The organism is Streptomyces sp. NPDC028928 (genome assembly GCF_055564915.1).
The window spans coordinates 481,736-668,328 of sequence record NZ_JBVHVI010000002.1; the positions used below are offsets into that span (position 1 = coordinate 481,736).

Sequence of the window (186,593 nt, forward strand, 5' to 3'; positions counted from 1 at the left end):
GCAAACAACACCCCCACCGCTACCCACGCCGACTCCAAAAAAAACCCACCCCCCCCCCCCCCCCCCTCCCCTCCCCCCCCCCCCCCCGCCTTTTCCCCCCCCCCCCCCCCCCCCCCCCCCACACCGACGGGGCGGTACCGAGTGACCGGCCGCCCGCCCGTGAGGCCGGTCCGAGTGACCGGCCGCACACCCGAGGGACCCGGTTTGACCCCCTCGGCCCTGCCCCGTAACCTTGACCGTCGGCGTGTCCACTGAACACGCCACATCCCCGTAAACCTCTTCCTCCCGGGCGCAAGGCGGGCCGGGAGAGGTCGCCCGTGGTGTTCCCGGGCGACTGGCCTGCGGGGGTGCCGTTTCTTCGAGCGAAAGTGAGATCCGCGTGTACGCCATCGTGCGCAGCGGTGGTCGCCAGCACAAGGTTGCTGTCGGCGACATCGTTGAGGTTGACAAGATTTCCACCGCCAAGGTTGGCGACACGGTCGAGCTCTCGACCCTGCTCGTTGTCGACGGCGACTCCGTGACCAGCGACCCGTGGGTGCTGGCCGGCATCAAGGTCCAGGCCGAGGTCGTGGACCACCACAAGGGCCAGAAGATCGACATTCTGCGCTACAAGAACAAGACCGGCTACCGCCGTCGGCAGGGCCACCGCCAGCAGTACACGGCGATCAAGGTCACGTCGATCCCCACGGCTGCGAAGTAAGGGACTGAGGAGAAATGGCACACAAGAAGGGCGCATCGTCCACCCGGAACGGTCGCGACTCCAACGCCCAGCGGCTCGGCGTGAAGCGCTTCGGCGGTCAGGTCGTGAACGCTGGTGAGATCCTGGTCCGCCAGCGCGGCACCCACTTCCACCCCGGCGCCGGTGTCGGCCGTGGCGGCGACGACACGCTGTTCGCCCTGCAGGCCGGTGCGGTGGAGTTCGGTACCCACCGTGGCCGCAAGGTCGTGAACATCGTTCCGGTCGCCTGAATCGTCTGATCACCTGATCGCCTGATTCAGCACCGAACGCTTTCGCGAGGCGGACCTCACTTCCCGATCGGGAAGGCGGGTCCGCCTTTCGCGTGTTAACACAGGTAAAACCCGTCATCTTTCTGGAGGCACCCCACCATGACCACCTTCGTGGACCGCGTCGAACTGCACGTCGCCGCGGGTAACGGAGGCCACGGCTGTGCCTCCGTCCACCGTGAGAAGTTCAAGCCGCTCGGCGGCCCCGACGGCGGCAACGGCGGCCGGGGCGGCGATGTCATCCTGACCGTCGACCAGTCGGTCACGACGCTGCTCGAATACCACCACTCCCCGCACCGCAAGGCCACCAACGGCAAGCCCGGCGAGGGCGGCAACCGCTCCGGCAAGGACGGCCAGGACCTGGTCCTGCCGGTGCCGGACGGCACGGTCGTCCTGGACAAGGCGGGCAACGTGCTCGCCGACCTGGTCGGCCACGGCACCTCGTACGTCGCCGCGCAGGGCGGCCGGGGCGGCCTCGGCAACGCGGCGCTGGCCTCCGCCCGCCGCAAGGCCCCCGGCTTCGCGCTGCTCGGCGAGCCCGGTGACGTCCAGGACATCGTCCTGGAGCTGAAGACCGTCGCGGACGTGGCCCTCGTCGGCTACCCGAGCGCCGGCAAGTCCTCGCTGATCTCCGTGCTCAGCGCGGCCAAGCCGAAGATCGCCGACTACCCGTTCACGACGCTGGTCCCGAACCTGGGCGTGGTGACCGCCGGCTCCACCGTCTACACCATCGCCGACGTGCCCGGCCTCATCCCCGGCGCCAGCCAGGGCCGCGGCCTGGGCCTGGAGTTCCTGCGGCACGTGGAGCGGTGCAGCGTGCTGGTGCACGTGCTGGACACCGCCACCCTGGAGTCCGACCGCGACCCGGTCTCCGACCTCGACATCATCGAGGAGGAGCTGCGGCAGTACGGCGGCCTGGACAACCGGCCCCGGATCGTCGTCCTGAACAAGGTGGACGTGCCGGACGGCAAGGACCTCGCCGAGATGGTCCGCCCCGACCTGGAGGCCCGCGGCTACCGGGTCTTCGAGGTGTCGGCCGTGGCCCACATCGGTCTGCGCGAGCTGTCCTTCGCCCTCGGTGACCTGGTCGCCCGGGCGCGCGCCGCCAAGCCGAAGGAGGAGGCGACCCGGATCGTCATCCGGCCCAAGGCCGTGGACGACGCCGGCTTCACCGTCGTACGCGAGGAGGTCGGCGGCGAGCCGCTGTTCCGGGTGCGCGGCGAGAAGCCCGAGCGCTGGGTCCGCCAGACCGACTTCAACAACGACGAGGCTGTCGGCTACCTCGCCGACCGGCTGGGCCGCCTCGGCGTGGAGGAGGAGCTGATGAAGGCGGGCGCCCGCGCGGGCGACGGCGTCGCCATCGGCCCCGAGGAGAACGCGGTCGTCTTCGACTGGGAGCCGACGGTCATGTCCGGCGCGGAGATGCTCGGCCGCCGTGGCGAGGACCACCGCTTCGACGAGCCGCGGCCCGCGGCACAGCGCCGCCGGGACAAGCAGGCGGAGCGGGACGAGGTACTGCGGGAGTACGACGAGTTCGACCCGTTCGAGTAAGGCGTCGGTTCGGCCCCTTCAGAGGGGCCGACCGCATCTGACGGTGCGGCACGCGGCGGATCACGGTCCGCCGCGTGCCGCTTTTCTGTGCCCACGACGTCGCTCGGCGGCTGATCCCCGCTCAGGAGCGGCACGGCGTTGCGCCTCCCTGCGGTAGGACGCATTCCGACCTACCGTCACATCCGTTGCGGCGTCACGGTGTTCTGGTGCCGTGACGCTTCTCCTGTTGTCTCCCCACTTGTCATGCTCGCGATGGGCATGGTTCAGCAGGCGGACCGTCCGGCCATGGGAACTTCCGCATGTCCGACCCACCTGTCCAAGTGGCCACTGTGGCAAAGGGAGTCAGCGCATGACCGCACCATCGCCCGACCGCCGCCGCTTTCTGACCGCCGGGGCCGCCGTCCTCGGCGCCGCGGCCTCCGCCCAGCTGTGGCTGCCCGGCACCGCCCGCGCCGCCGGAACCCCGCTCCCCGACGGAGTGTTCACCCTCGGCATCGCCTCCGGCGATCCGCTGCCCGACGGCATCGTGCTGTGGACCAGACTCGCGCCCGACCCGCTGAACGGCGGCGGCATGCCCGACGCGGTCTTCCCCGTGGAGTGGGAGATCGCCGAGGACGAGCGGTTCCGCCGTATCGCCCGCCGCGGCACCGCCGAGGCCCGCCCCGAACTCGGCCACAGCGTCCACGTGGACGTCCGCGGCCTGCGCCCGGACCGCCCGTACTGGTACCGCTTCCGGGCCGGCACCCAGCTCTCGCCCACCGGCCGCACCCGCACCGCGCCCCACCCGCGCCGGCGGGGCGGCTCGCTGCGCGTCGCCCTCGCCTCCTGCCAGAACTGGCAGCACGGTTACTTCACGCCATACGCCGATATGCTCGCCCAGGACCCCGACGTCGTGCTCTTCGTCGGCGACTACATCTACGAGTCCGCGCCCTCGGCGACGGCCGTACGGCGGCACGAGGGCAAGGGCGAGCCGTACACCCTCGCGCAGTACCGCAACCGGTACGCCCAGTACCGCACCGACCCCGACCTCGCCGCGATGCACGCGAACGCCCCCTGGGTGGTCACCTTCGACGACCACGAGGTGGACAACGACTGGGCCGCGGAGATCCCGCAGGACCCGGACAAGCAGCCGCACGACAAGTTCGTGGCCCGGCTCACCGCGGCCTTCCAGGCGTACTACGAGCACATGCCGGTACGCGCCACCGCGGTCCCCACGGGTCCGCACATCCAGATGTACCGCCGGCTGGAGTTCGGCAGGCTGGCCCGGCTCAACGTGCTCGACACCCGGCAGTACCGCAGCGACCAGGCCACCACGCGGGAGGGCGCCGAATCGCCCTCGATGACCATGCTCGGCGCCGAGCAGAAGCAGTGGCTGCTCGACGGGCTGTACGACTCCCCGGCCCGCTGGAACCTCATCGCCTCGCAGATCATGATGGCCGAGACCGACCTGCTGCCCGGCGACGGCAAGCTCTGGTACTACGACGCCTGGGACGGCTACCAGGTCGAACGCAACGCCCTGCTGGAGGAGTTCGCCGACATCCGCAACCCGGTCGTGCTCAGCGGCGACCGCCACCTGACGATGATCAGCGACCTCAGGACGGACTACGCCGACCCCGACTCCGACGTGGTCGGCGCCGAGTTCGTCGGCACCTCCATCTCCAGCAGCGGCGACCAGGACCAGGACGCCTTCCACAAGCAGTGGGACCCGCTGATGGCGGACAACCCGCACTGGAAGTTCATCGACGCCCACCGCGGATACCACCTGTTCGACATCCGCCGCGACGGCATCGACGCGAGGGTCCGTGCCGTGGACACGGTTCTCAAACCGCAGGCGAGCGCGAGCACGCTGGTGACACTGCGGGTGGAGTCGGACGAACCGGGTGTGCGGATCGTCTGACGTCCGGGTACGCGCCGTGGGACTCACCGCGGTCCCACGGCGCTCTCACGTGAGTCTCAGGTGAGCCTCTTACCTTCCGTTGACCATGGCTGCTGGAGCAGGTACGGGCCACCGGCACACGGACCTCGGTGATCAGCAGCGAGTTCTTCGCCGACGCCCCCGACGACGCCACGATCGCCCGGTCGTGGAGGCGCTGCTCGGACTGCCCGGGAATCTCCTGCCGCCGGTTCCGGACACCGCGAATCGGTCACTCACCCCGGCCGAGACCGAAATGCTGCGAAATCTTAATGTTGAATTCCGCGGCAATGACCTCCCGGACGAGCTGTATTCCCGCCTTGTCCGAGGCGGAGCCGTGCCGCATATGAAGAACACGTGCAGCCCCACGTCCCGCGACGTGAAGATCCCGACGCCCCGCCGGGCGCTCGAGGCGGCCTGCGCCGTCGGTGCGGAGATGTCCGGCGGCGCGGCCCCCGCGCGCGGCGTTCACCAGACGCCGTCGAAGGAGCTGGTACGGGTCCTCGGGCACCGTTGTCCGAGGCGGCTTCGGCGCCGCTGAATCCCGCTCGCGGACACCTGTGGACTTACTCACAGCAAATTCACGGGCGTTCACACCGCCCGCCGCCAATCACCAGGAGTGCAAGGTGAATGACAGGTAGCGCGCACATATGCAGCGGAGGTCACTCACCTTGCACTGCGGTTACCGGAAGTGGGACCATTTCACGGTTCCCTGTCGCCCCAAGGTAGGTCACCTGTGTCCCAGCACATAGCCAAGCCCCGTACCACCGCAGTGATCCTGGCCGGTGGCACCGGTCAGCGGGTGGGTCTGTCGATCCCCAAGCAGTTGCTGAAGATCGCCGGCAAGGCAGTCATCGAGCACACCCTGACCACCTTCGAGAACGCCGACTCGATCGACGACATCATCGTGCTGATGGCCCCGGGCTATGTGCCGGACGTCGAGAAGATCGTCGCCAAGGCGGGCTTCACCAAGGTGAAGAAGATCATCGAGGGCGGCTCGACGCGGAACGAGACCACCGAGCGCGCCATCGCCGCCCTCGGCGAGGGCCTGGCCGAGGGCGAGGACCTCAACGTCCTCTTCCACGACGCCGTACGCCCCCTGCTCTCGCAGCGCGTCATAGACGACTGCGTGGCCGCGCTGGACCGCTACCAGGCCGTCGACGTCGCCATCCCGTCCGCGGACACCATCATCGTCACGCGCACGCACGGCGAGGACGGCGAGTTCATCACCGAGATCCCGGACCGCTCCCGGCTGCGCCGCGGCCAGACCCCGCAGGCCTTCAAGCTGTCCACCATCCGCCGCGCCTACGAGGTCGCCGCCGGCGACCCCAACTTCCAGGCGACGGACGACTGCTCGGTGGTCCTCAAGTACCTGCCGGACGTGCCGATCCACGTCGTCGCGGGCGACGAGTACAACATGAAGGTGACCCAGCCGGTCGACGTCTTCATCGCCGACAAGCTGTTCCAGCTCGCCTCCACCGCCGCCCCCGAGCAGAACGGCGAGGAGGCCTACCGCGAACTCCTCACCGGCAAGACCGTCGTCATCTTCGGCGGCTCCTACGGCATCGGCAAGGACATCGCCGAACTCGCCGAGTCCTACGGCGCGAACGTCTACGCGCTCGGCCGCTCCACCACCGGCACGCACGTGGAGAACCCGGAGGAGGTCGACGACGCGCTGTCCAAGGCGTACGCGGAGACCGGCCGGATCGACTACGTCGTCAACACCGCGGGCGTGCTGCGCATCGGCAAGCTCGCCGAGACCGACAACGCCACCATCGAGGAGGCGCTGAAGGTCAACTACCTGGCCCCGGTGCAGATCGCGCGCTCCTCCTACAAGTACCTGGCGGAGACCAACGGCCAGCTGCTGCTCTACACCTCCAGCAGCTACACCCGCGGCCGCGCCGAGTACTCCCTGTACTCCTCCACCAAGGCCGCCATGGTGAACCTCACCCAGGCGCTGTCCGACGAGTGGGCCGGCGACGGCATCCGCGTCAACTGCATCAACCCCGAGCGCACCGCCACCCCGATGCGCACCAAGGCCTTCGGCCAGGAGCCCGCGGGCAGCCTGCTGTCCTCCGAGGCCGTGGCCCGTACCTCCCTGGACGTGCTGCTGTCGGAGCTGACCGGGCACGTGATCGACGTCCGTCAGCAGGACCCGACCGCGGGCGCCGCGAAGGCCTCCGGCTTCGAACAGGCGCTGGCCGCCGTGCTGGACCGTCAGGACGGCGTGTAATAATCAGAGGTAATTAAGACTTTGGGAATTCAGGCCTCTGCGGGTACCCGTTCACCGGGTATTCGCAGAGGCCTGTATCCGTACCCCACCCAATTACCGGCCTCTCCCGGCATTTCTGAACAAAACCGGCACTCCCCCTCCCAGAGCAGGTTTCTCCGTGATATCCACCGCTATTCGCGTCGCCCGGGTGGGCAGCGCGGCCGAGCTTGCCGCGGCGGCCCTCGTGATGCTGGGCTTCCCCGCGCTCATGCTGGCCGCGCTCGTCCCGAGCGTTCCCGCCTTCGCGGCCCTGGCCGCCGTGACGTACCTGGCGGACCACTATCTGCACCGCAAGGGCAGCTACCTGATCAACCGCCTCAGCAAGGTCCGCGCGGGCCTGTCGATCCGCTTCCTGATCCGCCAGCTGCTGCTGGTCCTGCTGCTGGCCCGGCTGTCCCTCTCGGACGACCTGATCTTCTACGGCGCGGTCGCCTGCTTCATCGCCTTCTACGGGCTCCAGGCCCCGCACGGTGCCCTGGTCACCCTCATCCGCAACCGCCGCCGGATGCCGGTCGCCACCCGCAACATCGACCTGAAGTCCCGCATCCGCATCCCGGACGCCCCGCCGCGCGGGCTGCTGCACCGCTCCGCGGAGAAGATGCTCCACCTCGACCTGTTCGCGGTCGCCGGCATCCTCGTCTCGGCCGAGCTGGGGTCGGCCGGGTTCGGCTTCCTCGGTGTCGGTCTCACCCTCGGCGGGGGCATCGGGTACATCCTGCGCCTGCTGCCGTACGTGCGCGGCCGGCGGATCCCGCCGAGGGCCGACGTCGTCCTCGCCGCCGTCGACGACTGGCTGGCCGCCTACAAGCCCGAGACGGTCCTGTACTTCTCCGGCTCCAAGGACTCCGCGTACCAGGTCAACATGTGGCTGGAGACGATGGAGCAGCTGGACACCCGGCCGCTGATCATCCTCCGCGAGCGCGTCATCCTGAACAACCTCGCGCCCACCACGGTCCCCGTCATCTGCGTGCCCGGAGGGGTGCACCTGATGAACCTGGACCTGTCCACCGTGCGGGTCGCCCTGTACGCGGCCAACGTCGGCAAGAACATCCACCTGCTGCGCGTGCCCACCATGAAGCACGTGTTCATCGGCCACGGCGACAGCGACAAGCTGGCCAGCGTCAACCCGTACAGCAAGGTCTACGACGAGGTGTGGACCGCCGGCCGGGCCGGCCGCGACCGCTACGCCATCGCCGACGTCGGCGTCCGCGACGACGACATCGTGGAGGTCGGCCGCCCGCAGCTGGCGCCCATCCAGAGCTGGCAGGGCGTGCCGGAGGGCCGCATCCCGACCGTGCTGTACGCGCCCACCTGGGAGGGCTGGGACGGCAACCCGGGCAACACCTCGATCGTGCTCGCCGGCGAGAACATCGTGAACAAGCTCGTCGCGGCCGACCCGCCGGTCCGCGTCCTGTACAAGCCGCACCCGTTCACCGGCACCGTCAGCAAGGACGCCAAGGCCGCCCACCAGCGCATCACCGCCCTGGTCGAGAAGGCCGCCGCCGAGCGCGCCACCGACCCCCGGTTCACCGCCGACAGTGCCGCCATGGACCGGGCCAAGGCCGAGCTGGCCCGCATCGAGGCCCGGCTCGCCGAGCTGGCCGGCACCGGCGGCAGCAAGGGCGACGAGGCCGAGGCCACCCGCGACGGCATCGTGGACGTGCACCGGCACGAGGAGATCGCCCGGCTGCGCGCCGAGTGGAACGACGCCTACTGGCGCTCCTTCCCGTCGTACGAGCACCGCGTCATCACCGGCGCCGAGCCGCGGCTGTACGACTGCTTCAACGTCTCCGACGCGATGGTCTCCGACATCTCCTCCGTGGTCTCCGACTTCATCGCGAGCGGCAAGCCGTACGCCGTCACCGACTCCGGCGAGCTGGGTTTCGAGGAGTTCAAGCGGCAGAACACGGCCGTGCGCGCCGCGGTGATCCTGTCCAACAGCGCCGCCGAGCTGGGCGGTCTGCTGGACGCCGTGCGCGACCCGTCCGCCGACCCGCTCGCGGACGCCCGCAAGGAGCTGAAGCAGTACCTGCTCGGCCCGGACGAGCCGAAGTCGATCGACCAGTTCAACGCCGCGGTCGCCGACCTCGCCCTGAAGGCCGAGGCCCGCAACGTCGGCCAGCAGTCCCGGCTGGGCGCGGCGAACGCCGACGCCGCCGAGGCGGCCGAGCTGACCAACGCGGTCCCGGGCCAGCGCACCGCGTCGGCCGGAGAGACGGACGGCGTGAGCGCGGGCTGACCTTCCCAGCGTGATCACCGGGCCCCCGAGGAGCACTCCCCGGGGGCCCTCGCCGTGCTCCGTTCACCCTCAATCCAGGAATCTGTGTGATGTGTACCACTTATCACCCTCGGTGGGGCAACCGCTTGCCCCAGGTATCCGTCTAACAAATTGCGATTGAGGTGATACGGGGGAAATATTCCGTGACTAGGGGGAACAGTGACCGTCGTGACGCAGCCTGATGTCAGTGTGATCATCGGGGCGTACGAAGCGATGCCGTACCTGGTGGAGTGCCTGGCATCCGTCGAGGCACAGACCATCGATCCGGCGCGCATGGAGGTCATTGCCGTGGACGACGGCTCGACCGACGGCACCGGCGAGTACCTGGAGGAGTTCGCGGCCCGCGCCCCCATGTCCGTCACCGTCATCCGCCAGGAGAACTCCGGCGGCCCCAGCGGACCGCGCAACGTCGGCCTGGGCAAGGCGTCCGGCCGCTACGTCTTCTTCCTCGACGCCGACGACCGGCTCGGCCCCGAGGCCCTGGAACGCATGATCGCCATGGCCGACAAGAACGGCACGGACGTCGTCCTCGGCAAGGTGGAGGGCGTCAACCGCAGCGCGCCGAAGTCCATGTGGGGCAAGACGCTCGACCGGGCCGACGTCTTCACCTCCAACATCAAGTTCACGCTCAGCGCGCAGAAGCTCTTCCGCCGCTCCCTGCTGGAGCAGCACGGCATGCGCTTCGACGAGTCGCTGTTCACCGGCGAGGACGCCCTGTTCACGCTGGAGGCCTACCTGCGCGCCAGCGGCGTCTCCGTGGTCGCCGACTACACCTGCTACTACCTGGTCGGCCGCGACGACGGCAAGCAGGTCACCAAGACCGGCAGCTACACCCTCCGCTTCGACTCCGCGCGCGCCCTGATGAAGCTCATCGCCGACATGGTCCCGGCCGGCGAGAAGCGTGACCTCCTCATGGTCCGGCCGTTCCTCATCACGCTGCTGCCGCAGTTCGGGCCCAAGTTCCTCACCGACAGCGAAGAGGTGCGCCGGCACAAGTTCGAGCTGGCCAAGCCGCTGATGGACGCCTACTGGACGCCCGGTGTGGCCCGCCGCCTCAAAGTGAACGAGCGGCTGCGGCTGCACCTGGTCGCCATGCAGCAGCCCGAACTGCTGCTGGACGTCGTCAAGTTCGTCAAGGCGAAGAAGCAGGCCGCGGCCGTCCTGGAGAAGCGCGGCACCCGCCTGTACCTGATCTACCCGCACTTCCGGTCCAGGACGGCCCGCATCCCGGACGAGATCTACCTCGCCGACCCCCGCGAGGCCCGCGCCTTCCTCGGCTACCGCGAGGCCGCCGCCAACTCCGTCACGCGCCGCGCCCTGCGCAAGGCACGGCGGATCCTGCGGCGCGTACTGCCGGGGAAGGGCTTCGGGGCGGCGGCGGCCTGAGCGAGCCCTGTCGGGTGCGACGAGGACCCCGGGCGGATGTGCCCGGGGTCCTCGTGCCGCCGGAGGACTACTGCTTGCCCGCCTGGAGCGCGCGCCGAAGGGGCCGGCCCACCACGCGCCGCGCGCGCCGGTAGACGGACGCGGCCGGGGCCGGCACCGCCGCCGCGGCCTTCTGCTTCACCTTCTGCGCCTTCGCCAGCTCCCGCCGCAACTGGGCGTTGTGCTGGCTCAGTTCCGTCACCTGGCTCTGCAGCCAGCCGAACCGGGTGCTGAGCGAGGCGAGATCGGTGTCGTTCCACGGCCGGACACCCGGCGGGAAGGACAGCGCACGCATCCTCTTCTCGAAGGCCGCCCCGCCGTCACCGTGCGTGAAGGTGTTCCGCAGCCCGTTCTTGTCCAGGAACCGTACGAACCGGTCGAAGCGCTCGGCGTGGCCCCCGACCAGCCCGCTCAGATCGGCCTGCTCGTACAGCCGGGCCGGATCCGCCGCCTCCGGATCCTTCGCGACCTTGTCCAGCCGCAGGTGCGGGATCTCGAAGTACCGGCACAGCTCCAGCGTGCGCGAGTCCCCGCACAGCACCGTCGCCGGCGTTCCCGCGAGCAGCGCCGCGATGTTGCCGTGGATGCGCGAGCCGAAGGAGAAGTCGAAGTCCCGCAGGTCGTCGATCCACGTGACCGGGTCGACGTACACCCGCACCTTGCCCTCCCGGTACATCGGGTGGTCCGGGTGCGTCGGCATCGCCGTCACCAGGGCGTTGGGGTCCGTCAGGTCCCGCCAGTGCAACTGCCGCGCGTCGCTGATGTTCTGGCCGATGAAGCACAGGTTCGGGTAGCGGGCGTGGGTGCGGCTGATGATCCGGTCCAGGCCCTGCTTCTGCACCGCGCTGTGCGAACCGTTCACCGCGATCCGCGCGTCCGAGGTCAGCTCCGGCAGCCGCTTCCGCACGTCGAGGTCACGGCCGTACAGGAACAGCGACGGGCAGCCGATGACCTCCACGTCCCGGAAGCCCATGTCCCGCAGGTACTGCTCGGTGAACTCGCCGCGCACCCCGATCGAGGCGCTGCGGTCCAGCACCGCCGCGCAGAACTCGCGCACGGACTGCTCCATCGGCTTCAGCCGCGCCGGGTCGTAGCTCAGTCCGGTCTGCGCGCCGACGCCCAGCACCACCACGGGGATCCGCAGCTTGCTGATCAGCCGGGTCATGCGCTTGAGCCGGCCCTCGAAGGACGGCCGGAAGGCGTTGGCCAGCGGTACGACGAAGGCGTCGTACTCCTCGTTGATCCGGGCGGCCGCCGACACGTCGGTGCCGATGCCGTTCGAGACGACCTCGGTGCCCGGCGCTTCGAGGATCTTGTGCGCGGCGTCGCTGAAGATCAGGTTGCCGGCGTTGGTGGCGATGACGTCCCGGTGGAGGGCCTCCTCCAGGGAGAGGACGTCGTACGGGCTCTTGCCCGACCGCAGCAGGATGCGGTTCACGGGGGGAACAGTAGGTGACACAAACTTCAACATATGTTGGTGAGACATTTTATTTCTACAGGCAACCAACACAACTTTTTTGCCGTACGCAAATGGTGAGCGAACGACTACGCACCGCCTGTCCGGGAGGTGGACCGGCGCGCACCAACCGATCCACTTCGCGTAGATTGCCGGACAGGCAGCCGGAACGCGCGAGGGGACAGAAGGCACCGTGTCAAGGGCAAGGCAGGCCGTGGGCGAGGCCCGCAGGATCGTCGTCAAGGTGGGCTCCTCGTCGCTGACCACCGCCGCGGGCGGCCTGGACGCCGACCGCGTCGACGCGCTCGTCGACGTCCTCGCCAAGAGCCGCAGCGGCGGGGAGCGGGAGATCGTCCTCGTCTCCTCCGGCGCCATCGCCGCCGGCCTCGCCCCGCTCGGCCTGCGCCGCCGCCCCAAGGACCTGGCCCGCCAGCAGGCCGCCGCCAGCGTCGGCCAGGGCCTGCTCGTCGCCCGCTACACCGCCTCCTTCGCCCGCTACGGCGTCCGCGTCGGCCAAGTCCTGCTCACCAGCGACGACATGAGCCGCCGCGCCCACCACCGCAACGCCTCCCGCACCCTCGACAAGCTGCTCGCGATGGGTGCCTTCCCGATCGTCAACGAGAACGACACCGTCGCCACCGACGAGATCCGCTTCGGCGACAACGACCGCCTCGCCGCCCTCGTCGCCCACCTCGTCCACGCCGACCTGCTGGTCCTCCTCTCCGACGTCGACGGCGTCTACGACGGCGACCCCAGCAAGCCCGGCACCTCGCGGATAGCGGAGATCAAGGGCCCGGAGGACCTCGCCGGCGTCGAGATCGGCAGCGCGGGCAAGGCCGGCGTCGGCACCGGCGGTATGGTCACCAAGGTGGAGGCTGCCCGGATCGCCGCCGCCGCCGGCATCCCGGTGGTGCTGACCAGCGCCGTCCACGCCGCCGAGGCCCTCGCCGGCGGCGACACCGGCACCTACTTCCACCCCACCGGAAAGCGTTCCGCCGACCGCCTCCTGTGGCTCCAGCACGCCTCCACCCCGCAGGGCGCCCTGACCCTGGACGACGGCGCGGTGGACGCGGTCGTGAAGCGGCGCAAGTCGCTGCTGCCCGCCGGAATCGCCGCCGTGGAGGGCGAGTTCAGCGCGGGCGACCCCGTCGAGCTGCGGGACGCGACGGGCCGCGCGGTGGCCCGGGGGCTCGTCAACTTCGACGCCAAGGAGATCCCCCGGCTGATCGGACGTTCGACCCGGGAGCTGGCGCGGGAGCTGGGCGCCGCGTACGAACGCGAGGTCGTACACAGGGACGACCTGGTGCTCCTGCATACCTGACTCTCGCAAAACAGCTCGTAAAACAGGGCGTAAGGAACGCCCCCGGTGGGGGACGTTCCGTAAAACCGCCACGCGGAGCCCGGAGGCCTGCTCAACTTTGTCTCGGGGACATGTTGATAGGAACACGTTCCGTCAAGGGGTCATGCGAGCCGTACGAGCCAGTGCGAGCCAGTGAGCCATGCGCGCCATGCGAGCCATGCGTGAAGGAGGCCGTCGTGAGACGAGTGCGCCCGGGGGCGGCGTCCCGCGGTGCTCTGACGAGCGTCGCGGCCGGGGACACCTATGAGGGGCCCAAGGACCTGCCCAGGCTGTGGCACGTCACCCTCAGCGTCTCCGGGGAGAAGGTCCCCCTGCCCGAACTGCGGCGGGCCCTGGAACAACTCGCCCACGACCACCCCTTCCTGCTGACCAGCAGATACGCGACCGACCACGCCGAGATCCGGTACTGGGAAGAGGCCCGCGACCTGCACGACGCCGCCGCCGTGGCGCTGCGCCTGTGGGGCGAGCACCGGCAGAGCGCCGGCCTGCCGCCCTGGGAGATCGTCGGTCTGGAGGTCATCGACCGCGAGACCTACCACCAGCGCATCGCCGAGGGCTACGGACCGCCACCGGCGACACCGGTAGGGGTGCACCCGTTCTGACCCGGAGCGGGCGAACCGGCCGGGGGAGGGGCTGGCGGCCTCGACGGGGTGGCGTGCGGGCGCCCGGCGGAGGCCGGGAGGCGGGGGCCGGTGCGGGGGGTTGGAGCGCGGGCCGAGGCACGGGCTGCGGCGGGGCCGGGGCGGAGGTCGGAGGTCGGCGGCCGAGGTGGGGGCTGGACGAGGGGCACGGCACAGCCCGGGCGGAGGCTGGAGCGAGGGCCGAGGCACAGGCTGTGGTGGGGGCCGGGCCGAGGTGGGGGCTGGCCGAGGGCCAAGACACAGGCCGGGGCGGGGGCTGGAGGGCGGGCCGAGGCACAGGCCGCGGAGAGGCCGGCCCACCGGCCGGGGCCGGGGCGGGGCTGGAGCGGGCGGAGGCCGGGGGCCACGGGCCGGGGCCGGGGTGGAGCGAAGGCCGCGGGACAGGCCGCGGCGGGGCGGGGCTGGAGCCAGGGGCGAGGCGCGGGCCGGGGTGGCGGGTCGCCCCTTTTGGGGTGGACCGGGGTGTCTCGGGGTGTGGGACGTCCGCTGAACCGCCGCGTCCCGCGCACTACCCTTCCCTCATGACCACGCTCTCTCCGTACGACTCGATGTCCCCGGTCACCCAGGCCGCCTACCGGGCCAAGGCCGCCGCCGCCGACCTCGCACCGCTCCCGCGCGCGGTGAAGGACGACGCGCTGCTCGCCATCGCCGACGCCCTGGAGGTCCGGACCGCCGAGATCGTCGAGGCCAACGCCAAGGACGTGGCCAAGGCCCGGGAGAACGGCACCAGCGAGGCCATCGTCGACCGGCTCACCCTCACCCCCGAGCGGGTCCGCGCCATCGCCTCCGACGTCCGCGACGTCGCGAAGCTGCCCGACCCGGTCGGCGAGGTCGTCCGCGGCTCCACCCTGCCCAACGGCATCGACCTGCGCCAGGTCCGCGTCCCGCTCGGCGTCGTCGGCATCATCTACGAGGCCCGCCCCAACGTCACCGTCGACGCCGCCGCCCTCTGCCTGAAGTCCGGCAACGCCGTCCTGCTGCGCGGCTCCGGCTCCGCCTACGAGTCCAACACCGCCCTCGTCCGGGTGATCCGCGACGCCGTCGGCGGCGCCGGCCTGCCCGCCGACGCCGTCCAGCTGGTGCCGGGGGAGAGCCGCGACTCCGTCCGCGAGCTGATGCGCGCCCGCGGCCTGGTCGACGTCCTCATCCCGCGCGGCGGCGCCTCCCTGATCCAGACCGTGGTCAACGAGTCCACGGTCCCCGTGATCGAGACCGGCACCGGCAACTGCCACGTCTACGTCGACGCCCAGGCCGACATCGACACGGCCGTCGAGATCCTGATCAACTCCAAGGCCCAGCGGGTCAGCGTCTGCAACGCCGCCGAGACCCTCCTCGTCCACCAGGACATCGCCCCCGAGTTCCTGCCGCGCGCCCTGGAGGCCCTCGCCGAGGCCGGTGTCACCGTCCACGCCGACGAGCGGGTCATGGCCTACGGCAAGGACTCCAAGGCCACCGTGGTCGAGGCGACCGCCGAGGACTGGGAGACCGAGTACCTCTCCTACGACATCGCCGCCGCGGTGGTGGACTCGCTGGACAAGGCCGTCGAGCACATCCGGCTGTGGACCTCCGGCCACACCGAGGCCATCGTCACCACCTCCCAGCAGGCCGCCCGCCGCTTCACCCAGCTGGTCGACTCCACCACCGTCGCCGTGAACGCCTCCACCCGCTTCACCGACGGCGGCCAGTTCGGCTTCGGCGCCGAGATCGGCATCTCCACCCAGAAGCTGCACGCCCGCGGCCCGATGGGCCTGCCGGAGCTGACCAGCACGAAGTACATCGTCACCGGCGACGGACACGTACGCCGCTGATCCGCTCACCCGCCCGGGTGACCCGACCGGGGCGCGGCCGGTGTCCTGAACGCCGTCTCACCAGGCAGACGAATTTCCATACCGTCTGCCCAAATTGACCCCCCAGGTCTACTCTGGACCCGTGCCGGAGGACGTGGGGGGCACGCCGTTCCCTGACGGCTGGGAGCCCGACGACGACCACGACCACGGGGTGTCGGACGAAGAGTTCGCCTCCGTGGTCTTCGACGAGGCCTTCGTACAGGCGGCCACGGTCCATGAGCCGACCGCCGTGGAACGCCTCCTGGCCGCCGCCCAGGCCAGAGCCGAGGCCTCCGAGGCGGAGGCCCGCCGCGCCCACTCCCGAGGCGAGCGCTACGACGACGGCTACGGCCCCGACGGCACCGAATTCGGCCAAGATCAGGACGATGACGAGCCGGACGACGCCTACGTCCTCGGCGACCGCCACGGCGCCTTCGGCCCCTACGGCAAACAGGTCCGCTGGCACCGGCCCGTGGCCTGGGTCCTCGCCGTCGTGATGGGCATCGGCATGGTCGCCCTGGCCTTCGCCGCCGTCTACCGGGGAAGCTCCTCGGGCACCCGCGACCGGGTACCCGCGCCCGCCTCGACCGGCCTGGAACAAGGCGGCGCCTCCGCGCCCGGCACCCCCGCCGACCACTCCCGTCCGGCCGTCTCGGCCATCCCGCACTCACCCTGAACGCCCGCCCGCGCCTGGTGAGAACCTGTCAAAAGTTGTCGCACAGGGGGGCGTTTACCCGGGCTCCGCGAGACCTACTCTGAAGGTATGGGCGGGCCTGGAGACCCACCGGAGGGGACACCCGAGGGCGGCCCCGGAGGTGCGGAGGACGAATACCGATCCGTCGTCTTCGACGAGTCGTTCGTCCGTGCTGCCCGACTCCAGGAGTTCTCCGCCAAGGAGCGGATGGCCGACCACACGCCCGCCGTCCGCCGCCGCCCGGCCCTGCACCGCGGACTCGGCCGGCAGGCCCTGATCCTCGTCCTGCTGATCGCCGTCGCCTTCGGCACCGCGATCTACATGGGCGTCCGCCACCCCTACAGTTCCCCGCAGACCCGGCGGCCCGTGGAGTCCCTGCGGATCACGGTCATCCCGCTCGCCCCGCAGGCCAAGGTGCCCGGCGCCACCGACGCCGAGAGCCTGTACGCGCGCAGCCCCGCCGCCCCGTTCGAGGTCGGCGCCGAGGGCATACCGCTGCCGGCCTCGCGCAGCACCGCCCACTTCTCTGACAGCCAGGTGGTGACCGCCCTCACCACCGTCAAGGAGTACATCGTCCGTTCCTCGCTCCACCCCGAGGTGCTCACCGGCCGCGAGGTGCGCCCCGCCCGGTCCCTGATCGACTCCGACCAGCTCGACCAGTTCGACCAGAGCTTCGACCACCCGGCGGCGGACGGCCGGCACGCGCCCACCGGCTGGGTGGTCCGCATCGACCCCGCCCGGGCCCAGCTGGCCGACGACCGGATCCGCGTGTTCGGCTCCCTGGGGGTCACCGAGGCCGACTCGGCGACGCTGGAGGTCACGGCCGACCACACCTTCGTCTACGCCCTGCGCCCCACCGGCGCCGTCTCCGACGCCCCCGCCTCCCTCTTCACGGTCCGCCGCGAGCTGATCTTCCACCTGGACCGCGACGACCTGCGCACCCACCAGGTCCGGCTGATCACGTCCTACGTCCAGGCAGGCCCCCTGGCCTGCGCCGAGGACTCCGCCGCCTACCTCCGCCCCCTCCTGGCCGGCCAAACGGCCCGCTCGGGCGCCCCCGCGGGCACCAACCCCTACGAGACCGACAGCCCGACGGCCCTGTGCGGGACGCTGGCCACGGGGGCTCAGCCGAAGGTGTGAGGGTTGTCGAGGCGGCGGGTGGTGGGCGGTGCCGGCGGTGGGGCTGGGACGCCGGCGGGGTGGGGACGCGGCGTTGAGGGTGGGGACGCGGCGTTGAGGGTGGGGACGCGGCGTTGAGGGTGGGGCGGGGCTGAGCCCGGCCCGGTGCGCGCGGCCGGCTCTCGCCTCGCTCTCGGCTACTCCTCGTCCCCGCCCGGCGTGTCCCCCTTGGCCGGTGGCGGGCTCCGGAAGCCGTCGAAGCCTCGGCGGACCCGGTCGCCGAGGTCGCCCGCGCCGCCCGTGAGGTCCGTGACCAGCTTCATCAGCGGGTCCTTGGAACTCTTCACATCGCTCGCGTAGCTGGCCGCCGACTCGCGGAAGGAGTCGCTGACGGAGGTGTCCTTGTCCTCGTCACGCCGCGGGTAGTGGCCGTCCATGAGCCGCTGGTAGTCCCGGGACTCGGCCCACTTCTTCAGCTCGGCGGCCCGCACGGTGGTGAACGGGTGCGAACGGGGCAGCACGTTCAGAATCTTCAGCACGGAGTCACGCAGATCGCCCCCGGACTCGTACTCCTCGGCCTGCTCCAGGAACGCGTCCACGTTCATCTCGTGCAGATGGTTGCCACCCGCGATCTTCATCAGGCCCCGCATCGAGGCCCGGACGTCCTGGCCCACGAGCAGCCCCGCCCGGTCGGCGGACAGCTCCGACTTGCGGAACCACTCCCGCAGCGCCGTGATGATGGCCATGATCGCGAAGTTGCCCAGCGGGATCCAGGCGACCTTCAGCGCGAGGTTCGTCAGGAACAGCAGGATGGTGCGGTAGACCGAGTGCCCGGACAGCGCGTGCCCCACCTCATGGCCGATGACCGCCCGCATCTCCTCCTCGTCGAGCAGCTCCACCAGCCCCGTGCTGACCACGATGATCGGCTCGTCCAGCCCGATGCACATCGCGCTCGGCTGCGGGTCCTGCGTGACGTACATCGGCGGGACCTTCTCCAGGTCCAGGATGTAGCAGGCGTCCAGCAGCATGTCGTGCAGGTGCGCGAACTGCCGCTCGGAGACCCGCACCGAGTCGGACAGGAACAGCAGCCTCAGGCTCCGCTCCGGCAGCAGCCCGCTGAGCGCCTTGAAGACGGTGTCGAACCCGCTCAGCTTGCGCAGCGCGACCAGGGCCGAGCGGTCGGCCGGGTGCTCGTACGCGCGCGAGGAGATTCCCGGGAAGCGCCTGCGCTGCCTGCTCGGCACCCGCTCGTGCCCCGTGTGCTGGTGGCCGTCGTCGGACATGTCTTCCCCCATGTGCGTGTGAGTGCCCCACTGTGCCCCCGAGGCGGGGCCCAGCCTAGGCGGAGATACCGTGGACGGGCAGTACACCCGAAGGAGCCCCCGCCATGGAGCACCACCCCGCAGCCGCCCGGCTGACCGAGGCCGCCGCCAGCGCCGTCCAGCAGCACGGAACGGGAAACCTGCTCCGCATCGTGCTGATCGTGATGGTCCTCGGCTGTGTACTGACCGCCTGGTTCCTGCTGCGCGGCTACAAGCGGAAGGACGACTGACGAGCGGGGAAAGTTCCCCACCGCCGGGCGGCGGGCGATCCCCGCCGCGCGAGAGCCGCCGGCGCCCTCCGTCCCCAACGGCGGAGTCGGCGTGATCGCCGCCGCGCCGCCCGCTTACGATGAGCCGACATCTTTATTCCGCCCACACGCGATAGGTCCTGCCGAAGATGAGCTTCCACAGCGCCGCAGCCCAGTTGGTCACCCTTGCCGCCGAGGGCGGGGAGCACGGCGGAAACCACAACAGCCTGAACCCGGCCGTCACCGGCGGCGGTGCCCTGATCATCCTGCTCCTGCTGCTGTGGATCACCACGCGCTTCAACCGCGACCGCTGAGCGGGGACCCCGTCCCCGGCCGGAGGTCCGAGACCGGGCCGGTAGGGTCTGCACGCATGGGAGAGCAGGACATGCCTACCGGTCCGGCGCACAAGACCGCCGACGACACGGTGAAGCACCCGCAGTACGGACCGGGCCACGGCCCCGCCCTCACGGGCAAGCGGCGCCTGGGCGTCATGGGCGGAACGTTCGACCCGATCCACCACGGGCACCTCGTGGCGGCCAGCGAGGTCGCCGCGCAGTTCCAGCTGGACGAGGTGGTGTTCGTCCCCACCGGCCAGCCCTGGCAGAAGTCCCACCGCAAGGTCTCCCCGGCCGAGGACCGCTACCTGATGACGGTCATCGCCACCGCCGAGAACCCGCAGTTCTCCGTCAGCCGCATCGACATCGACCGCGGCGGCCCCACCTACACCGTCGACACCCTCCGCGACCTGCGCGCCCTCAACCCCGACACCGACCTCTTCTTCATCACCGGCGCCGACGCGCTCGGCCAGATCCTCACCTGGCGGGACTCCGAGGAACTGTTCTCCCTCGCCCACTTCATCGGCGTCACCCGACCCGGCCACCACCTGGCCGACCCCGGCCTGCCGGAAGGCGGTGTCTCGCTCGTCGAGGTGCCGGCGCTCGCCATCTCCTCCACGGACTGCCGTGCGAGAGTCGCCAAGGGAGACCCCATCTGGTACATGGTGCCGGACGGAGTCGTGCGCTACATCCACAAGCGCGAGCTGTACCGCGGCGAGTGAGCCGAGAGGGGCACCGGTGAACGACCGATACGACGCGGGTGACGCAGGCTATGGCGCCGGCCCGTACGAAGTCGTCGGCTACGACGAGTACGGCCGGCCCGTGTACGGGCAGGTCCCGGCCCAGCAGGCTCCCCAGGCCCCGCAGGCCACCTACGACCCGTATACCCAGCAGCAGGGCTACGGCTACGACCCCTACGCCACCGGCCAGCAGCAGCCGGCCCCCTCCTACGGCTCCGCCCAGCAGCCGCCCGCCTACGACCCCTACGGCTCCCAGGCCCCGTACGACCCGTACGCCACCGGCACCCAGGGCGCCACGGGCTACGACCCCTACGGGCAGGCGGCGAGCAGCGGACAGCAGCCCCGGGTCGCCGAGCAGACCGCCTACATCCCGCAGCAGGCCGGACCGGCGGAGGACGCGCGGGCCCCGCGGGAGACCGAGGCCGCCCCGAGCGAACCGGAGTACCACACCGAGCAGTTCGCCTTCGTGGAGGAGCCGGACGGCGACTCCGAGGACGTCATCGACTGGCTGAAGTTCACCGAGAACCGCACCGAGCGCCGCGAGGAGGCCCGCCGCCGCGCCCGCAGCCGGATCATCGCGCTTTGCGTCGTCCTCGCCCTCGTCGCGGCCGGCGGTGTCGGCTACCTCTGGTACGCCGGAAAGCTGCCCGGCCTGTCCTCCTCCGACGGCATCACCGGCAGCGGCACGCCGGTCGCCGCCCAGAAGCGGGACGTACTCGTCGTCCACCTGCACAACACCGCCAAGGGCGGCACCTCCACGGCGCTGCTGGTCGACAACACCACCACCAAGCAGGGCAGCACGGTCCTGCTGCCCAACTCCCTCGCGCTGACCGGCGACGACGGCTCCACCACGACCCTCGCCAAGTCCGTGGACGACGACGGTTCCTCCGGCACCCGCGACCAGCTCGACACGGTCCTCGGCACCAGCATCCAGGGCACCTGGCGCCTCGACACCCCCTACCTGCAGAACCTCGTCGAACTCGTCGGCAACATCGAGGTCGACACCGACACCGACGTGCCCGACCCGGACGCCAAGAAGAAGGGCGCCGCGCCGCTCGTCCACAAGGGCCAGGACCAGACCCTCAGCGGCAAGATGGCCGTCGCCTACGCCACCTACCGCGCCGCCGGCGAGTCCCAGAACGCCCAGCTGGCGCGGTTCGGCCAGGTCATGCAGGGCGTGCTGCGCAAGATGTCCTCCGACCCGTCGTCCGCCACGACCACCGTGCAGACCCTCGCGCAGATCCTCGACCCGCCGCTCACCGACAAGGACCTCGGCGCCTTCCTCGCCAAGCTCGCCGACCTCGCCAAGAGCGGCGACTACAAGACCGCCCTGCTGCCCGTGCAGGCCGACGGCACGCTCAGCGCGCAGACCAGCGACAGCGTGGTGAAGGACATCCTCGGCGGCACCGCCAAGAGCCCCGACGCCGGCTCCGCGGTCCGGGTCTCCGTGCAGAACGCCACCGGTGTGAAGGACGACACCGAGAAGGCCCGCGTCGTGCTCCTCAACGGTGGCTTCACCTTCCTGGAGGGCGGCAGCGCCTCCGGCACCCAGGCCGCCTCGAAGGTGCTCTACGCGGACGCCGCCGACAAGGCGAACGCCACCGAGGTCGCCAAGACCCTCGGGCTGCCGGCCGGCTCCGTGACCAAGGGCAGCGTCTCCTCCGGAGCCGACGTCTCGGTGATCCTCGGCAGCGACTACAAGCCGTCCTCCTCCTGACCCCGGGCCGCCTCCCCAGCGGGAGCGCGGCCGGGGTGCACCCCACGTGCTGCCGTAATCACGTGGGGTGCGCCGGGCGGTCCGTGAGACCCTTGATGTCAAAAGTCCGCCGACGGAAAGCCATGTAGTGACCGCCACCGACCGTTCCCTTGAGCTCATCAACACCGCCGCCCAGGCGGCGGCCGACAAGCTCGCCCATGACGTCATCGCCTACGACGTGAGCGACGTGCTGTCGATCACGGACGCCTTCCTGCTGGCATCCGCGCCGAACGACCGCCAGGTCAGGGCCATCGTCGACGAGATCGAGGAGCGCCTTCTGAAGGAACTCGGCGCCAAGCCGGTCCGCCGCGAGGGCGACCGCGAGTCCCGCTGGATCCTGCTCGACTACGTCGACATCGTCGTCCACGTCCAGCACAGCGAGGAGCGGGTCTTCTACGCCCTTGAGCGGCTGTGGAAGGACTGCCCCGAGCTGGAGCTGCCGGCCGACGCCAAGGCCACCCGCGGCAAGGCCGAGGAGCACGCCCGGGCGCAGGCCGCCGAGGCCGACCAGGAGCCGGGCGGGGAGTGGTGATGAGCGCCACGGGTGAGGTGACCGACCGCAGGGTCCGGGGCCGCCGCATCATCCTGTGGCGGCACGGCCAGACCTCCTGGAACGTGGAGCGCCGCTTCCAGGGCACCACGGACGTCGAGCTGACCGAGACGGGCCTCGAGCAGGCCCGGCGCGCCGCGCGGCTGCTGGCCTCGCTGCGGCCCGACGCGATCATCTCCTCGGACCTGCAGCGGGCCGTGCACACGGCCGCCGAGCTGGCCGCCCTCACCGGCCTCGACGTCACCCGCGACGAGAGTCTGCGCGAGACCTACGCGGGCGTCTGGCAGGGGCTGACGCACGAGGAGATCATCGCCCGCCACGGCGAGGAGTACGCCGCCTGGAAGCGCGGCGAGGCGGTGCGCCGCGGCGGCGGCGAACTGGAGACCGAGGTCGCCGACCGGGCCGCCCCCGTCGTGCTGCGGCACGTCGAGAAGCTGCCCGAGGACGGCACCTTGGTCGTCGTCAGCCACGGCGGCACCATCCGCACCACCATCGGCCGGCTCCTCGGCCTGGAGGCCCGGCACTGGGAGAGCCTCGGCGGCCTCTCCAACTGCTGCTGGTCCGTGCTCGGCGAGGGCGCCCGCGGCTGGCGCCTGCTGGAGCACAACGCGGGCACCCTCCCGGAGCCCGTCCTCGGCGACGACGACTGACCGTCCCGAGGGCCCCCGACCCCGGATTTCACTTTCTGGCAGGTCACAGGCTAAAGTTCTTCTTGTTCGCCCCGCCGAGCGGGAAGAACGCAAGGGGCTATAGCTCAGTTGGTAGAGCGCCTGCATGGCATGCAGGAGGTCAGGAGTTCAATTCTCCTTAGCTCCACTGATCGACACTCTGTTGAGTTGTCAAAGATCGGTGATGAGGATCCCGTCCCCGCAGGGGGCGGGATTTTCTGTGTTCAGCTGTGGATGATCTCCTCGGCCTCCTCGTCCTCGTGTGCCGGCGGCCACAGCCGCTCTCTCCGCTCCCGCAGCAGCGCGATCTTCGTCCGCGCGTCCTCGTCCTCCGGGCTGTAGACCACGATCCGGCACTCGGGCATCCCGTCGATGGACAGCGACTGGGAGGTCATCCGCATCTCGCCGACCGCCGCGTGCCGGAACGTCTTCACCCGGGGACCCGGAGGCACCACCTCACCGCTCGCCCACAGCTCCGCGAACCAGGGGCTCGCCGCCGACAGCCCGCGTATGAACTCCTCCCAGGCCGGCTCGCCCACGTGTCTGCCGTAGGACGACCGCAGCGTCGCCACCATCAGCGGCAGCTCCTTCTCCCGCCGCACCAGCGGACAGACGCCGTCCGGCAGCGTGAACAGCGTCCACAGCACGTTCGGCAGGCCGGTCCTGACGGTCTCCGGCACCAGGAACAGATCCTGGTAGGCCGCGTTGGTGGCGAGGACGTCGTACCGCGAGTTGTAGACCACCGCCAGCATCGGGTCCAGGGCGTCGACGATGCCCTGCACCGCCGGGCTGATCTGCCGGATCAAGCCCTCCGGGTCGGGCTCGAACGGCACCTCCGCCAGCCGGTACAGATGCTCCCGCTCCGGCGGGTCCAGCCGCAGCGTGCGCGCGACCGCGTCCAGCACCTGCGGCGAGGCGTTGATCGGCCGGCCCTGCTCCAGCCACGTGTACCAGGTCACGCCGACGCCCGAGAGCTGCGCCACCTCCTCCCGGCGCAGCCCGGGCGTGCGCCGGCGCAGGCCCGGCGGCATTCCCACGTCGGCCGGTGTGACCCGTGCCCGCCTGGTGCGCAGGAAGGCTGCCAGCTCCGGCCTGCGCCGCTGTGTCCTCGTCCCCATCGCCATCCCCCGTCATCCCCCGTCATGCCCCGTCGTCCCGTCTCATCGTCGGCACGCGGGGCCGCTCCTGCCAGGTGCTGCCAGTACCAGCATCGGCGGGCACTCGGCACCCGTACCGACCCGTCGTCACGCTCGACGCCATGACGACGACATCCCGGACCGGTCCGGGCACCGAGCCCGTTCCGAACCCTGCGATCAGTGAACCATCCGCCACTGACAGTGACATCCCGGCCGTCGGCCGAGCCGCAAAACCCGTCACGGAAAGTGAGGCACCCGCCACTGACAACCGGCCTCGGCTGCTCCTCGGTCTGCTGCTCGCCGCCCTGTTCATGGCAGCCCTCGACGTCTTCATCGTGAACGTCGCGGCCCCCACGATCGGTTCCGACCTGCACGCCTCGGGCTCCGACCTCCAGCTGGTGATCGCCGGCTACACCATCACCTACTCCGTGCTGCTGATCACCGGTGCCCGGCTCGGTGACCGGCTCGGGCACGGCCGCGTCCACTTCGCCGGACTGGCCCTGTTCACCGCGGCCTCGCTCGCCTGCGGACTGGCGCAGGGCTCGACCGAGCTGATCGTGTTCCGGCTGGTGCAGGGCGCCGGCTCGGCGCTGATGATCCCGCAGGTGCTCAGCCTCATCCAGCGCACCTTCACCGGAGAGGCCCGGGCGCGGGCGCTCGGCGCCTACTCGGCGGTCCTGGCCGTCGGCGCGGCGGCCGGGCAGGTCGCCGGCGGAGTGCTGGTCAGCGCCGACCTGTTCGGCGCCGGCTGGCGGCCGGTGTTCCTCGTCAACGTGCCGGTGGGCGCCGCGCTGCTCGTGCTGGGCCGCCGGGTGCTGCCCCTGGGCGCCGCGGGCGGGCGGGAGCGGGCCCGGTCGCTCGACCTGCCCGGACTGGTCCTGCTCGGCGCCGCCGTGTCGCTGCTGACGGTGCCGCTGGTGCTCGGGCAGGAGGAGGACTGGCCACTGTGGTCCTGGCTGTCGCTGGCCGGAGCCGTGGTGCTGTTCTCCCTGTTCTGCGGCTACGAGTCCCGGCTGGCCCGGCGCGGCGGTGCCCCGCTCATCACGCCCCGGGTGCTGCGTCACCCCGGCATCATGAAGGCCGTCTTCCGGATCCTCGCGGCGATGTCGGTCAATGCCGGCTTCCTCTTCGCGCTGACCCTGCACGTCCAGGGCGGCCTCGGCTACAGCGCCCTCAGGGCGGGACTGAGCTTCGCACCGACCGCGGCCGTCTTCGGCGCCGTCAGCCTGACCTGGCGGAAGTGGCCGGCCGCCTGGCAGCGGGCGCTGGCGCCGGCCGGGTTCGCGCTCACCGCGGTGTCCGTCGCCGTGGTCGGGCTGGCCTTCCACGGCGGCGGTGACGGGGGAGCGGCTCTGTACGCGGGGTACGCGGGCACGGGTGCCGGGCTGGCGCTCGCCTTCAGCCCGACGCTCACCGGCGCGCTGGCCACCGTACGGCCCCAGGACGCGGCGGATGCCAGCGGTCTGCTGGCGACGGTCGCGCAACTCGGACAGCTGATCGGCGTGGCCGCATTCGGCACACTGTTCCTGAACCGGCTTGAGTCGTTCGGGGCGCTGCGCGCGTATACCTCCGCGGAGGCGTTCTCGGTGAGCGCCTGGGTGCTGGCCGGAACGGCTGCCGTGGGAGCCGTGTCCGGACTGGTACTGAGGCGTCGCTGACCGTATTGCTCCGGCCGTGGCAGAATCAAACGGCCGGAAGGGGGCGCGGCCCGACGGGAGGGAGTAGCGATGCCTGCGAGCATCCTTGAGGAGGTCGGCCACCTCCTCGGTGCGGCGTTGATACGGGATACGACCACCCGGCTGAGCTGCCCTTCCTGCGGTTCCGCGCATGTGGCCCAGGTTCTCGGCGACAATGGCGGAATCTCCTACGTGTGCACGGCCTGCGGCCACAGCTGGAGCTGATCGATGGGTGCACACCGGCGAAAGTGCGACTGGTGCGGGAGCGGTACGCCGATCGTCCGTGACATGGAGCCGATCAATCCCGATTACCAGTACTGGTGCGAGGAATGCGCGCGGGCGCTGATCATAAAAGGCGACCCGATCGAGACGTACCGGGAACTGGAGGGCGAGCCGATCTACGGCCGCCTCCTGGAGGAGCACTGCACGCTCAAGCGGTTCTACCAGTTCGTCACGGCCTGACACGGACCTCGCCGCCGGACCTCGGCAACGATGTCCGGGCCAGTGCGAGGAAGAGCGCACCGGTCCCTCCGTAAACGGCGGACAGCGTCAAATACCCGGCCGACAGGTGCAGTTCGGGCCGACCGGTTCCGTGCGGCACCCACCAGGGTGCGTACGAGCAGAAGACCAGCACGGTGCCCAGGGCCGCCGCCCGGTGCCCGCGCGTCCACAGCAGCAGCACCAGCGGCACGCACCACACCCAGTGGTGGGTCCACGACACCGGGCTGATCAGCAGGGCGGTGACCGCGCAGGCGCACACCGCCCAGGCCCGCCGCCCCCGCAACTCCGCCCGCACGGCCACGGCGAGCCCCAGGACGGCCACCACGGCCGCGCAGGCCGCCCAGAGGGCTCCCGGGTCGGGCGTGTGCAGGAAGCGGGCCAGAAGGCCGCGCAGGGCCTGGTTGGCGGTGTCCTCGGCGCGCCCGGCCCGGCTCGCACGGAACACCATGTCCGTCCAGAACCGCCAGGAGTCGTACGGCAGGACGGCCGCCGCCAGCAGTGTCGCCCCGGCGAACGCGACGGCCGCCCCGCGCGCGTGCCGCAGCCACGGCCCTGCGTGCCCGCCCCTGAGGCGGGCCACGATGCCCGTGACGAGCAGGAACACCGGGAACAGCGCGGGCGTCAGCTTGACCGCCGCGGCCAGCCCGAGGCCCACCCCCGTCCAGCGGTCGTACCCGCCGGCCGGGCGGCGGGTCAGGTCCCACAGGGCCAGGACGGCCAGCAGCAGGTTGATCTGGCCGTAGCGCAGCGTTGTCCACACCGGCTCGCACCACACCGCAGCCGCCGAGAGCCACCAGGCGGTCTCCACGCGCGCGTGGCCGACGAGTTTCAGTGACAGCCGTACGAACACCACCAGCAGCGCGAGGTTCCCGGCCGTCGCCAGGGGACGCAGGAGCGCGGTGTCCAGCAGGGGCAGCGGGGTGAACAGCAGGGCCGCGAACGGCGGGTAGGTGGTGGGCAGGCGCGCGGCCGTCGCGCGCAGGGCGTACAGGCCCCCGCCGGCCCTTACGGCGGCTCCCTCGGCCCGGTAGACCATCAGATCGATCATCGACACGTGCGCGGCCCGCTGGGCGGCCCAGAACGCCGTGAAGGACAGCAGGCACACCCCCACGGCCACCGGCAGCCGACGGCGGGCGGCGGGGAACGCGATCATGGTCACGAAACAGACATTAGTGCCCTAATCGGGGTGGGGGAGAAACCGATTTGGTGCTGCACTGCAGGGCCTGTAATGTTTACGTCGTCGCCGGGGGAACCCGGAGGGACGCAACAAGGGGCTATAGCTCAGTTGGTAGAGCGCCTGCATGGCATGCAGGAGGTCAGGAGTTCAATTCTCCTTAGCTCCACAGAAGTCGAAGGCGGATCATCCCACGGATGATCCGCCTTCGGCGTGTTGCGAACACATGACGCGCGCGAACGGAACGGCGGGTCACCGGCCCGGGTGACCCGCCGTTTCCGTGCGTTCAGCGGCCCAGCGCCCGCCGGCCGCGCCCCTGGGAGAGAACCGGCAGATTCCGCGACGGCGCCTGTCCGCGCGTGTCCTCCTCGATGCGTAGGGCGAGCGCCGGACAGCGGCGCACCGCGCGCAGCGCCTTCGCCTCCGCGTACCGCGGCACCTGCGCCTGGGCGACGGTCGGGAATCCGTCGGCGCCCAGCTCGAACACCTCCGGGAGGATGTCCGCGCACAGCCCGTGGCCCCGGCACAGCGTCCAGTCGACGTAGATCTTCTGGCGGCTGGCGCCGGTCTCCTCCGGCTCTCCGCCGCCCGGGACGCCCGTAGGGGCCCTGCCCCCCTCGAAGAGCGGCAGAACGCCCTCCACGGGCCGTCCGCAGCCGTTTCCGAGGACGTGCGCGGCCAGGTCGTCGGTGAACGCCTTGATGGTCGACTCCAGGAACATCGCCGAGCCGTCCGGGTGCGAACACGCCCCGCGCCGCTTCACGTTCTTCGCGACCTGCTTGAGCGCCTCCAGGGCGGCCGGTCCGCCGCCGTTCAGGATGTCCTCCATCCCGCGCGCGGCGGCGGGCAGTCCGAGGTAGCAGGGCCCGCACTGGCCGGCGCTCTCCTCGGCCAGCCACTGCGCGACCCGCAGCGACTCGCCCAGCGGGCACGTCTCCTGGCTGATCGGCAGGATCGCGCCCGCGCCCAGCGAACCGCCCACCGCGTCCAGCGAGTTGCGGGAGACGATCGCCTCGTTCACGGTCGCCGCGTCGATCCACTTGCCGTGATAGCCGCCGGTCAGCACGCCCTGCGGCACCGGCGGGGCGCCCGCCAGCTGCAGCACGTAGCGCAGCGGCACGCCCGTGGGGACCTCGATCACCATCGGGCGGGCGACCGCGCCGGACACGGTGAGCATCACGGTGCCCGGTTCGTCGTACAGGCCGGTGTTGCCGTAGCGCTCCGGGCCGATGCGGGCGGCGATGGCCAGCTGCGCGAACGTCTCCGCGTTCGACAGCAGCGTGGGCGCGCCGCCGACGCCGCTCTGCGAGGCGCTGATCTTGCGGCCGGGCGGGATCGCCGGGCCGCCGTCGATCGAGCGGATCAGCGAGGCGGCCGCGCCGGTCACCATGCGGACCGGATTGCGCTGCACCCACGCGCGCAGTGCCGATCTACGGCTGTTGCTCAGGCCGCGCTCGGCGAGCGCGGCCTCCATGGAGCGCTGCGTCGACTCCCGGGTCACACCGATGACGAGCGTGCGCGCGCCGAGCGCCTCGGCACACAGCAGCGCGCCGTCCAGGATGAGGTGCGGGGCACGGTTGATCAGCACCGTGTCCTTCCGGCAGGCCGGTTCGTCCTCGCTGCCGTTGACCACGACGACCGGCCGCACCCCGCGCTTGATCGCCGACTCGGCGACCGAGCGCAGCTTCTTGTGGAAGGGGAAGCCGGCGCCGCCGCGCCCCCTGAGGTTGATGCGTTCGGCGAGCTGGGCGAGCTGTTCGCCGCCCAGTGGATCGAGCGGCCCGTGCACCTTCAGATGCATGGGCAGATCGAGCCGCTCCACAAGGTCGAAGCCCGACGTGAGCTGGGGAAGCCCGACCACGCGGACTTCGGGGACGTCGGGCAGGGCCTCGTTCACTTAAAGCCTCCGGAAGGCGTGTTCCAAGGTTCGCCCGAACCCGGTGCCTCGTAGGACGAGCCGGGCAGCGTTTCGGTGGCGGGACCGCTGTTGAACGTGTCACTCGGGTTGTACGTGCCGTAGAGGCCGTTTGTCTCACCGGTGTCGTACACGTCACTTCCGCCGTATCCGGCGGCGCCCGGATTGCCATAGACCGGGATGGTGTAGCCGGTGTCCTGGAGCGGGTCGTACGCGGACGGAGGGGCCTCGCCGACCGGCGGCGGGGACGGGATCGGCCAGCTGCCCGAGGTGCTGGACGGGCCGTCCACGCGCGGGAAGGCCTCCGTGGGCTGGAGATCCAGCGGCAGGTCCATCCGGGCCGTCTGGCCGGCGGTGAAGGGCTGCTGCGGGCGGCCCGGCGTGGAGACCGCGCGGTAGGCCGCCGCGAAGCCGGAGGCTGGCTCGGCGGCCGGGGCGGCCGGGGTCTGGTAGAGCGGGGCGGCCGCGGTCTCGGCCGGCGCCCGCCTCGGCTCCCGCCGGCTCTCGAACCCGGGCAGCGCCGACTCGGCCACCCGCGAGCGGCTCGCGTCCAGCTCGTCGAGCCCGGGGCGCTCCGAGCTGCCGAACAGGGCCACCAGCCGGTCGGCGACCTTGCGCTTGACCGGGCGCGGCGCGGCGCGCAGCGCGAGGGCACCCATCACGCCGAGCAGGGACAGGCTGTAGAGGATCACGAAGATCGGCTTGGCCGATCGACCCGCGTAGAGGCCGTGGATCAGCGCCGCGCACCAGGCCGGGTACGCCAGCATGTGCATGGCCCGCCAGCGGGCCGCGACCGGGGCCGGAGTGGCGAAGTTGCTGCGCAGGGCGCCGGTGATGCCCACGAAGATCATCAGCAGTCCCGCCAGCGAGCCCAGTCCGATCAGGCCGCCGATTCCGGTGACACCGAGCGAGAACGGGATGATCGCGGCGATCAGCTGCGTGTGGTCCAGCGCGATCTTCGTGGTGATGTGCAGCAACAGGAACGCGATCGAGGCGACCGCGGTCGTCCGGTGCACCGCCTGGCCGATGATCCGCTGCCGGGTGTTCAGGAAGATCCGGTCCTGCGCGAACAGGCCCCAGATCACCGAGCAGCTCAGCGAGACGAGGGACAGCACGCCCGCGCCGAAGTTCAGGAACTCGCGGAACTGGCTGCCTCCGACCAGCACGATCACGGGTATGAGCAGCAGGACGACAGCGGACGCCACCCCATAGGCCGAGCGGCCGGGTTTGGGGAGCGAGCTGGTACTACGACGAGGGTTCATGGGGGCAACTCCGAGCAGTTTCGGGAAAGCGGTCCCGCTGCCGCACTCTAGGTGGCGCCATACCGATCAGTACGGGGTTTGAGTTATTGCGTTGTTATCAACAGACAATGCGACGGGGGCGGTGTCCCATAGGGGGCGGTACGCGAAGTAATTGCTGACCTTTGTTCAGTTCCGGCGGGCTTCGTGACATGTCCATCAGGGATACGGAAGCGCCTCGCGGCTTGCTCAAGGGCTGCGGTACCCTAACGCCATGCGTGCCGTACGCCTTCTGCTTAGCGGGCCGCGCTGATCAGTACCGACCCCGGTCCAGCCGTGAGGTCGGCATCGGCGCGGCGTCCCCTCCTGTGCGAGGGGCTTTTTCATTTCCGCAGGCAGAGACGATCGATGGAGCTTTGAGGATCATGAGCGAGACGAACCCCGCTGCCACCGCCGCGTCGGCGGAGGCCGCGCCGCACCGCTACACGGCCGCCCTGGCAGCCGAGATCGAGGCACGCTGGCAGGACTTCTGGGACGTCGACGGCACCTACGCGGCGCCGAACCCCACGGGTGACCTGGCGGGTGATCCCCAGCTGGCCGCCAGGCCCAAGAAGTTCATCATGGACATGTTCCCGTACCCCTCCGGTGCGGGCCTGCACGTCGGCCACCCGCTGGGCTACATCGCCACCGACGTCTACGCCCGGTTCCAGCGCATGACCGGCCACAACGTCCTGCACACCCTGGGCTTCGACGCCTTCGGCCTGCCCGCCGAGCAGTACGCCGTGCAGACCGGCACGCACCCGCGCGTGTCCACCGAGGCCAACATGGAGAACATGAAGGCCCAGCTGCGCCGGCTGGGCCTGGGCCACGACAAGCGCCGGTCGTTCGCGACGATCGACCCGGAGTACTACAAGTGGACCCAGTGGATCTTCCTGCAGATCTTCAACTCCTGGTACGACGCGGAGGCGCGCAAGGCCCGCCCGATCTCCGAGCTGATCGCCCAGTTCGAGTCCGGTGAGCGCGCGATTCCGGGCTCCACGCGCGCGTGGAACCAGCTGACCGCCGCCGAGCGCGCCGACATCCTGGGCGAGTACCGCCTGGCCTACGCCTCCGACGCGCCCGTCAACTGGTGCCCCGGGCTGGGCACCGTGCTGGCCAACGAGGAGGTCACCGCCGACGGCCGGTCCGAGCGCGGCAACTTCCCCGTCTTCAAGGCCAAGCTGCGCCAGTGGAACATGCGCATCACCGCCTACGCCGACCGGCTGCTGGAGGACCTGGAGGAGCTGGACTGGCCCGAGGCCATCAAGCTGCAGCAGCGCAACTGGATCGGCCGCAGCGAGGGCGCCCGCGTCGACTTCCCGATCGACGGCGAGAAGATCACTGTCTTCACCACCCGCCCCGACACCCTGTTCGGCGCCACCTACATGGTGCTGGCGCCCGAGCACCCGCTGGTCGACAAGTTCACCCCCGAGGCCTGGCCCGAGGGCACGCACGAGGTGTGGACCGGCGGCCACGCCACCCCCGCCGACGCCGTCGCCGCCTACCGCGCGCAGGCCGCCTCGAAGTCCGACGTCGAGCGGCAGGCCGAGGCCAAGGACAAGACCGGCGTCTTCACCGGTGCGTTCGCGACCAACCCGGTCAACGGCGAGCAGGTCCCGGTCTTCATCGCCGACTACGTCCTGATGGGCTACGGCACCGGCGCGATCATGGCCGTCCCCGGCCACGACAGCCGCGACTTCGCCTTCGCGCGCGCCTTCGAGCTGCCGATCCGCTGCGTGGTCGAGCCGACCGACGGCCGCGGCACCGACCCGTCCACCTGGGACGACGCCTTCGTCTCCTACGACGCGAAGATCGTCAACTCCGACAGCGACGACGTGAAGCTGAACGGCCTGGGCGTGGTCGACGCCAAGGCGCGCATCACCGAATGGCTGGAGGACAAGGGCATCGGCGAGGGCACCGTCAACTTCCGGCTGCGCGACTGGCTGTTCAGCCGCCAGCGCTACTGGGGCGAGCCCTTCCCGATCGTCTACGACGAGGACGGCGTCGCCCACGCGCTGCCCGAGTCGATGCTGCCGCTGGAGCTGCCCGAGGTCGAGGACTACAGCCCGCGCACCTTCGACCCGGACGACGCCGACACCCAGCCCGAGACGCCGCTGTCGCGCAACGAGGAATGGGTCAACGTCACCCTGGACCTGGGCGACGGCCCCAAGAAGTACCGTCGCGAGACCAACACCATGCCCAACTGGGCCGGTTCCTGCTGGTACGAGTTCCGGTACCTGGACCCGCACAACGACCGCAAGCTGGTCGACCCGGAGATCGAGCGGTACTGGATGGGCCCGCGCGAGGGCCAGCCGCACGGCGGTGTCGACCTGTACGTCGGCGGCGCCGAGCACGCCGTGCTGCACCTGCTGTACGCGCGCTTCTGGTCCAAGGTCCTGTACGACCTGGGGCACGTCTCCTCCGCGGAGCCGTTCCACAAGCTGTTCAACCAGGGCATGATCCAGGCCTACGTCTACCGCGACAGCCGTGGCATCGCGGTGCCGGCCGCCGAGGTGGAGGAGCGCGACGGCGCCTACTACTACCAGGGCGAGCAGGTCAGCCGCCTGCTGGGCAAGATGGGCAAGTCCCTGAAGAACGCGGTGACTCCGGACGAGATCGCCGCCGAGTACGGCGCCGACACGCTGCGCCTGTACGAGATGGCCATGGGCCCGCTGGACGTCTCCCGCCCCTGGGACACGCGCGCGGTCGTCGGCCAGTTCCGGCTGCTGCAGCGGCTGTGGCGCAACATCGTGGACGAGGCCACCGGCGAGGTCACCGTGACGGACGCCGAGCCGGACGAGGACACCCTGCGCGCCCTGCACAAGGCGATCGACGGCGTCCGCCAGGACCTGGAGGGCCTGCGCTTCAACACCGCCATCGCCAAGGTCACCGAGCTGAACAACCACCTGACCAAGGCGGGCGGTCCGGTGCCGCGGTCCGTGGCCGAGCCGCTGGTGCTGATGGTCGCCCCGCTGGCCCCGCACATCGCCGAGGAGCTGTGGCGCAAGCTGGGCCACACCGACTCGGTCGTCCACCAGGACTTCCCGGTCGCCGACCCGGACTACGTCGTCGACGAGACGGTGACCTGCGTCGTGCAGATCAAGGGCAAGGTCAAGGCCCGGCTGGAGGTGCCGCCCGCCATCTCGGAGGAGGAACTGGAGAAGGTGGCGCTGGCCGACGAGAAGGTCGTCGCGGCGCTGGGCGGCGCTGGCATCCGGAAGGTGATCGTGCGGGCGCCGAAGCTGGTCAACATCGTTCCCGCGTAACAACCGGGTGATCGTCCCCGTGTAACAACAGGCCTTTCCACCGGCTCGGGGTTGTCCCCTACGGGCAGGTCGGGGTCTTCTACGGGCAGGTTCGGGGTTCTTCCGGAACTCCGGGCCTGCCCGCAGCGTTTACCGTGGAGAGCACAGCGGCTCGTGCCGTACCGGCCGGAGGAGGAGCGTCATGGAAGTAATGCTGACCGTGTTCGCTCTGCTCTTCCTGCTCTTCGTCGGCCTCGGTGCGTACGCCACGGTCAAGGCGGTCCGCGCCGCCAAGCGCGGCGTGGACCGGACCATCGCCCAGGCCCGCCGCACCGTCGAGGACCACACCCTGCGCGCGAAGTCCTTCGCCCAGACCGGGCCGGCCGCCGAGATCGCCCAGCTGCGGCTCGCGCTGCGCACCTCCATGCGGGCCACGCAGGACGCGTTGCACGCGGGCGCGGCCGAGGACGAGTCGCTGAAGGAGTCCCTCGGCCTCTTCGAGCGGCTCAGCGTGCACGGACACGAACTGGACGCCGACCTCAAGCGCCTGGAGTCCGAGCCGGACCGGGCCACGCTCACCGAGCGCCTGCCCGAACTGCGCAGCCGCACCGAGCGCATCACCCAGTCCGCAGACTCCCTGCGCTGGGCCGTGCGCGACCGTGCCCGCCGCTTCGCCGACGACGATCTCGGCACCCTCAGCGCCCAGATCGACATCGAGGCGGGCGCCCTGCGCCACTGGACGCGGACCGAGCCCGGCCAGGCACCCCCGCCGTGGCCCGAAGCGCCCGCCCCCGCCGCGGCCGACAGACAGGCCACGGAGCAGACCTGGCCGAAGACACCCGGGCCCCGCGCAGCCGGGGAGCCCGCGCCCGAGGCGATCGCCCCGCCGTCATGGCGCCCCACTTCCCCGTGGCAGAAGAAGCCCCGCCCCGAGAGCACCACATGAGGGTGCCGCTCCACGACCGCAGCACAGGGGCCGGGCTGCCGCGCGAGCACGACGACAGGTAACCTCCAGCTCATGTCCCGCCATGTCGCGATCGTCACCGATTCAACGGCCTACCTGCCGCCCCGGGCGATGGAGCGTCATGGCATCACCGCGGTCCCGCTGACCGTGGTCCTCGGCGACCAGGCCCTCGAAGAGGGCAGCGAGATCTCGACCCGCTCCCTGGCCCAGGCGCTGCAGAAGCGGCGCTCCGTCACCACCTCCCGGCCCAGCCCGCAGGTGTTCGCGGAGACCTACCGCAAGGTCGCCGAGTCCGGCGCGAGCGGCATCGTCTCCCTGCACCTGTCCGCCGAGCTGTCCGGCACCTACGACGCCGCGGTCCTCGCCGCGCGCGAGGCACCGGTACCCGTGCGGGTCGTGGACACCGGAATGGTCGCGATGGCGCTCGGCTTCTGCGCGCTCGCCGCCGCCGAGACCGCCGAGTCGGGCGGCACGATGGACGAGGCCGTCGCAGCCGCGGAGAAGCGGGCCGCCGGCACGTCCGCCTTCTTCTACGTCGACACCCTCGACTATCTCCGCCGCGGCGGCCGGATCGGTGCCGCGCAGGCACTGCTGGGCTCCGCGCTCGCCGTCAAACCGCTGCTCCAACTGGACGACGGCCGGATCGAGCTGCTCGAAAAGGTCCGTACGGCGTCCAAGGCGATCGCGCGCCTGGAGGAACTGGCCGCCGAGCGTGCGGGCGGCGCCGACGTCGACATCGCCGTCCACCACCTCGCCGCCCCCGACCGCGCCGCCGCCCTCGCCGACCGGCTGCGGGTACGGGTCCCGGGCCTGGCCGATCTGCATGTCAGCGAGGTCGGAGCGGTGATCGGAGCACACACCGGGCCCGGGCTGCTCGGCGCGGTCGTCTCGCCTCGCTGACACGGGTCATTCCGCGGCCGGCCTTCCCAATCGGCTCCGGCGTGACCGACCGGCTTCACTCGTCCGGGTGACGGAGTTATCCACAACTGTCCGGCCGTCCACGGAAATCCACCAAGATCATCGCGATGCCGGTGGATTGCCCCATCCTCGTCGCATGGCACTTCGATCTCGCTCGCGTACGGCAACTCCGACCAGCGGTCCCGGCCGTGGCCCCGCCTCCGACGGCCGCCTCCGCCACCGCCGCACAACCGGCCACCCCCGCCGCGCCCGCCCCCGCCCGCCCGCACCGGCGGAGGAACTGCGCCGCCGGGCGGAACTCCTCTTCGGCGAACGGGCCGTGCAGTGCCGGGAGTCCGTGCAGTGGGAGGAGTCCGGGAACGCACCGCCGGGCCCGCAGGTGTCCGCGAGTGCACCGACGGCAACGGCGACTGGGCTCGCGCCCGGCCTGAGCCGGAGTCCGACGAGGACGGCGGCGACGGCCCTGCCCCCGGTGCCGGACACGACCCTGACCACGCCCGCTCCGGCACCGGGCAGCATCACGGAGCCCGAACCGGCCGCTGCTGTCGGCCTGGTGGCGCCGCCGGAGGAACCCGCGGGACCGGACTGGCGGGAGCGGGCCGGGCTGGCGCTGCGTGAACGGATGCCGGTGTGGCTGCAGGCGCGGTACGGAGTCGAGCGGCGGGGAGTCGTGGCGCTCGCCGTGGTCCTCGTGGCCGTCGCTGTCTTCGCCGTGCAGCACTACTGGGCGGGCAGGCCCCAGTCGGTGAGCGCCCCGGAAGTCGTGCGTGCCGAGGCGCCGTTCGCCAAGAAGGACGAGGGGGCGAAGACGGGAGCAGCCGCGAGCACGTCGGTGACTCCCGGCGCGGAGATCGTCGTGGACGTCAGCGGCAAGGTCCGGAAACCGGGGATCCGGCGGCTGCCGGCCGGTTCCCGGGTGGCCGACGCGCTGCGGGCGGCGGGCGGGGTCCGGCCGGGCGTGAGCACCGAAGGACTCAACCGGGCCCGCTTCCTGGTCGACGGCGAACAGGTCGTCGTCGGCACTTCCGCCGGGGCCGCGGCCCCACCCGCCTCGGCGGCCGGTCCGCTCTCCGGATCCACCGGCACGGGCCCGACAGCACCGGTCTCCCTCAACACGGCCACCGTGGAACAGCTCGACACCCTCCCCGGAGTCGGCCCGGTCCTCGCCCAGCACATCCTCGACTACCGCACCCAGCACGGCGGTTTCCGCTCGGTGGACGAACTTCGCGAGGTCAACGGCATCGGTGACCGCCGGTTCACCGATCTGCGCGAGCTGGTACGGCCATGAGCCGCGCGCTCGACAAGGCCGACGACCCGCGCGCCGCACCCGAGCGGCGTGGGACCGCGCACACCGGCCGGAGCGGCCCCATGGACCTGCGCCTGGTCCCGCCCGCCCTCGCGGCCTGGGCGACGGCGGCCGTGACCCTGGGTGTACCGGCGGCCAGGACCGCGGTGACAGCCGTCGTCTGCCTGGTCGGCGGCGTCCTCCTCCTGTTGTTGTCGGCGCGGTGGCCGGGACGAGGCGGGCGTGGGCCCTGGGTTGCCCGAGGCGGGCGGCGGCTGGAACGGTTCGGGCCAGTCGGACGGTGGGGGCCGGTCGTATCTGTGGGGACAGCCGGACGGCTGGGGCCGGCCGGGTCGGTGGGCCCGCATGCTCCTCCCCATCAAGAGGCCTCCGCCCTCGGTGCCACCGCCCCAGCCGGCACCGCCCGTCCGCGCGGTCGGTTCGGCTGGGCGCGGCCCGCCCTCGCCGCGACGCTGCTCTGCGCCGCCGCGGCAGCCACGTCCGCCGGGCTGCACGGGGCCGACGTGCGGCGCGGACCGGTGCCCGAGCTGGCACGGCGGTTCGCGACCGTGACCGCCGAGGTCGAGGTGAGCGGCGATCCGTGGCTGAGCAGGCCACAGGTGCGCGGTGATCACGCGGCGCCCGTGGCGGTGCTGGCCCGGGCCGAGCTGCGGAGCGTCGAGGAGGCCGACGGAAGGCGTGTGCGGACCCGGACACCCGTGCTGGTGATCGTCGACCCGGACGTCCCGGCACCGGACGGCGATGTGGCGGGGAGCCGGAGTTCCGGGCCCGCGCCGACCCACGCCGAACGGGGGACCCACGCCGAACGGGGTACCCAGGCCGGGCGATCCGCCTGGCTCGGACTGCTGCCGTCCACGCGGCTGCGCGTTGCCGGGCGACTGGCGCCTGCCCTGACCGGGGGTGACCGGACCGCGGCCGTGCTGCGGGTGCGTGGCCGGCCGGAGCCGCGGATCGTGGCGGGACCGAGCGGGCCGCAACGACTGGCGGGCCGGCTCAGAGCAGGCCTGCGGGACGCCACCGAGGACCTGCCGGGAGACGCGCGGGCCCTGCTTCCCGGGCTGGTCGTCGGGGACACCTCGCGGATCACGCCCGAGCTGGACCACGCCTTCGACGAGACGGACCTGGCGCACACGCTCGCCGTCTCCGGGAGCAATCTCACCGTTCTGCTCGCGCTGCTCATCGGGCCGCCCGGCCTGGCCCACCGGGCCGAGCGCCGTGGCCTGGCCCCACGCCTGGGACTCTCCCTGCGGGCGACGGCGTTGCTCTCAGGAGCGCTGACGCTGGGCTTCGTGGTCGTGTGCCGGCCCGACCCCAGTGTGCTGCGGGCCGCCGCATGCGGCGCGGTCGCGCTCCTCGCCCTGGCCACCGGACGCCGCAGATCCCTGGTCCCGGCGCTGGCCACGGCAGTCCTGCTGCTGGTGCTGTACGACCCGTGGCTGGCGCGAAGCTACGGCTTCCTGCTGTCCGTGCTCGCCACCGGCGCCCTGCTGGTGCTGGCGCCGGGCTGGAGCGAGGCGCTGCGGCGGCGCGGGGTGCCGCCGCGGCTCGCCGAGGCACTGGCGGCGGCGGGAGCGGCGCAGGCGGTGTGCGCACCGGTCGTGGCGGTTCTGTCGGCCCGGGTGAGCCTGGTGGCGGTCCCCTGCAACCTGCTGGCCGAGGTGGCGGTGGCACCGGCGACGGTGCTGGGCTTCGCGGCGCTCGCGACGGCACCGGTTGCGCTGCCGGCGGCCAAGGCGCTGGCATGGTGTGCGAGTTGGCCGGCCGGGTGGATCGCCGGGGTGGCCCGGGCCGGGGCGGCGCTGCCCGGCGCGGGAGTGGACTGGCCGGGCAGCTGGCCGGGGGCGCTGGTACTCGCGGCGGTCACCGTGGCCGTCGTCCTGGCCGGCCGCGGACTGCTGCGGCACCCGGCGTGGTGCGGGCTGCTCGGCGTGCTGGTCGTACTGCTGGTGACGCGGCCGGCGCCGCTGGCCCGGGTGATCACGGGCTGGCCACCTCCGGGCTGGCGGTTCGCGATGTGCGACGTCGGGCAGGGCGACGCGACCGTGCTGGCGGCGGGGGAGGGCGCCGGAGTGGTCGTGGACGCCGGACCCGATCCGGCGATGGTCGACCACTGCCTGCGGCGGCTGGGCATCACCCGCGTCCCCCTCCTCGTCCTCACCCACTTCCACGCCGACCATGTGGCGGGCCTGCCCGGTGTCCTGCGAGGCCGCTCGGTGGCCGCGATCGAGACCACGGGGTTCGCGGAACCGGCGGACCAGGCAGCGTTCGTCCGACGGGAGGCGGCCGCACGGCACATCCCCATCACGACGGCCGTCGCCGGAGAGGAACGGCGCACCGGCCCCCTCGCCTGGCGGGTCCTGTGGCCGCCGCCGCGGAGCACACACCTGCCCACCGGGACGACGATGCCTCCGGCCCGGCCAGGCCCCCTGTTCGAACCGGAGGGACCGAACGACGCCAGTGTCGCGCTGCTCGTCCGCACGGGCGGGCTGCGGCTGCTGCTGCTCGGGGACCTCGAACCCCCCGCCCAGCAGGCCCTGTTGCGGTCCCCGGCGGCCGCCGAACTGCCCGGAGTGGACGTCCTGAAGGTGGCCCATCACGGCTCGGCCTATCAGGACCCGGAGCTGATACACCTCGCGGCACCCCGGGTGGCGCTCGTGTCCGCGGGCGCCGGCAATCCCTACGGCCACCCGGCACCGACGACCCTGGCCGCCCTGCGGGCCGGTGGCGCGGCGGTCCTGCGCACCGACCGCGACGGTGCCCTCGCGATCACCGGAACCGGAGGAGTCAAGGGGCGGATACAGGTGACGAGAGAGAACTAGAGACGACGGCACACAACCCGGAAGGGAGAGAGGACGAACGCGGGGACTGGCCCAGACTGACCCCATGACATCAGCACAGATCGATGCCTGTCTCATCGATGCCTATCTCCGCCGACTCGGCCTCACCCGCCCGCAGCGGCCCACCAGTGAGGCGCTGCGCGAGCTGCACCTGAGCCATCTGCGGACCGTCCCCTTCGAGAACCTGTCGGTCCACCTCGGAGAGGAGATCAGGCTGGAGGAGAAGGGCCTGCTGGACAAGGTCACCGAGGCGCGGCGGGGCGGCTTCTGCTACGAACTGAACGGCGCGTTCGGGACGTTGCTCACCGCCCTCGGTTTCGAGGTGGAGCTGCTCGCGGGGCGCGTGTACGACGGCGAGGGGCGGCTCGGGATCCCCTACGACCACCTCGCACTGCGGGTACGGACGGCGGACGGGGACAGCTGGCTCGCCGACGTCGGGTTCGGGGCGCACAGCCACTACCCGCTGGCCTACCGGGAACGCGGGGAGCAGGACGATCCCGGAGGCAGGTTCCGGGTGGTGGAGGCCGGGCCGGACCCGGCCGGGGTGCGCGGCGGTGACGAGCCGGGCGCCGGGGACCTGGACGTCGTACGGGACGGCGAGCCGCAGTACCGGCTGGAGACACGCCCCCGGGCGCTCGGGGACTTCGCGGCCGGCGCCTGGTGGCACAGCACCTCGCCCAAGTCGCACTTCACCCAGTCGCTGGTCTGCTCTCGGATCACCGAGGACGGAGGGCGGATCACCCTCAGCGGACGCAGGCTGAAGAGGACCGCCGTGGACGGCACGCACGAGACGCGCGAGCTGGAGAGGGACGACGAGGTGCTGACGGTCTACCGGGACCGCTTCGGGATCGAGCTGAGCCGTGTTCCGACTGTGCGCGCCCCTGACCTGACCGACTGATCGAATGGAACACCCTCGCCTCGCTCGGCGGTGTGACGGCCGCCGGCTGCGGGTCCCTGCGAGGGGCCGACCTTCGCGTCGTGCCGCGGAAGCGCCGACGTGCTGCTCCTCCTGCCCCACCCCTGACCTGCCGCTTCGCTTTGCTCCCGGTGCCGGAGAATGGGCCCGTGAGTGATGTGAGACATGTGCTGGTGCTGCCCGACCGTGACGCCGCCGAGGAGGCTGCCGAGGCGCTCGGGGAGCGGTTCGGGGTCGATGAGGAGCCCCAGCTCGTGCGGGATGCCCTGGCCGGCGAGGACGACGCCGAGGACGCCCAGTGGCTGGTGGTCGTGCGCGACGAGAAGGAACGCCTCGACCCCGGCGAGCTGGACGCGTTCGCGGGGGAGTGGGACGGCTGGCGCGAGGAGCCCTGATTCCGAACCACAGGCACCCAGCCACAGAACCCCTAGCCCCAGACCCCCAGCCCCGGACCCCCAGCCCTGACCCCGAGCCGGGCTCGGGGTCCGCTCCGGGATCGGTCAGGGTGCCGGGCCCGCTTGGATGTCAGTGCCGCGTGGGATGCTTTAAGCGATGGCCAGGAAGACTGCGAATGACGACCCTCTCGCCCCGGTGACCCTCGCCGTGGGCCAGGAGGACCTCCTGCTCGACCGTGCCGTGCAGGAGGTGGTGGCCGCCGCCAAGGCCGCCGACGCCGACACGGACGTACGTGACCTGACCCCGGACCAGCTGCAGCCCGGCACACTCGCCGAGCTGACCAGCCCGTCGCTCTTCGCCGAGCGCAAGGTCGTGGTCGTACGCAACGCGCAGGACCTGTCCGCCGACACGGTCAAGGACGTGAAGGCGTACCTCGGTTCGCCCGCCGAGGAGATCACGCTCGTGCTGCTGCACGCCGGCGGCGCCAAGGGCAAGGGGCTGCTGGACGCCGCGCGCAAGGCGGGGGCGCGGGAGGTGGCCTGCCCGAAGATGACCAAGCCGGCGGACCGGCTGGCCTTTGTGCGGGGGGAGTTCCGTTCGTTCGGGCGGTCGGCCACACCCGAGGCGTGCCAGGCGCTCTGCGACGCCATCGGGAGCGATCTGCGGGAGCTGGCCTCGGCGGTCTCCCAGCTGGTCGCCGACGTGGAGGGCACGATCGACGAGGCGGTCGTCGGGCGGTACTACACGGGCCGCGCCGAGGCGTCCAGCTTCACCGTCGCCGACCGGGCCGTGGAGGGCCGTACGGCGGAGGCGCTGGAGGCGCTCAGATGGTCGCTGGCGACGGGCGTGGCGCCGGTGATGATCACCAGCGCGCTGGCGCAGGGCGTGCGGGCGATCGGGAAGCTGTCCTCGGCCCGGGGCGGCCGGCCGGCCGATCTGGCGCGCGAGCTGGGCATGCCGCCGTGGAAGATCGACCGGGTGCGGCAGCAGATGCGGGGCTGGACGCCCGACGGGGTCGCGGTGGCGATGCGAGCGGTGGCCGAGGCCGACGCGGGTGTGAAGGGAGGCGGGGACGACCCCGAGTACGCGTTGGAGAAGGCGGTGGTGGTGATCGCGCGGGCGGCGCGGTCGAGGGGCCGGGGCTGATCCGGTTACCCCGGCGGTCGTCGGCGAGGAGAATCGTACGTATCAGCCGTACATCGCCGACGCACACTGGGAAGGTGGCGATTCGCCATGGCTGAGCACCCGCACGCGACCCTCGTCCGCAGGGGCTACGAGGCGTTCCTCCGCTCCGACATGGACGCCCTGCGCGGACTGATGACGGCGGACGTCACCCATCACGTGCCGGGCAGCCACCCGCTGTCCGGTGACTTCAAGGGCCAGGACGCGGTCATCGGGATGTACGGCCGGCTCTTCCAGGAGACCGGTGGCAGCTTCCGGGCGGATCTGCGCAGTGTGTATGTCGACGGCCGGGGGCACGCCGTGGCCCTGCACCACATCACCGCGGAGCGCGAGGGCAGGCGGTTGCACGGGGACGGCTGCCTCGTCTTCCGGATCGTCGGAGACAAGATCACCGACATTGACGAGTGCGTCGAGGACATCGACAAGCAGGACGGGTTCTGGGGCTGAGCCCCGGGCATGCCGAAGGCCCCGGCACCTGCCTTGGGGAAAGGAGAGTACCGAGGCCTTCGGATCAAGCTGGTGAGCCCGTTCCCGCGTGGCGAACGCAGGCCGCGAACAGGCTCGGGGGTGCCGGACGGGAGCGGATGAGAGAGGGCCCGCTCTGGGTCCTTCCGGCGGTCAGATCAGAAAGGAGTTCAGCCCTTGAGGGACGTGACCTTGGAAGCAAGCGCCGACTTCTTGTTGGCGGCCTGGTTCTTGTGGATGACGCCCTTCGAGACGGCCTTGTCGAGCGCACGCGCGGCAGCGCGCTGCAGCTCGGTGGCCTTCTCGACGTCACCCGCGGCAGCGGCCTCGCGGGCCTTGCGGATCGCGGTCTTCAGGGAGGACTTGACGGCCTTGTTGCGCAGCCGAGCCTTCTCGTTGGTCTTGATCCGCTTGATCTGGGACTTGATGTTCGCCACGAAGGAGCCTTTTCAGGTTCAGGCGCGGGGCCGCGGGGGTCCCACACCGGTGATCCAAAATTTTCTGTCGCGCCTCGCGCTGAGAGGGCATGAGGCACAGCCATCTACAGTACCAGTGGCCCTCCGGACGGCCCAAAACGGCCCCCGGTCCCTCCCCGTGGGACCATGGAGACTACGTAACGATCCGACCCGAGGCATAAGGCGCCTCAAGAGACAGGACCCTGCGTGCCCGCGACCCCTAACCATGTGCCCGAGCCGAGCCGTACCGCCCCGGCTCTGATCCGCAATTTCTGCATCATCGCGCACATCGACCACGGCAAGTCCACGCTCGCCGACCGGATGCTCCAGCTGACCGGTGTGGTCGAGCAGCGGCAGATGCGTGCTCAGTACCTCGACCGGATGGACATCGAGCGCGAGCGCGGCATCACGATCAAGTCCCAGGCGGTGCGTCTGCCCTGGGCCCCGACCGAGGGCCCCGACCAGGGCACGACCCACATCCTCAACATGATCGACACCCCGGGGCACGTCGACTTCACCTACGAGGTCTCGCGGTCGCTCGCCGCCTGCGAGGGGACCATCCTCCTCGTCGACGCCGCCCAGGGCATCGAGGCGCAGACCCTCGCCAACCTCTACCTGGCGATGGAGAACGACCTCACGATCATCCCGGTGCTGAACAAGATCGACCTGCCGGCCGCGCAGCCGGAGAAGTTCGCCGAGGAGCTGGCGAACCTGGTCGGCTGTGACCCGGAGGACGTGCTCAAGGTCTCCGCGAAGACCGGGCTCGGCGTGGACGCGCTGCTGAACAAGGTCGTCAAGGAGATCCCGGCGCCGGTCGGGGTCGCCGACGCGCCCGCCCGCGCGATGATCTTCGACTCGGTCTACGACTCCTACCGCGGTGTGGTGACGTACGTCCGTGTCATCGACGGCCAGCTCAACAAGCGCGAGCGCATCAAGATGATGTCGACCGGCGCCACCCACGAGCTGCTGGAGATCGGCGTCAACTCGCCCGAGATGCTGCCGGCGGACGGCCTCGGCGTCGGTGAGGTGGGGTACCTCATCACCGGTGTGAAGGACGTCCGGCAGTCGAAGGTCGGTGACACCGTCACCAGCCAGCAGAAGGGGGCCACGGAGGCGCTCGGGGGCTACAAGGACCCCAAGCCGATGGTCTTCTCGGGCCTGTATCCGCTGGACGGCTCCGACTACCCGGAGCTGCGTGAGGCCCTGGACAAGCTGCAGCTCAACGACGCCGCGCTGGTCTACGAGCCGGAGACCTCCGCGGCCCTCGGCTTCGGCTTCCGCGTCGGCTTCCTCGGCCTGCTGCACCTGGACGTGATCCGGGAGCGGCTGGAGCGCGAGTTCGGGCTCGACCTGATCGCCACCGCCCCCAACGTGGTCTACCGCGTGGTCATGGAGGACGGCAGCGAGCACACGGTCACCAACCCGAGCGAGTTCCCCGAGGGCAAGATCAACGAGGTCTTCGAGCCGGTCGTGCGGGCCACGATCCTCGCGCCGACCGAGTTCATCGGCTCGATCATGGAGCTGTGCCAGACCCGGCGCGGCACGCTGCTCGGGATGGACTACCTCTCCGAGGACCGCGTCGAGATCCGCTACACGCTGCCGCTCGCGGAGATCGTCTTCGACTTCTTCGACCAGCTGAAGTCCAAGACCCGCGGCTACGCCTCGCTGGACTACGAGCCCACCGGCGAGCAGACCAGCTCCCTGGTCAAGGTCGACATCCTGCTGCACGGCGACAAGGTGGACGCCTTCTCCGCGATCACCCACAAGGACCAGGCGTACGCGTACGGCGTGCGGCTCGTCGCCAAGCTCAAGGAGCTGATCCCGCGGCAGGCCTTCGAGGTGCCGGTGCAGGCCGCCATCGGCTCCCGGGTGATCGCCCGCGAGACCATCCGCGCCATCCGCAAGGACGTCCTCGCCAAGTGTTACGGCGGTGACATCTCCCGTAAGCGGAAGCTGCTGGAGAAGCAGAAGGAAGGCAAGAAGCGGATGAAGATGGTGGGTTCCGTGGAGGTTCCGCAGGAGGCCTTCATCGCGGTGCTCTCCAGCGATGACAGCGCGGGGTCGGCCAAGGGCAAGAAGTAACCGGAGGTAACAGCCGGTCACGCCCGCAAAGCGGGCATGTGGGGGCCCGTCGTACGAAAGTGCGGCGGGCCCCTGTGCGTGCGTGGCGCCGCTCTGAGTGGAAAGTGACAGGCCGAGGCCCCTTACGCAGCGGGCGGTCGCCCCTTACCCTGATCCCTGCTCGATAGTTACTCGCGAGTTAAACAACAGCCCGAAACCCCACTGTGAGTTAACCCAGCCGCAGCGAGTCAGCCGCACCGTCGCGGGCCCCCGGAGGATGTCGTGAGCGACACACAGACCTTGATCGAGAACCGTCCGCCGTCCGTGGCGGCCCTCTTCCTGGAGCGCGTGGCGGCCACACCGGACGCCGAGGCCTACCGCTACCCGGTCCCCTCTGCCTCCGGCCAGGGCCCCGACGACTGGAAGTCGCTCAGCTGGGCCCAGGCGGCCGAGCGGGTGTACGCCATCGCGGCCGGGCTCATCGACCTGGGCGTCCAGCCCGAGCAGCGGGTGGCGCTCGCCTCCTCCACCCGGGTCGAGTGGATCCTCGCCGACCTCGGCATCATGTGCGCGGGCGGCGCCACCACGACCGTCTACCCGCAGACCAACGCCGACGAATCGGCGTTCATCCTCTCCGACTCCGAGAGCCGGGTGCTGATCGCCGAGGACGCGGCGCAGCTCGCCAAGGCCGTGGAGAAGCGCCCCGAGCTGCCGGAGCTGACCAAGGTCGTGGTCATCGACCCGGCCGGGGTCGAGACCGGCGACTGGGTGATCAGCCTCGCCGAGCTGGAGGAGCGCGGCGCCGCCTACCTGGAGCAGCACCCGCAGCTCATCAAGGAACGCGTCGGCGCGATCACCAAGGAGCAGCTCGCCACCCTCATCTACACCTCCGGCACCACCGGCCGCCCCAAGGGCGTGCGCCTGCCGCACGACAACTGGGCCTACATGGCGAAGGCGATCGCCGCGACCGGCCTGATCAGCGGCGAGGACGTGCAGTACCTGTGGCTGCCGCTCGCGCACGTCTTCGGCAAGGTGCTCACCTCCGGCCAGATCGAGGTCGGGCACGTCACCGCCGTCGACGGCCGGGTCGACAAGATCATCGAGAATCTTCCGGTGGTCCAGCCGACGTACATGGCGGCCGTGCCGCGCATCTTCGAGAAGGTCTACAACGGCGTCGCCGCCAAGGCCCGCGAGGGCGGCGGGGCCAAGTACAAGATCTTCCAGTGGGCCGCCGAGGTCGCCCGCGAGTACGCCAAGGCCAGCCAGGACAACTTCCGCCGCACCGGCACCGCCTCCGTGCCGTTCGGGCTCGGCGCCAAGCACAAGGTCGCCGACACCCTCGTCTACGGCAAGCTCCGCGAGGCCTTCGGCGGCCGGCTGCGCGCCTGCGTCTCCGGCGCCTCCGCGCTCTCCCCGGAGATCGGCTACTTCTTCGCCGGCGCCGGCATCCACATCCTGGAGGGCTACGGCCTCACCGAGACCTCCGCCGCCTCCTTCGTCAACCCGGGCGAGGCCTACCGCACCGGCACGGTCGGCAAGCCGCTGCCCGGCACCGAGGTGCGCATCGCCGACGACGGCGAGATCCTGCTGCGCGGCCCCGGCATCATGGAGGGCTACCACAAGCTGCCCGAGAAGACCGCCGAGGTGCTGGAGTCCGACGGCTGGTTCCACACCGGGGACATCGGCGAGCTGTCCCCCGACGGCTATCTGCGCATCACCGACCGCAAGAAGGACCTCATCAAGACGTCCGGCGGCAAGTACGTCGCTCCGGCCGAGGTCGAGGGGCAGTTCAAGGCGGTGTGCCCGTACGTGTCCAACATCCTCGTGCACGGCGCCGACCGGAACTACTGCACCGCCCTCATCGCCCTGGACGAACTCGCGATCCAGGAGTGGGCGAAGGAGAACGGGCTGGAGGGCAAGTCGTACGCCGAGATCGTCGCCGCGCCGCAGACGGTGGAGATGGTCGACGGGTACGTGCGGCAGCTCAACGCCGGGCTCCAGCGCTGGCAGACCATCAAGAAGTTCCGGCTGCTGCCGCGGGACCTCGACGTGGAGCACGGCGAGATCACGCCGAGCCTGAAGCTGAAGCGGCCGGTGGTGGAGCGGGAGTACAAGCACCTCATCGAGGAGATGTACGCGGGCACCAGGGAGGGCTGACGCGGTCAGTCCCGCGCTCCTTTTCGTGCTCGCCGGTGCGCGAAAGGTTCTCTCTTCTGGTCACTTCAGTGACTCCCCGCTTATAGGTGCCCCCTGTCTGTCACCCTGACCGCATGGATATGGCGGCCATACCGACGCAGCGGGAGAGCGGCGCCCAGCCCGGGGAGCGGCGGGGCCGGGCCACGCTGCCCGGGAGCGCCCTCGCCCCGGGCTCGGCCCGCGCGCTGGTGCGGGCCGAGCTGGCCGCGGCGCCCGGGGTCTCCGCGCGGCTCGCCGACGACGCCATGGCCGTCGTCAGCGAGCTGGTCACCAACGCCGTCGTGCACGCCGGCACCGAGGTGCAGGTCGAGTGGCGGCTGGAGGAGACCGGCGCGTTCGTGGTCGAGGTCTGCGACCAGCACCCGTCCCGCGCCCCCCGGGACGCCACCGGCGGCGAGGGGGCGTACGACACCCCGGAGTACGGGCGCGGCCTGCGCCTCGTCGCCACGCTCGCCGAGTCCTGGGGCGTCACCTACCGCACCGGCGCCAAGACCGTGTGGGCGCGGCTGCCCCCGGGCGGCGGCGAGGTCCCGGACGGACCCGCCCCCGAGCCCGCCCTGGAGATCGCCGAGGACCTCGCCCCGAAGCCGCACCGCGCCGACGGCGACCGGGACTGGCTCGGCCGGGGCGCCCTGTCCTTCCTCGCCGAGGCCTCCGACCTGCTCGCCGGACAGCTGGACGAGAACCTGGTCGCCGCGCTCACCGGCCAGCTGATCGTGCCCCGGCTCGCCGACTGGTGCGCGGTCTGGCTGGAGGACGAGGCGACCGTCCGCGGCGGCTCCGGCAACGGGCCCGCCCGGGTCTGGCACGCCAGCGAGGCCCGCATCGAGGAACTGCGGTGCGCCCTGGAGAAGGAACCGCCGGGCCCGCCGGACGGGCTGCGCTCCGGCCCCGAGCACTACCCCTGGCCCGGCCACGCGCTCGGCCCGCGGGGCGCCCAGGGGACGGCGCTGTCGTACCGGCTGATCGCGGGCGGCCGACCGCTCGGCACGCTGGTCATCGGCCGGTGCGGGCCGGCGGGCTTCCCCGACGAGATCACCGGGCTGGTGGAGGACCTCGGCCGCAGGGTCGCGCTGGCCATCGGCGCGGCCCGCCAGTACGCCCGCCAGGCCACCATCAGCGCCGTCCTGCAGCGCGGCCTGCTGCCCGGCGCGGTCGCCGAGATCCCCGGCGTGCGCAGCGCGCTCGTCTACGAGCCCTGCGACAAGGGCGGCCCGAGCGGCGACTTCTACGACCTGTTCCCGGCGGGCGACGGCCGCTGGTGCTTCGCCGTCGGCGACGTCCAGGGCAAGGGCCCCGAGGCCGCCGTGGTGATCGGCCTCGCCCGCCCCTGGCTGCGGCTGCTCGCCCGCGAGGGCTACCGCGTCGCCGACGTCCTGGACCGCCTCAACCAGCTCCTCCTGGACGACGCCACGGAGGCCGCCGACGCCGCCGCCCGCGCGCTGGTCGCCGCCGGCGCCCGGCCCCTGGCCGGGGACGGCCCGCAGACCCGCTTCCTCTCGCTCCTCTACGGCGAGCTGCGGCCGTACGACGGCGGGGTCCGCTGCACCCTCGCCTCCGCCGGCCATCCGCTGCCGCTCGTCCTCAGCCCCGACGGCACCGTGCGCACCGCCGCCCGCCCGCAGACCCTGCTCGGCGTGGTCGAGGACGAGACGTACACCAGCGAGACCCTCGACCTGCGGCCCGGCGACAGCCTGTTGTGCGTCACCGACGGGGTGACCGAGCGGCGCTCCGGAACCCGCCAGTTCGACGACGGCGACGGGCTCGCCCGTGCGCTGTCCGGCTGCGCCGGGCTCAGCGCCGAGCTGATCGCTGAAAGGATCCGCCGCCTGGTCCACGACTTCGGCGGCGGCCTGCCCGAGGACGACCTGGCCCTGCTGGTGCTCCAGGCCGAGTAACGCCCCCGGTGCTGGACAATGGAAGGCATGCCTTCCGCACTCCCCGACGGCGAGCCCGTCCCCACCGACGGCGCGCTGCCCGCGCACGCGCTCGCCGGGGCCGCCGACCGCCCGCTCGGTTTCTACCTGCACGTCCCGTACTGCGCGACCCGCTGCGGCTACTGCGACTTCAACACCTACACCGCGACCGAGCTGCGCGGCACCGGCGGAGTGCTCGCCTCCCGGGACAACTACGCGGACACGCTGACCGACGAGATCCGCCTCGCCCGGAAGGTGCTGGGCGACGACCCGCGCGAGGTCCGTACGGTGTTCGTCGGGGGCGGTACGCCGACGCTGCTGGCCGCCGACGATCTCGTACGGATGCTGGGGGCGATCCGGGACGAGTTCGGGCTGGCGCCGGACGCCGAGATCACCACGGAGGCGAACCCGGAGTCCGTCGACCCCGCCTACCTCGCCACCCTCCGCGAGGGAGGCTTCAACCGGATCTCCTTCGGCATGCAGAGCGCCAAGCAGCACGTGCTGAAGATCCTGGACCGGACCCACACCCCCGGCCGCCCCGAGGCGTGCGTGGCGGAGGCGAGGGCGGCGGGCTTCGAGCACGTCAACCTCGACCTGATCTACGGCACCCCGGGCGAGAGCGACGACGACTGGCGGGCCTCCCTTGAGGCCGCCCTCGGCGCCGGCCCCGACCACATCAGCGCCTACGCGCTCATCGTGGAGGAGGGCACCCAGCTCGCCCGCCGGATCCGCCGGGGCGAGGTCCCGATGACGGACGACGACGTGCACGCCGACCGCTATCTGATCGCCGAGGAGATGCTGAGCGCGGCGGGCTTCGACTGGTACGAGGTCTCCAACTGGGCCACCTCCGAGGCGGGCCGCTGCCTGCACAACGAGCTGTACTGGCGGGGCGCCGACTGGTGGGGCGCCGGGCCGGGAGCCCACTCGCACGTGGGCGGGGTGCGCTGGTGGAACGTGAAGCACCCGGGCGCGTACGCGGCGGCGCTGGCGTCGGGGAAGTCGCCGGGTGCCGGGCGTGAGCTGCTGTCCGACGAGGACCGGCGGGTGGAGCGCATCCTGCTGGAGCTGCGGCTGCGGGAGGGCGTGCCGCTGTCCCTGCTGAAGGAGGAGGGGCTGGCGGCTTCCCGGCGCGCACTGGCGGACGGGCTCCTTCAGGAGGGCCCGTACGAGGAGGGGCGGGCCGTGCTGACGCTGCGGGGGCGGCTGCTGGCGGACGCGGTGGTGCGGGATCTGGTGGACTGATCACCCGGGTGAGTGAACCGGCGCGGGAGGCGGTTCAAGGGCCGTTCCGGGTTCGTGGGGTGCGGCTGTGAAAGACGAGCACCTGGTCAAGTTCTTCCTTGATCTGCAACCGCCTGAGGGAGCCAGGGCAGAGCTGCTACGGCGGACCATCGTCATGACGCCGAGTCCGGATGTGGTGCACAACGAGAACGTCTCGGCAGTGGTGGACCAGCTTCCCCGCACTCGTTGGTCCCGGCTTCAGACGCAGACCGTCGACATGCTCGATGACGTCAGCGCTCCGGTGCCGGATGTGGTGGTGGTCGAGCGTGGTGGCCCGAGGCGAGGGTCGATGATGCCCTCGGCGTCCGTCACGGGGGTGGTGGAGGTCGTTTCCAGGCAAAGCGTCGATCGGGACTACGGGATCAAGCGCTCGATCTACGCTGCGGCAGAGATGCCGGCCTACCTGATCATCGATCCCGTGCTGGCCCGGTGCCTACTCCTCACTGAGCCCGAGGGCGAAGGCGAGTATGCCGGTTACCGACGTCAGCGCAGGGCCGAGTTCGGCGCTTACGAGGACGTCAGGCCCCACCGCTACCCGTGACGAAGTCGATCAGCTCCTCCACCCTCCCCAGCAGCTCCGGCTCCAGGTCCTTGTAGGAGCCCACCCGCTTCAGGATCGCCTGCCACACCGCGCCGGTGTTCTCCGGCGGCCAGCCCAGGGCCCGGCACACGCCCGTCTTCCAGTCCTGGCCCTTCGGTACCGTCGGCCAGGCCGGGATGCCCAGCGAGGCCGGTTTCACCGCCTGCCAGATGTCGATGAACGGGTGGCCGACCACCAGCGCGTGTTCGCTGGTCACCGACTCCGCGATGCGCCATTCCTTCGTGCCCGGCAGCAGGTGGTCCACCAGGACGCCCAGGCGGGCGTCGGGGCCCGGGGCGAAGTCGGAGACGATCGCCGGCAGGTCGTCCACGCCCTCCAGGTACTCCACGACCACGCCCTCGACGCGCAGGTCGTCGCCCCACACCTTCTCCACCAGCTCGGCGTCGTGCCGGCCCTCCACGTAGATGCGGCCGGCGCGGGCCACGCGCGCGCGTGCCTGGGGGACGGCGATGGAGCCGGACGCCGTACGGGTGGGCCGTACCGGGGCCGAGGAGGCGGGCCGTACGAGCGTCACCACGCGGCCCTCCAGCAGGAAGCCGCGCGGCTCCAGCGGGAACACCCGGTGCTTGCCGAAGCGGTCCTCCAGGGTCACCGTGCCGGCCTCGCAGCGGATCACGGCCCCGCAGAACCCGGTACCGGGCTCCTCCACCACCAGGCCCGGCTCGGCCGGAACCTCCGGCACCGGCTTGGGCTTCTTCCACGGCGGGGTGAGATCGGCGGAGTACTGGCGCATTCGGATGACGATAGGAGAACCCGTACGGCGGTGCTCACGACACGCCGGAAACCTGTGCCGGAACGCCGCTCATCTCACGCCGAACCGCGCCGCCAGCTCGTCCCGCTGCCGTCGTACGAACCCCGCGTCCACCACCGCTCCGTGACCGGGCACGTACAGCGCGTCCTCGCCGCCCAGGGCCAGCAGACGGTCGAGGGCGTCCGGCCAGCGGGAGGGGACCGCGTCCGGGCCGGCCTGGGGCTCGCCGGACTCCTCCACCAGGTCGCCGCAGAAGACGATCTCCGGATCCCCCGGCACCAGGACCGCGAAGTCGTACGCGGTGTGGCCGGGGCCCACGTTGGCCAGCAGCGCCTGGCGGCCGCCGCCGAGGTCGAGGGTCCACTCGCCGGAGACCAGGTGCCGGGGCGGGACCAGGGCGTCCACCGCCTCGTCCGCGTCGGCCACCGGCAGCCCGTTGCGGATCGCGTCCAGGCGCAGCTCGTCGCGCTCGTACGCCAGCGCGGCGTCCAGGCCCACCGCCCCGTACAGCTCCGCCCCCGCGAACGCCGCCGCGCCGAAAACGTGGTCGAAGTGGGGGTGGGTGAGCGCGAGATGGGTCACACGGCCGCCCGCCAGTTCCTCGGCCCGCGCGCGCAGCCGGGCCCCCTCCGCCAGGCTGGAACCGGCGTCCACGAGGAGTGCCGTACCCTCCCCGAGGACCAGCCCCACCGTGCAGTCCCAGCCGGGCAGTCGGCACCGCCCCACCCCGGTGGTCAGCCGTTCCCACCCCAGCTCTTCCCAAGTCACGGTCATACCCGCGACGCTAGCGGTACGACCCGGTACGGCGGCCCGACCTTGCCCAGTGTGTACCCGACAGCCGTACACTGGGCCGGGGAACGCTGGCACTCGCATGGGAAGAGTGCCAGGCGGACGACCCGAAGGGACGAGGGGACGACGTGCTGGAGGTGCGCGCGAATGCTGAGTGAACGCAGGCTTCAGGTACTGCGCGCCATCGTCCAGGACTATGTGGGCACCGAGGAGCCGGTCGGGTCGAAGGCCCTGACCGAGCGGCACAACCTCGGCGTCTCCCCGGCGACCGTCCGCAACGACATGGCGGCCCTGGAGGACGAGGGGTACATCGCCCAGCCGCACACCAGCGCGGGGCGCATCCCCACCGACAAGGGCTACCGGCTGTTCGTGGACAAGCTCGCGGGCGTGAAGCCGATGACCGCGCCCGAGCGCCGTGCCATCCAGAACTTCCTGGAGGGCGCCGTCGACCTCGACGACGTGGTGGCGCGGACCGTGCGGCTGCTCGCGCAGCTCACTCGGCAGGTCGCCGTCGTGCAGTACCCGTCGCTGACCCGGTCCACGGTCCGGCACGTCGAGCTGCTCTCGCTCGCTCCGGCGCGCGTGATGCTCGTGCTGATCACGGACACCGGCCGGGTCGAGCAGCGCATGGTCGACTGCCCGGCGCCGTTCGGGGAGACCTCGCTGGCGGATCTGCGGGCACGGCTCAACAGCCGGGTCGCCGGCCGCCGGTTCACGGATGTGCCGAAGCTGGTCGAGGACCTGCCGGAGGCCTTTGAGCCGGAGGACCGCGGTACGGTCTCCACGGTGCTCTCCACGCTGCTGGAGACCCTCGTGGAGGAGAACGAGGAACGGTTGATGATCGGCGGCACCGCCAATCTCACCCGCTTCGTGCACGACTTCCCCCTCACGATCCGGCCCGTCCTGGAGGCACTGGAGGAGCAGGTCGTGCTCCTCAAGCTCCTCGGCGAGGCGAAGGACCCTGGCGTGACCGTGCGCATCGGCCACGAGAACGCCCATGAAGGACTCAACTCCACCTCCGTCGTGTCGGTCGGCTACGGTTCGGGCGGCGAGGCAGTCGCCAAGCTCGGCGTGGTCGGACCGACCCGCATGGACTACCCGGGAACGATGGGAGCGGTACGCGCAGTGGCACGGTACGTCGGACAGATCCTGGCGGAGTCGTAGGTGGCCACGGACTACTACGCCGTTCTCGGCGTGCGCCGCGACGCGTCGCAGGATGAGATCAAGAAGGCGTTCCGCCGGCTCGCGCGCGAGCTGCACCCGGACGTCAACCCCGACCCGAAGACCCAGGAGCGGTTCAAGGAGATCAACGCCGCTTACGAGGTGCTGTCGGACCCGCAGAAGAAGCAGGTCTACGACCTCGGCGGCGACCCGCTCTCCCAGTCGGGCGGGGCCGGCGCGGGCGGCTTCGGCGCCGGCGGCTTCGGCAACTTCTCCGACATCATGGACGCGTTCTTCGGCACGGCGTCGCAGCGCGGGCCGCGCTCGCGCACCCGGCGCGGCCAGGACGCGATGATCCGGATCGAGGTCGAGCTGGACGAGGCGGCCTTCGGGACCACCAAGGACATCCAGGTCGACACCGCGATCGTCTGCAACACCTGCAACGGGGAGGGTGCGGCGCCCGGCACGTCCGCGCAGACGTGTGACATGTGCCGCGGCCGGGGCGAGGTCTCCCAGGTCACCCGGTCCTTCCTGGGCCAGGTCATGACCTCCCGCCCGTGCCCCCAGTGCCAGGGCTTCGGCACGGTCGTGCCGACCCCCTGCCCGGAGTGCGCCGGCGACGGCCGGGTCCGCTCCCGCCGGACCCTGACCGTGAAGATCCCGGCCGGTGTCGACAACGGCACCCGGATCCAGCTCGCCGGCGAGGGCGAGGTCGGCCCCGGCGGCGGTCCGGCCGGTGACCTGTACGTCGAGATCCACGAGCTGCCGCACCCCACCTTCCAGCGGCGCGGCGACGACCTGCACTGCACGGTCACCATCCCGATGACGGCGGCGGCCCTCGGCACCAAGGTGCCGCTGGAGACGCTGGACGGCATGGAGGAGGTCGACATCCGGCCCGGCACCCAGTCCGGCCAGTCGATCCCGCTGCACGGCCGGGGCGTCACGCATCTGCGCGGCGGCGGCCGGGGCGACCTGATCGTGCACGTCGAGGTGACCACCCCGACCAAGCTGGACCCCGAGCAGGAGCGGCTGCTGCGCGAGCTGGCCAAGCTGCGCGGCGAGGAGCGTCCGCAGGGCCAGTTCCAGCCAGGTCAGCAGGGGCTGTTCTCCCGGCTGAAGGACGCGTTCAACGGGCGCTGAACCGTGCGTACGGGTGCTGCGGCACCCCGTGTGCCAGGGGCCTATGCCGGGGGAAGCCCGGATTCGGACTTGTACGGAGGACGTGACAACATGCGGTCATGTCCTCCGCGCTGACCGATCTCTTCCCCCAGCCGATCGTGCAGGCCCCCATGGCGGGCGGTGTCTCCGTCCCGCAGCTCGCCGCCGCCGTCTCCGAGGCCGGTGGCCTCGGGTTCCTCGCCGCCGGGTACAAGACCGCCGACGGCATGTACCAGGAGATCAAGCAGCTGCGGGGGCTCACGGGCCGCCCGTTCGGCGTGAACGTGTTCGTGCCCCAGCCGGAGCATGCCGAGTCCGGCGCGGTGGAGGTGTACGCGCACCAGCTGGCCGGCGAGGCCGCCTGGTACGAGACCGAGCTGGGCGACCCGGACAGCGGCCGCGACGACGGCTACGACGCCAAACTCGCCGTCCTCCTCGACAACCCGGTGCCGGTGGTCTCCTTCCACTTCGGCGTGCCGAGCCGTGAGGTGCTCGACCGGTTCCGCCGGGCGGGCACCCTCACCCTGGTCACCGCCACCACCGCGGAGGAGGCCCGCGCGGTCGAGCGGGCCGGGGCGGACGCGGTGATCGCGCAGGGTGTGGAGGCCGGCGGCCACCAGGGCACCCACCGGGACCTCCCGGAGAACGACGGCTCCGGCATCGGACTGCTGTCGCTGGTCGCGCAGGTCCGGGAGGCCGTACGCATCCCGGTCGTCGCCGCCGGCGGCATCATGCGCGGCAGTCAGATCGCCGCCGTCCTCGCGGCGGGCGCGAGCGCGGCCCAGCTGGGCACCGCCTTCCTCGCCACCCACGAGTCCGGGGCGCACGCCCTGCACAAACAGGCGCTGACCAACCCCCTGTTCGCGCGCACCGAGCTGACCCGCGCCTTCACCGGCCGTCCGGCCCGCGGGCTCGTCAACCGCTTCCTGCGCGAGCACGGCCCCTACGCCCCCGCCGCCTACCCCGAGGTCAACCACCTCACCGCGCCGCTGCGCAAGGCCGCCGCGAAGGCCGGGGACGCGCAGGGCATGGCGCTGTGGGCGGGACAGGGCCACCGGATGGCGCGGGAGCTGCCGGCCGGACAGCTGGTGGAGGTGCTGGCGGCCGAACTCGCCGAGGCCGGGACAGCGTTGTCGGCCGGGGGTGGTACCCGATGACCGCGCCGGTGTTCGTCGTCGACTCGCTGGAGGGCGTGGGCCCCGGCTCGGTCGTCGACGTCCAGGGCCCCGAGGGGCGGCACGCCGTCTCGGTACGGCGGTTGCAGCCGGGCGAGCACGTGGTGCTCACCGACGGCAGGGGCCGGGGTGCGGCAGGGGTCGTCGTCAGCGTGTCCGGGAAGGACCACCTGGTGGTCGAGCCCTTCGAGTTCCCGGTGGAGCCCGAGCCCAGCCCCCGCATCACCGTCGTCCAGGCCCTGCCCAAGGGCGACCGCGGCGAACTGGCCGTGGAGACGATGACGGAGACCGGTGTCGACGCCATCGTGCCCTGGCAGGCCGCCCGCTGCATCACCCAGTGGAGGGGCGAGCGGGGACTGAAGGCGCTCGCCAAGTGGCGTGCCACCGCGCGGGAGGCCGGCAAGCAGTCCCGCCGGCTGCGCTTCCCGGAGGTCGCGGACCTGGCGACCACCAAGCAGGTCGCCGCGCTCCTGGCCGCCGCCGACTTCGCCGCCGTACTCCACTCCGACTTCGAGCACGTCAGCCGGCCCCTGGCCACCGCCGAACTCCCCACCGAGGGCGAGATCGTCCTGGTCGTGGGGCCGGAAGGCGGCGTCTCCCGGGACGAGCTGGCGCTCTTCGAGGAGGCGGGCGCCGAGGCCTGCGTCCTCGGCCCCACCGTCCTGCGCACATCCACCGCCGGCACCGCCGCCACGGCCCTGCTGCTGGGCCGCACCGGCCGCTGGTCCTGACCCGTCGGGGAGACACCGTGGAACTCGCCCAAGTCCGGCTCATGGTCACCGACTTCGCCGCCTGCTACCGCTTCTACGCCGACGTCCTCGGCCTCAAGCCGCAGTCCGGCGCGACGCGCGGCCCGTACGAGAAGTTCAGCCCGCACACCGGCTCCGCCGGGATCGCCCTGCAGGACCGCGCGATGATGGCCGAGATCCTGGCCGAACTGGGTGACACCGCCACCGGCCACCGCTCCCTGGTCGTCCTGCGCGTCGACGACCTCGACGCCTACTGCGCCGAGATCACCTCCCGCGGCGCGACCCTGCTGCACGGCCCGGCCCCCATGACCGACCGCATGCGCGTCGCCCACCTCAAGGACCCGGAGGGCAACCTGGTGGAGCTCCAGGAGTGGCTGCTGCTGCGCGGCTGACGGCGGGCGGCAACGCCCACCCGTCCACGTCACTGGCCACCGGCGGTTACGCAGTTCGTCGACGAAGGCCCGTACGACGCGGGGTTCCACTGCGCACCGGGCCAGAGTTAGGGGGCCGGCCCCCGAACGGGTGAGTGGCCGTATGCGGGCTTCCGCGGGGTGCGGGCCGGTGGCACCCTGCGCTGTATGGGCGTATCGAGGCGGATACGGCGCGGGACGCGGACGGCGGCCGTGGTGGGGCTTGTTGTCGTGGGCACGGGGGCCGTCGTGGCGTGTCAGCCCGGTGGGCTCGGGTCCGCGACCGTCGCCTACACCACCGACCGGACCGCGACCACCGCGCTGGAGCACCGGCATGTGAACGTCGCCTGGCTGACCTGCACCGGACGCCAGGGCGACGACGGCACCCGGGGCGCCTCGCCCTCGCCGGCGGAGAGCACCCTCGTCTCCGTCGACTGCCAGGGCGAGACGGACGACGGGCGGAAGATCGTCGTCGCCGGGGTGGTGACCAAGGCCGTCGACGGGGCCTGCGTGCGGGGTGACCTGACGGCCAAGGTCGACGGCAGACAGGTCTTCCATGTCGACGGGCTGGGCAACTGCTCGGCGGCGCCCGGACCGACGTACCGCCCGCCCACCGGGGGCGGGCCGAACCCGACGGTGACCGTGACCGTCACCCGGACCATCTGGCCCGTGCCGGGCAAGTGATCGCCAAACCGGGAGCGGGGCACGCCGGTCGCTGCGTAGAGTGACGGGGTGACTCAGGGCGCCTATCTCCGATTCCCTCACCTGTATGGCGACTTGGTGACCTTCGTCGCCGAGGACGACGTGTGGCTCGCGCCACTGGACGGCGGCCGGGCCTGGCGGGTCAGCGCCGACAACATGCCGGTGACCCGGCCCCGGATATCGCCGGACGGACGGCACCTCGCCTGGACCTCCACCCGGGACGGCGCCCCCGAGGTGCATGTCGCCCCGGTCGAGGGGGGTCCCGCCGAGCGGCTGACGTACTGGGGCAACCGCCGTACCGAGGTGCGCGGCTGGACCCCCGACGGGCGGGTGCTCGCGCTCGGCGCGCAGGGCCGGCCCAGCTCCCGGCACACGTGGGCGCACGCCGTCCCGCTGGACGGCGGACCGGCCGAGACCCTGCCGTACGGCCCGGTCGGCGATGTGGCCACCGGCCCGGCCACCGTGCTGCTGTCCGTGCCCATGGGCCGCGAGGCCGCCCACTGGAAACGCTACCGGGGCGGTACCGCGGGCAAGTTGTGGATCGACCGGGACGGCGGCGGGCAGTTCGTCCGGCTGCACGAGGACATCGACGGCAACATCGAGTGCCCGGTGTGGGCGGGGACGGGGGTCCCCCCTGTTCGAGCGGAGCCGAGAACTTGGGGGAGGATCGCGTTCCTCTCCGACCACGAGGGCACCGGCGCGCTCTACTCCTCCCTCGCCGACGGCTCCGACCTGCGCCGGCACACCCCCCTCGACGGTTTCTACGCCCGGCACGCGGCCGGCGACGGCACCCGCGTCGTCTACAGCTCGGCCGGTGAACTCTGGCTGCTGGACGACCTGGAGGGCGCCGAACCGCGCCGGCTGGACGTACGGCTCGGCGGACCCCGCGTGGACCTGCGGCCGTACCCGGTCAACGCCTCCCACTGGTTCGGCGAGGCCTCACCCGACCACACCGCGCGCGGCAGCGCCGTCTGTGTGCGCGGCGGCATCCACTGGGTCACCCACCGCTCCGGCCCCGCCCGCGCCCTGGCCGCCACCCCCGGCGTCCGCGCCCGCACACCGCGCACCTTCCGCGCCGAGGGCGAGGAGTGGGTGGTGTGGGTGACGGACGCCGAGGGCGAGGACGCCCTGGAGTTCGCGCCCGCCACCGGCACTGTGCCCGGCGCCCCGCCGCGCCGGCTCGCCGCCGGAGAGCTGGGCCGCGTCCTGGAGCTGGCCATGGCACCCGACGGCAGCCGGGCCGCCGTGGCCGCGCACGACGGCCGGCTGCTCCTGGTCGAACGCGAGACCGGCGAGGTCCGCGAGGTCGACCGCAGCGACGACGGCGAGGTCTCCGGCCTCGCCTTCTCACCCGACTCCGCCTGGCTCGCCTGGGCCCACCCCGGCCCCCGCCCGCTCTCCCAGCTCCGCATCGCCCACACCACCGACCTCTCGGTCACCGAGGCGACCCCGCTGCGCTTCCAGGACTACGCGCCCGCCTTCACCCTCGACGGCAAACACCTCGCGTTCCTCTCCAACCGCGCCTTCGACCCGGTCTACGACGAACACGCCTTCGATCTCGCCTTCGTGGTCGGCGCCCGCCCGCACCTGATCACCCTGGCCGCCACCACCCCCTCGCCGTTCGGCCCGCAGCGCCACGGCCGCCCCTTCGAGACCCCCGACAAGGACGAGACCCCCGACAGCGAGGGCACGCCGGCCACCCGGATCGACCTGGAAGGGCTCGCCGACCGCATCGTCCCCTTCCCGGTGGAGGCCGGCCGCTACTCCACGCTCCGCGCCGCCAAGGACGGCGTCCTCTGGCTGCACCACCCCGTCGAGGGCGTCCTCGGCGCCGCCCGCGCCCACCCCGAGGACCCCGACCCGCACACCGAGCTGGAGCGCTACGACCTCGCCCAGCGCCGCCTGGAACACCTCGCCTCCGCCGCCGACCACTTCGAGGTCAGCGGCGACGGCAAACGCGTCCTGCTGTGGAGCGACGGCCGGCTCCGGGTCGTCCCCAGCGACCGCCGCACCGGCAGCGACGACGACGGCGACATCAGCGTCACCGTCGACCTCGCCCGCGTCCGGCAGACCGTCGACCCGGCCGCCGAGTGGCGGCAGATGTACGACGAGACGGGCCGGCTCATGCGCGACCACTTCTGGCGCCCCGACCTCGGCGGCGTCGACTGGGACGGCGTCCTCGCCCGCTACCGCCCGGTCCTCGCCCGCCTCGCCACCCACAGCGACCTGGTCGACCTGCTGTGGGAGGTGCACGGCGAACTCGGCACCTCGCACGCCTACGTCACCCCGCGCGGCGGCTCCGGCGGAGCCCGGCACGGCCTGCTCGGCGCCGACATCTCCCGCCACGAGGACGGCGGTTGGCGCATCGACCGCATCCTCCCGTCGGAGACCTCCGACCCGGACGCCCGCTCCCCGCTCGCCGCCCCGGGGGTCGCGGTCCGCCCCGGCGACGCGATCATCGCGGTCGCCGGCCACCCGGTCGACCCGGTGACGGGTCCGGGCCCGCTGCTCGCCGGCACGGCGGGCCACCCGGTGGAGCTGACCGTCTCCCCGGCCGGCGGCGGCGAACCCCGCCACACCGTCGTCATCCCCGTCGCCGACGAGGAACCCCTGCGCTACCACGCCTGGGTGGCCGACCGCCGGGCCCACGTCCACGCCGCCTCCGCCGGCCGCCTCGGCTACCTCCACGTCCCCGACATGCAGGCCCCCGGCTGGGCCCAGATCCACCGGGACCTGCGCGTCGAGGTCGCCCGCGAGGGCCTCGTGGTCGACGTCCGGGAGAACCGCGGCGGCCACACCTCCCAGCTCGTGGTCGAGAAGCTGGCCCGCCGGATCATCGGCTGGGACCTCCCGCGCGGTATGCGCCCCACCAGCTACCCGCTCGACGCACCGCGCGGCCCGGTCGTCGCCGTGGCCAACGAGTTCTCCGGCTCCGACGGCGACATCGTCAACGCGGCCATCAAGGCCCTCGGTATCGGCCCGGTCGTCGGCACCCGCACCTGGGGCGGCGTCATCGGCATCGACAGCCGCTACCACCTGGTCGACGGCACCCTGGTCACCCAGCCGAAGTACGCGATGTGGCTGGAGGGGGTCGGCTGGGACGTGGAGAACCACGGGGTGGACCCGGACGTGGAGGTCGTACAGCGGCCTCAGGACTGGGCGGAGGGCCGCGACGTCCAACTGGACGAGGCGATCCGACTCGCGCTGGAGGCACTGGAGGAACGTCCCGCGAAAGCTCCGCCGGGCATGCCCGCCTGACCGACTACGATGCCCACGGAATTGATCACAGGAGGCACATCCATGGCCGGAGAACCGCAGAACGACTGCCTGTTCTGCAAGATCGTCGCGGGCGAGGTCCCGGCGACGATCGTCCGCGAAACCGAGACGACCGTAGCCTTCCGCGACATAAACCCCCAGGCCCCCACCCACGTCCTGGTCATCCCGAAGGCCCACTACGAGAACGCGGCCGAGCTGGCCACCGGCGCCCCGCAGCTCGCCGCCGACGTACTCGCCGAGACCAAGGCCGTGGCCGACGAGGAGAAGCTCGACAGCTACCGCCTCGTCTTCAACACGGGCTCCGGCGCCGGCCAGACCGTCTGGCACGCCCACGCCCACGTCCTCGGTGGCCGCGGCCTCCAGTGGCCCCCCGGATAGCAGATGTCCGTACGCGAGTTGGTGGTCCTCGGCACCGCCAGCCAGGTCCCGACCCGGCACCGCAACCACAACGGCTACCTGCTGAGGTGGGACGGCGAGGGCATCCTGTTCGACCCCGGCGAGGGCACGCAGCGCCAGATGGTGCGCGCCGGGGTCGCCGCCCACGACCTGAACCGGATCTGCGTCACGCACTTCCACGGTGACCACTGCCTGGGTCTCGCGGGAGTCATCCAGCGGATCAACCTGGACCAGGTGCCGCACGAGGTCACCGCGCACTACCCCCGCTCGGGGCAGCGCTTCTTCGACCGGCTGCGCTACGCCACCGCCTACCGGGAGACCGTCGGCCTGACCGAGGCCCCGGTCGCCGCCGACGGCATCCTCGCGGTGACCCGGTCGTACACCCTGGAGGCCCGCAGGCTCTCGCACCCCGTCGAGTCCTACGGCTACCGGCTCATCGAGCCCGACGGCCGCCGTATGCTGCCCGACCGGCTCGCGGCGCACGGCATCAAGGGCCCGGACGTGGGCCGGCTCCAGCGCGAGGGCCGGCTCGGGGACGTGACCCTGGAGGACGTCAGCGAGGTGCGGCGCGGGCAGCGGTTCGCGTTCGTCATGGACACCCGGCTCTGTGACGGCGTGCACGCGCTCGCGGAGGGCTGCGATCTGCTCGTCATCGAGTCCACGTTCCTCGACGAGGACGTGGAACTCGCTGTGGAGCATGGGCATCTGACGGCCGGGCAGGCCGCCGCCGTGGCCCGGGACGCCGGCGTACGGCACCTCGTCCTCACCCACTTCAGCCAGCGCTACACCGACCCGGAGGAGTTCGAGCGGCAGGCGCGGGCGGCGGGCTTCGAGGGAGAGCTGACCGTGGCGTACGACCTGCTGCGGGTGCCGGTTCCGAAACGGCGGTAAAACACCCGTACGATGCTTTGATGCCCCTCCCGAAAGCAGAACTGCACCTCCACATCGAAGGCACCCTGGAGCCTGAGCTGGCGTTCGAGCTGGCCGCCCGCAACGGTGTGACCCTTCCGTACGCGGACACCGACGCCCTCCGCAAGGCCTACCAGTTCGAGGACCTCCAGTCCTTCCTGGACCTGTACTACGAGCTGATGGCCGTCCTGCGCACCGAGCAGGACTTCGCCGACCTGGCCGACGCCTACCTCGCCCGGGCCGCCGCGCAGGGCGTGCGGCACGCGGAGATCTTCTTCGACCCGCAGGCCCACCTGGCCCGGGGCGTGTCCATGGGCACGGTCGTGGAGGGGCTGTGGCGGGCGCTGGGCACCAGTGAGGCCGAGCACGGCGTCTCGACCAAGCTGATCATGTGCTTCCTGCGGGACGAGTCCGCCGAGTCGGCCCTCGCCACCCTGGAGGCCGCGAAGCCGTACCTGGACCGGATCACCGGGGTGGGCCTGGACTCCGCCGAGGTCGGGCATCCGCCGGTGAAGTTCCGGGAGGTGTACGAGGCCGCAGCCGCGCTCGGGCTGCGCCGGGTCGCGCACGCCGGTGAGGAGGGGCCGCCGGAGTACATCACCGAGGCGCTGGACGTGCTCGGCGTGGAGCGCGTCGACCACGGGCTGCGCTGCATGGAGGACCCGGCGCTGGTCGAGCGGCTGGTCCGGGAGCGGGTTCCGCTGACCCTGTGCCCGCTGTCCAACGTCCGGCTGCGCGCCGTGGACACCCTGGCCGACCACCCGTTGCCGGCCATGCTCGACGCCGGCCTGCTGTGCACGGTGAACTCCGACGACCCGGCGTACTTCGGCGGGTACGCGGGCGACAACCTCGCGGCCGTGCACCAGACCCTGGGCCTGTCGCGGGACCGGCTGCGCGAGCTGGCCCGCAACTCCTTCCTCGCCTCCTTCCTGGACGACGACGAGGAGCGGCGGGCCCGTTACCTCGCCGAGGTGGAGGCGTACGAGTTCGGCGACGCCGTCTCGTAGGCACTCCGCGCGGGGACGGCGGGCGTCTCCACGGGGACTTCCACGACCGGGAGGTTCACGACCGGGTCCATGACCGGCTGGGGGCGCCTGCCCGCCCGCAGTGCCACCGCCGTCATCGGTACGGCGATCAGCAGCAGCCCGGCGCCGAGCACCCGCCCCATCGCCGGGAAGCCCGCCCCGGCCGCCAGCACACTGCCCGCGAGCGGCCCCGCCGCCGTACCCAGCGAGGACGCCGAGCCGACCAGGACCGTCCAGCGGCCCCGCGGGTCCAGGGAGGCGGCCAGGGCGATGACGTACGACAGCACGACCGGGTAGAGCAGGTTCCAGGCGATCTCGCCCGCCGCGAACGCGGGCAGGTCCGTCGCCGCCGCGCTGAGCGTGACGCACCCCGCGATGAGGGCCGTACCGGCGCCGATGGGCAGCGCCCGGCCCAGCCGCGGGCCGAGCGCGCCCGCGCCCACGACACCGAGGAGCCCGGCGCCGAGCGCGACCGCGAAGACCGCGCCGACGGTGACCTCGGTGAGGTGGGCCTGGTCGAGGCCGATCCGGCCGCTCACCCCCCACAGCGCGTTCTGGGCCAGCGACCAGCAGGGCATCGCGGCGGCCAGCAGGAGCCCGGCCCGGGGGTGGGGCAGGCGGTTGTACCCGGCGGTGGTGCGGGCCGGGGCGGTACGGGCGGACAGGCGGCCGGTGAGCGGCCAGACGGCGAGCGCGGTCAGCGCGAGCGCGGCCAGGGGGAGGCCTGGCCGGGCCGAGGTGGGGGATCGTCAGGTACAGCGCGCCGGCCAGGGCCGAGACACCGAGCAGGCCCAGCGTGGTGACCCGGTGCGGGTCCTGCTGTGCCGCGATGCCGCTCGCGGCGACCGCCGTGACCGTCCCCGACCCGAACCCGCCGAGCACCGCGCCCGCCACCGCGGCCGGTACGGATCCGCTGAGGGCGGCGCCGCCGTACCCGAGGACGGCGAGCGCGAGGCCGGCGCGGGCGAGGGTGCGCGGGCCGGTCCGGTCGACGCGGGAGGCCAGCAGGAAGCCCGCCGTCGCCGCACTCAGCAGCAGCGCGCTGCCGACGGCGCCGGCCTGAGTGGTCGTCAGCGGCAGGTCCGAGTCCAGGCGGCCGACCGTCGTGGGCAGGAGGTAGGGGGCGAGGTACCCGGCCGTGAAGAGGGCGACGAGGGGCCAGGGCAGGGTGCGGGGGGCGGACACGGGCGTTCCCAGGGCAGGCGAGAAGTGCGGCTCGGAAGAAGGGGGGAGGGGCTGCGACCGTCGACGGACAGGAACGCGCGAGCAAGTTGTATCAAGCACACGGTTTCCGGAAGAAGGCCGGTGGGTGTGATCCGGGCCACGGTTGCGTTTGGGGGTGGTGTGCGGGGGTAGGAGGCTCTAGCCTCTGTTCTCATATGTGGACGGCATTCATAAGAGGAGATGGCCAGTGAGCGGCGACCCGGCTCCGCGGAACGTGGTGCGACGACTGGGGGAGGGGATGGCGCGCGGTGTGCTCTCCTTCCCGCTCACCGCCTTCCACGACGACGGCACCCTCGATCCCGACGGCTTCCGCGCCCATGTCGCCGGCCGGCTCGCCACCGGACCCGGCGCCCTCTTCCCGGCCTGCGGCACCGGCGAGTTCTTCTCGCTGGACGAGGACGAGTACCGGACCGTCGTCACCCTCGCCGTCGAGGAGGCGCACGGGCGCGTGCCCGTGGTGGCCGGCACCGGCTACGGCTGGGCGCAGGCCGCCCGGTTCGCGCGGATCGCCGAGGAGGCCGGCGCCGACGCCCTGCTCGTGCTGCCGCACTATCTGACCGAGGCCCCGCAGGACGGCCTCGCCGCCCAGCTGGAACACCTCGCCGCCCGCACCCCGTTGCCGCTCATCGCCTACCAGCGCGGACAGGTCGCCTACACCCCCGGCTCGCTGCGCCGCCTCGCCCGCGTCCCGAACGTCATCGGCCTCAAGGACGGCCACAGCGACCTGGACCGCCTCCAGCGCCTCACCCTGGCCGCCCCCGACGGCTTCCTCTTCTTCAACGGCGCCGCCACCGCCGAGATCCAGGCCCGCGCCTACGCCACCGTCGGCGTCCCCGCCTACTCCTCCGCCGTGCACGCCTTCGCCCCCGAGATCGCCGGCGCCTTCTTCGCCGCGCTCCGCGACGGCGACCACGGCACCGTCGACACGCTGCTGCGCGGCTTCTACGTCCCGTTCGTCGAACTCCGCGACCGGGTGCCCGGATACGCCGTGTCCCTGGTGAAGGCGGCGGCCCGGCTGCGCGGACAGCCGGTCGGGCCCGTACGCGCCCCGCTCACCGGCCCCTCGCCCGCCGACCTCGCCGACCTGAAGGCCCTCCTCACCGCCGGACTCGACCTCGTAGGAGCCTCCCTGTGACCCGTGACCTGACCATCGCCGAGGTGCGGCTGACGCCGATCCTGGTCGCCGACCCGCCGCTGCTCAACACCCAGGGCGTGCACCAGCCGTACACCCCGCGGCTGATCGTGGAGATCGTCACCGCCGACGGGATCACCGGGCTCGGCGAGACCTACGGCGACACCAAGTACCTGGAGCTGGCCCGGCCGCTGGCCGAGCGGCTCACCGGACGCTCGGTCATGGATGTGAACGGGCTGTTCGGGATCGACCTCGCCGTGGACGCCTCCCGAGTCGAGGGGGAGGCGGACGCGGGCGGGCTGCGCGGGGTGCAGACCGCCGACAAGCTCCGGCTGTCGGTGCTGTCCGCCTTCGAGGTCGCCTGCCTCGACGCCCAGGGCAGGGCGCTCGGTCTGCCCGTGCACGCGCTGCTCGGCGGCAGGGTGCGGGACGCCGTCGAGTACAGCGCCTACCTCTTCTACAAGTGGGACGGGCACCCGGCGGGCGTCCCCGCCGAACCCGACGCGTGGGGCGCCGCGCTCGACCCGGCCGGCGTGGTGGAACAGGCGCGCCGGATGCGGGAACTGCACGGGTTCGGCTCGTTCAAACTCAAGGGCGGCGTCTTCCCGCCCGCCGAGGAGATCGCCGCCGTCCGCGCCCTCGCCGAGGCCTTCCCCGGCCACCCGCTGCGGCTCGACCCCAACGGCGCCTGGTCGGTCGCGACCTCCCTGAAGGTCGCGAAGGAACTCGGCGACGTCCTGGAGTACCTGGAGGACCCGACGCTGGGCACACCCGCCATGGCCGAGGTCGCCGCCGGCACCGACGTCCCGCTCGCCACCAACATGTGCGTGACCACCTTCGGCGAGATCAAGGAGGCGTTCACGAAGGACGCCGTCCAGGTCGTCCTCTCCGACCACCACTACTGGGGCGGGCTGCGCAACACCCAGCGGCTCGCCGCGATCTGCGCCGCCTTCGGGGTCGGGGTGTCCATGCACTCCAACACCCACCTCGGCATCAGCCTCGCCGCGATGACCCAGGTCGCGGCCACGGTCCCCGACCTGCACCACGCCTGCGACTCCCACTACCCCTGGCAGTCCGAGGACGTCCTCACCGAACGGCTCGCCTTCGACGGCGGCCGGGTCACGGTGTCCGACGCGCCCGGCCTCGGCGTCGAACTCGACCGGGACGAACTCGCCCGCCTGCACCGGCGGTGGGCCGAGGACGACGGCGCGCTGCGCGACCGCGACGACGCGGCGGCGATGCGCACCGCGGAACCGCACTGGCGGACACCGGTCATGCCCCGCTGGTGACCGACGCCGTACGGCATCCCGGTGGGTGCCCTGGTGCACACTGGCCAGAACCGCACCACGCCAGGGAGCGCACCGTGACGCCGTCGCACACCCTCACCGGAGAGGAACCGGAACACCTCACCCAGGCAGCGCGCTGCCAGACCCAGGTCGACCCGCTCGCCGCGCTGCGATCCCCCGGCGACCCGCCCTGGGACGTCTACCTCACCGGCACGGTCTTCCTCGACATCATCTTCACCGGCCTGGACTCGGCGCCGGTCCGCGGCACCGAGTCCTGGGCCCGGGGCATGGGCTCCAGCCCCGGCGGGGTCGCCAACATGGCCACCGCCCTGGCCCGGCTCGGCCTGCGCACCGCCCTCGCCGCGGCCTTCGGCGACGACCACTACGGCGAGTACTGCTGGGACGCGCTGGAGCAGGGCGAGGGCATCGACCTGTCGGCCTCGCGGACCGTACCCGGCTGGCACTCCCCGGTGACCGTCTCCATGGCCTACGAGGGCGAGCGGACCATGGTCTCCCACGGGCACGAGCCGCCGCCCGAGGCCGTGTTCCCCGGCGCGGGCGCCCCGGCGCACCCGCCCCGCGCGCGTGCGGCCGTCGCCTCCCTCACCCCCGGCGCGCGCGCCTCGTGGATCGCCCAGGCGGCCCGCGAGGGCACCCGGATCTTCGCCGACGTCGGCTGGGACGACACGGGCGCGTGGGATCTGTCCGGGCTGGCCGACCTGGAGCACTGCGAGGCGTTCCTGCCCAACGCGGAGGAGGCCAAGCGGTACACCGGCACCGACTGCCCGCGGCTCGCCGCGCACGCCCTGACCGAGTACGTGCCGGTGGCCGTGGTCACCCTCGGGGAGGAGGGGGCCTACGCCGTGGACCGGCGCACGGGGGAGGCCGCCGAGGTGCCCGCGATCGCCGTGGAGGCGCTGGACCCGACCGGGGCGGGGGACGTGTTCGTCGCCGGGTTCGTGACGGGCTCCCTCGCGGGGTGGCCGCTCGCCGACCGGCTGGCCTTCGCCGGGCTCACGGCCGCGCTGTCCGTGCAGGAGTTCGGGGGCTCGCTGTCGGCGCCGGGGTGGTCGGAGATCGGGGCGTGGTGGCGGCGCGTGCAGTCCCTCCCCGGGCAGTCGCCCGCGGCCCTTCGGCGGTACGAGTTCCTGGAGGGCCTGGTCCCGGAGGAGCTGGACCGGCCGTGGCCGTTGCGGCGGGCCGTGCCGACCATCGGTTTCCGCCGGTCCGGCTGAAGTACGGCGCCGGCGTCCGGCCCGCCGCGAAGCGGTCGTATGAAAAGCCCTACGGCCTTGTCAGTCCCCCGTCGTACCCTGGAATCGCGAGGCCGCCCTCAGCTGTGCGGCCGTGACAAGGAGGAAGCGCAGGCCTTAAGCGCCGGCCCATGACACAGACACCCACAGCTCACACCCCCGCGCAGGAGCAGGCGAGAGCGCAGTTCACCGTCCCCGCCCAGCACCCCATGGTGACCGTGCTGGGTTCCGGCGACTCGCTCCTGCGCGTGATCGAGAGGGCCTTCCCGGCGGCCGACATCCACGTCCGGGGCAATGAGATCAGCGCGGTCGGCGACCCGGTGGACGTCGCCCTGATCTCGCGCGTGTTCGACGAGATGATGCTGGTGCTCCGCACCGGGCAACCGATGACGGAGGACGCAGTGGAACGCTCGATCGCGATGCTCAAGGCGAGCGAGAACGGGACGAGCGACGGGCCGGAGACCCCGGCGCAGGTGCTGACGCAGAACATCCTGTCCTCGCGCGGACGCACGATCCGCCCCAAGACCCTCAACCAGAAGCGCTACGTCGACGCGATCGACAAGCACACGATCGTCTTCGGCATCGGCCCCGCCGGCACCGGCAAGACCTACCTGGCCATGGCCAAGGCCGTGCAGGCCCTCCAGTCCAAGCAGGTCAACCGGATCATCCTGACCCGCCCGGCGGTGGAGGCCGGCGAGCGGCTCGGCTTCCTGCCCGGCACGCTCTACGAGAAGATCGACCCGTACCTGCGCCCGCTGTACGACGCGCTGCACGACATGCTCGACCCGGACTCCATCCCGCGGCTGATGGCCGCCGGGACGATCGAGGTCGCGCCGCTCGCCTACATGCGCGGACGCACGCTCAACGACGCCTTCATCATCCTGGACGAGGCCCAGAACACGAGCCCCGAACAGATGAAGATGTTCCTCACCCGCCTCGGCTTCGACTCGAAGATCGTGATCACCGGTGACGTGACCCAGGTCGACCTGCCCAACGGGCAGAAGTCCGGTCTGCGGCAGGTGCAGGAGATCCTGGAAGGGGTCGAGGACGTCCACTTCTCCCGGCTGTCGTCCCACGATGTCGTCCGGCACAAGCTGGTGGGCCGTATCGTCGACGCGTACGAGAAGTACGACAGCAAGTACGGCACCGAGAACGGCGCGCCCAAGGGCGGCCGTGGCAAGTCCGGCGCCAAGGGCTCCAAGGGGAAGTAGACCAGCACGGCCATGTCGATCGACGTCAACAACGAGTCCGGCACCGAGGTAGACGAGCAGGCGATCCTGGACATCGCCCGCTACGCGCTCGCGCGGATGCGCATCCACCCGCTCTCCGAGCTCTCGGTGATCGTCGTGGACGCCGACGCCATGGAGCAGCTCCACATCCAGTGGATGGACCTTCCGGGTCCCACCGATGTCATGTCGTTCCCGATGGACGAGCTGCGCCCGCCGTCCAAGGACGACGACGAGCCGCCGCAGGGGCTGCTCGGTGACATCGTGCTGTGCCCGGAGGTGGCCGCCAAGCAGGGGGCCGAGGCGCCCACGCAGCACTCCATGGACGAGGAGCTGCAGCTGCTCACCGTCCACGGCGTGCTGCACCTGCTCGGGTACGACCACGAGGAGCCGGACGAGAAGGCCGAGATGTTCGGGCTCCAGGCCGCCATCGTGGACGGGTGGCGGGCCGAGCGCGGCCTCACCGGGCCGTCGCCGGCCCCGACCGTCTCGTAAGCGGGCCGTATGTCTCCGCAGCTCGTGGTCGGCGCGATCGCGCTGGTCGTCGTCGCCTGGCTCGCCGCCTGCGCGGAGGCGGGCGTCGCGCGCATCTCCAGCTTCCGCGCCGAGGAGGCCGTGAAGTCCGGCCGGCGGGGCAGCGCCAGGCTCGCGCTGATCGCCGCCGACCCCACCCGCTATCTGAACGTCGCCCTGCTGGTCCGCGTGGCCTGCGAGATGGCCGCCGCGGCCCTGGTGACGTACGCCTGCCTGCAGGAGTTCGCCGCCACCTGGCAGGCCCTGCTGATCGCCATCGGCGTGATGGTGCTCGTGTCGTACGTCGCCGTCGGCGTCTCCCCGCGCACCATCGGCCGCCAGCACCCGCTCAACACGGCGACCGTGGCGGCGTACGTGCTGCTGCCGCTGGCCCGGATCATGGGGCCGATCCCCTCCCTGCTGATCCTCATCGGCAACGCGCTCACGCCCGGCAAGGGCTTCCGGCACGGGCCGTTCGCCTCCGAGGCGGAGCTGCGCGCGCTGGTCGACCTCGCGGAGAAGGAGTCGCTGATCGAGGACGACGAGCGCCGGATGGTGCACTCGGTCTTCGAGCTGGGCGACACCCTGGTGCGCGAGGTGATGGTGCCCCGCACCGACCTGGTCACCATCGAGCGCTTCAAGACCATCCGCCAGGCCCTCACCCTGGCGCTGCGCTCCGGCTTCTCCCGCATCCCGGTCACCGGCGAGAGCGAGGACGACATCGTCGGGATCGTGTATCTGAAGGACCTGGTCCGCAAGACGCACATCAACCGGGAGGCGGAGGGCGACCTGGTCTCCACGGCGATGCGCCCGGCCGTCTTCGTGCCCGACACCAAGAACGCGGGCGACCTGCTGCGCGAGATGCAGAAGGAACGCAACCACGTCGCCGTCGTCATCGACGAGTACGGCGGCACCGCGGGCATCGTCACCATCGAGGACATCCTGGAGGAGATCGTCGGCGAGATCACCGACGAGTACGATCGGGAACTCCCGCCCGTGGAGGATCTCGGCGACGACCGCTTCCGGGTCACGGCCCGCCTGGACATCACCGACCTCGGCGAGCTGTACGGCCTGGAAGAGTACGACGACGAGGACGTGGAGACCGTGGGCGGGCTCCTCGCCAAGGCGCTCGGCCGGGTGCCCATCGCCGGTGCCTCCGCCGAGGTCGAACTGCCCGACGGGCGCAGCCTGCGGCTGACCGCGGAGGCCGCGGCCGGCCGCCGGAACAAGATCGTGACGGTCCTGGTCGAACCCCTCCCCGCCCCCGTCCCCGAGGAGGCCAGGCCCGAGTGACCCCGCAGCAACTGCGCGCCTTCTGCCTCTCCTTCAACGCGGTGGTGGAGGACTTCCCGTTCAACCCCGAGACCTCGGTCTTCAAGGTGCTGGGCAAGATGTTCGCGCTGACCAACCTGGACGCGCGGCCTCTGACGGTCAACCTCAAGTGCGACCCGGAGGACGCCCTTCGGCTGCGCGGGGAGCACGAGGGCCTGATCGTCCCGGGCTGGCACATGAACAAGCGGCACTGGAACACCGTGACGGTGGACGGCGGGCTTCCCGACCGGCTGGTGAAGGAGCTGATCGAGGACTCGTACGACCTGGTCGTCGCGGGGCTGCCGAGGGCGGAGCGGCTGCGGCTGGACCGGCCGTAAACCCGTTGCCGGGGCCGGTCGGGTACATGCCAGAATCCGGCATGACTGTGCGATATCCGCGCCCGCTGCGCCCCGGTGACCGTATCGGTGTGACCTCCCCGTCCAGCGGGGTGGCCGAGGAACTCCGGGGACGCCTCGATCTCGCCGTGCGCGACCTGGAAGCGCTCGGGTACGAGGTGGTCGTCGGCCGGTGCATGGACGGGACGACCCACATCAGCGCGCCGGCCGCGGAGCGCGCGGCCGAACTGACCGAGATGCTGACCGACCCCGCCGTCCGGGCCGTGATCCCGCCGTGGGGCGGGGAGACCGCGATCGACCTGCTGCCGCTGCTCGACTTCGAGCGGATCGCGCGGGCCGAGCCGACGTGGATGGTCGGCTGGTCCGACATCTCCACGGTCATCGCCCCGTTGACCCTGCTCACCGGTGTCGCGACCGTGCACGGCAACAACCTCATGGACACCCCGTACCGCACGCCCGAGGGCCTCGCGTCCTGGCTGGACATCGTCACCGCCGCGCAGGGCGAGCCGTTCACCCAGACCCCGCCCGGCCGGCACCGGTCCGGCGGCTGGGACGACTGGGCCGCCGACCCCGGGATCCGTGACCTCACCCTGGACGCCGAGGGCGGCTGGACCCGCCTTGACGGCACCGGAGACGTCGACGCCGAGGGCCGGCTGATCGGCGGCTGCATCGAGATCCTCGCCAACCTCACCGGGACGCCGTACCTCGACACCTCCTCCTTCGCGGCCGGCGAGCCGCTGCTCGTCTACGTCGAGGCCTGCCAGGACGACGCGTTCGAGATCTGCCGCAACCTGCACGGCCTGCGTCTCGCCGGCTTCTTCGACCGGGCGGCCGCCGTCCTCGTGGGCCGCACCCACGCCCCCGACGGCCGCACCCTCACCCAGTACGAGGCCGTCGTCGACGCCCTCGGCCCGCTGGGCGTGCCGATCGTCGCCGACGTCGAGTGCGGACACGTGCCGCCCTACCTGCCCCTGGTGAACGGCGCGCGGGGGCGTGTGGTGCACACGGGCGCGCGCAGCGAGATCGTGCAGACCCTCGACTGACCCCCGCCGGGGACTTCGTATGCTCGGGGCATGACCGAGAGCAACGCGCTTGACCCCGAGGACCGCAAGATCGTCACCCTGGCCCGTTCCGCGCGGGCCCGCAACGCGAGTCCCGAGGGGGCGGCCGTACGGGACGACACCGGGCGGACCTACGTCGCCGGGTCGGTGGACCTCGCCTCGCTGAAGCTGAGCGCGCTGCGGACGGCCGTCGCCATGGCCGTGGCCTCCGGGGCCACGTCCCTGGAGGCGGCGGCGGTGGTGAGCGAGGCGGAGTCCGTGCCGGGGGAGGACCTGGCCGCCGTCGCCGACCTGGGTGGCCCGCAGACACCTGTGCTGCTGGCCGCGCCCGACGGCACCGTGCGCGTGACCGTCACCGCGGGCTGACGGCTCCGGCCGACCGAACAACAGGTCGGCCGGAATTCAACCTTGTCGCGGTCCTGCCTCCGCGCGTCAATGGGATCCGTACCATCCGACGGGCCGTCAGATCCGCACCCCCGCGCAGTGTGCCGCACCCGCCTGCGCAGGCCTCCCCGTCCGTCGGCCGTCCCCCCACGGCACTCCCCACCACGAAAGGGAAGCGGATCCCCATGAGAGGCAAGCGCACGGCAACGGGTGCGGCACTGGCCGCCGGGGCCCTCGCGGTCACCGGACTCGCCTTCGCCCCCACCGCGGCCGCCGTCACTCCCCAGTCGGCGGCCATCACCGCGAACTGCGGCATCTTCGGTGGTGGCGCGGCCACGCTCACCGCCACCCAGAGCGGCACCTCGGCCACCCTCACCCTCACCTCCACCGCGATCAAGACGCCGGTCGCGGTGGCCCAGGACTCGATCGCCTCCACGCTCACCATGGTCAAGGCGAGCGGCGGCACCACCGTCTTCAGCGGGACGAAGAACCCGGCCATGGCCGGCGGCGCCGCGGTCGCCGTCGGCCCGCTCAGCGGCACCGTCGCCTCCGGTGACAGCCTGGAGGCGTACGGCGGCTCGCTGAAGATGGTGATCTTCGGGATCACCGTGACCTGCACGGCCTCGGCGAAGCAGTCGCCCGGCCCGTTCGTCTTCGACTGACGGAAGTCTTCGACCGACCTGAGCGATGTGTTCCGGATGCCGCAGAGACTGATGATCCGTCAGATTTCTGCGGCATCTCCATTGACTTCTCACCCCCGCTCCACATCAATGCCCCCTGTCGGCGCAGACGAGCCGCTGCGCCCGCAACCCTCAGGAGGGGGCCCATGGGTCCGACACCCCGAAGAGCCCGACGGTGGCGCTGGGCGTCACTGCTCGGGGCGACCGCCCTCGCGGTCACCGCGGGCGGCGCGCTGGCCTGCCCGGCCGGCGCCGCCGGCACCGACGTGGACTTCGCCACGCACTGCATCCCCCCGGCCGCCGCGGGCATCCCGCCCATCGACGGCACCACCACCGCGAACGTCACGGTGGACAACACCAGTCCCAAGGTCGGCGACACGGTCACCGTGACCTACACCGTGGTCAAGGCCGCCGCCAGCAACCCCACCGACCTGGCCCTGCCGGCCGACATCATGACCCCGACCGGGAAGGTGACGCTCGGCGGCGCCCAGAGCGGCGCCGTCACCGTCGCCGGACCGGAGAAGAACCCGCCGGTGCCGGGGAAGGCCGCCTTCCCGTCCTTCTCCATGACCGGCACGTTCACCGTCACCAAGGCCGGGCAGATCACCCTCTCGCCCGGCGACTACAACATCCACACCAGCTACATCCTGGAGCTGGACACCCCCTGCACCGTCATCACCCCGCCCGCCCCGGTCTCCCAGACCATCACCGCGACCGACGGCACACCCGGCAACACCCGGGCGATCTCGCTGGGTTCGGCCTCCGGCGACCCCGGGGCCGGCGTCACCGTCAGCGGCAGCAACTTCACGCCGGGCGCCACCGTCACCCTGGCCGGGCGGGCCGGTGACACCCAGACCGCGGACACCGCGACCGTGACCGCGAACGCCCAGGGCTCCTTCAGCGGCACCCTCGTCGTCCACGACAAGGCGACGACCGGGATCGTGGCCTACGAGGGCGGCTCCTGGAACCCGGACAAGGGAGCCGGACCCGCGGCCTACGTCGTCAACGACAACACACCCGTCCCGGCCGGCAGCCAGAAGCTGACCACCACCGTCAGGGCGGGCACCCTGTCCATGTCCCAGGCCGGTGACTCCGTCGCCCTGTCCGGGGTCGACTTCGGCCGAGGCGGGGCCTCCACCGGCAGCCTGAACACGGTGACCGTCAAGGACTTCCGCGGCGGACCCGCGGGCTGGTCCCTGACCGGCAAGGTCACCGACTTCACCGGCCCCGGCGCCAGGATCGACGCCGGGCGGCTGAACTGGACCCCCGCCTGCGCGACCAAGCCGGGCAGCCCCAGCACCTGCAAGGCCGGTTCGGCGGGCACGGTGGGCAGCGCGGGCGCGACCCTCGCCTCCACCTCCAACGGCACGCTGACCGGCGGTGAGTTCACCGTCGACGCCGGGCTCTCCCTGGACGTACCGGCGTTCACGCCGCCCGGCGCGTACTCCGGCGTGCTCACACTGACGCTCACGTGAGCGTACGGGCGTCCGCACCCGCCCGCTGCCCTGTCCGCCCTGCCCGCCCTGTCTCCCGTGCCTTCCGTCCATGGGGGTCCGCACCCATGCGCAAGCCGTATGTCCTCCTGAGCCTGACCGCCCTGCTCCTCGGCCTGCCCACCGGCACGGCCCGAGCCGCCGACAACGGCAGCTGGTCCGTCTATCCGGTCGCCTCGAAGATCGCCGCGCGGCCCTACTTCACCCTCTCCGCCGAGCCCGGCCAGACCCTCACCGACAAGGTCGCCGTCCAGAACAAGACCGCCCGCCCGCTCACCTTCCGGCTCTACGCCGCCGACGCCTACAACACCGCCCGCGACGGCGGGTTCGCCGTACGCACCCTGAAGGAGCCGATGCGCGGGGTCGGCGCGTGGGCCAGGCCCGCGAAGTCCCGGATCACCGTGCCCGGCCACAGGACCGTCACCGTGCCCTTCACCCTGCGCATCCCCGAAGGAGCCGAGCCCGGCGACCATCCGGGCGCGATCGTCGCCCTGGACGAGCAGGTCGCCCACGGCAGCGGCAGCCTCGCGCTCGGTGTGCGGCGGGCCGTCGGCGCCCGGGTCTACCTGCGGGTCGGCGGTCCGACGCTGCCCGCGCTCTCCGTCGGGCACCTGAGCATCGGCCACCACCAGCCGCTCGTCCCCGGCCTCGGCGACAGCACCGCCACCGTCTCCTACACCCTCCGCAACACCGGCAACGTCACCCTCCACCCCAAGGTGGAGCTGAAGGCGCGCGGACTGTTCGGCCGTACGCTGCTCGACCGGCAGCTGACCCGGGTGCCCGCCGAGCTGCTGCCGGGGCAGCGGGTACGGCTCACCGAGACCTGGCGCGGGGCGCCCCAGTTCGACCGGGCGGACGTGACGCTCACCGCGAGCGCCCAGGACAGCCGGGAGTCCGCGAGCGCCGGCTTCCTCGCGCTGCCCTGGCTGCCGGTGGCGCTGGTGTTCGCCGCCGGTGTGCTCACCGGGGCACTGCTGGTCAGAGCGCGTCGGGCCCGCGCTCGCCGGTCCGCACCCGGACGACCGTCTCCACCGGAACGGCCCACACCTTCCCGTCCCCGATCTTCCCCGTCTGCGCGGCCCTGACGATCGCGTCGATCACGTCGTCGGCGGCGGCGTCCTCCACCACGACCTCGATCCGCACCTTCGGCACCAGGTCGACCCGGTACTCGGCCCCCCGGTACACCTCGGTGTGGCCGCGCTGCCGGCCGTAGCCGCTCGCCTCGGTCACGGTCAGACCGTGCACCCCCAGCTCCTGCAGGGCGGTCTTGACCTCGTCCAGACGGTACGGCTTGACGATCGCGGTGATGAGCTTCATGCCTGGGTCTTGACCTTCTGAGCGGAGGGGAGGACGGAGTGGGAGACCGGGGCGCCGTGCCCCAGGACGCCGTGATCGTATGCGGTCTCGGCGTGCACCGTAAGGTCCAGCCCGGTGTGCTCCTGCTCCTCGCTCGCCCGCAGGCCCATCGCCTTGTCGAGCAGCGTGCCGAGGCCGTACGTCACCGCGAAGGCGTACACCGCCACGACCACCACGGCCAGCAGCTGCTTGCCGAGCGGGGCGAGCCCGCCGCCGTAGAACAGGCCCTCCGTGCCGCCGGTCATCGCCTTCTCGGCGAACAGGCCGATCAGCAGGGTGCCGATGATCCCGCCGACCAGGTGGACGCCGACGACGTCCAGGGAGTCGTCGTAGTTCAGCTTGAACTTCCAGCTCACCGCGTACGAGCAGACGACACCGGCGGCGAGGCCGACGACGAGGGCGCCGAGCAGGGACACCGTGCCGCAGGACGGGGTGATCGCGACCAGGCCCGCCACCGCGCCCGAGGCCGCGCCCAGGGTGGTCGGGTGGCCGTCGCGCCGCTGCTCCACGAAGAGCCAGCCGAGCAGGCCGGTGCAGCCGGCGGCGAGCGTGTTGAGGAACGCGGCGGCGGCGAGGCCGTTCGCGCCGAGCGCGGAGCCGGCGTTGAAACCGAACCAGCCGAACCAGAGCAGACCGGCGCCGAGGATCACCATGGGCAGGTTGTGCGGGCGCATGGCGTCCTTCTTGAAGCCCAGCCGGGGCCCGAGCACCAGGCACAGGGCCAGCCCGGAGGCGCCGGATGTGATCTCCACGGGCAGACCGCCGGCGAAGTCCAGCGCACCCAGCTTGTCGAGGATCCAGCCGCCGGGGCCCCACACCCAGTGCGTCACCGGAACGTATACGAGCAGCGTCCACAGCGGTACGAAGACCAGCCACGCCGAGAATTTCGTCCGGTCGGCGACCGCGCCGCTGATCAGCGCGGCCGTGATGATCGCGAAGGACAGCTGGAAGGTGGCGAAGAGGGCGGTCGGGACGGTGCCGTGCACGCTGTCCGGGGTGATGTGGGCCATGCCGGCGTGGTGGAGGCCGCCGATCAGCCCGCCGCCGACGTCGTCACCGAACGCCAGCGAGTAGCCGGCCGCCAGCCACACCACCGTGACCAGGGCGATCGACACGAAGCTCATCATCAGCATGTTGAGGACGCTCTTCGTGCGGACCATGCCGCCGTAGAACAGGGCGAGACCGGGGGTCATCAGCAGGACGAGGGCGGTCGCGGCGAGCAGCCAGGCGGTGTCGCCGGTGTTCACGGCGGCGGCAGCGAGGGTCACGGGCGTCTCCAACGGTGTGCGGACTGCGTCAGAGGCTCACCGGTGCGGGTTTCCGGTCGCGTACGGCTGTGTTTCCGTGACGTTTCGTTGCGTGAGGGTTACCGAAACCTCACGGTACGGCGGTGCCTCGTGGATCAGGGACAATGAACGGCATGAGCGTTCGCACCCAGTCATCCGAGCAGCCGGCCGAGACCGTCCACCGCGCCGGCTTCGCCTGCTTCGTGGGCCGCCCCAACGCGGGCAAGTCCACCCTCACGAACGCTCTGGTCGGGCAGAAGGTGGCGATCACCGCGAACCAGCCGCAGACCACGCGGCACACGGTGCGCGGCATCGTGCACCGGCCGGACTCCCAGCTGATCCTGGTGGACACGCCCGGCCTCCACAAGCCGCGCACGCTGCTCGGCGAACGTCTCAACGACGTGGTCCGCACCACCTGGGCCGAGGTCGACGTGATCGGCTTCTGCCTCCCGGCGAACGAGAAGATCGGTCCCGGTGACCGCTTCATCGCCAAGGAGCTGGCCGGGATCCGGAAGACCCCCAAGGTCGCCATCGTCACCAAGACCGACCTGGTCGACTCCAAGGCCCTGGCCGAGCAGCTGATCGCGATCGACCAGCTGGGCAAGGACCTGGGCATCGAGTGGGCCGAGATCGTCCCGGTGTCGGCGGTGGGCTCCCAGCAGGTGGATCTGCTGGCCGACCTCCTGGTCCCGCTCCTCCCCGAGGGCCCGCCCCTCTACCCCGAGGGCGACCTGACCGACGAGCCCGAGCAGGTCATGATCGCGGAGCTGATCCGCGAGGCCGCGCTGGAGGGCGTCCGCGACGAGCTGCCGCACTCCATCGCCGTGGTCGTGGAGGAGATGCTCCCGCGTGAGGACCGCCCCGCCGACCGGCCGCTGCTGGACATCCACGCCAACGTCTACATCGAGCGCCCCAGCCAGAAGGGCATCGTCATCGGCCCCAAGGGCAAGCGCCTGAAGGAGGTCGGCATCAAGTCCCGCAAGCAGATCGAAGCACTGCTGGGCACACCCGTCTTCCTGGACCTCCACGTGAAGGTGGCCAAGGACTGGCAGCGCGACCCGAAGCAGCTCCGCAAGCTGGGGTTCTGAGGCGTCACCGTCGGCGGTCGGCGCCCTGGGCGGTCATGTCCTGCAACCCCACCACCCTCAGCAACTGAAGCCTCTCGTGTGACTCCGTGCCGGGGCGGGCCGTGTGGATGATGAGGTGGTGGTGGGCCTCGTGGCTCAGGAGGACCTCGCAGTCGAGTTCCAGCAGGCCCACCACCGGGTGCAGGAAGCGCTTGGTGCGCGGGCGGCGCAGGGACACCTCGTGGTTCTCCCAGAGCCGGGCGAACTCCTCGCTCTGTGCGCGGAGTTCGGCCACCAGGGCCGCCGGTTCCGGGTCGTCGGGGCGGGCCGCGGTCACCGCGCGGAGGTTGGCCACGTGGTCGCGGGCGTGGGCCGGGCGGTCCTCGGGAGGGAACAGCGCACGGGCCGTCGGGTCCAGGAAGAAGCGGCGCGTCAGGTTCCGTTCCCGCGCCGGAAGGGCGGACGCGTCACCGACCAAGGCCTTGGCCAGCGCGTTCTGCGCCAGCACCGTACCCCAGTCCGTGACCACCTGCGCCGGTGAGTCGTACAGCCGGTCCAGCACCAGGAGCAGCCCGGGGCGGACGTGGGGCGAAGCCCCCTCCCGGCGTGGTGGTTCCTCGCCCACCAGGTGGAACAGGTGGTCCCGTTCGTCCTCCGTCAGGCGCAGCGCACGGGCCAGCGCCGTCAGCATCTGGCGGGAGGGGCGCGGGCCACGCGACTGCTCCAGGCGCGTGTAGTAGTCGACCGACATCCCGGCCAGCGACGCCACCTCCTCCCGGCGCAGTCCGGGCGTACGACGGCGGGCGCCCGCCGCGAGGCCCACGTCGGACGGTTCCAGCCGGGCGCGGCCACGGCGCAGGAAGTCGGCGAGTTCGGCTCGGTTCACCCTTCCAGCGTGGGGCAGCCCGCCCGGCTTATCCAGGGACTGTCGATCCCCCGATCGGGAGGTCTCTCCCGGTCCGCGCTCCGGCCGCCGAAGGTGGAAGCCGTCCACCGAGAGGAGCACCACCATGTCCACCACACTCGTCACCGGCGTCACCGGCCAGGTCGGCACCGGGTTCCTGCCGAGGCTGCTGGCCCAGCGGCGGCCGGGCGAGCGGGTCCGGGTGATCGTGCGCGACGCGTCCCGCGCCGCCGCCCTCGCCGACCGCGGCGCCGAGGTCGTCGTCGGCGACCTGCGCGACACCGACGTCCTCGGCAAGGCCCTCTCCGGAGTCGACGCCGTCGTCAACATCGCGGCCGCCTTCCGGGGCGTACCGGACGAGGAGATGTGGGCCGTCAACCGCGACGCGGCGCTGGAGCTGGGCCGGGCGGCCCTGGCCTGCGGGGTGCGGCGGTTCGTGCAGGCGAGCACCATCCTGGCGTACGGCGCCGGCCGCGGCCGTCCGCTCGTCGAGGACGACCCCACCGTGCCGGGCGGCCCGATGTGGATGGCGTACCCGGAGGCCAAGGCGGAGGCCGAGCGCGGACTGCTGGCGCTGGACGGGCTGGACGTCCGCGTCGGCCGCCTCGGCTTCGTCTACGGCGAGGGCGACCCGCACCTGCCGGGCATCACCCGCTGGACCTCCACCCAGCCGGCCACCAAGCGGCACCAGCTGGTGCACGTCGCCGACGTCGCCCAGGGCCTGCTGCGCCTGCTGTACGCCCCCGGCGCCGACGGCCGCACCTACAACATCGCCGACGACGCCCCGGTCACCGTGCTGGACATCCACCAGCTCCTCGGCGTGGAGCCGCCCGCGGACGGCCCCGACCCCGACCCCTGGTACGCCATCGCCTCCACCGACCGCATCCGCCGCGAACTGGGCTACCGGCCCTGGTTCCCGACCGTGTGGTCCGCCCGGGACGCCGGAGCCCTCTGAGGGCCCTGCTCCCGCAGCACGTCCCGGAACCAGCGGTACGACGCCTTCGGTGTCCGCTCCAGCGTCTCGAAGTCCACGTGCACCAGGCCGAACCTGCGGGCGTAGCCCTCGGCCCACTCGAAGTTGTCCATCAGGGACCACACGAAGTAGCCGCGGACGTCGACCCCGGCCTCGACCGCCCGGTGCAGGGCCCGGATGTGGGCGTCCAGGTAGGCGATCCGTTCCTGGTCGTCGACGCCGTCGTAGGAGCAGCCGTTCTCGGTGATGACGACGGGCGGGAGCCGGTCGCCGTAGCGCTCGCGGAAGCCGGTCAGCAGTTCCGTCAGGCCCTCCGGTACGACCGGCCAGCCGAAGTCCGTCACCGGGCGTCCCTCGATCTCCCGGACCGAGAAGGGGAGTTCGGCCGGCATCGTCAGGCCGCCGAACGCGGTGTCGGTGCCCTGCGGGGCGCCGACCATGGTCGGCGCGTAGTAGTTGATGCCGTACCAGTCGACCGGTTCGGCGATCACCTTCAGGTCGGACTCCACGTCCCCCGGCATCAGGGCGCCCATGCCCTCGGGGTACTCGCCGAGGATGACCGGCTCGGCGAAGAGGCGGTTGAGGAGGACGTCGTAGAAGCCGGCCGCCTCCAGGTCCGCCCGCTCCCGCGAGGCGGGCCAGGTGGGGCCGTGGGAGTTGGCGATGCCGATGCCGTCCGCGCCGGCCGCGCGCAGCGCCCGTACGGCCAGGCCGTGGGCCAGCAACTGGTGGTGGGCGACCGGGAGGGCGTCGAAGAGGAGCTGCCGGCCGGGGGCGTGGGCGCCCAGGGCGTGCCCGAGCAGGGTGTGTTCGGCGGGCTCGTTGAGGGTGATCCACTGCCGCACCCGGTCGCCGAGCCGGTCCGCGACCACCGTCACGTGGTCGGCGAACCGGGCCGCCGTGTCCCGGTCCAGCCAGTCCAGGTCCGCCGGGAGGTCCCAGTGGAAGAGGGTCGGGACCGGGCGGACGCCCGCCGCGCACAACTCGTCCACCAGGCGGTCGTAGAAGTCCAGGCCGCCGGGGGAGTTCACCCTCGGCCAGGAGACCGAGAAGCGGTACGCGTCCACGCCGAGGCCGGCGAGGAGGGCCACGTCCTCCCGGTAGCGGTGGTAGTGGTCGCAGGCCACCGCCGCCGTCGAGCCGTCCTTCACCCGGCCGGGCCCGGCCGTGAACACGTCCCACACCGACGGCTCCCGCTCCTCGGCCGCGCCCTCGATCTGGTGGGCCGAGGTGGACACACCCCACAGGAAGCCGGGCGGGAACCGGGGGATCGGGGTGCCTGCGTCAGTCGCCATGGCCGGATCATCCGTACCCGCGGTAACGGAAGTCAACGCCCCTGCGGCAAACGGCCGTTACGCGCCCTCCTTCAGCACCCGCGAGACCAATTCCCGCTGGTCCTCGGTGAGTCGGGGATCCGCCGCGTACACCGTGCGGCCGTCCACCGTGATCTCGTAGCCGAAGCCGTCCGGGACCCCCGTCGGAGGCGTGCCCCGGCCGGACGCCAGGACGCGTTCGGCCAGGGCCTGCCACTCCTGGGCGTCGGGCCGGCCCGAGGTGTCCACCTCGGCCCGGCGCTCGATGCCCGCGAAACCACCCGTGCGTCGCACTCGAATCCGCATGGGTCTGTGTCTAGTACGGAACTACAGCGTCCGCACCCCCACCTCTTCCCACGCCTTCTGCACGGCCTGGAGTTCGGCCCCGGCGCCGTACCGCTCCCTGGCCGCCTTCACCGTCAGCGTGGCGAAGTCGGCGAAGAGGGCGTCCTCCTTCAGCTTCCCGCCGGTCAGCACGTCGTACCAGATCTGCCCGGCCTTCTCCCAGGCGTAGCCGCCGAGGGCGGTGGCGGCCAGGTAGAAGGCGTGGTTGGGGATGCCGGAGTTGATGTGCACGCCGCCGTTGTCGCGGCCGGTGCGGACGTAGTCCTCCAACTTCGCCGGCTGCGGGTCCTTGCCGAGGACGTCGTCGTCGTACGCCGTGCCCGGGGCCTTCATCGAGCGCAGGGCCACCCCCGTCACGCGCGGGGCGAGCAGGCCCGCGCCGATCAGCCAGTCGGCCTCGGCCGCGGTCTGGCCCAGGGTGTACTGCTTGATCAGCGAGCCGAAGACGTCCGACACCGACTCGTTCAGGGCGCCCGACTGGCCGTAGTACTCCAGGTTGGCGGTGTGCTGGGTGACGCCGTGGGTCAGCTCGTGCCCGATGACGTCGACCGGGATGGTGAAGTCGAGGAAGACCTCGTTGTCGCCGTCACCGAACACCATCTGCTCGCCGTTCCAGAAGGCGTTGTCGTAGTTCTCGCCGAAGTGCACGGTGGCGTCCAGCGGCATTCCGTTGTCGTCGATGGAGCGCCGGCCGTAGACCTTCAGGTACAGCTCGAAGGTGGCGCCGAGGCCCGCGTAGGCGCGGTTGACGGTGGCGTCGGAGCCGGGGTCGGAGCCCTCCTCGCGGACCTTGGTGCCGGGCAGGTCCTGGGTGTGCTCGGCGTCGTAGATGGTGCGGTGCGGCTGGTCGGCGGCGGCACCGGCGGGCGGGGCGACGGCGGACGCACCGATCACCGTGGTCAGGCGGCGCTTGGTGCGCTGGTAGGCGTCGTGCTCCAGGGAGCGGCGGGCCGGGCCGGAGAGCGCGGGGTCCTCGTGGCGGGCGAGCTTGTCGAGGACGTGCGGCGGGACGATCGTGCAGAAGACGGGCTGGAAGCCCCCGTTGGTCGTCATGTTCCGCACCATCGCACTCTGTGATGGCGATGTCACTAGCTGCCACCATGATTGGTGAAATACCGGGACAGGGAACGCGACGGTCCGTGACGCTGTGGTACGGCGATGTGGTGCGGCACACTTTTTGTCCCGATTTGCCGCGCGGTCCCGCATACTGGGACAGGCCCGCGCACCCCGGAACGGCTCGGCTAGGCTGCGGAGCATCATGCGTTTCTGGCTGCTTCTTCTTAGCTGCCGCGGCGAGGGCCTGTAGTCGAGGCCGACTCCCTCCCCGCGGAGCTTGGCGTTGCGTCGTCGGCCGTCCACTCGGATATCGGACATCCTGAGGAGCCCACGCCATCATGGCCAACCGCCAGCAGCCCAGCCCCATGCCGATCCACAAGTACGGCCGCTACGAGCAGGTCGACATCCCGGACCGCACCTGGCCGAACAAGCGGATCACCACCGCCCCCCGCTGGCTCTCCACCGACCTGCGCGACGGCAACCAGGCCCTGATCGACCCCATGTCGCCCGAGCGCAAGCGGCGCATGTTCGACCAGCTGGTCAAGATGGGCTACAAGGAGATCGAGGTCGGCTTCCCCGCCTCCGGCCAGACCGACTTCGACTTCGTGCGCTCGATCATCGAGGAAGAGGGCGCGATCCCCGAGGACGTGACGATCTCCGTCCTGACCCAGGCCCGCGAGGACCTGATCGAGCGGACCGTGGAGTCCCTGAAGGGCGCCCGCCGGGCCACCGTCCACCTGTACAACGCCACCGCCCCGGTCTTCCGCCGGGTCGTCTTCCGCGGCTCCAAGGACGACATCAAGCAGATCGCCGTCGACGGCACCCGCCTGGTGATGGAGTACGCCGAGAAACTGCTGGGCCCCGAGACGGAGTTCGGCTACCAGTACAGCCCCGAGATCTTCACCGACACCGAGCTGGACTTCGCCCTGGAGGTCTGCGAGGCGGTCATGGACGTCTGGCAGCCCGGCCCGGGCCGCGAGATCATCCTCAACCTGCCCGCCACCGTGGAGCGTTCGACCCCGTCCACGCACGCGGACCGCTTCGAGTGGATGCACCGCAACCTCTCCCGCCGCGCGTACGTCTGCCTGTCCGTGCACCCGCACAACGACCGCGGTACGGCCGTCGCCGCCGCCGAGCTGGCGCTGATGGCCGGCGCCGACCGCGTCGAGGGCTGCCTGTTCGGGCAGGGCGAGCGCACCGGCAACGTCGACCTGGTCACCCTGGGCATGAACCTGTTCTCGCAGGGCGTCGACCCGCAGATCGACTTCTCCGACATCGACGAGATCCGTCGCACGTGGGAGTACTGCAACCAGATGGAGGTCCACCCGCGCCACCCGTACGTGGGCGACCTGGTCTACACGTCCTTCTCCGGCTCCCACCAGGACGCCATCAAGAAGGGCTTCGACGCCATGGAGGCCGACGCCAGGGCCAAGGGCGTCACCGTCGACGACATCGAGTGGGCCGTGCCGTACCTGCCGATCGACCCCAAGGACGTCGGCCGCTCCTACGAGGCCGTCATCCGCGTCAACTCCCAGTCCGGCAAGGGCGGTATCTCCTACGTCCTGAAGAACGACCACAAGCTGGACCTGCCGCGCCGGATGCAGATCGAGTTCTCCAGGCTCATCCAGGCGAAGACCGACGCCGAGGGCGGCGAGATCACGCCGAAGGAGATCTGGGCGGTCTTCCAGGACGAGTACCTGCCCAACCCCGAGAACCCGTGGGGCCGCATCCAGGTGAAGACCGGCCAGTCGACCACCGACACCGACGGCGTGGACACCCTCACCGTCGAGGCCACGGTCGACGGCGAGGACCGGATCCTGTCCGGCTCCGGCAACGGTCCGATCTCGGCCTTCTTCGACGCCCTGCAGTCCATCGGCATCGACGTACGCCTGCTGGACTACCAGGAGCACACGATGAGCGAGGGCGCCTCCGCGCAGGCCGCCTCCTACATCGAATGCGCGATCGACGGCAAGGTCCTGTGGGGGATCGGTATCGACGCGAACACGACGCGTGCGTCGCTGAAGGCGGTCGTCTCCGCGGTGAACCGCGCGGCCCGCTAGACCCCGTCCGACCGGCACTTTCGGCGCCCTGACCGCGCGACACGGCGGTCAGGGCGCCGTCATGTATCGGCCATCGCGTCCCTCAGGTCACGGAAAGGTCTCCTACGGGGTACTGACTCCACCTCGGTGATGTGGCTAACATCACGCCAGCGCGGCGATGTTGCCGCGCGGTTACGGAGGTGCGACGTGCTGCCAGTACGGGGACGAGACGGCCGTGCCACCAGGGCTGTGCGCATCCTGGGCACCCGCACCGCCTGGACACCCGTCGGAGACGGCGAGTTCTTCTGCCCCGGCTGCGGCGGCGACCGCAACTACCAGCGCCTCACCGGACGCCGCCGGCTCACCCTGCTCGGCGTGCCGGTGCTGCCGCGCGGGACGACCGGACCGGTGGTGGAGTGCGCGGCCTGCGGGCACCACTTCGGCACCGAGGTGCTGGACCACCCCACCACCCGCCGCTTCTCCGCGATGCTCCGCGACGCCGTGCACACCGTCGCCCTCGCCGTGCTCGCCGCGGGCGGCACCGGCTCCCGCACGGCCCTGGAGACGGCCGCCGCCGCGGTCCGCGCGGCCGGCTTCGCCGACTGCACCGAGGACCAGCTGGCCGCCCTGGTCGAGGCCCTCGCCGCCGACACCGGCCGCTACTTCGAGCAGCCCTGCGCGGCCGGGCTGACCATAGAGCTGCACGAGGCCCTGGACCCGCTCGCCCCGCACCTCGCCCCGGCCGGCCGCGAGTCCCTGCTCCTCCAGGCCGCCCGCATCGCCCTCGCCGACGGCCCCTACACCCCCGCCGAACGCGACGCCCTCGCCACCGTCGGCGCGGCCCTCACCATCTGCTCCGACGACGTGACCCGCCTGCTGGCCGCGGCCCGCACCCCGTCCTGACCACCCGCACGGAGCAAGGCCGCCCCGGTGATCGCGGGCAGCCTCAGGGAGTGACCCCGCGCAGCCGCTCCCTCCTCACCGGCCTGGTGCTCCTCGCCTCGCTCACCGCCCGGCTGCCCGCGCACGCCGCATCCGCGTCCGGCGGCTGCGACTCCTCCGTGCCCTACGTCTCCGGGCAGGGCGGGTACGCCGTCCACCGCATCCCGGCCGTGGTGAAGACCCGGCACGGCACCCTCCTCGCCTTCGCCGAGGGCCGGCGCTCCGGGCCCGGGGACACCGGTGACATCGACGTCGTCCTGCGCCGCTCCACCGACGGCGGCTGCACCTGGGGCCCGCTGACCGTGGTGGCCGCCGGCCAGGGGCACACCCGGGGAAACCCGGCACCCGTGGCCGACCCGCGCACCGGCGTGATCGTCCTGGTGACCTGCGCCAACAGCGGCAGCGTGACGGAGGCGCAGATCATGCGCGGCCAGGTCACCCCGCGGCAGGGCCGCCGGGTCTTCGTGCAGCACAGCCGGGACGACGGCCGGCACTTCACGGCCCCGCGCGACATCACCGCCCAGGTCACCCGGCCGGGCTGGCGCTGGTACGCCACCGGCCCCGGCCACGCCGTCGCCCTCACCCGCGGCCCCCGCACCGGCCGCCTGCTGATCCCCGCCAACCACTCCGCGGCCCCGCCCGCCGGCTCCCCCGACACCGGCCAGGAACCCCGGTACTACGGCGGCCACGCCCTCTACAGCGACGACCTCGGCCACACCTGGCACCTCGGCTTCACCGACGACACCTACGACGGCCGGACCAACGCCAACGAGACCAGCGCCGCCCAGCTGCCCGACGGCCGCGTCTACCTCAGCGCCCGCGACCAGAACGGCACCGCCCCCGGCAACCGCCTCGACACCTACTCCGGCGACGGCGGCCGCACCCTGGACCGCCCCTTCACCGTCCAGCCGGCCCTGAACGCCGTCCCCGTGGTCCAGGGCAGCGTCCTCCAGCCCCGCGGCCCCGGCGCGCCCCTGCTGTTCTCCGCGCCCTCCGTGCCGGGCGCCCGCCGTGCCCTGGCCCTGTGGACCAGCACGGACGCCGGCCGCACCTTCACCAGGCTCCGCACCCTCTCCGACCAGCCGGCCGCCTACTCCGACCTCGTCCAGCTCGGCCCTGGCACCATCGGCGTCCTCTACGAGACCGGCCGCCAAGGCCCCTACCAGTCGCTGGAGTTCCGCAGACTCCGCCTGCCGTAGGTGTCACAGGGACGGCCGGCTGTCTCGTCGTACGGGGTGAACGCACCGCCCGGTACAAGGAGTGGATGACGATGAACCTGGTCCTGTGGATCGCCGCCGGACTACTGGCCGCCGTGGCCCTGCTCGGAGGCGTCACCAAGACGTTCGTGCCGAGGGAGAGGCTGGCCGCCGTGCACGGCGGGGGGTGGACCGGCGAGGTCGGCGCCGGCTTCGTGAAGACACTGGGCGTGCTGGAGCTGCTGGCCGCGGCGGGGCTGATCCTGCCCGCCGCGCTCGGTATCGCACCGGTACTGGTGCCGGTGACCGCGATCTGCTGGATGCTTCTGATGGCCGGTGCGATGATCACACACGGGCGGCGTGGCGAGTTCGCGCTCGTGCTGCTGAACGTCGCCTACTTCGCACTGGCCGCATTCGTCGCAGGGGGGCGCTTCACATGAACAGGACCAGGACCGAGGAGTTCCAGGAGCTGCGGCCCCTGCTGTTCTCGATCGCCTACCGGATCCTGGGCAGCGTGAGCGAGGCCGAGGACGCCGTCCAGGAGACCTGGCTGCGCTACGTCGACTCCCCGACCGAACCCAGATCGGTCAAGGCCTTCCTCTCGGCCACGGTGACCCGGCTCTCCATCGACGTGCTGCGCTCGGCCCGCGTCCGGCGCGAGGCGTACGTCGGACCGTGGTTCCCGGAGCCGCTGCTCGCCGACCCCTACCAGGACCCGGCGCGCTCGGCGGAGCTGGCCGACTCGGTGTCGATGGCCGCCCTGCTCCTCCTCGAACGGCTCAGCCCGCTGGAGCGGGCGGTCTTCGTGCTGCGCGAGGTGTTCGACTTCGGTTTCCCCGAGATCGCCTCGGCCGTCGGGCGCTCGGAGGCCGCCTGCCGCCAGCTCGCGGTGCGGGCCCGCCGCCACATGACCGACGGCCGGCCCCGCTTCGAGGCCGACCGCACCGAACGGGAGGAGCTGGCGTCACGGTTCCTGGACGCCCTCCGCGAAGGCGATGTCACCGGGCTGCAGGATCTGCTCGCCGCCGACGTGTCGATGGTCGGCGACGGCGGCGGCAAGGCCCCGCAGCTGGCCCGGGCCGTCATGGGCGCCGACAACGTGGCCCGGCTGCTCGCCTCCGTCTTCCCCTGGCTGGCCCGGATCGGGGCGACCTTCGAGCCGCACGAGGTCAACAGCCAGCCCGGCGCGATCTTCCGCGACCGGGACGGCAAGGTGCTCCAGGCCCTGGCCCTCGACGTGCTCGACGGACGGATCCAGGCGATCCGGCTGGTGGGCAACCCCGACAAGCTCGGGCACGTGGGCCCGGTCGCGGACGCCTGGGCGGTCCACCGCGAGGTCCAACAGGCCCGCAGGGAAGCCCGGCAGTGACCGACGGTCTCAGTGCCGGTGTGTCCCGTGGGTCCCGAGGCCGGGCGGTCCGGGCCGGCAGGGAAGCCCGGCAGTGACCGCCGTCCTCGGTGCGGGTGTGTCCCGTGGGTCCCGAGGCCGGGCGGTCCGGGCCGGCAGGGAAGCCCGGCAGTGACCGACGGTCTCAGTGCGGGTGTGTCCCGTGGGTCCCGAGGCCGGGCGGTCCGGGCCGGCAGGGAAGCCCGGCAGTGACCGACGGTCTCAGTGCCGGTGTGTCCCGTGGGTCCCGAGACCCAGCAGTCCGGCCGCCGCCAGGAACTTGCCGACCTGCTCGACCTCCGCGCCGGACAGCGGGACCTGCGGCTCCGCGGTCACCGGGCAGTCGATGATCCCGCGCAGATGCAGCGCCGCCTTGAACGCGCCCAGCGCCGACGAGCTGCCGCCCATCCGCGCGGGATCCCCGGCGCCGACCATCCCGAACAGCGCGCACAGCCGCTCCTGTTCGGCCCGCGCCCCGTCCTGGTCGCCCGCCACGCACAGGCGGTACAGGCGGACGTACCCGTGCGGGTCGACGTTGGCCAGGCCCGGCACCGCCCCGTCGGCGCCCAGCGCCAGCGCCGCGTCCGCGATCAGCTCCGAGCCGGTCAGCACGCTGAACCCGGCGTGGGCCCTGGCCCCCGTGACGACCTCCCGGAACGCCGCCAGATCCCCGCTGGAGTCCTTGATCCCGGCCAGTACGCCGTCCCCGGCGAGCCCCAGCACCAGCTCGGCGGGGAGCTTGGTGTGCACGGCGACCGGGATGTCGTAGGCGATCACCGGGACCGGGCTGGCGGCGGCGATCCGGCGGTAGTGGTGGACGATCTCCGAGGGGTGGGTGCGGGCGTAGAAGGGTGCGGTGACCACGACGGCCTGCGCACCGGCCGACGTGACCGCCGAGACATGGTCCAGGACGCGCGGGGTCGTCATGTCGATGGCACCGGCGAGCACGGGCAGCTGACCGCCCACGTGCCCGGTGACGGCCGCCACCACCTGCCTGCGCTGCGCGTCCGTCAGAAAGGCCGCCTCCGAGGTCGAGCCGAGCAGAAACAGCCCGTGCACCCCGGCCTCCACCAGGAAGTCGACCAGACGCAGCAGCGAGGGCACATCCACCTCGCGCTCCGGTGTCAGAGGCGTACAGACGGGCGGGACGACACCGGTCAGCGGGCTGGGGAACGTCATCACGGCTCCTGGCGAGCTAGGTCTCGGGTCGGCTGGTCCTCCTCCACAGGATGGTGACACCGGTAGCGGTGTCCGGGCCGTGACGCGGCCGAGAAGTCCGGCATCGACTCGGCGCAGACCCCGTCCGCCCTCCAGCAGCGGGTGCGGAACGGGCAGCCGCTCGGCGGACGGGTCGCCGACGGCACCGGCCCGGTCAGCGGGATCGGGTCGATCGGGTCCAGCAGGCCGGGCGTGGCCGAGAACAGGGCGCGGGTGTACGGGTGCCGGGCCGCGTCGGTGACCCGGTCGGCCGGGGTCTCCTCCACGATCCGGCCCAGGTACATGGTGATCACCCGGTCGCTCATCCGCCGTACCGTCTGGATGTCGTGCGAGACGAACACCAGGGCCAGGCCCAGACGTTCCCTCAGATCGAGCAGCAGGTTCAGGATCTGCGCGCGGACCGAGACGTCCAGCGCGCTGGTCGGCTCGTCCGCGACGACCAGCGCCGGGTCCAGGGCGAGCGCGCGGGCGATGGCGACACGTTGCCGCTGCCCGCCCGACAACTGCCCGGGCAGGGCGTCGGCGAGCGCCCGGTCCAGCCCCACCAGCGCCATCAACTCCCGCACCCGCTCTTCCCGTTCGGACCGGGTGCCGCGCTGGTGGACGTCCAGCGGGTCGCGCAGGATGCGGCGGACGGTCAGCCGGCGGTTCAGCGCGGTCGACGGGTCCTGGAAGATCATGCCGGTGCCCGCACCGACCGTGGCCCGGCGCTCGGCGGCCGGCATCGCCCACAGGTCCCGGCCCCGGAAGGACACCGTCCCGGACACCGGCCGCTCGACGCCCACCAGCACCTTCGCCAGCGTCGACTTCCCGCACCCCGACTCGCCGACCACCCCGACCGTCTCACCGGCCGCCACCGACAGATCGGCTCCGGTCAGGGCGTACACCCGGTCCCGCCGGAACAGACCGCCGCTGCGCGCCCTGTGCACGACGTGCGCGTCCCGCACCTCCACCACAGCGGTCACCGCAACGCCTCCTCGTTCTCCGCCGACGTCAGTTCCACCGCCGGGTGATGACAGGCGGCCGTGTGCGCCGGGATGCCCGCGAGGACCGGGGCGGTGGTGTGGCACACCTCGGTGGCGAGCGGGCAGCGGTCGGCGAACCGGCAGCCCGCAGGGAAGTCGGCCGGGGCCGGCACGACCCCCTTGATCTGCGTCATCCGCTCCTCGGCCGACTCCAGCGAGAGCACGCTGCCGAGCAGCCCGCGCGTGTAGTGGTGGGCCGGCGCCGCCACCAGCTCGGCGGTCACCCCGGTCTCCACGATCTGCCCGCCGTACATCACCACCATCCGGTCGGTGACATCGGCGACCAGCGCCAGATCGTGCGAGACCAGGATCAGCGCGAACCCCAGCTCCTCCCGCAGCCTGAGCAGCAGCTCCATCACCTGCGCCTGCACGGTGACGTCCAGGGCCGTGGTCGGCTCGTCGGCGATGATCAGCTTCGGGTCCCGGGACAGCGCCATGGCGATGAGCACCCGCTGCCGCTGCCCGCCGGACAGCTCGTGCGGATAGCTGCGCAGGGTGCGCTCCGGATCCAGGCCGACCATCGACAGCAGTTCCTGCGGGCTACGGCGGCCCCCGCGCCGGACGAGCTGCCTGAGCTGGGCCCGGATGGTCATGGCCGGGTTCAGGGAGGACAGCGCGTCCTGGTAGACCATGGCCATCTCATGGCCCAGCAGCCGCCGCCGCACCCGCATCGGCTCGGCCGTCAGGTCCCGCTGCCGGAACCGCACCTGCCCGCTGATCCGGGCCCCCTTCGGCTGGAGCCCCATGACGGTGAGCGCGGTCAGCGACTTCCCACAGCCCGACTCGCCCACCAGTCCCAGCACTTCACCCGGGTACACCTCGAAACCGACCCCGGCCACGATGTCCACACCCCGGTGCCGGTCCGGGAAGCCGATGGTGAGGTTCTCCACCGCCAGCACCGGCTGCCCGCCGGGGGCGGGGCGCGGGCGGGCCCGGGAACGCAGCCGCCGGGCGGCCTCGGTGAGCCCGGGCAGCGGCAGCACCTCGCCGGTGCCGGGTTCGGGGGCCTCCAGCCGGTCCTCCGGTGCGTCCGTCGCGCGGGGCGCGGGCGCCGCCCAGGCGTCCGACACCCCCTCCGAGAGGATGTTCAGCGACAGCACGGTGAGCAGGATCAGCAGCCCCGGGAAGACGGTCGCCCACCAGCCGCCGGTCAGCACCATGTTCTTGCCGTCGGCGATCACACTGCCCCACGACGGGTCCGGGGGTCGCACACCCGCGCCGATGAAGGACAGCGACGCCTCGAAGACGATCGCCTCGGCGACCTGGACCGTGCAGAACACCAGCACCGGAGCGGCACAGTTGACGGCCACGTGCCGCAGCACGATGTGCGCGGTGCGGGCACCGATGACCCGCTCGGCGGTGACGTAGTCCTCGCCGTACTGATCCAGCACGTTGGCCCGTACGACCCGGGCCACGGGCGGGGTGAACAGGAAGGCGATGGCGCAGATCAGCACCCCGATCCCACCCCCGAACACGGCCACCAGCACGGCCGCGAGCGCGATCCCCGGGAACGCCATCACCACGTCCAGGCAGCGCATCAGCGTCTCGTCGACGGCCTTCCGGGAGGTGGCGGCCAGCGCCCCGACCACGGCCCCGACGACGAGCGCGAGCGCGGTCGCGCCCAACCCGATGGCGAGGGACCAGCGGGCGCCGTACATCAGCCGGCTGAGGAGGTCCCGGCCCAGGCTGTCCTGCCCCAGCCAGTGCGCGGCCGACGGCCGCCCCGTTCCGCCGACGGGGTCCTGCTGGTCGAGCGGATCGTCCGGGGCGAGGACGGGGGCGAGTACGGCGACGAGGATGACGAGGGCCAGGAAGCAGACGGCGGCCCTCGACAGCAGCGGCAGCCGGCGCCAGCCGCGCAGCCGGACACCGCCGGGCCGGGAGAGCCGCTCGGTGAGCGTCGCGCGCGTGACCATCAGCCCGCCCTCAGACGTGGGTTGACCAGCAGATACAGAATGTCGATGACGAGGTTGACGACGACGAACCCGGTCGCGGTGGTCAGGACGACCCCCTGCACCACCGCCGGATCCCCGTTCTGCACGGCGTCGATCATCAGCTTGCCCATGCCGGGCAGCGAGAAGATCGTCTCGATGACGACGGCACCGCCGAGGAGATAGCCGACCCGCAGCCCGAGCACGGTGAGGGGATTGACGAGCGCGTTGCGGAGCACGTTCCGCCCGACCACCACGCGCGGCGGCAGCCCGCTCCCGATCGCGGTCCGCACATAGTCCTTGTCCAGCTCCTCCACCACCGAGGTCCGCACGATCCGGGTGAGCTGGGCGGCGACCGGCAGGGACAGGGCGACGGCGGGCAGCGCCATGGTCTTGAGCCAGCCGGTGACCGAGTCGGCCGGGTTGATATAGCCGCCGGTCGGGAACCAGCCCCGGTCCACCGCCAGGTACTGGATCATCAGCAGCGCCAGCCAGAACCCGGGCGCGGCGACCCCGACCAGCGACACGACCCGGATCACCTGGTCCGGCAGCCGGTCCCGGTACACGGCGGCCGTGACCCCGCCCGCCAGCGCCAGCACCACGGCGAGGGTGAGTCCGAGGAAGGTCAGCTGGAGGGTGAGCGGCAGCGCGGTGGTGACCTGGTCGGCCACCGGCGCCCGGGTGAGGACGCTGGTACCGAGGTCGCCGTGGAGCAGATCGCCGACGAAGTGGACGTACCGCAGGGGCAGCGGATCCAGCAGCCCGCTCCGCTCCCGGAACTCGTGCAGCTGCCGCGGGGTCGGATTGGCGCCCTGGAAGAACGCGGACGCGGGGTCCACGTCCGAGAACCGCATCACCAGGAACACGAACAGCACGATGCCGAGGAGCAGCGGCACGAGCAGGGCGATACGCCGGAGCAGGATCCGTACGACGGCCGTCATGCCGTCAGATCCACTTGGCCTGGAGCAGGTTGACGCCGGGGTAGGGCTGCGCCCTTATCCCGGTGAGCCTGCGCGGATCCCAGGCGGTCATCAGCTCGTTGTGGACGACCGGGTACAGCACCGCCTGTTCCGCGACGACGTCGATGTAGTCCTGGATCATCGCCTTCTTCTTCGCGGGATCCGGCTCCCGGGTCGCCCGGTCCATGTCCTTGAAGAGCTGCTTGGCGACGGGGTCGCCGGCCCACCGCGTGTACTGCATCCACAGGTTCCCGGGGCCGTAGTTGTAGTGCATGATCAGGTCGGCGTCGAGCCCGAACTGGTTGGGATTGGAGGCGGCGGCAACCACCTGGTAGTCCTGCTTCTGGTCCATCTTGGTGAAGACGGCGGTGGTCTCCTGCGGCGCGAGGGTGGTCCGCACACCGATCGCGTCCCAGGAGGCCTTGATGGTCGGCAGACAGTCCACGATCCAACTGACGTTGACAGCGAGGATGTTCACCTTGAGGCCGGTGACCCCGACGGCCTTCAGCAGGGCCTTCGCCTTGTCGGGGTCGTAGTCGTAGACGGTCTTGGCCCGCCGGTAGCCGGGATTGCCTTCATCGAGGAAGGAGGAGGCGGGCTTCCCGTGCCCCTTCAGCGCGACGTCGACCATCTTCTCGGTGTCGATGGCGTAGCGCAGCGCCTGCCGCACCCGGACGTCGTCGAAGGGCTTGTGCCGGGTGTTGAACATCAGGAAGAGGTTGTTCATCCCGGCACCACCGGCGACCTTCAGACCACCCTGCTCCAGCCGGGAGATGTTGGCGTACGGAATGTTGTCGGCGATCTGCGCCCCGGCACCCGTCCCCGAGATCTTCGCGACGCGCGGAGCGGCGTCCACGATGGTCAGCCAGTTCATTCTGCGGAAGGCCGGCTCGCGGGGCCCGTTGTAGCCGGCGAACGCCTCGAAGGTGGTGTTCGACTTCGGATGGTGCGCGGTCTGCCGGTACGGCCCCGAACCCACGGCCAGCCCCCTGACGGCGTCGTCCCAGGCGCCGGGCCGGGAGAAGACGTGCTTCGGCATGACCTTGGCGAGCGTGAGCCGGGCGAGCCCGTCCGGGAAGGGGAACTTGAGGACGAGTTCGACGGTCCGGGCGTCGACCTTCCGGACCGAGTCCAGCCAGGGGGCGAAGAACCCCTTGGCGAGAGTCTGGGTGCCCGGATCGAGTATCCGGTCGAAGACGAACACGACGTCGTCGGCAGTGACGGGCTTGCCGTCGTGGAAGACGGCCCCGGACCGGAGCGCGAACCGCCAGCGGGTGGCGCTCGGATCGCGGGGCACCGCGGTGGCGAGCGCGGGATAAGGCGCCCGGGAGATCGGATCGGTGTCCACCAACCCCTCGTAGATGTGGTTGTTGGCGGCCATGGCGAACGCCGACGCCGTCTGCGTCGGATCCCAGCTGCCGTCGTTGCCGTACCCGATCACGGCGGTCAGCGTCCGGTCCTTCCCGGTCCCGCCGTTGCCGGTCTCGTTCGTGGACTCCGGCCCGGCGGAACAGCCTGCCAGCACCGCGCCGGCCCCCAGCACTCCAGCGCCCTTCAGGAACGACCGGCGGCGCGGGGCCGGTACGTCGGGGATCACGTCGTCGCGCACGGGTCCTCCAGTAGGTCGGGGGAGGGGTGGGGGTGTGGAGGTGTGTGGGAGGAGCGGAGGGGGGGTGAGATACGACGTCCTACGTCCTACGTCCGTCCGGTAGCGCGACCATAGGAGTGCCCCCGGGGCCGGTCAAGACAGCGCACACGAATGGCGTAGCTCGGCGGGGGGAGGGGGAGTTGCGGCGGACGGGGTTGGAAGGGTGCCGTCGGGCCGCCCGCTTCTCGGCGATTGTCGTGCTTCCGCGAGCCGAGTAAAGGGCGCTGCGCGTCGCCTTCGGCGATGGGCCTCCGGCCCACCCTTGACCGAGGACGCGCGCTCGCGCCCCGCCTGCACGCCGGGTGGGTTCGGCGGCGAGCGGCGGGTGGGGGGTGCGCGGCCGGTGGGCGCGGCTGGTGGGTGCGGGGCCGGGCAGGACGGGTATCTGGGACCTCATGGGCCCCTCAGGTCACACGGGCTCGGTGATTGGCGGATTTGTGCCACCCCTACGGCCGCCCCAACCTCCTGACCTGCCCCGTTGCCCCCCGCCTCTTGGCACAAATCCGCCAATCGCGATGTGGGAGAGCCGCCGCTCCTGCCCACCGGCCGCTCGCCGCCGATCCCAGCCGGCGTGCTGGCGAGGCGCGAGCGCGCTGCCCCCGCCGACAGGTGCTGTCGGCCGACCTAAGGGCCCGGTGCCGGTCGGGGGCCCCGGCTTTCCGGGCCGCCCGCTCGCTTCTCACCCGTGCCGGAGCGCTCCGGGTCAAGGGTGGGCCGGAGGCCCATCGCCGAAGGCGACGCGCAGCGCCCTTGACGCGGAGCGCGGAGGCACGACACTGACTAGAAGCGGGCGGTCCCCACGGCGCCGGTGAACTCCGTCCACGCGACCGACCCGATCACCAGCACCGGCCCGCTTGCCACCTTGCTGTCCCGTACGGGTACGACACCGGGGACCCCGTCGGCGACCTCGACGCAGTCGCCGCCCTGACCGTTGCTGTAGCTGCTCTTGCGCCAGCGGGCGTTGCTCAGGTCGTACTCGCGCATCGTCTGAAGTCCTCCGCCGCCGATTCGATCAGAGGCAGGGACGCCCTCGGCGACAGTGCGGCGGCCCTGAGCAGATCGTAGGCGCGCTGTGCGTGCTTCACCACTGCCGGATCGTCCAGCAGGTTCCCCGAAAACTCCGTCTCTGTATAGGCGGTTGGTGGAGCGTCCTCGAACTCCATGAGCTTCAGCGACCCGGTCATGTACGCGTGCGCACCCTCTGCACACGGCAGCACAGACACCAAGACCTTCCGTTCCCGAGCCATCCCCGCGATCTGCTCCAGTTGCCCCGCCATCGCCCCCGCCCCGCCCACCGGAACCCGCAACACGTTCTCGTGCAGGATCACCCAATACTCGGGCCTTGTAGCGTCCTTCAGGATCCGTGCCCGTTCCATCCGGGCTCCGACGATCTCCTCGACATACTCGTCCGTGACGAACGGGTTGGCCGCGACGGTCACCGCCTCGGCGTAGGACTTGGTCTGCAAGAGGCCCGGCACCGCCGTCGGTGCGAACTCGCAGATCCTCGTAGCCACCCGCTCCAGCTCCACGACCTCCGCGAAGTACTCCGCGTACCGTCGGTCGTCGATCAGCTTCCGGCACAGGCGCTCGAAAATGCCGTCGGTTTGCAGGACGCGGTCGATCCGCTGGGCGATATCCAGCTGGGGTTTTCGAATGGCCTGCTCGAACTGTCCGATGTAGGCCCCGGAGACGAAGACGAGGGCTCCCAGCTCCACCTGGGTGAATCCCGCGTCCTCCCGGCGGCGTTTCAGTTCCGCGCCGAAGAACTCCCAGACCGCCTGCCGTGAACCGCTGGCCATAGCCAACCCCCTTGACCTGCCGTGCTCTTGTAGGGCGCAGACGCCTTCCGAGTGTAGATGCGGAGCGTCACGCTTGATGTGCGAAGCGTGAAATCCGGAAGGTGAGGGGAGCAAGGTGAAGGTTGTCGAAGAGGCGGAGGAGGCGTTGAGGGAATTGCGGTCGGCTCTCGAAAAGGCCGGGGTCGTTCTGCCGTCGCTGGGGCTCGACCCGGTGAGTCTGGCGCGGGAAGTGCCCTGTCCGCTCGTGGAATTGGGGCGATGTTCCGTGGAGGCCGCGCGCCGGCTCACGGCCGCGTTGACGGGGGTGGTGAGGTGAAGCCCGCCGTCGGCAGTCATGTGATGGACACCCGTACCGGGAAGGTCGGCATCGTCATGGGGCATGAGGGGCCGTACGTGCAGCTCAGACCCTACGGGGGAGGGCGGGAGTGGGACGCGGAGCCGGATGCGCTGCGGACCGCCACGCCCGCCGAGCGGCTGAGCGCGGCGACCGCGTACGCCAACGCCCGCAGCCGTGGCGAGCTGCTCTAGCGGTGCGCCGACGGCGTCTTTGGCGCATATGCGTGGGGACGCGCGAGGTGACACCCGGAGTGGTCCAGAATGGTGCCATGAGTCTGTTCCGCGACGACGGCATCGTGCTGCGCACCCAGAAGCTGGGTGAGGCGGACCGGATCATCACGCTCCTCACGCGGGGGCACGGGAGGGTGCGGGCCGTGGCCCGGGGCGTGCGGCGCACCAAGTCGAAGTTCGGGGCCCGGCTGGAGCCCTTCTCCCACGTGGACGTGCAGTTCTTCGCGCGGGGGAGCGAGCTGGTCGGGCGCGGGCTGCCGTTGTGTACGCAGAGCGAGACGATCGCTCCGTACGGTGGGGGGATCGTCACCGACTACGCGCGGTACACCGCCGGGACGGCGATGCTGGAGACGGCCGAGCGGTTCACCGATCACGAGGGCGAGCCGGCCGTGCAGCAGTACCTGCTGCTCGTGGGGGCGCTGCGGACGCTGGCCCGGGGCGAGCACGCGCCCCACCTCGTCCTCGACGCCTTTCTGCTGCGCTCCCTCGCCGTGAACGGGTACGCGCCCAGCTTCAGCGACTGCGCGAAGTGCGGGATGCCCGGCCCGAACCGGTTCTTCTCCGTGGCCTCCGGCGGCTCGGTCTGCGTCGACTGCCGGGTACCGGGCAGTGTCGTACCGTCCCCGCAGACCCTGGTACTGCTGGGGGCGCTGCTTACGGGAGACTGGGAGACGGCGGACGCGTGCGAGGCGCGGTACGTCCGCGAGGGCAGCGGGCTGGTGTCCGCCTACCTGCACTGGCATCTGGAGCGCGGACTGCGTTCCCTCCGGTACGTGGAAAAGTAGAGGGAGACGAGAGGCACATGGTCGTACGCGGGATCCTGGGGCGCCAGCGGCGCGAGTACAAGGCGCCGGAGCCGCATCCGTCGGGTGCGCGTGCGCCGAAGCTCCCCGGTGAGCTGGTCCCGAACCATGTGGCGATCGTCATGGACGGCAACGGGAGGTGGGCGAAGGAGCGGGGGCTGCCGCGCACCGAGGGGCACAAGGTCGGTGCCGAGCGGGTGCTCGACGTGCTCCAGGGGTCCATCGAGGTCGGTGTGCGCAACATCTCGCTGTACGCCTTCTCCACCGAGAACTGGAAGCGGTCGCCCGACGAGGTCCGCTTCCTGATGAACTTCAACCGCGACTTCATCCGCAAGACCCGGGACCAGCTCGACGAACTCGGGATCCGGGTGCGCTGGGTGGGCCGTATGCCCAAGCTGTGGAAGTCCGTGGCGAAGGAGCTACAGGTCGCCCAGGAGCAGACCAAGGGCAATGACCTGCTCACGCTGTACTTCTGCATGAACTACGGCGGCCGTGCGGAGATCGCCGACGCGGCGCAGCGGATCGCCGAGGACGTGAGGGCGGGCCGGCTCGACCCGTCGAAGGTCTCCGAGAAGACGATCCAGAAGTACCTGTACTACCCGGACATGCCGGACGTCGACCTGTTCCTGCGTCCGAGCGGTGAGCAGCGCACCTCCAACTACCTGCTGTGGCAGAGCGCGTACGCCGAGATGGTCTTCCAGGACGTGCTGTGGCCGGACTTCGACCGCCGTGACCTGTGGCGGGCCTGCGTGGAGTTCGCCTCCCGCGACCGCCGCTTCGGCGGGGCCGTGCCGAACGAGGAACTGCTCGCGATGGAAGCCGCCATGAAGGGTGATTCCACCTCGTAGCCACCGCAGGTTCACGCGGGCCGCCGAGGATACGGGACTCATGAGGGTCTCACCCCTGTCCTCGCCCTCGGCGCCCGCCGGCCCCGCGGTCGGCAACGGTCCCGCACTTCTGCGGCGATCAGCCCTTGGCGCAGTCGGCGCAGTCGGAACAGGTGCCGAAGATCTCCACCGTGTGCGCCACGTTGACGTACCCGTGCTCCGCCGCGATGGCCTCCGCCCACTTCTCGACGGCCGGGCCCTCCACCTCCACCGCCTTGCCGCAGGCGCGGCAGACCAGGTGGTGGTGGTGCTCGCCGGTGGAGCAGCGGCGGTAGACGGACTCGCCCTCGGACGTGCGCAGGACGTCGACCTCGCCGGCCTCGGCGAGGGACTGGAGGGTGCGGTAGACCGTGGTCAGGCCGACGGAGTCGCCCTTGTGCTTGAGCATGTCGTGCAGTTCCTGCGCGCTGCGGAACTCGTCGACCTCGTCCAGGGCCGCCGCCACGGCTGCACGCTGTCGGGTCGCGCGGCCCTTCACGGGCGGTCCAGCGGTCGTCACCGATGCCTCCTCAACGTCTCGCGTCTGCCCGGGCCATTGTGCCAGCCCGGACTGACAGCGGTCAGACGCCGATCTCCTCGCCGGCTCCCCGGGCGGCCGGAATCGAGCACTCCGCCGGGTCGCCGGTGGGCTGGGCCGCCGCGGCGGCACGGGCGCGTCGCCGGGCCAGCGGGCCGGCCAGCGCGGTCAGCGCGATGAACGCGGCGATGGTCAGCAGGACGATCGTGGCGCCCGGCGGAACGTCCTGGTAGTACGACGTGACCGTGCCGCCGACGGCCACGACCACGCCGATCGCCACCGCGATCACGAAGGTGACGGTGAAGCTGCGGCTGAGCTGCTGCGCCGCCGCCACGGGGACGACCATCAGCGCGGACACCAGCAGCAGGCCGACGACCCGCATGGCGACCGTCACGGTCACGGCTGCGGTGACCGCCGTCAGCAGGTTCAGCGCGCGCACCGGCAGGCCCGTGACCCGCGCGAACTCCTCGTCCTGACTGACCGCGAACAGCTGCCGGCGCAGGCCCAGCGTGACCAGCAGCACAAAGGCGGCGAGCACGCAGATCGCGGTCACGTCGGACTGGGACACCGTCGACAGGGAGCCGAACAGGTACGACATCAGGTTGGCGTTGGAGCCGCCCGGCGCGAGGTTGATCAGCATCACACCGCCGGCCATACCGCCGTAGAACAGCATGGCCAGGGCGATGTCGCCGCGTGTCTTGCCGTACCAGCGGATCAGTTCCATCAGGACCGCGCCGAGGACGGAGACGGCCGTCGCCATCCACACGGGGGAGGTGGAGAGGAGGAAGCCGAGGCCGACGCCGGTCATGGCCACGTGTCCGATGCCGTCGCCCATCAGGGCCTGGCGGCGCTGGACCAGGTAGATGCCGACCGCGGGCGCGGTGATGCCGACCAGCACGGCGGCCAGCAGCGCCCGCTGCATGAAGGCGTAGTTCAGGAAGTCCATCAGCTCAGCAGTCCCGTGCGGATCGGTTCGGCGCCCGCCGGTGCGTGCGGGTGTACGTGGTCGTGGCCGGGCAGGGCGTGCTGGCCGACCGCGCGGGGCGGCGGGCCGTCGTGCAGCACGCAGCCGTCGCGCAGGACGACCGCCCGGTCGATCAGGGGCTCCAGCGGGCCCAGTTCGTGCAGCACGAGGAGGACCGTCGAACCAGCCTCGACCTGCTGCTTCAGCGTCCGCGCCAGCACCTCCTGGCTGGCCAGGTCGACGCCCGCCATCGGCTCGTCCATGATCAGCAGTTCGGGCTCGGCGACCAGCGCGCGGGCGATCAGCACCCGCTGGTGCTGGCCGCCGGAGAGGGCGTTCACGGAGTCCTTGGCGCGGTCCGCCATGCCGACCAGCTCCAGGGCCCGGCGCACGGCCTCCCGGTCCGCCTTGCGGAAGACGCCGAAGCGGGTGCGGGAGAGGCGGCCGGAGGAGACGATCTCCGTGACCGTCGCCGGGACCCCGCCCGCGGCCGTCGTGCGCTGCGGTACGTAGCCGAGGCGCGCCCAGTCCCTGAAGGAGCGGCGGGGGGTGCCGAACAGCTCGATCGTGCCGCCGCTGACCGGGACCTGGCCGATGATCGTGCGGATCGCCGTGGACTTGCCGGAGCCGTTCGCGCCGAGCAGCGCGACGACCTCGCCGCGGCCGACGGTGAGATCGATGCCGCGCAGCACGGGACGCGCGCCGAGTTCGGCGGTCACCCCGCGCAGGGCTATGACGGGCTCGGTGGCCATCTCTTCTCCCCTCACCGGGCGCCCAGCGCCTGCTGGAGCGCCTTGAGGTTGGCGTCCTGGACGGCGATGTAGTCCTTGCCGCGGGACTTGCCGGTGATGCCCTCGATCGGGTCGAGGACGTCGGTCTTCAGGCCCGCGTCGTTCGCGATGGTCTTCGCGGTCTTGTCGCTGACGAGCGTCTCGTAGAAGACGGTGGAGACGCCGTCGGCCCCGGCCATCTTCTCCAGGTCCTTGACCCGGGCGGCGCTCGGCTCGGACTCGGGGTCGAGGCCGTTGATGGCCTCCTCGGTGAGGCCGTAGCGCTCGGCGAGGTAGCCGAAGGCGGCGTGCGTGGTGATGAAGACCTTGCTCTTCGTGTGCGCGAGGCCGTCCTCGAACCGGGTGTTCAGCTCGTTCAGCTGCTTCACCAGGGCCGCCGTGTTCTTCTTGTAGTCGGCCGCGTGCTTCGGGTCGGCCTTCTCGAAGGCCTTGCCGACGCCCTCGGCGACCTGGGCGTAGCGCACCGGGTCGAGCCAGATGTGCGGGTCCTTGCCGCTGGACTCCTCGCCCTCGTGGCTGTCGTGCTCGGCCGCGTGGCCGCCGACCTCGTTGCCGTGGTCCTCCAGGGTGGTGAGGGAGGCCGCGTCGATCTTCGTCTTGACCGGGGACTGAGCCACCGCGTCGTCGACGGACGGCTGGAGGTTCTTCAGGTACAGGACCGCGTCGGACTCCTGGAGCGCCGCGATCTGCCGGGGGCTGATCTCCAGGTCGTGCGGCTCCTGGCCGGGCGAGGTGAGGGTGGTGACGTGGACGTGGTCCCCGCCGATCCGCTCGGCGAGGAACTGCATCGGGTAGAACGACGCGACGACGTCGAACTTGCCGGTTCCGGCCGCCGCGCTGTCGCTGGAGCAGGCGGAGAGCGTGCCGGTCCCGAGGAGGGTGGCCGCGGCGACCGCGGCCGCGGGTATGAGGCGCTGCGCGGTGGACCGGGTGCGTCGTCGTACGTTCATGACAGTCATTTTCAACAAATATGGAAACCGTTGTCAACAACGCTCGTCAGGCGGTCTGGGCAGGGGCCGATTTGGTCGTGGGGGAGCCTGCGCCGGTAACCTGAATCATTCGCTGGAAGCATCTCGCTTCAACGCCCGTCGTCGTAATGAAGAGAGCACCGTGGCCGCCGACAAGATCGACACCATCGTCAGCCTGAGCAAGCGCCGTGGCTTCGTTTTCCCTTGCAGTGAGATCTACGGCGGACAGCGTGCCGCCTGGGACTACGGACCGCTGGGTGTCGAGCTCAAGGAGAACATCAAGCGCCAGTGGTGGCGCTACATGGTGACGTCCCGCGAGGACGTCGTCGGCATCGACTCGTCCGTCATCCTGGCTTCCGAGGTCTGGGTGGCCTCCGGCCACGTCGCCACCTTCACGGACCCGCTGACCGAGTGCACCTCGTGCCACAAGCGGTTCCGCGCGGACCACCTGGAAGAGGCCTACGAGGAGAAGAAGGGCCACGCCCCGGCGAACGGCCTCGCGGACATCAACTGCCCGAACTGCGGCAACAAGGGCCAGTTCACCGAGCCCAAGCAGTTCTCCGGCCTGCTGTCGACGCACCTCGGCCCGACCCAGGACAGCGGCTCCGTCGCCTACCTGCGCCCGGAGACCGCCCAGGGCATCTTCACCAACTTCGCCCAGGTGCAGACCACCTCGCGCCGCAAGCCGCCGTTCGGCATCGCCCAGATGGGCAAGTCGTTCCGCAACGAGATCACGCCGGGCAACTTCATCTTCCGCACCCGTGAGTTCGAGCAGATGGAGATGGAGTTCTTCGTCAAGCCGGGCGAGGACGAGCAGTGGCAGGAATACTGGATGGAGCAGCGCTGGAACTGGTACACCGGCCTGGGTCTCCGTGAGGAGAACATGCGCTGGTACGAGCACCCGAAGGAGAAGCTCTCCCACTACTCCAAGCGCACCGCCGACATCGAGTACCGCTTCCAGTTCGGCGGCTCGGAGTGGGGCGAGCTGGAGGGCGTCGCCAACCGCACCGACTACGACCTCTCCGCGCACTCCAAGGCCTCCGGCCAGGACCTCTCCTACTTCGACCAGGAGGCCGGCGAGCGCTGGACGCCGTACGTCATCGAGCCGGCGGCGGGTGTCGGCCGCACCATGCTGGCCTTCCTCCTCGACGCCTACGTCGAGGACGAGGCGCCGAACGCCAAGGGCAAGATGGAGAAGCGCACGGTGCTGCGCCTGGACCACCGCCTGGCCCCCGTGAAGGTCGCGGTCCTGCCGCTCTCCCGCAACCCGGAGCTGTCCCCGAAGGCCAAGGGTCTCGCCCAGGCGCTGCGGCAGAACTGGAACATCGAGTTCGACGACGCCGGCGCGATCGGCCGCCGCTACCGCCGCCAGGACGAGATCGGCACGCCGTACTGCGTCACGGTCGACTTCGACACCCTCGAGGACAACGCCGTCACGGTCCGCGAGCGCGACTCCATGAAGCAGGAGCGCGTCTCCCTCGACCAGATCGAGGGCTACCTGGCCCAGCGCCTGCTCGGCTGCTGACGCCGCCCGGCGATCTCCCGCCCGCCCACCGTCCGATGTGCTCGGCCGGTGGGCGGGCGTTTTCCTACCGGCGCACGGTCACCGCGCACCGGCCGTCCGCGCAGGAGCGCTTCAGCCGGCCCCGGGAGACGGTCTGCGCCAGCCCGACCGCCCAGCACATCGGGCACCCGCGCAGGGCGAACAGCCCGGCCGGCAGGAGCAGCAGGGCGAGCGGCCCGACGGCCGGAACGCAGGTGACGGAGGCGGCCAGCGCGCCGAATCCCACCGCGCCGCGCACCAGGTGCCGGGGCAGGGAGGCACTGGCGAAGTCGGGACCGCCGGTCTTCGTACCGCTCATCGCCGTCCTCCCGGGCCCGGATCGGCCGGGGCGCGCAACGCCTGCTGCACCGCTGCGCGGGCCCGGTGCAGCCGCGACTTCATCGCCGCTGTGCTGAGCCCCAGCGCATGGGCGACCTCCCGTCCGCCGAGTCCCTGGAGGTCCCGCATGATCAGTACCCGGCGCTGCCCGGGCGGCAGGGCGGCGACGGCCGCCGCCACCCTGCCCCCCTCCAGGTGCCGCAGTGCCTCGTCCTCGGCCGAGTCGACGGTGATGTCCACCAGGGTGTCCGGCGGCGCCGGCCGGGCGCGCACCGTCGCCCGGGCACGTCGTAGGCACTCGTTCCGGACGATCCGGAACATCCAGGACGCCAGCGCGCCGGACGCCCGCAGCATGCCGATCTTGCGGTACAGGATGATCAGGGCCTCCTGCGCCGCGTCCTCGGCGTCCTCCGGGGTCGCGCAGAGGGAGTGGGCGAAGCGCCGCACGTTCGGGTGGGAGCCCGACACCAGGGCGGCGATCGCGTCGACGTCACCGCGCTGCGCGGCGACGACCAGCTGTTCACCGGGCCACGCCGAGCCCGACACGCTCACCTCGCCCGCCGCTTGACGGCGACCGCGCAGGTGCAGAGCAGCACCGCGCCGACGGCGATTCCGATACCGAGAACCAAGGTGACCTCCAGGCCTGTACCGACGTACCGGCGGGCGCCGGTACAGGCATAAGAGGCGCCGGCCGCCCGGAAGGGTTCAGCGGCCCTGGAGTGTCCTGACGTTGTCGCCGAACGTCCAGCTCTTCGAGCCGTCCCAGTTGACGGACCATGTCATCAGGCCCTTGAGCGATGTGCCGTAGTGCTTCCAGGCCTGGGAGACCAGGGACGGGGTCATGTAGCCGCCGCCCGCGCCGGGCTGGGCGGGGAGGCCCGGGACCTGTCTGTCGTACGGCACCCTGATCGTCGTACCCTGCACCACCAGGCCCCTGTTCAGGCAGTCGGTCTGGGCGGTGAAGCCCTGGACCGTGCCGGCCGCGTAGGAGTCGCCGGAGCAGCCGTACATGCTGCCGTTGTAGTACTGCATGTTCAGCCACCACAACCGGCCGTTGTCCGCGTACTTCTTGACGATCGGCAGGTACGCGCCCCAGATCGAGCCGTAGGTGACGCTGCCGCCGGTGACGTACGCCGTCTCCGGGGCCATCGTCAGGCCGAAGCCGGACGGCATCCGGGCGAGGATCCCGTCGATGATGCGGATCAGGTTGGCCTGGGACGTGGACAGCTGGTTGATGTTGCCGCTGCCCACCAGTCCGGTCTCGATGTCGATGTCGACGCCGTCGAAGTTGTACGTCTTCAGGATGGGGACGATCGTCGCCACGAACCGGTCGGCCACGGCGGAGGACGACAGGTCGATGCCGGCCGCCGCACCACCGATGGAGAGCAGGATGGTCTGCCCGGACGCCTTGGCCGCGCACATCTCCGCGGGCGTGGCCACCTTCACGCCGGCGTCCATGCCGTCCTCCCACAGCGCCGTCCCGTCGGAGCGGATCACCGGGAAGGCCGCGTTGACGACGTTGTAACCGTGGGCGGGGATACGGGAGTCGGTGATCGGGGTCCAGCCGAAGGGCGGGTGGACCCCGTTGGCGGCGCCGTCCCAGTTCTCCCAGTAGCCCTGGAGCACCTTCCCGGCCGGCCTCGACTTCACCGCGCAGGTGTCGGCGGCGGAGGCGGTGGGCGCGGTGGCGAGGCCCAGGGGGACGAGGAACGCCGCGGTGAGCGCGGTGACGAGCAGACGTCTGATCATGCGGGGCCTCCCGGTGGGGGTGCGGCGAGGTGTCGTAGACATGACAGTGATCTGGTCCAGACCTCTCGTCAATAGGTCTGGACCAGGCTGTGCAGTGACAGAGTTGGACTGACAGATATTGAAATCTGTCAGTTGTCGTGGCAGAGTGAACGCATGACGATGCGAACCCGAACCCTCGGAACCACCGGCCCCACCGTTTCCGCCCTCGGCCTCGGCTGCATGGGCATGTCCGCGCTGTACGGCGACGCCGACCGCACCGAGTCCGTCGCGACGATCCACGCCGCCCTGGACGCGGGGGTGACCCTGCTCGACACCGGCGACTTCTACGCCATGGGGCACAACGAGATGCTCATCGGCGAGGCCCTGCGCAGCGCCCCCGCCGCCCTCCGCGAACAGGCCCTCACCAGCGTCAAGTTCGGCGCCCTGCGTGACCCGGACGGCAACTGGAGCGGCTACGACGGCCGCCCCGCCGCCGTGCGCAACTTCGCCGCCTACTCCCTGCAGCGCCTCGGCGTCGACCACATCGACGTCTACCGGATCGCCCGCCTCGACCCGGACGTGCCGATCGAGGAGACCGTCGGCGCGATCGCCGAACTGATCGAGAAGGGGTACGTCCGGCACGTCGGCCTGAGCGAGGTCGGCGCCGAGACCATCCGCAGGGCCGCCGCCACCGCCCCGATCGCCGACCTCCAGATCGAGTACTCGCTGATCTCCCGGGGCATCGAACGCGACATCCTGCCGACCACCCGCGAACTGGGCATCGGCATCACCGCGTACGGCGTGCTCTCCCGCGGCCTGATCTCCGGCCACTTCACCCGCGACCGGCAGCTCGCCGCGCACGACTTCCGCGCCCACTCGCCCCGCTTCCAGGGCGAGAACCTCCGGCACAACCTCGACCTGGTCGAGGCCCTGCGCAAGATCGCCGAGCAGAAGGGCGTGACGGTCGCGCAGACCGCCATCGCCTGGGTGCTCTCCCGTGGCGAGGACATCGTCCCGCTGGTCGGCGCCCGCACCCGCGAGCGGCTCGGCGAGTCGCTGGGCGCGCTGGACGTCACGCTGGACGAGGCCGACCTGGCAGCCATCGAGGAGGCCGTCCCGGCGGACGCGGCGGCCGGCGACCGCTACCCCACGGTGCAGATGGCGCACCTCGACAGCGAGCGCTGATCCCGGTGCCGGGTACCGTCTAGGCATGCCACCGACCAGCGAGATCCTGACCGCCGAGCGCATCCTCGAAGCCACCGAGGAGGTGCTGCGCCGCCACGGCCCGGCCAAGGCCACCGTGGTCGACGTGGCCCGCGCGCTCGGCGTCAGCCACGGCAGCGTCTACCGGCACTTCCGCACCAAGGCGGCGCTGCGCGAGGCGGTCACCAAGCGCTGGCTGGACCGCACCTCGGAGAAGCTCGCCGGGATCGTCACGGCCGAGGGCCGCGACCCGGAGCAGCGGCTGCGGGACTGGCTCGCCGCCCTGTTCACCGCCAAGCGGCACAAGGCGGGCGACGACCCCGAGCTGTTCGCCACCTACACCGTCCTGGTCGAGGAACTCGGCGACGTGGTCCGCGAGCACATAGCCGATCTCACCGGCCAGCTCACCCGGATCGTCGCCGCCGGCGCGGAGACGGGCGCCTTCCGGGTGACTGACCCCGCCACCGCGGCCCGCGCCGTCTTCCAGGCCACCGGCCGCTTCCACGACCCCTGTTACGCCCGCGAGTGGACCGCCGCCGGCGTCGACGAGGAGTTCACGGCGGTGGTGGATCTGCTGGTGCGGGGGCTCAGGGGATAGCGTCCCGCAGGGGCGCCCAGTTGCTCAGCCGTCCGTCCGCGGCAACCGCAGGCTCAGTAGTCCCGTCAGCACCGGAAGGCCCAGCTGCACCAGCAGGGTGACGAGCAGGGCGTTCCGCATGCCCATGTGCGGGACGAGGGTCAGGAACAGCGTGCCCAGCGTGGCCACGCCCAGCGCCAGCGCCGACTGCTGCGTGGTGACCATGACCCCGCTGCCGACGCCGGCCCGGGCGGGCGGCACCTCGGACAGTACGATCCGCATCACATTGGGCAGCTGGAGCGCCTGACCGGCACCGGCCACCGCCGTCCCCGGCAGCAGCGAGACGACGTCCAGCCGCGGCCAGTCCCGCCACGCGGTCAGCAGGATCAGCAGCAGCCCCACGCCCTGGAGCACGGCCCCGGCGGTGACCACCCGGGTGCCGTGGCGGGCGATCAGCCGGGGCCCGGCGAGGGAGACGAGCAGGTACGCCACGGCCATCGGCGCCAGCGCGAGCCCGGCCGGCACCGGACCGAGCCCGGCGCCCTGCTGCAACGCCAGCGCGATCATGAACATGAACCCGCTGAAGCCGATGGAGAACGGCAGCAGCAGCTGCAGACCGCGCCGCATCGACGCCACCCGGAACAGGCTCGGCGGCACCAGCGGCGTGCGCCCCGACCGGTCCGCCCGCCGCTCCACCACCCAGAAGGCGCCCGCCGCGAACGGGAACGCGGCCAGCGACAGCCAGGTCCACAGCGGCCAGCCCGCGGCCCGGCCCTCGGTGAGCGGCGCCAGCAGCGTCAGCAGCGACAGCGCGAGCAGTACCGTGCCCGGCCCGTCCACCGGCTCCGGGTGCTGCGACCGGGTCTCCGGCACGTACCGGGCGGCCAGCGCCAGGCCGACGACCACGACCGGCACGTTGACGAGGAAGATCGCCCGCCATCCGGTCCCGGCGACATCGGCGGCGACCAGCACCCCGCCGAGTATCTGCCCCGCCACCATGGCCAGCCCGGCCGTGGCGCCGTACAGGCTCATGGCCCTGGCCCGGCGCGCGCCGCTCGTGGCGGACTGGATGGTGGCGAGCACCTGCGGCAGCATCGCGGCGGCCGAGGCGCCCTGCGCGACCCGGGCCGCGACCAGGCTCCAGGCGCCAGGTGCGAGTCCGCAGGCCAGCGAGGTGAGCCCGAAGGCGGCCATCCCGCCGAGGAACAGCCGACGGCGGCCGAACAGGTCCCCGAGCCGCCCGCCGAGCACGAGCAGCACGGCGTACGCGACCCCGTACCCGGCGACGACCAGCTCCAGCACGGCCTCGCCCGCCGCGAGATCGGCGCCGATGGCCGGCAGGGCCACGTTGACGATGAAGAAGTCGACCAGCGGGAGCGCCGCGGCCAGCAGGACGGTGAACAGCCCGGGCCCGCCGAGCGCGGGCGGCGCGGCCGCCGGGCGGACGGCCGGGGCGGTGACGGTGGTTTCCCTCATGCCCCCGAGCCTGCGGGACCGCTCAGACGGGTACCAGAGTCTGCCTCTCCTGGTACAAGAACTACCCGGCAACAGGCTGGCCTCCCGCTGCCGCTCAGCGCAGCCGCTCAGCTCTGCCGCTCAGCGCTGCCGCTCAGCCTGGTGGCGAGCCGCCGTCATCCTGGTACCAGGAGCACCTGGAAACAGGATGCCCGGCGCGGCACCCTGGGCGTATGACGACCACGGCCCAGGAGACCGCCCTTCCCCAGCCGGCCAGGGGAGCGGAGATCCGCCGGCACGAGCTGGCCGCGTTCCTGCGCAGCAGACGCGAGCGCATCACCCCGGAACAGGTGGGCCTGCCCCGCGGCGCCCGCCGCCGCACCCCCGGGCTGCGCCGCGAGGAGGTCGCCCAGCTCTCCGCGGTCGGCGTCACCTGGTACACCTGGCTCGAACAGGCCCGCGACATCCAGGTCTCCGTGCAGGTCCTGGACGCCCTCGCGCGCGCCTTGCGCCTGGACGCCAGCGAACGCGCCCACCTCTTCCAGCTGGCCGGCGCGACCGACCCGACCCCGGCCGCGAACTGCCCGAGCATCACCCCCGCCCTGCGCGAGATGCTGACCCGGCTGGAGCCGATCCCGGCCTGCATCCAGAACAGCCGGTACGACATCCTCGCCTACAACCGCACCTACGGCCAGCTCCTGGGCGACCTGGACGCGGTCCCGCCCGAGGACCGCAACTGCATGCTCCTCGTGCACACCCACAAGGAGTGGCAGGAGGCGGTCGTCCACCTGGAGGAGACCCAGCGCCTGATGGCCGCCCGGCTGCGTGCCGCCCTGGCCGGCCACCTCGGCGAGCCCGCCTGGAAGATGCTCCTGAAGCGGCTGGAGGAATCCCCCGCGTTCCGTGAGAACTGGCAGCGCTACGAGGTGGTCGCCACCCGCTCCCGGACCAAGGAGTTCCGCAACCCCTACGTGGGCCTGCTCACCCTGGAACACACGGACCTGTGGCTGGTCCCCGAGGCGGGCGCCCGGATGGTGACGTACACCCCGGGGGACGAGCAGACGCGGGAACGGCTGGAGCGCCTGTACGAGATCGCGTGCGGCGCGCCCGTGAGCTGACCCTCAGCCCTCCACGCCGGTGGAGGTGTGGGCCGCGCCGACCGGCTTGGACTCGGGGGAGCCGCGCTGGCGCAGGTAGACGGAGAGGATGGCCATCGAGGCGACGGCCAGCAGTTCCGACTGCCAGTTCTGCAGGGTGCGGGCCCAGAAGTCGGCGGAGCCCAGGTACTGCGACCAGGAGACGGGCGCCTGGAGTTGGCGCAGGTGCTCCTCGTTGTAGGCGGCGACGCCGGTGACCGACTGAGCGAACCAGGACCAGGCGAAGATGGCGGCCATGACGACGCCCAGCGAGCGGGCGTACATCCGCTGCCGCCAGCCCTTGGCGGCGGCCCAGCGCGGGGAGTCGGGGCCGGCGTGCTCGCCGACCTTCTGCTCCCGGTCGCTCTCCACGCCCGCCTTGTGCAGCTCCTTGGACTCGGGGGAGCCGCGCTGGAGCAGCCAGACGGTGCCGAAGATGTAGAGGAAGAACTGCAGGTACTCGGACTGCCAGTTCTCGGTGACGTCGACGGCGAAGTCGGAGGTCGCGAGGTAGTCCAGGAAGCCGACCGGGTGCAGGCCGTCGGTGGTGAGCCGGTTGTTGAAATCGGCGTGACCGGCCACCGCCTGCCCGGCGAGGGCGAGCAGGAAGCCGGTGAAGAAGACCAGCGTCAGGCTGTTGTGCCTGAGGAAGCGGGAGAGGGCGTTCACCGGTGCATCAGTCCCACGGCGGTGAAGTACCCGAGCCCGGCGGCGACGGTCACCAGGACCAGTGTGAACAGGGTGCGCACGGCCGGCTCAGCCCCCTTTGACCTTGCACTGGTACGGCTGCTCGGGCCGCGGCACGCAGCCCGCCGCGGTGATCAGCCAGCCGGCCGGGAAGGCCGACAGGAAGACGGTGTCGCCGTCGAGGACGACCTGCGCCTGCCGGCCGTAGACCCGCACGTCCCGTACGGCACCCCCGTAGGGGAGCTGCTCCTCGGGGAGGGCCTTGGCGCAGGGGGACTCGGCGGACTGCTCGACCTCCTGCCGGGTCTCCGGGGCGAGCGCCGCGCAACCGCGGGGCCCGTCGGCGCGCCGCACGCTCTCCTCGAACCGCACCGCGGCCCGGGACGCCGCCGTCTCCCGCTCGCCGAGGGTGGCGCAGCCGGTGAGGCAGGCAGCACACACGATCGCGGTCAGGCCGGTACGCCTCCAGCACGGCAAGGAAACCTCCACGGGTAGGCGGAGCTGCTGCCGGACATGCTCGGCCGGGAACCCCGCCGGGCCCGGCAGCCGCGCCGTGCCCCCGGACGGACACCGAGCGTTCGGGCTAGGGAGACGGCGGGCGGCTCAGCCGGACAGCCGGGACCGCAGCGGCTTCTTGTCCGGTTTGCCCGCCGCGGTGAGCGGGACCCCGAACCAACTCCGCCTCCAGCCGGATGATCGTCCGGCTCACCGACGGCTGAGCGACCCGGAGCTCCTCGGCGGCACGGCTGATGTGCTGGTGCCGGGCTACGGCTTGGAAGTAGCGGAGGGAGAGGAGGGCCATGGGGACAGTGTCATCCGGATCACGACCTGGCCTTGCAAGGGTCCTGGCCTCTCAGGGAATGCGTATATCCCTGAATCAGCTTCTTCATGGCCGATTCGTCTGGGCGCGCGGGCTTGAGAACCTTGATGAGCGTGCTGATGTCCTCTTCGTGTGTATCAGCGCCCCGGCAGCTGATCAGCGACACAGCGGCATGATCGGCATACGCAATGGAGTTGTTCTCCGCAGACTTCTGATCCGGGACCGAGAGTCGACTGCGCAGGATGTTTCGCGCGGAGTCACCGGCGTCGATGCGTTCTCCACTGACTTCCAGCACCGTGTTCGCGTCCACTGTGACGGCGCACAGTCCCGCGCCGTCGTCCAGACTGCCGCTCCGGTCGATGGTGAGATTCTTGCCGGAAGCAGGCAGCACCTGGGAGAGGGCGTCGGCCGGGACGGATACTCCGCACAGGGATTTCGGGACGGTGAACCCCCGCTTCGACTCCCCGGAGGAGCAGCCGACAGCCATCAGCGCGGCGGCGAAGAGAGACATGCCCCGCAGGGCATACGATGCGTATCTCAACGGTTGCTACTCTCCGATTTCCACTGAGCGCCGTCCGAATGACTGTGACCGGCGGATGTACGCGCGGCTCTCCTGAGATCATCAGCGGTGTCAGGGTCAATGGTGGTGTTGTTCACGAGCGCATGATCGACGGCGGCCCTGGCGGAATCCAGAGCTGCTTGACGGCCATGGGTGTACTCCTCGCCGGCTTCGGTCTCGGCTTCGCTGGACGTGTCCCGCTCGATGCTCTTCATGATGGATTCCTGGATGTCTTCAGAAGCCCATTCAAGAGGAGCACCGGCGATGGGAACCCGCTCACCGGCCTTTTCGATACCCATGCCCAGAACGCGATTCACCCACTTCTGCTTCTCGGCCGCAGCCTCGTTGAACTCCGCGTCGGAAGCAGTGTGGTACTCGTAGATTGCGTGAGCGCGGGCGTCGCTCATAACGCCGGCGATCGCGGAACCGGGGGCGACGGCGGCACCCACTCGTCCGTCCAACGATGCCGTCGAATGGCTGGGTCCGTTGATCACCTGATCCACGACGTTGGTCGTGTAGGTCTGCTGGGCGGTGGTGATGGCCGAGTAGGCGTCCGGATCCTGACCCACTTCCCCCAGGAAGCGAGCCGTGTTGTTCGGATCGAGGTCGGCTGCGGCTCCGAACGTCGGGAAGAGGTCGCTACCGGGATCCTCGTCGTACACATGGCTCGCTGGAAGTCGCCCATGTACTCGGCGGTGATGTCACCGAGGCTGCCCCGCAGGGCGTACAAGGGACCGGTCTCCTCCCCGTCCAGATCCCCGTTCTCGTTGTGCCGGATGAGTTCCGGGTCGCCGCCGAACTTGTTGACGATGTCATTGACCAGGTGTGCCTGCGCTTCGCTGTGCTTGATGGCGTCAGCCGTGGCGTCACTGTCGTACGGACGTCCCGTTGTCGCTGCTTCCAGCGCGTGACCGAGCGCCTCCGGTCCGAAGTTCAGGGCTGCCTTGGTCTTGTCCTCGTCGGCCCGAACGTTCGCGGCGTTCGTGTCGACGGTCCACTCGAAGTTCTTGTCGGTGAACAGATCAAGGTACGAGTGGAAGCCGGGGTCGCCCCCCTTCTTCACCGTGCCGTCCTCGTTGTAAGCGGTCGGTGGTTGGGTGAAGAACTTCTCCGAGGCCTCCGGGCTGTGCCCCAGCGCCTCCAGGACGCTGTTCAACGGATCGTTGCCGGACCCGAGCTTCCCGGAGGGGTTGAAGCCGTAGGTGTCGGGATTGCCTGTCGGCTTGTTCGAGAGGAAGAAGTAAGGGTCCTTCTGGTGGAGCTGGGTGACGTGCTCGGCGATGGGGGTGAGGAACCGCGCGTCGTAGTTGCCGTAGCGCAGCAGGCCGCCGAGTACCTGATAGCCGTACGGCTTGCTCCACTGTCCCTGCTCCCAGCCGATCTGCTGAGTGCCAAGGCGCCGGAATTCCGCGCCCCAGGTGTCGGACAGGTGGTGCCTGTGGTCCGGGTCCGTGGCGTTGGCGAGCGTATACCCCATGACCTTCTGCAGGTCCTGCACCCCGTTCAGCCGGGTCTCGGTCGCGCCGGCGCCGGTGCCGTCGATCGACATCTCGGCGTAGAACTGCAGCGCCTTCTCCGGCCCACCGAGTCCCTGATAGAACTCGGTCGCGAACTCACCGTCCTTCTCATCCGAGTTGAAGCGGAGCAGTTCGTTGAGTTCGCGCAGCTCCGCATCGGACATCTTGTCGCCCTTGCGTGCCAACTCCACGGCGCGCTCGACCTCGGCGTCGTTCAGTGACTCGTACTTACTGTGGCCCGCGTTATTCGGGTCGTTACCATGGCTCTTCGCCAGTGCCCGGGCGACCGAGGCGTCGATCTCGGTGGTGTGGGCGAGGATCCGGTTGATCCGGTCCTCCAACTCCTGCTTCTGAGCCAGCTGTTCTTGGGTGCGCTCGTCAGTGTCACCGCGCACGTGGGTGAAGTAGCAACGGACCTTGCCTTCGCCGATGTCCTCGACACGGACACCGAGACGTGGGGCGTCCGCCTGGACCGCGGTCCGCATCTGCTTCTGGAGCGACTCGAGTTCGGTGTGACCGTCCTCGAGGACCTGGTAGATGCTGTGGGCCTCGGTATGGAGATCGGAGATCTCCTTGGCGGTCTTGGCGACGAACTCCCGTGTCACCGTGGCGTTCACACCGGCCCACCGCGCCGAGTCGGACTTGGCCTGCATAGCCGTACGAGCGCTTTCCGCCGACTTCTTCAGACCGTCGACGGCCTTCTTCCAGTCCGACACCGCGGCGGCGAGCTTTCCCAGGTCGACCTCAACGAGGTCGGTGAATGTGAGAGCCATCCGAGGGTTCCCTACTTGAAGTACTCGCTGAGTTTCGACACGGGCACGGCCGAGCCGTCACGACTCCGAAGCGCGGCACCGATCTTGGCGTCGTCCTCCGAGTGCAGCTTCTTGGTGTAATCCAAGTGGTCGGAGATGTGCGCGCATGCTTGCAGTACTGACTTCACCTGTGAGGTCCACATCTCGACGGTGGTTTCCAGGGCGCCGCCCGTCTCGAACCCGTGGGACTTGAGAACGGCCGCGGCCTGCATCGTCGAGCCGGTCGAGCCATTGCCGGAGCCCGCTGCCGCGATATCGGCCTGGCTCTTGACGTGGTCGTAAAGGACATTGGCTTCGTGCCCGACGGCGCCCAGATCGTCCTGGTGGACCACCAGGTCCCCCGCCCCTCCGCCGCCGCCCTCCGCCGGCACCTGGTTGAGGCGCGTATGAGGCGATGCACCCTCGGCTGCCCCGGCCTTGAGCCGTTCCCACTCGTCCCATCTCATGGAAGGGTCCTCCCCCACGTGGATACTCCGGCGCCAGGTCAAGCTAGCAGCCTGTGTCGAGAAGTGCGGGGCGAAGCCGGTGATGACGTCCGGCGCGGTGTCAGTGGGTCCACGCCGGGTGGCCGGGTGTTCGTCCTACGCTCGTTCCGCCGTTCCCGCGACCTGGCGTACTTGTGGTGACTCCAGGCTCTCCGCCGCCCGTTCAGCGGTAAGGCGGGCCCAGTGGCCGCTGGTCAGGAGGCCGAGGATCAGGACGGCCAGGCCGCAGGCGGTGAGGATCCACCAGCCGGGGCGGGCTGCCGGGACGAAGGAATCGCGGTAGGGGGAGGAGCCGATGCCGGAGGCCAGGACGGCGCCGACCACCGCGACGCCGAGGGTCTGGCCCAGCTGCCGGCTGGTGGAGGCGACGGCGGCGGCGACTCCGGCCTGGGCGCGGGGCATGCCGGAGACCGCCGTGTTGGTGATCGGCGCGTTGACGAACCCGAAGCCGATGCCGAAGAGGACGTAGCCGAGGAGGAGGGTGGCGTTCGTCGTCTCCGCTTCGAAGGCCGCGAAGAGGATGCCGCTCGCGGTCATCGCCGTACCGGCCACCAGGAGGGGCAGGCGTGGGCCGCGGCTGCCGACCAGGCGGCCGGAGAGGGGGGCGCACAGGAAGGTCGGTACGGCCATCGGCAGCATCCACAGGCCGGCGTGGAGGGCGTCGAGGCCCCGCACGTTCTGCAGGTAGAGGGTGGAGAGGAAGAGGAAGCCGCCGAGGGCCGCGAACGCGCTGATCGCGATGACCGTGGCGCCGCTGAACGGGGCCGAGCGGAAGAAGCGCAGGTCGATGAGGGGTTCTTCGCGTCGGGGTTCGTACCGGAGGAGGGCCAGGAGGGCGGCCGCCGCGACGACGGCGAACGGCGTCACCGGGGCGGCGCCCGACTCCGGTGCCTCGATGATCGCGTATGTCAGTGAGCCGAACAGGGCGATCACCAGCAGTTGCCCGACCGGGTCGGGGCGGCGGGCCCGGGGCGCGCGGGACTCGGGGACGAAGCGGAGGGTGAGGAGGAGCGCGGCGAGGCCGACGGGCAGGTTGACCCAGAAGATGGCGCGCCAGCCGACCGACTGCACCAGCAGGCCGCCGACCAGCGGGCCCGCCGCCATGGAGATGCCGACCACCGCCCCCCACACGCCGATCGCGCGGGCGCGTTCCCGGGCGTCGGTGAAGGTGTTGGTGATGATCGACATGGCGACCGGGTTGAGCATCGAGCCGCCCACCGCCTGGACCATGCGGAACACGATGAGCAGTTCCAGGTCGGGGGCGAGGGAGCAGAGCACGGAGCCGATGGTGAACACCGTGAGGCCGGCCATGAAGACGCGTTTGCGTCCGATCCGGTCGGCCGTGGAGCCCGCGAGCATCAGCAGCGAGGCCAGGACGAGCGTGTAGGCGTCGATCGTCCACTGGAGGCCGGAGGTGGTGGCGTGCAGATCGCGCTGCATGGAGGGCAGGGCCACGTTCAGCACGGTGTTGTCGAGGCTCACGATGAGCAGGCTCATGCAGCAGATCGCGAGCACGAGCAGGCGTCGGCGAGGACTCAACTCGGGCATGGGCCCATCGTACGCCGAACTCAATAGTGTGTCTAACTAATGAGTCATACATGATCTTTGCCGGGCAGCCGGGGGTTCACGCCCGGACCCCGGCCCGGCCCAGCCCCAGCACGGCCAGCCCCGCGAGCCCCGCCGCCTGCACCGCCAGCACCACCGCCAGCGCCTGTTGCATCCCCAGGCCCGGCACCAGGGACAGGAACAGCGAGCCCAGCGTCGCCACCCCGACCGCCAGGCACGACTGCTGGAGCGTGGCCGCCAGTCCGCTGCCCGCGCCGGCCAGCCGGTCCGGGATCGCCGCCAGCAGGAAACGGAAGTACAGGGGCAGCTCCAGACCCTGGCCCACCCCGCACAGGGCCAGGCCCGGGGCCAGGGCGAGCGGGCTCAGGTGCGGCCAGGGGCCCAGCAGCGCGGTCGCCGCCAGTGTCGCTAGGCCCGCGATGTGGACGGCCGCCGCCAGCGTCACCGCCGGCCCGCCGAACCGCCGTACCGCGCGCGGCGCCAGCATCGACGCGGCGAACTGCGCCACCCCCATCGGCACCAGCGTCAGCCCCGCCCGCAGCGCCCCGTACCCGAGGCCCTGCTGCAGCGTGACCGCCGTCACGAACATCCAGCCCGCGAAGCCGACGAACACCGGCAGGCCCAGCAGCAGCCCCCGGCGCACCTCGCCGGACGCCAGCAGCGACGGGGGCAGCAGCGCGCTGCCCGTCGTACGCTCCGCCCGCCGCTCTACGACGTGGAAGAACACGGCGAGCAGCGGCGCCGCGCCCAGCAGCAGCACCGACCACAGCGGCCAGCCCGCCGCCCGGCCCTCGGTCAACGGCAGCAGCAGCGCGGTCAGCGCCGCCGCCAGCAGCGCCGTACCGGCGAGATCGGCGCGCGCCGGCCGCTCGGCCCGGCTGTCCGGCACCGACCGCAGCGCACAGCCGAACGCGGCCGCCGCCACCGGCACGTTCACCAGGAACACCGCACGCCAGCCGGTGTCCGCCACATCGGCGGCGACCAGCACCCCGCCCAGTACCTGCCCGAGCACGATGGACACCCCGCCCACCGAGCCGTACAGGGCGACCGCGCGGGCCCGGCGCTCCCCGGACGTCGTGGCGTGGATGGTGGCCAGCACCTGCGGCAGCAGCGCCGCCGACGCGGCACCCTGTGCCACCCGCGCGGCCACCAGCCACCAGGCGCCCGGCGCCAGCCCGCAGGCCAGCGAGGTCAGCCCGAATCCGGCCACCCCCCACAGGAACAGCCGCCTGCGGCCGTACGAGTCCCCGAGCCGGCCGCCGAGGACGAGGAGTACGGCGTACGCCACCGCGTACCCGGCCACCACCATCTCCAGGGTCGCCGGAGGAGCGTGCAGATCACGCTCGATCGTCGGCAGCGCCACGTTCACGACGAAGAAGTCGATCATCGGGAGTGCGGTGCCGAGGAGCAGGGTGAGCAGGCCGAGGGGACTGAGGGCCGCCCGGGGCGGGGCGGCGGTCGCGGGTGAGGTCGTCGTGGTCACCTCTCGACCCTGCGACAGGCCCCAGCCGGGTACCAGGCGGCGGTTATCCAGGTACTGGCACCAACTGGAACGGGGCTGGGGCCGGACGGCACCCTGGGTGCCATGACCACCGCAGCGCCCGAGCAGACCGAGGAGACGGCCGAGCAGAAGACGCCGAAGACGCCGAAGGCCCAGAAGTCGCAGAAGACGCGGAAGACGGAGACGCCGGGGACGCCGGGGACGCCCGAGCGGAACACGGAGATCCGGCGCCGGGAACTGGCCGCTTTCCTGCGCAGCCGGCGTGAGCGGATCACCCCGGAGCAGGTGGGCCTGCCCCGCGGCCCCCGCCGCCGCACCCCCGGCCTGCGCCGCGAGGAGGTCGCCCAGCTCTCCGCGGTCGGCATCACCTGGTACACGTGGATCGAGCAGGCCCGGGCCGCCCACGTCTCCGCGCAGGTGCTGGACGCCGTCGCCCGCGCCCTGCTCATGGACCCCACCGAGCGCGCCCACCTGTTCGCCCTCGCCGGGACCGCCGACCCGCGCACCGAGACCGAGTGCCCGGTCGCGTCGAAGAGCGCGCTGAAGGTCGTGGAACGCCTCGCCCCCTACCCGGCCTCCCTCCAGAACGCCCGCTACGACGTCCTCGCCGCCAACCGCCCCTACGCCCAGCTCTTCGGCGACCCCGCAGAGCTGCCCCCGGCCGACCGGAACTGCCTGTGGCTGCTGACCACCAGCGAGCGCTGGAAGCGGGACTTCCTGGACCGGGACGAGATGCTGCGGGACCTCATCGCCAAGTACCGGGCGGGCATGGCCGAGCATGTGGCCGAGCCCGCCTGGAAACAGCAGCTGAACCGGCTCCTCGGGGCCTCCGCCGAGTTCCGTGAGCTGTGGGAACGGCACGAGGTGGCGCCGATGTCCCCGCACGTCAAGCGGTACCGGCACCCGGAGGTCGGGCTGATCCGCCTGGAGCACCGGAACATGTGGCTGGCCCCGCAGGCCCCGGCCCACCGGGTGGTCGCCTACCTGCCCGCGGACGAGGAGAGCGAGGAGCGGCTGGAGCGGCTGGCCGGGCTGTCGGACGGATGAGGGACAATGGGGGCTTGCCCAGTCCCTCGTGCCGTACAGCAGTACCGGAGCCCTGACGATGACCCACCCGCTCTCCATCGGCCCGCACGCCGTGACGCCGCCCGTCGTGCTCGCACCCATGGCGGGGATCACCAACGCCCCCTTCCGCACCCTGTGCAGGGAGTTCAGCGGCGGCAAGGGGCTGTTCGTCAGCGAGATGATCACCACCCGGGCGCTGGTCGAACGCAACGAGAAGACCATGCAGCTGATCAAGTTCGACGCGAGCGAGCAGCCGCGCTCGATCCAGCTGTACGGCGTCGACCCCGCCACCGTCGGCAAGGCCGTCCGCATGATCGCGGAGGAGGACCTGGCCGACCACATCGACCTGAACTTCGGCTGCCCGGTGCCGAAGGTCACGCGCAAGGGCGGCGGCTCGGCGCTGCCGTACAAGCGGAACCTGCTGCGGGCCATCCTGCGCGAGGCGGTCTCCGGGGCCGGTGACCTCCCCGTCACGATGAAGATGCGCAAGGGCATCGACGACGACCACATCACCTACCTCGACGCCGGCCGCATCGCCGTGGAGGAGGGGGTGACGGCCATCGCCCTGCACGGCCGTACGGCCGCCCAGCACTACGGCGGCACCGCCGACTGGGACGCCATCGCCCGGCTGAAGGAGCACGTGCCGGAGATCCCCGTGCTCGGCAACGGCGACATCTGGTCGGCCGAGGACGCGCTGCGGATGGTGCGGGAGACCGGCTGCGACGGGGTCGTGGTCGGCCGTGGCTGCCTGGGCCGGCCCTGGCTGTTCGCGGACCTGGTTGCCGGGTTCGAGGGGCGCGCCCAGGACTACGTACGGCCGACCCTGCGCGAGGTCGCCGGCATCATGGTCCGGCACGCCACGCTGCTCGGTGAGTGGAGCGGTGACGAGTCCAAGGGCGTGGTCGACTTCCGCAAGCACGTCGCCTGGTACCTGAAGGGCTTCGCGGTCGGCTCCGAGATGCGCAAGCGGCTCGCGATCACGTCGTCCCTGGAGGAGCTGCGGGCCGGTCTGGACGAGCTGGACCTGGACCAGCCGTGGCCGGCCGGCGCGGAGGGCCCTCGCGGGCGTACGTCCGGCAACAACCGGGTGGTGCTGCCGGACGGCTGGCTGAAGGACCCGTACGACTGCGCGGGCGTCACGGAGGACGCCGAACTCGACACGTCGGGTGGCTGATCAGCCCGTCTTCGGATGCGGTGTCGAGCCGTACGCCCGCAGGAAGCGGTCCCGGAAGGAGCTCATCTTCCAGACCGGTGCGTCGTGGGCGGGGCGGAGGCCGTCCGTCCAGTTCCAGTCGGTGATCTTGTCGAGCATCCTGGGGTCCTTGGCGACGATCGACACCGGTACGTCACGGCTGGCGTGGTTGCCGCTGACGCGGGCGATGGGCTGGTGGTCGCCGAGGAAGACGAGGACGGTGTCCTCGGTGCCGTAGCGCTCCAGCCACTCGGTCAGCGCGGTCACCGAGTACTGGATCGACTTGCCGTACTCCTCCCGGGACTTGGTGGTGTCGGCGATGACGTCCTCCGCCTTGTTGCCCGCGGCCTCGATGCCCTTGAAGACGGAGCCGTTGCCCAGTTCGTCCCAGTCGACCATCTTCGGGATGGGTGCCCAGGGCTGGTGGCTGGAGGTCAGGATGAGCAGCGACATCCGCGACCTGCCCGCGGCCGGCGGCTTGCTGTGCACCCGTTCCTGGTACTCCTGGAGCGCGTACTGGTCGGGCATGGTCGACCAGCTGAACTTGGGCCCCCGGTAGCCGAGCTGGAAGGCGTTGTAGACCTTGTCCAGGCCGTACCACTTCTGCTCCGGCCACCCCTTCTGCACGCCCGGCATGACCCCGACCGTGTCGAACGCGCCGGTCTTCTCGAACGCCTCCGTCAGGCTGAGGTGGTCGCTGGCCATGACGGTGCGGTAGCGCTGCTGGTTGCTGATCCACAGGCCCGACATGGTGGTGGAGTGGCCGAGCCAGCTGCTGCCGCCGTAGGTCGCCGAGGTCAGCCAGCCGCTCTTGGCGTGGAAGCCGGCCTTGGCCAGGGCCTTGGTGCGGACGTCGAGCGTCCGGTCGACGCCGGGCGCCATGACCGGGTCCTCGATCGCGCTCCGGCCGTAGCTCTCGATGAAGGTGAAGATCACGTCCTTGCCGCGCAGATCGGGGACCAGCTGGCTGCCCGGCGTGTTCCCGAACGCGTCGACCCGGGCCACCTTCCGGAACTCCGCCTCGTCCTTCAGCGTGTCCGAGACCCGGCGGGCCTGGATCTTCAGCGCGGTCGCGGTGCGGTCGGAGGCGATCGGCACGCCGGCTATCTGCAGGCCGAGGGAGGAACAGGTGATCCAGACCACCCCGGCGACCAGCGTGCCCCGGGTCGCGGTCCCGGGGTGCCGGGCGAGGAGGTTGCTCAGCCGGACCATGGACAGGGCCAGGAGCAGCAGGATCAGGAGGATCAGGGTGACTGCCCCGGCCACCGTGGCGATCGTCGCCGTACGTCCGAGGGAGTCCTCCAGGTACGACTCCGCGTCGCCGAACAGGCTCCAGTCCAGTACGACGTTGAAACTGCGGCCGAGGTACTGGTTGAACCCCATGTCCAGCGCGTTCAGCACGGTCATGACCCCGAGCAGCACCCCGGACACCGCCGCCACCACCACCCGGGGCCGGCGCGGCAGCGCGAGCAGCACGGCGGCCCCGATGACCGCTTCGGCGGGTATGCGGAAGAACTTCGCGGGCCCCAGCCGGACCACCGTGTTCGGCATCACCAGCGCGGCGACGACGAGGGCGGCGGCGAGGACGGTGACGGTGACGGACAGGACCTGAGCGGCGGTGGGGTACCGCTCCCGCCAAGGCTGCCTGGGCGGGGGCGCGGTGACCTCGTCGGGGACAGTCTCCTCGGCTGACTGGAGCGCACTCATACCCACCCGTACGGTGCCCGCGGAAGCACCGTTCACCACGGGTGGGCAAACAGCTGGTCAACCCCGTGACACCTCAGGCGCCTCCGACCGCCGTCAGCAGAGCGAGCGGCGCCGCCGCGGACCGAGCCTCCCGCCCGCACGCATGCGGGTACGGCACCGGCCCCTCGTGCGGAGCACGCCCGTACCCCGCCAGCACCTCCGGCAGCCGGTGCCCGCCCCGCGTCGCCGCGTCGACCAGCGCGTGGGCGACCGTCCGGGCCTCGTCGTGCAGCCCGTACCGTGCGAGCCCCAGCGTGATCAGGGCGTTGTCGTGCGGCCAGACCGAGCCGCGGTGGTAGGAGAGCGGGTGGTAGGCCGGCTGTCCGGCGGCGACCGTGCGTACGCCCCACCCGGAGAAGAAGTCCGGCTCCAGCAGCCGTCGGCCCACCACCTCGCCGTACTCCTTGTCCAGCAGCCCCGACCACAGCAGATGCCCGGCGTCGGAGGCCAGCGCGTCGATCTGCCGGCCGCGGTCGTCCAGCGCCAGCGCCGGGAAGGACTGCTTGCGCATCCAGAAGTCCCGCTGGAAACGGTCCCGGAGGTCGGCCGCCGCCTGTTCCAGTAACGCGGCGTACGTCTCGTCGGCCCACACCGTCCGCGCCACGCCCGCCGTGCGGCGCAGCGCGTCGTACGCGTAGCCCTGGGCGCCCGCCGCCATCACCGCGCCGGTGGGCCGGGTGCCGTCGGCGCAGCAGATCGCGCCGGGGGAGTCCTTCCAGTTCTGGTTGGCGAGGCCGCCCTCGTCGGCGCGGTAGACGAGATAGCCGCGCGAGGTCAGGCCGCCGTGGTCGAGCATCCAGCCGATGGCGGCCCGGGCGTGCGGCTCCAGACGGCGGGCCAGTCCGGTGTCGCCGGTCTGCTCGACGTAGGCGCCGAGCAGGATCAAAAAGAGCGGGGTGGCGTCGACCGAGCCGTAGTAGCGGCCGAACGGCACCTGCCCGAAGTGGGCCAGCTCGCCGTGCCGTACCTCGTGCACGATCTTGCCGGGCTGGGCGACCGGGGAGCCGCCGGTGCCGGTGGCCTGGGTGGCGGCCAGGGCGAGGAGGGTGGCGGCGGCCGGCTGGGGGCGGTACGGCAGGGTGAACAGGGAGGTGAGGAGCGCGTCGCGGCCGAGCAGGGTGAGGAACCAGGGCGCGCCGGCCGCCGGCACGCGCAGCTCCTCGCCGTCCGGTCCGGTGGCCGGGACCTGGAGCGCAGCGAGGTCGGCGAGACCCCGCGCGCAGGCCGCCGCCAGCTCCGGCCAGCCGGTCGGGAAGGCCACGCCCTCCATGAACTCGGCTTCTGCGGCGAGGAGTTGTTCGTGTACGGCGGCGGGGTCGCGGGGCACGCGCAGAGCGCGCTTCTCGCCGTGCGGGCGGGCGATCACCCGCAGCAGCAGCTCGGTGGTGCCGTGCGGGTCGAGGTCGAGGGTCCACACCAGGCGGCGGGCGCCGGTGCCGGTCTCCTCCACGGCGTCGGGGGCCGGGTCGGCGGTGATCGTCGTACAGGAGCGCCACTCCGCCCGCCGGTAGCGGAACTCGATGCCGTCGTCGAGGACTTCACGGGCGCGTACGGCGCCGGCCTTGGTGTAGGTGCGGTGGTCGGAGCGGAGTTCGAACTGGTCGGTGAAGTCGGCGTCGACGGTCAGCGCGAGCCGGACGGTGGTGGGCACCGGCCGGTTGCTGGTCACCTTCACGGACTCCACGAACGAGCTGTCGCCGACGGCCTGTTCCCGGAAGAGGGTGTGCGCCGGGGGCTCCTGCCGGCCGCCGCGCGGGACGAGCACGCAGCGGGCCGCGTCCCCGTCCGTGACCGGGGTGAGCACCTCGGGCACCGCGCCGTCGACGGTGAGCTGCCAGCGGCTGAGGTGCCGGGCGTCCCGGACGAACAACCCGTCCGGGGAGCCGCCGCCCCGCACCCCGCTGATGTCGCCACGGTCGCCCACGGCGGCGAAGGTGGCGCCGTGCACAAGCAGATGATGCCGGTCCGTCATCCCCGGTCCCCTCCTCTGTCACTCCTGTCGAACGGTGCGCTGCCCGTGGGGGGTACGTCTCTTTGTGGGCTCTTGTCCAGCTTTTGACGCTTCGGCGGTGCGGACCGCTGGTGGTGCAGGTCGAGCGCGAGAGCCGCCGTCCAGCTGAAGCCGGTGGTGCCGCAGGCCTCGCCGGTGAACGGGTCGACGTACTCGGCGAAGCCGGTGGCGTCGGCGAGGTCCAGCACCGCCTCCCGCAGGGCGTCGGCCCGCTCCCGCTCGCCGTGCGTGCGCAGCCCGCGCTCCAGCAGCCAGCTGGTGTTGAACCAGGCCGGTCCGCGCCAGTAGCGGTGCGGGTCGAAGGCATCGCCGAGGAGGTCGTAGCTGGGCACCAGCCGGGTACGGTCGCCGAGCGCGAAGTGCGGCCCGCTCACGGTACGGACGAGCGCGGCGGCGATGTCCCGGGGGAGCCCGGGCAGCAGGAGCGGAACCAGACCGGACACGCTGCGCTCGGGGACCAGGCCGGGGTCGGAGGTGCGGTGCTTGGCCTCGGGGCCGGGGCCGGGGGCGCCGCGCTCGGCCGCCAGGGCGTCGCCGCTCCGCAGGTCCCGGCACAGGAACATCCCGGCCTCCGCGTCCCACAGCCGCTCCACCAGCGCCGCCGTCAGCCGTTCGGCGCGCGCGTGCCGGGCGGAGCCGGCCGCGCCCAGTTCCCCGGCGATCCGGGCGAGGGCGTGTTCGGAGGCGATGAGGAGGGCGTTGAACGCCGGATCCTCCACGGCGAACTCCCCGCCCCCGTCGGCATATCCGCCGTCCCGGTAGTCGGCGGCCAGCCGCACGTACCGCCCGTAGTCCAGGTCCGTCGGCCGGTCCTCGGCCGCGCCGTGGTCGAGGTCCGCGCGGCGGAAGGAGCGGGCCGGGGCCGGGGTGATCCGGGCCAGCGGGGCGTCCCAGCAGGGGCTGTTGTCCATGCCCTGCTCCCAGGGGTGGACCACGGAGGCGAGTCCGCCGCCGCCGAGGTCCCGCCGGTGCAGCAGATACCGGTGCCAGGCGGCCAGCCGCGGGTACAGCCGGGCCAGGAAGCCGCGCGCGCGGGACAGTTCCGGGTCGGCGCGGTGCACCAGCCAGGCGGCCAGCGCGTGCACCGGTGGCTGCACGATGCCGGAGGTCTGTACGGTGCGCGGGGCGCCCGCGGTGCGCCCGGCGGTGGAGGAGCGCCAGAAGTCGGGGCTCGGGAAGTACGCGTCGAGCGGGACGGAGGGGTTGAACACGATGTGCGGGACCCGGCCGTCGGCCCACTGGGCCGCGAGCAGCGTCTCCAGCTCCGTCTGGGCCCGCAGCGGCGAGATGTGCCGCAGCCCGATGGCGATGAACGCCGAGTCCCAGGACCACTGGTGCGGATACAGGTTCCGGGACGGCACGGTCGAGCCGCCGGTCCAGTTGGCCTCCAGCACCTCGGCCGCTCTGACGTGCAGGGACGTCGTGGCTGCCGGTGGATCGTATGCGATCTCCCGCTTCGCGGGACGGGCAGTGAGCTGGGCAGTGCGATCCACTCGGGGCTCCCCGAAGACGTCCGGCCGAGCGGGTTTGGCTGCGGCCACCGTAGGGTTACGTCTATTTAACACGCAAAACTCACTATGTAATGCAGGCTTGAGGAACACAAGGGGGTGCGCATGACGGGACGTCCGGGAAGGACCGGCAAGGGCGGGAACCAGGCCGGCGCCGGCGATCTGCTCGAACTGGTGCGCAGTGGACGGGCCGTGACGCGTGGCGCGCTCCAGCAGGCGACCGGGCTCTCCCGGGCCACCGTCGGCCAGCGCCTGGACCGGCTGTTCCGCGCCGGCTGGCTGCGCGAGGGCGCCGGCGGCCCGGTCGACTCGCCGCTCGGCGGACGCCCCTCCATCACCCTGGAGTTCGACGACTCCCACGCGGTGGTCCTCGCCGCCGACCTGGACACCCGGCACGCCCGTGCGGCCGTCCTCTCCCTGACCGGGGAGATCCTCGCCGAACACGGGGGCACGCTGGTGGTCGAGGACGGCCCCGAAGCCGTACTCGGTGAACTCGGCCGCTGGTTCGCGGAGTTGCTCACCAAGGCCGGGCACCCGGCCGAGGAGGTCTGCGGGATCGGGCTCGCCGTGCCGGGCCCGGTGGACAGCGAGACCGGCCGCGTGGTCCAGCCGCCGATGATGCCGGGCTGGGACGGCTACGACATAACGGGCCGGCTCTCCCGCGCCTTCACCGAGCACACCGGCGCCCCCTCGGTCCCGGTCCTGGTCGACAACGACGCCAACCTCATGGCCTACGGCGAACAGCGCACCGGACACCCCGACTGCACGGCCTTCGTGCTGGTGAAGGTGTCCACGGGCATCGGCGCCGGGGTGGTCGTGGACGGCTCGATCTACCGGGGCGTCGACGGCGGCGCCGGCGACATCGGGCACATCCGGGTCGGCGCCGACGCGCTGTGCCGGTGCGGGTCGTACGGCTGTCTCGCGGCGGTCGCGAGCGGCGGTGCCGTGGCCCGGCGGCTGGCCGCGTCCGGGGTGCCGGCCGCCTCCGGCTCGGACGTGCGGGACCTGCTGGCCGCCGGTCACCCGGAGGCCGCCGCGCTGGCCCGGGAGGCCGGGCGCCGGGTCGGGGACGTGCTGGCGACGGTGGTGACCCTGCTCAACCCGGGCGTGCTGATGATCGCGGGCGACCTGGCCGGAACGCCCTTCCTGACCGGGGTGCGCGAGCTGCTCTACCAGCGGGCGCTGCCCCGCTCCACGGCCCACCTGGACGTCGTCACCTCCCGGCTCGGCGACCGGGCCGGGCTGGTCGGCGCCGGGGCGCAGGTGGTGGAGCACCTGTACGCGCCGGAGCGGGTGGAGGAGCGGCTGTCGGAGATGGGCGTTTGAATCCTCCCCTCCCTGAACGGAGGGGATTCCTGGCTCAGGCCGCCTCCTGGAGCAGCGCTCCAGGAGGTCTTACGCCCTCGGCACCAGCCGGGTCGAGACCAGCCCGGGCGAGCATCACGTGTGCGGAGTTCTTGTCCCGTGGGGACTCGGTTCCGCACGCGGTGCAGGTGTAGGTGCGCTCACCCAGCGGCAGGCGATGCTTGGCTCTCGCATCGCAGTGCGCGCAGTCCATCGGTGGTGTGCGCGGGGTGTACCAGGCGGATGTCCCGCCCGTGTTCGCGGCCCATCTCGATCAGAGCGGCCTTGTCGGAGGTGGTGGTCGCGGTCTCCTTGACACCCCAGTCGACACCGAGCACGCGGCCGGTCTCCGGCAGCGGCTGAACCTCGGCAGACACGACGAACGAGCAGTACCAGTGCCTGGCATCCCGGCCCGCCGCTTGACGGGCAAACGCTCTGGTTGCCGGGCCGGGTCTGGAGGCCGGTCCGCATGGTGAAACAGGGCGGTCTGTGGCAGCGTGATTCTCGCCACCCTTGATAAGGGTTGCGCTCAGATGAGCGGATCAAGCGCGGCTGCACTTCCTCAAGGGGTGGCACTCGGTGCCACCCCTTGATCGTTCATCGACCGAAATCAGGCGTGCCGGGAGCCGCTCATCTGAGCGGAAAACCGCACCTGTGGGCGCGGTTGCCTTCAAGAAGTGAAAACATACGGCTGGCTTCGCTTGCCAAGCCTTGACTTTCGATCCGCTGGCGGACGGGTGGTTACAGGCGCATGACGGGCAAGTGGACGTACCCAGGAACCTTCGATCTGGGTATGTTCCTGGCCGTCAGGGCAGCCACCGTGGCCTCAAGGAGTCGAGACCCGTGTCGGAAAACAAAGAACCCCACGTAGCGAAGTTCGTTTACGACTTCACCGAGGGCAACAAGGACCTCAAGGACCTGCTCGGCGGCAAGGGTGCCAATCTCGCCGAGATGACCAACCTGGGTCTGCCGGTCCCTCCCGGCTTCACGATCACCACGGAGGCCTGCAAGGTCTACCTGGAGAGCGGTGAGGAGCCCGCGGCACTGCGTGACGAGGTGAGTGCGCACCTCGACGCCCTCGAAGCGAAGATGGGCAAGAAGCTCGGCCAGGCCGACAACCCGCTTCTGGTCTCCGTCCGCTCCGGCGCCAAGTTCTCCATGCCCGGCATGATGGACACCGTCCTGAACATCGGCCTCTCGGACAAGTCCGTGCAGGGCCTGGCCGCGCAGGCCGGTGACGAGCGGTTCGCCTGGGACTCCTACCGCCGCCTCATCCAGATGTTCGGCAAGACCGTCCTCGGCGTCGACGGCGACCTCTTCGAGGAGGCCCTCGACAAGGCCAAGGCCGCCAAGAAGGTCACGGTCGACACCGACCTGGAGGCCGCCGACCTGAAGAAACTGGTCACCACCTTCAAGAAGATCGTCAAGAAGGAGGCCGGCCGGGACTTCCCGCAGGACCCGCGCGAGCAGATGGACCTCGCCATCAAGGCGGTCTTCGACTCCTGGAACGGCGACCGCGCCAAGCTGTACCGCCGCCAGGAGCGCATCCCGCACGACCTGGGCACGGCCGTCAACGTCTGCTCGATGGTCTTCGGCAACCTGGGCCCGGACTCCGGCACCGGCGTCGCGTTCACCCGCGACCCCGCCTCGGGCCACCAGGGCGTCTACGGCGACTACCTGCAGAACGCGCAGGGCGAGGACGTCGTCGCGGGCATCCGCAACACCGTCCCGCTGGCGGAGCTGGAGCAGATCGACAAGAAGTCGTACGACCAGCTCATGCAGATCATGGAGACGCTGGAGAACCACTACAAAGACCTCTGCGACATCGAGTTCACGATCGAGCGCGGTCAGCTGTGGATGCTCCAGACCCGGGTCGGCAAGCGCACCGCCGGCGCGGCCTTCCGCATCGCCACCCAGCTGGTCGACCAGGGCCTGATCGACGAGACGGAGGCGCTGCAGCGCGTCACCGGCGCCCAGCTCGCCCAGCTGATGTTCCCCCGCTTCGACGAGCACGCGAAGGTCGAGCAGGTCGCCCGGGGCATCGCGGCCTCGCCGGGCGCGGCGGTCGGCAAGGCGGTCTTCGACTCGTACACCGCGGTCAAGTGGTCCCGCTCGGGCGAGAAGGTCATCCTGGTCCGCCGGGAGACGAACCCGGACGACCTGGACGGCATGATCGCGGCCGAGGGCATCCTCACCTCCCGCGGCGGCAAGACCTCCCACGCCGCCGTGGTCGCCCGGGGCATGGGCAAGACCTGTGTCTGCGGTGCGGAGGAGCTGGAGGTCGACACCAAGCGCCGCCGTATGACGGTCCCCGGCGGACACGTGGTGGAGGAGGGCGACCTGATCTCCATCGACGGCTCTTCGGGCAAGGTCTACCTGGGCGAGGTCCCGGTGGTCCCCTCCCCGGTGGTGGAGTACTTCGAAGGCCGGATGCACCCGGGCGCGGACGACGCGGACGAGCTGGTCGAGGCGGTCCACCGCATGATGGCCTTCGCCGACCGCAAGCGCCGCCTGCGCGTGCGTGCCAACGCGGACAACGCCGAGGACGCGCTGCGCGCCCGCCGCTTCGGCGCCCAGGGCATCGGCCTGTGCCGCACGGAGCACATGTTCCTCGGCGAGCGCCGGGAGATGGTCGAGAAGCTGATCCTCGCCGACACGGAGGAGGAGCGCGAGGCCGCGCTGCGGGAGCTGCTGCCCCTGCAGAAGAAGGACTTCGTGGAGCTCTTCGAGGCGATGGACGGCCTTCCGGTGACGATCCGTCTCCTGGACCCGCCGCTGCACGAGTTCCTCCCCGACATCACGGAACTCTCGGTCCGCGTGGCCCTGGCCGAGTCCCGCCAGGAGCCGCACGAGAACGACCTGCGCCTGCTCCAGGCGGTCCACCGCCTGCACGAGCAGAACCCGATGCTGGGCCTGCGCGGTGTCCGCCTCGGCCTGGTCATCCCCGGCCTGTTCACGATGCAGGTCCGCGCCATCGCGGAGGCCGCGGCCGAGCGCAAGTCGGCCAAGGGTGACCCGCGCGCCGAGATCATGATCCCGCTCGTCGGCACGGTCCAGGAGCTGGAGATCGTCCGCGAGGAGGCCGACCAGGTCATCGCGGAGGTCGAGGCGGCGACGGGTACGAAGCTGAAGCTGGCGATCGGCACGATGATCGAGCTTCCGCGCGCGGCGCTGACGGCGGGCCAGATCGCGGAGGCGGCGGAGTTCTTCTCCTTCGGCACGAACGACCTGACCCAGACGGTGTGGGGCTTCAGCCGCGACGACGTCGAGGCCTCGTTCTTCACCGCGTACCTGGAGAAGGGCATCTTCGGCGTCTCCCCCTTCGAGACGATCGACAAGGACGGCGTCGGCTCCCTGGTCAAGGCGGCCGCGGAGGCCGGCCGCCGCACCCGCCCCGACCTGAAGCTCGGCGTCTGCGGCGAGCACGGCGGCGACCCGGAGTCGGTCCACTTCTTCCACGAGGTGGGTCTGGACTACGTCTCCTGCTCCCCGTTCCGCATCCCGGTCGCCCGCCTCGAGGCCGGCCGCGCGGCCACCCAGTCGGAGGGCAGCGACCACCGCTGACCTCACCCGACCCCGGAGCCGCCGTTGGTCCCCGACCCTCACCGATCGGCGGCGGCCCCGGCGCACGAAAGAGGAGGGGCGACATCCCAGTGCGGGGGGTGTCGCCCCTCTGTGCTGCTCGCCACGACGGCGGATAGGCTCGCAAGCATGGCTGACTTCGTGCAGGTTTCCACGGCAACCGAAACTCGCGAACAGGCAGTTGAACTGGCTCGGTCGGTGGTGAGCGAGCGGTTGGCAGCCGGGGCCCAGATTATCGGCCCGGTGATTTCTGCCTTCTGGCACGACGGAGAGTTCGGCACGGGGGAGGAGTGGAAGCTGTTGCTGAACACGACGAGTGCCAGGTATCCGGAGCTGGAGGCACACCTGCTGAAAAACCACCCCTGGCAGCACCCGGAGATCGCCGTCGTACCCATCGTGGCTGGTTCCAGGGCATGCCTCGACTGGATCGCAACCAACGCTCAGCCGTAGGGCTCAGGCTGTCCGAGCCTTGTCCAGGACGGCCGCGACATCCGTCAACGAACGGTGCTCATCGAGCAAGCGCAGGACGGGCGTCAACCGCTCTCGCGGTCGCACCGATGCAACGTCGGCCGACAGATCGAGCGCACGTCCCGTGACGTGAGCTGCTTGTTCGACTTCGTCGGCGTGCAGATACGACACAGCGAGCCAGGACAGGTACAGGCTCTTGTCGCGGGCATGTGCGTCGTCGTACTGACCGAGGGCGTGCTCCAGCGCAGGTACCGCGCGTAGCGGTCGACGTAGTTCGGTCCAGCACCGTCCCGCCATGATCTGCAACTCGTTCTCGTCGACCCACGCAGCCCAGTCCGGCGGGGGTGCGTCAGCCGTCTCGTTGAGCGCGGCCTCCGCGACTTCCAGCGCCTGTGCGGTTTCTGTGGACATCCCGGCGACGGCATACGCCCACGCGAGCCGTTCGTTCAGCAGCGCACGGACACTTGGCGGCGCGTCCGGGCCGGCCTCCGCCACGGCACGCGCAGCGAACTCGACTCCCGCATTCTGATCCCCCTTGAGCTTTTGATAGGCGAGGAACGCGAGGGCATTACCGGCCAGTGCTGTGTCACCAGCCTCGACCGCAGCGAGATGGCTTGCCGTGTACAGATTTTCTGCGTCCTTGTGTCTGCCCGCGTCGAAGGCTGCCCATCCGGCTTGCTGGGCTTGCTCCGCAAGAACGGACAGCAGACCGCGTCCCGTTTCCTCCGAGTAGGTGCAATCGCGGATCAACGCCTTAGTGGCCTGAAATTCGGCGGTGTACACCCTGTAGGTGTCCCCGCCGCCAAGGATGTCGTCCAGACGGCGCAGGCGGGCGGCGCGCTCGCGGAGCCGCTGGGGGTAACCGCTTCCGATCCGGCGACCCACCGGTGGGCTGCCGAGGCCGGGCAGGGACGCGGCCAGCCCCGCACCTGCTGACGCCCTGAGAAGGTCCCTTCGCCGCAACTCGTCCCCATCTCCGTGTCTGGCATCCTCGGCCGTCTCCCATAGGCGGGGTGCCAGACCCAGCATGTGCCCGGGGATGCGTAACGCGTCAGCGATTCGGGTGATCTTCTCGAATATCGTGACGCTTCCCTGGCCCCGTGCCAGTGAGCCCACGCGTTCCGGCTTGATATCGCACTCGGCTGCGATCTTCGAATAGCTGATGCGGGCCTCGCTGCGTGCAAGCGAAAAGACCGTGCCGAAGTCGTGAGCGGCGAGTGCCGCCTGCATGTCCGCACGCTCAAGAAGCGTACGAGGAAGGGCGGTGGACGGTTCATAGCCGGTCATGAGACACCCCGCTAGCGGATGACAGCCTGCCGGACTGCTGTGGGGCTCAGCCTACCCACCGTGGGGATACCCCTGAGGGGGAGCCCGAGAGGCCCGTGGCGCTGGAGAGTTCTGCCCGTTCGGTCCCGACGACCGTCCTAACGGTCGCGGGGTATGGCCAATGCTGACTGGAGCGTCGACACGGTGCAAGCTACAGCTCCCGAAGGCCCCAGGGTCAAGATGACCATCAGGGTGTATCGGGTGAACCGCCACGGTCTCGTCACTGAGGACCGCGGCACCGTAAGCGTCATGGACGGCATGGAGCAGGTGCCCACGACGCTGACCAACCCCCAGGGCGGGTTCACACCTCGGGGAGCTGGATCGATTGCCGATGCGGTGGACATTCCAACGATGCGGGAAACCGTCAGGATTCTGTTGGAGCCGGACGCCGCCCCGGGCGTGCTGCCTCCCTCGGATGCCGAGGTGGACTCCCTCACGCGGACGCTGTGCGGTCACTTGGAGCTGTTGATCCCCGAGGTCGAGCAGGTGGCTGAGCGGATCGGCGCGGAGAGCGTTGCCGGCTACGGCGCGCTGTCCTGCGTATGGGAGGCGCGCAGCAGGCTTGAGTCCCGGCCCAGTCGTAGGTACGGCGGAGCGGTCGGTCATGCCCGGCGTCTGGCACGCGTCCTGAGCCTCTTGTGCGACCAGTACGAGAACCTGGCCGGCCGGTGACAGGGGCGGGCCTTCTCGGAAATGCCCCGCTGAGCCAGCCATAGGACCCCATTCAACTCCCGACCGGGGCGCGCTGCTCGTTCACAACATCGCGGCCCGGCCGGGCCCCACCCGAAGGAAGGGACCCCACCTCATGGGTAAACAGCCGCAGCCCCCGCCGCCTCCTGCGCCCAAACCGTCAGGGCCGCGGCCGGGGCCGGACCCGGAGCCGATTCCCGTAACCGGCTGAAGGCACGGTCTCCGGACCACTACACAAGAAAGCGGCACGATGCGAAGGAGGACTCAGCGATGGGCAAGCACGGAGACGGCAAGGGCGGAGAGGACGGCGACAGGAAGCAGTCGCCGAGGGAGTCCGACGGCCAGTGGAACAAGCCGATCACGCCTCCGAAGAAGTGAGGACACCATGACCTCACAGCAGCGCCTCGTAGAGATCCTGACCAACAAGGGCGTGCTACCGGATGACTGGCGCGAGACGGTGTTCGCGGTCGACCGTGGTCTCTTTCTGCCCGAGGAATTCGAAGGGATCTCAAGGGCCGCCGACCCCGATCGATGGGCCCTGAGAGCGTACGGAGACGTACCGGTCGTCACGCAGACCGACGACGGTGAGAAAGACGGACCGGGTACGCCCACGTCGTCCAGCTCCATGCCGTCGATCATGCTGGAGATGCTGGCGCTCCTCGACGTCCATGACGGTCATCAAGTACTGGAGATCGGGGCCGGCACAGGCCTGAACGCCGCGTGGCTCGCTCACCGGCTCGGCGCCGAGAATGTGGTGACCATCGAGTACGACCCCGCGATCGCGGAGCAGGCTCGGGCCAACTTGAAGGCGGCCGGCCTGCCGGTCACCGTGGTGACCGGCGACGGCATGAACGGGCTGCCCGATCACCGAACGGTGGACCGGATCATCTGCACATGCACCGTGCGGACGGTCCCGTACGCGTGGCTCGAACAGGCGCCGGGAGGGCGGATCGTCACCCCCTGGGGCGGTTCCTTCCACTCCTATTCGTTCCTCACCCTGGATGTGGGCAGGGATGGGAGCGCGTCGGGTCGGTTCTCCGGCTATCCGGCGTTCATGCGGGCACGCGGTCAGCGTGGACGTACCGCGACCATCGCGGACGTGTACCACGAGGAGACCGGAGAGAAATCGACAACCCGTATCGACCCTCGGGACATCGACGCGGAGGCTGAAGCCGAGTTCGCGATCGGTGCTCGGCTTCGTGACGCCTATCCGGTGCTGTGCCATGCGAACGACGGCTCGGGCGAAGCCACGTACTGGCTTCTCGCCGACGACCGGAGGTCCTGGGCGACCGTGGAGTACGTGCCCGGTCGAGAGGTGTTCGAGGTCGAGCAGTACGGGCCGCGTCGCCTGTGGGACGAGATCGAGGCGGCCTACCGGTGGTGGGAGGACCGAGGCCGACCGTCCCGGGACCGATTCGGGCTGACCGTCGATGGTGACGGACAGCGCGTGTGGCTGGACGATCCGGAAGACCTCGTTCCGGCCGCCGGTTGAGGCTGACAAGACCCCGGAGCCGCCGTTGGTCCTCGACCCACACCGATCGGCGGCGGCTCCGGCGCACGAAAGAGGAGGGGCGACACCCCGATGCGGGGGCGTCGCTCCTTCATGCGCCAAGACAAGCGGAACCGGGCTGACTGCTACGTCGTTTGCGAAGTAAATCGGAGCGAAATTGACGCTAATAGCGGCGACGCGACCATGAGTCTGGCGTCTCCCGAGCTGTTCCGATCAATGCCTGATGAAGCCGGTGCGGCACGGCCAAGATGGATCACGGAGCTCGCCCATGCTGGCCAGAACTCCCGTCGGTCGTACCGGACTTCTCCGGAGGGCCCGATTCCGCATGTGCCGCAGGCCTTCAGTGGACGCCACGAGCACTGGAACGACGGGAGAGTCGGCCGGAAGGCGGTCATGGCGCCGGCTGCCGCCGTCCGGGCGGATCACGGTCGCTGTGACAGCAACGATCCCCACGCGGGGCACCTGCTACCTCCACTCCGCCGCCCGCCGGGCGGCGGTGGACTGAGCGGTGGCGCCATCGCGCCGCGTGACCCCAGGGATCCGTCATGGCCTTCTTGCCGAACGTGGAGAACAGCTCGCCGTCTGAAGAGGACGCGCGTGACTGTGCGAAGCGGCTGAGCACACTCGAAAAACGCGTGGACGAGCTGGAGCGAGGCCAACGCTACGACCGCATCGCTCAGTGGATCCGGACGGGTATCTCCTCATTCCTTCCAGGCATCTGGCCTTGACGGAGATCATCCGACAAGGCCCAGGACGTCCTGAAGCAACCCGTCATTCGAGAGGTCATCCGCCATGCCCGACCCCGCTCTGGTAAACCCATTTCACGCCCCCGCACCGCAGGACTGGCAAGAGAAGTGGATCGACGCTGTCCTATCCGCGCCCGGGGTGAACGTGCCACGGGACGCGCTGGAGAACATCGCCCCCTTCATCGTCCGTCCCAAGGACGCGCTGACGGATGCCGATTCCGACGGTCGGCGTCGCCTCAAGGCCAACCGGCTACGCACGGTGCCCACGGAGGCCGGCGAGATGGTGATCCTCGACGTGCGCATGAACGGCGTAGGAGGCATCGTCTGGGAGCACAACGAGAGGATCAGCTCGGCGTGGCGCTCGGCGGCTGACCCTGCCGCGGGCGGACGGCGCTCCCTGGCCCGGATTCTGCCATGGACACGGGCCACGGAAGACGGCAAGGAGAAAGTCTTTGCGGCGCTGGAAAGCCGTGTCGATACCCTGAGCAGACTGCTGAGCAACGTTGAACAGGCGGCGGCAGAACTCGACAATCGCGATGGTCACCGCACGTACAACCTGGGCGAAGACCTGGTCCTGAACGGACAGCACGAACCCTGCATGCTGGTGGCGCACCACTTCCGGCTCGACGAGGAGATCGAAGAAGGCCCCAACGGCAAACCCCTGCGTCCTTCCGCCTACTGGGGCTGGATGGCCGTGCGCGGCAACAACCGTACGCGACGGCGGCAGGAGATCTTCGACATCAGCTCCGCCGAGGTGCTCACTGGCGTTCCTTTCAAGAAGCTGGGTGTCGAGGGCGAAGGCGTAGCCGTCAATCCCAACTACTGGCTCAAGACCCTCGCAGAACTGCTCAACGCCGAGTACGCGGTCGTACAGGAGAATCCCGATCCGAACGCACGGGCGTATCGTGCTCGCCTGATCGCTGAAGTGGAGGCACATCTGGTCGTGGGCAGTCCCACGCCGATGCGTTTGTTCCGGATCGTCCAGGTGAGCAACCGCCGTGACCACGTCCATCCGCCTCTCGAATTCACGCCCAACGACCAGGGCCGGGCGCTGGGTCGTAGCGTGCTGGGTGCCTATGTGGCCCAGGGCGTGCTGGACGAGACCACGGCGGATGTGCTGTCCGGGGCGGCGCCGGTGACGGAACTGCCGGGGGTGCCGGACAACGCTTCTGTCTCGGCCCTGCGGGACCTACGGTCGATGCGCCTGCTGAGGGAGTTCTTCCCCGTCGACCAGCGCAAGCGGGAGATCATTCGCAAGGCCCTGAGCGAGGGCCCGCCTTCTCAGCTCTCCTCTCGCGAGGCGAACCGGCGGGCGCGCGCGTGGTCTGCGCTGACCTCCGAAAGCTACCCCGAGCCGTGGAATCCGCGGATCGCCGAAGTCTTCCATCTCAGCCAGGCGAAGACCGGGTTCTCGCCCTCGGAGCGCCCTTTGGCGGAGCTGCTCGCTGATGCGGACAAGGACCCCTTGGCCTTTGAGGAGCTCATCATGTTTCGGGCCGCACACTGGCTTGCGGCCTACGGCATCATCGATGCCGACCGCGGTTCGCTCCAGGGCCAGAAGACTGTGGACGAGGACGGCATAGAGGCCGAGCGGGTCCGACGCACCGTGAAGAACAACCTCAACGCCCTGCGGAACAATCCGACCGCGGCGATTCCCTTGCTGCGAGAGCTGGCCCTGGCCATGGACGAGGGGCGGACTCCCAGGAAGGTCTCGCTCACGGGCGAAGTACTGGACGGGACCGCCAGCCGTGCCTGGTTCAACCGAACGTTCCCCAAGGAGACCGGCGCCCGCCCCTACACCCGACGGGGCCTCGAACGTGTCCAAGCCATCGTCCAGGACCTCGACGGGAAGGGACTGACGCTCGACACCTTTGCCGGTTCAGGTACGGGCACGGCCGATGAAGCCACCGCGACCGCTGCGCAGGCCCCGGAAGAGACGGATACCCAAGCGGTCGAGCGCCTGGTGCGCGAGCTGGCGACCCAGATCAACGCGATGGTGGACGGGGCGACGGAGGTCGGTGAGGTTTTGGGCGAGCTGCAGAAGAGGGCGGACTCGGCCGGTATGGAGTATGCCCTGAGCCGACAGCAGGCGGACGAGGCGGTGCTCGGGCTCATGAACGTGCTCAGCGAGCTGCGCAAATGGCCCGAAGTCATTGCAGGCATGGGAAAGCCGAGCTGACGTCAAGGGGGCGCACGCCTCCGGGCAGTGGCGGCTGGGGATACTTTTTCCTCGGCGCGTGGAACTCCTTCCTGTGGCCGCTGGTGATCGGGCGGGACCAGAGCGCCTGGACGGTGCAGGTGGGCCCTGTCCTCGTACACCACCGCCCAGGTCGTACGGCTGCACGAGCTGTTCGTCGTGGCGGGGGTGGAGCGGTCCGGGATCGACTGATCCGTCGGGGGCCGGGTCAGGCCGTGGAGCCGCCGTCGACCACCAGGTCGGTGCCGACCACCGAGGCCGCGTCGTCCGAGGCCAGGTACAGCACCGCGGCGGCCACCTCCTCGACCGTGGAGACCCGGCCGAGCGGTACCTCGGTGCGCATGCGCGCGGCCCGGTCGGCCTCGGTCTCCCCGCGCTTGAAGGACATGTCGGTGGCGGTGGGGCCGGGGCTGACCGCGTTGATGCGCACCCCGTCGGCGATGTGGTCCAGGGCGGCGGCACGGGTGAGGACGGAGACGGCCGCCTTGCTGACGGCGTAGCCGGCGGTGCCGGGCAGCCGGCTGTGCACGCCGATCCGGGAGGCGATGTTGACGATCGCGCCGCCGCCCGGCTGGGTGCGCATCTGCGCGATCTCGGCCTGGAGGGCGAGGAAGACGCCGGTGACGTTGATGTCGAGCATCCGGCGCCAGTCCTTCTCGGCCAGCTCGCCCACGGCCCGCCCCCGGCCCTCCAGTACCCCGGCGTTGTTCACGGCCACGTCCAGGGAGCCGAACCGGTCCACGGCGGCGGCCACCAGGGCGCGCAGGTCGTCGGCGCGGGAGACGTCGGCGGTGACGGCGAGGGCCTTGCCGCCCTGGTCCTCGACGAGGGCCACGGTCTCCTCGAGCGGCTCGCGGCGGCGGCCGGCGACGACCACGTGCGCGCCTTCGCGGGCGAGGGCGAGCGCCACCCCCCGGCCGATGCCGGAGCCGGCGCCGGTGACGAGAGCGGTCCGGCCCGAGAAGCGGTGCGTCATGGTGAAAGTCCCCTTTTTTCTTGACCGATCGGTTCAGTTTGAGGGCCGACAAAAACGCGCCCCTTTCGCGGGGCGCGTCCGTCAGTCCAGCAGCGCCAGGGCCTGCTCCGCGGCGTCCCGGACCCGGGCCGGGTCCGCCGACGCCTTGCCGACCACCCGCAGGCCCTGGAGCAGGACCAGCAGCATGCGCGCGAGGGTCAGCGGATCGCGGTCGCCGGCCAGCTCGCCCTGCGCCTGGGCGCGGACCAGGGCGGAGTGCAGCAGGGTCTCGATGGTGTCCCAGCTGTGCTCCACCCGGCGGGCCGCGTCCCGGTCGTGCGGGGCGAGCTCGACCGCCGTGTTGGTGACCAGGCAGCCCTGTTCCCGGGTGGCCTCGGCACCGGCCTCGGCGGCGAACCGCCGGACCAGCGCTCGCACGGCCGGCAGCACCGGGCCGGGCCCGGACAGCTCCCGCGTCAGCCGCGGGTTCTGCGCCTGTCCGTACCGGTCCAGCGCCCTCAGGTACAGCTCGTGCTTGCTGCCGAAGGTGGCGTACAGGCTCGCCTTTCCGATGCCCAGGTGCGCCACCAGGTCGGCCATCGACGTCGCCTCGTAGCCGCGCTGCCAGAACAGCTCCAGGGCTGACTGCAGCGCGGCGTCCGGGTCGAATTCCTTGGTCCTGGCCACACGGGCAGCCTAGGTTTTCTGGAACGGTCGGTCAAGTACGGTCAGGCCGCGCGGACTTCGTAGGCCGTCACCCGTACCTCCTCGTCGTCCAGGCACTGCCCGCTGGCCAGGTCGAAGCGCTGCTTCAGCAGCGGGGAGGCGACGAACGGGCGGCCCTCGTGGGTGCCGGTCAGACCGCGGGAGAGGACGGCCGCACCGGTGAAGGGGTCACGGTTGTCGATGGCGTACAGCCGGTCCGTGCGGTCCCGGAAGACCGCGACCTGGCGGCCGTCCGGCAGCAGGGCGGCCACCCCGCGGCCCGGCACCAGCATGCTCAGGTCGCAGACCGTGAACCAGGTGTCCGCCAGCTGGAGCTGGACCTTCAGGGCGGTCGTCTCAACGGCGAGGGTCATCGCTGGGCGCTTCCTTCCAGGATGTCGTCGGCGGGCCGCAGGCCGATGTTCAGCAGCGGCAGGTCGGGCTTGATCTGGTCGCGCTCGGGGACGAAGGAGACGACCGGGTCCGGGGTGTCCGGGGCGTTCACGAAGGACACGAACCGGGCCAGCTTCTCGGGGTCGTTCACGGTCTCCGCCCACTCGTCGCGGTAGTTCGCGACGTGCGCCCGCATGAGCTTCTCCAGCTCGTCGCAGATGCCGAGCGAGTCGTGCACCACCACGTCCCGTACGTGCTCCAGGCCACCCGGGATGCGCTCCAGCCAGGTGCTGGTGCGCTCCAGACGGTCGGCGGTGCGGATGTAGAACATCAGGAACCGGTCGATCAGCCGGACCAGTTCGGCGTCGGACAGGTCCTGGGCCAGCAGGTCGGCGTGGCGCGGGGTGGCGCCGCCGTTGCCGCCGACGTACAGGTTCCAGCCGTTCGCGGTGGCGATCACCCCGAAGTCCTTCGACTGGGCCTCGGCGCACTCGCGCTGGCAGCCGGAGACCGCCGACTTCAGCTTGTGCGGGGAGCGCAGGCCCCGGTAGCGCAGCTCCAGGTCGATCGCCATCTTGACGGAGTCCTGCACGCCGTACCGGCACCAGGTGGATCCCACGCAGGACTTCACCGTGCGCAGCGCCTTGCCGTACGCGTGCCCCGACTCGAAGCCGGCGTCCACCAGCCGCGCCCAGATCAGCGGCAGCTGCTCCACCCGGGCGCCGAACATGTCGATCCGCTGCCCACCGGTGATCTTCGTGTAGAGGCCGAAGTCCCGGGCGATCTCACCGATGACGATCAGCTTCTCCGGGGCGATCTCACCGCCGGGGATGCGCGGCACGACCGAGTACGAGCCGTTCTTCTGCAGGTTGGCGAGGAAGTGGTCGTTGGTGTCCTGGAGCGCGGCCTGCTCGCCGTCCAGGACATAGCCGCTCGCGCCGATGGTGGGGGCCAGCGAGGCGATGATCGAGCCGACCGCCGGCTTGCACACCTCGCAGCCGTCACCACCCCGGGCGCCCTCGCGGCCGTAGCGGTCCAGCAGCTCCTGGTACGACGTGATGCGCAGCGCGAGGACGATCTCGTACAGCTCCTCGCGGGTCTGCGCGAAGCAGCCGCACAGGCCCTTGTCGACCTCGACGCCGGACGCCTCCAGCTCCGCGGTGACCAGCTGGCCCAGCACCTTCACACAACTGCCGCAGCCGGTACCGGCCTTGGTGCACTTCTTCACCTCGGGCACCGTGGTGCACCGGTGGTCGGTGACCGCGCCGCGGATCGTGCCCTTGCTGACGTTGTGGCAGGAGCAGATGATCGCGTCGTCCGGCAGCGCGGACGGGCCGAGCTGGGCCCCCGAGCCCGCTCCGGCGGGCAGGACGAGCGACTCGGGGGAGATGGGCGGCACCGAGCCGGTGAGGGCGCGCAGGGTGCCGTACGCCTCGGCGTCACCGACCAGGATGCCGCCGAGCAGCGTGCCGTCCGCGCCGATGACCAGCTTCTTGTACAGGCCCGCACGCGAGTCGGAGTAGACGACGTCCAGGCAGTTCTCGGTGGTGCCGTGCGCGTCGCCGAAGGAGGCGACGTCCACGCCGAGCAGCTTCAGCTTGGTGGACAGGTCGGCGCCGGTGAAGGACGCCTCGTCCTCGGCGATCGTCGCGGCGGCCGTCTCGGCCTGCTCGTAGCCCGGCGCCACCAGGCCGTACACCCGGCCGTCGGCGGCCAGCGCGCACTCGCCGATCGCGAAGACGTGCGGGTCGGAGACGGTCCGGCACTGCTCGTCCACCGCGATGCCGCCGCGCTCGCCGACCGTGAGGCCCGAGGCGCGGGCCAGCTGGTCGCGGGGGCGGACACCGGCGCTGAACACCACCAGGTCGGTGGCGAGTTCGGAGCCGTCGGACAGCTTCATGCCGGTCACGGCACCGTCGGCGTCGGTCACGATCTCCTGGGTGCCCACACCGGTGTGGACGGTAAGGCCCATCTCCTCGATGGTCCGCAGCAGGGCCGCGCCACCGCCCTCGTCCACCTGCACCGGCATCAGGCGCGGCGCGAACTCCACGATGTGCGCGTTCAGTCCGAGGCCCTTGAGCGCGCCGGCGGCCTCCAGGCCGAGCAGACCGCCGCCGACGACGGCACCGGTGGTCGCCTTCGTCTTCGCGTACTCCTCGATCGCCAGCAGGTCCTCGATGGTCCGGTACACGAAACAGCCGGTGGCGTCCTTGTTCGGCACCGGCGGTACGAACGGGTAGGAGCCGGTGGCCAGGACCAGGACGTCGTAGTCCACGACCAGACCCGAGCGGGCGGTCACCTTCCGCGCCTCGCGGTCGATCGCCTCCGCCGGGTCGCCGAGGTGCAGCTCGATGCCGTGGTCCTTGATGAACTCCATGTCGGTCATGGAGAGGTCCTCGGGGGTCTTCCCCGAGAAGTACGAGGTGAGCTGCACGCGGTCGTACGCAGGACGCGGCTCCTCGCACAGCACGACCACGCGGTGCGTGGCGGTCAGGCCGCGCTCGGCGAGCGCTTCGAGGAAGCGCTGGCCGACCATGCCGTGGCCGACGAGCACGATCGTGGGGGTGGCCCCCAGGGTGGCGGTCATTCAGGAGCCTCCATCGTTGGTGAGCAGGTGGAGCAGGGGGCCGCCGTCGGGGAGCGGCTCTGCTCCCTCCCAGGCGCGGGCGAGCGCGCCGACGGTGCCGAGTTCGCCGACGAGGACCCCGCCGACCAGGCGGTCGTCGCGGACGACGACCTTGCGGTAGGTGCCCCGGGTGGCGTCGGCGATCCGCACGACGTCGTCGCCGGGGCGGGGTTCGGTCTCGCCGAACGCGGCGAGGTCGAAGGGGGAGTCGGGACCGGTGAGGGTCAGCCGGGTCAGGGAGCGGGTGCCGGTGTAGCGGGCACGGGCGTCACCTGCCAGCAGCTCGGCGAGCGCGTCGGCCTGTTCCAGGGCCGGGGCGGCCAGGCCGTAGACCGTGCCGTCGTGCTGGGCGCAGTCGCCGATGGCGTGGATGTGCGGGTCGGAGGTGCGCAGCTCGTCGTCCACGAGGACGCCCCTGTGCACCGCGAGACCGGCCTGCTCGGCGAGACCCGTGCGGGGCCGCACCCCGCAGGCGAGGACCACGAGGTCGGCGTCGAGGGCGTAGCCGTCGGCCATCTCGACCGAGCGGACCGCTCCGGCGACGCAGCGCACGTCCCGGACCCGGCACTCGGTGTGCACCTCGACGCCCAGGTCGGTGAGGTGCCGCAGCACCAGCCGGGAGGCGTCCGGGTCGAGCTGGCGCTCCATGAGCCGCTCGGCCTGCTGGGCGAGCACCACCTGGGCGCCGCGCACGGCGAGCGCACGGGCCGCGGAGACGCCGAGCAGCCCGCCGCCGATGACGACCGCCCGCACCCCGGGCCGCACCGCCTTGGCCAGGCCCAGGCAGTCGTCCATGGTGCGGAACGCGTGGACGCCCTCGGGGAGCTGGTGGTCAGGGGTGAACAGGCCGCGCAGCGGGGGCAGCACCGGGTTGGAGCCGGTGGCCAGGACCAGCGTGTCGTATGCGATCGACGTGCCGTCGGCGCAGTCGACGGTCCGGGCGGCCCGGTCGATGCCGGTGACCCGGGTGCGCAGCAGGCCGGCGTGCGGCGGGAGCGCGATCACCTCCGGGGCGTACCGGCCGGCGAGCACCTCGGCCAGCAGCACCCGGTTGTACGGCGCGTGCTCCTCGTCGCCGACGAGCAGCGCGGGCACACCCAGCTCGCCGAGCCGCCGGGCGAGCCGTACGCCCGCGAGGCCGGCGCCGATCACCACCACACGCGTATTCGAGGTCATGTCCCGAGCGTGCGGCCCGGACGTTACCCGGCAGCATCACGTCTGTTTCCCGAGAGGAACGCTGCCCTCATCCGGCGCGCGCCCGGGGTGTGAGGGCGGGGGGCGGGGTCAGCGGGTGTGGAGCAGGGTCACCAGGCCGGTGGTGTCCTCCGTCCCGTGGCCGTCGGCGAGGCGGTCGCGCATCAGGTTCAGGAACGGTGTGAGGAGTTCCGCGCTCACGCCCTGTTCCGCTGCCGTGCGCAGCAGCGTGTCGGTGCCGGCGACCTGCATGGCCAGGTTGGAGACGACTCCGGTCGTGTAGTCGCCGGACTCCAGCCGTTCGGCCGTCTGAGCCGCCATGCCGGCCATCGCGTGCAGCCACGGCACGAGCAGCGCGGCGAAGTCGCTGGGCGCCACCTCCGTCCCGCGCAGCAGCGCGAACGCGTGCGTGACACCCGCGAACATGCCGTACATCCCGCTCAGCAGCGCCACGTCGTGCAGCGCGGCGAGACCGGCGTCGGCGCCGACGTACTCGGTGCCGGCCGGGACGGCGAGGGTGTCCCGGTGTTCCTGGAACAGGTCCGGGGCGCCGCTGTAGAGCACGAAGGCACCGGGCGCGCCGATCATCGGCGGTACGGCCATGATCCCGCCGTCCAGGAACCGGGCGCCGCGCTCCTCGGCCCAGGCGGCGCGCGCCCGGGCGTCGGCGGGGGTGCCGGTGGTGAGGTTCACCAGGTCCCGGCCGGCCAGGTCGGCTCCCTCCAGGGCGGTGCCCACCGAGGTGTCGTCCAGCAGGCAGGCCACGACGAGCCGGTTCGCGGCCACCGCCTCCGCCGCGCTCGCGGCCGCCACCGCTCCCTCGGCGGTCAGCGCGGCCGCGCGCCCGGGCGTGCGGTTCCAGACGGTCAGCGGATGCCCGGCGGCGAGCCAGGCCCGCCCGAGCGCGGTACCCATCGCACCGGTGCCGAGCAGGGTCAGGGGAGTACGGGGGCTGGAGGACAGGGGGTTGTCGGTCATGGCGACTAGGCTCCCCGGAGGAGCCGCCGCGCAGAAGTACGCACTTCGAAGTGGGTGGTTACCAGCGGGAAAGCATGCGGGTCGGAAGGGGGAGGACCATGCCGGTGGGACGGCGGCCGGGGGCGTACGTCTGCGGGACCGACGCGGCCATGGACATCATCGACGGCAAGTGGAAGGTGTCGATCCTGTGGGCGCTGGGCGAACGCGGCACGTGCCGCTTCGGTGAGCTGCGCCGGCTGCTGCCGGGCGTCACGGAGAAGGTGCTCGCCGCGCAGCTGCGCGAGCTGGAGGCCGACGGCATCGTGCACCGCGAGGAGTACGACGAGGTGCCGCCCCGCGTCGAGTACTCGCTGACCGAGATCGGCACCCAGCTGAACACGGCGCTGGAGCCGCTCGGGACGTGGGGGAAGAGACACGTCCTGGGCGCGGCACCGGCGCCGCGCTGAAGCCTTCAGCGGCTGCCCGTCAGATGGGCGAACACCACCACGTTGCCCTGGTAGCCGGTGGTTCGCGAGTAGCCTCCGCCGCAGGTGATGACGCGGAGTTCGGGGCGGGGGGCCGCGCCGTACACCTTCTCGTCGGGGAAGTCGCGTGCCGAGTACACCTCCACCGCGTCCACGGTGAACACGGCCACGGTGCCGTCCCGGCGGTCCACCTCGATGCGGGCGCCCCGCTTCAGCGCGCCGAGGTCGTAGAAGACGGCGGGTCCCTCGGCGTTGTCGACATGGCCGGCGACGATCGCGGTCCCCGTCTCCCCGGGGGTGGTGCCGGCCTCGTACCAGCCGGCCAGGTTCTTCTCCTTGGCGGGCGGTGCGTCCAGGTTGCCGGAGCGGGTGAGGGCCAGGCCCGTCAGGGGGGCGTTCACGCGGATCGCGGGGATGCGGATGCGGATGGGCGGGGACGGTGCGAGCGCGGGGGCCGCGCCCCGCCCGTCGCCCGGGTCGGGACGGCCCTCGGCGGGCGTCGGCTGCGGCGGCGTGTGGCTGACGGCGCCGCCGCCGAGCAGCCACACCCCCGAACCGAGGGCCACGACGGTGACCGCGGCTATGGCGGTGTCGCCGAGCCTGGAGCTGCTGCGCATGCGATCCCCTCTCCCGGGGGCGGACCCCCCGAAGCCCTCTCCCCCTCCGGGCCGCGAGGGGCGTCGGACCCGGAGGGGGCGGGATGTGCGGTACCGGCGGACGGACAGCGGAGGGTGTCCGTCAGATCCCGTCGCCTCTCGCCCGGCGATGCAGGAGCCAGGTACCGCCCGCGGCGGCGACGGCAAGCGCCGCCACACCCGCCGCGGTCTGCACGGGGTCGGGGCCCAGTCCGCCGCCGACCCCCGTCTTCACGCTTCCCCGCGGCTGCACCTGTGCGTACACCGCGCTCAACGCCACCACCAGGTCGCCCGTCACCTGCCGGTCGCCCTCGGCACACCGGGCGACGATCTCGTACGTCCCCGGCTGCGCGCTCGGCGGCACCCGGAACTGGCCGATCGCCTCGCCCTCGTGCGCGCTGGGCGCCAGTGTGAACGTGCCGGCGCCGACCGCGCCGGCGTCCCCGGTCGCGGCGCCCGTGTCCCCGCACGCGGCCGTGTTCACCGAGACCTGGCCACCGGGCGCCACGGTGGACGGGTACACGTCCAGACGGCCGGCCCCGGCGGCGTGGGCGGGTGCCGCGGCGGCCACGGCGAGCGCGGTACCGGCCAGCAGACGGGCAGTGCGTCGCATGGTGCTCCCCAGAGCTTGTCCGACTCGTCCAGGGGTGCACCCCTGCCCTACCGAGGTAAGTCGCTCCGGGGCTCGGCCGCTTCCTGAAGGGGCGTCAGAAAGGGGGTGAACGGGTGTCGCCGGCACACCCCGCACGGCCTAGTCCGCGCGACGTTCCGGCAGGTCACGGGCGTATGGGGGGCCGATGCGAGACGGCGGTACGAAAAACACACGAATGGAGCGGTGGGTCCGGTGAACGGGTGACGAAGAAGGCCGGCGCCCGGGTGGCACCGGCCTTCACGGCTGCTTGCCGGTTCAGCTGACGTTGACCGCGCTCCAGGCGGCGGCCACCGCGTTGTACTCCGTGCCGCCCGACCCGTAGAGGTCCTTGGCGGCGTTCAGGGTCGCCGTGCGGGCGCCCTTGTAGTTGGTGGACGAGGTCATGTAGACCGTCAGTGCCCGGTACCAGATCTTGCCGGTCTTCTCCCGGCCGATGCCGGTGACCGTCGAGCCGTTGTACGTCGGCGAGTCGTAGCTGACGCCGTTGATGGTCTTGGCGCCGCTGCCCTCGGCGAGCAGGTAGGCGAAGTGGTTGGCGACGCCGGAGGAGTAGTGGACGTCGAGGTTCCCGACCGACGAACTCCAGTAGTCGGCGGAACTGCCGTCCTTGGAGGGCTTGTCCATGAAGCGCAGGGCCGGCTTGCCGAAGCCGGACTTCACGATCTTCTCGCCGATGAGGTAGTCACCGGAGTCGGAGGAGTTGTTCGCGTACCACTCGACCATCGTGCCGAGGATGTCCGAGGTGGCCTCGTTCAGCCCGCCGGACTCGCCGGAGTACGTCAGCGCCGCCGTCTTCGACGTCACGCCGTGCGTCATCTCGTGCCCGGCGACGTCGAGGGCGACCAGCGGTCCGAAGGTGGTCCCGTCACCGTCGCCGTACGTCATGCAGAAGCAACTGTCGTCCCAGAAGGCGTTGTTGTAGTTGCTGCCGTAGTGGACGCGGTTGTACGAGCCCTTGCCGTCACCGGCGATGCCGCTGCGGCCGTGGATGTTCTTGTAGTAGTCCCAGGTCTCGTTGGTGCCGTACTGGGCGTCGACGGCGGCGGAGGCGCGGTCCGCGGTGGTGCCCGTGCCCCAGTGGTTGTCGGCGTCCGTGAACAGGGTCGCGGGGGCCCGGCTGAAGCAGATGCCGAAGATGCAGAGGTCGGTCTTGTTCTCGGCGTCACCGGTGTAGGTGTTGCCGCGCGTCGGGTCCTTGAGCTGGTACGACGATCCGGACTGGGTCGTCTCCAGCGGTACCGTCCCGCTGTAGAGCGCCTTGCCGTCGCCGGTGGCCGTCTCGATGCTGTCCCAGGCGTCGATCCGGGCGCCGGTGCGCGCGTCGGTCAGCACGGTCCGGGCGACGGGGTTGCCGAGCGAGTCCAGGCCGACCGCGTTGGTCCGCCAGGCCAGCTTCGGGCTGCCGTGCAGGGCGTCGACGACCAGTTCCGGCTTGGCCTTGACCTGCTTCAGCGCCGTACCGGGGTTGGCCGCGCGCAGGGCGTTCACGGCGAGACCGGCGGCCTCGGGGCCGGTGACCTCCGGGGTGACGGAGGGCAGGGAGATCGCCTGCCGGGTGGCGCGGTCGGCGCTGCGGTAGCCGCCGTCGGGGGCCAGGTGGACGACGAAGTCGCCGCCGACGACCGGGAGTCCGCGGTAGGTGCGGTCGTAGCGGACGTGCTGGGTGCCGTCCCTGTCCACGATCACGTCCCGGACGCTGGTGTCCTGGGGGGAGGTGAGACCCAGGGTGGAGGCGTGGGCGAGCAGTGCCGACGCCGCGTTCTCGATCGCGGTGGCCCGGGTCGGTCTGCCGTCGGCGTGGGCGGCGGGGGAGAGGCTGACGGCCAGCAGGGTCGCGGTGGTGAGGGCGACACCGGCGGTGGCCGTGCGACGGGTTCCTCGGATGTGCTGCCGTATCCGGCTCATCTGTCTCCTCGGGGAGGCGCCAGGCTGGGTGGGGGTGGCGCTGGTCCCCGAGATTTAAGTGCCCATGACATGTCATGTCCATAGGGTCTTCATGGAGATGTGTGGGGAGCCGGCGAGGGTACAGAATCGTTTCCGTGATCGCCGAGGACCACCCCCGCGAGGACAGCCGCGAAGATCCCCGCGAGGACAGCCGCCCCCTGCCCTTCTTCGTCTACGGCACGCTCCGCCCCGGCGAGCCCAACCACGACCTCTTCCTGCGCGGCCGCACCCTCGCCGAGGAACCCGGACACCTCACCGGCGCCGTGCTGTACGACGGCCCCGGCTACCCCTACGCCGTCGAGGGGCCCGGCGGGACCGTCCGCGGCGAACTGGTGACCGCGCGGCCGGAGGCGTACGAGGAACTCCTCGCCGCCCTCGACCGGCTGGAGGAGTACGTGCCGGGCGACCCCCGCAACCTCTACGAACGCGCCGCCCGGGACGTCGTCCGCGCCGCCGGCGGCACCGTCCGCGCCTGGGTCTACCTCGCCGCCCCCGGCGTCGCCGCCCGGCTGCGCCGGAGCGGCACCCGCATCGCGGACGGCGACTGGCTCTCCCGCCGCTGACTCAGCCCAGCAGCTCCAGCCCCTCGGGCGGCTCGATGCCGAACTCCTCCTCCACCAGGCGCCGCGCCTCGGCCTCCTCCGTCAGGGTGCGCTCGGTCACCGTGCCGTCGGCACGGGTTTCGGTGAACCGGGTGCCGTCCAGGGCGAGATGGCGCTCGGCGGTGGTCCGCTGAAGGTAGGGGCGGCGGGTGAACGGCGAGCGCGGGTGGGTGCCGACGAACCAGTTGAACACCTCGAAGTCGGGTGCGGCGAACGGCTCCTGGGTGAACGCGTACTGCCCCGCCCAGGCCTCGTCCCGGGTGTCGTAGGCCTGCAACTCCCACAGCTCCAGCGGCCCCTCGTGCGGCAGCCGCACCAGCCGGTGCCGGCGCCCGGCGCCCTCGAACCCGGTGCCGGTCACCAGCGGCACCGGCAGCAGCAGCGCCCCGGGCGCGCCGAAGCCGACGTCCGCCAGGAACGGCCGCGGCTCGCCCGGCACCTCGACCCGGAGCATCGCGTGCGTCCGCGGCCGGCTCTCCGGCGTCTTTGCGCCCACCACCACCCGGCCGGCCAGCGGGGTCACCCGGAAACCGAGCGCCTCCAGCGCCAGCCGGAGCAGGGTGTTGTGCTCGTAGCAGTAGCCGCCGCGCCGGCCGTGGATCATCTTCGCTATCAGGTCGGCGGGCGCCAGCGAGGGCGCCCTGCCCCGCACCGGGTCCAGGTTCTCGAACGGCAGCGACAGCGCGTGCGCCAGGTGCACGCCCCGCAGGGTCTCCAGGTCTGCCCGCCGCTCGCCTTTCCAGCCGATGCGGTCGAGATAGGCGTCGAGGTCGTACGACGGGGTCTGTTCGGTCTCGGACATACCCCGAACCTATGCGAGCCGCGCCGCCCGTGCCGCCTCCGGCGGACGGAACCGCGCTACTGCCCTGGTCCTACGACCTCCAGCCGCACCGCGCACGACTTGAACTCCGGCATCCGGGACGTCGGGTCCAGGGCCGGGTTGGTGAGGGTGTTGGCGCGGCCCTCGCCCGGCCAGTGGAAGGGCATGAACACGGTGTCCGGCCGGATGGCACTCGTGATCCGGGCCGGTGCCACGGCCCGGCCGCGCCGGGACACCACCGCCACCGGGTCGCCGTCCGCCGCGCCCAGCCGGGCCGCGAGCCGCGGATGCAGCTCCACGAACGGTCCGGGCGCCGCCGCGTTCAGCTCCGCCACCCGCCGGGTCTGCGCCCCCGACTGGTACTGCGCCACCACCCGCCCGGTGGTCAGCACCAGGGGATATTCGGCATCCGGCTCCTCCGCGGTCGCCCGGTACATCACGGGCACGAACCGGGCCCGGCCGTCGGGGGTGGCGAAGCGGTCGAGGAAGAGGCGGGGGGTGCCGGGGTGCGCGGTGCCGGCGTCCGCCGCCGGGTCGTCGGGCAGCGCGTCCAGGGCCGCGTCCTCACCGTCGGCCGCGCCCGCGCCCTGCGTCTCACCAGGTCCCTCCGGGCACGGCCAGAAGACGCCGTTCTCCTCCGCCAGGCGGCGGTAGGTGATGCCCGAGTAGTCGGCGGGGCCGCCGGCGCTGGCGCGGCGGAGTTCCTCGAAGACCTCCTCGGGGTCGGTGGGGAAGCCCTTCTCCACGCCGAGGCGCCCGGCCAGCTCGTGCAGGACGTACAGGTCGCTGCGGACGCCGGGCGGCGGGGTGACGGCCTGGCGGCGGAGCAGCACCCTGCCCTCCAGGCTGGTCGTCGTGCCCGTCTCCTCCGCCCACTGGGTGACCGGCAGCACGACGTCCGCCAGCTCCGCCGTCTCCGAGAGGACGACGTCGGCCACCGCGAGGAAGTCCAGTGACCGCAGGCGCTGCTCGATGTGGGCCGCGCGCGGGGCCGAGACCACCGGGTTGGAGCCCATCAGCAGCAGCGCCCGGACGTCCGTGCCGAGGGCGTCGAGGAGTTCGTACGCGCTGCGCCCGGGACCGGGCAGGCTGTCCGGGTCCACACCCCACACCCCGGCCACGTGCCGCCGCGCCGCCGGGTCGTCCAGCTTGCGGTAGCCGGGCAACTGGTCGGCCTTCTGGCCGTGTTCGCGCCCGCCCTGCCCGTTGCCCTGCCCGGTCAGACAGCCGTACCCCGACAGCGGGCGGCCCGGACGGCCGGTCGCCAGGCACAGGTTGATCCACGCGCCCACCGTGTCCGTGCCCTTGGACTGCTGCTCCGGCCCGCGCGCGGTGAGCACCATCGCGGACTCCGGCTCGCAGAACAGTCGTACCGCCTCGCGCAGTTGCGGCACCGGCACCCCGGTGATCCGCTCCACGTACTCCGGCCAGTGCGCCATCGCCGCGGCCCGGGCCTCCTCCCAGCCGGCGGTCCGCTCCCGGATGTACTCCTCGTCCGTGCGCCCCTCCGCCACCACCAGGTGCAGCAGACCCAGGGCGAGGGCCAGGTCGGTGCCGGGGCGGGGCGCCAGGTGCAGGTCCGCCTGCTCGGCCGTCCTCGTCCGGCGCGGGTCGACGACGATCAGCGTGCCGCCGTTCTCCCGCAGCTCCGTGAAGAAGCGCAGCGACGGCGGCATGGTCTCGGCCAGGTTGGACCCGACGAGGATCACACAGCCGGTCTTCGGGACGTCCTCCAGCGGGAACGGCAGCCCCCGGTCCAGACCGAACGCCTTCGTGCCGGCCGCCGCGGCCGAGGACATGCAGAACCGCCCGTTGTAGTCGATCTGCGAGGTCCCCAGCACCACCCGCGCGAACTTGCCGAGCGTGTACGCCTTCTCGTTGGTCAGCCCGCCCCCGCCGAACACCCCGAGGGCATCGGCGCCGTACCGCTCCCGGACCGACCCGAGCCGCTCGGCGATCAGGTCCAGCGCCTCCGCCCAGCTCGCCTCCACCAGCCGGCCGCCCTTCCGCACCAGCGGCGCGGTCAGCCGGACCGCCGGGGACAGCACCTGGGCCGCCGTACGGCCCTTGCCGCACAGCGCGCCCCGGTTGACGGGGAAGTCAGGGCGCTCGGTGACCTCGACGCCCCCCTTGGGCAGGGGCGTGATGTTCATCCCGCACTGCAGGGCGCAGTACGGGCAGTGGGTGGGCGTCGAGGTGTTCTCCATACCGCCCAGCGTGCGTCCGGTGTGTTACGCCCCCGTGTCGCATCCGGTTACACCCCCGGCACGGCGACCTCCCCGCGCCGCCCCGCCCGCCGTGAGGCGACCGTCACCGCCCGGCGGCCAGCGCCCGCGTCACCCCCGGCTCCCTCGGCCCCAGGAAGCGCGGGTCCGGCCGGAACACCGCGTCCAGCGCCGCCTTGCCCGCCGCGAACACCTCGCGCGTCCCGCCGTAGTACCAGGTCACATCGTGTTTCGCGGCCACCCCGACGCCGTACGACTCGACCCCCGCCGCCTCGCACAGCGCCACCGCCCGCCGGATGTGGAACCCCTGGCTGATCAGTACGGCCTTGTCGACGCCGAAGATCTTCTTCGCCCGGACACAGGAGTCCCAGGTGTCGAACCCGGCGTAGTCGCTGACGATCCGCGCGTCCGGCACCCCGTGCTCGGTGAGGTACGCGCGCATCGCGTCGGGCTCGTCGTAGTCCTCCCGGCTGTTGTCCCCGGTGACCAGGACCACCTCGATCCGCCCCGCCCGGTACAGCTCCGCCGCCGCGTCCAGCCGGTGCGCGAGGTACGGCGACGGCTCGCCCTGCCACAGCCCGGCCCCGAACACCACCGCGACCTCGGTGCGCGGCACGTCCGCCGCCGTCCGCAGCCGGTCCGCCGTGGACACATACAGCCAGGTCGACGGCAGCAGCGCCAGCACACACCCGGCCATCACGGCCTGCACCAGCCGCCGCTGCCCGGCCCGCGTGCGCGGCCATCGCGGCCGACGGATCCTCATACGGTCCCCCCTGATCGCCTCCGACCAAGGAGGACGCCGGCGACACCGATCCGGTTCGCCTCACACCGTGCACCCGTACGACGTGAACCCACGGAAAATACCCGTGACGGCCGCGCAACGGGCACGCAACGTGTTCCCGTCAGGATCCTTCCATGACGGCGTCCACCCCACCCCGCACCAGCAGCCGGCTCGTCTCCCCGCTCGGCCGCCGCCGCCCGGCCCCGCCCGCCCTCGTGCTGGTCGCCCACGGCAGCCGCGACCCCCGGGCGCTCACCACCGTACGGGCCCTCATGGCCCGGGTCCGCGCGCTGCGCCCCGGCCTCCCCGTCCACCTGGGCCACATCGAGCTGAACGAACCCCTGCTCCCCGACACCCTCGCCGCCCTCGGTGACACCCCCGCCGTCCTCGTCCCCCTCCTCCTCGGCCGCGGCTACCACGTCAAGCAGGACATCCCGGAGATGGCCGCGGCAGCCTCCGGCGACACCCGCACGGCCCCGCCCCTCGGCCCGCACCCCCTGCTCGCCGAGGCCCTGCACGCCCGCCTGCTGGAGGCCGGCTGGCCCCCCGTCATGGACTCCGCCGCCCGCCGCGAGACCGCCGTCGTCCTCGCCGCGGCCGGCTCCCGCGACCCCGACTCGGCCACCGACACCCGCCGCACGGCCCGCCTGCTGTCCGCCCGCCTGGGCGTCCCGGTGATCCCCGCGTACGCCTCGGCGGCGAGCCCGACGGTGCCGACCGCGTTGCGCGCCTTGGCGGCGAGGGGCCGCCACAGGGTGGCAGTGGCTTCTTGTTTCGCGGCCCCCGGCCGCTTCGCGACCCAGTGTGCGCAAGCAGCGCCGTGGATCGCCTCGGCCCCCTTGGGAGCCCAGGACGCGATGGCCCACCTGATCCTGCACCGCTACGACCAGAGCCTGTCGGCAAGGTCGGCTGAAGCCGCCTGAGCGGCACGGGGTGGCTTACTGTCGACACATGGAAGGCACCCCGCTCACCACGGCATACGACCCGGCGTCAGTCGAACGCTGGGCCCCCGAACCCGACAAGCGCCCGGGCCGCACCGCCTTCCAACGCGACCGCGCCCGCGTCCTCCACTCAGCCGCCCTGCGCCGCCTCGCAGGCAAGACGCAGGTGGTGACCCCGGGAACCCGGAGCCAGATCTGGGACGCCAGCCCCAGGACCCGCCTCACCCACTCCCTCGAATGCGCCCAGGTGGGCCGGGAACTGGGCGCGGCCCTCGGCTGCGACCCGGACCTGGTCGAGGCGGCCTGCCTCTCGCACGACCTCGGTCACCCGCCCTTCGGCCACAACGGCGAACAGGCCCTGAACGAGTTCGCCGACGACTGCGGCGGTTTCGAGGGCAACGCCCAGTCCCTGAGGCTCCTCACCCGCATCGAGCCGAAACGGTTCACCGAAAACCGTTCCGTCGGCCTGAACCTCACCCGCGCCACCCTCGACGCCGCCACCAAGTACCCCTGGCCGCGCGGCACCCACCCCACCGACCCGGCGTCACGCAAGTTCGGCGTGTACGAGGACGACCGCCCGGTGTTCGACTGGGTCAGAGCGCACGCCCCCGGCACCCGCACCTGCTTCGAGGCGCAGGTCATGGACTGGTCGGACGACGTGGCCTACTCGGTGCACGACGTCGAGGACGGACTGCACGCCGGCCACATCGACCCCAACTGCCTGCACGCGGAGCCGGAACGGCAGGCGGTGTTCCAGGTCGCCGTCGGCCGGTACGTGCCCGCGGACACCGACCCGGCGGAACTCGCCGCCGCCCTGGACCGCCTCCAGGACCAGGAGTGGTGGCCGCACGGCTACGACGGCACCGCGGTCGCCCAGGCCCGCCTGAAGGACGCCACCAGCCAGCTCATCGGCCGGTTCTGCCTGGCCGCCGAGGGCGCCACGCGCGCCGCGTACGGAACCGGCCGGCTCACCCGCTACGGCGCCGCACTCGTCGTACCCCGCGAGACCCGCATGGAGTGCGCGGTGCTCAAGGCGGTCGCGGACCGGTACGTGATGCAGCGCGCGGAGCAGGAGCGGCTGCGCGCCGACCAGCGGGTGATCGTCGCGGAGCTGGCCGAGGCGCTGACCGTCCGCGCACCCGACGGCCTGGACCCCCAGTTCCGGGCGCTGTTCGACGCGGCGGCCGACGACCGGGCGCGCAAGCGGGTGATCGTCGACCAGATCGCCTCCCTCACCGACGCCTCCGCGCTCTCGCTGCACGCGAGACTGACGGGGCATATGTGAGAGGAACATGACCGGCCGTGGCCTGATCGGGTCACACCCTCTTCCCGCATCCCGCCGCGTGCGGGACGCTCGCATGTGGCGGCACCCTTACGAGGAGGCATCAAGTGGTCGACGCGGATCAGACATTCATCATCGTCGGAGGCGGTCTCGCCGGTGCGAAGGCGGCCGAGACGCTCCGCGCGGAGGGCTTCAGCGGCCGGGTGATACTGATCTGCGACGAACGCGACCACCCGTACGAGCGCCCGCCGCTGTCCAAGGGCTATCTGCTCGGCAAGGAGGAGCGCGACAGCGTCTTCGTGCACGAGCCCGCCTGGTACGCGCGGAACGACATCGAGCTGCACCTCGGCCAGACCGTGGACCGCATCGACCGTACGGCGAAGACGGTCCGCTTCGGTGACGACGGCACCCTCGTCCGCTACGACAAGCTGCTCCTGGTCACCGGTGCCGAGCCGCGCCGCCTGGACATCCCCGGCACGGACCTGGCGGGCGTCCACCACCTGCGCCGTCTCGCGCACGCCGAGCGCCTCAAGGGCGTCCTGCACCACCTCGGCCAGGAGAACGGGCACCTCGTGATCGCGGGCGCCGGCTGGATCGGCCTGGAGATCGCGGCGGCGGCCCGCGAGTACGGCGCCGAGGTCACGGTGATCGAACCGGAGCCGACCCCGCTGCACGGCGTCCTCGGTCCCGAGCTGGGCAACGTCTTCGCCCAGCTGCACCGCGAGCACGGCGTCCGCTTCCACTTCGGTGTGCGGCTCACGGAGATCGTCGGCCAGGACGGCATGGTCCTCGCGGCCCGCACGGACGACGGCGAGGAGCACCCGGCGCACGACGTCCTCGCGGCGATCGGCGCGGCCCCGCGGACCGCGCTCGCGGAGGCGGCGGGCCTGGAGATCGCCGACCGGGCGCACGGCGGCGGCATCGTCGTCGACGAACGGCTGCGCACGTCCGACCCCGACATCTACGCGGCCGGCGACGTGGCGTCCTTCCCGCTGGCCCTGTTCGACACCCGGCTGCGGGTGGAGCACTGGGCGAACGCCCTGAACGGCGGCCCGGCGGCGGCGCGCGCGATGCTCGGCCAGGACGTCACCTACGACCGGGTGCCGTACTTCTTCACCGACCAGTACGACCTGGGCATGGAGTACAGCGGGTGGGCGCCGCCGGGGGCGTACGACGAGGTGGTGATCCGGGGTGACGCGGGGAAGCGGGAGTTCATCGCGTTCTGGGTGAAGGAGGGACGCGTGCTGGCCGGGATGAACGTGAACGTGTGGGATGTCACAGAGCAGATCCAGAACCTGATCCGTTCCCGGGCCCGGGTGAACATCGAGGCCCTCTCCGACCCGCACGTACCCCTGGACGGCCTCGCCTCCTGACCTCCACCCGACCTCCGGGAGCACCGGGACTGTCACCGCACCCCCGTAGAATTCACGCGTGGCAGGACGGATCAACGACGAGGACGTGAAGGCGGTACGGGACGCGGTCCCGATCGACGCCGTGGTCTCCGAGTACCTCCAGCTGCGCAACGCGGGCGGCGGCAACCTCAAGGGCCTGTGCCCGTTCCACGACGAGAAGTCGCCGTCCTTCCAGGTCAGCCCGAGCAAGGGACTCTTCCACTGCTTCGGCTGCCAGGAGGGCGGCGACACCATCACCTTCGTGATGAAGGTGGACCACCTCTCCTTCTCGGAGGCGGTCGAGCGGCTGGCCGCGCAGGCCGGCATCACGCTGCGGTACGAGGAGGGCGGGTACAACCCGGCGCACCAGCGCGGCGAGCGGATCCGCCTGGTCGAGGCGCACAAGATCGCCGCGCAGTGGTACGCGGAGCAGCTCGCCACCAGCGCCGAGGCCGAGACCGGGCGGATCTTCCTCGCCGAGCGCGGTTTCGACCAGGCCGCCGCCGTCCACTTCGGCGTCGGCTACAGCCCGCAGGGCTGGGACCACCTCACCCGCTATCTGCGCGGCAAGGGCTTCACCGACAAGGAGCTGGTCCTCTCCGGCCTGTCGCAGGAGGGCCGCCGGGGCCCCATCGACCGTTTCCGGGGCCGTCTGATGTGGCCGATCCGGGACATCGGCGGCGAGGTCGTCGGCTTCGGCGCCCGGAAGCTGTACGAGGCGGACACGGGCCCGAAGTACCTCAACACCCCCGAGACGCCGATCTACAAGAAGAGCCAGGTGCTGTACGGCATCGACCTGGCGAAGAAGGAGATCGCGAAGTCCAGCCGTGCGGTGGTGGTCGAGGGCTACACGGACGTGATGGCCTGCCACCTGGCCGGTGTCACGACGGCCATCGCGACCTGCGGTACGGCCTTCGGCGGCGAGCACATCAAGATCCTGCGCCGGCTGCTGATGGACAACGGCAGCGCCCGCGTGATCTTCACCTTCGACGGTGACGCGGCCGGGCAGAAGGCCGCGCTGCGCGCCTTCGAGGACGACCAGAAGTTCGCGGCGGAGACGTACATCGCGATCGCGCCGGACGGCATGGACCCGTGCGACCTGCGCCTCGCCAAGGGCGACGAGGCGGTGGCGGACCTGGTCGAACCGCGCACGCCCCTCTTCGAGTTCGCGCTGCGCCAGATCGTGAGCCGGTACGACCTGGACACCCCGGCGGGGCGCGCCGCGGCCCTGGACGAGGCCGCCCCGATCGTCGCCAAGATCAAGAACAGTGGCGCGCAGCACGAGGTCGCCGTCGAGCTGGCCGGCATGCTCGGCATCCTCGACACCCAGTTCGTGGTCCGCCGGGTCGCCCAGCTGGCCCGCTGGGCCCGCGACGGCAAGGGCCCCCAGCAGGAGGACCGGCGCCGCCGGCCCGAACAGCAGTGGCCCGAGTCCCCGCGCCCCACGAACTCCGGCCCCGCGCTCACCTTGCGCAACCCGGTCTACGCCACCGAGCGGGAACTGCTCAAACTCGCTCTCCAGCGCCCTGAGCTGGTCTCCCCGGCCTTCGACGCCTACGGCGTGGACGAGTTCACCGCTCCTCCCTACGCGGCGGTGCGCCAGGCGATCGCCGAAGCGGGAGGCGCCGAGTACGGCGTCCAGGACCCGCAGGAGTACCTGGTCCGCGTCCGCGAGGCGGCCCCCGACGACACGGTCCGGGCGATGGTGACGGAGCTGGCGGTGGAGGCGATCATGCGCCGTACGGTCGACGAGACCTACGCCGGCGAGCAGTTGGTCACCGTCCGTCGCCGTGCCGTGGCCCGCCGGCTCGCCGACCTCCAGAGCGCCCTGACCCGGCTCGGGCACTCCGATCCGGCGCAGTCGGCCGCCATCCAGAACGAGATGATGATTCTCACCAGGTACGACAGGGCCCTGCAGGACGAGGGTCCGTCGGCCCTCTAGCCACCGGGATGACCAGCCGGTCACGGACCGGACGCAAAAAGTCACCGCACGACCCTCGTGGCGGGGTTGTGTCGTACCCCACACTGGGGGCGGTGCCCCAGCCTCGGAGCGCACGCTGCCGCACACCTTCAGCAGCGATCATCCTGGAGGTCGCCCCCGTGCAGACCCAGACCCTCGCCCAGACCCACCGCAGCACCAGCGCCACCGGTACCACCGCGGACGAGCCGGACGCGGACACGGACGTCCTCGCGGCCGTACCCCCGCAGAGCCGTGCCGCCCTGCACCCGGAGGCCGTGCGGGCACAGACGGTGGAGCCGTCCGCCGACGCGCTCGCGGACGAGCCCGAGGAACCCGTCGAGGTTCCCGTCGTCGCGCGCCCCGAGTCCGGCGGGCCCTCCGCCGACCTGTTCCGCCAGTACCTGCGCGAGATCGGCCGTATCCCGCTGCTCACCGCCGCCGAGGAGGTGGAACTCGCCCGCCGGGTGGAGGCCGGCCTGTTCGCGGAGGAGAAGCTGGGCAGCACCCCCGACCTGGACAGCGAGCTGGCGCTCGACCTGGACCGGCTCGTCGTCATGGGCCGGGTGGCCAAGCGGCGGCTCATCGAGGCGAACCTGCGGCTCGTCGTCTCCGTGGCCAAGCGGTACGTCGGCCGCGGCCTGACCATGCTGGACCTCGTCCAGGAGGGCAACCTCGGGCTGATCCGGGCCGTGGAGAAGTTCGACTACGCGCGCGGCTACAAGTTCTCCACCTACGCCACCTGGTGGATCCGCCAGGCCATGTCCCGGGCGCTCGCCGACCAGGCCCGCACCATCCGCGTCCCGGTCCACGTCGTGGAGCTGATCAACCGGGTCGTCCGCGTCCAGCGGCGGATGCTCCAGGAGCGCGGTTACGAGCCCACGCCGGAGGAGGTCGCCGCCCACCTGGACCTGCCGCCCGAGCGGGTCGGCGAGGTGCTGCGCCTCGCCCAGGAGCCGGTGTCGCTGCACGCCCCGGTCGGCGAGGAGGACGACGTCGCGCTCGGCGACCTCATCGAGGACGGCGACGCGACCAGCCCGGTGGAGTCCGCCGCCTTCCTGCTGCTGCGCGAGCACCTGGAGGCCGTCCTGTCCACGCTCGGCGAGCGCGAGCGGAAGGTCGTCCAGCTCCGGTACGGCCTGGTCGACGGCCGCCCGCGCACCCTGGAGGAGATCGGCCGCATCTTCGGCGTGACCCGCGAGCGGATACGGCAGATCGAGTCCAAGACCCTGAACAAGCTCCGCGACCACGCGTTCGCGGACCAGCTGAGGGGCTACCTGGACTGAGGGGCTACCTGGACTGAGGGGCCGCCGCCCGCGCGGCGGCCCCCCTCGCCTAGTCGACCTCGGCGACCGCCTGCGCGAACTGGGCCTTGTACAGCCGGGCGTACGCCCCGTCCGCCGCCAACAGCTCGGTGTGCGCGCCCTGTTCCACGATGGACCCGTTCTCCATCACGAGGATCGTGTCCGCGTCCCGGATCGTGGAGAGCCGGTGGGCGATCACGAACGACGTGCGGCCCGCCGCCAGCTTGGCCATCGCCTTCTGGATCAGCACCTCCGTGCGCGTGTCCACGGAACTCGTCGCCTCGTCCAGGACGAGGATCACCGGGTCGGACAGGAACGCCCGCGCGATGGTGATCAGCTGCTTCTCACCGGCGCTGACGCCCGTGCCCTCGTCGTCGATCACGGTGTCGTAGCCGTCGGGGAGGGTGCGGATGAACCGGTCCGCGTGCGCCGCCCGGGCCGCCTCCTCGATCTCACCGCGGGTGACCTCGCGCGAGGCGCCGTAGGCGATGTTCTCCGCGATGGTGCCGCCGAACAGCCAGGTGTCCTGGAGCACCATGCCGATCCCGGACCGCAGTTCGTCCCGGGTCATCCTCCGGATGTCGACCCCGTCCAGGGTGATCCGGCCGCCGGAGACGTCGTAGAACCGCATCAGCAGGTTGACCAGCGTGGTCTTGCCCGCGCCGGTCGGGCCGACGATCGCCACCGTGTGCCCGGGCTCCACCGTCAGCGACAGGTCCTCGATCAGCGGCTTCTCCGGGTCGTACCGGAACGACACGTGCTCCAGGCGCACCCGCCCGCGCAGCTCCTCCGGCCGCTCGCCCGGCACCGGATCCGCCTCCTGCTCCTCCGCGTCCAGGAGTTCGAAGATCCGCTCGGCCGAGGCGACACCGGACTGCACCAGGTTCGCCATCGACGCGACCTGGGTCAGCGGCATCGAGAACTGCCGCGAGTACTGGATGAAGGCCTGCACGTCACCGATGGACAGGGCACCGGAAGCGACCCGAAGACCGCCGACGACCGCCACCAGCACGTAGTTCAGGTTCGACACGAACATCATCAGCGGCTGCATGACACCACTGTTGAACTGCGCCTTGAACGCGGCCTCGTACAGCGCCTCGTTCTGCTCGGCGAACTGCTCGGCCGACTCCTCCTGCCGCCCGAACACCTTCACCAGGGTGTGCCCGGTGTACATCTCCTCGATGTGCGCGTTCAGCTTGCCGGTGGAGCGCCACTGCTGCACGAAGTGCGGCTGCGACCGCTTGCCGACCCGGGTGGCGACCACGAACGACAGCGGTACGGTCACGAGCGCGACCAGCGCCAGGATCCAGGACACCCAGAACATCATCGCGAGCACGCCGATGATGGTCAGCACCGAGTTGATCAGCTGGCCCATCGACTGCTGGAGCGTCTGCCCGATGTTGTCGATGTCGTTGGTCGCCCGGGACAGCACCTCACCGCGCTGCCGCTTGTCGAAGTACGACAGCGGCAGCCGCGACAGCTTCGTCTGCACGTCCTCCCGCAGCCGGTACATCGTGCGGTTCACGGCCCGGTTCACCAGCCGGGTCGCGACCGCCATCAGCAGGCCCGCGACCAGGAACGTGCCGAGCGCGAGCAGCAGGACGTCCCCGACGGCACCGAAGTCGATGCCCTGGCCGGGCGTGAAGTCGGTGCCCTTCAGCATGTCCGCGACCTGGCCCTGGCCGCGCTCGCGCATGGAGTCGAGCACCTGCTCCTTGGTGGCCCCGTCCGGCATCCGCCGGCCGATGATGCCGGCGAACACCAGGTCGGTGGCCCGGCCGAGGATCTTCGGGCCGATCACGTTGAGACCCACGCTGATGACCACGCACGCCAGCAGGCCGTAGATGGTGAGCCGTTCCGGTTTGAACTGGGCGACGAGCCGTTTGCCCGACCCCTTGAAGTCCATCGAGCGCTGGTCGGGGCCGCCCCCGGCCATCATGCGTCCCATGGGCCCGGCCATCAGGCGGCCTCCGCTTCCGTCAGCTGGGAGAGCACGATCTCCCGGTAGGTCTCGTTGGATGCCATCAGCTCGGCGTGCCGGCCGGTGCCGACCACCCGGCCCTCGTCCAGCACGATGATCCGGTCCGCGTCCCGGATGGTCGCCACCCGCTGGGCGACGATCACGACGGTCGCCTCGGCGGTCTCCCGGGCGAGCGCCGCGCGCAGGGCCGCGTCCGTGGCGTAGTCGAGCGCGGAGAAGGAGTCGTCGAAGAGGTAGATCTCCGGGCGCTGCACCAGCGTGCGGGCGATGGCGAGCCGCTGCCGCTGGCCGCCGGAGACATTGGTGCCTCCCTGCGCGATCGGCGCGTCCAGGCCGCCCTCCAGCTTGCTGACGAAGTCCTTGGCCTGCGCCACCTCCAGCGCGTGCCACAGCTCCTCGTCGGTGGCGTCCGGATTGCCGTAGCGAAGGTTCGTGGCGACGGTGCCCGCGAACAGGTACGGCTTCTGCGGTACGAGCCCGACGGTCTTCGCGAGCAGCCGCGGGTCGACCTCCTGGACGTCCGTGCCGTTGACCAGGACCTCGCCCTCGGTGGCGTCGAACAGCCGCGGGACGAGTCCGAGCAGCGTCGACTTGCCGCTGCCGGTGGAGCCGATCACGGCGGTCGTCTCGCCCGGCCGGGCCACCAGGTCGACGGACCTCAGCACCGGCTCCTCGGCACCCGGGTAGCGGAAGCCCGCGCCCCGGATCTCCAGGTGCCCGTGCGCGCGCAGCTCGGTGACGGGGGACTTCGGCGGTACGACGCTGGAATCGGTGCCAAGGACCTCCTGGATGCGCTCGGCGCACACCTCCGCGCGCGGCACCATCATGAACATGAAGGTGGCCATCATCACGGACATCACGATCTGCATCAGATAGGCGAGGAACGCGGTGAGGTCGCCGATGGCCATCCCGCCGCTGTCGATCCGGTGGGCGCCGAACCACACCACCGCGATGGACGACACGTTCACCACGGTCATCACGATCGGGAACATCAGGGCGAGCATCCGGCCGGTGGCCAGCTGCATGTCGGTCAGCTCGGCGTTGGCCTTCCCGAACCGGCCCTGCTCGTACTCGTCCCGGACGAAGGCGCGGATCACCCGGTTGCCGGTGATCTGCTCACGCAGCACCCGGTTCACCGTGTCCAGCCGGACCTGCATCGACCGGAACAGCGGACGCAGCCGGCGCACGATCAGCGTCACGGAGACGCCGAGCACCGGCACGACCGCGACCAGGACCGCGGACAGCGGCACGTCCAGGCCGAGCGCCAGCACGATCCCGCCCACGCACATGATGGGCGCCGACACCATCAGCGTGAACGTCATCAGGGCCAGCATCTGGACCTGCTGCACGTCGTTGGTCGTACGGGTGATGAGGGAGGGCGCCCCGAAGTGACCCACCTCACGCGCGGAGAAGGACTGGACCCGGTCGAAGACGGCCCCGCGCACGTCCCGACCGAGCGCGGAGGCGGTCCGCGCGCCGTAGTACACGGCACCGATGTTGCACACCACCTGCACCAGCGAGACACCGATCATGAGGGCGCCGAAGGACAGGATGTAACCCGTGTCCCCCTTCACGACACCGTTGTCGATGATGTCCGCGTTCAGAGTGGGCAGGTAGAGGGTGGCGCAGGTCTGCAGGAACTGCAGCACCACCAGCAAGGCGATGGGTTTCTTGTAGGGCCTGAGATAGGTCCGCAGAAGTCGTATGAGCACGCTACGTCTCTCGGAGTCGGCGACAGGGGCTGGACGGTTGCCCTTGGCCCCTATCGTCGGACACTCCACCCGCGTTACCTCAACCGATTAACTCCACCCGGTTCAGGGACGGAACGCTCCCGGATGGGTCTGCTCCCGCACCGCGGTGAACTGCTGCCGCACCGCCTGCCCCACGGGCAGCTCCTCACCGGGCTCCAGCACCTGCGCCGCCGCGCCCTGCCAGGCCGGCGGGGTCCGCGGGTCGAGTGTGCCCTGCGACACACCGAGCGCCCAGGCCGCCTGCCGGGCCGCGCCGATCGCCGTGTAGTCCGCGGGCTGCGGTACGACGACCTGCGCGCCGAACAGCGACGGCGCCGAGGCCTGCACGGCGGGCAGCTCGGCGGCCGGGCCGAGCAGGAAGATCCGCCGCACCTCCACGCCCCGCCCGCGCAGCACGTCCAGCGCGTCGGCGAGCCCGCACAGCATGCCCTCGAACGCGGCCCGCGCCAGGTGCTCGGGCTTCATCGACTCGCGCCGCAGCCCCGCGAGGGTCCCCGCGGTGTGCGGCAGGCTCGGCGTCCGCTCGCCCTCCAGGTAGGGCAGCAGCACCAGCCCGTGCGAGCCCGGCGTGGACTTCATCGCCAGGTCGGACAGGCTCTCCAGGTCCGGCAGGCCGAGGAGTTCGGCGGTGCCGCGCAGGGTGCGCACGGCGTTCAGGGTGGTGACGACCGGCAGGTGCATGCCGGTGGCGTCGGCCAGCGAGGTGATCATCCCGCTCTGGTCGGCGAGCGCCTCCGGGTGGACGGCCATCACCGACCCGGACGCCCCCAGCGACACGACCGCGTCCCCGAGGCCGATGCCCAGCCCGAACGCGGCGGCCATGGTCTCCCCGGTGCCCGCGGAGATCAGCAGCCCCTCCGGGGTGGTGCCGGCCGCGTCCGCCGGGCCGATCACCTCCGGCAGCATCGCCTGGTGGCCGAGCGCCAGTTCGACCAGGTCGGGCCGGTAGGCGCCGGTGGCCGCCGACCAGTACCCGGTGCCGGAGGCCCCGCCGCGGTCGGTGGTCCGGCGCAGCGGCCGGCCGAGCAGCTGCCAGACCAGCCAGTCGTGGGCCTGGAGCAGCACGGCCGTGCGCCGCGCGTTCTCCGGTTCGTTCTTCGCGAGCCAGCGCAGCTTGGTGACCGGCTGGGCCGCCTGCGGCACACAGCCGACGGCCTGCGCCCAGGCCTCCTTGCCGCCCAGCGCGTCCACCAGGTCCGCGGCCGCGACCTGGGCGCGCTTGTCCGCGCCGACCAGGGCCGGGCGGACGGTGTTGCCCTGGGCGTCCAGCGGCACGACCGCGTTCTGCTGGGACGCGACCCCGATGGCCTGCACGCCCTCCAGCAGGCCGCCGCCGGCCGCCTCCCCGAGGGAGAGCAGCCAGGCCTGCGGGTCGACGTCGCTCGGGCGTCCCTCCATCGGGTGCGGGGCGTACCCCTGCCGTAGTACGGCACCGGTGTCCGTGTCGCAGACCACGATGCGCGTGAACTCCGGTGAGCTGTCCAAACCGGCGACTATCCCCATGCCAAGGAATTTTGCCGTATCGGCGGGGGTGCCGGTGATCCGCCGGGCGGCGGGTTCCCGCCCCCTACGTGTTGCTCGTACCCCAGTCGTCCTCGCCGTGGCCGTCGACGTTGCGCTCCCGCAGTGAGCGGACCCGCTGGGCCACCGACTCCGGGACCCGGTCGCCGACCTTGTGGCCGACTGTGTGGAAGGCCTTGCCGGCGTAGACCCGGCCCTGCTGGGCGGCGGTCTCGGCGGTGTTCCGCACCGCGGGGTTCTGCGCGATCTGTCGGGCCGACTTCTTCAGCTGCTCGTAGCGCTCGCGTCCGGCCCTCGTGCCGAGTACGTAACCGAGGGCCAGTCCGGCGAGGAACGTGAGCCGGTAGCGCATGGCTGCCACCCTTCCCGTGCGTAGGTCTCTGGTGCGGCGCTGGCGCCGGGGGATACCGATTGGCGGAGCACCCCCCTGCTTGCGCTAATGTATGTGTCGCAGCGAGCGCCCGCCCCCTGGCGAATACCCGGGTAGGTACGTTCGATGCAATCGAGGCGATCCTCCGTAGCTCAATTGGCAGAGCAGCCGGCTGTTAACCGGCAGGTTACTGGTTCGAGTCCAGTCGGGGGAGCTTCGGTCCTCCGTAGCTCAATTGGCAGAGCAGCCGGCTGTTAACCGGCAGGTTACTGGTTCGAGTCCAGTCGGGGGAGCGCAGTGAACGAGGACCCCTTGGGGGTCCTTTTTCATGTCCGCGGGAACCGCCGCACCCGCGGCGGTGTCCTCAAGGTCATGAGCAGCGCAGAAGCCGACCATCCGAGGCAGGAGATCGTATGAGCGGCTATGCTGCGGCAGACGGCGCGCACACTTGTACGCGACACGCCGCTATGGGGCGGTAGCTCAGCCGGTTAGAGCAGCGGACTCATAATCCGTCGGCCGTGGGTTCGAGTCCCACCCGCCCCACCAGGCACCACAGGCGCAGAAACGATGTGACCTGTGGTGGTGCGGGGACGGTGGCCGCCACGCCGAGACGGCGGCCACCGTTCACCCGAGCGGGGCCGAGATCGTCAGTGGGTCGCCCCGACGGCGACGTCGATGTCCGTCTCGTGGGCCAGCGCGGTCGACAGGACGATGCGCAGGCCCTTCGCGGTGATCTCCACCGGGAGCGAGGGTGCCTGGCCCCGTGCGACGGCGGGCATCTCGGGGGTGTGCGGGATGTGGACGAAGCCGCCGCGCCGCTGCTTGCCCTCGGTGGCCAGCAGGTGCATCAGACCGTAGAAGACGTGGTTGCACACGAAGGTCCCGGCGGTCTGGGACAGCTCGGCGTACATGCCGTTCTTCTGCACCTCCGCGGCGCAGCGCTTGATCGGGAGGCTGGAGAAGTAGGCGTTGGGGCCGTCGGCGACGATGGGCTCGCCGCTCGGCGTACGGCCGGCGTTGTCGGCGACGGGACAGTCGTCGACGTTGATGGCGACACGCTCGATCGAGATGCCCCAGCGGCCGGAGAGGCCGAGCGACATGACGAGGGCCGGGTCCGTCTCCAGTACCGCCTCGCGCAGCACCTTCAGCGACTCGCCGTACTTGCAGGGCAGTTGGACGGCCTTCACCTCGGCGCCGTCCGGCGGGTTCTTCTCCAGCAGCTGGGCCGCGGCCCAGGAGGGGTTGTAGGTGTCCTTGTCGAACGGCTCGAAGCCCGTCACCAGTACACGGGTCATGTGAACTTCCTTTCGGTGGGGTGGAGTTGCTAGTCGATGCGGACGGAGGCGCCGTTCATCTGGGCCTGGCCGCCGGGCAGGACCCAGCCCTCGTACTGGCCGAAGCAGCCGCCGTTGGGGTAGATGTAGGCCGTCTTGTCCGTGTGGTTGACGACGGACACCATGAAGCCGCCCGCCGGGTAGCAGCCGCTCGGGTTGGTGTACGGCCTGCCGTTGATGATCAGCGTGCCGTTGGCCGTCCCGGCGCCGGTGCCGGAGGCGGCCATGGCGGGGGTGCAGGCCGCTCCGGAGAGGGCGGTGATGAGGGTGGCGCCGGCGACGGCGAGGAACTTGCGCAAAGATTCTGTCCTTTCTGTGGCGGATTCGTGCTGCCGTGCGGTTTACTCCCCGTTTGTTTGATTTGTTGTGCTTCCTTTGCCGAGTGTTCGCCCGGGCAGACGCATCGTCAGGCGTACGTCACCGCAGGGTCGCTGGGCAGTGCGCGGCGTCGCTGGAGGACGGCGACGGCGGTCGCGGACAGGGTGCCGAGCGCGGCGCAGCACACCCAGGGCAGCCAGGCCCGGCCGCTCGCCCCGGCCCGGTCCATCACCCATCCGACCCCGCTGGTGCAGGCTGCGCCGACGGTGCCGGACAGGACGTAGAACAGGCCGAAGTAGGTGCCCGTCATGCGGTCGGTGGCGTAGCGCGCGACCAGTTCCATGGTGGGTGGCTGGGCGACCATCACGCCCAGGTGGAGCAGGAGGGAGCCGAGCAGGAGCGGGGCGAGGTGTACGGCGGTGTCGAGTGCCCCGGCGGCCGGGGTGGCGTCGTCCGTCAGGGCCGGGGGGAGGAAGCCGAGCGCCATCAGCAGGACGCCGGGGGCGATCCACGTCTCGGTGCCGCCCCGCAGCCGGATCAGGGTGGTGACGCGGAGCTGGAGGAGCAGGTTCGCCACCGTGCCGACCAGGGGCAGCAGTGCCGCGGCGCCGTTCCAGCCGGAGGTGTGGCGGGCGCTCTCGGTGAAGAGCAGGTACACCTGGTTCTCCAGCGCCGACATGCCCGACATGGTGAGCGCGAAGGCCAGGAAGGCGTGGTTGCCCAGGGCCTCGCGCCAGTCGCGTAACACGGGGCGGGCGGCGGGGCGGACGTGGTGCTCGGGGAGCGCGAAGAGCTGAGCCACCGTCAGGAGGGCGAAGACGGCGGCCGCGGCGAGCGCGGTGACCCGGAAGTCGATGAGGCACAGCGCGCTGCCCAGCAGCAGGCCGAGCAGCCCGCCGGTGGTGGCGAAGACGTTGAACAGGGCGAACGCCTCGGTCTTGCGGTCGCCGGCGGCCTCCGCGACGTAGGCGCGCACCGCGGGGTAGAACAACGCGCCCGCCAGTCCGCTGAGCACCGAGGCGGCCAGCGCGGTAGCCGCGCCGTCACCGAAGGCGAAGAGTGCGAAACCGGCCGTGCGCACCGCGCAGCCGAACGGGATGACCCGGTGCGCGCCCAGCCGGTCCGCCGCCGTGCCGCCCACCACGAACAGGCCGTGCTGGCTGAGCTGGCGGGCGCCCAGGACGGCGCCGGTGGCCGCCGCGGACAGGTGGAGGTCGTCGCTGAGGTGGGTGGAGAGGTAGGGGATCAGGAGGTAGAAGCCGACGTCGATGCCGAGTTGGTTGACGAGGAGCAGACGGATGGTCGGCGGAAAGCTTCGAACGGTTCGGAAGGTGTGCATGGCGCTTCCCTCGGCGCCGCCGCTCCCGGGGGAGGGGGCGCGGGTGTTCGTGCGTTTCCTTGACGACCGTAAGCGTCTTTGCAGGACTTCGGCCCGAATGCAGCAATAAGCACCCATACCGGCGACTTGCCGCTGATGAGCCAACTATCAGCTGGTTTGACGTCAATGCGCGGGCACGCGAACGTGCGACGCCGTGGTGAATCTCGCGGCGCCCGTGCGTCGCTCAGCGCGGGCGCGGGAAGCGAGGGAGCGTGGAACGAACCTCATCGCCGCAAGGACCCGAACCACAGCAGCCGTTATCCAGGGCCATACCGGCCGCCCCCGACGCCGTGCGCCGGGAGGAGCGCAAACTCCGCAGACACCTGGGCTTCTGGGCGCTGACGGCGGTCGGCTTCAGTGACATCGTCGGCTCCGGCTGGCTGTTCAGCGCGATGTACGCGGCACAGACCGCGGGGCCCCTGTCCCTGCTGTCCTGGCTGGCCGCCGGCGCGCTGGCCATGCTCGTCGCCCTGGTCCTGGTGGACCTCGCGGCCCGGATGCCGGAGGCGGGCGGCACGGTGCGCTGGCCGCTGTACGCCAACGGTCCGCTCGTCGCCGGGGTCATCAGCTGGGCGGTGCTGCTGTCCGTCGGCGCGAACGCGGCCGAGGTCACCGCGACCGTGCAGTACCTGACCCGCTGGTTCCCGGAACTGCACGCGCACGGCCGGCTGAGCTGGCCGGGGGTCGGTGTCGCGGTCGCCTGCACCCTGGTGTTCGCCACCCTCAACTGGTTCGGCGTACGCCTCTTCACCCGGGTGAACATCGTCCTGACCCTCGTCAAGACGTCCGTGCCGGTCCTGACCGTCGTCCTGCTGCTGGCCTCCGGCTTCCACCCGCACCGGCTCACCGACCACGGCGGCTTCGCCCCCTACGGCTGGTCCGCGGGCCTGGCCGCCCTCTCGGCGGGCGGGGTCATCTACGCCGTGAACGGCTTCCAGGCGCCCGTCGACCTGGCGGGGGAGGCCCGCGATCCCCGACGGCACCTGCGCAGGGCGGTGCCGACCGCCATCGGGCTGGCCATCCTGCTGTACACCGGTCTCCAGCTCGCCTTCCTCCTCGCCGTCCCGGACAGCGCTCTCGCCCACGGCTGGCGGGGCGTGGACTTCACCTCCCCGTTCGGCCAGCTGGCGCTGCTGATCAACCTGCACTGGCTGGCCATGCTGCTGTACGCCGACGCCGTCGTCTCACCCGGCGGCGCGACCTTCGTCGGGGTCGGCATCAACGCCCGGCGGACGTACGCGCTCGCCAAGAACGGCATGCTGCCCCGCTGGTTCCTGAACGTCCACGCGGGCTCCGGCATCCCGCGCCGCGCGCTCGCCCTGAACGTCACGGTGATGACGGTCTACCTGCTCCCGTTCGGCACCTGGCAGGACGTCGTCGGCACCCTCGGCAACCTCTTCCTGCTCGTGTACGCCACCTCCGCCGTCGCCTCGGCCGCCCTGCGCCCCGCCGGACAGCCCGCCGGCGCGATGCGCTGGGTCGCCCCGCTCAGCTTCCTCGTGGCCACCCTGTTCGTGTACTGGTCCACCTGGCACCGCCTGCACCTGACCCTGCCCCTCGCCCTGGCCGGCGTGCCGCTGTCCTGGCTGGTCCGCTCCGGCCGGGGCCGGTTCCCGCTGCGCCGGGAGCTGCGGGACGGCGCCTGGCTGCCGGTGTGGCTGGCGGGACTGCTGTGCTGCTCCGCGCTCGGCTCCTTCGGCGGCTCCGGACTGCTCCGGCAGCCCTACGACAGCCTCGTTGTCGTCGTCTTCGCCGCCGGGGTGTTCGAGTGGGCGGTGCGCTCCGGCCGCCGGTATGTGGCCGACGACCGCTCTACCGACCCGAGTTGACCGCTCCTACGCTGGTCAGGCACCAGGAGCGACGCCAACCGACACCCCCTGCCTGGAGGGCGGCATGACGGTCAGCAACGGTTCGGGAACTCCACGCCCCGCGCTCGCCGACGGGGTCGTCGTCACCGTCGCCGGCACCGGCGAACCCGGGTACGGCGGCGACGGCGGGCCCGCGGTCAAGGCGGTACTGAACCAGCCCCGAGCGCTCGCCGTGGACCCGTCCTCCGGCGCCTGGTACGTCGCCGAGTGGAAGGGGCACCGCGTCCGGCGCGTCGACCGCAACGGCACCATCACCACCTTCGCCGGCACCGGCGAGCCGGGCTACGGCGGCGACGGCGGCCCCGCCGACGAAGCCCGGCTGAACGAGCCCGGCGGGCTGGTCGTCGGCCCCGACGGCGCCCTGTACGTCGCCGACTACTGGAACCACCGCATCCGGCGCATCGACCGGGACGGCGTCATCACCACCGTCGCCGGCACCGGCGAGGCCGGCTACGCCGGTGACGGGGGCCCCGCCGCCGCGGCCCGGTTCACCGAGCCCCGGGGGCTCGCCCTGGGCGCCGACGGGACCCTGTACGTCGCCGAGTGGGGCGGGCACCGGGTCCGGGCCATCGGCGCCGACGGCGTGATCCGGACCGTGGCCGGCACCGGCGAACCGGGCTCCGGCGCGGACGCCGTGCCCGGCCCCGCCAGTGCCCTGCACCATCCGATCGACCTCGCCGTCGACACCGACGGCCGGCTGTACATAGCCGACTGCTTCTCGCACCGGGTGCGGGTGGTGGAGCCGGACGGTGTGATCAGTACCGTCGCGGGCACCGGTGAACCCGGCGCCGAGGACGGGCGGTTGCACCAGCCGCGCGGGGTCGACCTCGACGGTGCTGGTTCGCTGTACATAGCCGACTCCCTCAACGAGCGTGTGTGTGCGCGGACTTCGGACGGTGTGCTGCATCTCGTGGCCGGGGGCCCGCCCTCCCACGAGGTGGAGGGCGGGCCCGCGTCGGGCGTTCGGCTGCGGCTGCCACGGGCGCTCGTCCTGCCCGCGGACGGGGGCCTGCTGGTGGCGGAGACCGACAGCCATCGGGTTCGGTTGGTCAGGCCGGGTCAGTAGGCGTAGCTGGACTGGCTGTTGCCCGCGGTGACGTGGGTGAACGGGTTCTGCTCCCCCTCCTGCGGGAAGATCGTGACGTACTGGTCGTTGTCGTTCAGGTCGTGGGTGGTGGTGTCACCGCCGCCGAGCTGGCCGTGGTTGTTCAGACCCCAGCCGATGATGTCGTTGGTCTTTCCTTGGTCACCGGTCCGTACGGCGAGGCCGTAGCCCTTGCCCGCCGAAATCGACGCCACCGAGGGCAGGTTGACGGCTTCCTGGGCGCTCGTCCGGGTGATCTTCGTGCCGTCGGCGAGCTGCCCGTTGTCGTTGTTGCCCCAGCCGTAGACCTTGTTGTCGGAGTAGAGCGCGTAGGCGTGGTCCCAGCCGGCGGCGATGTCCAGCACGGTCGGACCCGTGCCCTGGGCCGTCTCCGTCCCCGCCTCCGTCCCGCCGGTCTGGTCGGACGGGTTCGTCTGACCGGTCTGACTCGCGGGCAGGCCCTGGACCTGGACCGGCTTGTTGCTGGAAGCGACGTCGCCCTTGTCCTTGTTGATACCGAGCTGACCCACTGAGTTGTCACCCCAGGCCCAGACCGTGCCGTCGGACTTCACGGCCAGGCTGTAGTCGCAGCCGGCGGCGATCTCCGTCACGTCGGTGAGGCCGGGGATCTCGGCCGGGGTGTTGCGGTCCGTGTTCTTGCCGTCACCGAGCTGGCCCAGGTTGTTCTTGCCCCAGGTCATCACGGTGTTCTTGTCGGTGAGGAGCATGCTGTGGTTGCATCCGGCCGCGACCTGCTTGCCGCCGTGCATGCTCTGGACCAGCTTGGGGACCGAGCGGGTGGTGTTCGAGTGGTCGCCGACCTGGCCGTTGTCGTTGAGGCCCCAGGCGTAGACGCCGTCGGCCTTGCCGGTGTCCGTGCGCAGGGCGAGTACGTGCTGGCCGCCCGCGGCCACGTCCTTGATGTTGGTGAGCCCCGGCACCTTGCCCAGGGAGGCGTTGTGGTCGGGGTCGTTGGGTCCCGTGCCGAGCTGTCCCTTGTCGTTCTGGCCCCACGTCCACACGGTGTTGTCGGAGCGCCGGACCACGGCGAAGCCCCAGCCGTCGCTGGCGCCTCCACCGGCTGCGATCTCCTGGACGTCCTGCTTGGGCAGGGACGGGACGGGTGCCGGCGCGTACCGCTCGGCGGTCAGCGAATTGCCCAGCTGTCCACCGGCGTTGGCGCCCCACGAGTACACCAGCGGGTCGTTCCCCTCGGCGGGGAGGGCGGGGGCCGCTGCCGCACCCAGAACGGTCGCGGTGGCTATGACGGTCAGGGTGGCGCGCAGGCGCAGCCCACGGGTCTTGGAGTTCATGGGATTTCCGTTCTCTCGGGCACCACGGCGTAAGCCTGGCGCCGAAGTTGGGGGAGGTCCGCCCTCTCGCTTCGGGGCGTCCAGCAACATGTCTGCCGCGTCCCAATCGCTTTTCGGCCTCCGACGACCCGAGTTCACGCCTTTGGGCGGTGGCCGCCCGGACCTTGGCTACGCCAAAGTCCCGTCCGCTTGAGGCCAGTCGGAGTCACTTCGCTGCAATCGGCGCAAAACGGGGCAAGTTCGAATGGCGGCGATCAACGACGTGCCGGAGTGTGAGACCGGCGGCCCCCCTCCGGGTGTGGCTCTGTGGCCGCCGCCCCTCCCCCCTCACGACCGAAGGAGAACCATGCGTGTTCCCGTTGTGCGCCGTGCCCTGCTCGCGGCCGGACTCGTCACCGTGGCGGGCGTCTCCGCCCTGGGCCTCGGCAGCCTGACCCCGGTCGCCGCCGTGCCCACGGCGGCGGTGGCCAAGGCGGCCGACCCGCTGCCCGGGTCGGAGTCGTCCAGCCCGGCGGCCTCGTTCAGCCCCGCGCCCAAGCCCGACACCCAGACGGCGCCGCCGCCGGCGGACCCCGGACAGCCCAAGCCGCCGTCGATCGGTTCGGGCTCACCCGTGCCGTCGCCCCCCGGCACCAACCCCTGCGCCAGTGCGGGCATCAACGGCATCCCGGCGAGCGAACAGTGCGGGGCCATCGCGAAGAACCAGCAGGCCAACGACAAGTGCCAGGTGGACAACTTCCACAAGTGCAGCGAGCCCATCACGGGCGAGACGCAGAAGGCCTGGCAGAAGGACCAGAACACCTACCAGCAGAAGCACGAGGACTTCGACGCCGTCTCCCGGTCCGCGGCTCCGGAAGACGGAGTCGGCCAGCAGTGCCACGTCACCTCGGGCATGCGCGACCGGCTGACCGACGACCAGGTCATCGTGCCGCAGTCCTCCTGGTGGACCTGCTGACCCCCCAAGACCGCCCAGGCCACGCCCCCTCACTTCGTGCAAGGAGACACACATGCCCCGACGCCCCCTGACGTATGCCCTGTCCGTGCTGCTCGGCAGCTCGCTCGCGCTGGGCGCCCTGCCCGCCGGCGCGCACGCCGAGGACTCGGTCGACGTGCCGATCGAGAACCCGGACCTGGCCCTGCCCAACGTGCCGACCGGCGCCCAGAACACGGCGCCGAACGCATGGGACGGCCAGAACACCGCGCTGTTCTCCGCCGCCCTCGCGCAGCACCCCGCGAAACTCCAGGCGGCCTCGCTCACCAGGAACGGCGCCGCCGGCACGCTCAGCACCCGACTGTGGCGCGTACAGAAGGGCTCCGAGGTCACCGTGACCTGGGACGACAGCCCCAGCCCGCTCACGGGCTGCGGGACCGACGACCCCACCAAGGGACAGCAGTACCGTGTGGCCGTCGCCGGCACACAGGGTGAATCGGCGCAGGACGTCACCACGGACACCACCACGTCCGGCAAGCCGCACTGGCACGAGGGACGCTCGTACTCCTTCACGGCCGCGGAGAACAACCCGAAGATCAGCTGGTCCTACCCCAAGGCGTCCAAGTGCGGCCCGTTGGTCACCCACTTCCGGGCCCGGCAGAACCCGGCTCCGGTGCCGTACGACCTCAAGAAGGCGCGGCTGCCCATGCCCGAGGCGTACCAGGGACGCATGCCCACCGAACCCAGACTGGTGGTGCAGAGCTGCCTTGCGGGCCCCAAGACCTGCCACTTCGAGAAGGACGACCGGTACTCCTACCGGTACTACGACCGGCCCCGCATGGTCGGCCAGGCGTACATCAACTGCACCCGCAACGCCATCACCGACGAGCGCCCGGTGAACTGGGAGGAGCTGCCGTACGACAACGTCACCCAGTACTTCGCGGCGCACGAGAACGACGCGCAGAAGCCGCAGGTCGGTCCGCAGGGTGTGCAAACGGCCACCCAGCAGCAGCCGCACTCGACCAACCTGCTGAAGGGCTACCAGAACGTCGCCACTCAGATCGCGGCCGGCTTCACCCGTGCCGACGGCAACCCGCTGGAGATGGAGACGAACAACCCGCTGCTCTACGGGCGCAAGGAGCAGCGCACGCTCTCCGTCACCGTGCAGCCCGGCGAAGTCAGCTGGGTCGAGGTCCAGGCGGCCCGGGAACGGCTCGCCGGCACCCTGATCAACGACGCCAAGCACGAGCGGATGGACGTCTTCGCCGACGTGCCCTCCGGCTCCTTCGGTGACCGCTTCTACCAGCGCACCGGCCCGATGAGCAAGGTCGAGCTGGCCCGTTGCGCCGACGCCCGCGACAACTCCCGCACCCCGGACAACACCATCGGCGCGCCCACGCTGCGGACCGCCCCGCACCTGGTGCCGGCCGGCGCGGCGCCCAAGGGCATCAAGACCCACACCGTTCCGCTGACCGCCGACGGCTCCCTCGCCCGCGACTGACCACCCACGAAAGGACACACCCATGGCACACACCGCGCGACCCGCCCGGCGCCGGCGATCGGCAACCCGTCGCACGCTCGTCCTGCTTCCCGTCCTGTCCGCCCTCACCCTGACCGCCGCGCTCCCCTCCGCGGCCGCACCCCTGAGCGGCCCGGCCGCGGGCTACGGCATCGAGGCGATGCCGACACCGCGGGCCTTCGACGGGAAGAAGCCGCTGAAGTCGGTGGACGAGGTGACCTCCCTGTGCGGACAGCGGGAACGGTACAGCTGCTCCTTCAAGCTGGACCCCGAGCGCAAGCGGGAGTTCACCAGCGCCGTCTACTCGGTGTCCAACGGCGCCATCAACTGCACCAGCTCGGACATGACCGTCAAGCGCACGGTCGAGCTGGACACCACCAGCACCGACAACCTCGGTGGCGAGATCTCCGGCAGCGGCACCATCGAGGGCACCGCCTGGACCGACAACGAGGTCAGCGGCTCGGCCACCGGTGAGGTCCAGGCGCAGCAGACGCTCCAGAACGCGGCGAAGGGCAGCGCCACCAAGGAGAACACCAGCAAGAGCAGCCAGACCAACCACTCGGCGCCCAAGGACAAGGGCCCCAACCAGGACACCACCTCGGAGAGCACGTCCAGCGTGAGCGCCACCGTGGAGGACACGGTCACCACCACGGCCCAGATGAGCGAGAAGGGCAGCACCACCGGCGCGTTCAAGAGCCTGATCCACCTGGCGCTGCGCGGCGCGTTCACCGCCGCCTTCAAGGGCACCTGGAACCACACCTGGAGCATGACCAACACCGAGACCACCGAGGTCACGTTCACGCTCAAGCCCAACGACGAGATCCAGTTCGGCGCCCTCAACTCCATGTCCCGCATCGTCGGCGACCTGCACGTGGACGGCACCGGCAAGCTGGTCAAGGACATCGCGGTGGACGGCCCGTCGACCACCAACTCCTCCACCGTCGTCGCGCAGACCTACACCAACCCCGACAAGTGCCAGACGGTGCGCCCGTCCGGTGCCACCGCCAAGCAGCCGGACGACAACGGCAAGCGCAGAAGCCTCCAGCGCAGCGTCCCGCCGCGCGCCGGCGGCGGCCAGCGCAAGCCCACCGGGACGTACGTCCTGCAGAGGGGAGGCACCTGGCGGAAGATCGCGTGACGCCGGGAGCAGATGGGGCGGCCGGGGCCGGGACCTCTCCGGCCGCCCCCACCCGGGCGCGTCAATTCAGCATGGTTTTGCGGGAGTTGGGTGTCCGGATCGGTGTCTGGCGGCTCTCGTGACCGGTTCGGACAATACACGGACCGGGAGGGAGCGAGTATGGAGGTGGCATGTGCGGCGGAGCTGAGGGCGGAATCCTGGCCCGTCTCCACGACGCCGTCCTGCTGGACCTGGACGGCGTCGTCCGGGTCGGCTCGCGGCCCGTGCCGCACGCCGTGCCGGTGCTGAACCGGCTGCGGGACGCGGGCTGCCGTACCGCCTACGTGACCAACAACGCGGGCCGGCCGCCCGCCGAGCTGGCCGGGGAACTGCGCCGGCTGGGGCTGGCGGTGGCGGACGGGGACGTGGTGACCTCCGCACAGGCCGCCGCACGGCTCGCGGCCGAGCGGTGCGCGCCGGGGGCGCCGGTGCTGGTCGTCGGTTCCGAGGCACTGCGTACGGCGGTCGCCGGGCAGGGGCTGCGGCCCGTGGCGTCGGAGCGGGACGGGCCCGCCGCCGTGGTGCAGGGGTTCACGCCGACGGTGTCCTGGCGGGAGCTGGCCGAGGCGGGCTACGCGGTGGCCCGGGGGGTGCCCTGGATCGTCACCAACACCGACCTGACCGCGCCCACCCAGCGGGGCGTCGCACCGGGCAACGGCGCGCTGGTCGCCGTCGTGCGGGCCGCCACCGGGGCGGAGCCGGCGGTCGCGGGCAAGCCGTCGGCCGCCCTGTTCCGGGAAGCAGCCGAGCGCACCGGGGCCCGGCAGCCGCTGATGGTCGGTGACAGCCTGGACACCGACGTGCAGGGCGCGCGCCGGGCCGGGTACGACAGCCTGCTGGTCCTCACCGGCCGCACCGCGCCCGCCGACCTGTTCGCCGCGCCGCCGCACCGCAGACCCACCCATGTCGGGCGGGACCTGCGGGCGCTGTGCGCGCCCCCGTTGACGGCGGAGCGGGAGCCGGACGGGTCGTGGCGGTGCGCGGGCTGGCACGCCCGCGTCACGGACGGGAAGGTGCTGCTGGCGGGGCACGGCGAGCTGGACGCCGGGCTGTGGGCGGCCTGTACGGCGGCCTGGTCCGTGCCGGGGACACCGGATCCGGCCCGGGCCCTGGCGGTGCTGGACCGGATCCCGGAGACCTAGCCGAGGCCGGTGGCCTCAAGCTCCGCCCAGGTACGCGCTACTGCGGAGGTGGTGTATCCCCGCTCGAAATGCCGGGGATCGGACAGCATCAGCGACACCACCCGGTGCAGTGTCGCGGCGTACCGCTCCGTCGTGCCCGGCCAGCGGGTCGCGTCCAGCATCCAGGGCGGGGTGTCCGGCGACAGCTCCGCCCTGCCCTCCCGCATCAGGGACTTGGACAGCTTGGCGCCGGACGCGGACAGGATGACGGGGGTGAAGACGCGGGCCGGCGGGTGGCTGTCCGGGAAGCAGAGGAACGCCTCGTCCAGCAGCCGGCACCCGGCCGCCCAGTCCGCGCCTTTCACGATGACCGGCATCGCCTCGTCCCGGTCGGCCAGCCGCTCCTTGACGAGGTTGCGGTGCAGGGTGGTCAGGCCGAGCCAGGCCTCGCCGTCGGGCCGTACCTCGGTCTCGTACCGTCCGTGGTCGAGGCAGACGGCGGCGAACCGGGCCCGCCGGGCGCCCGCGTCGAGGAGTTCGGTGTGCTCGCCGGACTTCTGCAGCCAGCCGCACTCGGGGCAGGGGAAGCTGACCGGTACGTGCCCGCTGGACGGGGCCAGCGTCCAGCGCAGCTCCTCCCACCGGGCGAGCGAGGCGAGGAACTCCTCGCGGAACGCGGGGGACTGCTGCTGCCGGGTGTACGTCTCGACGGTGTACGGCACCCCGGTCAGGGCGGTGAGCGCGTCGAACAGGCCGCCGTAGAACCGTTTCACCAGCTCCTCGATCCCGGCCGGGCCGAGCGCGTGGTGGTATGACCGCGTGTACAGCGTGCCGGTGCGCTCGCAGACGCGGGTCTCGTACGGGGCGTTGTCCAGGGCACCGAAGCGGAGTTCGGCCTCCACCCCGAGCCGGGTCCGGGCGGACCGGGCCAGCAGGAAGGCCGCCGTCTGCATGACGTTGGTCCCGAGGTGCGGTTCGCCGTTGATCTGCACCCCCGCGTACAGGGCCAGCCGCCGGGCCGCACGGGCGCGCAGCCGGGGGCGGACGAAGTCGACGCTGTGCTCGACGGCGCCGACGGTGACGCTGACGGGGGAGACGGGCTCGGTGGTCCCCGGGGGTGTGGCGGGCTCCGGCGGCGGGACGGGCGAGGGCATGGGGGCTCCGGCGGGTGTGGACGGTGACAGGGGTCTACCAGTGGTGGCGGGCGGTCGCGGGCGGCAGGTCCAGGACGCGTACCGGCCACGGCGGCGGGGCCGCGTCCGGCGCGTCCAGGCTCTCCAGCCGGGTGGTGGCGGACCGGGCCGCCGTACGCAGCAGGTCCAGCAACTCCTTGCCCCCGCCCGCCTGTTCGGTGCCGTCGGCGCGGTGGCAGGCCAGGCCGACGACGAAGTACGCGAGCGGGTCCGGGCCGGAGCGCCACAGCACGGCCTCCCCCTGCTCCTCCAGGGCGAGGACCCGCTCGGGGTGCTCCAGCGTGAACGCGCCGAACGGCAGCGGGCAGAGCGTCACGGCGGCGATGCGGTAACCGGCCTCGGCGAGCAGGGCCGCCGCCCGGCGCGGGGTCGAGTAGGAGCCGATGGTGAGACCGAGGTCCGCGCCCAGGGCGCGCGCGTGGCCGATGATGGGGCCGGCCCACTTGAGGCCGTCGGTGCCGCCGCTGATCGAGGGATGGGTCCGGGCCGCCTCCGCGGGCAGCGGCACATAGGCGGGATTGCTGGTGACGATCAGCGGGCGGGGCAGCGGCCCGGGGGCGGTCGCCAGCAGCTCGCGGGGGCTCAGCAGCCCGTAGTCGCCGAGCGCGAAGCTGACCCGGCCGTCGGGCGAGGCGTAGTGCCGCTCGGCCCAGCGCAGGGTCTGGCGGCCGTTGTCGACGCCGTGCACCCGTGCCGCGCCGGCCCGGGCCATGGCGGCGGCCGCCGCTCCGCTGCCCGAGCCGAGGTCCAGCACCGTACCCCCGCCGCCGGGCGGCAGCAGGTCGGCGGCGACCCACACGCCGATCTCGGTGTCGGCCGGCTCGAAGAAGACCTCGGGCTCACCCGGCGGCTCCAGGTCCTTTGGGGTCAGATGGGTGTACGCGTCGACCCGTGACACGGACGGCATGGCACGCTCCTTCCGGGCAGGCGGAGTGGTGAGGGGTCAGCCGGGCAGGGAGCCGCCGGCGTGCTCCAGGACGGCCATGGCGCTGGGCAGTTTCATCGCGGCCTGCGTCCAGGCCAGCGACCGGGGCCCGTCCAGCACCTCTCCGGCGACCTCGTCGCCCCGGTGGGCGGGCAGGTCGTGCAGGAACAGCGCCCGCGGCCACCGCGCCAGCAGCGGACCGTCCACGTGGAACGGGCGGAAGACCTCCCGCCAGGAGGGATCCGGTTTGCTGGTCCCGGTGGTCTGCCAGCGTGTGGTGTACACGACGTCCGCCTCGGCCGGCGCGTCCGCGAGATCGTGGATCTCCTCGATCCGGGCCCCGGTGGCCTCCGCGCACTTGCGGGCCGTGGCCAGCGCGTCGGCGGGCAGACCGTAGCCGGGCGGGGTGGCGAAGGTGACGCGGGCGCCGGGCACCGTCGCCAGGCCGTGGGCGAGGGCGGTGGCCGAGTTGTTGCCCTCCCCTGCGTACAGCACCCGGATGCCGCTCAGGTCGCCGAGGGCCAGCGACAGTACGGCGAGGTCGCACACGCCCTGGGTGGGGTGCTCCTCGGCCGCCATCGCGTTGATCACCGGCAGCCCGCCCGCCCGGGACAGCTCCCGCAGCTCCGTCAGCGGGCCCGCGGTGCGCGCCACCAGCAGGTCGAGCATGGCACCGAGGACCCGGCCGGTGTCCGTCACCGACTCGCCGGTGTTCAGCTGGAGGTCGCCGGGGCCGTACGCGACGGGTGTGCCGCCGAGCCGTACGGTGGCGCTCTGGAAGGCGGTCCGGGTTCGGGTGGAGGTGCGGGTGAACAGCACACCGACCACACGGTCCCGCAGCGGCCGGTCGTGGCCGCCCCGGTCCCGGAACAGCTCGACCGACCTGGCGACCAGCCGGTGCAGCCGCGCCGGCTCCCACTCGGCCAGCGAGAACAGCCCTTGCTCCGCCGCGGCGGCCGGGGCGCCGAGGAGGGAGGAAAGTGCACCGGCGGGATCACGCATGGACACTCCTTCGTGGGTTCGGGGCGGTTCCACCGTCATGGGCCGCCTCCCTCGGACTCCGTCAGCAGGCCCGCCGTGAGGAAGGCGTCCCGGGCGCCGTCCACCCCGAGCACCCCCGTCTCCTCGAACAGCCGCAGCGCGTGCCGCGCGGCCTCCCGCATCGCCCGCTCCGTCGCGGCGCGCGGGTAGGAGTCCCGTACGACCTCCTCCACCTGCGCCGCGCCGAGCCCGGCGGCGGCCAGCGCGGCCCGCACCGGGCGCAGGTCGGGCAGCAGGCTGGAGCGGACCAGCCCCGGCAGGCAGCGGGCGACACGGACCCGCTCCGAAGGCGACTGCCGGGCCCACAGCTCGCGGAAGAAGCGGGCGAAGAAGGCGTGGTGCCAGCCCTCGTCCCGGGCGTGGTCCCGCACGATCTGCCGTACGACGGTCAGCACCCGCGGGTCCTTGGGCACGTCGTTGAGGATGGCGGTGACCAGCGTCTCGAACACGACGACCTGGAGCAGCTGGGCCAGCACCGGCTGTCCCGGCAGGGCCTCCCGGCCGACCGTGTCGAGCCGGTCCCGGAACGGCGTGAAGTCGTACGGCACCGGCTCGACGCCGGAGGCGTCCGCGATCTGCCGGATGACGTCGAAGCTGTACAGCGCGTGGTAGCCCTCGTCGCAGTAGATCCGGAACGCGTCGAGCCGGGTCTCCGCCGTGGTGTCGACACCGCTGCGGCCCGTCGCGATGCGCTGCGTGGCGCGGTTGACCACCTCGGTCTCGAAGTGGGTGGTGAAGCCGAGGTACTGGAACAGGTGCCGGGCGGCCAGCGCCTCCCGCGCGCGGCCGGGCAGCGCCAGCACCAGGGGGTGGGCGGCGTACGGAATGAGGTCCGGCGGGAAGTACAGCTGCCCGGCGCCCAGTTCGTCCCGCAGCAGCCGGCGCGGGTCCCGGCGGACGCCCGCCCGCGTGTACCAGTCCCGCTCCCCGCCGTCGGCGATCATCACCGTGCCCCCTCGGCGGCGAGGAGCCGTACCCCGGGCAGCGGGCCGGATCCGGTCATGCCGTGCGCGTGGCGCCAGACGGGGGAGTACACGGTGTCGAGGTACCGGTCGGCGCCGTCGGGGCACAGACAGGCCGCGCTGGTGCGCCGGGTGTCGGCCCGGAACAGCCGCAGTGCCGCCGCGACCAGGGCTCCCGCGCTGGCGCCGACCGCGATCCCGGTGCTGTCGCGCAGCCACAGGCACACCGTGACCGCCTCCGCCGGACCGACGTGCACCGTGGGCCGGTGGCCGTCGGGCAGGAAGGAGGACCGGCGGCTGGAGCCGAGACCGGACAGCAGCCGGGGGCCCACCGCGCCGCCCAGCGCCGCCGAGCCGGCCGCGTCCACCCCGACCAGTTCCCAGTTCGCGCCGGACTCGGCGGCGTACCGCCGGAAACCGGCGAGGGTGCCCCCGGTGGACACGGCCACCAGCACGCTCATCGGCTGCCCGCCCGTCTGCCAGTGCAGTTCGGGCGCGGTGCCGGTGGCGTGGGCGGCCGGGTTGGCCGGGTTGTGGTACTGGTCGGTCCACACCAGGTCCGGCTGTTCGCGCAGCAGGGCCCGCACCCGGGCGAGCCGGTTCAGGAGGTAGCCGCCGGCGCCGTCCGGGGTGTCCACGGTGACGACACGGGCGCCGAGCGCGCGGATGTCGTGCAGCAGCGCGGCACTGGTGCGCGGGTCCACCACCGCGGTGAACGGCACCCGGTGCGCGGCGGCCAGCGCGGCCAGGGCCAGGCCGAGGTTGCCGGACGTGGACTCCACCAGCCCCGCGCCCCGCTCCACCCGGTCCGCGACGTCCCGCCACAGGGCGAGCGCCGTACGGCCCTTGATGGACCCGTACGGGTTGTACCCCTCCAGCTTCAGCCACAGCTCCCGCGGAGTGCCGGCGATCTCCAGTCCGAGGCGGACCACCGGAGTCGGCGCCAGGCCGTCCCCCGTCCCCGGTGCCCAGGTCATCCGGGCGTGCCGTTTCCGGTGGCCTCCTGCCAGACGTACCGCGCGACCTGGGCGTGGGTCGCGTACCAGACGTCACCGTGGGCGGCGATGTGGTCCAGCAGCTCGGCCAGGACCACGATCCGCGAGCGGTGCCCGATGACGTGCGGGTGCATCGTCAGCTGGAACAGGCCGCCCTCCGCACGGGCCCCGTCGAACTCGTCCCGCCACAGCGGGACCAGCGCCCGGGGCGGGGTGTAGGGGCGGACGGCGGAGTAGCGGTCCATGTTCAGGTAGGCCGCATCGTCCCGGATCCACTCCGGGGGGATCTCCACCACGCCGGTGGGTTCTCCGTGGGCGAGCAGCTCGTACGGCTCGTCGTCCGCCATGAGGGAGGAGTCGTACTCCAGGCCCAGCTCACGGGTGATGTCCAGGGTGTGCTCGCTGAAGTCCCAGGAGGGGGTGCGGATGCCCACCGGGCGTCGGCCGGTGATCCGTTCCAGGGCGTCCGCGCTCCGGAAGGCGAGGTCCCGTTCGTCCTTGTACTCCAGCTCCGTGGTGCGTTCGTGGATCCAGCCGTGCAGGGCCACCTCGTGGCCCGCCTCCACGTACCCCCTTGCCTCCTCCGGACGCAGCAGAGCGGAGACGGCCGGCATGAAGAAGGTGGCGGGTACGGCGTGCCGCTCCAGCAGGCCCAGGATGCGGGGTACGCCGGCGCGGGCGCCGTACTCGCCCTGCGACAGCTTGCCGGGCATGACCTCGCCGTCGCGCAGCGGGATGGTCTCGTGGTCGGGATCGAAGGAGAGCGCCACGGCGCAGCGTGCCCCGCCCGGCCAGGACGCGGGTTTCAGTCCGCGCCCGGCGCGGACACGGCCGACGTGCCGCCGCCACTCGGTCTCGTCCCACTCCCAGGGGTGCCGGGGTGTTCCCGCGGACGCGGAGTTCGCCATGGATGGGGCCTCACCCTCACTCGGGCCTGCGGGGGTCCTCGTCCGAGCATGTCAGCGCGTCGGCCCCTGGTCAGGGGGCGGAATCCGCCATCCTGTCAACGGTCGGCCCTGTCCGAATCCCGTGCGCCGGGGCCGCCGGGGACTGTCCGGCACGGCCGCGCGGTCCCTACGGTGAGGGGGTACCGCCTCCTCGTTGTCCCGCGGTGAGGGGGGTGCCGCCTCCTCGTGTGCCGCCGCTGCGGGCCGTGCCGCCATCGGGCCGGGCCCGGGAAGGAGAACGGCCGCATGACACCTCCGCCTCGGGCCGCGCGGCGTGCGCCGGATGCCGGCCCCGTCGGTGCCGTCGTCGGTCCCGAGCTGCTCGGCGAGGCCCGTCGGCTGGCCCCCGACGCGGTGGCGTTGCGCCGGGCCTTGCACCGGGTACCGGAGCTGGGGCTCGAACTGCCGGACACCCAGCGGTTGCTCCTCGACGCGCTCGACGGGATCGGTCTCGAGGTCCGTACCGGCCGTGGGCTGTCCTCCGTCACCGCGGTCCTCGCCGGCGCGGCCGACGGGCCGACGGTCCTGCTGCGGGCCGACATGGACGCGCTGCCCGTCACCGAGGACACGGGGCTGCCGTTCGCCTCGCGGAACGACGGGCTGATGCACGCCTGCGGGCACGACGTCCACGCGGCGATGCTGGTGGGCGCGGCGCGGCTGCTCGCCGGACGGCGGGAAGCGCTCGCGGGGCGCGTGGTGTTCATGTTCCAGCCCGGCGAGGAGGGCCATCACGGCGCCCGGCAGATGATCGAGGAGGGGGTGCTGGAGGCGTCCGGCGTCCGGGCGGCCGCCGCGTTCGCCCTGCACGTGCACCCGAACCTGCCGGCCGGGACGGTACGGCTGCGGCCCGGGCCGCAGATGGCGGCCTCCGACCGGTTCCGGGTCGTGGTCCGTGGCCGCGGCGGGCACGCCTCGGCACCGCACTCCGCCTGTGACCCGGTGCCGGTGGCCTGCGAGATCGTGCTCGCCCTGCAGACGGCGGTCACCCGGGGTGTGGCCGCCGACGACAGCGCCGTGCTCAGCGTGACCCGGCTGACCGCGGGCACCGCCACCGGCGTCATCCCGGACACCGCCGAACTCGCCGGGACCCTGCGCACGTTGGCCGAGCCGACCCGGCGGCGGCTGCACGAGGCGATCGACCGGGTCGCCCGGGGCGTGGCCGCCGCGCACGGGGCGACGGCGGAGGCGACCGTCGAGACCGGCTACCCGGTCACCGCCAACGACGCCGCCTTCACCGACCTCGTGCTGTCCACCGCCGCCGACGCGCTCGGCGCCGACGCGGTGGACGTGCTGCCGGCCCCGCTGATGACGGCGGAGGACTTCTCCTACGTACTGCGGGCCGTCCCCGGCGCCCTGGCCTTCCTCGGCGCGAGCCCCCCGGGCACGGCACCGCACGAGGCCCCGTCGCTGCACTCGTCCCGCATGACCGTCGACGAGGACGTGATCGCCACGGGCATCGCCTGCGAGGCCGCCGTGGCCCTCGCCTTCCTCGCCGGCCACGCACCGGAGCCGGCCCGATGACCGCGTCCGACGGCGGCCCGCTGGCCGTGCCGCCGGATGGGGGGTCGGTGGCGGCTGCGGACGGTGGTCCGGTGGCGGTGCCTGACGGTGGTCCGGTGGCCGTGCCCGGGAGCGTTCCGGTGTCCGCTGCGGACGACGGCCTGGTGGCCGCGTCCGACGGCGGCCCGCTGGCCGTGCCGCCGGATGGGGGGTCGGTGGCGGCTGCGGACGGTGGTCCGGTGGCGGTGCCTGACGGTGGTCCGGC

At 71.6% G+C, this 186,593-nt stretch carries 161 protein-coding genes, 5 tRNA genes and 5 pseudogenes; 100 read left to right on the plus strand and 71 right to left on the minus strand.

Annotated elements, in window-relative coordinates:
* Positions 1-379: 379 nt before the first annotated feature.
* From rplU to ACZ4U1_RS08025, 8 genes and pseudogenes are all read left to right on the plus strand, one after another.
* Positions 380-700, plus strand: coding sequence for a 50S ribosomal protein L21 (rplU, locus tag ACZ4U1_RS07990; RefSeq protein ID WP_028422127.1), 321 nt, complete (start codon positions 380-382; stop codon positions 698-700).
* Between the two features lie 14 nt (positions 701-714).
* Positions 715-969 carry a 50S ribosomal protein L27 gene (rpmA, locus tag ACZ4U1_RS07995; protein WP_023550764.1) on the plus strand — a complete coding sequence of 85 codons (255 nt, stop codon included), beginning with the start codon at positions 715-717 and terminating at the stop codon, positions 967-969.
* Between the two features lie 138 nt (positions 970-1,107).
* On the plus strand, positions 1,108-2,556 hold the full coding sequence (gene obgE, locus ACZ4U1_RS08000; protein ID WP_467900980.1) for a GTPase ObgE: 1,449 nt from the start codon (positions 1,108-1,110) through the stop codon (positions 2,554-2,556).
* 349 nt (positions 2,557-2,905) lie between these two features.
* Positions 2,906-4,453, plus strand: a complete 1,548-nt coding sequence (locus ACZ4U1_RS08005) for an alkaline phosphatase D family protein (RefSeq protein WP_467900983.1) — start codon at positions 2,906-2,908, stop codon at positions 4,451-4,453.
* Positions 4,454-4,640: 187 nt separating this feature from the next.
* A pseudogene (locus ACZ4U1_RS08010) lies at positions 4,641-5,009 on the plus strand (hypothetical protein); the annotation flags it as partial.
* 195 nt (positions 5,010-5,204) lie between these two features.
* Complete coding sequence (locus ACZ4U1_RS08015; RefSeq protein ID WP_467900986.1) at positions 5,205-6,701, plus strand: D-ribitol-5-phosphate cytidylyltransferase; 1,497 nt, start codon at positions 5,205-5,207, stop codon at positions 6,699-6,701.
* Positions 6,702-6,858: 157 nt separating this feature from the next.
* Positions 6,859-8,979 carry a hypothetical protein gene (locus tag ACZ4U1_RS08020; protein WP_467900990.1) on the plus strand — a complete coding sequence of 707 codons (2,121 nt, stop codon included), beginning with the start codon at positions 6,859-6,861 and terminating at the stop codon, positions 8,977-8,979.
* 252 nt (positions 8,980-9,231) lie between these two features.
* Positions 9,232-10,404 carry a glycosyltransferase family 2 protein gene (locus tag ACZ4U1_RS08025; protein WP_467901462.1) on the plus strand — a complete coding sequence of 391 codons (1,173 nt, stop codon included), beginning with the start codon at positions 9,232-9,234 and terminating at the stop codon, positions 10,402-10,404.
* 67 nt (positions 10,405-10,471) lie between these two features.
* Here ACZ4U1_RS08025 and ACZ4U1_RS08030 read toward each other — a convergent pair whose 3' ends face one another.
* On the minus strand, positions 10,472-11,881 hold the full coding sequence (locus ACZ4U1_RS08030; RefSeq protein WP_467900993.1) for a polysaccharide pyruvyl transferase family protein: 1,410 nt from the start codon (positions 11,879-11,881) through the stop codon (positions 10,472-10,474).
* A gap of 232 nt (positions 11,882-12,113) precedes the next feature.
* Between ACZ4U1_RS08030 and proB the strand changes: the two genes are divergently transcribed.
* The 5 genes from proB to ACZ4U1_RS08055 all read left to right on the plus strand — a co-directional run bounded on the left by proB (position 12,114) and on the right by ACZ4U1_RS08055 (position 17,560).
* Positions 12,114-13,220 (plus strand): glutamate 5-kinase, encoded by a 1,107-nt coding sequence (gene proB, locus ACZ4U1_RS08035; RefSeq protein WP_467901464.1) that lies wholly within the window; start codon positions 12,114-12,116, stop codon positions 13,218-13,220.
* Positions 13,221-13,435: 215 nt separating this feature from the next.
* On the plus strand, positions 13,436-13,861 hold the full coding sequence (locus tag ACZ4U1_RS08040) for a hypothetical protein (RefSeq protein WP_467900996.1): 426 nt from the start codon (positions 13,436-13,438) through the stop codon (positions 13,859-13,861).
* A gap of 560 nt (positions 13,862-14,421) precedes the next feature.
* The gene (locus tag ACZ4U1_RS08045; RefSeq protein ID WP_467900999.1) at positions 14,422-15,708 is read left to right on the plus strand and encodes a glutamate-5-semialdehyde dehydrogenase; all 1,287 of its coding nucleotides are present in this window, start codon (positions 14,422-14,424) and stop codon (positions 15,706-15,708) included.
* A 121-nt stretch (positions 15,709-15,829) separates the two neighbouring features.
* Complete coding sequence (locus ACZ4U1_RS08050) at positions 15,830-16,402, plus strand: SCO2584 family spore wall biosynthesis protein (RefSeq protein ID WP_467901002.1); 573 nt, start codon at positions 15,830-15,832, stop codon at positions 16,400-16,402.
* An 87-nt stretch (positions 16,403-16,489) separates the two neighbouring features.
* A complete protein-coding gene (locus ACZ4U1_RS08055; protein WP_467901005.1) occupies positions 16,490-17,560 on the plus strand; it encodes an SCO2583 family membrane protein in 1,071 nt (356 codons plus the stop codon).
* A gap of 176 nt (positions 17,561-17,736) precedes the next feature.
* Here the strand turns inward: ACZ4U1_RS08055 and ACZ4U1_RS08060 are convergent, their stop codons facing one another.
* Entirely contained in the window at positions 17,737-18,822 is a 1,086-nt protein-coding gene (locus ACZ4U1_RS08060) for a M48 family metallopeptidase (protein WP_467901007.1), read from the minus strand.
* A gap of 104 nt (positions 18,823-18,926) precedes the next feature.
* On the opposite strand from ACZ4U1_RS08060, the gene ACZ4U1_RS08065 reads away from it, so the two are divergent.
* The 7 genes from ACZ4U1_RS08065 (at position 18,927) to ACZ4U1_RS08095 (ending at position 23,306) form a co-directional block, all read left to right on the plus strand.
* Positions 18,927-19,091 carry a hypothetical protein gene (locus tag ACZ4U1_RS08065; protein ID WP_201815428.1) on the plus strand — a complete coding sequence of 55 codons (165 nt, stop codon included), beginning with the start codon at positions 18,927-18,929 and terminating at the stop codon, positions 19,089-19,091.
* Between the two features lie 167 nt (positions 19,092-19,258).
* Positions 19,259-19,423, plus strand: a complete 165-nt coding sequence (locus tag ACZ4U1_RS08070; protein WP_393598561.1) for a hypothetical protein — start codon at positions 19,259-19,261, stop codon at positions 19,421-19,423.
* 56 nt (positions 19,424-19,479) lie between these two features.
* Positions 19,480-20,166, plus strand: a complete 687-nt coding sequence (gene nadD, locus ACZ4U1_RS08075; RefSeq protein WP_467901010.1) for a nicotinate-nucleotide adenylyltransferase — start codon at positions 19,480-19,482, stop codon at positions 20,164-20,166.
* Positions 20,167-20,182: 16 nt separating this feature from the next.
* Positions 20,183-21,901, plus strand: coding sequence for a LytR C-terminal domain-containing protein (locus ACZ4U1_RS08080; RefSeq protein ID WP_467901013.1), 1,719 nt, complete (start codon positions 20,183-20,185; stop codon positions 21,899-21,901).
* A 127-nt stretch (positions 21,902-22,028) separates the two neighbouring features.
* Entirely contained in the window at positions 22,029-22,472 is a 444-nt protein-coding gene (gene rsfS, locus ACZ4U1_RS08085; protein ID WP_189294244.1) for a ribosome silencing factor, read from the plus strand.
* Positions 22,472-23,140 (plus strand): histidine phosphatase family protein, encoded by a 669-nt coding sequence (locus ACZ4U1_RS08090; protein ID WP_467901016.1) that lies wholly within the window; start codon positions 22,472-22,474, stop codon positions 23,138-23,140. The genes rsfS and ACZ4U1_RS08090 overlap by 1 nt, the downstream gene beginning before the upstream one ends.
* Positions 23,141-23,233: 93 nt before the next feature.
* Positions 23,234-23,306: transfer RNA gene (locus ACZ4U1_RS08095), tRNA-Ala, on the plus strand.
* A 76-nt stretch (positions 23,307-23,382) separates the two neighbouring features.
* On the opposite strand, the gene ACZ4U1_RS08100 is transcribed toward ACZ4U1_RS08095, so the two are convergent.
* Positions 23,383-24,276 carry a helix-turn-helix transcriptional regulator gene (locus ACZ4U1_RS08100; protein WP_467901017.1) on the minus strand — a complete coding sequence of 298 codons (894 nt, stop codon included), beginning with the start codon at positions 24,274-24,276 and terminating at the stop codon, positions 23,383-23,385.
* A gap of 311 nt (positions 24,277-24,587) precedes the next feature.
* Between ACZ4U1_RS08100 and ACZ4U1_RS08105 the strand changes: the two genes are divergently transcribed.
* The gene (locus ACZ4U1_RS08105) at positions 24,588-25,952 is read left to right on the plus strand and encodes an MFS transporter (RefSeq protein ID WP_467901466.1); all 1,365 of its coding nucleotides are present in this window, start codon (positions 24,588-24,590) and stop codon (positions 25,950-25,952) included.
* Positions 25,953-26,198: 246 nt separating this feature from the next.
* A complete protein-coding gene (locus tag ACZ4U1_RS08110) occupies positions 26,199-26,432 on the plus strand; it encodes a hypothetical protein (RefSeq protein WP_030653820.1) in 234 nt (77 codons plus the stop codon).
* Here the strand turns inward: ACZ4U1_RS08110 and ACZ4U1_RS08115 are convergent.
* A complete protein-coding gene (locus tag ACZ4U1_RS08115; protein ID WP_467901019.1) occupies positions 26,422-27,630 on the minus strand; it encodes a glycosyltransferase 87 family protein in 1,209 nt (402 codons plus the stop codon). The genes ACZ4U1_RS08110 and ACZ4U1_RS08115 overlap by 11 nt on opposite strands.
* A gap of 111 nt (positions 27,631-27,741) precedes the next feature.
* On the opposite strand from ACZ4U1_RS08115, the gene ACZ4U1_RS08120 reads away from it, so the two are divergent.
* Positions 27,742-27,814, plus strand: a tRNA-Ala gene (locus ACZ4U1_RS08120).
* A 117-nt stretch (positions 27,815-27,931) separates the two neighbouring features.
* On the opposite strand, the gene ACZ4U1_RS08125 is transcribed toward ACZ4U1_RS08120, so the two are convergent.
* Positions 27,932-29,542 carry an NADH-ubiquinone oxidoreductase-F iron-sulfur binding region domain-containing protein gene (locus ACZ4U1_RS08125; protein ID WP_467901022.1) on the minus strand — a complete coding sequence of 537 codons (1,611 nt, stop codon included), beginning with the start codon at positions 29,540-29,542 and terminating at the stop codon, positions 27,932-27,934.
* The gene (locus ACZ4U1_RS08130; protein WP_467901025.1) at positions 29,539-30,822 is read right to left on the minus strand and encodes a cytochrome b/b6 domain-containing protein; all 1,284 of its coding nucleotides are present in this window, start codon (positions 30,820-30,822) and stop codon (positions 29,539-29,541) included. Before ACZ4U1_RS08130 ends, ACZ4U1_RS08125 begins: the two co-directional genes overlap by 4 nt.
* 401 nt (positions 30,823-31,223) lie before the next feature.
* On the opposite strand from ACZ4U1_RS08130, the gene leuS reads away from it, so the two are divergent.
* The 9 genes from leuS to ACZ4U1_RS08175 all read left to right on the plus strand — a co-directional run bounded on the left by leuS (position 31,224) and on the right by ACZ4U1_RS08175 (position 43,048).
* Positions 31,224-34,103 (plus strand): leucine--tRNA ligase, encoded by a 2,880-nt coding sequence (leuS, locus tag ACZ4U1_RS08135; protein ID WP_467901028.1) that lies wholly within the window; start codon positions 31,224-31,226, stop codon positions 34,101-34,103.
* Between the two features lie 181 nt (positions 34,104-34,284).
* Complete coding sequence (locus ACZ4U1_RS08140; protein ID WP_467901030.1) at positions 34,285-35,028, plus strand: hypothetical protein; 744 nt, start codon at positions 34,285-34,287, stop codon at positions 35,026-35,028.
* 72 nt (positions 35,029-35,100) lie between these two features.
* Positions 35,101-35,946 carry a DegV family protein gene (locus ACZ4U1_RS08145; protein ID WP_467901033.1) on the plus strand — a complete coding sequence of 282 codons (846 nt, stop codon included), beginning with the start codon at positions 35,101-35,103 and terminating at the stop codon, positions 35,944-35,946.
* Between the two features lie 154 nt (positions 35,947-36,100).
* Complete coding sequence (locus ACZ4U1_RS08150) at positions 36,101-37,252, plus strand: ComEA family DNA-binding protein (protein WP_467901036.1); 1,152 nt, start codon at positions 36,101-36,103, stop codon at positions 37,250-37,252.
* On the plus strand, positions 37,249-40,089 hold the full coding sequence (locus tag ACZ4U1_RS08155; RefSeq protein WP_467901039.1) for a ComEC/Rec2 family competence protein: 2,841 nt from the start codon (positions 37,249-37,251) through the stop codon (positions 40,087-40,089). The genes ACZ4U1_RS08150 and ACZ4U1_RS08155 overlap by 4 nt, the downstream gene beginning before the upstream one ends.
* 64 nt (positions 40,090-40,153) lie before the next feature.
* A complete protein-coding gene (locus tag ACZ4U1_RS08160) occupies positions 40,154-41,005 on the plus strand; it encodes an arylamine N-acetyltransferase family protein (protein ID WP_467901042.1) in 852 nt (283 codons plus the stop codon).
* Positions 41,006-41,172: 167 nt separating this feature from the next.
* A complete protein-coding gene (locus ACZ4U1_RS08165; RefSeq protein ID WP_467901044.1) occupies positions 41,173-41,418 on the plus strand; it encodes a hypothetical protein in 246 nt (81 codons plus the stop codon).
* Positions 41,419-41,575: 157 nt separating this feature from the next.
* Complete coding sequence (holA, locus tag ACZ4U1_RS08170) at positions 41,576-42,565, plus strand: DNA polymerase III subunit delta (RefSeq protein WP_189294232.1); 990 nt, start codon at positions 41,576-41,578, stop codon at positions 42,563-42,565.
* A gap of 87 nt (positions 42,566-42,652) precedes the next feature.
* On the plus strand, positions 42,653-43,048 hold the full coding sequence (locus ACZ4U1_RS08175) for a nuclear transport factor 2 family protein (RefSeq protein ID WP_467901047.1): 396 nt from the start codon (positions 42,653-42,655) through the stop codon (positions 43,046-43,048).
* Between the two features lie 188 nt (positions 43,049-43,236).
* On the opposite strand, the gene rpsT is transcribed toward ACZ4U1_RS08175, so the two are convergent.
* Entirely contained in the window at positions 43,237-43,503 is a 267-nt protein-coding gene (gene rpsT, locus ACZ4U1_RS08180; protein WP_067006864.1) for a 30S ribosomal protein S20, read from the minus strand.
* Positions 43,504-43,728: 225 nt separating this feature from the next.
* Here rpsT and lepA point away from each other — a divergent pair, with 225 nt between their 5' ends.
* From lepA to ACZ4U1_RS08205, 5 genes are all read left to right on the plus strand, one after another.
* A complete protein-coding gene (gene lepA, locus ACZ4U1_RS08185) occupies positions 43,729-45,603 on the plus strand; it encodes a translation elongation factor 4 (protein WP_467901050.1) in 1,875 nt (624 codons plus the stop codon).
* Between the two features lie 261 nt (positions 45,604-45,864).
* Entirely contained in the window at positions 45,865-47,739 is a 1,875-nt protein-coding gene (locus ACZ4U1_RS08190; protein ID WP_467901053.1) for an AMP-dependent synthetase/ligase, read from the plus strand.
* Positions 47,740-47,858: 119 nt separating this feature from the next.
* Positions 47,859-49,676 (plus strand): SpoIIE family protein phosphatase, encoded by a 1,818-nt coding sequence (locus ACZ4U1_RS08195; RefSeq protein WP_467901468.1) that lies wholly within the window; start codon positions 47,859-47,861, stop codon positions 49,674-49,676.
* A gap of 27 nt (positions 49,677-49,703) precedes the next feature.
* Entirely contained in the window at positions 49,704-50,936 is a 1,233-nt protein-coding gene (gene hemW, locus ACZ4U1_RS08200) for a radical SAM family heme chaperone HemW (protein WP_467901055.1), read from the plus strand.
* Positions 50,937-51,003: 67 nt separating this feature from the next.
* Complete coding sequence (locus ACZ4U1_RS08205) at positions 51,004-51,516, plus strand: Uma2 family endonuclease (RefSeq protein WP_467901058.1); 513 nt, start codon at positions 51,004-51,006, stop codon at positions 51,514-51,516.
* Here ACZ4U1_RS08205 and ACZ4U1_RS08210 read toward each other — a convergent pair.
* The gene (locus ACZ4U1_RS08210; protein ID WP_467901061.1) at positions 51,494-52,309 is read right to left on the minus strand and encodes a DUF3097 domain-containing protein; all 816 of its coding nucleotides are present in this window, start codon (positions 52,307-52,309) and stop codon (positions 51,494-51,496) included. The two genes, ACZ4U1_RS08205 and ACZ4U1_RS08210, sit on opposite strands and share 23 nt — an antisense overlap.
* Before the next feature lie 69 nt (positions 52,310-52,378).
* A complete protein-coding gene (locus ACZ4U1_RS08215) occupies positions 52,379-53,101 on the minus strand; it encodes an MBL fold metallo-hydrolase (RefSeq protein WP_467901064.1) in 723 nt (240 codons plus the stop codon).
* A gap of 162 nt (positions 53,102-53,263) precedes the next feature.
* Between ACZ4U1_RS08215 and hrcA the strand changes: the two genes are divergently transcribed.
* The 10 genes from hrcA to ACZ4U1_RS08265 all read left to right on the plus strand — a co-directional run bounded on the left by hrcA (position 53,264) and on the right by ACZ4U1_RS08265 (position 64,059).
* On the plus strand, positions 53,264-54,280 hold the full coding sequence (gene hrcA, locus ACZ4U1_RS08220) for a heat-inducible transcriptional repressor HrcA (RefSeq protein ID WP_467901067.1): 1,017 nt from the start codon (positions 53,264-53,266) through the stop codon (positions 54,278-54,280).
* Positions 54,281-55,417 (plus strand): molecular chaperone DnaJ, encoded by a 1,137-nt coding sequence (dnaJ, locus tag ACZ4U1_RS08225; RefSeq protein WP_189294225.1) that lies wholly within the window; start codon positions 54,281-54,283, stop codon positions 55,415-55,417. It begins immediately after the preceding gene.
* A 98-nt stretch (positions 55,418-55,515) separates the two neighbouring features.
* Positions 55,516-56,592, plus strand: a complete 1,077-nt coding sequence (locus ACZ4U1_RS08230) for a nitronate monooxygenase (RefSeq protein ID WP_467901070.1) — start codon at positions 55,516-55,518, stop codon at positions 56,590-56,592.
* Positions 56,589-57,341: a 16S rRNA (uracil(1498)-N(3))-methyltransferase gene (locus ACZ4U1_RS08235; protein ID WP_467901073.1), complete on the plus strand. Its 753-nt coding sequence runs from the start codon at positions 56,589-56,591 to the stop codon at positions 57,339-57,341. The genes ACZ4U1_RS08230 and ACZ4U1_RS08235 overlap by 4 nt, the downstream gene beginning before the upstream one ends.
* Before the next feature lie 17 nt (positions 57,342-57,358).
* Positions 57,359-57,751, plus strand: coding sequence for a VOC family protein (locus ACZ4U1_RS08240; protein WP_467901076.1), 393 nt, complete (start codon positions 57,359-57,361; stop codon positions 57,749-57,751).
* Between the two features lie 186 nt (positions 57,752-57,937).
* Complete coding sequence (locus tag ACZ4U1_RS08245) at positions 57,938-58,453, plus strand: hypothetical protein (protein ID WP_467901078.1); 516 nt, start codon at positions 57,938-57,940, stop codon at positions 58,451-58,453.
* A 48-nt stretch (positions 58,454-58,501) separates the two neighbouring features.
* Positions 58,502-61,729: a S41 family peptidase gene (locus ACZ4U1_RS08250; protein WP_467901081.1), complete on the plus strand. Its 3,228-nt coding sequence runs from the start codon at positions 58,502-58,504 to the stop codon at positions 61,727-61,729.
* A gap of 42 nt (positions 61,730-61,771) precedes the next feature.
* On the plus strand, positions 61,772-62,125 hold the full coding sequence (locus ACZ4U1_RS08255; protein WP_467901084.1) for a histidine triad nucleotide-binding protein: 354 nt from the start codon (positions 61,772-61,774) through the stop codon (positions 62,123-62,125).
* Between the two features lie 3 nt (positions 62,126-62,128).
* Positions 62,129-63,034, plus strand: a complete 906-nt coding sequence (locus ACZ4U1_RS08260) for a ribonuclease Z (RefSeq protein ID WP_467901086.1) — start codon at positions 62,129-62,131, stop codon at positions 63,032-63,034.
* Between the two features lie 20 nt (positions 63,035-63,054).
* Complete coding sequence (locus ACZ4U1_RS08265; RefSeq protein WP_467901089.1) at positions 63,055-64,059, plus strand: adenosine deaminase; 1,005 nt, start codon at positions 63,055-63,057, stop codon at positions 64,057-64,059.
* Here ACZ4U1_RS08265 and ACZ4U1_RS08270 read toward each other — a convergent pair.
* Positions 64,011-65,262 (minus strand): annotated as a pseudogene (locus ACZ4U1_RS08270) (MFS transporter). The gene ACZ4U1_RS08265 and the pseudogene ACZ4U1_RS08270 sit on opposite strands and share 49 nt — an antisense overlap.
* Positions 65,263-65,539: 277 nt before the next feature.
* On the opposite strand from ACZ4U1_RS08270, the gene ACZ4U1_RS08275 reads away from it, so the two are divergent.
* The 12 genes from ACZ4U1_RS08275 (at position 65,540) to ACZ4U1_RS08330 (ending at position 77,081) form a co-directional block, all read left to right on the plus strand.
* Positions 65,540-66,436, plus strand: coding sequence for a 5-dehydro-4-deoxyglucarate dehydratase (locus ACZ4U1_RS08275; protein WP_467901470.1), 897 nt, complete (start codon positions 65,540-65,542; stop codon positions 66,434-66,436).
* Positions 66,433-67,722, plus strand: coding sequence for a glucarate dehydratase family protein (locus tag ACZ4U1_RS08280; protein WP_467901091.1), 1,290 nt, complete (start codon positions 66,433-66,435; stop codon positions 67,720-67,722). The genes ACZ4U1_RS08275 and ACZ4U1_RS08280 overlap by 4 nt, the downstream gene beginning before the upstream one ends.
* 74 nt (positions 67,723-67,796) lie before the next feature.
* On the plus strand, positions 67,797-68,954 hold the full coding sequence (locus ACZ4U1_RS08285) for a carbohydrate kinase family protein (protein WP_467901093.1): 1,158 nt from the start codon (positions 67,797-67,799) through the stop codon (positions 68,952-68,954).
* 149 nt (positions 68,955-69,103) lie between these two features.
* A complete protein-coding gene (locus tag ACZ4U1_RS08290) occupies positions 69,104-70,183 on the plus strand; it encodes a PhoH family protein (protein WP_467901095.1) in 1,080 nt (359 codons plus the stop codon).
* A gap of 12 nt (positions 70,184-70,195) precedes the next feature.
* Positions 70,196-70,693 carry an rRNA maturation RNase YbeY gene (ybeY, locus tag ACZ4U1_RS08295; RefSeq protein WP_030657030.1) on the plus strand — a complete coding sequence of 166 codons (498 nt, stop codon included), beginning with the start codon at positions 70,196-70,198 and terminating at the stop codon, positions 70,691-70,693.
* Between the two features lie 9 nt (positions 70,694-70,702).
* The gene (locus tag ACZ4U1_RS08300) at positions 70,703-72,004 is read left to right on the plus strand and encodes a hemolysin family protein (protein ID WP_467901100.1); all 1,302 of its coding nucleotides are present in this window, start codon (positions 70,703-70,705) and stop codon (positions 72,002-72,004) included.
* Positions 72,001-72,360 (plus strand): MmcQ/YjbR family DNA-binding protein, encoded by a 360-nt coding sequence (locus ACZ4U1_RS08305; RefSeq protein WP_467901102.1) that lies wholly within the window; start codon positions 72,001-72,003, stop codon positions 72,358-72,360. Before ACZ4U1_RS08300 ends, ACZ4U1_RS08305 begins: the two co-directional genes overlap by 4 nt.
* A 41-nt stretch (positions 72,361-72,401) precedes the next feature.
* A complete protein-coding gene (locus ACZ4U1_RS08310; protein ID WP_467901105.1) occupies positions 72,402-73,421 on the plus strand; it encodes a S66 family peptidase in 1,020 nt (339 codons plus the stop codon).
* Between the two features lie 30 nt (positions 73,422-73,451).
* A complete protein-coding gene (locus ACZ4U1_RS08315; protein WP_467901108.1) occupies positions 73,452-73,805 on the plus strand; it encodes a cytidine deaminase in 354 nt (117 codons plus the stop codon).
* Positions 73,806-74,008: 203 nt separating this feature from the next.
* Entirely contained in the window at positions 74,009-74,485 is a 477-nt protein-coding gene (locus ACZ4U1_RS08320) for a hypothetical protein (RefSeq protein WP_467901110.1), read from the plus strand.
* A 164-nt stretch (positions 74,486-74,649) separates the two neighbouring features.
* Positions 74,650-75,978 (plus strand): beta-xylosidase, encoded by a 1,329-nt coding sequence (locus ACZ4U1_RS08325; RefSeq protein ID WP_467901113.1) that lies wholly within the window; start codon positions 74,650-74,652, stop codon positions 75,976-75,978.
* 86 nt (positions 75,979-76,064) lie between these two features.
* Positions 76,065-77,081, plus strand: coding sequence for a DUF916 domain-containing protein (locus ACZ4U1_RS08330; RefSeq protein ID WP_467901116.1), 1,017 nt, complete (start codon positions 76,065-76,067; stop codon positions 77,079-77,081).
* Here ACZ4U1_RS08330 and ACZ4U1_RS08335 read toward each other — a convergent pair.
* Entirely contained in the window at positions 76,975-77,313 is a 339-nt protein-coding gene (locus ACZ4U1_RS08335) for a P-II family nitrogen regulator (protein WP_030657043.1), read from the minus strand. The genes ACZ4U1_RS08330 and ACZ4U1_RS08335 overlap by 107 nt on opposite strands.
* Entirely contained in the window at positions 77,310-78,620 is a 1,311-nt protein-coding gene (locus ACZ4U1_RS08340; protein WP_467901120.1) for an ammonium transporter, read from the minus strand. The genes ACZ4U1_RS08335 and ACZ4U1_RS08340 overlap by 4 nt, the downstream gene beginning before the upstream one ends.
* A 152-nt stretch (positions 78,621-78,772) precedes the next feature.
* Here ACZ4U1_RS08340 and era point away from each other — a divergent pair, with 152 nt between their 5' ends.
* Entirely contained in the window at positions 78,773-79,726 is a 954-nt protein-coding gene (gene era, locus ACZ4U1_RS08345; protein ID WP_467901123.1) for a GTPase Era, read from the plus strand.
* 4 nt (positions 79,727-79,730) lie between these two features.
* Here era and ACZ4U1_RS08350 read toward each other — a convergent pair whose 3' ends face one another.
* A complete protein-coding gene (locus ACZ4U1_RS08350) occupies positions 79,731-80,591 on the minus strand; it encodes a helix-turn-helix transcriptional regulator (RefSeq protein WP_467901126.1) in 861 nt (286 codons plus the stop codon).
* Positions 80,592-80,715: 124 nt separating this feature from the next.
* On the opposite strand from ACZ4U1_RS08350, the gene ACZ4U1_RS08355 reads away from it, so the two are divergent.
* Positions 80,716-81,564: an NAD-dependent epimerase/dehydratase family protein gene (locus ACZ4U1_RS08355; protein ID WP_467901130.1), complete on the plus strand. Its 849-nt coding sequence runs from the start codon at positions 80,716-80,718 to the stop codon at positions 81,562-81,564.
* Here ACZ4U1_RS08355 and ACZ4U1_RS08360 read toward each other — a convergent pair.
* Genes ACZ4U1_RS08360 through ACZ4U1_RS08370 form a run of 3 tightly spaced genes read right to left on the minus strand, consistent with a single transcriptional unit; the run spans position 81,510 to position 84,293 of the window.
* Positions 81,510-82,877, minus strand: a complete 1,368-nt coding sequence (locus tag ACZ4U1_RS08360; protein ID WP_467901133.1) for a GH1 family beta-glucosidase — start codon at positions 82,875-82,877, stop codon at positions 81,510-81,512. The genes ACZ4U1_RS08355 and ACZ4U1_RS08360 overlap by 55 nt on opposite strands.
* Before the next feature lie 57 nt (positions 82,878-82,934).
* The gene (locus tag ACZ4U1_RS08365; RefSeq protein ID WP_467901136.1) at positions 82,935-83,201 is read right to left on the minus strand and encodes a protealysin inhibitor emfourin; all 267 of its coding nucleotides are present in this window, start codon (positions 83,199-83,201) and stop codon (positions 82,935-82,937) included.
* 21 nt (positions 83,202-83,222) lie between these two features.
* Positions 83,223-84,293 (minus strand): M4 family metallopeptidase, encoded by a 1,071-nt coding sequence (locus ACZ4U1_RS08370; protein ID WP_467901138.1) that lies wholly within the window; start codon positions 84,291-84,293, stop codon positions 83,223-83,225.
* A gap of 341 nt (positions 84,294-84,634) precedes the next feature.
* Between ACZ4U1_RS08370 and leuA the strand changes: the two genes are divergently transcribed.
* The 5 genes from leuA (at position 84,635) to ACZ4U1_RS08395 (ending at position 89,842) form a co-directional block, all read left to right on the plus strand.
* On the plus strand, positions 84,635-86,356 hold the full coding sequence (gene leuA, locus ACZ4U1_RS08375) for a 2-isopropylmalate synthase (RefSeq protein WP_467901141.1): 1,722 nt from the start codon (positions 84,635-84,637) through the stop codon (positions 86,354-86,356).
* A 186-nt stretch (positions 86,357-86,542) separates the two neighbouring features.
* Positions 86,543-87,238 (plus strand): tellurite resistance TerB family protein, encoded by a 696-nt coding sequence (locus ACZ4U1_RS08380; RefSeq protein ID WP_467901144.1) that lies wholly within the window; start codon positions 86,543-86,545, stop codon positions 87,236-87,238.
* Between the two features lie 50 nt (positions 87,239-87,288).
* Entirely contained in the window at positions 87,289-88,476 is a 1,188-nt protein-coding gene (locus tag ACZ4U1_RS08385; RefSeq protein ID WP_467901148.1) for a sialidase family protein, read from the plus strand.
* A gap of 65 nt (positions 88,477-88,541) precedes the next feature.
* Positions 88,542-88,913, plus strand: coding sequence for a DoxX family protein (locus ACZ4U1_RS08390; RefSeq protein WP_467901151.1), 372 nt, complete (start codon positions 88,542-88,544; stop codon positions 88,911-88,913).
* Positions 88,910-89,842 carry an RNA polymerase sigma-70 factor gene (locus ACZ4U1_RS08395; RefSeq protein WP_467901154.1) on the plus strand — a complete coding sequence of 311 codons (933 nt, stop codon included), beginning with the start codon at positions 88,910-88,912 and terminating at the stop codon, positions 89,840-89,842. The genes ACZ4U1_RS08390 and ACZ4U1_RS08395 overlap by 4 nt, the downstream gene beginning before the upstream one ends.
* Before the next feature lie 240 nt (positions 89,843-90,082).
* Here ACZ4U1_RS08395 and ACZ4U1_RS08400 read toward each other — a convergent pair whose 3' ends face one another.
* The 7 genes from ACZ4U1_RS08400 to ACZ4U1_RS08430 all read right to left on the minus strand — a co-directional run bounded on the left by ACZ4U1_RS08400 (position 90,083) and on the right by ACZ4U1_RS08430 (position 98,440).
* The gene (locus ACZ4U1_RS08400; RefSeq protein WP_467901156.1) at positions 90,083-91,039 is read right to left on the minus strand and encodes a dihydrodipicolinate synthase family protein; all 957 of its coding nucleotides are present in this window, start codon (positions 91,037-91,039) and stop codon (positions 90,083-90,085) included.
* On the minus strand, positions 91,039-92,043 hold the full coding sequence (locus tag ACZ4U1_RS08405; protein ID WP_467901159.1) for an oligopeptide/dipeptide ABC transporter ATP-binding protein: 1,005 nt from the start codon (positions 92,041-92,043) through the stop codon (positions 91,039-91,041). The genes ACZ4U1_RS08400 and ACZ4U1_RS08405 overlap by 1 nt, the downstream gene beginning before the upstream one ends.
* Positions 92,040-94,019 carry a dipeptide/oligopeptide/nickel ABC transporter permease/ATP-binding protein gene (locus ACZ4U1_RS08410; protein ID WP_467901162.1) on the minus strand — a complete coding sequence of 660 codons (1,980 nt, stop codon included), beginning with the start codon at positions 94,017-94,019 and terminating at the stop codon, positions 92,040-92,042. Before ACZ4U1_RS08410 ends, ACZ4U1_RS08405 begins: the two co-directional genes overlap by 4 nt.
* Positions 94,019-94,975: an ABC transporter permease gene (locus ACZ4U1_RS08415; RefSeq protein WP_467901165.1), complete on the minus strand. Its 957-nt coding sequence runs from the start codon at positions 94,973-94,975 to the stop codon at positions 94,019-94,021. The genes ACZ4U1_RS08410 and ACZ4U1_RS08415 overlap by 1 nt, the downstream gene beginning before the upstream one ends.
* A gap of 4 nt (positions 94,976-94,979) precedes the next feature.
* Positions 94,980-96,602: an ABC transporter substrate-binding protein gene (locus tag ACZ4U1_RS08420; RefSeq protein WP_467901169.1), complete on the minus strand. Its 1,623-nt coding sequence runs from the start codon at positions 96,600-96,602 to the stop codon at positions 94,980-94,982.
* An 819-nt stretch (positions 96,603-97,421) separates the two neighbouring features.
* The gene (locus tag ACZ4U1_RS08425; RefSeq protein WP_467901172.1) at positions 97,422-97,625 is read right to left on the minus strand and encodes a DUF397 domain-containing protein; all 204 of its coding nucleotides are present in this window, start codon (positions 97,623-97,625) and stop codon (positions 97,422-97,424) included.
* The gene (locus ACZ4U1_RS08430) at positions 97,607-98,440 is read right to left on the minus strand and encodes a helix-turn-helix domain-containing protein (protein ID WP_467901175.1); all 834 of its coding nucleotides are present in this window, start codon (positions 98,438-98,440) and stop codon (positions 97,607-97,609) included. Before ACZ4U1_RS08430 ends, ACZ4U1_RS08425 begins: the two co-directional genes overlap by 19 nt.
* 115 nt (positions 98,441-98,555) lie before the next feature.
* Between ACZ4U1_RS08430 and ACZ4U1_RS08435 the strand changes: the two genes are divergently transcribed.
* From ACZ4U1_RS08435 to ACZ4U1_RS08450, 4 genes are all read left to right on the plus strand, one after another.
* Positions 98,556-98,756 carry a hypothetical protein gene (locus ACZ4U1_RS08435; RefSeq protein ID WP_467901179.1) on the plus strand — a complete coding sequence of 67 codons (201 nt, stop codon included), beginning with the start codon at positions 98,556-98,558 and terminating at the stop codon, positions 98,754-98,756.
* Entirely contained in the window at positions 98,753-98,968 is a 216-nt protein-coding gene (locus ACZ4U1_RS08440) for a hypothetical protein (protein WP_467901181.1), read from the plus strand. Before ACZ4U1_RS08435 ends, ACZ4U1_RS08440 begins: the two co-directional genes overlap by 4 nt.
* A 77-nt stretch (positions 98,969-99,045) precedes the next feature.
* Entirely contained in the window at positions 99,046-99,792 is a 747-nt protein-coding gene (gene recO / locus ACZ4U1_RS08445) for a DNA repair protein RecO (RefSeq protein ID WP_467901184.1), read from the plus strand.
* Positions 99,793-99,809: 17 nt separating this feature from the next.
* Positions 99,810-100,658, plus strand: a complete 849-nt coding sequence (locus ACZ4U1_RS08450; protein WP_467901187.1) for an isoprenyl transferase — start codon at positions 99,810-99,812, stop codon at positions 100,656-100,658.
* 118 nt (positions 100,659-100,776) lie between these two features.
* Here the strand turns inward: ACZ4U1_RS08450 and ACZ4U1_RS08455 are convergent, their stop codons facing one another.
* The 4 genes from ACZ4U1_RS08455 to ACZ4U1_RS08470 all read right to left on the minus strand — a co-directional run bounded on the left by ACZ4U1_RS08455 (position 100,777) and on the right by ACZ4U1_RS08470 (position 103,919).
* A complete protein-coding gene (locus tag ACZ4U1_RS08455) occupies positions 100,777-101,196 on the minus strand; it encodes a Fur family transcriptional regulator (protein ID WP_467901190.1) in 420 nt (139 codons plus the stop codon).
* Between the two features lie 61 nt (positions 101,197-101,257).
* Positions 101,258-102,160, minus strand: a complete 903-nt coding sequence (locus tag ACZ4U1_RS08460; RefSeq protein ID WP_467901193.1) for a metal ABC transporter permease — start codon at positions 102,158-102,160, stop codon at positions 101,258-101,260.
* The gene (locus ACZ4U1_RS08465) at positions 102,160-102,930 is read right to left on the minus strand and encodes a metal ABC transporter ATP-binding protein (RefSeq protein WP_467901195.1); all 771 of its coding nucleotides are present in this window, start codon (positions 102,928-102,930) and stop codon (positions 102,160-102,162) included. The genes ACZ4U1_RS08460 and ACZ4U1_RS08465 overlap by 1 nt, the downstream gene beginning before the upstream one ends.
* Positions 102,931-102,941: 11 nt before the next feature.
* Positions 102,942-103,919 (minus strand): metal ABC transporter substrate-binding protein, encoded by a 978-nt coding sequence (locus tag ACZ4U1_RS08470; RefSeq protein WP_467901198.1) that lies wholly within the window; start codon positions 103,917-103,919, stop codon positions 102,942-102,944.
* A gap of 160 nt (positions 103,920-104,079) precedes the next feature.
* Between ACZ4U1_RS08470 and ACZ4U1_RS08475 the strand changes: the two genes are divergently transcribed.
* On the plus strand, positions 104,080-105,462 hold the full coding sequence (locus tag ACZ4U1_RS08475; RefSeq protein ID WP_356151823.1) for a glycine--tRNA ligase: 1,383 nt from the start codon (positions 104,080-104,082) through the stop codon (positions 105,460-105,462).
* Between the two features lie 64 nt (positions 105,463-105,526).
* Here ACZ4U1_RS08475 and ACZ4U1_RS08480 read toward each other — a convergent pair whose 3' ends face one another.
* From ACZ4U1_RS08480 to ACZ4U1_RS08490, 3 genes are all read right to left on the minus strand, one after another.
* Positions 105,527-105,799: a hypothetical protein gene (locus ACZ4U1_RS08480; RefSeq protein WP_467901203.1), complete on the minus strand. Its 273-nt coding sequence runs from the start codon at positions 105,797-105,799 to the stop codon at positions 105,527-105,529.
* Positions 105,796-106,371, minus strand: coding sequence for an RNA polymerase sigma factor (locus ACZ4U1_RS08485; protein WP_467901206.1), 576 nt, complete (start codon positions 106,369-106,371; stop codon positions 105,796-105,798). Before ACZ4U1_RS08485 ends, ACZ4U1_RS08480 begins: the two co-directional genes overlap by 4 nt.
* Before the next feature lie 153 nt (positions 106,372-106,524).
* Positions 106,525-107,568, minus strand: coding sequence for a chitinase (locus ACZ4U1_RS08490; protein WP_467901208.1), 1,044 nt, complete (start codon positions 107,566-107,568; stop codon positions 106,525-106,527).
* A 159-nt stretch (positions 107,569-107,727) separates the two neighbouring features.
* On the opposite strand from ACZ4U1_RS08490, the gene ACZ4U1_RS08495 reads away from it, so the two are divergent.
* Positions 107,728-108,732 carry an aldo/keto reductase gene (locus ACZ4U1_RS08495; RefSeq protein WP_467901472.1) on the plus strand — a complete coding sequence of 335 codons (1,005 nt, stop codon included), beginning with the start codon at positions 107,728-107,730 and terminating at the stop codon, positions 108,730-108,732.
* Between the two features lie 25 nt (positions 108,733-108,757).
* Positions 108,758-109,348 carry a TetR/AcrR family transcriptional regulator gene (locus tag ACZ4U1_RS08500; protein WP_467901210.1) on the plus strand — a complete coding sequence of 197 codons (591 nt, stop codon included), beginning with the start codon at positions 108,758-108,760 and terminating at the stop codon, positions 109,346-109,348.
* 24 nt (positions 109,349-109,372) lie between these two features.
* Here the strand turns inward: ACZ4U1_RS08500 and ACZ4U1_RS08505 are convergent, their stop codons facing one another.
* Complete coding sequence (locus ACZ4U1_RS08505; protein WP_467901214.1) at positions 109,373-110,803, minus strand: MFS transporter; 1,431 nt, start codon at positions 110,801-110,803, stop codon at positions 109,373-109,375.
* A 212-nt stretch (positions 110,804-111,015) separates the two neighbouring features.
* Between ACZ4U1_RS08505 and ACZ4U1_RS08510 the strand changes: the two genes are divergently transcribed.
* Complete coding sequence (locus tag ACZ4U1_RS08510; RefSeq protein WP_467901217.1) at positions 111,016-111,900, plus strand: helix-turn-helix transcriptional regulator; 885 nt, start codon at positions 111,016-111,018, stop codon at positions 111,898-111,900.
* A gap of 3 nt (positions 111,901-111,903) precedes the next feature.
* On the opposite strand, the gene ACZ4U1_RS08515 is transcribed toward ACZ4U1_RS08510, so the two are convergent.
* The 9 genes and pseudogenes from ACZ4U1_RS08515 to ACZ4U1_RS08555 all read right to left on the minus strand — a co-directional run bounded on the left by ACZ4U1_RS08515 (position 111,904) and on the right by ACZ4U1_RS08555 (position 119,847).
* Complete coding sequence (locus tag ACZ4U1_RS08515; protein WP_467901220.1) at positions 111,904-112,587, minus strand: DUF6766 family protein; 684 nt, start codon at positions 112,585-112,587, stop codon at positions 111,904-111,906.
* An 87-nt stretch (positions 112,588-112,674) separates the two neighbouring features.
* The gene (locus tag ACZ4U1_RS08520) at positions 112,675-113,082 is read right to left on the minus strand and encodes a hypothetical protein (RefSeq protein WP_467901222.1); all 408 of its coding nucleotides are present in this window, start codon (positions 113,080-113,082) and stop codon (positions 112,675-112,677) included.
* A gap of 196 nt (positions 113,083-113,278) precedes the next feature.
* A pseudogene (locus ACZ4U1_RS08525) lies at positions 113,279-113,407 on the minus strand (helix-turn-helix domain-containing protein); the annotation flags it as partial.
* A gap of 19 nt (positions 113,408-113,426) precedes the next feature.
* Complete coding sequence (locus ACZ4U1_RS08530) at positions 113,427-113,936, minus strand: hypothetical protein (protein WP_467901225.1); 510 nt, start codon at positions 113,934-113,936, stop codon at positions 113,427-113,429.
* 26 nt (positions 113,937-113,962) lie between these two features.
* Positions 113,963-114,487 carry a hypothetical protein gene (locus tag ACZ4U1_RS08535; protein WP_467901228.1) on the minus strand — a complete coding sequence of 175 codons (525 nt, stop codon included), beginning with the start codon at positions 114,485-114,487 and terminating at the stop codon, positions 113,963-113,965.
* A complete protein-coding gene (locus ACZ4U1_RS08540) occupies positions 114,475-116,274 on the minus strand; it encodes a hypothetical protein (RefSeq protein ID WP_467901230.1) in 1,800 nt (599 codons plus the stop codon). The genes ACZ4U1_RS08535 and ACZ4U1_RS08540 overlap by 13 nt, the downstream gene beginning before the upstream one ends.
* An 11-nt stretch (positions 116,275-116,285) precedes the next feature.
* Positions 116,286-116,759, minus strand: coding sequence for a hypothetical protein (locus ACZ4U1_RS08545; protein WP_467901232.1), 474 nt, complete (start codon positions 116,757-116,759; stop codon positions 116,286-116,288).
* Positions 116,760-116,894: 135 nt separating this feature from the next.
* Positions 116,895-118,346, minus strand: coding sequence for an MFS transporter (locus ACZ4U1_RS08550; protein ID WP_467901235.1), 1,452 nt, complete (start codon positions 118,344-118,346; stop codon positions 116,895-116,897).
* A 76-nt stretch (positions 118,347-118,422) separates the two neighbouring features.
* Positions 118,423-119,847, minus strand: a complete 1,425-nt coding sequence (locus ACZ4U1_RS08555; RefSeq protein WP_467901239.1) for an MFS transporter — start codon at positions 119,845-119,847, stop codon at positions 118,423-118,425.
* A 102-nt stretch (positions 119,848-119,949) separates the two neighbouring features.
* On the opposite strand from ACZ4U1_RS08555, the gene ACZ4U1_RS08560 reads away from it, so the two are divergent.
* Positions 119,950-120,912: a helix-turn-helix transcriptional regulator gene (locus ACZ4U1_RS08560; protein ID WP_467901241.1), complete on the plus strand. Its 963-nt coding sequence runs from the start codon at positions 119,950-119,952 to the stop codon at positions 120,910-120,912.
* A 58-nt stretch (positions 120,913-120,970) separates the two neighbouring features.
* Positions 120,971-122,104 carry a tRNA dihydrouridine synthase DusB gene (dusB, locus tag ACZ4U1_RS08565; protein ID WP_467901244.1) on the plus strand — a complete coding sequence of 378 codons (1,134 nt, stop codon included), beginning with the start codon at positions 120,971-120,973 and terminating at the stop codon, positions 122,102-122,104.
* On the opposite strand, the gene ACZ4U1_RS08570 is transcribed toward dusB, so the two are convergent.
* The 3 genes from ACZ4U1_RS08570 to ACZ4U1_RS08580 form a co-directional block, all read right to left on the minus strand.
* On the minus strand, positions 122,105-123,829 hold the full coding sequence (locus ACZ4U1_RS08570; protein WP_467901248.1) for an alkaline phosphatase family protein: 1,725 nt from the start codon (positions 123,827-123,829) through the stop codon (positions 122,105-122,107). It lies immediately after the preceding gene.
* Positions 123,830-123,902: 73 nt separating this feature from the next.
* Complete coding sequence (locus ACZ4U1_RS08575) at positions 123,903-125,840, minus strand: amylo-alpha-1,6-glucosidase (protein ID WP_467901251.1); 1,938 nt, start codon at positions 125,838-125,840, stop codon at positions 123,903-123,905.
* The gene (locus ACZ4U1_RS08580; protein WP_467901254.1) at positions 125,837-127,372 is read right to left on the minus strand and encodes an MGH1-like glycoside hydrolase domain-containing protein; all 1,536 of its coding nucleotides are present in this window, start codon (positions 127,370-127,372) and stop codon (positions 125,837-125,839) included. Before ACZ4U1_RS08580 ends, ACZ4U1_RS08575 begins: the two co-directional genes overlap by 4 nt.
* Positions 127,373-127,492: 120 nt before the next feature.
* Between ACZ4U1_RS08580 and ACZ4U1_RS08585 the strand changes: the two genes are divergently transcribed.
* Positions 127,493-128,713, plus strand: a complete 1,221-nt coding sequence (locus tag ACZ4U1_RS08585) for an ROK family transcriptional regulator (RefSeq protein WP_467901257.1) — start codon at positions 127,493-127,495, stop codon at positions 128,711-128,713.
* Between the two features lie 34 nt (positions 128,714-128,747).
* Here the strand turns inward: ACZ4U1_RS08585 and ACZ4U1_RS08590 are convergent.
* Positions 128,748-129,129 (minus strand): annotated as a pseudogene (locus tag ACZ4U1_RS08590) (zinc ribbon domain-containing protein); the annotation flags it as partial.
* A 445-nt stretch (positions 129,130-129,574) separates the two neighbouring features.
* On the opposite strand from ACZ4U1_RS08590, the gene ppdK reads away from it, so the two are divergent.
* Both ppdK and cutA read left to right on the plus strand, forming a co-directional pair.
* Positions 129,575-132,295 (plus strand): pyruvate, phosphate dikinase, encoded by a 2,721-nt coding sequence (gene ppdK / locus ACZ4U1_RS08595; RefSeq protein ID WP_467901260.1) that lies wholly within the window; start codon positions 129,575-129,577, stop codon positions 132,293-132,295.
* A 147-nt stretch (positions 132,296-132,442) separates the two neighbouring features.
* The gene (gene cutA / locus ACZ4U1_RS08600) at positions 132,443-132,763 is read left to right on the plus strand and encodes a divalent-cation tolerance protein CutA (RefSeq protein WP_467901262.1); all 321 of its coding nucleotides are present in this window, start codon (positions 132,443-132,445) and stop codon (positions 132,761-132,763) included.
* 3 nt (positions 132,764-132,766) lie between these two features.
* Here the strand turns inward: cutA and ACZ4U1_RS08605 are convergent, their stop codons facing one another.
* Complete coding sequence (locus tag ACZ4U1_RS08605; RefSeq protein WP_467901265.1) at positions 132,767-134,068, minus strand: XRE family transcriptional regulator; 1,302 nt, start codon at positions 134,066-134,068, stop codon at positions 132,767-132,769.
* A 153-nt stretch (positions 134,069-134,221) separates the two neighbouring features.
* Here ACZ4U1_RS08605 and ACZ4U1_RS08610 point away from each other — a divergent pair, with 153 nt between their 5' ends.
* From ACZ4U1_RS08610 to ACZ4U1_RS08625, 4 genes and pseudogenes are all read left to right on the plus strand, one after another.
* Positions 134,222-134,779, plus strand: coding sequence for a DUF6415 family natural product biosynthesis protein (locus ACZ4U1_RS08610; protein ID WP_467901268.1), 558 nt, complete (start codon positions 134,222-134,224; stop codon positions 134,777-134,779).
* A 403-nt stretch (positions 134,780-135,182) separates the two neighbouring features.
* The gene (locus tag ACZ4U1_RS08615) at positions 135,183-136,289 is read left to right on the plus strand and encodes a methyltransferase domain-containing protein (protein ID WP_467901271.1); all 1,107 of its coding nucleotides are present in this window, start codon (positions 135,183-135,185) and stop codon (positions 136,287-136,289) included.
* Between the two features lie 810 nt (positions 136,290-137,099).
* Entirely contained in the window at positions 137,100-139,232 is a 2,133-nt protein-coding gene (locus tag ACZ4U1_RS08620) for a hypothetical protein (RefSeq protein ID WP_467901273.1), read from the plus strand.
* A 47-nt stretch (positions 139,233-139,279) separates the two neighbouring features.
* A pseudogene (locus ACZ4U1_RS08625) lies at positions 139,280-139,442 on the plus strand (carbohydrate ABC transporter permease); the annotation flags it as partial.
* A gap of 16 nt (positions 139,443-139,458) precedes the next feature.
* On the opposite strand, the gene ACZ4U1_RS08630 reads toward ACZ4U1_RS08625, so the two are convergent.
* From ACZ4U1_RS08630 to ACZ4U1_RS08655, 6 genes are all read right to left on the minus strand, one after another.
* Entirely contained in the window at positions 139,459-140,226 is a 768-nt protein-coding gene (locus ACZ4U1_RS08630; protein WP_467901276.1) for an SDR family NAD(P)-dependent oxidoreductase, read from the minus strand.
* An 81-nt stretch (positions 140,227-140,307) separates the two neighbouring features.
* On the minus strand, positions 140,308-140,892 hold the full coding sequence (locus ACZ4U1_RS08635; RefSeq protein WP_467901279.1) for a TetR/AcrR family transcriptional regulator: 585 nt from the start codon (positions 140,890-140,892) through the stop codon (positions 140,308-140,310).
* 41 nt (positions 140,893-140,933) lie between these two features.
* Entirely contained in the window at positions 140,934-141,284 is a 351-nt protein-coding gene (gene nirD / locus ACZ4U1_RS08640) for a nitrite reductase small subunit NirD (RefSeq protein ID WP_467901282.1), read from the minus strand.
* The gene (gene nirB / locus ACZ4U1_RS08645; protein WP_467901285.1) at positions 141,281-143,890 is read right to left on the minus strand and encodes a nitrite reductase large subunit NirB; all 2,610 of its coding nucleotides are present in this window, start codon (positions 143,888-143,890) and stop codon (positions 141,281-141,283) included. The genes nirD and nirB overlap by 4 nt, the downstream gene beginning before the upstream one ends.
* Positions 143,891-145,105 (minus strand): NAD(P)/FAD-dependent oxidoreductase, encoded by a 1,215-nt coding sequence (locus tag ACZ4U1_RS08650; RefSeq protein WP_467901288.1) that lies wholly within the window; start codon positions 145,103-145,105, stop codon positions 143,891-143,893.
* 108 nt (positions 145,106-145,213) lie between these two features.
* Positions 145,214-146,101 (minus strand): NAD(P)-dependent oxidoreductase, encoded by an 888-nt coding sequence (locus ACZ4U1_RS08655; protein WP_467901291.1) that lies wholly within the window; start codon positions 146,099-146,101, stop codon positions 145,214-145,216.
* 98 nt (positions 146,102-146,199) lie between these two features.
* On the opposite strand from ACZ4U1_RS08655, the gene ACZ4U1_RS08660 reads away from it, so the two are divergent.
* The gene (locus ACZ4U1_RS08660) at positions 146,200-146,547 is read left to right on the plus strand and encodes a winged helix-turn-helix transcriptional regulator (RefSeq protein ID WP_467901295.1); all 348 of its coding nucleotides are present in this window, start codon (positions 146,200-146,202) and stop codon (positions 146,545-146,547) included.
* Positions 146,548-146,552: 5 nt separating this feature from the next.
* Here ACZ4U1_RS08660 and ACZ4U1_RS08665 read toward each other — a convergent pair whose 3' ends face one another.
* From ACZ4U1_RS08665 to ACZ4U1_RS08675, 3 genes are all read right to left on the minus strand, one after another.
* On the minus strand, positions 146,553-147,182 hold the full coding sequence (locus tag ACZ4U1_RS08665; RefSeq protein WP_467901298.1) for a class F sortase: 630 nt from the start codon (positions 147,180-147,182) through the stop codon (positions 146,553-146,555).
* A gap of 121 nt (positions 147,183-147,303) precedes the next feature.
* Positions 147,304-147,813, minus strand: coding sequence for a hypothetical protein (locus ACZ4U1_RS08670; RefSeq protein WP_467901300.1), 510 nt, complete (start codon positions 147,811-147,813; stop codon positions 147,304-147,306).
* 294 nt (positions 147,814-148,107) lie between these two features.
* Positions 148,108-149,757, minus strand: coding sequence for a M4 family metallopeptidase (locus ACZ4U1_RS08675; RefSeq protein WP_467901304.1), 1,650 nt, complete (start codon positions 149,755-149,757; stop codon positions 148,108-148,110).
* 137 nt (positions 149,758-149,894) lie between these two features.
* Between ACZ4U1_RS08675 and ACZ4U1_RS08680 the strand changes: the two genes are divergently transcribed.
* Complete coding sequence (locus tag ACZ4U1_RS08680) at positions 149,895-150,359, plus strand: gamma-glutamylcyclotransferase family protein (protein ID WP_467901474.1); 465 nt, start codon at positions 149,895-149,897, stop codon at positions 150,357-150,359.
* Position 150,360: 1 nt separating this feature from the next.
* Here the strand turns inward: ACZ4U1_RS08680 and ACZ4U1_RS08685 are convergent, their stop codons facing one another.
* The 3 genes from ACZ4U1_RS08685 to ACZ4U1_RS08695 all read right to left on the minus strand — a co-directional run bounded on the left by ACZ4U1_RS08685 (position 150,361) and on the right by ACZ4U1_RS08695 (position 154,206).
* Positions 150,361-151,200, minus strand: coding sequence for an arylamine N-acetyltransferase family protein (locus ACZ4U1_RS08685; protein ID WP_467901307.1), 840 nt, complete (start codon positions 151,198-151,200; stop codon positions 150,361-150,363).
* 56 nt (positions 151,201-151,256) lie between these two features.
* The gene (locus tag ACZ4U1_RS08690) at positions 151,257-153,425 is read right to left on the minus strand and encodes a molybdopterin oxidoreductase family protein (RefSeq protein WP_467901309.1); all 2,169 of its coding nucleotides are present in this window, start codon (positions 153,423-153,425) and stop codon (positions 151,257-151,259) included.
* A 103-nt stretch (positions 153,426-153,528) separates the two neighbouring features.
* Positions 153,529-154,206 (minus strand): SanA/YdcF family protein, encoded by a 678-nt coding sequence (locus tag ACZ4U1_RS08695; RefSeq protein WP_467901312.1) that lies wholly within the window; start codon positions 154,204-154,206, stop codon positions 153,529-153,531.
* A 152-nt stretch (positions 154,207-154,358) separates the two neighbouring features.
* Between ACZ4U1_RS08695 and ACZ4U1_RS08700 the strand changes: the two genes are divergently transcribed.
* From ACZ4U1_RS08700 to ACZ4U1_RS08720, 5 genes are all read left to right on the plus strand, one after another.
* On the plus strand, positions 154,359-155,147 hold the full coding sequence (locus tag ACZ4U1_RS08700) for a sirohydrochlorin chelatase (protein ID WP_467901315.1): 789 nt from the start codon (positions 154,359-154,361) through the stop codon (positions 155,145-155,147).
* A gap of 28 nt (positions 155,148-155,175) precedes the next feature.
* A complete protein-coding gene (locus tag ACZ4U1_RS08705) occupies positions 155,176-156,450 on the plus strand; it encodes a deoxyguanosinetriphosphate triphosphohydrolase (protein WP_467901318.1) in 1,275 nt (424 codons plus the stop codon).
* A 104-nt stretch (positions 156,451-156,554) separates the two neighbouring features.
* Positions 156,555-157,820: an NAD(P)/FAD-dependent oxidoreductase gene (locus ACZ4U1_RS08710; RefSeq protein WP_467901320.1), complete on the plus strand. Its 1,266-nt coding sequence runs from the start codon at positions 156,555-156,557 to the stop codon at positions 157,818-157,820.
* A 58-nt stretch (positions 157,821-157,878) separates the two neighbouring features.
* Complete coding sequence (dnaG, locus tag ACZ4U1_RS08715) at positions 157,879-159,780, plus strand: DNA primase (RefSeq protein ID WP_467901322.1); 1,902 nt, start codon at positions 157,879-157,881, stop codon at positions 159,778-159,780.
* 8 nt (positions 159,781-159,788) lie between these two features.
* A complete protein-coding gene (locus ACZ4U1_RS08720) occupies positions 159,789-161,081 on the plus strand; it encodes an RNA polymerase sigma factor (RefSeq protein ID WP_467901324.1) in 1,293 nt (430 codons plus the stop codon).
* Positions 161,082-161,130: 49 nt separating this feature from the next.
* Here the strand turns inward: ACZ4U1_RS08720 and ACZ4U1_RS08725 are convergent, their stop codons facing one another.
* The 4 genes from ACZ4U1_RS08725 to ACZ4U1_RS08740 form a co-directional block, all read right to left on the minus strand.
* Positions 161,131-163,059 (minus strand): ABC transporter ATP-binding protein, encoded by a 1,929-nt coding sequence (locus ACZ4U1_RS08725; RefSeq protein ID WP_467901328.1) that lies wholly within the window; start codon positions 163,057-163,059, stop codon positions 161,131-161,133.
* Positions 163,059-164,792 carry an ABC transporter ATP-binding protein gene (locus ACZ4U1_RS08730; protein WP_467901330.1) on the minus strand — a complete coding sequence of 578 codons (1,734 nt, stop codon included), beginning with the start codon at positions 164,790-164,792 and terminating at the stop codon, positions 163,059-163,061. Before ACZ4U1_RS08730 ends, ACZ4U1_RS08725 begins: the two co-directional genes overlap by 1 nt.
* A gap of 102 nt (positions 164,793-164,894) precedes the next feature.
* Positions 164,895-166,334, minus strand: coding sequence for a xylulokinase (locus ACZ4U1_RS08735; protein WP_467901332.1), 1,440 nt, complete (start codon positions 166,332-166,334; stop codon positions 164,895-164,897).
* A 64-nt stretch (positions 166,335-166,398) separates the two neighbouring features.
* Positions 166,399-166,704: a YtxH domain-containing protein gene (locus tag ACZ4U1_RS08740; RefSeq protein WP_467901334.1), complete on the minus strand. Its 306-nt coding sequence runs from the start codon at positions 166,702-166,704 to the stop codon at positions 166,399-166,401.
* A gap of 159 nt (positions 166,705-166,863) precedes the next feature.
* On the opposite strand from ACZ4U1_RS08740, the gene ACZ4U1_RS08745 reads away from it, so the two are divergent.
* The 3 genes from ACZ4U1_RS08745 to ACZ4U1_RS08755 all read left to right on the plus strand — a co-directional run bounded on the left by ACZ4U1_RS08745 (position 166,864) and on the right by ACZ4U1_RS08755 (position 167,268).
* Positions 166,864-166,936, plus strand: a tRNA-Asn gene (locus ACZ4U1_RS08745).
* A 6-nt stretch (positions 166,937-166,942) separates the two neighbouring features.
* A tRNA-Asn gene (locus tag ACZ4U1_RS08750) sits at positions 166,943-167,015 on the plus strand.
* Between the two features lie 176 nt (positions 167,016-167,191).
* Positions 167,192-167,268 (plus strand) — tRNA-Ile (locus tag ACZ4U1_RS08755).
* Positions 167,269-167,369: 101 nt separating this feature from the next.
* Here the strand turns inward: ACZ4U1_RS08755 and pcp are convergent.
* The 3 genes from pcp to ACZ4U1_RS08770 form a co-directional block, all read right to left on the minus strand.
* The gene (pcp, locus tag ACZ4U1_RS08760) at positions 167,370-168,017 is read right to left on the minus strand and encodes a pyroglutamyl-peptidase I (RefSeq protein WP_467901335.1); all 648 of its coding nucleotides are present in this window, start codon (positions 168,015-168,017) and stop codon (positions 167,370-167,372) included.
* Positions 168,018-168,046: 29 nt separating this feature from the next.
* A complete protein-coding gene (locus ACZ4U1_RS08765) occupies positions 168,047-168,355 on the minus strand; it encodes a hypothetical protein (RefSeq protein ID WP_467901337.1) in 309 nt (102 codons plus the stop codon).
* Between the two features lie 107 nt (positions 168,356-168,462).
* On the minus strand, positions 168,463-169,713 hold the full coding sequence (locus tag ACZ4U1_RS08770; protein ID WP_467901339.1) for an MFS transporter: 1,251 nt from the start codon (positions 169,711-169,713) through the stop codon (positions 168,463-168,465).
* A gap of 329 nt (positions 169,714-170,042) precedes the next feature.
* On the opposite strand from ACZ4U1_RS08770, the gene ACZ4U1_RS08775 reads away from it, so the two are divergent.
* Both ACZ4U1_RS08775 and ACZ4U1_RS08780 read left to right on the plus strand, forming a co-directional pair.
* Entirely contained in the window at positions 170,043-171,581 is a 1,539-nt protein-coding gene (locus ACZ4U1_RS08775; protein ID WP_467901341.1) for an APC family permease, read from the plus strand.
* 64 nt (positions 171,582-171,645) lie between these two features.
* Positions 171,646-172,686, plus strand: a complete 1,041-nt coding sequence (locus ACZ4U1_RS08780; protein WP_467901342.1) for an NHL domain-containing protein — start codon at positions 171,646-171,648, stop codon at positions 172,684-172,686.
* On the opposite strand, the gene ACZ4U1_RS08785 is transcribed toward ACZ4U1_RS08780, so the two are convergent.
* Complete coding sequence (locus tag ACZ4U1_RS08785) at positions 172,680-174,017, minus strand: RCC1 domain-containing protein (protein WP_467901344.1); 1,338 nt, start codon at positions 174,015-174,017, stop codon at positions 172,680-172,682. The two genes, ACZ4U1_RS08780 and ACZ4U1_RS08785, sit on opposite strands and share 7 nt — an antisense overlap.
* A 346-nt stretch (positions 174,018-174,363) precedes the next feature.
* Here ACZ4U1_RS08785 and ACZ4U1_RS08790 point away from each other — a divergent pair, with 346 nt between their 5' ends.
* From ACZ4U1_RS08790 to ACZ4U1_RS08805, 4 genes are all read left to right on the plus strand, one after another.
* Entirely contained in the window at positions 174,364-174,972 is a 609-nt protein-coding gene (locus ACZ4U1_RS08790; RefSeq protein WP_467901345.1) for a hypothetical protein, read from the plus strand.
* Positions 174,973-175,024: 52 nt separating this feature from the next.
* On the plus strand, positions 175,025-176,449 hold the full coding sequence (locus tag ACZ4U1_RS08795; protein WP_467901347.1) for a hypothetical protein: 1,425 nt from the start codon (positions 175,025-175,027) through the stop codon (positions 176,447-176,449).
* A gap of 22 nt (positions 176,450-176,471) precedes the next feature.
* A complete protein-coding gene (locus ACZ4U1_RS08800) occupies positions 176,472-177,605 on the plus strand; it encodes a hypothetical protein (protein WP_467901349.1) in 1,134 nt (377 codons plus the stop codon).
* Positions 177,606-177,775: 170 nt separating this feature from the next.
* Entirely contained in the window at positions 177,776-178,786 is a 1,011-nt protein-coding gene (locus ACZ4U1_RS08805; RefSeq protein WP_467901351.1) for an HAD-IIA family hydrolase, read from the plus strand.
* Here ACZ4U1_RS08805 and ACZ4U1_RS08810 read toward each other — a convergent pair.
* The 6 genes from ACZ4U1_RS08810 to ACZ4U1_RS08835 are packed head-to-tail and all read right to left on the minus strand — an operon-like array spanning position 178,783 to position 184,789.
* Positions 178,783-179,919: a hypothetical protein gene (locus ACZ4U1_RS08810; RefSeq protein ID WP_467901353.1), complete on the minus strand. Its 1,137-nt coding sequence runs from the start codon at positions 179,917-179,919 to the stop codon at positions 178,783-178,785. The genes ACZ4U1_RS08805 and ACZ4U1_RS08810 overlap by 4 nt on opposite strands.
* Positions 179,920-179,953: 34 nt before the next feature.
* A complete protein-coding gene (locus ACZ4U1_RS08815) occupies positions 179,954-180,865 on the minus strand; it encodes a methyltransferase domain-containing protein (protein ID WP_467901355.1) in 912 nt (303 codons plus the stop codon).
* Positions 180,866-180,901: 36 nt separating this feature from the next.
* Complete coding sequence (locus ACZ4U1_RS08820; RefSeq protein WP_467901357.1) at positions 180,902-181,885, minus strand: ornithine carbamoyltransferase; 984 nt, start codon at positions 181,883-181,885, stop codon at positions 180,902-180,904.
* 35 nt (positions 181,886-181,920) lie between these two features.
* Positions 181,921-182,868 carry a diiron oxygenase gene (locus ACZ4U1_RS08825; RefSeq protein ID WP_467901476.1) on the minus strand — a complete coding sequence of 316 codons (948 nt, stop codon included), beginning with the start codon at positions 182,866-182,868 and terminating at the stop codon, positions 181,921-181,923.
* A complete protein-coding gene (locus ACZ4U1_RS08830; RefSeq protein WP_467901359.1) occupies positions 182,868-183,863 on the minus strand; it encodes a pyridoxal-phosphate dependent enzyme in 996 nt (331 codons plus the stop codon). Before ACZ4U1_RS08830 ends, ACZ4U1_RS08825 begins: the two co-directional genes overlap by 1 nt.
* Positions 183,860-184,789, minus strand: a complete 930-nt coding sequence (locus tag ACZ4U1_RS08835) for a polysaccharide deacetylase family protein (RefSeq protein ID WP_467901361.1) — start codon at positions 184,787-184,789, stop codon at positions 183,860-183,862. The genes ACZ4U1_RS08830 and ACZ4U1_RS08835 overlap by 4 nt, the downstream gene beginning before the upstream one ends.
* 285 nt (positions 184,790-185,074) lie before the next feature.
* Here ACZ4U1_RS08835 and ACZ4U1_RS08840 point away from each other — a divergent pair, with 285 nt between their 5' ends.
* Complete coding sequence (locus tag ACZ4U1_RS08840) at positions 185,075-186,349, plus strand: M20 metallopeptidase family protein (protein ID WP_467901363.1); 1,275 nt, start codon at positions 185,075-185,077, stop codon at positions 186,347-186,349.
* Positions 186,350-186,593: the final 244 nt, after the last annotated feature.

What these genes read in the sequence shown, in the direction of transcription:
- rpmA (WP_023550764.1), top strand. Translation starts at nt 715, where the DNA reads ATGGCACACAAGAAGGGCGCATCGTCCACCCGGAACGGTCGCGACTCC.
- obgE (WP_467900980.1), top strand. Translation starts at nt 1,108, where the DNA reads ATGACCACCTTCGTGGACCGCGTCGAACTGCACGTCGCCGCGGGTAAC.
- ACZ4U1_RS08005 (WP_467900983.1), top strand. Translation starts at nt 2,906, where the DNA reads ATGACCGCACCATCGCCCGACCGCCGCCGCTTTCTGACCGCCGGGGCC.
- ACZ4U1_RS08025 (WP_467901462.1), top strand. Translation starts at nt 9,232, where the DNA reads ATGCCGTACCTGGTGGAGTGCCTGGCATCCGTCGAGGCACAGACCATC.
- ACZ4U1_RS08045 (WP_467900999.1), top strand. Translation starts at nt 14,422, where the DNA reads ATGACCACGCTCTCTCCGTACGACTCGATGTCCCCGGTCACCCAGGCC.
- ACZ4U1_RS08055 (WP_467901005.1), top strand. Translation starts at nt 16,490, where the DNA reads ATGGGCGGGCCTGGAGACCCACCGGAGGGGACACCCGAGGGCGGCCCC.
- ACZ4U1_RS08060 (WP_467901007.1), bottom strand. Translation starts at nt 18,822, where the DNA reads ATGTCCGACGACGGCCACCAGCACACGGGGCACGAGCGGGTGCCGAGC.
- ACZ4U1_RS08065 (WP_201815428.1), top strand. Translation starts at nt 18,927, where the DNA reads ATGGAGCACCACCCCGCAGCCGCCCGGCTGACCGAGGCCGCCGCCAGC.
- ACZ4U1_RS08070 (WP_393598561.1), top strand. Translation starts at nt 19,259, where the DNA reads ATGAGCTTCCACAGCGCCGCAGCCCAGTTGGTCACCCTTGCCGCCGAG.
- nadD (WP_467901010.1), top strand. Translation starts at nt 19,480, where the DNA reads ATGGGAGAGCAGGACATGCCTACCGGTCCGGCGCACAAGACCGCCGAC.
- ACZ4U1_RS08090 (WP_467901016.1), top strand. Translation starts at nt 22,472, where the DNA reads ATGAGCGCCACGGGTGAGGTGACCGACCGCAGGGTCCGGGGCCGCCGC.
- ACZ4U1_RS08100 (WP_467901017.1), bottom strand. Translation starts at nt 24,276, where the DNA reads ATGGGGACGAGGACACAGCGGCGCAGGCCGGAGCTGGCAGCCTTCCTG.
- ACZ4U1_RS08110 (WP_030653820.1), top strand. Translation starts at nt 26,199, where the DNA reads ATGGGTGCACACCGGCGAAAGTGCGACTGGTGCGGGAGCGGTACGCCG.
- ACZ4U1_RS08130 (WP_467901025.1), bottom strand. Translation starts at nt 30,822, where the DNA reads ATGAACCCTCGTCGTAGTACCAGCTCGCTCCCCAAACCCGGCCGCTCG.
- leuS (WP_467901028.1), top strand. Translation starts at nt 31,224, where the DNA reads ATGAGCGAGACGAACCCCGCTGCCACCGCCGCGTCGGCGGAGGCCGCG.
- ACZ4U1_RS08140 (WP_467901030.1), top strand. Translation starts at nt 34,285, where the DNA reads ATGGAAGTAATGCTGACCGTGTTCGCTCTGCTCTTCCTGCTCTTCGTC.
- ACZ4U1_RS08145 (WP_467901033.1), top strand. Translation starts at nt 35,101, where the DNA reads ATGTCCCGCCATGTCGCGATCGTCACCGATTCAACGGCCTACCTGCCG.
- ACZ4U1_RS08150 (WP_467901036.1), top strand. Translation starts at nt 36,101, where the DNA reads ATGGCACTTCGATCTCGCTCGCGTACGGCAACTCCGACCAGCGGTCCC.
- ACZ4U1_RS08155 (WP_467901039.1), top strand. Translation starts at nt 37,249, where the DNA reads ATGAGCCGCGCGCTCGACAAGGCCGACGACCCGCGCGCCGCACCCGAG.
- ACZ4U1_RS08160 (WP_467901042.1), top strand. Translation starts at nt 40,154, where the DNA reads ATGACATCAGCACAGATCGATGCCTGTCTCATCGATGCCTATCTCCGC.
- holA (WP_189294232.1), top strand. Translation starts at nt 41,576, where the DNA reads ATGGCCAGGAAGACTGCGAATGACGACCCTCTCGCCCCGGTGACCCTC.
- ACZ4U1_RS08175 (WP_467901047.1), top strand. Translation starts at nt 42,653, where the DNA reads ATGGCTGAGCACCCGCACGCGACCCTCGTCCGCAGGGGCTACGAGGCG.
- ACZ4U1_RS08195 (WP_467901468.1), top strand. Translation starts at nt 47,859, where the DNA reads ATGGCGGCCATACCGACGCAGCGGGAGAGCGGCGCCCAGCCCGGGGAG.
- hemW (WP_467901055.1), top strand. Translation starts at nt 49,704, where the DNA reads ATGCCTTCCGCACTCCCCGACGGCGAGCCCGTCCCCACCGACGGCGCG.
- ACZ4U1_RS08210 (WP_467901061.1), bottom strand. Translation starts at nt 52,309, where the DNA reads ATGCGCCAGTACTCCGCCGATCTCACCCCGCCGTGGAAGAAGCCCAAG.
- ACZ4U1_RS08215 (WP_467901064.1), bottom strand. Translation starts at nt 53,101, where the DNA reads ATGACCGTGACTTGGGAAGAGCTGGGGTGGGAACGGCTGACCACCGGG.
- hrcA (WP_467901067.1), top strand. Translation starts at nt 53,264, where the DNA reads ATGCTGAGTGAACGCAGGCTTCAGGTACTGCGCGCCATCGTCCAGGAC.
- ACZ4U1_RS08230 (WP_467901070.1), top strand. Translation starts at nt 55,516, where the DNA reads ATGTCCTCCGCGCTGACCGATCTCTTCCCCCAGCCGATCGTGCAGGCC.
- ACZ4U1_RS08235 (WP_467901073.1), top strand. Translation starts at nt 56,589, where the DNA reads ATGACCGCGCCGGTGTTCGTCGTCGACTCGCTGGAGGGCGTGGGCCCC.
- ACZ4U1_RS08245 (WP_467901078.1), top strand. Translation starts at nt 57,938, where the DNA reads ATGGGCGTATCGAGGCGGATACGGCGCGGGACGCGGACGGCGGCCGTG.
- ACZ4U1_RS08255 (WP_467901084.1), top strand. Translation starts at nt 61,772, where the DNA reads ATGGCCGGAGAACCGCAGAACGACTGCCTGTTCTGCAAGATCGTCGCG.
- ACZ4U1_RS08260 (WP_467901086.1), top strand. Translation starts at nt 62,129, where the DNA reads ATGTCCGTACGCGAGTTGGTGGTCCTCGGCACCGCCAGCCAGGTCCCG.
- ACZ4U1_RS08265 (WP_467901089.1), top strand. Translation starts at nt 63,055, where the DNA reads ATGCCCCTCCCGAAAGCAGAACTGCACCTCCACATCGAAGGCACCCTG.
- ACZ4U1_RS08275 (WP_467901470.1), top strand. Translation starts at nt 65,540, where the DNA reads ATGGCGCGCGGTGTGCTCTCCTTCCCGCTCACCGCCTTCCACGACGAC.
- ACZ4U1_RS08290 (WP_467901095.1), top strand. Translation starts at nt 69,104, where the DNA reads ATGACACAGACACCCACAGCTCACACCCCCGCGCAGGAGCAGGCGAGA.
- ybeY (WP_030657030.1), top strand. Translation starts at nt 70,196, where the DNA reads ATGTCGATCGACGTCAACAACGAGTCCGGCACCGAGGTAGACGAGCAG.
- ACZ4U1_RS08300 (WP_467901100.1), top strand. Translation starts at nt 70,703, where the DNA reads ATGTCTCCGCAGCTCGTGGTCGGCGCGATCGCGCTGGTCGTCGTCGCC.
- ACZ4U1_RS08310 (WP_467901105.1), top strand. Translation starts at nt 72,402, where the DNA reads ATGACTGTGCGATATCCGCGCCCGCTGCGCCCCGGTGACCGTATCGGT.
- ACZ4U1_RS08315 (WP_467901108.1), top strand. Translation starts at nt 73,452, where the DNA reads ATGACCGAGAGCAACGCGCTTGACCCCGAGGACCGCAAGATCGTCACC.
- ACZ4U1_RS08320 (WP_467901110.1), top strand. Translation starts at nt 74,009, where the DNA reads ATGAGAGGCAAGCGCACGGCAACGGGTGCGGCACTGGCCGCCGGGGCC.
- ACZ4U1_RS08325 (WP_467901113.1), top strand. Translation starts at nt 74,650, where the DNA reads ATGGGTCCGACACCCCGAAGAGCCCGACGGTGGCGCTGGGCGTCACTG.
- ACZ4U1_RS08330 (WP_467901116.1), top strand. Translation starts at nt 76,065, where the DNA reads ATGCGCAAGCCGTATGTCCTCCTGAGCCTGACCGCCCTGCTCCTCGGC.
- ACZ4U1_RS08335 (WP_030657043.1), bottom strand. Translation starts at nt 77,313, where the DNA reads ATGAAGCTCATCACCGCGATCGTCAAGCCGTACCGTCTGGACGAGGTC.
- era (WP_467901123.1), top strand. Translation starts at nt 78,773, where the DNA reads ATGAGCGTTCGCACCCAGTCATCCGAGCAGCCGGCCGAGACCGTCCAC.
- ACZ4U1_RS08355 (WP_467901130.1), top strand. Translation starts at nt 80,716, where the DNA reads ATGTCCACCACACTCGTCACCGGCGTCACCGGCCAGGTCGGCACCGGG.
- ACZ4U1_RS08360 (WP_467901133.1), bottom strand. Translation starts at nt 82,877, where the DNA reads ATGGCGACTGACGCAGGCACCCCGATCCCCCGGTTCCCGCCCGGCTTC.
- ACZ4U1_RS08365 (WP_467901136.1), bottom strand. Translation starts at nt 83,201, where the DNA reads ATGCGGATTCGAGTGCGACGCACGGGTGGTTTCGCGGGCATCGAGCGC.
- ACZ4U1_RS08370 (WP_467901138.1), bottom strand. Translation starts at nt 84,293, where the DNA reads ATGACGACCAACGGGGGCTTCCAGCCCGTCTTCTGCACGATCGTCCCG.
- leuA (WP_467901141.1), top strand. Translation starts at nt 84,635, where the DNA reads ATGGCCAACCGCCAGCAGCCCAGCCCCATGCCGATCCACAAGTACGGC.
- ACZ4U1_RS08390 (WP_467901151.1), top strand. Translation starts at nt 88,542, where the DNA reads ATGACGATGAACCTGGTCCTGTGGATCGCCGCCGGACTACTGGCCGCC.
- ACZ4U1_RS08395 (WP_467901154.1), top strand. Translation starts at nt 88,910, where the DNA reads ATGAACAGGACCAGGACCGAGGAGTTCCAGGAGCTGCGGCCCCTGCTG.
- ACZ4U1_RS08400 (WP_467901156.1), bottom strand. Translation starts at nt 91,039, where the DNA reads ATGACGTTCCCCAGCCCGCTGACCGGTGTCGTCCCGCCCGTCTGTACG.
- ACZ4U1_RS08410 (WP_467901162.1), bottom strand. Translation starts at nt 94,019, where the DNA reads ATGGTCACGCGCGCGACGCTCACCGAGCGGCTCTCCCGGCCCGGCGGT.
- ACZ4U1_RS08415 (WP_467901165.1), bottom strand. Translation starts at nt 94,975, where the DNA reads ATGACGGCCGTCGTACGGATCCTGCTCCGGCGTATCGCCCTGCTCGTG.
- ACZ4U1_RS08425 (WP_467901172.1), bottom strand. Translation starts at nt 97,625, where the DNA reads ATGCGCGAGTACGACCTGAGCAACGCCCGCTGGCGCAAGAGCAGCTAC.
- ACZ4U1_RS08430 (WP_467901175.1), bottom strand. Translation starts at nt 98,440, where the DNA reads ATGGCCAGCGGTTCACGGCAGGCGGTCTGGGAGTTCTTCGGCGCGGAA.
- recO (WP_467901184.1), top strand. Translation starts at nt 99,046, where the DNA reads ATGAGTCTGTTCCGCGACGACGGCATCGTGCTGCGCACCCAGAAGCTG.
- ACZ4U1_RS08450 (WP_467901187.1), top strand. Translation starts at nt 99,810, where the DNA reads ATGGTCGTACGCGGGATCCTGGGGCGCCAGCGGCGCGAGTACAAGGCG.
- ACZ4U1_RS08460 (WP_467901193.1), bottom strand. Translation starts at nt 102,160, where the DNA reads ATGGACTTCCTGAACTACGCCTTCATGCAGCGGGCGCTGCTGGCCGCC.
- ACZ4U1_RS08465 (WP_467901195.1), bottom strand. Translation starts at nt 102,930, where the DNA reads ATGGCCACCGAGCCCGTCATAGCCCTGCGCGGGGTGACCGCCGAACTC.
- ACZ4U1_RS08470 (WP_467901198.1), bottom strand. Translation starts at nt 103,919, where the DNA reads ATGAACGTACGACGACGCACCCGGTCCACCGCGCAGCGCCTCATACCC.
- ACZ4U1_RS08480 (WP_467901203.1), bottom strand. Translation starts at nt 105,799, where the DNA reads ATGAGCGGTACGAAGACCGGCGGTCCCGACTTCGCCAGTGCCTCCCTG.
- ACZ4U1_RS08490 (WP_467901208.1), bottom strand. Translation starts at nt 107,568, where the DNA reads ATGATCAGACGTCTGCTCGTCACCGCGCTCACCGCGGCGTTCCTCGTC.
- ACZ4U1_RS08495 (WP_467901472.1), top strand. Translation starts at nt 107,728, where the DNA reads ATGCGAACCCGAACCCTCGGAACCACCGGCCCCACCGTTTCCGCCCTC.
- ACZ4U1_RS08500 (WP_467901210.1), top strand. Translation starts at nt 108,758, where the DNA reads ATGCCACCGACCAGCGAGATCCTGACCGCCGAGCGCATCCTCGAAGCC.
- ACZ4U1_RS08505 (WP_467901214.1), bottom strand. Translation starts at nt 110,803, where the DNA reads ATGAGGGAAACCACCGTCACCGCCCCGGCCGTCCGCCCGGCGGCCGCG.
- ACZ4U1_RS08510 (WP_467901217.1), top strand. Translation starts at nt 111,016, where the DNA reads ATGACGACCACGGCCCAGGAGACCGCCCTTCCCCAGCCGGCCAGGGGA.
- ACZ4U1_RS08530 (WP_467901225.1), bottom strand. Translation starts at nt 113,936, where the DNA reads ATGTCTCTCTTCGCCGCCGCGCTGATGGCTGTCGGCTGCTCCTCCGGG.
- ACZ4U1_RS08540 (WP_467901230.1), bottom strand. Translation starts at nt 116,274, where the DNA reads ATGGCTCTCACATTCACCGACCTCGTTGAGGTCGACCTGGGAAAGCTC.
- ACZ4U1_RS08545 (WP_467901232.1), bottom strand. Translation starts at nt 116,759, where the DNA reads ATGAGATGGGACGAGTGGGAACGGCTCAAGGCCGGGGCAGCCGAGGGT.
- ACZ4U1_RS08550 (WP_467901235.1), bottom strand. Translation starts at nt 118,346, where the DNA reads ATGCCCGAGTTGAGTCCTCGCCGACGCCTGCTCGTGCTCGCGATCTGC.
- ACZ4U1_RS08560 (WP_467901241.1), top strand. Translation starts at nt 119,950, where the DNA reads ATGACCACCGCAGCGCCCGAGCAGACCGAGGAGACGGCCGAGCAGAAG.
- dusB (WP_467901244.1), top strand. Translation starts at nt 120,971, where the DNA reads ATGACCCACCCGCTCTCCATCGGCCCGCACGCCGTGACGCCGCCCGTC.
- ACZ4U1_RS08570 (WP_467901248.1), bottom strand. Translation starts at nt 123,829, where the DNA reads ATGAGTGCGCTCCAGTCAGCCGAGGAGACTGTCCCCGACGAGGTCACC.
- ACZ4U1_RS08575 (WP_467901251.1), bottom strand. Translation starts at nt 125,840, where the DNA reads ATGACGGACCGGCATCATCTGCTTGTGCACGGCGCCACCTTCGCCGCC.
- ACZ4U1_RS08585 (WP_467901257.1), top strand. Translation starts at nt 127,493, where the DNA reads ATGACGGGACGTCCGGGAAGGACCGGCAAGGGCGGGAACCAGGCCGGC.
- cutA (WP_467901262.1), top strand. Translation starts at nt 132,443, where the DNA reads ATGGCTGACTTCGTGCAGGTTTCCACGGCAACCGAAACTCGCGAACAG.
- ACZ4U1_RS08605 (WP_467901265.1), bottom strand. Translation starts at nt 134,068, where the DNA reads ATGACCGGCTATGAACCGTCCACCGCCCTTCCTCGTACGCTTCTTGAG.
- ACZ4U1_RS08610 (WP_467901268.1), top strand. Translation starts at nt 134,222, where the DNA reads ATGGCCAATGCTGACTGGAGCGTCGACACGGTGCAAGCTACAGCTCCC.
- ACZ4U1_RS08615 (WP_467901271.1), top strand. Translation starts at nt 135,183, where the DNA reads ATGACCTCACAGCAGCGCCTCGTAGAGATCCTGACCAACAAGGGCGTG.
- ACZ4U1_RS08620 (WP_467901273.1), top strand. Translation starts at nt 137,100, where the DNA reads ATGCCCGACCCCGCTCTGGTAAACCCATTTCACGCCCCCGCACCGCAG.
- ACZ4U1_RS08630 (WP_467901276.1), bottom strand. Translation starts at nt 140,226, where the DNA reads ATGACGCACCGCTTCTCGGGCCGGACCGCTCTCGTCACCGGCGCCGGC.
- nirD (WP_467901282.1), bottom strand. Translation starts at nt 141,284, where the DNA reads ATGACCCTCGCCGTTGAGACGACCGCCCTGAAGGTCCAGCTCCAGCTG.
- nirB (WP_467901285.1), bottom strand. Translation starts at nt 143,890, where the DNA reads ATGACCGCCACCCTGGGGGCCACCCCCACGATCGTGCTCGTCGGCCAC.
- ACZ4U1_RS08650 (WP_467901288.1), bottom strand. Translation starts at nt 145,105, where the DNA reads ATGACCTCGAATACGCGTGTGGTGGTGATCGGCGCCGGCCTCGCGGGC.
- ACZ4U1_RS08655 (WP_467901291.1), bottom strand. Translation starts at nt 146,101, where the DNA reads ATGACCGACAACCCCCTGTCCTCCAGCCCCCGTACTCCCCTGACCCTG.
- ACZ4U1_RS08660 (WP_467901295.1), top strand. Translation starts at nt 146,200, where the DNA reads ATGCCGGTGGGACGGCGGCCGGGGGCGTACGTCTGCGGGACCGACGCG.
- ACZ4U1_RS08665 (WP_467901298.1), bottom strand. Translation starts at nt 147,182, where the DNA reads ATGCGCAGCAGCTCCAGGCTCGGCGACACCGCCATAGCCGCGGTCACC.
- ACZ4U1_RS08670 (WP_467901300.1), bottom strand. Translation starts at nt 147,813, where the DNA reads ATGCGACGCACTGCCCGTCTGCTGGCCGGTACCGCGCTCGCCGTGGCC.
- ACZ4U1_RS08675 (WP_467901304.1), bottom strand. Translation starts at nt 149,757, where the DNA reads ATGAGCCGGATACGGCAGCACATCCGAGGAACCCGTCGCACGGCCACC.
- ACZ4U1_RS08685 (WP_467901307.1), bottom strand. Translation starts at nt 151,200, where the DNA reads ATGTCCGAGACCGAACAGACCCCGTCGTACGACCTCGACGCCTATCTC.
- ACZ4U1_RS08690 (WP_467901309.1), bottom strand. Translation starts at nt 153,425, where the DNA reads ATGGAGAACACCTCGACGCCCACCCACTGCCCGTACTGCGCCCTGCAG.
- ACZ4U1_RS08695 (WP_467901312.1), bottom strand. Translation starts at nt 154,206, where the DNA reads ATGAGGATCCGTCGGCCGCGATGGCCGCGCACGCGGGCCGGGCAGCGG.
- ACZ4U1_RS08700 (WP_467901315.1), top strand. Translation starts at nt 154,359, where the DNA reads ATGACGGCGTCCACCCCACCCCGCACCAGCAGCCGGCTCGTCTCCCCG.
- ACZ4U1_RS08705 (WP_467901318.1), top strand. Translation starts at nt 155,176, where the DNA reads ATGGAAGGCACCCCGCTCACCACGGCATACGACCCGGCGTCAGTCGAA.
- ACZ4U1_RS08720 (WP_467901324.1), top strand. Translation starts at nt 159,789, where the DNA reads ATGACCAGCCGGTCACGGACCGGACGCAAAAAGTCACCGCACGACCCT.
- ACZ4U1_RS08725 (WP_467901328.1), bottom strand. Translation starts at nt 163,059, where the DNA reads ATGGCCGGGCCCATGGGACGCATGATGGCCGGGGGCGGCCCCGACCAG.
- ACZ4U1_RS08735 (WP_467901332.1), bottom strand. Translation starts at nt 166,334, where the DNA reads ATGGGGATAGTCGCCGGTTTGGACAGCTCACCGGAGTTCACGCGCATC.
- ACZ4U1_RS08740 (WP_467901334.1), bottom strand. Translation starts at nt 166,704, where the DNA reads ATGCGCTACCGGCTCACGTTCCTCGCCGGACTGGCCCTCGGTTACGTA.
- pcp (WP_467901335.1), bottom strand. Translation starts at nt 168,017, where the DNA reads ATGACCCGTGTACTGGTGACGGGCTTCGAGCCGTTCGACAAGGACACC.
- ACZ4U1_RS08770 (WP_467901339.1), bottom strand. Translation starts at nt 169,713, where the DNA reads ATGCACACCTTCCGAACCGTTCGAAGCTTTCCGCCGACCATCCGTCTG.
- ACZ4U1_RS08780 (WP_467901342.1), top strand. Translation starts at nt 171,646, where the DNA reads ATGACGGTCAGCAACGGTTCGGGAACTCCACGCCCCGCGCTCGCCGAC.
- ACZ4U1_RS08785 (WP_467901344.1), bottom strand. Translation starts at nt 174,017, where the DNA reads ATGAACTCCAAGACCCGTGGGCTGCGCCTGCGCGCCACCCTGACCGTC.
- ACZ4U1_RS08790 (WP_467901345.1), top strand. Translation starts at nt 174,364, where the DNA reads ATGCGTGTTCCCGTTGTGCGCCGTGCCCTGCTCGCGGCCGGACTCGTC.
- ACZ4U1_RS08795 (WP_467901347.1), top strand. Translation starts at nt 175,025, where the DNA reads ATGCCCCGACGCCCCCTGACGTATGCCCTGTCCGTGCTGCTCGGCAGC.
- ACZ4U1_RS08800 (WP_467901349.1), top strand. Translation starts at nt 176,472, where the DNA reads ATGGCACACACCGCGCGACCCGCCCGGCGCCGGCGATCGGCAACCCGT.
- ACZ4U1_RS08805 (WP_467901351.1), top strand. Translation starts at nt 177,776, where the DNA reads ATGTGCGGCGGAGCTGAGGGCGGAATCCTGGCCCGTCTCCACGACGCC.
- ACZ4U1_RS08810 (WP_467901353.1), bottom strand. Translation starts at nt 179,919, where the DNA reads ATGCCCTCGCCCGTCCCGCCGCCGGAGCCCGCCACACCCCCGGGGACC.
- ACZ4U1_RS08815 (WP_467901355.1), bottom strand. Translation starts at nt 180,865, where the DNA reads ATGCCGTCCGTGTCACGGGTCGACGCGTACACCCATCTGACCCCAAAG.
- ACZ4U1_RS08820 (WP_467901357.1), bottom strand. Translation starts at nt 181,885, where the DNA reads ATGCGTGATCCCGCCGGTGCACTTTCCTCCCTCCTCGGCGCCCCGGCC.
- ACZ4U1_RS08825 (WP_467901476.1), bottom strand. Translation starts at nt 182,868, where the DNA reads ATGATCGCCGACGGCGGGGAGCGGGACTGGTACACGCGGGCGGGCGTC.
- ACZ4U1_RS08830 (WP_467901359.1), bottom strand. Translation starts at nt 183,863, where the DNA reads ATGACCTGGGCACCGGGGACGGGGGACGGCCTGGCGCCGACTCCGGTG.
- ACZ4U1_RS08835 (WP_467901361.1), bottom strand. Translation starts at nt 184,789, where the DNA reads ATGGCGAACTCCGCGTCCGCGGGAACACCCCGGCACCCCTGGGAGTGG.
- ACZ4U1_RS08840 (WP_467901363.1), top strand. Translation starts at nt 185,075, where the DNA reads ATGACACCTCCGCCTCGGGCCGCGCGGCGTGCGCCGGATGCCGGCCCC.